216 protein-coding genes, 2 tRNA genes and 1 pseudogene (2 of these 219 only partly in view) are annotated in these 225,363 nt (G+C 72.7%); 118 read left to right on the top strand and 101 right to left on the bottom strand.

Features of this window, described 5'->3' with window-relative positions:
* The 3 genes in view from ACQPZA_RS05985 to ACQPZA_RS05995 are tightly spaced (each overlapping or abutting the next) and all read right to left on the bottom strand, a layout consistent with a single transcriptional unit that may run on beyond the window.
* On the bottom strand, positions 1-711 hold the 5' portion of the coding sequence (locus tag ACQPZA_RS05985) for a PhnE/PtxC family ABC transporter permease (RefSeq protein ID WP_433279102.1). The gene continues 51 nt to the left of window position 1, outside the view; 711 of the gene's 762 nt are visible here — the first part of the coding sequence; the start codon lies at positions 709-711; the stop codon falls past the left edge of the window.
* The gene (gene phnC / locus ACQPZA_RS05990) at positions 711-1,538 is read right to left on the bottom strand and encodes a phosphonate ABC transporter ATP-binding protein (RefSeq protein ID WP_433279104.1); all 828 of its coding nucleotides are present in this window, start codon (positions 1,536-1,538) and stop codon (positions 711-713) included. Before phnC ends, ACQPZA_RS05985 begins: the two co-directional genes overlap by 1 nt.
* Complete coding sequence (locus ACQPZA_RS05995; RefSeq protein WP_433279106.1) at positions 1,535-1,723, bottom strand: hypothetical protein; 189 nt, start codon at positions 1,721-1,723, stop codon at positions 1,535-1,537. Before ACQPZA_RS05995 ends, phnC begins: the two co-directional genes overlap by 4 nt.
* A gap of 310 nt (positions 1,724-2,033) precedes the next feature.
* Between ACQPZA_RS05995 and ACQPZA_RS06000 the strand changes: the two genes are divergently transcribed.
* The 4 genes from ACQPZA_RS06000 (at position 2,034) to ACQPZA_RS06015 (ending at position 4,903) form a co-directional block, all read left to right on the top strand.
* On the top strand, positions 2,034-2,771 hold the full coding sequence (locus tag ACQPZA_RS06000) for a GntR family transcriptional regulator (protein ID WP_312858965.1): 738 nt from the start codon (positions 2,034-2,036) through the stop codon (positions 2,769-2,771).
* A gap of 50 nt (positions 2,772-2,821) precedes the next feature.
* Positions 2,822-2,986, top strand: a complete 165-nt coding sequence (locus ACQPZA_RS06005; RefSeq protein ID WP_433279108.1) for a hypothetical protein — start codon at positions 2,822-2,824, stop codon at positions 2,984-2,986.
* 169 nt (positions 2,987-3,155) lie between these two features.
* The gene (locus tag ACQPZA_RS06010) at positions 3,156-4,181 is read left to right on the top strand and encodes an alpha-D-ribose 1-methylphosphonate 5-triphosphate diphosphatase (RefSeq protein ID WP_433279110.1); all 1,026 of its coding nucleotides are present in this window, start codon (positions 3,156-3,158) and stop codon (positions 4,179-4,181) included.
* A gap of 92 nt (positions 4,182-4,273) precedes the next feature.
* A complete protein-coding gene (locus ACQPZA_RS06015) occupies positions 4,274-4,903 on the top strand; it encodes a TetR/AcrR family transcriptional regulator (protein WP_433279112.1) in 630 nt (209 codons plus the stop codon).
* Between the two features lie 86 nt (positions 4,904-4,989).
* Here the strand turns inward: ACQPZA_RS06015 and ACQPZA_RS06020 are convergent, their stop codons facing one another.
* The 3 genes from ACQPZA_RS06020 to ACQPZA_RS06030 form a co-directional block, all read right to left on the bottom strand.
* On the bottom strand, positions 4,990-5,856 hold the full coding sequence (locus tag ACQPZA_RS06020; RefSeq protein ID WP_433279114.1) for a metallophosphoesterase: 867 nt from the start codon (positions 5,854-5,856) through the stop codon (positions 4,990-4,992).
* Between the two features lie 104 nt (positions 5,857-5,960).
* Entirely contained in the window at positions 5,961-6,788 is an 828-nt protein-coding gene (locus ACQPZA_RS06025) for an MOSC domain-containing protein (protein ID WP_433279116.1), read from the bottom strand.
* Positions 6,789-6,798: 10 nt separating this feature from the next.
* Positions 6,799-7,425: a class I SAM-dependent methyltransferase gene (locus ACQPZA_RS06030; RefSeq protein ID WP_433282691.1), complete on the bottom strand. Its 627-nt coding sequence runs from the start codon at positions 7,423-7,425 to the stop codon at positions 6,799-6,801.
* Between the two features lie 62 nt (positions 7,426-7,487).
* Here ACQPZA_RS06030 and ACQPZA_RS06035 point away from each other — a divergent pair, with 62 nt between their 5' ends.
* Both ACQPZA_RS06035 and ACQPZA_RS06040 read left to right on the top strand, forming a co-directional pair.
* A complete protein-coding gene (locus ACQPZA_RS06035; protein WP_433279118.1) occupies positions 7,488-7,961 on the top strand; it encodes a GNAT family N-acetyltransferase in 474 nt (157 codons plus the stop codon).
* Positions 7,962-8,017: 56 nt separating this feature from the next.
* Positions 8,018-8,212, top strand: a complete 195-nt coding sequence (locus ACQPZA_RS06040) for a hypothetical protein (protein ID WP_433279120.1) — start codon at positions 8,018-8,020, stop codon at positions 8,210-8,212.
* Positions 8,213-8,276: 64 nt separating this feature from the next.
* Here the strand turns inward: ACQPZA_RS06040 and ACQPZA_RS06045 are convergent, their stop codons facing one another.
* From ACQPZA_RS06045 to ACQPZA_RS06070, 6 genes are all read right to left on the bottom strand, one after another.
* Positions 8,277-9,824, bottom strand: coding sequence for an amidase (locus ACQPZA_RS06045; protein ID WP_433279122.1), 1,548 nt, complete (start codon positions 9,822-9,824; stop codon positions 8,277-8,279).
* Positions 9,825-9,930: 106 nt separating this feature from the next.
* On the bottom strand, positions 9,931-11,352 hold the full coding sequence (locus ACQPZA_RS06050; RefSeq protein WP_433279124.1) for an ABC transporter substrate-binding protein: 1,422 nt from the start codon (positions 11,350-11,352) through the stop codon (positions 9,931-9,933).
* Positions 11,352-11,717 carry a metalloregulator ArsR/SmtB family transcription factor gene (locus ACQPZA_RS06055; protein ID WP_169394705.1) on the bottom strand — a complete coding sequence of 122 codons (366 nt, stop codon included), beginning with the start codon at positions 11,715-11,717 and terminating at the stop codon, positions 11,352-11,354. The genes ACQPZA_RS06050 and ACQPZA_RS06055 overlap by 1 nt, the downstream gene beginning before the upstream one ends.
* A gap of 155 nt (positions 11,718-11,872) precedes the next feature.
* Positions 11,873-13,201: a VOC family protein gene (locus tag ACQPZA_RS06060; RefSeq protein WP_433279126.1), complete on the bottom strand. Its 1,329-nt coding sequence runs from the start codon at positions 13,199-13,201 to the stop codon at positions 11,873-11,875.
* Positions 13,198-13,731, bottom strand: a complete 534-nt coding sequence (locus ACQPZA_RS06065; protein ID WP_433279128.1) for an RNA polymerase sigma factor — start codon at positions 13,729-13,731, stop codon at positions 13,198-13,200. Before ACQPZA_RS06065 ends, ACQPZA_RS06060 begins: the two co-directional genes overlap by 4 nt.
* 101 nt (positions 13,732-13,832) lie before the next feature.
* Positions 13,833-14,894, bottom strand: coding sequence for an alpha/beta fold hydrolase (locus ACQPZA_RS06070; protein ID WP_433279130.1), 1,062 nt, complete (start codon positions 14,892-14,894; stop codon positions 13,833-13,835).
* Positions 14,895-15,318: 424 nt separating this feature from the next.
* On the opposite strand from ACQPZA_RS06070, the gene ACQPZA_RS06075 reads away from it, so the two are divergent.
* Both ACQPZA_RS06075 and ACQPZA_RS06080 read left to right on the top strand, forming a co-directional pair.
* Positions 15,319-16,071 (top strand): D-2-hydroxyacid dehydrogenase, encoded by a 753-nt coding sequence (locus tag ACQPZA_RS06075; protein ID WP_433282693.1) that lies wholly within the window; start codon positions 15,319-15,321, stop codon positions 16,069-16,071.
* A 279-nt stretch (positions 16,072-16,350) separates the two neighbouring features.
* Positions 16,351-17,919 carry an alpha/beta hydrolase gene (locus ACQPZA_RS06080; RefSeq protein WP_433279132.1) on the top strand — a complete coding sequence of 523 codons (1,569 nt, stop codon included), beginning with the start codon at positions 16,351-16,353 and terminating at the stop codon, positions 17,917-17,919.
* 19 nt (positions 17,920-17,938) lie between these two features.
* On the opposite strand, the pseudogene ACQPZA_RS06085 reads toward ACQPZA_RS06080, so the two are convergent.
* The 4 genes and pseudogenes from ACQPZA_RS06085 to ACQPZA_RS06100 form a co-directional block, all read right to left on the bottom strand.
* Positions 17,939-18,250, bottom strand: a pseudogene (locus tag ACQPZA_RS06085) (hypothetical protein); the annotation flags it as partial.
* A gap of 112 nt (positions 18,251-18,362) precedes the next feature.
* Positions 18,363-18,500: a hypothetical protein gene (locus ACQPZA_RS06090; protein ID WP_433279134.1), complete on the bottom strand. Its 138-nt coding sequence runs from the start codon at positions 18,498-18,500 to the stop codon at positions 18,363-18,365.
* Between the two features lie 47 nt (positions 18,501-18,547).
* Entirely contained in the window at positions 18,548-19,045 is a 498-nt protein-coding gene (locus tag ACQPZA_RS06095) for a hypothetical protein (protein ID WP_433279136.1), read from the bottom strand.
* Positions 19,042-19,575: an RNA polymerase sigma factor gene (locus ACQPZA_RS06100; protein ID WP_433279138.1), complete on the bottom strand. Its 534-nt coding sequence runs from the start codon at positions 19,573-19,575 to the stop codon at positions 19,042-19,044. The genes ACQPZA_RS06095 and ACQPZA_RS06100 overlap by 4 nt, the downstream gene beginning before the upstream one ends.
* Positions 19,576-19,789: 214 nt before the next feature.
* Here ACQPZA_RS06100 and ACQPZA_RS06105 point away from each other — a divergent pair, with 214 nt between their 5' ends.
* On the top strand, positions 19,790-20,221 hold the full coding sequence (locus ACQPZA_RS06105) for a VOC family protein (protein WP_433279140.1): 432 nt from the start codon (positions 19,790-19,792) through the stop codon (positions 20,219-20,221).
* Between the two features lie 84 nt (positions 20,222-20,305).
* Here ACQPZA_RS06105 and boxB read toward each other — a convergent pair whose 3' ends face one another.
* Both boxB and boxC read right to left on the bottom strand, forming a co-directional pair.
* Positions 20,306-21,718 (bottom strand): benzoyl-CoA 2,3-epoxidase subunit BoxB, encoded by a 1,413-nt coding sequence (gene boxB / locus ACQPZA_RS06110; protein WP_169394714.1) that lies wholly within the window; start codon positions 21,716-21,718, stop codon positions 20,306-20,308.
* 14 nt (positions 21,719-21,732) lie between these two features.
* On the bottom strand, positions 21,733-23,442 hold the full coding sequence (gene boxC / locus ACQPZA_RS06115; protein WP_433279142.1) for a 2,3-epoxybenzoyl-CoA dihydrolase: 1,710 nt from the start codon (positions 23,440-23,442) through the stop codon (positions 21,733-21,735).
* 161 nt (positions 23,443-23,603) lie between these two features.
* On the opposite strand from boxC, the gene ACQPZA_RS06120 reads away from it, so the two are divergent.
* Complete coding sequence (locus ACQPZA_RS06120) at positions 23,604-24,596, top strand: LacI family DNA-binding transcriptional regulator (protein ID WP_169394716.1); 993 nt, start codon at positions 23,604-23,606, stop codon at positions 24,594-24,596.
* 31 nt (positions 24,597-24,627) lie between these two features.
* Positions 24,628-25,479, top strand: a complete 852-nt coding sequence (locus ACQPZA_RS06125; RefSeq protein WP_433279144.1) for a sugar phosphate isomerase/epimerase family protein — start codon at positions 24,628-24,630, stop codon at positions 25,477-25,479.
* 82 nt (positions 25,480-25,561) lie between these two features.
* On the opposite strand, the gene ACQPZA_RS06130 is transcribed toward ACQPZA_RS06125, so the two are convergent.
* From ACQPZA_RS06130 to ACQPZA_RS06150, 5 genes are read right to left on the bottom strand one after another with little or no spacing between them, the layout of a single operon-like run.
* Positions 25,562-26,389: a sugar phosphate isomerase/epimerase family protein gene (locus ACQPZA_RS06130; RefSeq protein ID WP_433279146.1), complete on the bottom strand. Its 828-nt coding sequence runs from the start codon at positions 26,387-26,389 to the stop codon at positions 25,562-25,564.
* Between the two features lie 23 nt (positions 26,390-26,412).
* Positions 26,413-27,600, bottom strand: a complete 1,188-nt coding sequence (locus ACQPZA_RS06135; protein WP_433279148.1) for a Gfo/Idh/MocA family protein — start codon at positions 27,598-27,600, stop codon at positions 26,413-26,415.
* Positions 27,601-27,608: 8 nt separating this feature from the next.
* The gene (locus ACQPZA_RS06140) at positions 27,609-28,499 is read right to left on the bottom strand and encodes a carbohydrate ABC transporter permease (protein WP_211173853.1); all 891 of its coding nucleotides are present in this window, start codon (positions 28,497-28,499) and stop codon (positions 27,609-27,611) included.
* On the bottom strand, positions 28,496-29,482 hold the full coding sequence (locus tag ACQPZA_RS06145; RefSeq protein ID WP_433279150.1) for a carbohydrate ABC transporter permease: 987 nt from the start codon (positions 29,480-29,482) through the stop codon (positions 28,496-28,498). The genes ACQPZA_RS06140 and ACQPZA_RS06145 overlap by 4 nt, the downstream gene beginning before the upstream one ends.
* The gene (locus ACQPZA_RS06150) at positions 29,479-30,825 is read right to left on the bottom strand and encodes an ABC transporter substrate-binding protein (protein ID WP_433279152.1); all 1,347 of its coding nucleotides are present in this window, start codon (positions 30,823-30,825) and stop codon (positions 29,479-29,481) included. The genes ACQPZA_RS06145 and ACQPZA_RS06150 overlap by 4 nt, the downstream gene beginning before the upstream one ends.
* An 898-nt stretch (positions 30,826-31,723) precedes the next feature.
* Here ACQPZA_RS06150 and ACQPZA_RS06155 point away from each other — a divergent pair.
* From ACQPZA_RS06155 to ACQPZA_RS06165, 3 genes are read left to right on the top strand one after another with little or no spacing between them, the layout of a single operon-like run.
* Positions 31,724-32,284 carry a ferric reductase-like transmembrane domain-containing protein gene (locus ACQPZA_RS06155; RefSeq protein WP_433279156.1) on the top strand — a complete coding sequence of 187 codons (561 nt, stop codon included), beginning with the start codon at positions 31,724-31,726 and terminating at the stop codon, positions 32,282-32,284.
* Positions 32,281-33,585: an NADH-ubiquinone oxidoreductase-F iron-sulfur binding region domain-containing protein gene (locus tag ACQPZA_RS06160; RefSeq protein ID WP_433279158.1), complete on the top strand. Its 1,305-nt coding sequence runs from the start codon at positions 32,281-32,283 to the stop codon at positions 33,583-33,585. The genes ACQPZA_RS06155 and ACQPZA_RS06160 overlap by 4 nt, the downstream gene beginning before the upstream one ends.
* Positions 33,585-33,806, top strand: a complete 222-nt coding sequence (locus ACQPZA_RS06165) for a ferredoxin (RefSeq protein WP_433279159.1) — start codon at positions 33,585-33,587, stop codon at positions 33,804-33,806. The genes ACQPZA_RS06160 and ACQPZA_RS06165 overlap by 1 nt, the downstream gene beginning before the upstream one ends.
* A gap of 32 nt (positions 33,807-33,838) precedes the next feature.
* Here the strand turns inward: ACQPZA_RS06165 and ACQPZA_RS06170 are convergent, their stop codons facing one another.
* Both ACQPZA_RS06170 and ACQPZA_RS06175 read right to left on the bottom strand, forming a co-directional pair.
* Complete coding sequence (locus tag ACQPZA_RS06170) at positions 33,839-34,258, bottom strand: GNAT family N-acetyltransferase (protein ID WP_169394723.1); 420 nt, start codon at positions 34,256-34,258, stop codon at positions 33,839-33,841.
* A complete protein-coding gene (locus ACQPZA_RS06175; RefSeq protein ID WP_433279161.1) occupies positions 34,258-35,859 on the bottom strand; it encodes a benzoate-CoA ligase family protein in 1,602 nt (533 codons plus the stop codon). The genes ACQPZA_RS06170 and ACQPZA_RS06175 overlap by 1 nt, the downstream gene beginning before the upstream one ends.
* 214 nt (positions 35,860-36,073) lie before the next feature.
* Between ACQPZA_RS06175 and ACQPZA_RS06180 the strand changes: the two genes are divergently transcribed.
* From ACQPZA_RS06180 to ACQPZA_RS06205, 6 genes are all read left to right on the top strand, one after another.
* Complete coding sequence (locus ACQPZA_RS06180; RefSeq protein WP_433279163.1) at positions 36,074-37,195, top strand: NDMA-dependent alcohol dehydrogenase; 1,122 nt, start codon at positions 36,074-36,076, stop codon at positions 37,193-37,195.
* A gap of 91 nt (positions 37,196-37,286) precedes the next feature.
* A complete protein-coding gene (locus tag ACQPZA_RS06185) occupies positions 37,287-39,149 on the top strand; it encodes an AAA family ATPase (RefSeq protein WP_433279165.1) in 1,863 nt (620 codons plus the stop codon).
* 147 nt (positions 39,150-39,296) lie between these two features.
* A complete protein-coding gene (locus ACQPZA_RS06190) occupies positions 39,297-40,106 on the top strand; it encodes a PIG-L family deacetylase (protein ID WP_433279167.1) in 810 nt (269 codons plus the stop codon).
* Between the two features lie 168 nt (positions 40,107-40,274).
* On the top strand, positions 40,275-42,029 hold the full coding sequence (gene ctaD, locus ACQPZA_RS06195; protein ID WP_169394728.1) for an aa3-type cytochrome oxidase subunit I: 1,755 nt from the start codon (positions 40,275-40,277) through the stop codon (positions 42,027-42,029).
* Between the two features lie 19 nt (positions 42,030-42,048).
* Positions 42,049-43,287, top strand: a complete 1,239-nt coding sequence (gene serB, locus ACQPZA_RS06200) for a phosphoserine phosphatase SerB (RefSeq protein ID WP_433279169.1) — start codon at positions 42,049-42,051, stop codon at positions 43,285-43,287.
* Positions 43,284-44,021, top strand: coding sequence for a peptidyl-tRNA hydrolase (locus tag ACQPZA_RS06205; protein WP_433279171.1), 738 nt, complete (start codon positions 43,284-43,286; stop codon positions 44,019-44,021). Before serB ends, ACQPZA_RS06205 begins: the two co-directional genes overlap by 4 nt.
* Before the next feature lie 12 nt (positions 44,022-44,033).
* Here ACQPZA_RS06205 and ACQPZA_RS06210 read toward each other — a convergent pair whose 3' ends face one another.
* A complete protein-coding gene (locus tag ACQPZA_RS06210) occupies positions 44,034-46,067 on the bottom strand; it encodes an ATP-dependent DNA helicase (RefSeq protein WP_433279173.1) in 2,034 nt (677 codons plus the stop codon).
* A gap of 136 nt (positions 46,068-46,203) precedes the next feature.
* Here ACQPZA_RS06210 and ACQPZA_RS06215 point away from each other — a divergent pair, with 136 nt between their 5' ends.
* Positions 46,204-47,109 carry an acyl-CoA thioesterase gene (locus ACQPZA_RS06215; protein WP_433279175.1) on the top strand — a complete coding sequence of 302 codons (906 nt, stop codon included), beginning with the start codon at positions 46,204-46,206 and terminating at the stop codon, positions 47,107-47,109.
* A 47-nt stretch (positions 47,110-47,156) separates the two neighbouring features.
* On the opposite strand, the gene ACQPZA_RS06220 is transcribed toward ACQPZA_RS06215, so the two are convergent.
* Complete coding sequence (locus tag ACQPZA_RS06220) at positions 47,157-47,729, bottom strand: isochorismatase family protein (protein ID WP_433279177.1); 573 nt, start codon at positions 47,727-47,729, stop codon at positions 47,157-47,159.
* Complete coding sequence (locus ACQPZA_RS06225; protein ID WP_433279178.1) at positions 47,726-49,033, bottom strand: nicotinate phosphoribosyltransferase; 1,308 nt, start codon at positions 49,031-49,033, stop codon at positions 47,726-47,728. The genes ACQPZA_RS06220 and ACQPZA_RS06225 overlap by 4 nt, the downstream gene beginning before the upstream one ends.
* Before the next feature lie 81 nt (positions 49,034-49,114).
* On the opposite strand from ACQPZA_RS06225, the gene clpS reads away from it, so the two are divergent.
* The 15 genes from clpS to rdgB all read left to right on the top strand — a co-directional run bounded on the left by clpS (position 49,115) and on the right by rdgB (position 59,597).
* The gene (clpS, locus tag ACQPZA_RS06230) at positions 49,115-49,411 is read left to right on the top strand and encodes an ATP-dependent Clp protease adapter ClpS (RefSeq protein WP_169394758.1); all 297 of its coding nucleotides are present in this window, start codon (positions 49,115-49,117) and stop codon (positions 49,409-49,411) included.
* On the top strand, positions 49,408-49,959 hold the full coding sequence (locus ACQPZA_RS06235) for a DUF2017 domain-containing protein (protein WP_169394735.1): 552 nt from the start codon (positions 49,408-49,410) through the stop codon (positions 49,957-49,959). Before clpS ends, ACQPZA_RS06235 begins: the two co-directional genes overlap by 4 nt.
* 142 nt (positions 49,960-50,101) lie before the next feature.
* Positions 50,102-50,581 (top strand): Mov34/MPN/PAD-1 family protein, encoded by a 480-nt coding sequence (locus tag ACQPZA_RS06240; protein ID WP_433279180.1) that lies wholly within the window; start codon positions 50,102-50,104, stop codon positions 50,579-50,581.
* A gap of 50 nt (positions 50,582-50,631) precedes the next feature.
* Positions 50,632-50,904: a MoaD/ThiS family protein gene (locus ACQPZA_RS06245; RefSeq protein WP_169394737.1), complete on the top strand. Its 273-nt coding sequence runs from the start codon at positions 50,632-50,634 to the stop codon at positions 50,902-50,904.
* Positions 50,905-50,935: 31 nt separating this feature from the next.
* Positions 50,936-51,886, top strand: coding sequence for a PLP-dependent cysteine synthase family protein (locus ACQPZA_RS06250; protein WP_433279182.1), 951 nt, complete (start codon positions 50,936-50,938; stop codon positions 51,884-51,886).
* 117 nt (positions 51,887-52,003) lie between these two features.
* Entirely contained in the window at positions 52,004-52,993 is a 990-nt protein-coding gene (locus tag ACQPZA_RS06255; protein ID WP_433279184.1) for a helix-turn-helix domain-containing protein, read from the top strand.
* A 109-nt stretch (positions 52,994-53,102) separates the two neighbouring features.
* Positions 53,103-53,960, top strand: a complete 858-nt coding sequence (locus ACQPZA_RS06260) for an alpha/beta hydrolase (RefSeq protein WP_433279186.1) — start codon at positions 53,103-53,105, stop codon at positions 53,958-53,960.
* 134 nt (positions 53,961-54,094) lie between these two features.
* Positions 54,095-54,919, top strand: a complete 825-nt coding sequence (locus ACQPZA_RS06265; protein WP_169394741.1) for an alpha/beta fold hydrolase — start codon at positions 54,095-54,097, stop codon at positions 54,917-54,919.
* A gap of 167 nt (positions 54,920-55,086) precedes the next feature.
* On the top strand, positions 55,087-55,719 hold the full coding sequence (locus ACQPZA_RS06270) for a rhomboid family intramembrane serine protease (protein WP_433279188.1): 633 nt from the start codon (positions 55,087-55,089) through the stop codon (positions 55,717-55,719).
* Positions 55,720-55,729: 10 nt separating this feature from the next.
* Entirely contained in the window at positions 55,730-56,572 is an 843-nt protein-coding gene (gene murI / locus ACQPZA_RS06275; protein WP_433279190.1) for a glutamate racemase, read from the top strand.
* A 49-nt stretch (positions 56,573-56,621) separates the two neighbouring features.
* Positions 56,622-56,984, top strand: a complete 363-nt coding sequence (locus tag ACQPZA_RS06280) for a hypothetical protein (RefSeq protein WP_169394743.1) — start codon at positions 56,622-56,624, stop codon at positions 56,982-56,984.
* Positions 56,977-57,378: a hypothetical protein gene (locus tag ACQPZA_RS06285; protein ID WP_433279193.1), complete on the top strand. Its 402-nt coding sequence runs from the start codon at positions 56,977-56,979 to the stop codon at positions 57,376-57,378. The genes ACQPZA_RS06280 and ACQPZA_RS06285 overlap by 8 nt, the downstream gene beginning before the upstream one ends.
* A gap of 10 nt (positions 57,379-57,388) precedes the next feature.
* The gene (locus tag ACQPZA_RS06290) at positions 57,389-58,174 is read left to right on the top strand and encodes an MBL fold metallo-hydrolase (protein ID WP_433279195.1); all 786 of its coding nucleotides are present in this window, start codon (positions 57,389-57,391) and stop codon (positions 58,172-58,174) included.
* Between the two features lie 53 nt (positions 58,175-58,227).
* Positions 58,228-59,010 carry a ribonuclease PH gene (rph, locus tag ACQPZA_RS06295; protein ID WP_169394746.1) on the top strand — a complete coding sequence of 261 codons (783 nt, stop codon included), beginning with the start codon at positions 58,228-58,230 and terminating at the stop codon, positions 59,008-59,010.
* Complete coding sequence (gene rdgB / locus ACQPZA_RS06300) at positions 59,007-59,597, top strand: RdgB/HAM1 family non-canonical purine NTP pyrophosphatase (protein ID WP_433279198.1); 591 nt, start codon at positions 59,007-59,009, stop codon at positions 59,595-59,597. Before rph ends, rdgB begins: the two co-directional genes overlap by 4 nt.
* A gap of 119 nt (positions 59,598-59,716) precedes the next feature.
* On the opposite strand, the gene pcaC is transcribed toward rdgB, so the two are convergent.
* Positions 59,717-60,124: a 4-carboxymuconolactone decarboxylase gene (pcaC, locus tag ACQPZA_RS06305; protein WP_433279200.1), complete on the bottom strand. Its 408-nt coding sequence runs from the start codon at positions 60,122-60,124 to the stop codon at positions 59,717-59,719.
* A gap of 126 nt (positions 60,125-60,250) precedes the next feature.
* Here pcaC and ACQPZA_RS06310 point away from each other — a divergent pair, with 126 nt between their 5' ends.
* Entirely contained in the window at positions 60,251-60,943 is a 693-nt protein-coding gene (locus tag ACQPZA_RS06310) for a TVP38/TMEM64 family protein (protein ID WP_433279202.1), read from the top strand.
* Positions 60,944-60,978: 35 nt separating this feature from the next.
* Here ACQPZA_RS06310 and ACQPZA_RS06315 read toward each other — a convergent pair.
* Positions 60,979-61,053: transfer RNA gene (locus tag ACQPZA_RS06315), tRNA-Leu, on the bottom strand.
* A gap of 765 nt (positions 61,054-61,818) precedes the next feature.
* Entirely contained in the window at positions 61,819-63,006 is a 1,188-nt protein-coding gene (locus ACQPZA_RS06320; RefSeq protein ID WP_433279204.1) for a PfkB family carbohydrate kinase, read from the bottom strand.
* A gap of 161 nt (positions 63,007-63,167) precedes the next feature.
* Between ACQPZA_RS06320 and ACQPZA_RS06325 the strand changes: the two genes are divergently transcribed.
* Positions 63,168-64,529 (top strand): 6-phospho-beta-glucosidase, encoded by a 1,362-nt coding sequence (locus ACQPZA_RS06325; protein ID WP_433279206.1) that lies wholly within the window; start codon positions 63,168-63,170, stop codon positions 64,527-64,529.
* Here the strand turns inward: ACQPZA_RS06325 and bcp are convergent.
* Positions 64,519-64,986, bottom strand: coding sequence for a thioredoxin-dependent thiol peroxidase (bcp, locus tag ACQPZA_RS06330; RefSeq protein WP_169396294.1), 468 nt, complete (start codon positions 64,984-64,986; stop codon positions 64,519-64,521). The genes ACQPZA_RS06325 and bcp overlap by 11 nt on opposite strands.
* 141 nt (positions 64,987-65,127) lie before the next feature.
* Here bcp and ACQPZA_RS06335 point away from each other — a divergent pair, with 141 nt between their 5' ends.
* Positions 65,128-65,349 carry a DUF3618 domain-containing protein gene (locus ACQPZA_RS06335; RefSeq protein WP_169396295.1) on the top strand — a complete coding sequence of 74 codons (222 nt, stop codon included), beginning with the start codon at positions 65,128-65,130 and terminating at the stop codon, positions 65,347-65,349.
* A gap of 19 nt (positions 65,350-65,368) precedes the next feature.
* Here the strand turns inward: ACQPZA_RS06335 and ACQPZA_RS06340 are convergent, their stop codons facing one another.
* From ACQPZA_RS06340 to ACQPZA_RS06355, 4 genes are all read right to left on the bottom strand, one after another.
* Positions 65,369-66,589, bottom strand: coding sequence for an NAD(P)/FAD-dependent oxidoreductase (locus tag ACQPZA_RS06340; RefSeq protein ID WP_433279208.1), 1,221 nt, complete (start codon positions 66,587-66,589; stop codon positions 65,369-65,371).
* A gap of 38 nt (positions 66,590-66,627) precedes the next feature.
* Positions 66,628-67,407 (bottom strand): SigB/SigF/SigG family RNA polymerase sigma factor, encoded by a 780-nt coding sequence (locus ACQPZA_RS06345; protein ID WP_169396297.1) that lies wholly within the window; start codon positions 67,405-67,407, stop codon positions 66,628-66,630.
* Complete coding sequence (locus ACQPZA_RS06350; protein ID WP_312859127.1) at positions 67,404-67,844, bottom strand: ATP-binding protein; 441 nt, start codon at positions 67,842-67,844, stop codon at positions 67,404-67,406. The genes ACQPZA_RS06345 and ACQPZA_RS06350 overlap by 4 nt, the downstream gene beginning before the upstream one ends.
* 65 nt (positions 67,845-67,909) lie before the next feature.
* The gene (locus tag ACQPZA_RS06355; RefSeq protein WP_433279210.1) at positions 67,910-68,308 is read right to left on the bottom strand and encodes an STAS domain-containing protein; all 399 of its coding nucleotides are present in this window, start codon (positions 68,306-68,308) and stop codon (positions 67,910-67,912) included.
* A 179-nt stretch (positions 68,309-68,487) separates the two neighbouring features.
* On the opposite strand from ACQPZA_RS06355, the gene larE reads away from it, so the two are divergent.
* The 9 genes from larE to ACQPZA_RS06400 all read left to right on the top strand — a co-directional run bounded on the left by larE (position 68,488) and on the right by ACQPZA_RS06400 (position 78,835).
* Entirely contained in the window at positions 68,488-69,360 is an 873-nt protein-coding gene (gene larE / locus ACQPZA_RS06360; RefSeq protein WP_433279212.1) for an ATP-dependent sacrificial sulfur transferase LarE, read from the top strand.
* 10 nt (positions 69,361-69,370) lie between these two features.
* Positions 69,371-70,036, top strand: a complete 666-nt coding sequence (gene larB / locus ACQPZA_RS06365; RefSeq protein WP_433279214.1) for a nickel pincer cofactor biosynthesis protein LarB — start codon at positions 69,371-69,373, stop codon at positions 70,034-70,036.
* Positions 70,033-71,160, top strand: coding sequence for a nickel pincer cofactor biosynthesis protein LarC (larC, locus tag ACQPZA_RS06370; protein ID WP_433279216.1), 1,128 nt, complete (start codon positions 70,033-70,035; stop codon positions 71,158-71,160). The genes larB and larC overlap by 4 nt, the downstream gene beginning before the upstream one ends.
* Positions 71,161-71,245: 85 nt before the next feature.
* Positions 71,246-72,322, top strand: a complete 1,077-nt coding sequence (locus ACQPZA_RS06375) for a four-carbon acid sugar kinase family protein (RefSeq protein WP_433279218.1) — start codon at positions 71,246-71,248, stop codon at positions 72,320-72,322.
* Positions 72,319-73,314: a 4-hydroxythreonine-4-phosphate dehydrogenase PdxA gene (gene pdxA / locus ACQPZA_RS06380; RefSeq protein WP_433279220.1), complete on the top strand. Its 996-nt coding sequence runs from the start codon at positions 72,319-72,321 to the stop codon at positions 73,312-73,314. The genes ACQPZA_RS06375 and pdxA overlap by 4 nt, the downstream gene beginning before the upstream one ends.
* A gap of 12 nt (positions 73,315-73,326) precedes the next feature.
* Positions 73,327-74,676 (top strand): hypothetical protein, encoded by a 1,350-nt coding sequence (locus ACQPZA_RS06385; RefSeq protein WP_433279222.1) that lies wholly within the window; start codon positions 73,327-73,329, stop codon positions 74,674-74,676.
* On the top strand, positions 74,676-76,229 hold the full coding sequence (locus tag ACQPZA_RS06390) for a UxaA family hydrolase (protein ID WP_433279224.1): 1,554 nt from the start codon (positions 74,676-74,678) through the stop codon (positions 76,227-76,229). Before ACQPZA_RS06385 ends, ACQPZA_RS06390 begins: the two co-directional genes overlap by 1 nt.
* A complete protein-coding gene (locus ACQPZA_RS06395; RefSeq protein WP_433279226.1) occupies positions 76,205-77,020 on the top strand; it encodes an SDR family NAD(P)-dependent oxidoreductase in 816 nt (271 codons plus the stop codon). The genes ACQPZA_RS06390 and ACQPZA_RS06395 overlap by 25 nt, the downstream gene beginning before the upstream one ends.
* A gap of 18 nt (positions 77,021-77,038) precedes the next feature.
* Positions 77,039-78,835 (top strand): IlvD/Edd family dehydratase, encoded by a 1,797-nt coding sequence (locus ACQPZA_RS06400; RefSeq protein ID WP_433279228.1) that lies wholly within the window; start codon positions 77,039-77,041, stop codon positions 78,833-78,835.
* A gap of 51 nt (positions 78,836-78,886) precedes the next feature.
* Here the strand turns inward: ACQPZA_RS06400 and ACQPZA_RS06405 are convergent, their stop codons facing one another.
* Positions 78,887-79,450, bottom strand: a complete 564-nt coding sequence (locus ACQPZA_RS06405) for a helix-turn-helix domain-containing protein (protein WP_433279230.1) — start codon at positions 79,448-79,450, stop codon at positions 78,887-78,889.
* Between the two features lie 40 nt (positions 79,451-79,490).
* Here ACQPZA_RS06405 and ACQPZA_RS06410 point away from each other — a divergent pair, with 40 nt between their 5' ends.
* The 4 genes from ACQPZA_RS06410 to ACQPZA_RS06425 all read left to right on the top strand — a co-directional run bounded on the left by ACQPZA_RS06410 (position 79,491) and on the right by ACQPZA_RS06425 (position 84,650).
* Positions 79,491-80,024 carry an N-acetyltransferase family protein gene (locus ACQPZA_RS06410; RefSeq protein ID WP_433279232.1) on the top strand — a complete coding sequence of 178 codons (534 nt, stop codon included), beginning with the start codon at positions 79,491-79,493 and terminating at the stop codon, positions 80,022-80,024.
* Between the two features lie 120 nt (positions 80,025-80,144).
* Entirely contained in the window at positions 80,145-81,548 is a 1,404-nt protein-coding gene (locus ACQPZA_RS06415) for an Nramp family divalent metal transporter (RefSeq protein ID WP_433279234.1), read from the top strand.
* A gap of 136 nt (positions 81,549-81,684) precedes the next feature.
* Entirely contained in the window at positions 81,685-83,877 is a 2,193-nt protein-coding gene (locus ACQPZA_RS06420) for a SpoIIE family protein phosphatase (RefSeq protein ID WP_433279236.1), read from the top strand.
* A 326-nt stretch (positions 83,878-84,203) separates the two neighbouring features.
* Positions 84,204-84,650 (top strand): hypothetical protein, encoded by a 447-nt coding sequence (locus ACQPZA_RS06425; protein ID WP_433279238.1) that lies wholly within the window; start codon positions 84,204-84,206, stop codon positions 84,648-84,650.
* A 61-nt stretch (positions 84,651-84,711) separates the two neighbouring features.
* Here ACQPZA_RS06425 and ACQPZA_RS06430 read toward each other — a convergent pair whose 3' ends face one another.
* The 5 genes from ACQPZA_RS06430 to ACQPZA_RS06450 all read right to left on the bottom strand — a co-directional run bounded on the left by ACQPZA_RS06430 (position 84,712) and on the right by ACQPZA_RS06450 (position 89,835).
* The gene (locus ACQPZA_RS06430) at positions 84,712-85,005 is read right to left on the bottom strand and encodes a WhiB family transcriptional regulator (RefSeq protein ID WP_169396312.1); all 294 of its coding nucleotides are present in this window, start codon (positions 85,003-85,005) and stop codon (positions 84,712-84,714) included.
* Positions 85,006-85,291: 286 nt separating this feature from the next.
* On the bottom strand, positions 85,292-85,705 hold the full coding sequence (locus ACQPZA_RS06435; RefSeq protein WP_433279240.1) for an STAS domain-containing protein: 414 nt from the start codon (positions 85,703-85,705) through the stop codon (positions 85,292-85,294).
* A 39-nt stretch (positions 85,706-85,744) separates the two neighbouring features.
* Complete coding sequence (selB, locus tag ACQPZA_RS06440; protein WP_433279242.1) at positions 85,745-87,604, bottom strand: selenocysteine-specific translation elongation factor; 1,860 nt, start codon at positions 87,602-87,604, stop codon at positions 85,745-85,747.
* Entirely contained in the window at positions 87,594-88,937 is a 1,344-nt protein-coding gene (selA, locus tag ACQPZA_RS06445; RefSeq protein WP_433279244.1) for an L-seryl-tRNA(Sec) selenium transferase, read from the bottom strand. The genes selB and selA overlap by 11 nt, the downstream gene beginning before the upstream one ends.
* A 64-nt stretch (positions 88,938-89,001) precedes the next feature.
* Positions 89,002-89,835 carry a hypothetical protein gene (locus ACQPZA_RS06450; RefSeq protein WP_433279246.1) on the bottom strand — a complete coding sequence of 278 codons (834 nt, stop codon included), beginning with the start codon at positions 89,833-89,835 and terminating at the stop codon, positions 89,002-89,004.
* Between the two features lie 130 nt (positions 89,836-89,965).
* Here ACQPZA_RS06450 and selD point away from each other — a divergent pair, with 130 nt between their 5' ends.
* Positions 89,966-91,000 carry a selenide, water dikinase SelD gene (gene selD, locus ACQPZA_RS06455; protein ID WP_433279247.1) on the top strand — a complete coding sequence of 345 codons (1,035 nt, stop codon included), beginning with the start codon at positions 89,966-89,968 and terminating at the stop codon, positions 90,998-91,000.
* Positions 91,001-91,031: 31 nt separating this feature from the next.
* Here the strand turns inward: selD and ACQPZA_RS06460 are convergent, their stop codons facing one another.
* Both ACQPZA_RS06460 and ACQPZA_RS06465 read right to left on the bottom strand, forming a co-directional pair.
* A complete protein-coding gene (locus ACQPZA_RS06460; RefSeq protein WP_433279248.1) occupies positions 91,032-94,277 on the bottom strand; it encodes a bifunctional cytochrome P450/NADPH--P450 reductase in 3,246 nt (1,081 codons plus the stop codon).
* A complete protein-coding gene (locus ACQPZA_RS06465) occupies positions 94,274-94,978 on the bottom strand; it encodes a hypothetical protein (protein ID WP_169396317.1) in 705 nt (234 codons plus the stop codon). The genes ACQPZA_RS06460 and ACQPZA_RS06465 overlap by 4 nt, the downstream gene beginning before the upstream one ends.
* A gap of 243 nt (positions 94,979-95,221) precedes the next feature.
* On the opposite strand from ACQPZA_RS06465, the gene ACQPZA_RS06470 reads away from it, so the two are divergent.
* A complete protein-coding gene (locus ACQPZA_RS06470; protein WP_433279250.1) occupies positions 95,222-96,325 on the top strand; it encodes a PLP-dependent cysteine synthase family protein in 1,104 nt (367 codons plus the stop codon).
* A gap of 19 nt (positions 96,326-96,344) precedes the next feature.
* On the opposite strand, the gene ACQPZA_RS06475 is transcribed toward ACQPZA_RS06470, so the two are convergent.
* Both ACQPZA_RS06475 and ACQPZA_RS06480 read right to left on the bottom strand, forming a co-directional pair.
* Positions 96,345-97,898, bottom strand: coding sequence for a solute symporter family protein (locus ACQPZA_RS06475; protein WP_433282695.1), 1,554 nt, complete (start codon positions 97,896-97,898; stop codon positions 96,345-96,347).
* A gap of 35 nt (positions 97,899-97,933) precedes the next feature.
* Complete coding sequence (locus ACQPZA_RS06480; protein WP_312859130.1) at positions 97,934-98,260, bottom strand: DUF485 domain-containing protein; 327 nt, start codon at positions 98,258-98,260, stop codon at positions 97,934-97,936.
* 656 nt (positions 98,261-98,916) lie between these two features.
* Between ACQPZA_RS06480 and ACQPZA_RS06485 the strand changes: the two genes are divergently transcribed.
* On the top strand, positions 98,917-100,314 hold the full coding sequence (locus tag ACQPZA_RS06485) for an alkaline phosphatase PhoX (RefSeq protein ID WP_169396319.1): 1,398 nt from the start codon (positions 98,917-98,919) through the stop codon (positions 100,312-100,314).
* A 45-nt stretch (positions 100,315-100,359) separates the two neighbouring features.
* Here the strand turns inward: ACQPZA_RS06485 and ACQPZA_RS06490 are convergent, their stop codons facing one another.
* The 6 genes from ACQPZA_RS06490 to ACQPZA_RS06515 all read right to left on the bottom strand — a co-directional run bounded on the left by ACQPZA_RS06490 (position 100,360) and on the right by ACQPZA_RS06515 (position 107,651).
* Positions 100,360-101,787, bottom strand: coding sequence for an amidase (locus ACQPZA_RS06490; protein WP_433279251.1), 1,428 nt, complete (start codon positions 101,785-101,787; stop codon positions 100,360-100,362).
* Between the two features lie 84 nt (positions 101,788-101,871).
* Positions 101,872-102,945 carry an NrfD/PsrC family molybdoenzyme membrane anchor subunit gene (gene nrfD, locus ACQPZA_RS06495; protein WP_433279253.1) on the bottom strand — a complete coding sequence of 358 codons (1,074 nt, stop codon included), beginning with the start codon at positions 102,943-102,945 and terminating at the stop codon, positions 101,872-101,874.
* 13 nt (positions 102,946-102,958) lie between these two features.
* Entirely contained in the window at positions 102,959-103,801 is an 843-nt protein-coding gene (locus ACQPZA_RS06500) for a 4Fe-4S dicluster domain-containing protein (RefSeq protein WP_169396333.1), read from the bottom strand.
* Between the two features lie 50 nt (positions 103,802-103,851).
* Positions 103,852-107,079 (bottom strand): formate dehydrogenase, encoded by a 3,228-nt coding sequence (gene fdh / locus ACQPZA_RS06505; protein WP_433279255.1) that lies wholly within the window; start codon positions 107,077-107,079, stop codon positions 103,852-103,854.
* A gap of 68 nt (positions 107,080-107,147) precedes the next feature.
* Positions 107,148-107,243, bottom strand: a tRNA-Sec gene (locus ACQPZA_RS06510).
* 9 nt (positions 107,244-107,252) lie between these two features.
* Positions 107,253-107,651: an STAS domain-containing protein gene (locus ACQPZA_RS06515; RefSeq protein WP_433279256.1), complete on the bottom strand. Its 399-nt coding sequence runs from the start codon at positions 107,649-107,651 to the stop codon at positions 107,253-107,255.
* A gap of 206 nt (positions 107,652-107,857) precedes the next feature.
* On the opposite strand from ACQPZA_RS06515, the gene ACQPZA_RS06520 reads away from it, so the two are divergent.
* A complete protein-coding gene (locus ACQPZA_RS06520) occupies positions 107,858-108,283 on the top strand; it encodes an acyl-CoA thioesterase (protein ID WP_433279258.1) in 426 nt (141 codons plus the stop codon).
* Positions 108,284-108,308: 25 nt separating this feature from the next.
* Here the strand turns inward: ACQPZA_RS06520 and ACQPZA_RS06525 are convergent, their stop codons facing one another.
* Positions 108,309-109,601, bottom strand: a complete 1,293-nt coding sequence (locus tag ACQPZA_RS06525) for a glycosyltransferase family 2 protein (protein ID WP_433279259.1) — start codon at positions 109,599-109,601, stop codon at positions 108,309-108,311.
* A 170-nt stretch (positions 109,602-109,771) separates the two neighbouring features.
* On the opposite strand from ACQPZA_RS06525, the gene ACQPZA_RS06530 reads away from it, so the two are divergent.
* Both ACQPZA_RS06530 and ACQPZA_RS06535 read left to right on the top strand, forming a co-directional pair.
* Positions 109,772-110,764: a patatin-like phospholipase family protein gene (locus ACQPZA_RS06530; protein WP_169395028.1), complete on the top strand. Its 993-nt coding sequence runs from the start codon at positions 109,772-109,774 to the stop codon at positions 110,762-110,764.
* Positions 110,765-110,811: 47 nt separating this feature from the next.
* Positions 110,812-112,101: a competence/damage-inducible protein A gene (locus ACQPZA_RS06535; RefSeq protein ID WP_433279261.1), complete on the top strand. Its 1,290-nt coding sequence runs from the start codon at positions 110,812-110,814 to the stop codon at positions 112,099-112,101.
* Between the two features lie 136 nt (positions 112,102-112,237).
* Here ACQPZA_RS06535 and ACQPZA_RS06540 read toward each other — a convergent pair whose 3' ends face one another.
* The 5 genes from ACQPZA_RS06540 to ACQPZA_RS06560 all read right to left on the bottom strand — a co-directional run bounded on the left by ACQPZA_RS06540 (position 112,238) and on the right by ACQPZA_RS06560 (position 117,152).
* Positions 112,238-113,371, bottom strand: a complete 1,134-nt coding sequence (locus ACQPZA_RS06540; RefSeq protein ID WP_433279262.1) for an epoxide hydrolase family protein — start codon at positions 113,369-113,371, stop codon at positions 112,238-112,240.
* Position 113,372: 1 nt separating this feature from the next.
* Positions 113,373-114,131, bottom strand: coding sequence for an SDR family NAD(P)-dependent oxidoreductase (locus tag ACQPZA_RS06545; protein ID WP_169395031.1), 759 nt, complete (start codon positions 114,129-114,131; stop codon positions 113,373-113,375).
* Positions 114,132-114,143: 12 nt separating this feature from the next.
* On the bottom strand, positions 114,144-115,142 hold the full coding sequence (locus ACQPZA_RS06550; protein WP_433279265.1) for an acetamidase/formamidase family protein: 999 nt from the start codon (positions 115,140-115,142) through the stop codon (positions 114,144-114,146).
* A 283-nt stretch (positions 115,143-115,425) separates the two neighbouring features.
* Positions 115,426-115,989: a hypothetical protein gene (locus tag ACQPZA_RS06555; RefSeq protein WP_433279267.1), complete on the bottom strand. Its 564-nt coding sequence runs from the start codon at positions 115,987-115,989 to the stop codon at positions 115,426-115,428.
* Positions 115,990-116,138: 149 nt separating this feature from the next.
* Positions 116,139-117,152, bottom strand: a complete 1,014-nt coding sequence (locus ACQPZA_RS06560; protein WP_433279269.1) for a CPBP family intramembrane glutamic endopeptidase — start codon at positions 117,150-117,152, stop codon at positions 116,139-116,141.
* Positions 117,153-117,259: 107 nt separating this feature from the next.
* On the opposite strand from ACQPZA_RS06560, the gene ACQPZA_RS06565 reads away from it, so the two are divergent.
* Both ACQPZA_RS06565 and ACQPZA_RS06570 read left to right on the top strand, forming a co-directional pair.
* Positions 117,260-117,859 carry a TetR/AcrR family transcriptional regulator gene (locus ACQPZA_RS06565; RefSeq protein WP_433279271.1) on the top strand — a complete coding sequence of 200 codons (600 nt, stop codon included), beginning with the start codon at positions 117,260-117,262 and terminating at the stop codon, positions 117,857-117,859.
* 615 nt (positions 117,860-118,474) lie between these two features.
* On the top strand, positions 118,475-119,749 hold the full coding sequence (locus ACQPZA_RS06570; RefSeq protein WP_433279273.1) for a DUF222 domain-containing protein: 1,275 nt from the start codon (positions 118,475-118,477) through the stop codon (positions 119,747-119,749).
* Positions 119,750-119,912: 163 nt separating this feature from the next.
* Here ACQPZA_RS06570 and ACQPZA_RS06575 read toward each other — a convergent pair whose 3' ends face one another.
* On the bottom strand, positions 119,913-120,653 hold the full coding sequence (locus ACQPZA_RS06575) for an IclR family transcriptional regulator (protein WP_433279275.1): 741 nt from the start codon (positions 120,651-120,653) through the stop codon (positions 119,913-119,915).
* 78 nt (positions 120,654-120,731) lie between these two features.
* Between ACQPZA_RS06575 and ACQPZA_RS06580 the strand changes: the two genes are divergently transcribed.
* The 6 genes from ACQPZA_RS06580 (at position 120,732) to ACQPZA_RS06605 (ending at position 125,831) form a co-directional block, all read left to right on the top strand.
* Entirely contained in the window at positions 120,732-121,901 is a 1,170-nt protein-coding gene (locus ACQPZA_RS06580) for a 4-hydroxybenzoate 3-monooxygenase (protein ID WP_433279277.1), read from the top strand.
* Positions 121,902-121,923: 22 nt separating this feature from the next.
* The gene (gene pcaH, locus ACQPZA_RS06585) at positions 121,924-122,640 is read left to right on the top strand and encodes a protocatechuate 3,4-dioxygenase subunit beta (protein WP_433279279.1); all 717 of its coding nucleotides are present in this window, start codon (positions 121,924-121,926) and stop codon (positions 122,638-122,640) included.
* A complete protein-coding gene (gene pcaG / locus ACQPZA_RS06590; RefSeq protein ID WP_433279281.1) occupies positions 122,633-123,181 on the top strand; it encodes a protocatechuate 3,4-dioxygenase subunit alpha in 549 nt (182 codons plus the stop codon). The genes pcaH and pcaG overlap by 8 nt, the downstream gene beginning before the upstream one ends.
* A 173-nt stretch (positions 123,182-123,354) precedes the next feature.
* Positions 123,355-123,900, top strand: a complete 546-nt coding sequence (locus ACQPZA_RS06595; RefSeq protein ID WP_433279283.1) for a GtrA family protein — start codon at positions 123,355-123,357, stop codon at positions 123,898-123,900.
* Positions 123,901-124,066: 166 nt separating this feature from the next.
* On the top strand, positions 124,067-124,780 hold the full coding sequence (locus tag ACQPZA_RS06600) for an SDR family oxidoreductase (RefSeq protein ID WP_433279285.1): 714 nt from the start codon (positions 124,067-124,069) through the stop codon (positions 124,778-124,780).
* 52 nt (positions 124,781-124,832) lie between these two features.
* Positions 124,833-125,831 carry a glutathione S-transferase family protein gene (locus ACQPZA_RS06605; protein ID WP_433279287.1) on the top strand — a complete coding sequence of 333 codons (999 nt, stop codon included), beginning with the start codon at positions 124,833-124,835 and terminating at the stop codon, positions 125,829-125,831.
* Here ACQPZA_RS06605 and ACQPZA_RS06610 read toward each other — a convergent pair.
* Complete coding sequence (locus ACQPZA_RS06610) at positions 125,824-126,228, bottom strand: PIN domain-containing protein (RefSeq protein WP_433279289.1); 405 nt, start codon at positions 126,226-126,228, stop codon at positions 125,824-125,826. The two genes, ACQPZA_RS06605 and ACQPZA_RS06610, sit on opposite strands and share 8 nt — an antisense overlap.
* Positions 126,225-126,473 carry an AbrB/MazE/SpoVT family DNA-binding domain-containing protein gene (locus tag ACQPZA_RS06615; protein ID WP_433279291.1) on the bottom strand — a complete coding sequence of 83 codons (249 nt, stop codon included), beginning with the start codon at positions 126,471-126,473 and terminating at the stop codon, positions 126,225-126,227. Before ACQPZA_RS06615 ends, ACQPZA_RS06610 begins: the two co-directional genes overlap by 4 nt.
* Before the next feature lie 96 nt (positions 126,474-126,569).
* Between ACQPZA_RS06615 and ACQPZA_RS06620 the strand changes: the two genes are divergently transcribed.
* Positions 126,570-127,781 (top strand): glycoside hydrolase family 3 N-terminal domain-containing protein, encoded by a 1,212-nt coding sequence (locus tag ACQPZA_RS06620; RefSeq protein WP_433279293.1) that lies wholly within the window; start codon positions 126,570-126,572, stop codon positions 127,779-127,781.
* Positions 127,782-127,791: 10 nt separating this feature from the next.
* On the opposite strand, the gene ACQPZA_RS06625 is transcribed toward ACQPZA_RS06620, so the two are convergent.
* Positions 127,792-133,485, bottom strand: a complete 5,694-nt coding sequence (locus tag ACQPZA_RS06625) for a biotin carboxylase N-terminal domain-containing protein (RefSeq protein ID WP_433279295.1) — start codon at positions 133,483-133,485, stop codon at positions 127,792-127,794.
* A gap of 168 nt (positions 133,486-133,653) precedes the next feature.
* Here ACQPZA_RS06625 and ACQPZA_RS06630 point away from each other — a divergent pair, with 168 nt between their 5' ends.
* Both ACQPZA_RS06630 and ACQPZA_RS06635 read left to right on the top strand, forming a co-directional pair.
* Positions 133,654-134,508, top strand: a complete 855-nt coding sequence (locus tag ACQPZA_RS06630; RefSeq protein ID WP_433279297.1) for an alpha/beta fold hydrolase — start codon at positions 133,654-133,656, stop codon at positions 134,506-134,508.
* 122 nt (positions 134,509-134,630) lie between these two features.
* Positions 134,631-134,999 (top strand): VOC family protein, encoded by a 369-nt coding sequence (locus tag ACQPZA_RS06635; RefSeq protein WP_433279298.1) that lies wholly within the window; start codon positions 134,631-134,633, stop codon positions 134,997-134,999.
* 3 nt (positions 135,000-135,002) lie between these two features.
* On the opposite strand, the gene ACQPZA_RS06640 is transcribed toward ACQPZA_RS06635, so the two are convergent.
* A complete protein-coding gene (locus ACQPZA_RS06640; RefSeq protein ID WP_433279300.1) occupies positions 135,003-135,416 on the bottom strand; it encodes an SRPBCC family protein in 414 nt (137 codons plus the stop codon).
* A gap of 132 nt (positions 135,417-135,548) precedes the next feature.
* Here ACQPZA_RS06640 and ACQPZA_RS06645 point away from each other — a divergent pair, with 132 nt between their 5' ends.
* Complete coding sequence (locus ACQPZA_RS06645) at positions 135,549-136,928, top strand: DHA2 family efflux MFS transporter permease subunit (protein ID WP_433279302.1); 1,380 nt, start codon at positions 135,549-135,551, stop codon at positions 136,926-136,928.
* Here ACQPZA_RS06645 and ACQPZA_RS06650 read toward each other — a convergent pair.
* The gene (locus ACQPZA_RS06650) at positions 136,891-138,321 is read right to left on the bottom strand and encodes an MFS transporter (protein ID WP_433279304.1); all 1,431 of its coding nucleotides are present in this window, start codon (positions 138,319-138,321) and stop codon (positions 136,891-136,893) included. The two genes, ACQPZA_RS06645 and ACQPZA_RS06650, sit on opposite strands and share 38 nt — an antisense overlap.
* A gap of 348 nt (positions 138,322-138,669) precedes the next feature.
* Between ACQPZA_RS06650 and ACQPZA_RS06655 the strand changes: the two genes are divergently transcribed.
* From ACQPZA_RS06655 to ACQPZA_RS06675, 5 genes are all read left to right on the top strand, one after another.
* Positions 138,670-139,974, top strand: coding sequence for an ATP-dependent 6-phosphofructokinase (locus ACQPZA_RS06655; RefSeq protein WP_169395084.1), 1,305 nt, complete (start codon positions 138,670-138,672; stop codon positions 139,972-139,974).
* A 403-nt stretch (positions 139,975-140,377) separates the two neighbouring features.
* Positions 140,378-141,238, top strand: coding sequence for an MBL fold metallo-hydrolase (locus ACQPZA_RS06660; protein ID WP_433279306.1), 861 nt, complete (start codon positions 140,378-140,380; stop codon positions 141,236-141,238).
* Entirely contained in the window at positions 141,235-141,831 is a 597-nt protein-coding gene (locus ACQPZA_RS06665) for a DedA family protein (RefSeq protein ID WP_433279307.1), read from the top strand. Before ACQPZA_RS06660 ends, ACQPZA_RS06665 begins: the two co-directional genes overlap by 4 nt.
* The gene (locus tag ACQPZA_RS06670; RefSeq protein ID WP_433279309.1) at positions 141,801-143,966 is read left to right on the top strand and encodes a phage holin family protein; all 2,166 of its coding nucleotides are present in this window, start codon (positions 141,801-141,803) and stop codon (positions 143,964-143,966) included. Before ACQPZA_RS06665 ends, ACQPZA_RS06670 begins: the two co-directional genes overlap by 31 nt.
* 34 nt (positions 143,967-144,000) lie before the next feature.
* The gene (locus tag ACQPZA_RS06675; RefSeq protein ID WP_433279311.1) at positions 144,001-144,777 is read left to right on the top strand and encodes an alpha/beta fold hydrolase; all 777 of its coding nucleotides are present in this window, start codon (positions 144,001-144,003) and stop codon (positions 144,775-144,777) included.
* Between the two features lie 112 nt (positions 144,778-144,889).
* On the opposite strand, the gene ACQPZA_RS06680 is transcribed toward ACQPZA_RS06675, so the two are convergent.
* The gene (locus ACQPZA_RS06680) at positions 144,890-145,813 is read right to left on the bottom strand and encodes an SAM-dependent methyltransferase (protein WP_433279313.1); all 924 of its coding nucleotides are present in this window, start codon (positions 145,811-145,813) and stop codon (positions 144,890-144,892) included.
* 196 nt (positions 145,814-146,009) lie between these two features.
* Between ACQPZA_RS06680 and ACQPZA_RS06685 the strand changes: the two genes are divergently transcribed.
* From ACQPZA_RS06685 to ACQPZA_RS06695, 3 genes are all read left to right on the top strand, one after another.
* Positions 146,010-146,513, top strand: a complete 504-nt coding sequence (locus ACQPZA_RS06685; protein ID WP_169395052.1) for a MarR family winged helix-turn-helix transcriptional regulator — start codon at positions 146,010-146,012, stop codon at positions 146,511-146,513.
* Between the two features lie 71 nt (positions 146,514-146,584).
* Complete coding sequence (locus ACQPZA_RS06690) at positions 146,585-147,997, top strand: MFS transporter (protein WP_433279316.1); 1,413 nt, start codon at positions 146,585-146,587, stop codon at positions 147,995-147,997.
* 24 nt (positions 147,998-148,021) lie between these two features.
* Positions 148,022-149,179 (top strand): CaiB/BaiF CoA transferase family protein, encoded by a 1,158-nt coding sequence (locus ACQPZA_RS06695; RefSeq protein ID WP_433279318.1) that lies wholly within the window; start codon positions 148,022-148,024, stop codon positions 149,177-149,179.
* A gap of 79 nt (positions 149,180-149,258) precedes the next feature.
* On the opposite strand, the gene ACQPZA_RS06700 is transcribed toward ACQPZA_RS06695, so the two are convergent.
* From ACQPZA_RS06700 to ACQPZA_RS06725, 6 genes are all read right to left on the bottom strand, one after another.
* Complete coding sequence (locus ACQPZA_RS06700; protein ID WP_433279320.1) at positions 149,259-150,773, bottom strand: S1C family serine protease; 1,515 nt, start codon at positions 150,771-150,773, stop codon at positions 149,259-149,261.
* A gap of 89 nt (positions 150,774-150,862) precedes the next feature.
* Positions 150,863-152,272, bottom strand: a complete 1,410-nt coding sequence (locus ACQPZA_RS06705) for a glycoside hydrolase family 3 protein (protein WP_433279322.1) — start codon at positions 152,270-152,272, stop codon at positions 150,863-150,865.
* Positions 152,269-153,066: a carbohydrate ABC transporter permease gene (locus ACQPZA_RS06710; protein WP_433282698.1), complete on the bottom strand. Its 798-nt coding sequence runs from the start codon at positions 153,064-153,066 to the stop codon at positions 152,269-152,271. Before ACQPZA_RS06710 ends, ACQPZA_RS06705 begins: the two co-directional genes overlap by 4 nt.
* 113 nt (positions 153,067-153,179) lie before the next feature.
* Positions 153,180-154,163, bottom strand: coding sequence for a carbohydrate ABC transporter permease (locus ACQPZA_RS06715; protein WP_433279324.1), 984 nt, complete (start codon positions 154,161-154,163; stop codon positions 153,180-153,182).
* Positions 154,160-155,470, bottom strand: a complete 1,311-nt coding sequence (locus ACQPZA_RS06720) for a sugar ABC transporter substrate-binding protein (RefSeq protein ID WP_433279325.1) — start codon at positions 155,468-155,470, stop codon at positions 154,160-154,162. The genes ACQPZA_RS06715 and ACQPZA_RS06720 overlap by 4 nt, the downstream gene beginning before the upstream one ends.
* A gap of 127 nt (positions 155,471-155,597) precedes the next feature.
* The gene (locus tag ACQPZA_RS06725; protein WP_433279327.1) at positions 155,598-156,317 is read right to left on the bottom strand and encodes a GntR family transcriptional regulator; all 720 of its coding nucleotides are present in this window, start codon (positions 156,315-156,317) and stop codon (positions 155,598-155,600) included.
* Between the two features lie 89 nt (positions 156,318-156,406).
* Here ACQPZA_RS06725 and ACQPZA_RS06730 point away from each other — a divergent pair, with 89 nt between their 5' ends.
* The 8 genes from ACQPZA_RS06730 to ACQPZA_RS06765 all read left to right on the top strand — a co-directional run bounded on the left by ACQPZA_RS06730 (position 156,407) and on the right by ACQPZA_RS06765 (position 164,603).
* Complete coding sequence (locus tag ACQPZA_RS06730) at positions 156,407-156,772, top strand: hypothetical protein (protein WP_433279329.1); 366 nt, start codon at positions 156,407-156,409, stop codon at positions 156,770-156,772.
* 312 nt (positions 156,773-157,084) lie between these two features.
* Positions 157,085-158,719 carry an ABC transporter substrate-binding protein gene (locus tag ACQPZA_RS06735; RefSeq protein WP_433279331.1) on the top strand — a complete coding sequence of 545 codons (1,635 nt, stop codon included), beginning with the start codon at positions 157,085-157,087 and terminating at the stop codon, positions 158,717-158,719.
* A 3-nt stretch (positions 158,720-158,722) separates the two neighbouring features.
* Complete coding sequence (locus ACQPZA_RS06740) at positions 158,723-159,667, top strand: ABC transporter permease (RefSeq protein WP_433279332.1); 945 nt, start codon at positions 158,723-158,725, stop codon at positions 159,665-159,667.
* On the top strand, positions 159,664-160,578 hold the full coding sequence (locus tag ACQPZA_RS06745; protein WP_169395062.1) for an ABC transporter permease: 915 nt from the start codon (positions 159,664-159,666) through the stop codon (positions 160,576-160,578). The genes ACQPZA_RS06740 and ACQPZA_RS06745 overlap by 4 nt, the downstream gene beginning before the upstream one ends.
* Positions 160,575-162,257 carry a dipeptide ABC transporter ATP-binding protein gene (locus ACQPZA_RS06750; RefSeq protein ID WP_433279335.1) on the top strand — a complete coding sequence of 561 codons (1,683 nt, stop codon included), beginning with the start codon at positions 160,575-160,577 and terminating at the stop codon, positions 162,255-162,257. Before ACQPZA_RS06745 ends, ACQPZA_RS06750 begins: the two co-directional genes overlap by 4 nt.
* A 51-nt stretch (positions 162,258-162,308) precedes the next feature.
* Entirely contained in the window at positions 162,309-162,584 is a 276-nt protein-coding gene (locus tag ACQPZA_RS06755; RefSeq protein WP_433279337.1) for a hypothetical protein, read from the top strand.
* Positions 162,581-163,738, top strand: coding sequence for an LLM class flavin-dependent oxidoreductase (locus ACQPZA_RS06760; protein WP_433279339.1), 1,158 nt, complete (start codon positions 162,581-162,583; stop codon positions 163,736-163,738). Before ACQPZA_RS06755 ends, ACQPZA_RS06760 begins: the two co-directional genes overlap by 4 nt.
* Positions 163,739-163,784: 46 nt before the next feature.
* The gene (locus ACQPZA_RS06765; protein WP_433279341.1) at positions 163,785-164,603 is read left to right on the top strand and encodes a DUF1684 domain-containing protein; all 819 of its coding nucleotides are present in this window, start codon (positions 163,785-163,787) and stop codon (positions 164,601-164,603) included.
* A 94-nt stretch (positions 164,604-164,697) separates the two neighbouring features.
* Here ACQPZA_RS06765 and ACQPZA_RS06770 read toward each other — a convergent pair whose 3' ends face one another.
* From ACQPZA_RS06770 to ACQPZA_RS06800, 7 genes are all read right to left on the bottom strand, one after another.
* Positions 164,698-165,129 (bottom strand): hypothetical protein, encoded by a 432-nt coding sequence (locus tag ACQPZA_RS06770; protein WP_169395067.1) that lies wholly within the window; start codon positions 165,127-165,129, stop codon positions 164,698-164,700.
* Positions 165,126-166,019, bottom strand: a complete 894-nt coding sequence (locus ACQPZA_RS06775) for a ParA family protein (RefSeq protein WP_169395068.1) — start codon at positions 166,017-166,019, stop codon at positions 165,126-165,128. The genes ACQPZA_RS06770 and ACQPZA_RS06775 overlap by 4 nt, the downstream gene beginning before the upstream one ends.
* Positions 166,020-166,743: 724 nt before the next feature.
* The gene (locus ACQPZA_RS06780) at positions 166,744-166,908 is read right to left on the bottom strand and encodes a hypothetical protein (RefSeq protein WP_433279343.1); all 165 of its coding nucleotides are present in this window, start codon (positions 166,906-166,908) and stop codon (positions 166,744-166,746) included.
* Between the two features lie 126 nt (positions 166,909-167,034).
* Positions 167,035-167,898 (bottom strand): alpha/beta fold hydrolase, encoded by an 864-nt coding sequence (locus ACQPZA_RS06785; protein ID WP_433279345.1) that lies wholly within the window; start codon positions 167,896-167,898, stop codon positions 167,035-167,037.
* A gap of 157 nt (positions 167,899-168,055) precedes the next feature.
* Entirely contained in the window at positions 168,056-168,367 is a 312-nt protein-coding gene (gene mihF, locus ACQPZA_RS06790; protein ID WP_169395071.1) for an integration host factor, actinobacterial type, read from the bottom strand.
* A 140-nt stretch (positions 168,368-168,507) separates the two neighbouring features.
* Positions 168,508-169,377, bottom strand: coding sequence for an SMP-30/gluconolactonase/LRE family protein (locus tag ACQPZA_RS06795; RefSeq protein ID WP_312859000.1), 870 nt, complete (start codon positions 169,375-169,377; stop codon positions 168,508-168,510).
* Between the two features lie 78 nt (positions 169,378-169,455).
* A complete protein-coding gene (locus ACQPZA_RS06800) occupies positions 169,456-170,832 on the bottom strand; it encodes a cation:dicarboxylate symporter family transporter (protein ID WP_169395072.1) in 1,377 nt (458 codons plus the stop codon).
* A gap of 136 nt (positions 170,833-170,968) precedes the next feature.
* Between ACQPZA_RS06800 and ACQPZA_RS06805 the strand changes: the two genes are divergently transcribed.
* Both ACQPZA_RS06805 and ACQPZA_RS06810 read left to right on the top strand, forming a co-directional pair.
* Positions 170,969-172,576 carry a sensor histidine kinase gene (locus ACQPZA_RS06805; RefSeq protein ID WP_433279348.1) on the top strand — a complete coding sequence of 536 codons (1,608 nt, stop codon included), beginning with the start codon at positions 170,969-170,971 and terminating at the stop codon, positions 172,574-172,576.
* Positions 172,573-173,295, top strand: coding sequence for a response regulator (locus ACQPZA_RS06810; RefSeq protein ID WP_433279350.1), 723 nt, complete (start codon positions 172,573-172,575; stop codon positions 173,293-173,295). Before ACQPZA_RS06805 ends, ACQPZA_RS06810 begins: the two co-directional genes overlap by 4 nt.
* A 19-nt stretch (positions 173,296-173,314) precedes the next feature.
* On the opposite strand, the gene ACQPZA_RS06815 is transcribed toward ACQPZA_RS06810, so the two are convergent.
* Positions 173,315-174,952 (bottom strand): LCP family protein, encoded by a 1,638-nt coding sequence (locus ACQPZA_RS06815; protein WP_433279352.1) that lies wholly within the window; start codon positions 174,950-174,952, stop codon positions 173,315-173,317.
* 687 nt (positions 174,953-175,639) lie between these two features.
* Between ACQPZA_RS06815 and ACQPZA_RS06820 the strand changes: the two genes are divergently transcribed.
* The 3 genes from ACQPZA_RS06820 to ACQPZA_RS06830 all read left to right on the top strand — a co-directional run bounded on the left by ACQPZA_RS06820 (position 175,640) and on the right by ACQPZA_RS06830 (position 177,253).
* Positions 175,640-176,362, top strand: coding sequence for an IspD/TarI family cytidylyltransferase (locus tag ACQPZA_RS06820; protein WP_433279354.1), 723 nt, complete (start codon positions 175,640-175,642; stop codon positions 176,360-176,362).
* An 88-nt stretch (positions 176,363-176,450) separates the two neighbouring features.
* Complete coding sequence (locus tag ACQPZA_RS06825; protein ID WP_433279356.1) at positions 176,451-176,930, top strand: STAS domain-containing protein; 480 nt, start codon at positions 176,451-176,453, stop codon at positions 176,928-176,930.
* An 80-nt stretch (positions 176,931-177,010) separates the two neighbouring features.
* Positions 177,011-177,253 carry an acyl carrier protein gene (locus tag ACQPZA_RS06830; protein ID WP_169395078.1) on the top strand — a complete coding sequence of 81 codons (243 nt, stop codon included), beginning with the start codon at positions 177,011-177,013 and terminating at the stop codon, positions 177,251-177,253.
* A 30-nt stretch (positions 177,254-177,283) separates the two neighbouring features.
* Here ACQPZA_RS06830 and ACQPZA_RS06835 read toward each other — a convergent pair whose 3' ends face one another.
* Positions 177,284-178,045 (bottom strand): IclR family transcriptional regulator, encoded by a 762-nt coding sequence (locus ACQPZA_RS06835; protein WP_169395079.1) that lies wholly within the window; start codon positions 178,043-178,045, stop codon positions 177,284-177,286.
* Positions 178,046-178,217: 172 nt separating this feature from the next.
* Between ACQPZA_RS06835 and ACQPZA_RS06840 the strand changes: the two genes are divergently transcribed.
* Positions 178,218-178,691 (top strand): SRPBCC family protein, encoded by a 474-nt coding sequence (locus ACQPZA_RS06840; protein WP_433279358.1) that lies wholly within the window; start codon positions 178,218-178,220, stop codon positions 178,689-178,691.
* Positions 178,692-178,768: 77 nt separating this feature from the next.
* On the opposite strand, the gene ACQPZA_RS06845 is transcribed toward ACQPZA_RS06840, so the two are convergent.
* The gene (locus ACQPZA_RS06845; protein WP_433279360.1) at positions 178,769-179,206 is read right to left on the bottom strand and encodes a hypothetical protein; all 438 of its coding nucleotides are present in this window, start codon (positions 179,204-179,206) and stop codon (positions 178,769-178,771) included.
* Positions 179,207-179,219: 13 nt separating this feature from the next.
* Between ACQPZA_RS06845 and ACQPZA_RS06850 the strand changes: the two genes are divergently transcribed.
* The 4 genes from ACQPZA_RS06850 (at position 179,220) to ACQPZA_RS06865 (ending at position 183,061) form a co-directional block, all read left to right on the top strand.
* The gene (locus ACQPZA_RS06850; RefSeq protein WP_281359685.1) at positions 179,220-179,354 is read left to right on the top strand and encodes a hypothetical protein; all 135 of its coding nucleotides are present in this window, start codon (positions 179,220-179,222) and stop codon (positions 179,352-179,354) included.
* A gap of 117 nt (positions 179,355-179,471) precedes the next feature.
* On the top strand, positions 179,472-181,067 hold the full coding sequence (locus ACQPZA_RS06855; RefSeq protein WP_433279362.1) for a DNA polymerase ligase N-terminal domain-containing protein: 1,596 nt from the start codon (positions 179,472-179,474) through the stop codon (positions 181,065-181,067).
* A 19-nt stretch (positions 181,068-181,086) separates the two neighbouring features.
* Entirely contained in the window at positions 181,087-182,121 is a 1,035-nt protein-coding gene (locus ACQPZA_RS06860; protein ID WP_433279364.1) for an ADP-ribosylglycohydrolase family protein, read from the top strand.
* A complete protein-coding gene (locus ACQPZA_RS06865; RefSeq protein WP_433279366.1) occupies positions 182,105-183,061 on the top strand; it encodes a PfkB family carbohydrate kinase in 957 nt (318 codons plus the stop codon). The genes ACQPZA_RS06860 and ACQPZA_RS06865 overlap by 17 nt, the downstream gene beginning before the upstream one ends.
* A 16-nt stretch (positions 183,062-183,077) precedes the next feature.
* Here ACQPZA_RS06865 and ACQPZA_RS06870 read toward each other — a convergent pair whose 3' ends face one another.
* Complete coding sequence (locus ACQPZA_RS06870; RefSeq protein ID WP_433279368.1) at positions 183,078-183,707, bottom strand: ATP-binding protein; 630 nt, start codon at positions 183,705-183,707, stop codon at positions 183,078-183,080.
* Positions 183,708-183,819: 112 nt separating this feature from the next.
* Positions 183,820-184,230 carry an STAS domain-containing protein gene (locus ACQPZA_RS06875; protein ID WP_433279370.1) on the bottom strand — a complete coding sequence of 137 codons (411 nt, stop codon included), beginning with the start codon at positions 184,228-184,230 and terminating at the stop codon, positions 183,820-183,822.
* Positions 184,231-184,431: 201 nt separating this feature from the next.
* On the opposite strand from ACQPZA_RS06875, the gene ACQPZA_RS06880 reads away from it, so the two are divergent.
* Complete coding sequence (locus ACQPZA_RS06880; RefSeq protein ID WP_433279371.1) at positions 184,432-184,815, top strand: MerR family transcriptional regulator; 384 nt, start codon at positions 184,432-184,434, stop codon at positions 184,813-184,815.
* A 49-nt stretch (positions 184,816-184,864) separates the two neighbouring features.
* Here ACQPZA_RS06880 and ACQPZA_RS06885 read toward each other — a convergent pair whose 3' ends face one another.
* Positions 184,865-185,677 carry an SDR family NAD(P)-dependent oxidoreductase gene (locus ACQPZA_RS06885; RefSeq protein WP_433279373.1) on the bottom strand — a complete coding sequence of 271 codons (813 nt, stop codon included), beginning with the start codon at positions 185,675-185,677 and terminating at the stop codon, positions 184,865-184,867.
* A gap of 89 nt (positions 185,678-185,766) precedes the next feature.
* On the opposite strand from ACQPZA_RS06885, the gene ACQPZA_RS06890 reads away from it, so the two are divergent.
* Positions 185,767-186,369 (top strand): TMEM175 family protein, encoded by a 603-nt coding sequence (locus ACQPZA_RS06890; protein ID WP_433279375.1) that lies wholly within the window; start codon positions 185,767-185,769, stop codon positions 186,367-186,369.
* 13 nt (positions 186,370-186,382) lie between these two features.
* On the opposite strand, the gene ACQPZA_RS06895 is transcribed toward ACQPZA_RS06890, so the two are convergent.
* On the bottom strand, positions 186,383-187,219 hold the full coding sequence (locus tag ACQPZA_RS06895) for an SAM-dependent methyltransferase (protein ID WP_433279377.1): 837 nt from the start codon (positions 187,217-187,219) through the stop codon (positions 186,383-186,385).
* A gap of 121 nt (positions 187,220-187,340) precedes the next feature.
* Positions 187,341-187,646 carry a hypothetical protein gene (locus ACQPZA_RS06900; RefSeq protein WP_433279379.1) on the bottom strand — a complete coding sequence of 102 codons (306 nt, stop codon included), beginning with the start codon at positions 187,644-187,646 and terminating at the stop codon, positions 187,341-187,343.
* 174 nt (positions 187,647-187,820) lie between these two features.
* Here ACQPZA_RS06900 and ACQPZA_RS06905 point away from each other — a divergent pair, with 174 nt between their 5' ends.
* The gene (locus tag ACQPZA_RS06905; protein WP_433282700.1) at positions 187,821-189,152 is read left to right on the top strand and encodes an NAD(P)/FAD-dependent oxidoreductase; all 1,332 of its coding nucleotides are present in this window, start codon (positions 187,821-187,823) and stop codon (positions 189,150-189,152) included.
* Between the two features lie 111 nt (positions 189,153-189,263).
* Complete coding sequence (locus ACQPZA_RS06910; protein ID WP_433279381.1) at positions 189,264-189,665, top strand: nuclear transport factor 2 family protein; 402 nt, start codon at positions 189,264-189,266, stop codon at positions 189,663-189,665.
* Between the two features lie 30 nt (positions 189,666-189,695).
* Here ACQPZA_RS06910 and ACQPZA_RS06915 read toward each other — a convergent pair whose 3' ends face one another.
* The 5 genes from ACQPZA_RS06915 to ACQPZA_RS06935 all read right to left on the bottom strand — a co-directional run bounded on the left by ACQPZA_RS06915 (position 189,696) and on the right by ACQPZA_RS06935 (position 195,763).
* Positions 189,696-190,286 carry a COG4315 family predicted lipoprotein gene (locus ACQPZA_RS06915; protein WP_433279383.1) on the bottom strand — a complete coding sequence of 197 codons (591 nt, stop codon included), beginning with the start codon at positions 190,284-190,286 and terminating at the stop codon, positions 189,696-189,698.
* Between the two features lie 35 nt (positions 190,287-190,321).
* On the bottom strand, positions 190,322-193,144 hold the full coding sequence (locus tag ACQPZA_RS06920) for a helix-turn-helix transcriptional regulator (protein ID WP_433279385.1): 2,823 nt from the start codon (positions 193,142-193,144) through the stop codon (positions 190,322-190,324).
* A gap of 408 nt (positions 193,145-193,552) precedes the next feature.
* Entirely contained in the window at positions 193,553-194,098 is a 546-nt protein-coding gene (locus tag ACQPZA_RS06925) for a hypothetical protein (protein ID WP_433279387.1), read from the bottom strand.
* A 106-nt stretch (positions 194,099-194,204) separates the two neighbouring features.
* Positions 194,205-194,786: a TetR/AcrR family transcriptional regulator gene (locus ACQPZA_RS06930; RefSeq protein ID WP_433279389.1), complete on the bottom strand. Its 582-nt coding sequence runs from the start codon at positions 194,784-194,786 to the stop codon at positions 194,205-194,207.
* A 257-nt stretch (positions 194,787-195,043) separates the two neighbouring features.
* Complete coding sequence (locus tag ACQPZA_RS06935; RefSeq protein ID WP_433279391.1) at positions 195,044-195,763, bottom strand: TetR/AcrR family transcriptional regulator; 720 nt, start codon at positions 195,761-195,763, stop codon at positions 195,044-195,046.
* 177 nt (positions 195,764-195,940) lie between these two features.
* On the opposite strand from ACQPZA_RS06935, the gene ACQPZA_RS06940 reads away from it, so the two are divergent.
* Both ACQPZA_RS06940 and ACQPZA_RS06945 read left to right on the top strand, forming a co-directional pair.
* Positions 195,941-196,507 (top strand): PadR family transcriptional regulator, encoded by a 567-nt coding sequence (locus tag ACQPZA_RS06940; protein WP_433279393.1) that lies wholly within the window; start codon positions 195,941-195,943, stop codon positions 196,505-196,507.
* Positions 196,504-197,718, top strand: coding sequence for a cytochrome P450 (locus ACQPZA_RS06945; RefSeq protein ID WP_433279396.1), 1,215 nt, complete (start codon positions 196,504-196,506; stop codon positions 197,716-197,718). The genes ACQPZA_RS06940 and ACQPZA_RS06945 overlap by 4 nt, the downstream gene beginning before the upstream one ends.
* Positions 197,719-197,733: 15 nt before the next feature.
* Here the strand turns inward: ACQPZA_RS06945 and ACQPZA_RS06950 are convergent, their stop codons facing one another.
* The 5 genes from ACQPZA_RS06950 to ACQPZA_RS06970 are packed head-to-tail and all read right to left on the bottom strand — an operon-like array spanning position 197,734 to position 202,597.
* Positions 197,734-198,507, bottom strand: coding sequence for an ABC transporter ATP-binding protein (locus ACQPZA_RS06950; protein WP_169396029.1), 774 nt, complete (start codon positions 198,505-198,507; stop codon positions 197,734-197,736).
* Positions 198,504-199,469: an ABC transporter substrate-binding protein gene (locus ACQPZA_RS06955; RefSeq protein WP_433279398.1), complete on the bottom strand. Its 966-nt coding sequence runs from the start codon at positions 199,467-199,469 to the stop codon at positions 198,504-198,506. Before ACQPZA_RS06955 ends, ACQPZA_RS06950 begins: the two co-directional genes overlap by 4 nt.
* 28 nt (positions 199,470-199,497) lie before the next feature.
* Positions 199,498-200,391: an ABC transporter permease gene (locus tag ACQPZA_RS06960; RefSeq protein WP_433279400.1), complete on the bottom strand. Its 894-nt coding sequence runs from the start codon at positions 200,389-200,391 to the stop codon at positions 199,498-199,500.
* Positions 200,388-201,227, bottom strand: a complete 840-nt coding sequence (locus tag ACQPZA_RS06965; protein ID WP_433279402.1) for a sulfurtransferase — start codon at positions 201,225-201,227, stop codon at positions 200,388-200,390. The genes ACQPZA_RS06960 and ACQPZA_RS06965 overlap by 4 nt, the downstream gene beginning before the upstream one ends.
* Positions 201,224-202,597, bottom strand: coding sequence for an NtaA/DmoA family FMN-dependent monooxygenase (locus tag ACQPZA_RS06970; protein WP_433279404.1), 1,374 nt, complete (start codon positions 202,595-202,597; stop codon positions 201,224-201,226). Before ACQPZA_RS06970 ends, ACQPZA_RS06965 begins: the two co-directional genes overlap by 4 nt.
* 850 nt (positions 202,598-203,447) lie before the next feature.
* Here ACQPZA_RS06970 and ACQPZA_RS06975 point away from each other — a divergent pair.
* A complete protein-coding gene (locus ACQPZA_RS06975) occupies positions 203,448-203,768 on the top strand; it encodes a hypothetical protein (RefSeq protein ID WP_433279407.1) in 321 nt (106 codons plus the stop codon).
* Positions 203,769-203,776: 8 nt separating this feature from the next.
* Entirely contained in the window at positions 203,777-205,603 is a 1,827-nt protein-coding gene (locus tag ACQPZA_RS06980; RefSeq protein ID WP_433279408.1) for a hypothetical protein, read from the top strand.
* 16 nt (positions 205,604-205,619) lie between these two features.
* Here ACQPZA_RS06980 and ACQPZA_RS06985 read toward each other — a convergent pair whose 3' ends face one another.
* Positions 205,620-206,123, bottom strand: a complete 504-nt coding sequence (locus ACQPZA_RS06985; RefSeq protein ID WP_169396023.1) for a DUF6328 family protein — start codon at positions 206,121-206,123, stop codon at positions 205,620-205,622.
* 140 nt (positions 206,124-206,263) lie between these two features.
* On the opposite strand from ACQPZA_RS06985, the gene ACQPZA_RS06990 reads away from it, so the two are divergent.
* The 4 genes from ACQPZA_RS06990 (at position 206,264) to ACQPZA_RS07005 (ending at position 210,763) form a co-directional block, all read left to right on the top strand.
* Positions 206,264-208,057, top strand: coding sequence for a thiamine pyrophosphate-requiring protein (locus ACQPZA_RS06990; RefSeq protein WP_433279411.1), 1,794 nt, complete (start codon positions 206,264-206,266; stop codon positions 208,055-208,057).
* A gap of 93 nt (positions 208,058-208,150) precedes the next feature.
* Positions 208,151-208,819 (top strand): hypothetical protein, encoded by a 669-nt coding sequence (locus ACQPZA_RS06995; RefSeq protein WP_433279413.1) that lies wholly within the window; start codon positions 208,151-208,153, stop codon positions 208,817-208,819.
* A gap of 73 nt (positions 208,820-208,892) precedes the next feature.
* Positions 208,893-209,162: a GlsB/YeaQ/YmgE family stress response membrane protein gene (locus ACQPZA_RS07000; RefSeq protein WP_169396020.1), complete on the top strand. Its 270-nt coding sequence runs from the start codon at positions 208,893-208,895 to the stop codon at positions 209,160-209,162.
* Positions 209,163-209,329: 167 nt separating this feature from the next.
* Positions 209,330-210,763 (top strand): HAMP domain-containing sensor histidine kinase, encoded by a 1,434-nt coding sequence (locus ACQPZA_RS07005; RefSeq protein WP_433279415.1) that lies wholly within the window; start codon positions 209,330-209,332, stop codon positions 210,761-210,763.
* Between the two features lie 25 nt (positions 210,764-210,788).
* Here ACQPZA_RS07005 and ACQPZA_RS07010 read toward each other — a convergent pair whose 3' ends face one another.
* Complete coding sequence (locus ACQPZA_RS07010; RefSeq protein WP_169396018.1) at positions 210,789-211,511, bottom strand: response regulator transcription factor; 723 nt, start codon at positions 211,509-211,511, stop codon at positions 210,789-210,791.
* A 162-nt stretch (positions 211,512-211,673) separates the two neighbouring features.
* On the opposite strand from ACQPZA_RS07010, the gene ACQPZA_RS07015 reads away from it, so the two are divergent.
* Genes ACQPZA_RS07015 through ACQPZA_RS07025 form a run of 3 tightly spaced genes read left to right on the top strand, consistent with a single transcriptional unit; the run spans position 211,674 to position 214,765 of the window.
* Positions 211,674-212,345 carry a DUF5134 domain-containing protein gene (locus tag ACQPZA_RS07015; RefSeq protein WP_433279417.1) on the top strand — a complete coding sequence of 224 codons (672 nt, stop codon included), beginning with the start codon at positions 211,674-211,676 and terminating at the stop codon, positions 212,343-212,345.
* Positions 212,346-212,369: 24 nt separating this feature from the next.
* Positions 212,370-213,107 carry a YcnI family copper-binding membrane protein gene (locus ACQPZA_RS07020; protein ID WP_433279419.1) on the top strand — a complete coding sequence of 246 codons (738 nt, stop codon included), beginning with the start codon at positions 212,370-212,372 and terminating at the stop codon, positions 213,105-213,107.
* Positions 213,104-214,765 carry a copper resistance protein CopC gene (locus ACQPZA_RS07025; RefSeq protein ID WP_433279421.1) on the top strand — a complete coding sequence of 554 codons (1,662 nt, stop codon included), beginning with the start codon at positions 213,104-213,106 and terminating at the stop codon, positions 214,763-214,765. Before ACQPZA_RS07020 ends, ACQPZA_RS07025 begins: the two co-directional genes overlap by 4 nt.
* Positions 214,766-214,791: 26 nt before the next feature.
* Here ACQPZA_RS07025 and ACQPZA_RS07030 read toward each other — a convergent pair whose 3' ends face one another.
* Positions 214,792-215,874: a HoxN/HupN/NixA family nickel/cobalt transporter gene (locus ACQPZA_RS07030; protein ID WP_433282702.1), complete on the bottom strand. Its 1,083-nt coding sequence runs from the start codon at positions 215,872-215,874 to the stop codon at positions 214,792-214,794.
* 244 nt (positions 215,875-216,118) lie between these two features.
* Here ACQPZA_RS07030 and ACQPZA_RS07035 point away from each other — a divergent pair, with 244 nt between their 5' ends.
* The 6 genes from ACQPZA_RS07035 to ACQPZA_RS07060 are packed head-to-tail and all read left to right on the top strand — an operon-like array spanning position 216,119 to position 222,419.
* The gene (locus tag ACQPZA_RS07035) at positions 216,119-216,838 is read left to right on the top strand and encodes an alpha/beta hydrolase (RefSeq protein ID WP_433279423.1); all 720 of its coding nucleotides are present in this window, start codon (positions 216,119-216,121) and stop codon (positions 216,836-216,838) included.
* Entirely contained in the window at positions 216,835-218,112 is a 1,278-nt protein-coding gene (locus ACQPZA_RS07040) for an NAD(P)/FAD-dependent oxidoreductase (protein ID WP_433279425.1), read from the top strand. Before ACQPZA_RS07035 ends, ACQPZA_RS07040 begins: the two co-directional genes overlap by 4 nt.
* Positions 218,109-218,894: a DUF1365 domain-containing protein gene (locus ACQPZA_RS07045; RefSeq protein ID WP_433279427.1), complete on the top strand. Its 786-nt coding sequence runs from the start codon at positions 218,109-218,111 to the stop codon at positions 218,892-218,894. The genes ACQPZA_RS07040 and ACQPZA_RS07045 overlap by 4 nt, the downstream gene beginning before the upstream one ends.
* Positions 218,895-218,932: 38 nt before the next feature.
* Complete coding sequence (locus ACQPZA_RS07050; RefSeq protein ID WP_433282703.1) at positions 218,933-220,174, top strand: class I SAM-dependent methyltransferase; 1,242 nt, start codon at positions 218,933-218,935, stop codon at positions 220,172-220,174.
* A gap of 44 nt (positions 220,175-220,218) precedes the next feature.
* The gene (locus tag ACQPZA_RS07055; protein WP_433279429.1) at positions 220,219-221,592 is read left to right on the top strand and encodes a class I SAM-dependent methyltransferase; all 1,374 of its coding nucleotides are present in this window, start codon (positions 220,219-220,221) and stop codon (positions 221,590-221,592) included.
* Positions 221,589-222,419, top strand: coding sequence for a DUF1295 domain-containing protein (locus ACQPZA_RS07060; protein WP_433279431.1), 831 nt, complete (start codon positions 221,589-221,591; stop codon positions 222,417-222,419). The genes ACQPZA_RS07055 and ACQPZA_RS07060 overlap by 4 nt, the downstream gene beginning before the upstream one ends.
* Positions 222,420-222,463: 44 nt before the next feature.
* On the opposite strand, the gene ACQPZA_RS07065 is transcribed toward ACQPZA_RS07060, so the two are convergent.
* Positions 222,464-223,501, bottom strand: a complete 1,038-nt coding sequence (locus ACQPZA_RS07065; RefSeq protein ID WP_433279433.1) for a COG4705 family protein — start codon at positions 223,499-223,501, stop codon at positions 222,464-222,466.
* 491 nt (positions 223,502-223,992) lie between these two features.
* A complete protein-coding gene (locus ACQPZA_RS07070) occupies positions 223,993-224,766 on the bottom strand; it encodes an alpha/beta fold hydrolase (protein ID WP_211174183.1) in 774 nt (257 codons plus the stop codon).
* Positions 224,767-224,951: 185 nt separating this feature from the next.
* On the opposite strand from ACQPZA_RS07070, the gene ACQPZA_RS07075 reads away from it, so the two are divergent.
* Positions 224,952-225,363: the start of an alpha/beta fold hydrolase gene (locus tag ACQPZA_RS07075; protein WP_433279435.1), read on the top strand. 455 nt of this gene lie beyond the right edge of the window; only the first 412 of its 867 coding nucleotides appear in the window; its start codon is at positions 224,952-224,954; its stop codon lies beyond the right edge, outside the window.

Consider the following 225,363-nt stretch of genomic DNA (forward strand, 5'->3'; position numbering starts at 1 on the left):
GGCGAAGATCATGATCAGGATCGTGGTGACGACGCCGAACTCCAGCACGCGTGAGGCGCTGAGCAGGTAGTAGCCGATCCCGCCCGCGCCGACGATGCCGAGCAGCGTGGCCGCGCGGATGTTCGTGTCGAGCAGGTGGAGCACGTGGGCCACGAGCGCACGGGCGCCTGCCGGGAGGCTCGCCGCGAAGAACACCTGCCACCGCGACCCGCCGGTGGCCTGCAGTGCCCGCTCCGGCCCGGCGTCGATCTCCTCCAGCGAGTCCGCCACCAGCTTGCCGAGCAACCCCACGGCGCCGACGGCGAGCGCGACCGCCCCGGCGACCTCGCCGAGTCCGGTGATCACCACGAAGACGATCGCGAGAATCAGCTCAGGGATGCTCCGGATCAGCAGGATGACGGCATCGACAGGATCGTCGGGAGCAGGCGTGGCGAGGATGACGATGCCGAGGGTCTGCCCGCAGAGCCGGAGGGTCCCCAGCAGCGGCGGGAAGTCCAGCGGCAGCGTCCGGCGGACGAACGCCACCGCCTGGTGCGAGCCGTCGACGAACGTCGCGACGTTGATGCGCAGCTCGGCGAACGACCACAGCGCCGCGGCCAGCAACGCGAGCAGCACGAGCACCGCGGCCGCCGTCCCCGCCAACGGTCGCGTGGCGAGCCGCTCGCGCGCCGGCGGGCGGGGCGCCGGGGCCGACGGCGCGCGGACGGCCATCAGCCTGCGGTCGCCAGCAGCGCGCTCGCATCGGCACCGACGCGGGAGTACACCGCCATCACCTGGTCGCGGTCCAGCCCCGTGGTCGGCAGGTCGAGCACGGTGCGGCCGGTCCGCAGGCCGATGATCCGGTCGCCCCAGCCGAGGGCGAGATCCACCTGGTGCAGGCTGCACACCACCGTGAGCGAGTTCTCCCGGCTGATCGTCTTGAGCAGGGTCATCACCTGCTCGGACGACTCGGGGTCCAGCGACGCCACCGGCTCGTCGGCCAGCAGCACCTCGGGCCGCTGCATCAGCGCACGGGCCACCGCCACCCGCTGCTGCTGCCCGCCGGACAGGGTGTCCGCCCGCTGGAACGCCCGGTCGGCCAGCCCCACCCGGTCGAGGTGTTCCAGCGCCTCGCGGCGCAACGCCCTCGGGTACGTCGGCAGGCCGAGGCGGGGCCCACGGAGGCGACCGAGTGCGCCGGTGCAGACGTTCTCGAGGACCGTGCGACTGCCCACCAGGTCGAACTGCTGGAAGACGAAGCCGATGCGGCGCCGCAGCCCTCGCAGGGCACCCCCGCGGGCCGAGCCGACGTCCACGCCGAGCACCCGCACGCTGCCTGATGTGGGCAGATGCAGGCCGTCGACGTGGCGCAGCAGGGTCGACTTCCCCGAGCCCGACAGGCCGAGCAGGACCACGACCTCACCCGCGTGCACCGTCAGGGAGACGTCGTCGAGACCGAGCACGTCCGGACCGAACTGTTTCGTGACCCCGGCGAACTCCACCACCGGCGGGGTGGCCGCGCGTCGCGTGCTGCCGTTGGTGCTGTCCCTGACCGTCACGACGCCGAGGTGCAGTTCTTGTTCTTGGTCTCGTCACAGACCTTGCGGATCGGGTCGTAGAAGGCGTTGTTCACCGGTGACTTCAGCGCGGTGGTGATCTGCCCGGGCTTCAGCTGGCCCTTCTGGATGAGCGTCGTGTCGACCATCGAGTCCTCGGGGAGCACGCAGCGGAGAGTGCGGTTCATACCAGGTCGGGTCTCCCTGTCCAGGTGCGTGATGCGTCGGACCGTCCGGCTGTCCGACATCACGACCGAGGCTCCGAGTCAGCGATGCTGACGGCCGGTCCCCCGGGTGGCCGGAGGCTGAACGCGCGGCAACGGTTCCGTTGTCATGTCCGCTCAACTCCCGGCTGGTGTCCCCTTTGCCCACCTGATCTCGACAACAGCCGGTGGGGTTCACCCAGCGACCTCCTGCCGTTCGCGCTCGTGGAGTTGTCCGGACAAGTCGGCGGGGCAGCGTCGGGTCGCGGAACGTCACCTCGGAAGGGACGTGAACGTGGGCACGACCATCACCTCGCGCGGAACGCGCTACCTGGACATCGCCGAGCAGCTCGCGACCGAGCTGGCCGACCTGCCGACAGGAGCCCGCGTCGCCGGGGAGCACGACATCACTCTGCGGTTCGGAGTCGGCAGAGCCGCGGCACGGGCGGCGCTGCAGGAACTGGAGCGGCGGTTACTGGTACGCCGGATCCAGGGCGCGGGCACCTTCGTCAACCGGCGGATCGACTACGTCATCTCCCACGACCGGCGTCCGTCATGGCACGAGACGATCGCCGCCGCGGGGGCACAGCCGCGCACGGTGGTTCTCGGTGTCGACGTGGTGGCCCTGCCGGAGGAGCCGGCGGCCCTGCTCGACCTGCCGCTCGGCACGCCTGCGCACCGGTTGCGCCGCCAGTCCTACATCGACGACCTGCTGGCGGCCACGTCGCACGAGTGGATCCCGGTCGCGACCGTCCCGGAGCTGGGCGCGGCGTTGCACGCGGCCGAGTCCGTCGACCTGGTCCTGCGCCAGGTCGGACGGGTCCAGCCGGTGCGGTCGTGGAGCCGGGTGAGCCTCGACGTGCCACCTGTCGACGTGATCGTGGGCCTGCGGATGGAGTCGACAGCTCCTGTGTGGCTCGTGGAGAGCCTCAGCCGGGACGCCGAGACCGGCCTCCCGGTGATGTGCAGCAGTTCATGGATGCGCGCGGACGCGCTCCGCGTGGTCGTGGAGCTCGGGGAAGGACGGGGATGAGCGGTAGGAGCACGACGCAGGACACGACATCACGACAGGCACAGGAGGGGGTGCGCGAGAGACGCGCCGGGCTGCTCGCGCTGGCGGGCAGTGCCGAGCTCGTGGCCCACGACGCCGACGCGATGCGCAGGCTCGCCGACCGCCTCGTCGAACTGGGTGCGGGCCGGGCCCACCGCCACGGTGCTGCCCCTGAGCTGCTCGGGAGCGCGGCATGAGCCACGCCGGTACCGCGGTGCGGTGGACGCTCGGCGCGCCCCCGCTCGACTACGTGCTGGGCCATGTCCGGGCCGTCCTGCCGGACCGGGTCGTCGACGACGCCCGCGTCGCCGTCCGGGACGGGCGGATCGCCGAGGTCGGCCGCATCCGCCCGGGTCGGAGGCCGATGTGGACGGGGCCGGCCTGCTGTGCGTCCCCTGCGTGGTGGACGTGCACTCCGACGGCCTGGAACGGGAGGTGCTGCCCCGGCCGGGTGCGCGGCTGCCGTGGGAGTTCGCGATCCTGTCCTTCGAGGGCAAGCTGCGCGCTGCCGGGGTCACCACGGTGTTCCACGGCGCGTCGTTCGAGGAGGGCACCTCACCGTCCACCGTCCGCACGGTCGCGACCACGCGCGAGCTGTGCGCCGCCGTCGCGGAGCGCGGCGTCGCGGCCGTCGACCACCGCATCCTGCACCGCCTCGACGTCCGCTCCCCGGAAGGGCTGGCCGCGCTGCGGGAGCGGCTCGCCGGCGCGTCCCCGGGGGACGTGCCGGCGCTGGTCTCCCACGAGGACCACACCCCGGGGCAGGGGCAGTACGCCGACCGGAGCCACTACGAGCGGTACGTGGCGGGCACCCGGGGTCTGTCCGACGGCGAGGCGCGCGACCACGTGGACCGGCTGATCATCGAGCGGGACGACCGGCTGCCGATCCGCGCGGAGGCCCTCGACTGGCTGGGTGGGCTCGCGCGGTCGGGAGCGATCCGGCTGCTCGGGCACGACCCGGCGAGCGCCGCGGAGATCGACGACCTGGTGGCGAGGGGCGGGGCGGTGGCCGAGTTCCCGACCACCCTGGAGGCCGCGGCGGCGGCCCGGGAGCGGGGCCTGCCGGTGGTCGCCGGTGCGCCCAACGTCCTGCGTGGCCGGTCGCACGCCGGCAACGTGTCGGGCGGCGAGCTCGCGGCCCGCGGCCTGCTCACCGCGCTGGCGTCGGACTACCTCCCGTCCGGCCTCCTCCCGGCCGCGTTCCTGCTCGCCGCGCGCGGCGTGGTCTCGCTGCCGGCCGCGGTGGCGCTGGTGACAGCGGGGCCTGCGGAGGTGGCGGGGCTCACCGACCGCGGCCGGCTCGGCGCCGGCATGCGGGCCGACCTCGTGCTGGTCGAGCCGGGAGAACCGTGGCCGGTGATCCGGTCGGTGCTGCGCGCGGAGACGCCCTGACCGGCACCGCCCACACCCCGAGGCCACCGTGCACAGGTCAGGACGTGTGCACGGTGGCCGTCCGGTGTGCACGGTCGTCCTAGGATCCGCGGGTGCCCTCGATCACGCGTCCGCGCCCGCAGGGCCCCGACCGTCGCGCTGCCGTCGAGGCCCAGGTGCTGGCCGCCACCGAGAAGCTGCTCGTCGAGGGCGTCCCGTTCACCGAGCTCGGCGTGCAGCGCATCGCCACCGAGGCGGGCATCGCGCGCTCGACGTTCTACCTCTACTTCCGCGACAAGACGGAGCTGCTGGTGCGGCTCGCGGGGTCGCTCAAGGAGCAGTTGTTCGACCTCGGGGAGGACTGGCGCCCGACGGGACCGGGCGGCGGCCCGGACGGGCTCGCCGCGCTGTTCGAGCGCATGATCCGCTACTACCGCGACCACGGCGCGGTGCTCGCCGCGATCAGCGAGACGGCCGCCTACGACACGGTCGTGCGGGACTACTGGACCGAGGAGATCAGCCGGTTCGCCGAGCGGGCGGTGGCGCGCCTGCAGGAGGAGCGGGAGGCCGGCCGGCTGGCGCCGGACGTCGACCCGGCGGTCGCGGGCTGGACGCTCGCGGTGGGCGGTGCGCAGGTGATCGCCCGGCACGTCGCGGGCGGTGATCCGAGCGCTGACGCGGTGATCGCGCGGGAGCTCGCCCTCTCGCAGTGGCACGGGGTGTACCGCCGCCCGGCTGGCTGACCGCGCCGGACGCGCGCAACGGGCGACTCGCGGGGCCGGGACGGGCGACTCGCGGGGTGGGGACGGGCGACTCGCGGGAGTGCGGGTCAGGCGGCGTCTGTCCGGGAGCGGAGCTCTGCGACCCGCTGTTCCACCTCGGCGGCGGAGAGGGTGCCGCGACGGTCCGCGCCCACGGGCACGGCGGCGGCCACGACGCAGTCGGCGAACAGGTCGATCCGGCTGACCGTCTGTGCGTTCAGCGCCCGCTCCTCGCCCGCCGGGACGAGCGCGTCGGACACGTACGACGTGGCCCCGCCGGTCCACACCGGGACGCCGGCCACCGCGCCTGCGCTGACGAGATGGGTGTGGCCGGCGAGCACGATGCGCACGTCGGTGCCGGACAGGACCGCTCCGAGGGTGGTGCGGCGCTGCAGTTCGATGGCCGCGGACAGCCGCGACGGTGACGGCAGCGGCGGATGGTGCAGCGCCAGCACGGTGCCGGCCGGCGCGGGCTCGGTCAGCTCGGCCTCCAGCCACGCGAGCTGGTCCGGGGTGAGCTCACCGTGGGCGTGCCCGGGCACGGTGCTGTCCAGCACGACGATCCGCAGGTCGCCGATCCGGGTCGTGTGGTCGAGCGGGGCCGTGTCGGCCGGTCCGCCGGTGGGGCGGATGCCCAGCAGGTGGGTCCGCAGTGCGGCGCGGTCGTCGTGGTTGCCCATGACGAACAGCGCGGGCGCCCCGAGGCGTGCGGCCACCGGCTCGACGAGCGCGCGGAGCCGCTCGTAGGCGGCGGGCTCGCCCTCGTCGGTGAGGTCGCCGGTGAACAGCAACGCGCTCGGTGCCACCCCCGACTCCTCCACCGCGGCCAGGGCGCGGGCGAGCGCTTCGGCCGGGTCGATGGCGTAGCGGACGCCGTCGGCCACGAGATGCAGGTCGGTGAACTGGATCAGCGTGTGCTCGGGCGCGGGCGTCACGGCGTCGATCCTCGATCGCGCCGGCGAGCGGGGACAAGCGACTCCGGGTGAACTCCCGGCGTCCGCCACGTGCACCGCGACAGGCGCCGGCAGGGCCGTCGGCGCTAGGGCTCCGCTTGCGCCCAGCGCTCGACGAGCACCTCGTCACCCACCGAGAGCTTGCCCGGCCGCAGCACGGCGAACTTCGCGCCGAAGGTCACCCCGCCCCCCTCGGCGCGGCGGTAGCCGGCCAGCGTGCGCAGCGGCTCCGGGCCCACCCGGACTCCGGTCTCCTGGTCCACCGTCGTGACGGCGCACCGGACGGCGAGCTTGGCGTAGCCGAGCAGCGCGTCCCCGATCGCGACCTGGCGGGCCCGATCCTCGGTGTGCGGCTCGTCCCACCCGTCGACCACGATGTTGGGCCGGAACCTGTTCATCGGCACCGGCTCCCCACCCTGCTCGACGAGCCGCGCGTGCAGCAGGTCCAGGGACGCGAGGCTGGTCATGAGCAGTGCGGAGCTGTCGGCGTAGCCCGCCGTGCCCGGGGTCTCCCCGCCGGTCACGCGGTCGTGGTCGGGCGGCACCCGCACCAGCCGGCTCGGGGCAGCGAGCAGCGCCGTCAACCACTCGGCGGCCCGCTCGCCCTGGTCGATGCCCGCGTAGGGCACGCCGAACAGATCGACCGCGTTGCGCGGCCCCTCGGTGCGCACCTCGACGGGCAGCGCGTCCATGCCGGGGGCGCGGAGCGTGAGCAGGTCGAGGTCGCCGTCGACCTCCGGCCGGATCTGGGCGAGGCGCGGATCCCGCCGCTGCGAGCGGAAGACGCCGTCGGCGTCGACGATCATGAAGGACCGGTCGTGGGCGAGCCCGGCGGCGGTCAGGGCGGACTCGCACGCCGCCGTGCCGGCACAGCCCTTGATCGGATAGTGCAGTAGCGACGCGACCCTGGCCACCCCGACCACGCTACCGTCGCCCAGCCACCGGGACCTGCGCCCACACGAGGAACGACCGCCGGGTGCGCTCGCCCGCGGCCGGTGCGGTGATCTGGGTGCGCGCCGCGACGAACCCGGCCTCGGCCGCGATCCCGGCCGCGGCCCGCTCGTCGGCGGGGATGGTCAGGTGGCTCTCGACCAGGCGGCGGAACTCGGGTGACGGGTGGAAGTCGGCCGCCATCGGCACGCTGAACGCCACCTGTCCGCCGGGGCGCAGCACGCGCCGCCACTCGCGCACCGCGTCCCGGCCGATGAGGTGCAGCGCCGAGGCGCAGAGCACGACGTCGGCCGCGCCGTCACCGAGATCGAGCGGCACCGCCGGTGCGTGCCGCCACTCGATCCGGCCGTCGGGATCGTCGCGCCCGGCCTTGGCCCGCGCCCGTTCGAGCATGCCCCGTGAGACGTCCACGCCCACCACGCGGCGCGCATCGAGCAGGGCCACGGCGGCGAACGCGGCGAACCCGGTGCCGGTCGCCACGTCGACGACCAGGGCCGGTGGGGGATCCGGCTGCAGGCCGCGCACCAGCTGGTCGGCGATCGTGACGTGGTGCAGGTCGTCGTCGTAGGTGGGGGCGGAAGCGTCGAAGGCGGCGGCCATCTCGGTCACCGCCGGGATCGTAGGTGACCCTCGGGATCATGGTCGCCCGATATCCTGCGCCGATGTCGTCCGTACGGATCGAGACCGTCACCCTCGACGAGCCCGCGGTCCGCGAGCTGATCGGTGAGCTCGACGCCGAGTTGCACGACATGTACCCGGAGGAGGGTGCGGTCCACGACCGGCTCGACCCGGCCGAGGTGGCGCCGGGCCACGGGGTGCTCCTCGTCGCGGTCGACGACACGACGGGCCACCTGCTCGGCTGCGGAGCCGTGCGGCTGCGCGAGCCCGGCGTCGGCGAGATCAAGCGGATGTACGTCCGGCCGCAGGCACGCGGCCGCGGGGTCGGCCGGGCACTGCTGGCTGCGCTCGAGGCGGAGGCGGCGGCGCTGTTCGCCGACCGGGTGGTGCTGGAGACCGGTGCGCGACAGGTCGACGCCGTCGGGCTCTATCGGCACGCCGGGTACGTCGAGATCGAGTGCTTCGGGGAGTACGCCGACTCGCCGCTGAGCCTCTGCATGGCCCGCACGCTCGGGTAGGCCGGTCCGGTCGGGGGTCCTGTCGGTGCCTCGTGCTCCACTGGGGCAGGGAGGTGATGACCGTGTCGTTCGTCCACGGGCACGCGCGGGCCACCGGTTGGGTGATGGCCCATGTCCGGCGCCCCACCACCGCCGAGGACGGTCAGCTTCCGCTGCTCGCCGCGGTACCGCTGCCGCGCCCTGCGGACGCGGAGGAACCCGCGGAGCCCGACCTGCAGGGGCCCGGCGCGGCCCGGGTCGCCCGCAGCTGAGCTACCGGCGCCGGGGGAACGGCATGCTCGCCCGGTAGGGGGCGGGCGAGCATGCCGTAGCTCGTCAGCTCGCGCCGGCCACCGCTGCGGCCTGCGGCGCGGGGAATCCCCCGACCGCCTGCTCGAAGGTGTGGGCCACGCGCAGCACGGTGGCGTCGTCGAACCGCTTCCCGATGATCATCATCCCGGTCGGGAGGCCGTTGGCCTGCCCGGCGGGCACGCTGCACGCCGGGTGCCCCGAGACGTCCAGCGGCGCGCAGTTCGTCACCATCTCCAGCGCCCGCACGATCTGCTCCTCGCGCGGGGCGTCCTCGGCCGGGATGAGCGAGGCCTGGATCGGCGTGGTGGGCATGACCAGCACGTCGTAGCGGGCCAGAGCCTCGTCGTAGGCCGCTCGCAGCCGGGGGGCCAGGTTGCGCGCCATGGCGTAGTGCTTGCCCCGGTAGCGGTCGAGCGCGTAGCGGCCGGAGAGCAGCACGAGCTTGACGGTCTCGGAGAACTGGCTGCCGTCCGCACGCCACTTGTTGCCGTAGAACTCGATGAGCTCGGGGTCGTAGCGGCCCTGCCAGTTCAGGCCGTAGCCGTTGCCGTCCACCATCTGTGCCGTGGCGCCCTCGATGGAGATGACGTCCCAGATCTTCAGGCCGTGCAGGTGCCAGGGGATCGAGACGTCCTCGACGGTGAGGCCGGCCTCGCGCAGCGTCTCGGCCGCCGCGCGCACCGCGTCGTCCACGTCGGGGTCGGAGCCCGGGTGGCCGAAGCCCTCGCCGACCACGCCGACCCGCAACCCCTCGGCGGACCGGGAGAGTGCCGCGACGTAGTCCTGGACGACGAGGTCACCCGGCTGGCGCGGGTCGTGTCCGTCGGGTCCGGCGATGACGCCGAGCAGCAGCGCGGCGTCGGCCACCGTGCGGGTCATGGGGCCGACGTGGTCGATCGTCTGCTCGATCGGGAACGCGCCGGTGTAGGGCACCAGACCGTGGGTGGGCTTGTGCCCGACGATCCCGCTGAAGGAGGCGGGCATGCGGATGGAGCCGCCCTGGTCGCCCCCCGTGGCGAAGTCGACCACACCGGACGCGACGAGTGCGGCACTTCCGCTGGACGACCCGCCCGACGACCGGCTGGTGTCCCACGGGTTGCGCACCGGGCCGGTGCGCGAGGTGTGTGAGCCACCGGAGAAGCAGAGGTCCTCGCAGACGGCCTTGCCGGCGATCGTGGCGCCGGCGGCGAGCATCCGGGACACGATCGTGGCGTCCCGGGACGGGACGAAGCCCTCCAGGGTGGTGGAGCCGTTCATCATCGGCACGCCGGCCACTGCGGTGTTGTCCTTGACCGCCACGGTGCGGCCGGCGAGCGGGCCCTCGCTGCTCTCGGTGATGTTGCAGGTGACGTACCAGGCGTTCAGCGGGTTGTCCGCGGCCTCGGGCCGCGCCCACGCCCGGTCGGGCGCGACGGGCTCCACCTGCGCGTGGAGCGCCTCGACGGCGTCCCACGACGCGAGCACCCCGTGTACCAGCGGGGCGAACGACTCGACGTCGGCGTCGGTCAGGGCCAGGCCGTAGCCGACGGCCACCTCGGCGATCTCCGACTGGTCAGGGGGCTCAACGGGCATCGTGTGTCTCCTCGCGGTCGGTGGCCCACGCACCGTAACGAGCGGGAGATCGACATGTCTACGACAGTTGGCACGTTGATCAGGGCGGGGGTCGGGCAGCCGACCGTCACCGCGGGAGGTCCACGAGGAAGCCACCGGTCGTGGCCTCGGCCAGGAACATGCGCTGCGGCTCCTGGCCCACGGCGGCCTCGCCGCGCGGGAAGTCCTCCCGGCTGTTGCGCAGCTCGCGCGCCGTGGCGCCGAGGTGGTCGGCGCCCGCCCGGCGGACGGCCGCCGCGTAGCGGTGCATCGCCTCGTACACCGACTCGGAGATGCTCGAGACCGGCGGCGCGAACTGCCCGAACGTGGTGCGGTAGCGCTGCAGGAACGCCTCGTTGACGGGGCCGGGGAGCTGTTCGAAGTAGCCGGAGACGCCCCACATCCCGGCCGCGGCGTCGTCGCCGATGCGCTCGCGGGTGGGCTCGTCGAGGGCGAGGGCGAGCGACCGGCACCGGTCGCGGACACCCATCGCGTGGCACTGCCGCTCGAAGTGCACGAGGTCGGCGCCCACGAAGGAAGACAGGACGACGTCCGCCCCCGACTGCAGGACGCTCTCGATCAGCGGCGCGAAGTCGCGGGTGCCCAGCGGCGCGAAGTTCTCCCCCACCACGGTGCCGCCGTCGTCGGCCAGCACCCGCCGCGCGGTCGTGTGCACCGCGCGCGGCCACACGTAGTCGTTGCCGGCGAGGAACCAGCGCCTCCCGCCCGCCATCTGCATCATCGGGGCCGCCGCGGCACGCAGCTGGTGCTCGGGGCGTTCCCCGAGCTGGACCCGCAGGCCGCCGTCGAGGCCACCCTCGTTCATGACCGGCTGCACCATCAGCACGCCGGAGTCGCGCAGCTCGTGCGCGGCGCGGGAGAAGGTGGCCGACGTCGTGCTCGCCATGATCACCCGGCAGCCCGCGTGCACCAGCCGCCATGCCTCGATGGTGCCGAGCCGGGGGTCGGTGGCGTCGTCCCCGACCATGAGCCGCATCGGTCTGCCGTCGATGCCGCCGTCGGCGTTGATCTCCTCGACGGCCATGGCCGCGAGGTTCTCGGTGGCCGAGGCGAACACGCTGGCGGAGCCGGACTTGCTCGTCAGGAGGCCCACCGGATGGGTGCCCGCCACGGGCCCGTCGGGCACGGGGAAGCCGCGGCGGCGCATCAGCCAGTGCAGACCGGCGTCATCGAGGTCGGCGATCAGGCGCACCCTGGTGCCGCCGCCGTTCGGGTCGATGTGCACGCGCAGGCGGCCCCGCCACGGCTGGTCGTGCCGGATCTCGATGCGCGACGGCGAGCGGACGGCGGAGATCCGGCCGAGGATCTCCACGGGCCCGGAGGCCGCGCCGAACATCGGCGCGTTCAACGTGACGACCGCGCCCACCCCGACCCGGTCGCACACGGCGTCGAAGACCCATCCCGCGCCCGTGCCCGCGCCGAACAGGGCGAACACCGCCTCGGGCGGTGCGTCGACGTGCTGTTCGGCCGTGAGGGCGAGCCGGCTCATCACATGGCTCTGCGAACGGGCCCGTCAGCGGCGGTACCGGTGCCGGCGTCGTTCGCCGCGCCCTGTTCCGCGGCGGCCTTGGTGGCGTCGAGCGACCCCTGGAACAGCTCCTGGAGCAGCTGGATCACTTCCTGCGCGGGGCCGGTGGCGTCCACGGAGTAGTAGCGGAAGCGGCCGGTGCGGCGCTCGGTGATGAGGCCCGCGGTGCGCAGCACGCGGAGGTGGCTGGACACGGCGGTGCGTCCCACCCGGTTGATGTGCTCGGACAGCTCGCCCGCGCTGCACTCGTCGCGCTGGGCCAAGAGCGTCAGGATCTCGCGGCGAACCGGATCCGCGAGGGCGTCGAACGCCGCGTCAGCACCCATCTCGGTCGTCCCCCCTGGCCACTGCCGCACCCCCTGAGCGGTCGCCTGATCCGGTGCCGAGGAGCAAGCGTCCGTCGGCCCCGCGGGATGAGAGTAGCCCGATCGGGTCCCGGTGACCTCCTCCGGCGGCGGCTGAGCCGGTCGTCGGTGGTCTCTCAGCGTTCGACGAGCTGGAACCGGCCGCCCTGGTCGTCGGTGCACTCGGCCGCCCTCCCGAACGGGCGCCGCTCGGGTTCGGTGCCGGTGCCGCCAGCGGCCCGGACGGCCTGCACCGCGGCGGCGAGATCCGGGACGGCGAACGACGGCACCACCACGGCGGGTTCGGACCGCCCGCCCCAGATCGACGTGCGGGGCCGCGGCTCACCCGCCGCCGTGCGGACGTTCCACCCGTTGGCGACGCGGGCGGGCACGAACCCCCAGCCGAGGACCGTGCCGTAGAAGGCCCTGGCCCGGCCGGCGTCGGGCACCCGGAGCACGAGATGGGCGATCGCGTCGTCCGACCCGGGCACGGGTCCGGGCGGCCCGCTCCGGAGCGCGAAGGGCACCCCGAGGTCGTCGACGCAGTCCGCGACGCGGCCGGGGGGCTGGTCGGCCGGTTCGCCCGCCGTGCCGCCCGCCGCGCGGACCACCGCGACGGCGGCGTCCACGTCGGGCACGGCGAAGCAGAGCATGAGCGTGCTCCGGTCGTGGCCGCCGGACAGCCCCAGCCGGGCGCCCGCGTTCGTCACCCGGCGGTCCTGCGGCCCGGAGCCCGGCTCCACCGTCCAGCCGAGTACGGCGGCGTAGAAGCGTTCGGCTCGCTCGACGTCGACCGTCCACAGCGAGGCGTGGACGATGTCGCCGGTGCGCGGTCTCGCCGGTTCCCGCGACACCATCCACCGGTGCCCGAACGGGTCGAGCACGACGCCGCCGCGGCCGTAGGGCGAGTCGGTGACAGGACGCTCCAGCACGCCACCGGCCGCGAGCGCACGATCGACCACCGCGTCGGGGTCGGTGACCTCGAGGCGCAGCGACTGGGTGGAACCACCGCGGGTCACCGGGGCCAGCAGATCCAGCTCCGGGAACTCGTCGGCCATCATCAGCACGCTGTCGCCGAGCACGACCTCGACGTGGCCGATGCGGCCGTCCGGCATCAGGACCGGCTCGCCGCGGCGCGCCGCCCCGAACGCGCCGATGTAGAACTCCACGGCGGCGCGCGCATCCGACACCGCGAGGTAGGGGGTGACGGTGTGCAGCGGCAGGACCGCGGCGGCCGTCGTGGTGCCGGTCGTGGCGTCGGTCGTGGCGTCGCCGACGGTGGTGTCGGTGGTGGAGGCAGGCTCGGGGGTGGCCGGCTCGGCGATGGTCGCCCCGGTGGCGGTCACGTTGTCGTCCGGCCGGTCCAGCACCGCGCGCTCGACGCGGACGCGCAGGCCGTCGGCGAACTCCGGGTCGGGGGTGGCCGGGGCGTCGGGGATGCGGAGGGCGTCGAAGGCGTCGGTCATCGCGGGCCGCCCTCCCCGCGGATGGAGTAGCTGCGGCGGAACGCCGTCCGGGCCCTGACGAGCAGCGCCTCGGTGGCGTGCACGCTGCGTCCCAGCACCTGTGCGACCTCCGGCACCGGCAGCCCGTCGAGGTAGCGCAGGGTCAGCACGGCGCGATGGGTGCCGGACTGCGCGTCCAGCACTTCGTGCGCGAGCATCGAGTCGAGCCGTTCGTCCCACGGGTCGTCCACCGGCGTCGGTCCGCCGTCGACGGAGCGCAGGTTCCGTTGCTCGCGTTCGGCCGCGCGCCAGTGGTCCGCGAGCTTGTGCCGGGCGATGCCCACGAGCCATGGCGTGCTGGGCGTGGGGGGCCGGTCGCCGAGGCAGGCGGCGACGGCGCTCAGGAACGTCTCGGCCGTCAGGTCCTCGGCGAGGGCCTGCCAGCCGCAGCGGGCGAGCAGATACCCGTAGACCTCGGGGAGCGCCTCGTCGTACAGATCGAGCAGCGCGGAACCGGCGTCCGGCCGGGTCCTCCCGCTGCTCTCCTGCACACCTCATACATCGGCCGGAGCGCCGGTTCTCCGACGGCGTTTCACCCCATCGGAGCAGCAAGAAGAGGCGACTCGCGTGCGCAGAACGGGCGACTCGCGGGTCAGACGGACGTGAGGAACTCGGCGAACACCGCCAGCCACTTCTCCCGGGAGTCGAGGTGGGGGCCGTGCCCCGCGCCGTCGAAGATCTCGGTCCGCACCACGCCGCCCGCGTCCGCGTAGCGCTCCAGCACCTCCCGGATCTGGGTCACCATCGGCTGCGGGGGGAACACGTCCGGTCCGGGCCATCCCGGGACGGCCCCCGACGCGCCGAGGGTGCCCAGCTCCAGCGGCGATCCGTCGGCCACCACGAGGTCGGCGCTGCCGTGCGTCCACAGGACGGGCGGTTTGGGGTCGAGGTCGACGATGCCCGTCCAGTCGCAGTACTTCGGCGACAGAGCGTTGATGAGACCGGACGTGCCCGGCGCCATGCCCGGCCAGTTCGGCGAGGCGGTGGAGTCGCCCGGGTAGTTGGCGTCCCCGGTGACGGTCTTCAGGATCTCCGCGACGAGCAGGTCCTCGCGTTCCGGCGGCTCCCGGTGGGTCGGGGCGAAGTAGAAGGTGTTCAGCACGTTGCGGATGGAGAAGGGGCTCTCGGCCGAGTCGTCGCCCGCGGCGATGCGCCGCACGATCTCCCGCTCGACGGTGCCGCCGCCGGACCCGGCGAAGTCGGGGAAGCACGGTGTGCCGTCGGCGCGGACACCCCCGTAGCCGTAGGGCGGCACAGGGTCGAGGAACGTCAGCGACGCGACCGGCCGGTCCATCGCGTACCGGGCGATCGCCGCGCCCGCCGTCGACCAGCCCACGAGATGCGGGGGCCGGTCGATCCGCAGGGCGCGGGTGAGCGCGGCGAGGTCGTCCGCCCAGTCGCCGAGGCCACGGGTGGCGTCCACCGGAGCGGGTTCGGAGTCGCCGAAGCCGCGCATGTCCGGGGCGATGACGCGGTACTGCGGCAGCTCCGGCATCAGGTGCTCGAAGAAACGGCCGGTGGAGAGGTTGCCGTGCACCATGAGGATCGGCGCGGCATCGGCCGGGCCCGACTCCAGGTAGTGCATCCGGATGCGGTCGGTGTCGACGCTCGCGGAACGGACGCCGGGGAGCAGCGGCACCGGGGACATGGTCATGACCGGATGCTCGTCGGTCCCGACCGCCCCGGCAAGGTCGGGAGCGGCCGGCGGGGAGGGCAGCCGGTCGTGTCAGGCTTGTGCCCACTGCCGTGGACGACCGCGGTGGTGCGAGAACGGGAGGTGGCAGGTGCAGGATCGGCTCCGGGTCGCGGTGGCGACACCCCTGAGCGAGGAGCTGTGCGGGCTGATCGAGCAGCGGGAACCGCGCATCGAGCTGGTGCGCGACCAGGAGCTGCTGCCGCCCGTCCGGTACCCGGCCGACCACTCCGGCGACCCGTCGTTCGTCCGCACCTCGGAGCAGCAGGAGCGCTTCGAGAAGATGCTGGCCGAGGCGGAGGCGCTCTACGGGATCCCGGACGACAAGCCCGCCGAGCTGCGCCGGGCCGTCGAGGCCAACCCCGGCCTGCGGTGGGTGCAGACGATGGCCGCCGGAGGTGGTGCCCACGTGAAGGCGGCCGGCCTCACTCAGGAGCAGCTCGACCGCGTCACGTTCACGACGTCGGCGGGGGTCCACGCGGCCCCGCTCACGGAGTTCGCTCTCCTCGGGTTGCTGGCCGGGGCGAAGAACCTGCCGAAGCTGCTCGCCGACAAGGCCGCGCGCCAGTGGGACCGCTGGCCGATGGGTCAGCTGCGCGAGCAGACCGTGCTGGTGGTCGGGCTCGGCGGGATCGGCAGCGAGGTGGCCAGAGTGCTCGCGGCGCTGGGCGCCACGGTGATCGGCACGAGCCGGCGAGGCGAACCCGTCGACGGCGTCGACGAGCTGGTGCACCCCGACGAGCTCGCCGCCGTCGTCCCGCGGGTCGACGCCGTCGTCGTCACCCTGCCAGGCACGGCCGCCACGGAGAAGCTGGTGAGCGCCGAGGTGCTCGCCGCCGTCCGGCCCGGCACCACGCTGGTCAACGTCGGGCGGGGCACGGTGATCGACGAAGAGGCGCTGGTCGAGGCACTGGGCGACGGGCGCATCGGCTTCGCGGCGCTCGACGTGTTCGCCGCCGAGCCCCTCGACCCGGCGAGCCCGCTGTGGGACCTGCCCAACGTACTGATCAGCCCGCACACCGCCACTCTGACGCCGGCCGAGGACCGCCGCATCGCCGAGCTCTTCGCCGAGAACGCCGGCCGGCTGCTCGACGGGCGGCCGCTGCGCAACGTCGTCAACACCGTCGAGTTCTACTAGCCGCTCCCGGGCCCGGCCGAGGGCCGCCGTGAGCACTCCGGCCCCGGCCGCGTACCCCCTGTGCGTCGTCTCGGCCCCTCTGACCGGCGGTTTGTCCCCGTTGTCGGGCCTCGGACGGGAGACCCGTGCGCGACGTGGCGCTGAACACCCCCGTGCAGTCGTCCTCCCGATTGAGGTTTGCGTGGTGATAGCGCAGAGTGACAAGTCACTCGTCTGAGGGGCTTTCCGTTCGTTCTCGGGCGGAACTGGGGGGCATGCGTGCGCAGAATCGTGACGGTCATGGCGGCTGCCGGCCTCGTGCTGGTCGGCGCGGTCATTGCGCCCACTGCGCATCCCGGTCTCGCGGGCACGGCCATAGCGGTTCCTGCGGCGGAGGTCGCGCCCGTCGCCGATCCCGAGCCCGACTACACGCCTCCGCCCGTGGCGTGGGGTCCCTGCTCCGCGGCGCAGCTGCAGGCCGTCTCGGCGCAGTGCGGGTTCGTCGAGGTGCCGCTCGACTACTCGGCACCCCAGCAGACGAAGATCAAGCTCGCGGTGTCGATGGTGAAGCACACCACCCCGCAGGCCCAGTACCAGGGCGTCATGCTGGTCAACCCCGGCGGCCCGGGCGGCTCCGGGTTCGGGCTCTCCCTCCTCGGCTCCGCGGTGCCGGACAACGTCGGCGCGAGCTACGACTGGGTCGGGTTCGATCCGCGCGGTGTGGGGTCGAGCCAGCCCGCACTCAGCTGCGTCCCCGACTACGCCGGCTACAACCGCCCGGACTACGACCCGGACACCCCCGGCAGCGAGGCCGCCTGGCTGAAACGGGCCGAGTCCTACGCGAAGGCGTGCGGCGCGAAGAACGGCGATCTCCTCAACCACATCACCACCGTCGACTCCGCCGACGACATGGAGAGCATCCGGAAGGCGCTCGGTGCCGACCAGATCAACTACTACGGCTTCTCCTACGGCACCTATCTCGGCCAGGTGTACGCCACGCTGTTCCCGGACCGGGTGCGGCGGATGGTGCTCGACAGCGTGGTCGACGAGCGGAACGTCTGGTACCAGGCCAACCTCCAGCAGGACGTCGCGTTCGAGCGCAACATCCAGATCTTCTTCGACTGGATCGCCAAGAACGACGGCATCTACCGGCTGGGCAACAGCGGCGAGGACGTCGAGAAGCTCTTCTACAGCCAGAAGGAGAAGCTGCGCCAGAAGCCGGCCGGCGGCCTGATCGGCCCGTCCGAGCTGACCGACCTCTTCCTCGGTGCCGGCTACGACGTCCGCAACTGGGAGAACGTCGCGAGTGCCTTCTCCCAGTGGGTCAACGGCGGTGACGCCGCTGGGCTCAAGACCGTCTACAGCGGGTCGGCGTCGACGACCGACGACAACAACTACGCCGTCTACCTCGCCGTGCAGTGCACCGACACGCAGTGGCCCACCGACTGGAACCAGTGGCGCGAGGACAACGCGAAGGTCGCCGTGCAGGCGCCCTTCGAGACCTGGGCCAACGCCTGGTACAACGCGCCGTGCGCCTTCTGGCCCGCGAAGCCGGCCAAGCCGGTGCAGGTCGACGGCAGCAAGGTGAAGAGCCTGTTGCTGATCGACGAGACGCTCGACGGTGCCACGCCGTTCGAGGGCAGCCTCCAGGCCCGCCGGCTGTTCCCGAACTCCGCGCTTGTCGAGGGGGTGGGGGGCACCACGCACGCGGCGTCGCTCTCGGGTGACCAGTGCGTGGACGGCCACGTCGCGGACTATCTCGGCAAGGGCACGCTGCCCAAGCGCGTGCCGGGAGACGGTTCCGACGCGCAGTGCGACCCGCTCCCGCAGCCGACCCCGACGGCGCTGGTGGCGGCGGGCCCGGCCTAGGGCCTGTCTGAAGTCGTGATCATTGGAGGCTGCGCATCCAGATCACTGCTCCTCGCAAATGGAGGCCGGCGAGGTAGCTCTTGGGTGTTTTGTCCTAGCGGGTCGCGATGCCGCGCCACGGCTTTCAGCTTGTTGATCAGGCACTCGACAGTGTTGCGATCTTTGTGGAGCGCGGCGTCGTGGCCGACCGGGCGGCCTCCGGCACTCCCCTTCTTCTTGCGGTTGGCGACCTGGTCGGCCTTCGAGCCGTTCCTGCCGATAGGCACGTCCGGCCCGTATCCGGAGCATCTGCGGGAGCAGTTCGAGGGCGTGATCTGGAAGTTCCGCTCGGGTGCCCGGTGGCGGGAGAGCCATCCCCGTCCTCTGTCAGCTGCCCTGCGTCACTGAATTCTTGGGCGTGTCACCGAGGTCTCAGCGGCGGAACCTCGGCTCGGGTCGCAAGCTCAGGTCAGGAGCAGGCCGACGCCGATCAGCAGGGCGGTACAGGCCAGGGCCGCGACGACCAGGACGGTGCGCTTGCTTCCACCGTGGAGGCGGAGCGCGAGGGCCAGCGGGCCGATCGGAGGAGTCTTGTTGTCCATGTCTGTCTCCCTGATGATCTGGGTGATCTTTAGATGAATTCGGCTGTTCAGGGGGCGTCTTGTCGCAGGGCATCCCGCAGTCGCAGTAGTTCGCGTCGGCGGCGCCGCGCCCGTGCCAGGGTGAGCATCGCGGCGGCGGTGAAGACGACTCCGCCCGCGACGGTGGCCACCAGGTCGGTGGTACTGCCGCGGACTGCAGCCAGCGCCACCCCGGCCAGGGCGGTCACCACGGTCGCCGCCAGTGCGATCCGGGCAGACAGCACCCGGTCCCGGGCGAACAGCGGCCGACGCCTGCTCAGCACCCAGCCGGCGAAGACGGCCCAGGCCAGCCCGATGGCGATCAGTCCGGCGTAGACGGCCTGGGTACGCGTCGGCAGAGCATTCGGCTCGGTGGCCCACAGCACCGCGATCATGGCCGCGCCGCATCCCCCGGCCAGGCCCACTGCCACGTGGCGCAGCCTGGACCGCAGTGACACCTCTGTGGCCAGCGCGCGCTCCAGTTGCTCGGGCACATCCCGCTGCGCTGCGCGGCTCTGCTCGCTCATGCCTCGTATCCCTTCTCGGCAAGGAGGTTGCGCAGCATGCGCCGGGCGCGGTGCAGCCTGCTCTTGACCGTGCCGGCCGGTACGCCAAGTACCTCCGCGCAGGAAGCTAGTGGCAGGTCCTCCAGGTGGAGGAGGATCAGCACCTCGCGCTCCAAGGGCGGCAGAGCAGCAAGACCTGCCTCGATCTGCATCGTGGTGAGCACGCCGCTGAGCTCGTCGTCGGCGACGACAGTCGTGGCTTCCTCCATGGCCGTCTCCGGAGCCTTGTACGTTTGCCGCAGATGGTCAGTGACTGTGCGCCGGGCGATGGTGAACAGCCAGGGGGCGAACCGCTCCGGCTGCCGCAGCCGCGGCAGGCCGCGCACCACAGCGACCCACGCCTCCTGAGCAAGATCGTCCGCGAGATGCGGAGAGCCGACCATGCCTCGGACATAGCGCCACAGCACGGGATGCCACATGGCCACCAGTTCGCGGAACGCCTCCCGCTCCCCAAGCTGGCAGCGCACCACCAGCAACCCGTCGTTGCCCACCACACCTCCCTGCTCTGCACCGTCCGTCACACAGGCAGTCGGCATTCCGGGCGGAAAGGTTCACGGAATCCTGAGCATGCGGTCGAAACGCCGGTCGTAAGAGGAATCTCACCCCTTGATCACGACTTCAGACAGGCCCTGGGTGCGCCCAGGTGTACCCGGCCCCACACGCCGCTCGGCCCGGCCCCGTGCCGGGCAGGCGGACACTGGAGTGATGGGACTGATCGACACCGCCGGTATCCACCATCTCCGGCTCACCGTCACCGACCTGGAGCGCTCGCAGGAGTTCTACTCCGAGGTGCTCGGTTTCGAGGTGGTCGCGAAGTCGGACGGTAGCCCGGACGATCCCGCGGTGCTGCGGGATCCGAGCCGGCTCTACGGCGGTGTCGTGTTCCGGGCCCACGGGATGCTGTTCGGGCTGCGGCCCGTGGCATCGGGCACCGACCGGTTCGTCGCCGAGCGGGTCGGGCTCGACCATCTGAGCTTCACCGTGCCCTCCCGCGAGGCGCTGACCGACGCCGCGGACCGGCTGGAGGAGCGCGGTATCCCGCACGGCTCGGTCAAGGACCTCAGCGACTTCGGGATCTCGATCCTGTCGTTCAGCGACCCGGACGGCGTCCACCTGGAGCTGACGGCGCCCCTGTAGCCCCCGGATTGCAGCAAAGCCACTTTCACGCAACCAGATGGCATGAAAGTGGCTTTGCTGCAACGAGGGCTGCAACGAGGTGGGTCAGGGGAAGTGCACGTACTCGTACTCGAAGGGCTTGTCGTTGATCCCGTGGGACGGCGGGGCGATCCAGCCGGCGATCCTGCCGGGCTCGTAGACCGGCCGCATCAGGGATCGGACGTGGGTCTTGTCGGCCTCGGTGGGCAGCCACCGGTCGCGGTTGGCCTCCCAGACGTCGGGGCCGACGAGGTCGCCCTTCGGCGTGATGTGGTGGTCGGAGAACAGGCCGACGTCCCGGTTGAAGCCGACGTGCGGGAGGTACAGGCGCGCGTCGATGCCGCCCTGCTCGAGCACCCGGTTCCAGCGCTTGAGCCCGCTCTGGCAGTCGGAGACGTACTCCGTGCGCAGGTCGTTGTTCAGTGCCAGCAGTGCCGGGACCTCGTCGGTGGTGAGCTCGCCGTCGCGCACGAGCTCGATCCGCGCCGCGTCCTCGGTGAGGACGTGGTCGTCCTTGCGCCGCTCCTCCTGCCAGCGCCCCTTGAGGCCCGCGGTGAAGTAGTTGGCGGCGTTGGTGGACTGCTCGGAGCCGAACAGGTCCAGCGACACCGAGTAGTGGAAGTTGATGTACTTCTGGATCACGTCGAGCGGGATGCCGCCGTGCGGGGCGATGTCCTCGGTGTCGTGCTCGCGCATCAGTTCGGCGCTGCGGGCCACCACGCGGTCGACACCCGTGGTGCCGACGAACATGTGGTGCGCCTCCTCCTTGAGCATGAACTCGCAGGTGCGGCTCAGCGGGTCGAATGCCGACTCCTTGAGCGTGCCGAGCTGGTACTTCCCGTCGCGGTCGGTGAAGTAGGTGAACATGAAGAACGACAGCCAGTCCGGGGTCTCCTCGTTGAACGCCCCGAGGATCCGGGGGCTGTCGAGGTCGCCGGAGTTGCGCTGCAGCAGTGCCTCGGCCTCCTCGCGCCCGTTGCGCCCGAAGTAGGCGTGCAGCAGGTAGACCATCGCCCAGAGGTGGCGGCCCTCCTCCACGTTGACCTGGAAGAGGTTGCGCAGGTCGTACAGCGACGGCGCGGTCTCGCCGAGCCTGCGCTGCTGCTCGACCGACGCGGGCTCGGTGTCGCCCTGGATGACGATGAGGCGCTGCAGGTCGGCGCGGTACTCGCCGGGGACCTGCTGCCAGACCGGCTGGCCCTTCTGCTCCCCGAACGCGATGCGCCGGTCGGCGTTGCGCTCGGCGAGGAACACGCCCCAGCGGTACTCCTCCATCGCGACGTGGTCGAAGTGCGCCCACCCCTCCCGGCCGACGGCGACCGCCGTGCGCAGGTAGACGTCCTCGGTCGGGACGGCCGGCCCCATCGTCTTCCACCAGGTGAGGAAGTTGGGCTGCCAGCTCTCCAGCGCGCGCTGGAGCTTGCGGTCACCGGCCAGATCGACGTTGTTCGGGATCTTCTCGGAGTAGTCGATTGACATGATTCGCTCTGCTCTCAGACTCGCTTGCGGTCGAAGTCGGCCTTGCGTCCCGTGCCGTACCTGCGCAGCGCGCCGTCGGGGCCCGATGCGTTGGGTCGAACGAAGATCCAGTTCTGCCATGCGGTGAGCCGCGAGAAGATGCGCGACTCCATGGTCTCCGGTCCGACGAACCGGTGGTTGGCCTCCATGCCGGTGAGCGCGTCGGGGGAGAGGGAGGCGCGCTCCTCCAGCATGATCCGGATCTCGTCCTCCCAGTCGATGTCGTCGGGGGCGTCGGTGACCAGGCCCAGCTCCATCGCCTCCGCGGCCTCGATCCGGCGTCCGGTCTCCTGGTGGAGCTTGGCGACGTGGTCGTCATCGCCGTAGAACCGCGACCCGAGCCGGGAGAGCCCGTTGCTCATCGGGAACGCGCCGAAGTTGGAGTCCGACAGGACGATCTGCGCGGGCTCACCCTCCTGGGCGTCCTCCTCGAGCAGCCCCTCCAGCATGTACTGCCGGTCGCACGCCAGCGCCAGCTCCAGCAGCGCGCCCGCGAAGCACGACCCCGGCTCGATCAGCGCGATCAGCGAGCGCGAGGTGACGTCGAGGCGCTTGAGCACGCGCTTGAAGTAGTGGCGGATCTCGTTGACCAGCCAGTCGTCGCGCGAATGCTCGGCGATGACCCGCTCGAACGCCAGCGCGTCCTCGACGTCGCCCTTCGTGCGGATGACCCAGGTGCCCAGCTCCAGCTCGTTGGCCCGCAGGCGCAGGACGAGGTCGTCGAGCTCCCTGGTCATGGCCAGCGGCCAGAAGTCGGCGCCGAGCGCGTGCACGCGCTCGACCGTGTCGGGCAGCCCGAAGCCGGAGGAGCCCTCGGGGCCGTGGACGGTGATCTCGACGACGCCCAGCGGGCGGTCGAAACGGGCCTCGACGTGCCGGTAGCGGATGCCCTGCTCGGTCTCCTCCCGCTGCAGCGGGGGGAGGGGGATGCCCTGCGCCCCGGCGGGCCGGGTGGAGCGCGCCGCCGCGGCGGCGGCCCGCTCGCGCACGGTCTCGTCCCACACCCGTTTCGGGATCACCTCGTCGACGAGCTTCCACTCGACCGCCTGCTTGCCGCGGACCCCTTCGGACCTCGTGGCGAACACGTCGGCGCGGTCCTTGCGCACCCGGCGCTTGTCGACGACGCGGGTGAGTCCGCCGGTGCCGGGGAGCACTCCCAGCAGCGGCACCTCGGGCAGCGACACCGCGGAGGAGTTGTCGTCGATCAGCAGGATCTCCTCGCAGGCGAGCGCGAGCTCGTACCCGCCGCCCGCCGCGGTGCCGTTGACGGCCGCGAGGTAGGTCTGGCCGGAGTGCTCCGTGGCGTCCTCGATGCCGTTGCGGGTCTCGTTGGTGAACTTGCAGAAGTTCACCTTCCACGGGTGCGAGCTCTGCGCGAGCATCCGGATGTTGGCGCCTGCGCAGAAGTTGCGGTCCTTCGCGCTGGTGACCACCACGGCACGCACCTCGGGGTGCTCGAAGCGCAGCCGCTGCGTGGCGTCGTAGAGCTCGATGTCGACGCCCAGGTCGTAGCTGTTCATCTTGAGCTCGTAGCCCGGGACGATGCCGCCGGACTCGTCGACGTCGAGGCGCAGGTAGGCGACCTCACCGTCGAGCTCGAGCGTCCAGTGCCGGTAGGACGACGGGTCGGTGTCGAACGAGACCGCCGGGATCGCGGCCTGGTCGGGATCTGCGGTGGTCGTCATCGGCTCCTCCGGAGGTCGTCGATACTCTACAACATCAAGTCGAAGCGTGCCATAGCTGTAGAACTTCGAAGAGGGTTACCCGGCACAAGCGCTTGCACTAACGTGCAGTGACGGGCGGGACGCTCTCCCGCCCATCGCAATGACGCGAGCAGGGCGGGGGCATGGCGACCATCCACGACGTGGCCAGCGCCTGCGGCGTCTCCATCTCCACGGTGTCGCGCGCGATCTCCCGGCCGGACCTCGTCAACCCCGCCACCCGGGAGCGGGTGCTCGCCGCGGTCGCCGAGCTGGGCTACCAGCCGAGCACCGCCGCCCGGTCGCTGATGTCGGGCCGGTCCATGACGCTCGCGCTGCTCGTCCCCGACATCACCAACCCGTTCTTCTTCGACCTGGTCCGCGGCACCCAGGCCCAGGCGGCCGCGGCCGGCTACAGCCAGATCCTGATCGACACCGACGAGTCGGTGGAGCTGGAGCGCCAGCACATCGCGACCGCGGCGAGGGGCGCCGACGGGCTGGTGCTGGGTGCGTCGCGGCTGAGCGACGACGCGCTGCGCGAGGCGGCCAGGTCGGTGCCCCTCACCGCCGTCAACCGCAGCACGCCCGGCGTCGCCTCGGTGGTCATCGACACCCCGTCGGGCATGGTCCAGGCCCTGCACCACCTGGCCTCGCTCGGCCATCGCGACGTCGCCTACCTGTCCGGCCCGCGCTCCTCGTGGTCCAACGGGCGGCGCTGGCGCGCCGTGCAGATGGCGGCGCGCCGGGCCGGGCTGTCGGTGCGGCGCCTCGGCCCGTTCCCGCCCACGCGCGCCGCCGGTGCGGCCGCGGCCGACGCCGCCGTGCACGCCGGGGTGACGGCCGTGCTGGCCTTCAACGACCTCATCGCGCTCGGCGTGCTGCAGCGGCTGTTCGCCCGCGGGCTCGCGGTGCCGGACGACATGAGCGTGGTGGGGTGCGACGACACCTTCGGCGCCGACTTCTGCCACCCCCCGCTGACCACCGTCACCGCGTCCATCGAGCAGGTCGGACGGCTGGCCACGGACATGCTGCTGGAGCAGCTGCGGCCGGTGCCACCCCCGCCGCGCGTGCACACCGTGCCTGCCGTGCTGACGATCCGCGGGTCGACCGGACCCGCTCCCGCCCGACCCCAGCAGTGACAGCCCAGATGAGCGACACCAGGGAGGAACCTTGAGGTTCTCGGTCTTCACCGCCGCACTGCCGCAGTGGACGCCCCAGCAGGCCGTCGAGCAACTGGCCGCGCAGGGCTGGGACGGCGTCGAGTGGCGCGTGGTCGACCAGCAGGACGCCCCGACACCGGGCTTCTGGGCCGGGAACCGCTGCACCTGGCCGCTGGCCACCATCGAGGAGGACGTGCCGCGGATCCGCGAGCTCACCGTGGGTGCCGGCCTGGCGTTCTCCGGGATCGGCGGCTACGCGCTGTGTGACGAGCACGCCGACGTCGACCGGCTGCTCGCCGCCACCGCCGCCCTCGGTGCCGAGCGGGTGCGGGTGCGCACGCCCGCCCTCGGTGCGGCGCCCTACCCCGAGTTGTTCGCCCACGCCCGCCGCTGCTTCGCCGACATCGCGGGGCGGGCCGCCCGCCACGGCGTCAAGGTCCTCGTCGAGCTGCACCACCAGACCGTCGTCTCCAGCTCCTCGGCCGCGCTGCGGCTGCTCGAGGGGGTGGACCCGGACGCCGTCGGGGTGATCCACGACCTCGGCAACCTCGTGATCGAGGGCGGGGAGGACATCCGGGCCGGCCTGGAGATGCTCGGCCCGTACCTGGCGCATGTGCACGTCAAGAACTGCGCCTGGCGACCGGCGGAGACGGAGGTGGACGGCACGGTCCGCTGGGAGCACGCGTGGGCGGAGCTGCCCACCGGCCAGGCCGACGTGGCCGGGTACCTGCGGCACCTGACGGAGCTGGGCTACGACGGCTGGGTCACCGTCGAGGACTTCTCCACCGACCGGCCGCTGGCCGAGCGGACGGCCGCGAACCTCTCCTACCTCCGCGCCGCCCGGGCGGGCGTGCCGGCCTGAGGCGGGGCCGCCGGATTGCAGCAAAGCCACTTTGACGCAACCTCGTTGCCGCAACGTGGCTTTGCTGCCACCCCGGAGGGCGTCAGCGGAACGGGATGTCCTGCTCCCGCAGCAGCCCGGTGAACGCCGCGTGGGCCGTGGCGAACAGCTCCGGTCCGCTGAACCCGCCGCTCGCGTGGGCCTGCGCCAGGTGCGGCTCCAGGGAGAAGCAGCCGTCGAAGCCGTCGGCGCGCAGGGCCGCCACGGTCCGGGCCACCTCGCCGTCGCCCTTCCCGGCCGGCACCACCTCGCCGGTCGCGGCGATCGCGTCCTTGATCTGGATGTAGTCCACGTGGGGGCGCAGCATCTCGTAGCCCTCGGTGAACGGCCGGACGCCGCACTGCACGAAGTTGGCGGGGTCCCAGGTGAGGCGCAGCGCGGGCGAGCCCACGGACTCGACGAGGTCGAGGCAGCGCCCGGGAACGTCCCCGTAGATCGCCTTCTCGTTCTCGTGCAGCAGCACGACACCCTCCTGCTCGGCCGCTGCGGCCAGCGCCGACATGCCGCGCAGCACGGTATCGCGGTCGGCGGCGGGGTCGTGGGCGTCCCTCGGGTAGAAGGAGAAGACCCGCACGTACGGGGCCCCGAGCCGGCGCCCCACCTGCGCGCAGCGGCGGAACCGGGCCACGTGCTCGTCCAGGTCGGCGGTGACCGGCACCTTGCCGATGGGGGAACCGATCGAGGACACCGCGATGCCGGCGCCGTCGAGGGTGCGGGCGATGCGCTCCACCTGCTCGTCGTCGAAGTCGGCGATGTTCGTGTCCCAGGCGCCGCGCAGCTCCAGCTGGGACATCCCCAGCTCGGTGAGCACGCGGACCTGCTCGTCCAGGTCGGGGGAGATCTCGTCGGCGAAGCCGGACAGGGTCCACATGGCTGGGGCTCCTTCGGTCGGGGTCAGTTGACAGTGGCCGGCCGCCGAGGGGGTTCGGGGACGGGCACGACCCGGCCCTCCAGGACGTCGGCGATCAGGACCGGTGCTCCGGTGCGGGCCGACTCGTAGACGGCCTGCACGGTGGCCAGGGCGAGCAGGGCATCGGCCACGGTCACGCCGGGCGTGCCGCCCGTCCGGATCGCCTGGACGATGTCGAGGTACTGGCGGTGGTGGCCGTCGAACATGGCGCTGGTGCCCGGCCCGCCTCCGACGTGGCGCCCGGTCTCCTCCTCGGCGAGGAGCTGGGCCGCCTGGTTGCCGTCGCCGCCGACCCCGCGGTTGGGTCCGACGCCGGCGTCGCCCGCCGCCTCCTCGGTGGCGCGGCGGGCGCTGTGGAAGTAGTAGAGCCGGTCGTTGTCCACGACCGCGGAGCCGGCGTCCCCCATGACCTGCAGGCGGACGGTGAGGCCGGGGTAGGCCGCGGTCGTGGCGTGCAGCGTCGCGAGCGCGCCGGACTCGAAGCGCACCACGGCGGCCACGGTGTCCTCCACCTCCACCCGCTCGTGGGCGAGCAGCGCCGTGTGGGCCACCACGTCGATCGGCCTGCCGAGGAACCACAGCAGCAGGTCGACGGTGTGCACGCCCTGGTTCATCAGCGCGCCGCCCCCGTCGAGCGCCCAGGTGCCGCGCCAGTCGCCCGAGTCGTAGTAGCCCTGGCTGCGCCACCACGACACCGTCGCGACGGCCGAGGTGACCCGGCCCAGCTCCCCACGCGAGACGGCCTCGTGGACGGCGACGCTCGCCGGGTCGAACCGGTGCTGGCTGATCACGGCGGCCACGAGGCCGGGGTGCCGCGCCGCGGCCTCGGCGACGTCGCGGCCCGCGGCCACGCCGACGTCGAGCGGCTTCTCCACCACCAGGTGCCGCCCGGACTCGAGCACCGGGACCGACACGGCGGCGTGCGCACCGCTGGGCACGGCGACGGCCACGGCGTCGACGTCGTCGCGGGCCAGCGCCTCGGCCAGCGACGTGGTGACGGCCGGGCGCTCACCGAAGAGCCCCGCGACGTGGTCGGCCACGGAGTCGGCGGCGGCCACGTCGGTGTCCACGAGCACGCTGAGCGCGGTGTCGTGCCCGGCGGCGATGACCTCCGCGTGCAGGCGTCCGATCACCCCGCAGCCGACGACGGCGAACCGTACGGGTGCAGGCACGGAATCGTTCACTTCAGCCCTCCGGTCAGGCCACCCACGAGGTAGCGCTGGAAGATCAGGTACAGGACGACGACGGGCGCGGCGCAGACCACGGCGGAGGACATGACCTGCCCGTAGAGCGGGAGTGCCCCACCCTCCTGCGACGCCCCGAACGCCTGCAGGACGACCGCCGCGGTGCGGGTCCGGGGCTGGGTCAGGACGCTCGCGAACAGCACGTCGTTCCAGCCCAGCAGGAAGGAGAAGATCGCGGCGACGATCAGCCCGGGTGCGCTCAGCGGCAGCACGATGCGGCGGAGCACCCCGATGCGGCTGAGCCCGTCCAGGAGCCCGGCTTCCTCCAGCTCGACCGGCATGCCGCGGAGGTAGGTGACCATCACCCAGGTCGCGAACGGCAGCGCGAACGTCAGGTAGGTGATCATCAGGCCCCACGTCGTCCCCACCACCGTGATCCCGAGGTAGGTGGGTGCCGAGGCGTAGACCACGAACAGCGGGAGCAGCAGCAGCGTGCCGGGCACGCTCTGCAGGCCCACCAGCGCCCGCAGGAACGTGATGCGCCCGACGAACGTGAACCGGACGAGGACGTAGGCGGTGGCGACCGCCAGCAGCGCGGAGAGCACGGCGACGACGCCGCAGACCAGCAGGCTGACGCCCAGCCCCTGGGCCAGCGGGACCGTCGTCCAGATCGCGACCCAGTTCTCCAGCGTCACGCTGCTGGGAACCACAGCGCCAGAGGCCACCTCGATGTCCGGCATCAGGGAGGCCACGAGGATGTAGGCGCACGGCGCCAGCACGAGCAGCACCAGCACGGCGATCACCGCGCGGCGCAGGCCCGGCGGCAGGATCGCGGTGGCGTCCACCCCGGAGCGCCTGCGGTCGGTGGCCTGCATGCCGGCCGTCACGCCTGCGCCCCCTTCTCCAGCCCGGTGTCCAGCCGCACGGCGCGCAGGTAGAACAGCAGCGGGATCAGCACGAGCACCAGCGAGGCCACCGACATCGCCGCGGCCAGGCCGAAGCGGAACGTCTGGAACGAGGCCGAGTAGATGGCGAGCGGCAGGACGTTCACCTGGTCGGGGGCGGGCGAGCCGAACAGGACGAACGGCAGCGTGAAGTTGTTGAGGTGGTGCAGGGTCGCGATGATCACGGCCAGCAGGAGGGGCCCGCGCAGGCTCGGCAGCACGATGTGCACCGTCTTCTGCCACCACGTCGCCCCGTCGACGGCCACGGCCTCGTGCACCTCGCGGCCGATGGACTGCAGGCCTGCCAGGCACAGCAGGTACACGAACGGCCACGCCGCCCAGGTGTCGACCAGCACGAGGGTCCAGAAGGTGCGGTCGCCGATCAGCCAGTTGCCCCCCGCGATCCCCACGGAACCGAGCACGGTGTTCACGGCGCCGTCCGGCCCGAGCGCGATGCGCCACACGGTGCCGACCACGAACGTCGGCAGCACGTACGGGATGAGGAAGATCGAGCGCACGAGCGCACGGCCCCGGAACCGGTCGTGCGCGGCGAACGCCGCGGCGAGCCCGAGCGGCAGCGTCAGCACCGTGGTCAGGACGCTGAACGCGACGCTCAGCCACACGCTGTGCAGCAGCGGGCCGGTGGTGACGGCCTCGACGTAGTTGCCCAGGCCGAGGAACGGCGCCCCCGCCCACTGCCGCAGCGTGTACTGGTCGAGGTCGGTGACCGACATCCACAGCGCCAGCACGAACGGCACCACGACCACCACGAGCAGCAGCAGGCCGCCCGGCGTCATCAGCCAGAGTGGCCCCTGGCTACGCCGCGTCGGACCGGCGGGCCGGACACCGGCCCGTACCGGCCCGCCCACGTCGCCGGTCGGTGCGGTCGAGGTGGACGGGCGGTCCGTCGGGCTGGTGAGGCTCACCGGGCGGCCGCCGCCTTGTCGACCGCGGTCTGGGCCGTCTGCTGGAGCTCTGTGAGCTGCCGCTGCACCTGGTCCGGCGGCACCGAGCCGGAGCTCAGGCCGGCGAGCGCCTGCACCGTGATGTTCGTCAGCCCCAGCTGGATCTCCGACCACGCCCCGGTGAACGGCGTGGGCTTGGCCTGCTTGCCCGCTTCCAGCACCGGCGCGTACTGCTCCTTCCCGCTGGCCACTGCGTCGGCGGCCGCCGCGTTGACCGGCAGCACCCCGAACACCTCGGAGAAGTGCTGCTGCTCGGCCTCGGAGGTGACGAGGTCGACGTACTGCAGGGCGAGGTCCTGCTGCGTGGAGTAGGAGGCGACCACCAGGTTCTGGCCGGACACGATGGTGGTGGCGGGCACCCCACCTGCGGGCAGCGCGCTCTCACCCGGCGGGACGGTCGGCATCGGTGCGAACGCGTACGAGCTCGCCACCGGCGACTTCGCGAGCGTCGGGATGACGCTCGCGCTGGTCATGGTGAACATCGCGGACTTGCCGGAGGCGAAGTTGGCCGTCGCGTCGGCCGATGCCCAGTTGACCGCGTCCGGGTTCACGATCTTGTCCTTGGTGAGGAACCCGAAGTAGGCGTCGTAGGCCCGGGCGACCGTGGGGTCGTCGATCCGGGCGGTCGTGCCCTGCACCAGCGGGTTGCCGTACTGCTGGGCGAACATCCAGATGTACTTCCAGGGCGAGAAGGGGTCCTTGTAGTCCATCGCGAGGCCGTACGTGTCGCCCTGGGTCAGCTTCTTCGCGTCCGCCACCAGCTCGTCCCAGGTGGACGGGGGACCGTCGATCCCGGCGGCGGCGAACATCTGGGTGTTGTAGACCAGCACGAAGGGGATCGACGAGAACGGCACGCCGATCTGGTCGGCCTCGTCCGGGCCGGACATCGCCAGCGTGGAGGGCACGAACCGGTCCCGGCCGCCGACGGCGTTCCACTGCTCGTCGCCGAGCTTCAGGAAGGCCCCGCTGGAGTAGGCGGTGGGGGTGAATGTCGTGCCGATCTCGTAGATGTCGGGGCCCTGCCCCGAGACCACCGAGGTCTGGATCTTCTGCTGCTCCTCGGAGGCCGAGGTGTAGGTCTCGAACTCGACGTCGGCGCCGGTCTTCTTCCGGAACTCGTCCTTGATGCGCTGCATCCACTGCTGCTGCTCGTCGGGGTACTGCGACTGCTTGCTGAGGTAGACCTGCAGGGTCTGCCCGGCGTGGTCACCGCCGCCCCCGCCGCTCGACCCGCCACCGCACGCCGCCAGGGACACCGCCACCGTGAGCGCACCCGCCACCGCCAGGAACCTGCGAGTGGACATCGTCAGACCTCCTTGTCTGATCGCAGCCGCGTACCCGCCTCTGCTGGCCCGAAGATAGGCAGGGCGCATCGCGGGCACAATCCCTTGCAGGAATTTGCAGTGCGGCGTGGCGGCCCGGCGCCGGTCGTGCGCGGCGGCCGCCGCGGCGAGCCCGTCCCCGGCCCTCCTGGTGGTCGGCGGCAGTCCGGCAGCGGCATGGAATTCGGGCGAATCAGCCGCACTGCAGACGAATCTCACAATTCTGCCGAAATCGTCGGAGTGGTTTTGCCTCAGATCTGGAAATATTGCTCAGAGGAATGATCAAATCGACTTCAGACTTTCGATATCGGCCACCCGTTGCTAACCTCGTGGCCGTTGTGCTGAATCGAAGAAAGGAGCTTGAGATATGAGTGGCAGCGCGAACACGGCCCGGATATAGATCGAGTGGTGGCCGCTCCCCGACCCGCTGGTCTCCTCGATGACGGCGCTGAAATGCGCTCCCCGAAATCGCGATCGAGTCGTCGCCACGACGACTCTCCACCGTCGAATACGGTCCTGCACGGCCGCATTTTCCGCCGCGCCCGGGCCCGAAAACTGATCGCGCTCGTCACGGCCGCGAGCGCGGTCACCAGCGCAGCGCTGGCAATTCTGTTCTGGGTCGTGCTCACGCAGACGGAGCTGTCCGCGCCGCCGCCTTACTCGCCCCCACGAGACGAGATACAGGTCGACAACCCCTCATCCGCAGCGGTGGTCCCGGGCAGAGCAGCGCCCCGCTCCGCATCCCCGTCAGTCCCCCGCGCGGATGGACCTCCCCCTCGATCATGACCAGGACCCCAATCCGATGGACGTCGACAGTTCTGCTCCCCACTGGTTCGGCAGAACCGGAACGCGCCCGACCGGCGTGGTAGCGACGGAGGACGTGTTCACGGCCGCAGGCCATGCCACGGGGCTCGTCGCTACCCTCCTCCTGACGGTCACGGTGGTGCTCGGCACCATGCATGCCGGACGGGCCTCGAGCGCGAGCTTTCCCCGGTTCGCCATGCACGCCGTACACCGCAACGCGTCGCTGCTGGCGGTCGCCTTCCTCCTCATGCACGTCGTCATCGCCATCGGCAAACCCCGCTCCGGACTCTCCTGGCCGGTCGCGCTGGTGCCGTACTCCTCCGACGTCCCCCACCCGATCTGGCTCGGGATGGGAACCGTGGCGCTCGAACTGCTGCTCGCCGCGATCGTCACCAGCGTGCTGCGGCGCAGGATCGGCTTCCGCTCCTGGCGCGCCGTGCACGTCATGGCGTACGCGGGTTGGCCGCTCGCGATCGCGCACGGGCTGGGTCTCGGCACGAACGACAGGAGACTCGGCTGGATGGTGGCGATCTACCTCGGGTGCGGGGTGGCGGTCGCGGCAGCGATCGTGCGGCGATGGCTGAGCGTCGATGCCGACCGAGACGCGCGACGGGCCGCGAAGGCGGCCAGGCGATGACCGCGGCCGCGCGGATGCCCCGTCCGGACGCGCCGACCGGGAGCGTTCGCCTGCTGGCCGGCTCGGCCGAGAGCGGGGCCCCTGCCAAGTGGGCCGACCACCTCGCCCGTTACGGCCCGCTCCCGGTGGGCGCGGACGGGCCTGCCGAGCTGATCGATCTGGTCGACCGGTCGGGCCTGCGCGGCCGGGGCGGGGCGGGCTTCCCGATGAGCCGCAAGCTGCGGACGGTCGCGGCCGGGCGGGGGCGACCGGTCGTGGTCGCGAACGGCTGCGACGGCGACCCGGCCACCGTCAAGGACGCGAAGCTGCTCGAGTTCGCCCCCCATCTGGTCATCGACGGGGTGCTGCTCGCCTGCCATGCCGTCGGCGCGGACGAGGCCACCATCTGCGTGGGGGAGGGAGATGCCCACGCCTGGTACGTCTACCAGGCCCTCCAGGCGCGGCGCCACGAGGAGATCACGATCCGGGTGGCGCAGGTGCCGCACCGGTACGTGGCGAGCGAGGAGTCGGCCCTGGTCAACTTCCTGAACACGGGGGACGCCCGGCCCACCGTCACGCCACCTCGTCCGGCGGAACGAGGGGTCGGGGGCCGACCGACGCTGGTGGACAACGTCGAGACGCTGGCTCACCTGGGGCTGATCACCCGCTTCGGCGCGGAGTGGTTCCGGGCGGCGGGCACGGCGGAGTCCCCGGGCACCACGCTGGTCACCGTCGGGGGTGCCGTGCGCAGGCCGGGCGTGTACGAGGTCGAGCTCGGTACTCCGGTCGGTGCGGTACTGGCCGAGGCAGGCGGTGAGTCCGAGCCGTTGCAGGCGGTGCAGATGGGCGGCCTGGGTGGCAGCTGGATGCCGATCGAGCAGACACATGCGCTGCCACTCGCGCACGAGGAATGCCGGGAAGCGGGAACGGTGATGGGCACAGCAGCGCTCGTCGCCCTGCCGGAACGCGCCTGCGGCATCGCCGAGACCGCCCGCACCCTGCGCTACCTCGCGGTCGAGTCGGCCGGGCAGTGCGGGCCGTGCATGTTCGGGCTGCCCGCGATCGCCGACGACGTCGACGAACTCGTGCGTGGTGGCGACCCGTCGGGGGAGACGCTCGACCGGCTGCGGAACCGGCTGGGGATGATCCAGGGCCGTGGCGCGTGCGCACATCCGGACGGTGCCAGCCGGTTCGCCGCCGCGGCTCTGCGCGTGTTCGCCGACGACATCGCCGACCACGTCGCCGGCCGCCCCTGTCCGTGGGTGGACGCCACACGGTGGATGCCGGTGCCCGACTCGACCCGTCCGGGCGCGGGAGAGTGATGGGGGACGACACGCGGCTCGGCCTCGACGTGGATCCCATCATGTGCCGCGGCCACGGCCTCTGCGCCGAGCTTCTCCCTGAGCAGGTCCTCCTCGACGAATGGGGCTACCCCCATCTCGCCTCGGAGGAGGTGCCCCCGTCGCTCAGGGCGCAGGCGCGGGCCGCGGTGAGCGCCTGCCCCACACTCGCCCTCCGGCTGCGTCGTCTGGAAGCGCGCTGAACCGCCGCTCCTGAACCGGGCGGTGGGCGTGGTCAGGCCGCTCCGGCCGGCACCTGCTTGCGCAGCTCGCCCACGTCGTTCGGGACGAACCCGTGGGCGCTGAGCCAGCCCGTCACGGGCTCCGGGTCGGGATGGCGGTCGGGCACGACGTTGTAGATGTAGTTCAGGTGCCGGGCCGCGGCCTCGTGCTCCAGCCGTTCGAGGATGAACGCGCCCACCCCCGACCCGCGCCGCTGCGGGTCGACCAGTACGAGGATCTCGGCGTCACCCCAGGTGTCGTCGAGCCGGCCGTAGCCGACGACGCGGTCGCCGTCCTCCACGCGCCACCACTCGTCGCCGAGCACGTCTCCGTCGGCGGGGGAGCCGAACCCGAACAGCTCCGGGGGCAGGTCGCCGAGCACGCGCTGCTTGTCGGCGTCCCAGTGCGCCGGCGTGTCGCGCACCCATCTCATTACTGCACCTCCTCGACGTCGGCTGCCGTGGTGGGCACGGGGGCCTCGGTGGCTGCGGCCTGCGCGCGCAACCGGTACCGCTGGATCTTGCCGGTGGCCGTCTTCGGCAGCTCGTCCACCTCGATGACCACCCGCGGCCGCTTGAACGAGGCGAGCCCGGCCCGGCAGAACGCGATCACCTCGTCCGGGTCGACCCGCTGCGCCGGCCGGGCGACCACGTAGGCCACCGGCTTGTCGAGCCCGTCCGCGTCCGGCACGCCGACGACCACGGCCTCGGCCAGTGCCGGGTGCTCCAGCAGCCTGGTCTCCACCTCGGTGGGGCTCACCCAGATCCCTCCCACCTTCAGCACGTCGTCGGCGCGGCCGAGGCACGTGTAGCTGCCGTCCTCGCCGCGCACGTACTGGTCGCCCGTGCGCATCCACTCACCCTGGAACACCGCCCGGTTCACCTCGGTCCGGCACCAGTATCCGGTGCAGATCGAGTCGCCCGCGATGTAGAGCATCCCGGGCTCGCCGGTGCCCTCGATGACGCTGCCGTCGGGCCGGCGCAGCTCCACCCGGTAGCCCGGCACCGGGAACCCGGAACTGCCGGGGACGACCTTGCCCGCCACGTTGGAGATGAAGATGTGCAGCGCCTCGGTGGAGCCGATGCCGTCGAGGATCTCGAAGCCGTACTGCTCGCGTACCCCGTGGAACATCCGCGCGGGGAGCGTCTCGCCGGCCGAGACCCCGTTGCGGACGGTCGCGAACCGCTCCCGCGGCAGGCCGGCGGCCATCAGCGGGCCCCAGAAGCTCGGGCCGCCGAAGAAGAGCGTGACGCCGTGCTCGGCCACCCGGTCGGCGTACAGCGCCGGGTTCGGCCGCGACGGCTCCAGCACCGCCGTCGCGCCGGCCGCCAGCGGGAAGAACAGGGAGTTGCCGATGCCGTAGGCGAAGAACAGCTTCGCCACCGACAGGCAGACGTCGCCGGGGCCGACCCCGAGCACCTGGGTGCCGTAGGTCTCGCAGACGTAGCGGATGTCGGCGTGCCGGTGCATGGCGCCCTTGGGCGTGCCCGTGGTGCCCGAGGTGTAGAGCCACAGCGCGGGCGACTCGTCCCACGTCCCGTACGGGGTGGGGACGGCGGTGGCGGCGCCCGCGTCGAGCAGGCCCTGCCAGGTGAGCGCGGCCGGACCGGCCACCTGCGGGGTGGTGTCGCCGGTGAGCACGACGTGGCGCAGATCGGGGGCGTCGGTCGCGGCCCCTGCCACCGCGCCGGCGAACCGGGTGTCCCCCAGGAGCACCCGGGCGCGCGAGTCGAGCACGAGCTTGCGCAGCTCCCCGCCGGTCAGCATCGTCGACGAGGGCACGGCGATCGCCCCGACGTACATGGCGGCGAGGATCGCGGTGGCGAGCTCGACGTCGTCGGCCATGCACATCAGCACCCGTTCCTCGGGGCGCACGCCGATCGCGACGAGCCCGGCGGCGACCCGGCGGACCTCGGCCGAGAGCTCTGCGTAGGTGAGGGTGCCGCCGGGGTGGATGATCGCGACGCGGTCGCCGTCGCCGGCGTCCACACGCCGTCCGACCAGGTACTCGGCGGCGTTGAAGAGGTCGGTCATGAAGGGGGCTCCCCTGCCGGTTCGGGTGGGCGGACTCTACATCCAGATCCATTGCCGTTACAGATCAGTAGAAGATCGATTCGGCCCGCGGTGTCCTCCGAACGGCCCTGTCCGTCGGGTTCCGGCCCCTTCCCATGACCTGCCCCTGCTGCTACCAATGCCGGAGCCACTCACACTCACGATCGGCCAACGGCGGCTGATGTCTGGAGGGTCGATGAAGACCAAGGCAGCGGTACTGCGCGGAGTGGGCCAACCGTTCGAGATCGAGGAGCTCACCCTCGACCCGCCCAAGGCGGGGGAGGTGTTGATCAAGTACGTCGCAGCGGGGCTCTGCCACTCCGACGAGCACCTGCGTCACGGCGACATCGTCCCGCGGTTCCCGATCGTCGGGGGTCACGAGGGCGCCGGGATCATCGAGGACGTCGGCCCCGGTGTCACCCGCCTCAAGCCCGGCGACCACGTCATCTGCTCGTTCCTGCCGGTCTGCGGGCACTGCCGGTTCTGCGCGGCGGGCATGACCAACCTCTGCGACATGGGCGCCACCATCCTCGACGGGATGCTGGCCGACGGCACCTATCGCTTCCACTCCGACTCCGGCGAGGACCTCGGCGGGATGTGCATGCTCGGCACGTTCTCCGAGCGCGCCACGATCTCCGAGAACTCGTGTGTCAAGGTCGCAGACGACGTGCCGCTCGACAAGGCCGTGCTGATCGGCTGCGGCGTCCCCACGGGCTTCGGTTCGGCGGTGCACGCCGCCGCCACCGAGCCGGGCGACACCATCGCGATCTACGGCATCGGCGGCATCGGCATCAACGCGGTGCAGGGCGCGGCGCTGGCCGGCGCGGCGAACGTCGTGGCCATCGACCCGCTGGAGAACAAGCGCGAGATGGCCGAACGGATGGGCGCCACCCACTCCTGCCCCACCGCGGAGGAGGCCCACGCGGTGATCCAGGAGCTCACCAACGGGGTGGGCGCCGACAAGGCGATCATCACCGTCGGCGTCGTCGACTCCGAGGTCACCACCAACGCGTTCCACGCCATCCGCAAGGGCGGCACCGTGGTCATCACCGGCCTGGCCGACCCGGCCAAGACCACCATCGAGATCCCCGGTGCCCTGCTCACCCTGTTCGAGAAGCGCATCCAGGGCTCGCTGTTCGGCTCGGGCGACCCGTTCAAGGACATCCCGCGGCTGGTGGACATGTACCAGGCCGGGCAGCTCAAGCTCGACGAGCTGATCACCAACACCTACAGCCTGGCCGACGTCAACAAGGGCTACGAGGACCTGGTCAACGGCGTGAACATCCGCGGCGTGATCATCCACGACCCCGACGCCTGACGCCGGCCGGACGGCCGTCAGCAGCCGTGGTCGCGCCGGGCACCGTCCACCGCGGTGCCCGGCACGGCCGTCCCCGGAGGTGGTACCGCCCGTGACGCCCGCGACCGCGCCGCCGTCGCCCGCTGCCGTGCCCGTACCCGTCGTCGGCCTGCGCCGGGAACGGGAGGTGCTGACGGTCGCGCTCGCCACCGGACGGCACGTCGTGATCGAGGGGCCGCCCGGCACCGGGAAGTCCACGCTGCTGCGCTCGATCGCCCGTGACGCGGTCCAGGAGGTTGTGTTCGTCGAGGGGAACGCCGAGCTGACGCCGGCCCGGCTGATCGGGGCGTTCGACCCGTCACAGGTGCTGGCGGAGGGCTACCTGCCGGCGAGCTTCGTGGACGGCCCGCTGCTCACCGCGATGCGCGGGGGAGCGCTGCTCTACCTCGAGGAGCTCAACCGGGTCCCCGAGGAGACGCTGAACGTCCTCATCACGGTGCTCACCGAAGGCGAGATCGCGGTCCCGCGGCTGGGGACCGTGCGCGCCGGTCCGCGCTTCCGGCTCATCGCCGCGATGAACCCGTTCGACGCGGTCGGCACCGCGCGGGTCAGCCAGGCCATCGCCGACCGGATGTGCCGGGTGGTGCTCGGCTACCAGGACGAGGCGGGGGAACGGGAGATCACCGGCTCGGTCAGCCGGGTGACCGGCTGGGTCACCGGCTTCGCCGTGGCGCTCACCCGGGCCACCCGTACCCACCGCGACGTGCGGATGGGGTCGTCGGTGCGCGGCGCCATCGACCTCGCGCTCGTGCTCACCGGCCTGGCGGAGCTGCGCGGCGAGCAGGTGGCGGCGCGTGAGACGGCCCGCGACGCCGCCTACGCGGCGCTGTCCGGGCGGATCCGCGTCGCCGACGGTGTCGACCGCACCCCGGAGTCGGTGATCGACGAACTGCTGGACACGCTGTGGCCGGAGGACGGACCGGCTCCCGCGGATCCGGCCGACCCCCCGGAGTCGGGGGATCGCCGGGGAAAAGCTGACGGCCCGCCGCCCGGGGCGGGCCGGCCCCGGGACCGCCCGCACCGCAACCGCGCCGACCGGACGCTCGGCCGCGGCGAGCTGGGCGCCCGCCACGAGCAGTTCGCGGCGGTCTCACCGGAGCTCGGTGCCCTCGACGCCGAGGCCTTCGACCAGGCGCTTGCGGCCGCACCCGAGGCGGCGGCCGCTCTGCTGGCCGACCTCGCCGTGGCCACCGACGTGCAGCTACGGGCCGCGGCCAGGAGGCTGGCCGGGCGGGTGTTCATCCAGCTCGGCCGGGTCGGGCCGGCGCGGGCCCGCGGGACCCGCAGGCTCGGACCGGCGCGAGGTGCCGACGGCGACCTCGATCTCGACCGCACCCTCGATGGCTGGGCGCCCGGCCCGGCGCGGCGACCGGAGCACGACGACATCGTCACCCGCACCTGGACGGCGCACCGCCGCGCGATCTGCCTCGTCGTCGACATCTCCGGGTCGATGCAGGGCCTCGCCGTCGCGCTGGCCGCCGTGGCCGCGGCCGGGGTCGTCGTCGCGGCCGAGGGGCGGCTCCAGCCCTCGGTGCTCGCGTTCGGCGCCGGGGTCCGCGTGCTGCAGGCGCAGGGCGTCCGGCGTCCGCCCGAGGACCTGCTGTCCGAGCTCGTCGCCCTGCGCGGTCACGGCCTCACCGACCTGGCGGCGGCGCTGCGGGAGGCCTCGCGCCAGCTCGCCGGCGCGGTGGCCGACGAGCGGCTCGTGGTGCTGCTGTCCGACTGCCGGCACACCGTGGGCGGGGAGCCGGCGGCGGCGCTGGCCGGCATCGACCGCCTCCACGTGCTCGTGCCGCTGGGCGGGGCGGAGGCCGAGGCCGCGGCAGCCGGGCTGGCGGCCCGGACGGCCGGCCGCGCGCAGACCGTGCGCCGCCTCGCCGACGTGGGCCCGGCCCTGACCCGCATCCTGACGTGACCCACCCCGCGAGTCGCCCGTTCCCGACGCCCGAGTCGCCCGTCCGCGGCGGGAGCAGGCACCCGCGGAGAGCAGCGGCGAACGGCCGCGGATGATCGACGTCATCGCGACGCAAGCCGCGTTCCGGGCGCCGGATAGGCTCGCCGCGTGGGCACCATCGTCTCCTTCCACGCACATCCCGACGACGAGTCCATCGGGTCGGCAGGCACCCTCGCCCGCGCCGCGGCCGCTGGACACCGGGTCGTGCTCGTCTTCGCCACTCGCGGTGAGCTGGGCGAACCCGTGCCGGGCGTCCTCCAGCCGGGAGAGCAGCTGGTCCTGCGCCGCTCGGCGGAGTGCTACGCGTCCGCGCAAGCGCTCGGGGCCAAGCGCGTCGAGTTCCTCGGCTACACCGACTCCGGGATGATGGGCGAGCCCACCAACGACGCCCCGTACTGCTTCTGGCGCGCCGACGTCGAGCACGCGGCCCGGGAGCTCGCGGTGATCCTCGACGAGGAGGAGCCCGACGTCCTCACGATCTACGACGACAACGGCGGCTACGGGCACCCCGACCACATCCAGGTGCACCGCGTGGGCAGGCGCGCCGCCGAGCTCTCGGCCGTGCCGGTGGTGGCGCAGAGCACCGTCAACCGCGACTGGATGACCCGCGGCGTGCGCGGCATGGCGAGGGCGGGGCAGCTGCCGGAGGGCTGGGAGGCACCGCTCATCGAGGAGCCGACCTTCGGCAAGCCGGAGTCCGAGATCACCCACCGCGTCGACGCCGTGGACTTCGTCGAGCAGAAGAAGGCGTCGATGCGGGCCCACGCGAGCCAGATCGGGCCCGACCACTTCATGTTGACGATGCCCGATCCGCTGTTCGCGATGGGCATGGGCGTGGAGTTCTACGTCGTCGACCCGCTGCCGAGCCCGGCGGCCACCCCGGAGCTGTTCGAGGAGCTGTTCATCCCGCTCCGGTAGCCGATGCCGGAAAAACGGCTCCCACGCGGAGTGGGTCATGCCCGCAGACCAGGCCCGGGCCGCGCCTTCGACGACGGGTAGAGCTACGATTCCCGGCGGGCGCGGATGACCAGTGGCCCACCAGTTCGGCAAGACCAACGCAGTCGCCAGGCAGTCTCAGGAGGCTCAGTGACAGCCGTCGCCCCCAAGCCGATCACGGCGCGGCCGTACCCGGCACGCCGGTCGGCCAAGGGATCCACGCTGCTCAAGATGCTGCACACCACGGATCCCAAAGACATCGCCATCCTCTACCTGGTGACGTCGTTCGGGTTCTTCCTGGCCGGCGGAGCCATGGCGCTGCTGATGCGGGCGGAGCTGGCGGAGCCGGGGCAGCAGTTCCTGTCCAACGAGCAGTACAACCAGCTGTTCACGATGCACGGCACGATCATGCTGCTGCTGTACGCGACGCCGATCCTCTTCGGCTTCGCGAACTACATCGTGCCGCTGCAGATCGGGGCCCCTGACGTCGCGTTCCCGCGGCTCAACGCGTTCTCGTACTGGCTGTTCCTGTTCGGCGGGCTCACGGTGCTCTCGGGCTTCCTGACCCCGGGTGGCGCTGCCGACTTCGGCTGGTTCGCCTACACCCCGCTGTCCGACGCGATCCACACCCCGGGAGCGGGTGCCGACCTGTGGATCGTGGGCCTGGCGATCTCCGGGCTCGGCACGATCCTCGGTGGCGTCAACTTCATCACCACGATCGTCTGCATGCGCGCACCCGGCATGACGATGTTCCGGATGCCGATCTTCACCTGGAACATCTTCGTCACCGCGATCCTGATCCTCATCGCGTTCCCGGTGCTCACCGCCGCCCTGCTGGGTCTGCTGGCCGACCGGCAGCTGGGAGCCCACGTGTTCGACCCGGCCAACGGCGGGGCGATCCTGTGGCAGCACCTGTTCTGGTTCTTCGGCCACCCGGAGGTCTACATCGTCGCGTTGCCGTTCTTCGGCATCGTGTCCGAGGTCTTCCCGGTGTTCTCCCGCAAGCCGCTCTTCGGCTACAAGGGCCTGATCTACGCCACGATCGCCATCGGCGCGCTGTCCACCGCGGTGTGGGCGCACCACATGTACGCCACCGGCTCGGTGCTGCTGGCCTTCTTCTCCTTCACCACGTTCCTGATCGCGGTGCCCACGGGCGTCAAGTTCGTCAACTGGATCGGCACGCTGTGGAAGGGGCACATGACCTTCGAGCCCCCGATGCTGTTCGCGCTGGGCTTCCTGGTGACGTTCCTGTTCGGTGGTCTCACTGGCATCCTGCTGGCGTCGCCGCCGCTCGACTTCCACGTCTCGGACACGTACTTCGTGGTGGCGCACTTCCACTACGTGCTTTTCGGCACGATCGTGTTCGCCACGTACTCCGGCATCTACTTCTGGTTCCCGAAGATGACCGGCCGGATGATGGACGACACCCTCGGCAAGGTCCACTTCTGGCTGACCTTCATCGGGTTCCACCTGACGTTCCTGGTGCAGCACTGGCTGGGTGCCGAGGGCATGCCGCGCCGCTACGTCGACTACCTGCCCACCGACGGCTTCACCACGCTCAACATGATCTCCTCGATCGGGGCGTTCGTGCTGGGGGCCTCCACGCTGCCGTTCATCTGGAACGTGTTCCGCAGCTACCGCTACGGGCGAGTGGTCACCGTCGACGACCCGTGGGGCTTCGGCAACTCGCTGGAGTGGGCCACGAGCTGCCCGCCGCCGCGGCACAACTTCACGGAGCTGCCGCGCATCCGCTCGGAGCGGCCGGCGTTCGAGCTGCACTACCCGCACCTGGTCGAGCGTTTCCGCGAGGAGGCGCACGTCGGCCACAAGCCGTCGCCGTACGAGGTGGCGGCCCAGGGCACGGGCGGGGAGACGCAGCCCAACGGCGACCCGAAGTCGCGCTGATCCACGACCTGCACCCCGGATGACAGACACCGGCACCAGCGTTCTCATCACGGTCACGGGCCCCGACCGGCCAGGGGTGAGCTCGGTGCTGTTCGCCGCGCTCATCCGGCACGGGGTCGACCTGGTCGACATCGAGCAGGTCGTGATCCGGGGCCGGCTCACGCTCGGAGCGCTGGTGGTGGCCCACCACGACCCGGAGGGCCTCCAGGAGGCCGTCGAGCAGGCGATGGCGAGCATCTCGATGCAGGTGCACACCTCGCTCGAGGTGGGCGACGACCCCGCGGAGCGGCGGCACCCGACGCACGTCGTGCTGGTGATCGGGCGCCCGATCACGGCGCGGGCGTTCGGGGCGGTGGCGCAGGCGCTGGCCGGGGTCGGAGCCAACATCGACTCCATCCGCCGCGTGGCCGACTACCCGGTCACCGGGCTGGAGCTGATGGTCTCTCCCGACCCCAACGGCGGCAGCTCCGCCCATCCGCCCGGCACGCTGCGCGCCCGGTTGGTCGAGGTGGCGCGCACCGCGGGCGTGGACGTCGCCGTGGAGCGGGCCGGGTTCGCCCGTCGCAGCAAACGGCTGATCGTGTTCGACGTCGACTCCACGCTGGTGCAGGGCGAGGTCATCGAGATGCTCGCCGCCCGCGCCGGTGCCGAGGAGGAGGTGCGGGCCGTCACCGAGGCGGCGATGCGCGGCGAGCTGGACTTCGCCGAGTCGCTGCGTCGCCGGGTCGCCGTGCTCGCCGGGCTGCCGGAGTCGGTGCTCGGTGAGGTTGCGGGGGAGCTGGAGCTCACCCCCGGCGCCCGCACCACGATCCGCACGCTGAAGCGGCTCGGCTTCCGGTGCGGGGTGGTGTCTGGCGGCTTCACGCGCGTGATCAGCGGCCTGGTGGCGGAGCTGGGGCTGGACTTCTGCGCCGCCAACGAGCTCGAGATCGTCGACGGGCGGCTGACCGGGCGCGTGCTCGGAGAGATCATCGACCGGCCGGGCAAGGCCGTGGCGCTGCGCCGGTTCTCCGAGACGTTCGGCATCCCGCTGGAGCAGTGCGTCGCCGTCGGCGACGGTGCCAACGACATCGACATGCTGTCCACCGCGGGGCTCGGCATCGCGTTCAACGCGAAGCCCGCGCTGCGCGAGGTGGCCGACGCCGCGCTCTCCCTCCCGTACCTGGACGTGGTGCTGTTCGTCCTGGGCATCACGCGCGACGAGGTGGAACGCGCGGACGCCGCCGAAGGCATGGTCCGCCGCGTACCGATCGCATGACCGACCCGGCGCCCACCGAGACGGCTCCCTCCGACGTCCTGGAGCCCCTCGCCGCCCGTTTCCTGCGGCGTCCCGCCGCCACCACCATCCCACCGGAGGCGGACGGCATCGTGCGGGCGATGCCGGTGGTCCTGCGCCTGGAGCGGCCGCCGGCCCCCCGCACCCCGGTGCTGGAGGCGGCCGCCGCCGCGGCGCTCGCCGTCTGCCTCGACCCGCGGGCCCAGCCCGGCGGCGAGTGGCACGACGCCGTCGCCACCTGGGTGGGCGGCCGCATCCGCAAGATCGCCCGCCGGGCCCGTGGCGCCCACTGGGCCGCGGTGCAGGAGCTGCCCGGCGTCACCTGCGAGGTCGACGGGGCCGAGGCGAGGGCGCTGCTGCCCGGACCGGTGGACGACGTGCCGAGGACGGTCTCGCGGCTCCAGATCGGCGGCACCGACCTGGAGCCGGACGACCCCGGGCCGCTCCCGGCCGGCAGGCCGGTGATCTGGGTGAACGTGGACCTGAAGATGACGGTGGGCAAGGCCGCGGCGCAGGTCGGGCACGCGTCGATGCTCTACGCGGCAGCGCTTCGCCTGACGGCCGTGCCCGCGTTCGCCGTGCGCGAGGTGGGCGGGGCCCAATGGGCGCAGCTGTGCGACCAGGTCAAGCGCGGCGAGGCGGTGTCCGTGCGGGACGCGGGCTTCACCGAGGTGGCGCCGGGCACGATCACCTGCATCGCCACGCCGCCGGCCTGAGCTCCGCGGGGGTCAGGCGCCGCGCAACCGCCGCAGTGCGGCGTGCACCTTCTCCCGGTCGTCGGTGGGCCAGAACGGGGGCAGCGACGCGCGCAGGAACCCGCCGTAGCGGGCCGTGGCCAGCCGCGGGTCGAGGATCGCGACGACCCCGCGGTCGTCCATCCCGCGCAGCAGCCGCCCCGCGCCCTGGGCGAGCAGGAGAGCGGCGTGGGTGGCGGACACCGTGAGGAACCCGTTGCCCCCGCGTGCATCGGTGGCCCGCTGGCGCGCCGCGACCAGCGGATCGTCCGGCCGCGGGAACGGGATGCGGTCGATGATCACGCAGGACAGCGACGGCCCCGGGACGTCGACGCCCTGCCACAGCGACAGCGTGCCGAACAGCGACGTCGCGTCGTCCTCGGCGAACTTCTTCACCAGCTGCATCGTGGAGTCGTCGCCCTGGCACAGCAGGGGGGTGTCGAGCCGGTCGCGCAGCGCCTCGGTGGCCTGCTTGGCCGCCCGCATCGACGAGAACAGCCCCAGGGTGCGGCCGCCCGCGGCCTCCACCAGGCCGGCGATCTCGTCGAGGTAGGACGGCGGCAGCCCGTCGCGGCCCGGGGGCGGGAGCCGTTTGGCGACGTAGAGGATGCCGCTGCGGCCGTGGGCGAACGGCGAGCCGACATCCAGGCCGGACCACTTCGGGGCGTCGGGGTCGGGGATCGGGTCGTCCTCGACGGCGCCGTCCGTTTTCGCGTCGGCGCCCTTCTCCGGGGGCAGGCCCCACTGGCGGGCGAGTGCGTCGAAGTTGCCGCCGAGAGCCAGCGTGGCTGAGGTCAGCACCACCGTGGACCGCCCGAAGAGCCGCTCGCGCAGCAGCCCGCCCACCCACAGCGGCGCGGCTCGCAGCACCTTGTGGCGGGCCCCGTCGGGCCCCTGCTCCGCGAGCCACACCACGTCGCGGCGTTTCGCCGGGTCCGGCTCCTCGAACGCCGCGAGCAGCCGGACGGCGGTGTCGGCGAGCTCGTCGAGCGAGGCCTGGGCGATCTTGCGGCCGGCGGCGGCGTCGGGCTCCTCCCGCCGCTCCGACCCCAGCGACTGCTTGCACGAGGCAGCGGCGTCCCGGACCGCCGAGAGTGCGCCCACCGCGGCCTGCGGGAGGCTGTCCCAGCGGCCGGGCGGCAGGTCCTCCAGCACCATCGCGAGGCCCTCTCCCGCCTCGGCGAGCCGGTCGGCGACCGCCTGGTCGACGAGCTTGCCCAGCCGCCGCGACGCGATGCCGATCGAGGTGGACGTCAGCTCGGCCGTGGCCACGCCGGTGACCCGGTCGACCAGCTCGTGGGCCTCGTCGACCACCACGACGTCGTGCTCGGGCAGCACGGGGCGGCCCTCCAGCGCGTCGATGGCCAGCAGCGCGTGGTTGGTGACGACGATGTCGGCCTTGCCTGCCTCGGCGCGGGCCTTCTCGGCGAAACAGTCGTCGCCGACCGGGCACTTCGCGGCCCCGAGGCACTCCCGTGCGGTGACGGAGACCTGCCGCCACGTGGCGTCGGGCACGCCGGGGACGAGCTCGTCGCGGTCGCCCTTGTCGCTGGTGTCGGCCCACTCGTGCAGCCGCTTGATCTGGCGGCCCATCGCCGAGATCGCGAACGGGTCGAACAGCTCGTCGGCGGGGTCCGCGTCGTCGCCGCCGTGCAGCTTGTTGAGGCAGAGGTAGTTGCGCCGGCCCTTCAGGATCGCGAAGGTCGGCGCCCGGCCGAGCAGTGGCTTGAGGGCCTTGGCGAGCCGCGGGAGATCGCGGTCGACCAGCTGGCGTTGCAGCGCGATCGTGGCGGTGGACACCACGACCGTGGAGTCCTTCGCGACGGCGTGGTGGATCGCGGGCACCAGGTAGGCAAGCGACTTGCCGGTGCCGGTGCCGGCCTGCACGGCCACGTGTTCACCGGTGGTGATGGCCTTGCGGACGGCCTGGACCATCGCGTCCTGGCCCTCGCGCCGCTGCCCGCCGACCGCGGCGACGGCCGCCTCCAACAGCTCCGCCACGCCGGGCAGTCGGGTCGCGGTGGGCACCCCGGGAGGCTACCCGGAGGGCCCGACGGGCCGAGGTCGAACCGCCGTTGCCGCGGTGCACCAGGTAGTGCGGCTCACACGTGATCCATAGCGGGTCCCTGCCGGGAGCGTGTGGGCGTCCGCCATCATGAGCAGAGTGACGTCCACGCACCTCCTGCTCCGCTCGTCGTCCTACCCGGTACTGATCGAGCACCCCGCCCGCTACAACGACCTCGACCCGAGCCGGCGAATCGGCCGTGACGCGATCGTGCGCTGGTTCGAGGACGCGCGGATCGCCGTCGAACGGGACGTCTTCGGTGCGGGCCTCACCGCCCGGATGCGGCTGCTGCTCGCCTCGGTACGGGTCGACGTGCTCGCCCCGCTGCAGGTCATCCCCCGTAGCGCGACCGGCGCCCGCATCGACACCGGCCAGTACCGCATCGGCATCGGGGTCAGCCACATCGGCGACTCGTCGTTCGCCTACACCTACGGCGTCTTCGCGGGCGACGAGTGCGTCGCCACCGGCGAGTCGGTCAGCGTGCACGCCACCGTCGGCGGGCCGGCCCCGCTCCCGGACGCGGTCCGCGCCGCGCTGGAGACCCTCCGCACCGACGCTCCTGCCCCCACCCGCCTCGAGCGCGGGCCGTCCCGGCTGATCCGGGAGGCGTACCCGTTCCGGCTGGACGTGCGCACCCGCTTCGGCGACCTCGACCCGAACCGGCACGTCAACAACGTGGCGCTGGCCGGCTGGTACCTCGACGGGCTCGCGGAGCTGCACCTCGACGTGCTGGGCTACCCCGTCGGTGGCCCGCTCGACGGGCTCTCGCCGAGCTCGCTGCGGGTCGACTACCTCGACGAGGTCCGCTACCCGGGCATCTACCAGCTGCGCGTCGGCGTGCTCGACCTCGACGAGACCGAGGTGCGCTACGCGTGCGGCCTGTTCGACGGCCCCCGCTGCATCGGCCTCGCCGAGGCCGTCGGCGCCCACCGGCTGGAGGACGAGGCCGGCGACCCGGGCGACCTGGCCGCGCGCCTGGAGCCCTTCCGCATGCGCAACGTCTGACCCCACCTCGTAGCCGTAGTGCTGTCAGCGCAGGCCCGCTGACAGCACTACGGCTCCGCAACGAGGGCGACGCCCGCGGTTCGCAGCTGGGTGAGTGCGCGGTTCGTGGTCTCCTCGGCCACTCCGGCGCACATGTCCAGCAGCACCGTCGTGGCGAAGCCGGCTGCGGCGGCGTCCAGCGCGGTGACGCGCACGCAGTGGTCGGTGGCGATCCCCACCACGTCCACCGTGTCGACGTCGCGGGCGCGCAGCCACTCGGCCAGCCCCGTGCCGCCGGGCTCGGTGCCCTCGAACGCGGAGTAGGCCGCGGAGTGGTGGCCCTTGTCGAACACCGCCTCGATCCGGGCCACGTCGAGATCGGGGTGGAAGGACACGCCGGGTGAGCCGTGCCGGCAGTGCGGCGGCCACGTGTCGACGAAGTCGGGGGCGTCGGAGAAGTGGGCGCCGGGATCGATGTGGTGGTCGCGGCTGGCCACGACGTGGTCCCAGCGATGCTCGCGGTCCCCGGCCTGCAGGGCCGCCGAGATCGCGGCCGCCACCGCGGCCCCGCCCGCGACACCGAGGGAGCCGCCCTCGCAGAAGTCGTTCTGCACGTCGACGACGATCAGCGCCCGCGTCACCGTGCGGTCCCCTCGAACACGGTGGGGAGTGCCGGCTCGCCGCGGGAGAGCTTGAGCCCCTCCCACGGCACGGACACGAGCGCGGTGCGCAGGTGCCCGCGGGACTCCTCCAGCGTCGCCAGCCCGGCCACCAGCTCGCCGCCGCGCATCAGCGGGATCGGGACCACCCGGTCGTGCGGTCCGGTCTCGGGCGTGACGGTGACGGGATGCACGACCTCCTCGATGGCCGTGCCCGTCGGCTTGTAGCGCCGCAGCGCCGACTTCCGTCCGCCGCGGGACTCCTTCGCCGCGCTGCGCTTGGCGACGGGCCGCCCGTCGACCTCGACCAGCTTGTAGACCATGCCCGCGGTCGGCGCCCCGGAACCCGTGACCACCGACGTGCCCACGCCGTAGGAGTCGACGGGCTCGGCGCGCAGCGACGCGATCGCGTACTCGTCCAGGTCGCCGGAGAGCACGATCTTGGTGGCCGTGGCCCCGAGGGCGTCGAGCTGGTCGCGGGCCTGCCGGGCCAGCTCGCCGAGGTCGCCGGAGTCGATGCGGATCGCCCCGAGCCCCGTGCCGGCGGCCTCGATGGCCAGCTCGATGCCCCGGCGGATGTCGTAGGTGTCGACGAGAAGCGTGGTGTCGGGCCCGAGTGCGGCCACCTGGCTCTTGAACGCGCCCAGTTCGTCGTCGTGCAGGAGCACCCACGCGTGGGCGGCGGTGCCGGTGGTGGGGATCCCGTGGCGGCGCTCGGCCTCCAGGTTCGACGTGGCGACGAACCCGGCGAGGTACGCAGCGCGGGCGGCGGCCACCGCGGCGGCCTCGTGCGTGCGCCGCGAGCCCATCTCGATGATGGGACGGCCCGCCGCGGCCGTCACCATCCGCGACGCGGCCGAGGCGATCGCGCTGTCGTGGTTGAGGATCGACAGGGCCAGCGTCTCCAGCAGCACCGCGTCGGCGAAGGTGCCGCTGACGGTGAGCACGGGCGAGCCGGGGAAGTACAGCTCGCCCTCCGGGTAGCCGTCGACGTCCCCGGAGAAGCGGTACTCGGCGAGCCACGCCAGCGTCTCGCGGTCGACGACGTCGGCGAGCATCTGCAATTCCTGGTCGCCGAACCGGAACCGCTCGATCGACTCGAGCAGCCGGCCCGTGCCGGCCACCACGCCGTACCGGCGCCCGTCGGGGAGCCTGCGGGCGAACACCTCGAACACGCAGTGCCGCTGCGCGGTGCCGTCGGCGAGTGCGGCAGCCGCCATCGTCAGCTCGTAGCGGTCGGTCAGCAGCGCGGTGCTGACCCCCGCCGTCGACGGGCTACCACTCATCGCACAACCCCATGGCGTTCACCATGTCCCGACCCTATGTTGCCGTGCACCTTCTGGACCCGGGGTGTCACCATGGACGTTATGGCCGCGCCGCTACCCGCACCCACGCGCCAGGTGGACCCGGAGCTCGCCGAGGACTCGGTGGTCGACACGCCCTGGCAGGCGATCGTGTGGAACGACCCAGTCAACCTCATGTCCTACGTCACCTACGTCCTGCAGAAGCTCTTCGGCTACCCCGAGCCGAAGGCCACCGCGCTGATGCTCGACGTGCACCACAAGGGCAAGGCTGCGGTCTCGGCAGGCGACAAGGACAAGATCGAGGCCGACGTGGCCAAACTGCACGCGGCCGGTCTCTGGGCCACCATGCAGCGCGCATGAACGGCTGGAAGCGCTCCGGGCGGGGAGCCAAGGCCCGGCTGGTCGCGTCGCTCGAGGCACAGGAGGCCGCCGTGCTGCGCGGCCTGGTGGGCGAGGTCCGGCAGATCCTCGCCGGCCGTGCCGACGACAACCCGGCCGACGAGCTCGCGATCCTCACCGGCATGCGCACCGGGCCCTCCACCCGGCCCACCGACCGGGTCCTCGCGCGGCTGCTGCCCGACTTCACCACCGAGGACACCGACCTCGCCGCCGGCCTGCGCTCCCTGCACGAGCCCGAGCTGATCGAGGCCAAGGACTCCAACGCCGCCGTGGTGCTCGAGACGTTGCCCGAGTCGGGCGGCCGGGTGGAGCTCACCCCCGACCAGGCCGACGCCTGGCTCGCCTCGCTCAACGACGTGCGGCTCGCCCTCGGCACCGCACTCGACGTGAGCGAGGACATGCCCGAGCAGCTCCCGTCGGACGACCCGCGCGCCACCCACATGGGCGTCTACCACTGGCTCACGTTCGTGCAGGACGCGCTGGTGCAGACGAGGATGCAGATCCGCTAGAGCGGTGGCCACGAACGTTGCCGGGTTGATCGCGGCCCGCGAGGAACCCGGTGGACGTTTGTGGCCATCGCACTAGCAGTACGGGGTGTGAGCCGTCCCGTGCGGAGTGCACCGAGGCGGTGTCGAGCCGTACGCTGGTGTGGTGCTGGTGATTCGAGCCGATCTCGTTGCGGAGATCGTCGCCCACGCCCGCCGGGACCACCCCGACGAGGCGTGCGGTGTCATCGCCGGACCCGAGGGCTCGGACCGGCCGGAGCGGTTCGTCCCGATGCTCAACGCGGCCCGGTCGCCCACCTTCTACGAGTTCGACTCCGGCGACCTGCTCCGGCTCTACCGCGAGATGGACGCCCGTGGCGAGGTGCCCGTGGTGATCTACCACTCGCACACGGCCACCGAGGCCCACCCGTCGCGCACCGACATCTCCCTCGCCTCCGAGCCCGAGGCGCACTACGTGCTCGTGTCCACGCGTGACGAGGCCGAGCCGAACCACACGGGGCACGAGCTCCGGTCGTTCCGGATCGTGGACGGTGTGGTCACCGAGGAACAGGTCGACGTCGTGGAGACTTACATGTTCGCGCACACGGGCGCGGACGACGTCCCCGACAGGGACGCGTCGGTCTGACGCCCCGCCCTTTCCGCGACCGCCCGAACGATCCGACCTGGAGCATCACCATGGCCGTCACCGTGTCCATCCCCACCATCCTCCGCACGCACACCGGCGGCGAGAAGTCCGTCGAGGCGAAGGGCAACACCGTCGGCGAGGTGATCAACGACCTCGAGGCGCGCCACGGCGGCATCGCCGGCCGGCTGGTCAACAACGGCTCGCTGCACCGCTTCGTCAACATCTACGTCGACGACGAGGACGTGCGTTTCGCCGGCGGCCTCGAGGCCCCGGTCGGCGAGAACTCCACCGTCACGATCCTGCCCGCCGTCGCCGGCGGCTGAGAGCGCGGGCGGAGCGGAAGGAAGGCCGGGCATGGCCCGCTACGACTCACTGCTCGCCGCGGTGGGGGACACCCCGCTCGTCGGCCTGCCGAACCTCTCGCCCACCCCGGAGGTACGGCTCTGGGCGAAGCTCGAGGACCGCAACCCCACCGGTTCCATCAAGGACCGCCCCGCCCTCGCCATGATCGAGAAGGCCGAGGCGGACGGGCTGCTGACGCCCGGCTGCACGGTGCTCGAACCCACGTCCGGCAACACCGGCATCTCACTCGCGATGGCCTGCAAGCTCAAGGGCTACAACCTGATCTGCGTGATGCCGGAGAACACCTCGATCGAGCGCAGGCAGCTCCTCGAGATGTACGGCGCGCAGATCATCTCCTCGCCCGCGGCGGGGGGCTCCAACCAGGCCGTCGCGATGGCCAAGGAGCTCGCTGCGGAGCACCCCGAGTGGGTGATGCTCTACCAGTACGGCAACCCGGCCAACGCCGACGCGCACTACCGCACCACCGGCCCGGAGATCCTGCGCGACCTGCCCACGATCACCCACTTCGTCGCCGGCCTCGGCACCACGGGCACGCTGGTGGGCACCGGGCGCTACCTGCGCGAGCACAAGCCGGACGTGCAGATCGTGGCGGCCGAGCCGCGCTACGGCGAGCTGGTGTACGGCCTGCGGAACCTCGACGAGGGCTTCGTCCCCGAGCTGTACGACCCCGAGGTGCTCACCGCCCGCTACTCGGTGGGCTCGCGCGACGCGCTGCGCCGCACCCGCCTGCTCGTGGAGAAGGAGGGCATCTTCGCGGGCATCTCCACCGGCGGCATCCTGCACGCCGCTCTCGCCGTCGCGGAGAAGGCCGCGGGCGCGGGCGACACGGCCGACATCGTCATCGTCGTGTGCGACGCGGGATGGAAGTACCTGTCCACGGGCGCCTACTCCGGTGAGCTCGACGAGGCCGCTGAGGGCATCGAGGGCCAGCTCTGGGCCTAGCCGCCGACGAGTGGTTGAACAAGCGACGATCTCTTGTGGGTGGGCGAGCCGGCGCCGATATGATCTCGACACTCTGATGCACTCACCGTCGGTGAGGGACGGCCGACAGGAGCTGGCGTGCTCTCGACGTTCTCACTCGACGCCGTGCCGGCGCCGCTTCGGCCGCAGGCGCTACGCGATGCGTTCGCGCAGAACCCGATGCCCGTCCAGGTCCGGTTCCGCCGGACCACCGACGTCCGGGCCGCGTTCGCGACCGCCGCACTGGGCCGGGTGCGTGTCGAGCGATTCAGCGTCCAGGGCGTCACCGGGACGGCTCTTCGTGAGCTCACCACCGACGACACCGCTGTCGAACCGGCGATCACCCTGCACTGGCTCCACCGGGGGGCGCTCACGGTCCACCACGACGATCAGGTGTTCTCCCTCACCCCTCGATCCATGTCGTTCACCAGCGCGGACCTGCCGCTGCGGATGACTCAGGACCACGAGTGCGTGATGACGACGATCACCGTGCCGTACCAGGAGCTGCGGCTTCCGGTCTCCGCCATCCGCGCGGCCCTGAACCGGCCCTTCGACGACTCCGAACCCGTCGCGGCCACCGTCGCGGCCCTCGTCGACCGCCTGACGACCGACCTGGCCGCCGCGCCCGACCAGCCGTGGGAGGTGATGGAACAGGCGGTCATCGGGCTGATGCGTGCGCTCGTGCTCCTCACCACCGGGAACGAGCGGGCCGCGAGCGGGCCACTCGCGGCGAGCCTCGGTGAGCGCATCGTGGCCTACATCGATCGGCACGCCCTCGACGGATCGCTCGACGCCGCACACATCGCGGCAGCTCACAGCATCTCCGTGCGATACCTCTACCTGATCCTCCGCCGGCGCGAGGTCAGCCTGGGCGAACACATCCGCTCCCGACGGCTCGATCACGCCGCCAAGCTGCTGAGCGACCCCGCCGCGGCGCACCTGTCCATCGCGGAGGTCGCCTACCGTTCCGGCTTCGCCGACCAGGCGCACTTCTCGCGAACCTTCGGCAGGCGCTTCGACGTCCCTCCGCGGGAGTGGCGGCTCCGCACGACAGCGCGAACGCGGGCAGGCGTCGAGAACGACGCCTAGCGCGAACGAGGTGCTGCGCAGGGTGGAGACAACCCTGTGCGCGCTGGTGCAAGACCGGCTGCCGCCACCGCTCCTACCGTCCCCGTGTCCCGACAAGAGGAGCTTCCCCATGCCGACACTCACCGAGCGCGAACTGGCCGAGATCGAGAGCGCCAACGCCTCGGGCCGCCCGACGGTCGCCTTCGTCCACGGCCTCTGGCTGCTGTCGAGCAGCTGGGACAAGTGGCGCGCCCACTTCGAGGAGCGCGGCTACGCCACCATCGCACCCGGCTGGCCGGACGACCCGGAGACCGTCGCCGAGGCGCGGCAGGACCCCTCGGTCTTCGCCCACAAGATGATCGGCGTCGTCACCGACCACTACCTCGACGCGCTGAGCCGGCTGGAGCGCAAGCCCGGCCTCGTGGGCCACTCCTTCGGCGGACTCATCGCGCAGAAGCTCGCGGGGGAGGGCGCGGCCACGGCAACCGTCGCCATCGACCCCGCACCCTTCCGCGGCGTCCTGCCCGTCCCGTGGTCGGCGTTGAGGTCCGGGGCCCCGATCCTGGGTAACCCGGCCAACGCCGGGCGGGCGGTGTCGCTCACCTTCGAGCAGTTCTCCTACGCCTGGGTGAACAACCTCGGCGAGGACGAGGCGCGCCGGCTGTACGACGAGTACCACGTGGCCGCGGCAGGCGCGCCGCTCTTCCAGGCCGTCACGGCGAACCTCAACCCCTGGACAGAAGCGCAGGTCGACGTGCACAACCCCGACCGTGGGCCGCTCCTGATCATCGCCGGACAGGCGGACAACACCATTCCGCTCGCCATCACCCACGCGATGGTGAAGCTGCAGCAGAAGAACGACGGCATCACCGAGATCGCCGAGATCCCCGGCCGCGGTCACTCGCTCACGATCGACCACGGCTGGGCCGAGGTGGCCGACGTCTCGCTCGCCTTCCTCGACCGCTTCACACCGTCGTCGCTCAGCTGACCAGCGCGGTTCACCCTGACAAGCAACGGTGCGGAGAGCAGGATCGGGGAGCCGCTTCGCCCGGTGTGCGACGTGCGACGCCGGGATCAGCAGCCGACACAGCAGCGACGGCACCACATTCCTCGGAGGGAACCATGACCACCATCACCACGACGGACGGCACGGAGATCTACTACAAGGACTGGGGGTCCGGGCAACCCATAGTGTTCAGCCATGGCTGGCCGCTCTCGGCCGACGACTGGGACACCCAGATGTTGTTCTTCCTCGAGCACGGCTACCGCGTGATCGCGCACGACCGGCGTGGGCACGGCCGCTCGACCCAGACCAGCGGCGGGCACGACATGGACCACTACGCCGCCGACCTGGCCGCCCTGACCGAACACCTCGATCTGCGCGACGCCATCCACGTCGGCCACTCCACCGGCGGTGGCGAGGTGGCCCACTACATCGGGCAGCACGGTGAGGAGCGCGTCAGCCGGGCGGTGCTCATCAGCGCGGTGCCTCCGATCATGGTGCAGACCGAGAGCAACCCCGGCGGCCTGCCCAAGAGCGTGTTCGACGACCTGCAGGCCCAGCTGGCCGCCAACCGGTCCGAGTTCTACCGGGCCCTCCCGACGGGGCCGTTCTACGGCTACAACCGTCCCGGCGCGACGGCGTCGGAAGCGATCATCGAGAACTGGTGGCGGCAGGGGATGATGGGCGGGGCGAAGGCCCACTACGACGGCATCGTCGCGTTCTCCCAGACCGACTTCACCGAGGACCTGAAGCGGATCACGGTGCCCGTCCTGGTCATGCACGGCGAGGACGACCAGATCGTCCCCTACGCCGACTCCGGGCCGCTGTCCGCGGAACTCGTGCAGAACGGGACCCTCAAGAGCTACCCCGGGTTCCCGCACGGCATGCCGACCACCGAAGCCGCGACGATCAACGCCGATCTTCTGGAGTGGCTGCAGTCCTGACCCGGGCCGTCAGGCCTACCTGACGCGGCGCGGTCACCGGATGGTGCGGTGGCCGCGTCGCTCGGCGCGGCGGCCGGCCGTCCGACGGCGGGTTCCGCCGGCCGGCCCCCCTGAAGGAACCCTGAAAGGCCCTGGAAGACCGGCGATCCGCGGGTAGCCTCGGTCACATGGTCGTCCCTGCGCCCGCGTCCCGCCGGTCGATCGCCCGAGTGCTCCCGCCCTCGCCGGTGCTCGCGCTGTTCACGATGCTCTTCTTCACCGGGCTGCTCTACGTGTCCGAGGCCGTCGACCAGCTCTCGGGACTGCGTCTGGACAACGACGGCATCGTGCCGCGTTCGGTGGACGGGCTCGACGGGATCCTGTGGGCCCCGCTGCTCCACGCGGGGTGGCCGCACCTGCTGGCCAACACCATCCCGTTCCTCGTCTTCGGGTTCCTCGCCATGGCGGGCGGGATCCGGCAGTTCGTGTTCGTGACCGCCACGATCTGGCTGCTGGGCGGGCTCGGCGTGTGGCTGATCGGGCCGCCGAACACGTCCACGATCGGGGCGTCCGGGGTGATCTTCGGGTGGCTGGTGTTCCTGCTCGCCCGCGGGTTCTTCGCCCGCAGCGGCCGCCAGATCGTGCTGGGTGTGGTGCTGTTCGTGATCTGGGGAGGCATCCTGTTCGGGATCCTGCCCGGGCAGCCGGGCATCTCCTGGCAGGCCCACCTCTTCGGGGCGCTGGCCGGCCTGCTCGCCGCCCGGCTCGTGGCGCAGGCCGACCGCCGCCGCTCCCGGCCGGCCCCTGCCCTCGGCGCCTAGAATTCCCGCCGTGACCCCAGGGATCGACGCGCCGATCGGCATCTTCGACTCGGGCGTCGGCGGTCTGACGGTGACGCGGGCGGTGATCGACCTGCTGCCCGCCGAGCAGGTCGTCTACGTCGGTGACACCGCGCACGGCCCCTACGGCCCGCTGCGGATCGCCGACATCCGCCGCTACGCGCTCGAGGTCGGCGACGCGCTCCAGGAGCGCGGGGTCAAGGCGCTGGTCGTGGCGTGCAACTCCGCCTCGGCGGCCTGCCTTCCCGACATCCGCGAGCGCTACCCGGTGCCGGTCGTCGAGGTCGTGCGTCCTGCCGTCCGCCGGGCCGTCGCGGCCACGCGCAACGGCCGGATCGGGGTCATCGGCACCCGCGCCACCATCGCGTCCGGGGCCTACACCGACTCGTTCGCCGCCGCCCGCGACGTCGAGGTCACGGCCGTGGCGTGCCCGCGCTTCGTCGACTTCGTCGAGCGCGGCATGACCAGCGGGCGGCAGATCCTCGGCCTCGCCCAGAGCTACCTCGAGCCGCTGCAGCGAGCCGAGGTCGACACGGTCGTGCTCGGCTGCACCCACTACCCGCTGCTCGCGGGCGTGCTGCAGATCGTGCTGGGCCCCGACGTCACGCTGGTGTCCAGTGCCGACGAGACGGCCAAGGACCTCGTGCGCGTGCTCATGGACAGCGACCTCGCCCGCGACCCGGCCGGGCCGCCACCCGGCCCCCACCAGTTCCTCGCCACCGGCGACCCGGAGCCGTTCCGCAGGCTCGGGCGCCGCTTCCTCGGCCCGGAGATCGCCACGGTGTCCGCGCTGGCCACCCACCCCGCCGTCGTGCCTGCTTCTACCGCGGGCTGAGGGAGGCTGACCAGGTTCCGCGGCCGGCCGGCGGGTAGCGTCACCCACCGTGATCGACGCCCTGGAGATACTGGTGCTCGTCGCGACCGGTGCCCTGGCGGTCTTCGGAGTGGTGCTCACGATCCTGAACCGCCCCCCGGACCGCACGATGCGCCTCGCGGTCGGTGCCGTCGAGGTACTGCTCGTCGTGCAGGCGGCCATCGCGGCCGTCCGGGTGTTCTCCGGCACCGCGCTGCCGGAGACGCAGACGTTCCTGATCTATCTGGTCGTGTCGGTGTGCGTGCTGCCGATCGCCACCCAGTTCGCCACGGCCGAGCCCACCCGCTGGGGCGGCACCGTCATCGCCGTCGGCGCGATCGCCACCGCCGTGGCCGTGTGGCGGCTGCAGGGACTGTGGCTCGCCGGTGCCTGAGCCCGCCCGCGCCACCTCGTCCGGCCCGGGCCGGGTGCTGATCGCCGTCTACGGCGTGTTCGCCCTGTCGGCCACCGCACGTGCGCTCGTGCAGATCGCCACGAAGTTCCACGAGGCTCCGCTCGCCTTCCTGCTCTCCCTGGTGGCGGGCGTCGTCTACATCCTGGCGACGATCGGTCTCAACGGCCGCGGACCCGGCGCCCGCAGGCTGGCGTGGGCCGCCGTCGGGTTCGAGCTGGCCGGGGTGCTGATCGTCGGCACGCTCACCGTGCTCGACGCCGCCGACTTCCCCGACGACACGGTGTGGTCGGTGTACGGGCGGGGCTACGGCTTCGTGCCGCTGGTGCTCCCGTTCATCGGGCTGTGGTGGCTGCGGCACACGCGCGCGCGTTAGCGTGCAGCCCATGAGGGTGATCGTGCTTGGCTGCTCCGGGAGCGGCCCGGGCCCGGACTCGCCGGCGTCGGGCTACCTCGTCGAAGCCGGCGACACGCGGCTGGTGATGGACCTCGGCAACGGCACGCTCAGTGCGCTGCAACGCCACCTCGACCCGTGGGCACTCGACGGCGTGCTGTTCAGCCACCTGCACCCCGACCACTGCGCCGACTTCGCGTCGCTCGTCGTGCACCGCCGCTTCCATCCGCGTCCGCCGTTCGACCCCACCACCCGGCCCCTGCCCGTGCACGCCCCCGCCGAGGCGCCCGACCGGTTCGCCGCGGCCTACGCGCCGTCGGCGGCCGAGCGCGCTGCCACCGACCTCGGTGACGTCTTCACCTTCCACCCGCTGTCCGACGGCGGGAACGTCACGGTGGCCGGGGTCGCGGTGCGGTCCGGGCTGGTGGACCACCCGTGCGAGGCGTACGCGCTGCGGCTGGAGCACGGCGGGCGCAGCCTCGTCTACAGCGGCGACACCGGCCCGTGCGACGGCCTCGTCGAGCTCGCCCGCGGCGCCGACGTGCTGCTCTGCGAGGCCACGTGGCCCCACGTCACCGAGTGGTGGGAGCAACCGCCGCCCGGGGTGCACCTGTCGGGGCGGCAGGCGGGTGAGCACGCGGAGGCGGCCGGCGTCGGGCGGCTGCTGCTGACGCACGTCCCGGCCTGGTTCGATGGCGACCAGCTGCTCGCCGAGGCCAAGGCCGCGTTCAGCGGGCCCGTCGAGCTGGTGGCGCCCGATGCCGCCTACGCGATCTGACCCCCGTCCGATCTGACGCCGGGGTTACCCGACCGGCGACCTAAGCTGGCCCGGTGACGCGAACGGATGGCACCCCCCAGGACGGGACCAGGGCAGATGGACGGTCGGACGACCAGCTACGGCCGGTGACGATCACCCGCGGGTTCCAGAAGCATCCCGCGGGATCGGTGCTCGTCGAGTTCGGCGACACCAAGGTGCTGTGCGCGGCGAGCGTCACCGAAGGGGTGCCCCGCTGGCGCAAGGGCTCCGGTCTCGGCTGGGTCACCGCGGAGTACGCGATGCTGCCCTCGGCCACCAACACCCGCAGCGACCGTGAGTCGGTCAAGGGACGCATCGGCGGGCGGACCCACGAGATCAGCAGGCTGATCGGCCGCTCGCTGCGGGCGTGCATCGACCTGGCCGCTCTCGGCGAGAACACCATCGCGCTCGACTGCGACGTCCTGCAGGCCGACGGCGGCACGCGCACCGCGGCGATCACCGGCGCCTACGTCGCGCTGGCCGACGCCATCACCTGGCTCGGCGCACGCGGCAGCCTCGCCGACCCCAAGCCGCTGTCCTGCCGCGTCGCCGCAGTGAGCGTGGGTGTGGTCGACGGGCGCGTCCGTCTGGACCTGCCCTACGAGGAGGACTCCCGCGCCGAGGTCGACACGAACGTCGTCGCCACCGACACCGGCACCCTCATCGAGGTGCAGGGCACCGGCGAGGGCGCCACGTTCACGCGGCGCACGCTCGACTCCATGCTCGACGTGGCGCTCGCCGGCATCCGGCAGCTCTCCGACCTGCAGGCCGCCGTCCTCGCCGAGCCCTACCCCGGCACGCTGCCGGAGCAGTCGTGAAGGTACTGGTCGCCACCCGCAACGCCGGCAAGCTGGCCGAGCTGCGGCGGATGCTCGCGGACGGGCCGGTCGAGGTGGTCGGGCTCGCCGACGTCCCGGAGTTCCCCGACGCCCCCGAGACCGGGGCGACGTTCGCGGAGAACGCACTCGCGAAGGCCCGCGACGCCGCGACGGCCACCGGGCTCCCGTCCGTCGCCGACGACTCGGGGCTCGCCGTCGACGCGCTGAACGGCATGCCCGGTGTGCTCTCCGCCCGCTGGGCGGGCCGGCACGGGGACGACGAGGCCAACCTGAAGCTGCTGCTCGGCCAGCTCGCCGACGTCCCCGACGAGCGGATGGGCGCGGCGTTCGTCTGCGCGGCGGCGCTCGTGGTGCCCGGCGGCCTCGAGACCGTGGTGCACGGCGAGTGGACCGGCCGGATCGTCCGCGAGCCGCGGGGCTCCGGAGGGTTCGGCTACGACCCGATCTTCGTGCCCGACGGGGAGCAGCGCACCTCGGCCGAGCTGAGCCCCCAGGAGAAGGACGCGGCCTCACACCGCGGCCGTGCCCTGCGCGCCCTGATCCCGCACCTGCGCGACCTCACCTGAGACCCGCACCCGGTCGGCGGGGCCGACTCGCGGACCGAGAACGGGCGACTCGCGGGGTGGAAGCGGGCGACTCGCGGGGCGGGAACGGGCGACTCGCGGGGGTCGGGCGGCTCGGCGGGTCAGGAGGGCGGGGCTTCCTCGTTCAGGATGCGGCGGGCCACGCCGAAGGCCGAGTTGGCCGCGGGCACCCCGCAGTAGATCGCGCTCTGCAGCAGCACCTCGACGATCTCCGCCTTGGTGAGGCCGTTGCGCAGCGCGGCCCGCAGGTGCAGCTCCAGCTCGGCGTAGTGCCCGTGCGCGACGAGGGCGGTGATCGTGATCGCGCTGCGCATCCGCCGGTCGAGCCCCGGCCTGGTCCAGATGTGGCCCCACGCGTAGCGGGTGATCATCTCCTGGAACTCGGCCGTGATGTCGTCGGCACGGGACAGTGCCGCATCCACGTGGTCGGGCCCGAGCACCTCGCGGCGCACGGCGAGCCCGTCCGGGTCGAGGTCGAGAGCGGGCGGTTGCGGCTGCTCGGTCGTCACGATCGTTCACGGTAGCCGCCGCGGCAGGAGCGGCTCGGTGACACCGTGGTGTCGCCCCGGTGGCCGGCTCGTGGCGCGTCACCCCGTGGTGACAGGCCGGCCGCGCCCGTCGGTACCGTCGGACACATGACATGGAGGAGGGTCGCCGCGGGCGCTGCCGTGCTGGTGGTCGCCGGTGTCGCCGTCTTCTTCCTGCGCGACGGGATCCCCGACGTGCGCCGGACCGTGCAGGACGCGGGCCTGTGGGCGCCGGTGCTGTTCGTGCTGCTCCAGGGGGCGGTCACCATCACGCCGGTGCCGCGCACGGTGTTCACCGTGGCCGCCGGGGTGCTGTTCGGTTCCGTACTGGGGGTGCTGCTCACCGTGGCCGGCACGGCGCTGGCCGCGGTGCTCGCCTACTGGCTGGTGCGGATGGTCGGCGGGCGGCTGGTGGAGCGGCATGCCCACCGGCGCGGGATCATGTGGATCCGCGAACGGCTCGACCACAGCGGGCTGCTCGCGGTGGTGTCCCTGCGCCTGATCCCGGCCGTGCCGTTCGCGGCGATGAACTACGCCTCCGCCCTCTCCGGCGTGCGGTTCCTGCCGTACCTGCTGGGCACGGTGCTCGGGGTGTTCCCCGGCACGATCGCGATCGTGGTGCTGGGGGACGCGGCGGTGGGCGGTAGCCCGCACCCCGCGATGTTCGCCGTGTCGGTGGTGTCCGGGCTGCTGGGGCTGGCCGGGGCCCTGGTGGTGGCGCGCCGCCACCCGGCCCCGGTGGAACCGGCTCCGGATCCGGCTCCGGCGCAGCGCGAACCCGGCCTGGAACAGGCGGGATAGCCGCTGCCCCCACCGTGCGGGTCGGTGGGGGAGCGTGCCGGCGGTGGGATTCGAACCCACACTGTCTCCGCCCTAAACGGAGGGCCTCCTGCCAGTTGGGCTACGCCGGCGGGCGCCACCACACCAGGTCTCGGTCTGGGAGTGGCAGTTGGGGCACAGGATACGGAGGTTCTCGAACCGATTGTCGGTGTGGTCCCCATTGATGTGATCCAGGTGGAGTGGGAGCGGTCTGCCTCGCCAGGAGGAAAGCCCGCATTCTGCACATTCCGCCGTGAGTAGGCCTGCTGCGACCAGCCGTCGGCGCAGCCGAGAGTTGGTGCGGTAGGTCGAGCGCTCGACGAGGATCTCGTCCAGGGGGATCGATCTTCGGGGCAGCGTGCGCCCGTGGGCCCATCGGGTGCCGGTGAAGTGGGAGGTGTCGAGGCCGGACGTGCGGATGCGTCCGACGATCATCCGGTGGACCCCGCCGTTCGGCGAGTAGCCCAGGCGGCGACTGACCTCCGAGACCGAGTCGCTGGTCGCGACCGCCGCCGCCAGGTCGCTCTCGGACCAGCCGCGGTTCGTGCGCGGCGAGCCGACGGCAGCCCGCGGTATGTGCGAGGCGTCCAGGCCGAGGCGGCGGATGTGCCTGCGGAGCACGTCGTACTTGCCCGGCTGCAGCCCGAGCAGCCGGCAGACCTCACTCAGGGTGCGGGCGGCGGCAACGGCTTCGGCGAGCTGCTCGTCGGTCCAACGTCGGGCGCGCGGCAGAGGAGATCATATCGAACATATGTTCGGAACCGGTCGGAACCAGTCATGATCGCGGCGAGATCCGTCAGTGCGCCCCCGCGAGGGCGCGGAGCGCGATCTCGCGGCGATCTTCGGCCGGGCGGGGGTCAGGCGGGGCGGGTCAGGTCCGACTGGCGGGCGATCGTGGCGGCCGCGCGGCGGACGCCGCAGACGTGGGTGCGGGGCACCAGGTCGTCGAGGAAGCCGTAGCGGCTCCGGAGCTCGGTGGCTCCGCGGTGGCCCGCGGCAGCCTGGGTCTCCACTCCCTGCCACCAGTCCCTGATGTCGCCCCAGCCGGGGGCGGCGAGCGAGCCGCCGAACTCGTGCACGGCGAGCGCGGCGGACACCCCGGCGAACAGCAGCCGGTGTTCGAGGGGCCAGCCCGCGATGGTGCCCAGCACCAGTGCGGCACCGAAGACGTCGCCTGCTCCGGTGGGGTCGAGGGCGTCGACCGGCAGCGCGGGGACCGAGGCCTCCTCGCCGGTGGCCGCGTCGATGGCCATCGCACCGTCGCCGCCGCAGGTGACCACGGCGAGCGGCACGTGCCCGGCGAGCTTGTACAGCGCGTCGCGGGGGCTGTCGGTGCGGGTGTAGCTCATGGCCTCCACAGCGTTCGGCATGAACGCGTCGCAGCCGGCGAGCGAGGAGAACAGGGCGGGGTCCCAGACGCCGGTGGGGTCCCAGCCCGCGTCGGCGAAGATCATCGCGCCGTTCTCCCGCGCGCGGGCCACCCAGGTGGGCAGGACGGGGTCGGCGGCACCGCCGCCGATGCTGGTGATCACCGCGCGGGACGGCGGCGGCGTGCCGATCAGGGCGTCACCGGTGATCGGGATGCTGTGCGCGTGGGTGACCATGCTGCGGTCGCGCTGCACGGCCATCGAGACCGTGACGGGGGAGTGCCACCCCGCGAACTGCCGCGACGAACTCAGGTCGACCCGCTCCTGCTCGGCGAGCGTGCGCCAGCAGAAGTCGGCGTAGACGTCGTCGCCGAAGCCTGCCGCGAGGCTGGTGCGCAGCCCGAGCCGGGAGGCGGCGACGGCCAGGTTGGCGATTCCGCCGGGGCACGACGCCATTCCCGCGGCCCAGACCTCGGTGCCCGCCTCGGGGAGTGCGGGCAGGCCGGTGAACACGATGTCGAGGAAGACCGTGCCGGACATGAACACGTCCACGCTGGGCCAGTTGCCGTCCCGGACGTCGACGAGGGGGTCCCACCAGACCGCTTCGTGCGGCGTGGTGAGCGGCCCGGCCGCAGATGCCTCCGGCTCGGGCAGCGCGTCGCGCGCTGCGCTGCTCACAGCGAACTCATCCCCCTCCAGAAAACCTGGCTCTTCGGATAGTGCCGTCCGGTCCTCGCGCGTGGCAATGCGACCGCGCCCGGGGTGTGGCTTCGCTCACTCGGACGGCAGGACGCCCTGCGTTACCGTCGGCGCGTGGTTCCGTCCCGGCAGGCGATCGCGTGAGGCTCACCATCCTCGGCGGAGGCGGCTTCCGGGTGCCCCTGGTGTACGCCGCGCTGGCGGCGGGGGGTTCGCCGGTCACCGAGGTCGTCCTGCACGACGTGTCGGAGCCGCGGCTGGCCGCGATCCGCGCCGTGCTGGCCCAGCTGTCCGGTCCGGGAGCCCCGGCCGTGCGCACCACGACCCGTCTCGACGACGCACTGGACGGCGCCCGGTTCGTGTTCTCGGCGATCCGGGTGGACGGGGCGGCCGGGCGCACCGTGGACGAGCGTGTCGCGTTGGCCCACGGGGTGCTGGGTCAGGAGACCACCGGTGCGGGCGGCATCGCCTTCGGGCTGCGTACGGTGCCGGTGGCGATGCGCGTGGCGGAGCGGGTGGCCGACGTGGCGCCGCAGGCGTGGGTCATCAACTTCACCAACCCGGCCGGGATGATCACCGAGGCGATGCAGCGGGTGCTCGGCGAGCGGGTGGTGGGCATCTGCGACTCGCCCGTCGGACTCGCGCACCGGGCGGTCCGCGCGATCCAGGGGATGGGCGTCGACGTCGGCGACTCCCTGAGCGTCGGCTACGTGGGCCTGAACCATCTCGGCTGGCTGCGGGCGCTGCGGGTGGACGGGGTCGACCGGCTCCCGGACCTGCTCGCCGACGACGCCGCGCTGCGGTCGATCGAGGAGGTACGGCTCGTGGGCCCGGACTGGGCACGCGCGATCGGGGCGCTGCCCAACGAGTACCTGTACTACTACTACTGCGCGCGGGAGGCCGTGGCGGCGATCCGGTCGGCACCCCGCACCCGCGGCGAGTTCCTCCACGAGCAGCAGGCGCGCTTCTACGACACCGCGGCCGCCACCGACCCCGGCGACGCGCTGCTGCGGTGGAGGCAGGTGCGGGACGAGCGCGACGCCACGTACATGGCGGAGAGCCGCCGGGCGAGCGGAGCAGGCGAGCGGGAGGCCGCCGACATGGCGGTCGGGGGCTACCAGCAGGTGGCGCTGGAGCTGATGGCCGCCCTGTCCGGCGGGGCCGGCCGCACCCTGATCCTGAACGTCCGCAACGGCGCGACGGTGCCCGGGCTGCCGGCCGATGCGGTGGTGGAGGTGCCCTGCCTCGTCGGCCCGCACGGCGTCACACCGCTGGCCACCGACCCGTTGCCGGGATCGATGCTCGGGCTCCTGCAGCAGGTCAAGGCGGTGGAGCAGGACACCATCGAGGCCGCCGTCACGGGGTCGGCCGCGCTGGCGGTGCGGGCCTTCGCCGGGCACCCGCTGGTGGACTCCGTGGCCGTCGCCCGTGACCTCGTGGCCGCCTACCGGGCGGAGCTGCCCGGGGTGGCGGCGGTGCTCGGCGCCGGGGTCAGACCTTGAGGTCGCGACGCAGCTTGGCCACGTGCCCGGAGGCGCGCACGTTGTACAGGGCCTGCTCGATCTTCCCGTCCGGATCGACCAGGAACGTCGAGCGGATCACGCCCGTGATGGTCTTGCCGTACATCTGCTTCTCCCCGTAGACGCCCCAGGCGGTGAGCACCTCCCGGTCGGGGTCGGACAGCAGGGGGAAGGTCAGGCCCTCCGCGTCGCGGAACTTCGCGAGCTTGGCCTGCTTGTCCGGCGAGATGCCGATGACCTCGAGCCCCGCGTCGCCGAGGTCGGCGAGGCTGTCGCGGAAGTCGCACGCCTGCTTGGTGCAGCCGGGGGTGCTCGCCGCGGGGTAGAAGTAGACGATGACCCGGCGTCCGCGGTAGTCCGACAGCGACACCGGCTTGCCGTCGGCGTCGGGAAGCGTGAAGTCCGGGGCGGCGTCGCCCACCGCCAGTCGAGTGCTCATGACGGCGATACTGGCACCACGGCCGGGGGGCGCCGCGCCGACCCGCCCGGCCGCTCCCACCGGCGGAGCAGGCGTGATCTACGGTGACAGCTTCGTCGTGGCACCTTCGTCGTGACAGTGCGAACAGCAGTAGGAGGCATCGTGGCGCGCGACCCGGACACCATCCAGCGCGAGATCGAGCAGGCCAGGGACGCGCTCGCCGACAGCCTGGACGCGCTGGGGGAGCGGGCCCACCCGAAGCGTCTGGTGGACGCCGGCCGGGAGAGCGTGCAGGAGCAGCTCACCGACCCGCGGATCCGCTACGGCCTCATGGCGGTGGGCGCGCTGATCGCCGTTGCGATGATCCGCCGCCTCTTCCGCTGACCGGGGCTCCTGCCGGGATCTAGACGACCGCGGCCTCGGCCACCTGCATGCGGTAGCGGGTGACGATCCGGGCCGCCCCGAAGCCGACCACCGCCATCAGCCGGTCGCCGTCGAAGTAGCCGGCGACGGTGCCCCGCACGGGGCCGCCGTCGAAACCCGTGCCGTGCAGCTGTACGACGGCGTCGGCCAGCTCCGGGCGGCCGAGCAGCTGGATCTTGAGCCCGAACTGGTCGGACCAGAAGTAGGGCACGGTCGCAGGTGGTGGAGCGGCACCCAGGATGTCCCGCGCCGCCATGGCGGCCTGGTCCGAGGCGCTCGTCCAGTGCTCGTCCCGGTACCGCTCGCCGTGCACCGGGTCGTCCCACGCGGCGACGTCGCCCACGGCCCATGCCGCGTCGAGACCGTGGATCCGCCCAGTGGGCCCGCAGGCCAGCCCGTTGGAGAGGTCGATCCCGGTGTCGGCCAGCCAGTCGACCCGCGGCACCCCGCCGATCCCGACCACGGCGGCGTCCGCGGAACGGGTCGTTCCGTCTGCCAGCTCCACCGCGACGCCCGGACCGGCCGGTTCGGTGAACCCGGTGAGTGCCACGCCGGTGTGCAGGTCGACCCCGCCCTCGGTGAACAGCCGCCCGGCGAGCGCCCCGACGTCGGGCCCCAGCGCGCGGGCGAGCACCACCGGCAGCCCCTCCAGCACGGTCACGGCGATCCCGCGCTGTACGGCCGCGGTGGCCACCTCCGCGCCGATGAACCCGCCGCCCACAACGAGCAGCGACTCGATCCTGGTCAGGGTGTCGCGCAGCGCGAGCGCGTCGTCCAGCGTCCGCAGGGTGTAGACGTGGGCGGGCTGGCCGGGCAGCGTCCTCGCCGCGAGCCCGGTGGCGATCACCACGGCGTCCCCGTGGAGCGTGGCGCCGTCGGACAGCTCCAGCTCGTGGCCGGGGGCTCCCCGGTCCCATCCGCTGCCGCCGTCGCCGGGCCGCAGCGCCACCGCCTCCATCCCCAGGTGCACGCGGACCCCCAGGTCCTCGAGCGTGTCGAGCTGGGCCAGCACGATCCGCTCCGGCTCCCAGTCGCCGGTGAGGATCTGTTTGGACAGCGGCGGCCGGTCGTAGGGGGCGTGCGGCTCCGCGCCCACGAGGCTGATCCGCCCCTGGAACCCTGCCGAACGGAGTTGCTCGACGGTGCGCAGGCCGGCGAGGCCCGCCCCGACGACCATCACGTGCTCAGGTTGACCGGTCATGATCTGCCCCCTCCGCAGAAACGATGCCGACGAACACGTCAGCTGACGCGGGTCTCGGGGTCCAGCCGGGTGCGGAGTCGGTCGAGGGTCTGGGCCAGCAACCGGGACACGTGCATCTGCGAGATCCCGACCCGGTCGGCGATCTGCGTCTGCGTCATGTTGCCGAAGAACCGCAGCAGGACGATGGTGCGCTCGCGTTCGGCGAGCTCGGACAGCACCGGACGCAGCGCCTGCCGGAAGTCGACGCGGTCCAGCTCGGCGTCGGCCTCGCCGACCAGCTCGCCGACGGTGGCGCTGCCCTGCTCGGACGAGAGCATCTCGTCCAGCGACGAGCTGCGGTAGGCCTCGGAGGCCTCCAGCCCCTCCAGCACGTCCGAGACCGGGACGCCGAGCAGCTCGGCGATCTCGGTGGGCTTCGGTGCACGACCGAGGTTCTGTGACAGCTCCGACACCGCGCCGTTGATCGACACGTGGAGGTCCTTGAGCCGGCGCGGCACGCGCATCGACCAGCCGAGGTCGCGGAAGTGCCTGCGGACCTCGCCGCTGATCGTGGGCACGGCGAAGGAGAAGAAGTCGCTGCCCCGCTCCGGGGAGTACCGGTCGATGGCGTTGATCAGACCGACGGTCGCCACCTGCACGAGGTCGTCGAGCGGCTCACCGCGGTTGGAGAAGCGGCGGGCGATGTGCTGCGCCACCGGCAGGAATCCCCGCACGAGCTCCTCGCGCAGCGCCTCGCGTTCCGGGTGGTCCGGCTCCAGCGTCGAGTAGCGCTCGAGCAGGGGAGCGAGGTGGCCGTACTCGGGATCGGCCCTGGTCACCGGGGTAGATCGCCGGAGCGCTTGTCCAGGCGGATGCCGACCGTCGGCCCCGCTCCGCCGGTGCCCGGCTCGTGGGACACGGCGACGTCGTCGGCGAGGGTCTGCAGCACGCGCCAGCCGAACGTGTCGGTGGAGACCTCGGCATCGGGGTGCCCGGCCTGGACCACCGCCCGCACCTCGATGCGCTCGGAGCGCACCAGGAAGGTGCACTGCAGTGTCGACGACGGTGCGGCGACGTCGACGAGCGTTGCGCAGGCCTCGTCCACGGCCATCCGCAGGTCGGAGATGGCGTCGAGGTCGAAGTCCGCCCGCGCGGCCAGGTCGGAGGCGACGGCGCGGATCGTCGGGATCAGCGCGGCGCTGGCCGTCGTCCGCACCTCGACGGTCGAGGCCCCGTCGAGCGTTTCGGCGGGCGAGGGGCCGTCCAGGTCGGACACGCTGCCGGGTCTCCTTCCGGTCGTGCGGTGAACGTCGGTCATCTTGCTACCCGGGGTCTGGGGGATCAATCGTCGCCGCCGGTCGCGTCGTGCACGTTCTCGTGCATGTCGAACAGCTGGTCGGTGCCGGTGATCTCCAACGGTCGCCGCACGGCCCGGGTGGCGGCCACCAGGCGCAGTCTCGCACTGCGCTCCTCCGCCCGGCGCGCGGCCTGGATGAGAACGGCCAGTCCGCTGGACGCCAGGAACGTCACACCGCTGAGGTCGACGACGAGCGTGGGCTCGTGGCTGCTCATCAGTTCGTCCACTGCGGACGAGAACCGGGGGGCGGTGAGGGTGTCGACCTCGCCCTCCACCTCGAGGACGGCGGTGCCGGTGCGGGGCCGCGTGATGGTGGTGTCGAGGAACTCACTCGCGGTGTCGGAAGCGGTCGCTTCCGAGCCGGGTGGTGCGGGGTCGGGCATGTTCTCCACCTCCGGCGCCGGTCGGATGCTGCCCCGGTGCGGATCGGGCAGGACCCGTCCGGAGCTCCGGTGGAACCCCGGCGTCGAACGGTTGGGGTCGGGGCGTCGTCGGGTCGACCCTACCCCGGCGTCCGGGGGCGGGGGCACACCGCTCCACCGTCCGGTGGTGGGTGCGGACGATGCGCACCTACAGTGACGCGATGCATCCGCAGCAACCGGACGACGCCCTGCTCACCGCTCTGCGGGGTCGGCTGCGCAGCGAACAACGGCTGCTCGTGGCGTTCTCGGGCGGGGTCGACTCGGCACTCGTGGCCGCGGTGGCGGCCGAGGAGCTGGGGGAGCGGGCCGTGGCGGTCACGGCCGTCTCGGCCAGCCTGCCCCGCGCGGAGCGCGCGGCAGCGAAGGAGTTCGCCCGCGGCCGGGGCATGGCGCACGTGGAGGTGGACACCGACGAGCTCGACCGTCCCGAGTACGTCGCCAACTCCGGCGACCGCTGCTTCCACTGCAAGTCCGCGCTGTTCGACGCGCTCGCGCCCCTCGCCGCGCTGTCGGGGGCGCGCATCGCGCTCGGCACGAACCTCGACGACCTGGGCGACCACCGGCCCGGCCAGCGGGCCGCCACCGCGCGCGGGGCGATCGCGCCGCTCGTCGACACCGGGTTCGGCAAGGCCGAGGTCCGCCGGGTGAGTGCGGCCATGGGGCTGGTCACCGCGGAGAAGCCGGCGGCGGCGTGCCTCTCCTCACGGGTGGCGTACGGGGAGCCGGTGACGCCCGGCCTGCTGCATCGCATCGAGCAGGCCGAGGTCGAGGTGCGGGCGCTGGGGTTCCCGGTCTGCCGGGTGCGGGCCCACAGCGGTGGCTCGGTCGCGAGGATCGAGGTTCCCGCCGACGAGGTGCCACGCGCCGCAGCGCTGCGTGCGGAGCTGGACGCGGCCGTCCGCACGGCCGGGTTCGAGTTCTGCGCGCTGGACCTGCAGGGGTTCGCGAGCGGCCGGATGAACGTCCTGCTCGGCATGCCGGCCCAGCCGGCCGTCATGCCGACCGGCCGATGACCGGCCGGCCATGACCGACGGTTTCGAGGATCTGGGCTACGCCAGGGCCGACACGGGCCGCGAACGGCGGCTCGGCCTGCCGGAGGTGGTCTACGGCCCCGGCAAGACGTCCGAGCAGATCATCGGCGTCGTGCGGTCCCTGCTCGCCGCCAACACCGGCCCGGTGCTCGTGACCAGGCTCTCCGACGAGGTCGCTGCTGCGGTCGGCGCCGCCGTTCCCGGTGGGGAGCACGACCCGGCCGCCCGCCTGCTCGTGTGGCGGCCCGCGCCGCGGCGCGCGTTCCGTGTGGTCGTCGTCTCTGCCGGCACCTCCGACGCGCCGGTGGCGGCCGAGGCGGCCGCGGTGGCCGGTGCCGTCGGCCTCGACGTTCGTGAGCTGCGTGACGTCGGCGTCGCCGGCATCCACCGGCTGCTGGCCGAGGTCGAGGTACTGGCAGGGGCCGACGCCGTGATCTGCATCGCCGGGATGGAGGGCGCCCTGCCGAGCGTGGTGGGCGGGCTCGTCGGCTGCCCGGTGATCGCCGTGCCCACCTCGGTGGGGTACGGGGCGACGTTCGAGGGCGTCACGCCGCTGCTCGCCATGCTCAGCTCCTGTGCTCCGGGTCTCGTCGTGGTGAACATCGACTCCGGGTTCGGTGCTGCGGTGGCCGCGCACCGGATGGCGGGCTCCCGGTGATCCTCTGGCTCAACCCCGTCAGCGGCATCTCCGGTGACATGCTGCTCGGCGCCCTGCTGGACCTGGGTGCCCCGCTCGACGGGATCCGGGAGGCCGTGGCGCGAACCGGTCTCTCCGGCTGGAGCCTCGACGCCGAGCGGGTGACACGCGGGGCCGTGGGCGCGACCAGGGCCGTGGTCACCGTCTCCGACGACGCCACCGAGCGCAGCGCGGCCGCGCTGCTGGCGCACGTGGAGCGGGCCGGGACCCCGCTGGCCGAACGGGCCGTGCGGGCCGTCGCCGAGGTGGAGGCGGGGATCCACGACAGCGACCCCGCCGAGGTCCACCTGCACGAGATCGGTGGGCTGGACACCGTGGTCGACACGGTGGGCGTCGCGGCGGCGCTGCAGCTGCTCGACGTCACCGAGGTGCACTGCGGCCCGCTCGCCCTGGGGTCCGGCACCGTCTCCACCCGCCACGGCGTCCTGCCCGTCCCGGCGCCCGCCACGGTGGCGTTGCTCACCGCGGCGGGTGCGCAGGTGACCGGGGCGGGCACCGGGGAGACCGTGACGCCCACCGGCGCCGCCCTGCTGCTCGCGGCAGGGGCGCGGTTCGGGCCCGTGCCCACGATGGCGCTGCGGGCCGTGGGGTACGGCGCGGGCACCAGGAACCCACCCGAGCGCCCGAACGTCCTGCAGGCCGTGCTCGGCGCCGCCGAGGACGCCGCCACCCCGATGGTGCTGCTGGAGACGAACGTCGACGACGTCACCGGCGAGGTGCTCGGGCACCTGGTCGGGCAGCTGCTGGCCGCGGGCGCTGCGGACGCGTGGCTCTCGCCGATCGTGATGAAGAAGGGCCGTCCGGCGCACACCGTCCACGTGCTCACCACGCCGGAACGGGCGGCCGGCTGCGAGCGGATCGTGTTCGCCGAGACCGGTAGCCTCGGGCTGCGCCGCAGCCCGGTCGACCGGCTGGCCCTGCCCCGCAGCACGAGTACCGTGGACGTCGACGGGCAGCAGGTCCGGGTCAAGCACGGACCGTGGGGCGCCAAGCCGGAGCACGACGACGTCGCGGCAGCGGCCACCGCGCTCGGCCTGCCGCTGCGCGAGGTCGCGCGCCGGGCCCACGCCGCCGCGGCGGAGTAGTGGCCGCGGTCCCGTTGACATCGGAAAGCGCTTGCACGTAGCTTCGATGAGAAGCTGCCCCCGACCGACGGAGGTCATCGCCCGAGTGGCCACAGGCACCGTCCGTCAGCTGGCCGTCGTCGCCGACGACCTGACCGGTGCCGCCGACGCCGCGGCTCCCTTCGCCGCTCGCGGGCTGGCCGTCTCCGTCGCACTGTCCGGTCCCCTGCCCGGGGATGCCGAGGTGCTCGCCCTGCTCACCGACAACCGCTGGCGTCCGGCGCCGGAGGCTGCGCAGCGGATGCGGGCCGCGGTCTCCCGCATCCGGGAGTGGGGTCCCGAGATGCTGTTCGTCAAGATCGACTCGACGTTGCGCGGGCGGGTGCTCGCCGACGTCGAGGTCGCGCTGGACGCCTGGGGCGGCGGCAGTGCGGTCGCCACCCCCGCCTTTCCCGCCCAGGGCCGCGCGGTCCGTGACGGTGCTCTCGTGGTCCACGGCGCGACCACCGTCGAACGGGTCGGGGATCACTTCCCGCCCGGAGTCCACGTGGCCGACGCCGAGCACGACGACCACCTGACGGACATCGCGCGCCGGATCGTCGAGGACGGGTCCGTCGCGGTCGGGTCGGGTGGGCTGTCCCGTGCGCTCGCCGCCCTGCTCGGCCACCCGGGCCGTCCGCCACAGCGCGGCGGCCCGGTCACGGGCGTGCTGCTCGTGGTCGGCACGGCGCACCCGGTCACCAGGTCCCAGACGACCTGCGTCCTCGAGGACGGGGCCGAGCTCGTCGTGATCGGCGACACGGGCCGCTCCCCGGTCGGGACGGCGGCAGCCGCGTTGCGGGCAGGCCGGCGGGTCGTGCTGACCAGCGAGGTCCCCGGCGAGGTCGAACCGGACAGCCCTCAGGCGGTGGCACTGGGCGTCGACCTGGCGCAGGCCGCGGCGGACGTACTCGCCGCGGCGCCGTCCGCCGGGCTGGTCCTCACCGGCGGCGCCACCGCCCTCGGCGTGGCGACGGCACTCGGAGCGGGCGAACTGCGCCTGTTGTCCGAGGTGACGGCGGGGCTGCCGAAGGGTGAGATGGTGGTGGGGGACCGCCGGATCCCGACGGTCACCAAATCCGGCGGGTTCGGTGCGAACGATGCGCTGTGCCGCGCCGCGGAGGCACTGGAGGACTGCTCATGACACCGCTGCTCGGCCTGACCGTCGGGGATCCGGCAGGAATCGGACCCGAAGTCACCCTGAAGGCCGCGGGTGACCCGCGGATCGCCGATGTGAGGCTCATCGCGATCGGGAGCCTCGAGGCTCTGCGCGCGGCCGCCGCCGTGGTGGCCGACGCTCCCGCACTGCACGCGGTGGCCACTCCGGCGGAGGCGCGCTTCGAGCCGGGGACGCTCGACGTGATCGCGGTTCCGTCCGACGTCGCCGTCCCCGTGGGGAAGCTCTCCGCCGAGGCGGGCCAGATCGCGTTCGAGGGTGTCGAGCGCGCGGTCGCGCTGGCGCTGGCCGGCGAGATCGACGGCATCGTCACCGCACCCCTGAACAAGGAGGCCATCGCGCTCGCCGGGCACCCCTACCCCGGCCACACGGAGATCCTCGCCGACCTCACCGGCACCACCGACTTCGCGATGATGCTCACCGCGCTGAAGCTGCGGGTCGTGCACGTCACCACGCACGTCGGGATCCGGCAGATGCTCGAGCGCGTCACCACCGAGCGCGTGCTGACCACGATCCGGCTCGCCGACCGCGCGCTGCGTGACATGGGCATCGACGAGCCGTCCGTCGGGGTCGCGGGCCTCAACCCGCACGCAGGCGAGGGCGGCCTGTTCGGCGACGAGGAGGCGCAGGTCATCATCCCGGCCATCGAGCAGGCGAAGGCCGAGGGGATCGCCGCCAGCGGCCCGTGGCCCGCCGACACGCTGTTCGGGCGCGCCGTCGCGGGCGACTTCGACGTCGCGATCGCGATGTTCCACGACCAGGGCCACATCGCCGTGAAGGTCCTCGGCTTCGAGACCGGCGTGAACGCCACGATCGGGCTGCCGATCGTGCGCACGAGCGTCGACCACGGCACGGCCTTCGACATCGCCGGCACCGGGCGGGCGAGCGCGGACAGCCTCGTCGAGGCCATCACGGTCGGGGCGGCGATGGCGAAGGCGCGCGCCGCCGCCCGTACCTGAGGGGAGAGAGCCGTGTCCGCTGACCTGGGCCCGTTCGAGGCGGTGCGCACCCTGCACTTCGATGCGCCCTTCCCGCGGCTGCTGCCCGTCCGGCAGGACTTCGACGCCACGCGCGTCGAGGACGTGGCGGCGGCCACCGCCTCCGCGCTGGAGCCGCTGCGGGCCCGGGTCACCCCCGGCATGACGGTGGCGATCACCGCCGGGAGCCGCGGCATCCACGACAAGCGCGAGGTGGTCCGCGCTGCGGGGGAGTGGCTGCGCGCAGCCGGTGCCGAGCCGTTCGTCGTGCCCGCGATGGGCTCGCACGGCGGTGCCACGGCCGAGGGGCAGGTGGAGATGCTGGCCGACCTCGGGATGACCGAGGAGTCGCTCGGCATGCCGATCCGCGCCACGATGGAGACGGTCGAGCTGGACCGCCTGCCCGGCGGCCCGGCCGTGCACCTCGACGCCAACGCGGCCAAGGCCGACGGCATCCTCGCGGTCAACCGGGTGAAGGCGCACACCGACTTCTCCGCCGAGATCGAGAGCGGCCTCGCGAAGATCATCGCCATCGGGCTGGGGAAGCAGCGCGGCGCCGAGGGCATCCACCGGTTCGGTCCGGCGAACCTGGGTGTCTGGGTCCCGCAGGTGGCCGGCCGGATCATCGAGACGGGCAAGGTGCTCGGCGGCCTGGCCATCATCGAGAACGCCGGCGACCGGGCGGCCCGGATCGAGCTGCTCGACGCCCGGGACATCGGCGGTCCGGCGGAGACGGCGCTGCTGGCCGACGCCAAGCGGCGGATGGCGACGCTGCCCTTCGACGAGATCGACGTGGCCGTGGTCGACCTGATGGGGAAGAACTTCTCCGGGTCCGGCATGGACACCAACGTGATCGGGCGGATGATGATCCGCGGCAGCGCCGAGTTCGAGCGGCCGCGCATCAGCAACATCGCGGTGCTGGACGTGAGCGACGCCTCCCACGGCAACGCCGTCGGGCTCGGGCTCGCCGACTTCGTCCCGTTCCGGCTGCTGGAGCGGCTCGACCTGCGCAGCGTCTACATCAACGCGATGACCTCAGGGCTCGGCGGTCCGCAGCGCGCCCAGATCCCGATGGCGATGCCGGACGACCGCAGCACCATCGCCGCCGCGATCCTCACCTGCGGGCGCCCCGACTTCGAGGGCGTCACGCTGGTGCGGATGCGCAACACGCTGGACCTGGAGCACCTGTGGGTGTCGGAGTCGCTGCGTGACCAGGTGCTGGACCACCCGGGCCTGGAGATCACGGGTGACGCCGTGCCCATGGCCTTCGACTCCGACGGGCGGCTGCTGCCCGGGACCCATGCCCCGACCTCCACCGCCCCGACCACCACCGGAGAGAGCTGATGACCGTGGCAGAACCCTACGAGGATGTCGGGTCCGCCGAGGAGATCGGCGTGCGGCTGCACGCCGCCGACAACGTCGTGGTCGCCTACCGCGACCTCGACGAGGGGACGGCCGCGGCCGGTCTCACGCTGCGCCAGGCCGTGCCCCGGGGACACAAGGTCGCCACCGCCGCCATCGCGGTGGGCGAGCCCGTCCGCAAGTACAACCAGATCATCGGGTTTGCCACGGTCGCGATCGAGCCCGGTGACCACGTGCACACGCACAACGTCGAGTTCAAGGCGTTCGAGCGCGACTACGCCGTCGGCGCCGACGTCACGCCGACGGAGCTGGTGCCCGACGAGGAGCGGGCCACCTTCCAGGGCATCGTGCGGGCCGACGGCCGCGTCGCGACCCGCAACTACCTGGGCATCCTCACCTCGGTGAACTGCTCGGCCACCACGGCCAAGCTCATCGCCGACCAGTTCCGCAGGCCCGGGCTGCTCGACGACTTCCCGAACGTCGACGGCGTCGTGGCGCTGACCCACGGCACCGGGTGCGGGATGGCCGCCGACGGCGAAGGCCTCGCCGTCCTCCAGCGCACGCTCACCGGCTACGCCGAGCACCCGAACTTCGCGGGCTTCCTGATGCTCGGGCTGGGCTGCGAGGTCAACCAGATCTCCGGCGTCGCCGACGAGTGGACCATCCACCCCGCCACGCCCGTGCGCACGATGACGATCCAGGAGCAGGGCGGCACCGCTGCCACCGTGCGGGCCGGCACCAAGGCGCTTCTCGAGATGCTCCCGGCCGCCAACGAGGTGAGCCGCACCACGGTCCCGGCGAGCGAGCTCGTGCTCGGCCTCAACTGCGGTGGCTCGGACGCCTACTCCGGCATCACCGCGAACCCGGCGCTGGGTGCCGCCGTCGACCTGCTGGTGCGCCACGGCGGCACCGCGGTGCTCGGGGAGACGCCGGAGATCTACGGCGCCGAGCACCTGCTGACGCGCCGGGCCGTGAGCCCGGAGGTCGCCGACCGGCTCGTCGAGCGGATCCGGTGGTGGGAGCGCTACACCGCCGCCAACAACGGGTCGATGGACAACAACCCCTCGCCGGGCAACAAGGCGGGCGGCCTCACCACGATCCTGGAGAAGTCGCTCGGCGCCGTGGCGAAGGGCGGGACGACCAACCTGACGGCCGTGTACGGCTACGCCGAGAAGGTCACCGACCGGGGTTTCACGTTCATGGACACGCCCGGCTACGACCCCGTCTCGGTCACCGGCATCGTCGCGGGCGGCGCCACGGTCATGTGCTTCACCACCGGACGCGGCTCGGTGCTGGGCTGCAAGCCCACCCCCAGCCTGAAGCTCGCCACGAACACCGAGATGTACGAGCGGATGGCCGAGGACATGGACCTCAACTGCGGGGTGATCGTGGACGGCTCGGCGTCGGTGCAGGAGGTGGGCCGGGAGCTGTTCCAGCTCATCCTCGACACCGCGTCCGGGCGCCGGACGCGCAGCGAGGAGCTGGGCTTCGGCCAGGAGGAGTTCGTGCCGTGGCAGCTCGGGGCGGTGATGTGATGGACGGCGGCGATGTGATGGGAGACGGAATGCTCGACTTCGGTGACCAGGTCGTGCTCGTCACGGGCGCCAGCAGCGGGATCGGCGCGGCCGTGGCCGAGGGCTTCGCCGGCCTCGGCGCGCGGGTGGTGGTGCACTACAACCGCAACCGCGAGGGGGCGGAGAAGGTCGTGAGCGCGATCCAGGAGGCAGGGGGCACGGCCACCAGCGCGGCGGCGGACCTCGCGGAGCCCGCCGCGGCGGCGGCCCTCGTGGACGGCGTCGTCTCCCGGCACGGCCGGTTGGACGTGCTGGTGAACAACGCGGGCGACCTCCTGCACCGCATCCCCATCACCGACATGTCCGACGAGGACTTCGCCCGCGTGATGGACATCAACCTGACGTCGGTCTTCGCCACGAGCCGCCAGGCCATCCCGGTGATGCGCGGCCAGGGCGCCGGCTCGATCGTCAACGTCACGTCGGTGGCCGCGCGCACGGGCGGCGCAGGCGGGTCGGTCGCGTACGCCACGTCCAAGGGCGCGGTCAGCACCTTCACCCGCGGCCTCGCCAAGGAGCTCGCCACCGACGGCATCCGCGTCAACGCGGTGGCGCCGGGCATCATCACCACCCCGTTCCACGAGCGGCACACCTCGGACGCCCAGATGGACGCCATGGTCAGCGGCATCCCGATGGGCCGTCCCGGACGGCCCGACGAGTGCGTCGGCGCGGTGCTGTTCCTCTCCTCGCCCGCGATGAGCGGCTACATCACCGGCCAGGTGCTCGAGATCAACGGCGGCCAGCTCACCCCCTGAGGACGATCGGAGCCCTGCATGAACGGCGACGAGCCGCGGCGTCTGCGTAGCCAGGCGTGGTTCGACAACCCGGACAACCCGGGGATGACAGCGCTGTACATCGAGCGGTACATGAACTGGGGGCTCACCCGGGAGGAGCTGCAGTCGGGTCGGCCGATCATCGGCATCGCCCAGACCGGCTCGGACCTGTCGCCCTGCAACCGCCACCACCTCGTGCTGGCCGACCGGGTGCGCGAGGGCATCCGCGAGATGGGCGGCATCGCGTTCGAGTTCCCCGTGCACCCCATCCAGGAGACCGGCAAGCGCCCCACGGCGGCGCTCGACCGCAACCTGGCCTACCTCGGGCTGGTCGAGGTGCTCTACGGCTACCCGCTGGACGGGGTGGTGCTGACCACCGGCTGTGACAAGACCACGCCGGCGTGCCTGATGGCGGCGGCCACGGTGAACATCCCGGCGATCGTGCTGTCCGGCGGCCCGATGCTCAACGGCTGGTACAACGGCGAGCGCACCGGCTCGGGCACGATCGTCTGGAAGGCCAGGGAGATGCTGGCCGCCGGGGAGATCGACGAGGCGGAGTTCGTGGAGCTCGTGGCGTCCTCGGCGCCCTCGCCCGGGCACTGCAACACCATGGGCACCGCGTCCACGATGAACGCGCTCGCCGAGTCGCTCGGGATGAGCCTGCCCGGCTGCGCCGCGATCCCGGCGCCGCACCGCGACCGCGCCCGCATGGCGCACGCCACCGGCCGGCGGATCGTCGAGATGGTGCACGAGGACCTCAAGCCGTCGGACATCCTCACCCGGGAGGCCTTCGAGAACGCCATCGTCGTCAACTCCGCGATCGGCGGCTCCACCAACGCGCCCATCCACATCACCGCGATCGCGCGGCACGTGGGCGTGCCGCTGGCGATGGAGGAGTGGCAGCGGATCGGGCTCACCGTGCCGCTGATCGTGGACCTGCAGCCGGCGGGCAAGTACCTCGGCGAGGAGTTCCACCGCGCCGGTGGCGTGCCTGCCGTGGTCAACGAGCTGATGGCCCACGGTCTCATCCGCGAGGGCGCCCGCACGGTGAACGGGGCGACGATCGGGGAGAACTGCGCCGCGACCGTGGCCACCGACCGCGACGTGATCCGCACCTTCGACCACGCGCTGGTCGACGACGCCGGGTTCCTCGTGCTGAGCGGCAACCTCTTCGACTGCGCGATCATGAAGACGAGCGTGATCTCGGCGGAGTTCCGCGAGCGCTACCTCAGCGACCCGGACCACCCCAACATCCTGCAGGGCCGCGCCATCGTCTTCGACGGCTCGGAGGACTACCACGCCCGCATCGACGACCCCGACCTCGAGATCGACGAGGACTGCCTGCTGGTCATCCGAGGTGGGGGGCCGCTGGGTCATCCGGGCTCGGCCGAGGTGGTCAACATGCAGCCCCCCGCGGCGATGATCAAGCGCGGCGTCCACTCGCTCCCGTGCATCGGCGACGGCCGCCAGTCGGGCACCTCCGGCTCGCCGTCGATCCTCAACGCCTCCCCGGAGGCCGCGGCAGGCGGTGGCCTGGCGCTGCTGCGCACCGGCGACACGGTGCGCATCGACCTGGAGAAGGGCACGGCCGACATCCTCATCGACGCCGGGGAGCTGGCGGAGCGCCGCCGGCAGCTGACGGAGGCAGGCGGGTACCCGATCCCTCCGTCGCAGACTCCGTGGCAGGAGATCCAGCGCTCGATGGTCGACCAGCTGTCGGGCGGCATGGTGCTCAAGCCCGCGGTGGCCTACCAGCGCGTCGCCCAGACCATGGGCGTGCCCCGCGACAACCACTGACGGTCGACCGGGCTCCCGCCGCGCACCCGCTGCGGGAGCCCTGGCCGCCGGTCAGCCTGGGCGCTTGCTCAGCGCCACCAGGTAGCGCACCGGCTCGCGCGTCCGGTTGGCGTACGTGCAGGGGGCCGACGGCCCGAGCTGCAGGCAGTCGCCGGCGGCGAGCTCGTGCTCCGTGGTGCCCTCCCGGAACACGAGCATGCCCTCCAGCACCCAGATCTGCTGGTGGCGCGACGCGTAGGTGTCGGCGCCGAAGGAGACCTCGGCACCCGCGGGGAGCTCCACCTCCACCAGCTCGAGCGGCCCTCCGCTCACCGGTGAGACCGCGCGGCGCCGGTAGCCGGTCCCGGGATCGGTCCACGTCGGCTGCTCCGCCGCTCGCGCGAGCCGCCGCCCGTCGCCCTCCGCGCGGGCGACCAGCTCGGAGAGCGTCATCCCCAGCGCTGCCGACAGCCGGCCGAGCAGCGCGGCAGTCGGCTGCGCCTCGGTGCGTTCGACCTTGCCGATCATCGCCCGCGAGACGCCGGAGCGCTCCGCGAGCGCGGTGACCGAGAGGGCGCGTTCGCGGCGGGCCGCGGCGAGGGCGGCTGCGAGGGACTCGGACAGGGGGTCACTCACGACTGCCACTATAGGAGTGACTCTGCTTACTATGATCGCCATGACTGCTGTGGCCGCCGCGATCCGGGACGCCTGCGAGGCCGATGCCGAGGCGTGCGCGGCGATCTACGCCCCGTACGTGACCGACACCGCCGTCTCCTTCGAGGACCGTCCGCCGGAACCGGAGGTCATGGCCCGGCGCATCGCCGACGCCGTGCGCACCCACGCCTGGCTCGTGCTGGAGGAGCAGGGCCGCGTGGTCGGCTACGCCTACGGCGGCCCGTTCCGGTCGCGGCAGGCGTACGCCTGGTCCTGCGAGGTCAGCGTCTACCTGGAGCGCGGGCGGCGGCGTACCGGCGGGGGACGTGTCCTCTACGAGGCGCTGCTCGCCCGGCTGGCCGAGCGAGGGTTCCGCACCGCCGTCGCCGGCATGACGCTGCCCAACGACGCGAGCGTCGGCCTGCACCGGGCCATGGGGTTCGAGGAGGTCGGGACCTTCCGCCGCCTCGGCTGGAAGCACGGCAGGTGGCACGACGTCGCCTTCGTCCAACGCACCATCGGCACCGATGAGGGTCCGCCCGCCGAGCTCAGGTGAACCCGCGAGGCAAATGTCCGTCCGTGGTGCGGATGGTGCATTGACCCGACCAGCCGGGTCTGTCCATCATCGGTTTCCGCTGTCGACGTCGACGGGGACCACCGGCAAAGGAGCCGATGCATGTCCACCACACCCGAGGCCGCCCGTACGGACCCCTACACGCTCACGCCCGAGGGGATCAAGGAGCCGCCGGTGGGCTGGCGCGCCAGCTTCCGGTACCTCGGCCCAGGCCTGATCCTCAGCGCGTCCATCGTGGGGTCGGGCGAGCTGATCGTCACCACCACGCTCGGCGCCGAGGTCGGTTTCGCGCTGCTCTGGCTGGTCATCTTCAGCACGTTCGTGAAGGTGGCGGTGCAGGTCGAGCTCGCGCGGTGGACCATAGCCACCGGTCAGCCCGCTCTCACCGGCTACAACAGGGTGCCCCCCAGGCTCGGCCGGATGGGCTGGGTGAACATCCTCTGGATGGTGCTGGCGCTCACGAAGCTGCTCCAGCTGGGCGGCATCATCGGCGGCACCGCCGTCGCGTTCAGCATCCTGATGCCGATCGGTGGTGAACCGCTCGAGTTCCGGTCGCTGCTGATCTGGACCGTGTTCCTCGCGGTCGGGAGCATCGCCCTGCTGTACTCGAACAACTACTCGCTGATCGAGCGCGGTGCGGTCTTCCTCGTGGTGGTCTTCTCCTTCGTCACGATCGTCATCGCGCTGGGCCTTCCCCTCACCCCGTTCGCCTACAGCGCAGGCGACGTGGGCAGCGGCCTGACGTTCCTCATCCCCGCGGGCGCGCTGGGCGCCGCGCTCGCGATGTTCGGCATCACCGGCGTCGGCGCCGACGAGATCACCTTCTACACCTACTGGTGCATCGAGAAGGGCTACGCACGCTGGACCGGCCCCAACGACGGCAGCGACGAGTGGGCGCGCCGCGCCAACGGCTGGATCCGCGTGATGTACAAGGACGCGCTGGTCTCCTGGGTGGTCTACACGTTCGGCACGCTGGCCTTCTACCTGATGGGTGCCGCCGTCCTGCATCCGCAGGGGCTCGTGCCCGAGGGCAACGGGATGATCACCACGCTGTCCCGCATCTACACCGACACCCTCGGCGAGTGGGCGAACATCGTCTTCCTGGTCGGTGCCATCGCCGTCCTCGGCTCGACGATGTGGGCCGCCATCCCCAGCTGGTCGCGCATGTACGTCAACCTGCTGGCCACGATGGGCGTGCTCGACTGGCAGGACCCGGTCGCCCGGCTCCGCTGGATCCGCGTCTTCACCGTCGTGCTCCCGGTCCTCTGGGCGGTGGCGTACCTGACGATCCAGTCGCCGGTGCTCATGGTGCAGATCGGCGGCGTCATGACCGGGGTCTTCCTCGTGGCCACGGTGGTGGCGGTCTGGTACCTGCGGCGCACCGAGACCGACCCGCGGCTCTACGGCGGCTCGGTCTTCAACGGGCTGCTCGTCGTCAGCAGCATCGCGATCGGGCTGCTCGGCGTGTACACCCTGCTGCAGGTCTTCGGGGTCGGAATCGGTTAGGGGGTGTCCCGTGGATCTTGGTCGGTGAGCGCCTGGGCGCGGCTGTCGCGATTGAAGATCCACGGGACCCCCTAATCCCGCCGACGGGTCGCGCATCGGGGCGCGCCGTGGCGCGGCTGCCCTTACGCTTGGTCGGGTGGAGGACGGAGGACACCTCGCAGGCGCGGGGACGGTGCACCCGGTAGTGGATCTTCCGCAGGTGCTTGACCGCGCCCCCGCCGCGATCCTCGTGATCGACCGGGAGCGACGACAGGTCGTCTACGCCAACGCGGGGGCCGTGGAGCTCACGGGCAACCGGGTGCGGCTGCCCGTCGACATCGACCGCTGGGGCGATGCGGCGGGGCTCACCGACCTCGGCGGCATGCGGATGAGCGACACGACCTCACCGCTGTCGCTCGTGGCGAGCGGGGTACCGGTCGCCGGGGAGCCGGTGGCGGTGCATGACGCCGTGCGGCGTGGCTCGTCGGTGACCTGTGCCCAGCGGGACGCCAGCGAGGGCAGGCTGCTGTGGGTCACCGGCTTCAGCCTCACCGGCGTGTCCGACGCCGTGGTGCCGTCCGATCTCGACACCGACGTGGAGGGCCTCGCGCTGGTCGTGTTCCTCGAGGTCACGGGGGCCGAGCACGCCGCCCGGCGGCGGCTGGAGATGCTGCGCGACCGGGCCGTCGTCGCCACGGACATGTCGTTCTCCATCACCGACCCGCGGCAGGACTCCGACCCGCTGATCTGGGTCAACCCGTCGTTCTCCCGCCTCACCGGCTACACCTACGAGGAGGTGGTGGGCCGCAACTGCAGGCTGCTGCAGGGGCCGAACACCGATCCGGCGGCGGTGCAGCGGATCCGCGAGGCTCTCCGGCGTCGCGAGCCCGTCACCGAGGTGCTGCTGAACTACCGGCGCGACCGCACCGCGTTCTGGAACCAGGTGTCGATCTCCCCGGTGTTCGACGGGGACGGCCGGCTGGTCAACTTCGTGGGCGTGCAGAACGACGTCACCGAGCGGGTGATGGTGGAGCAGGAGCGCCGCACTGCATTGGCGGAGGCCGAGCACGCCCGCAGCGAGCTGCGCCTGCTGGCCGAGGCGACCACCCAGATGACCGGCGCGCTGGGCGTCACGGACGCGTGCGAGCGGCTCGCGCGCAGCCTGGTGCCGGGGCTGGCCGACCTCTGTGCCGTCGACCTGTTGGAACGGCCGGGCTCGGGTCCGCCGCAGCGCATCGCCGTCGCGGCGAGGGAGCCCGCGGACGAGGCGCGCCTGCGCGAGCTGGGCAGGCTGCGCAACTATCACGCGGGCAGCGGCAGCGACACCGGCAGCGTGCTCGCCGGAGAGCGCCCGGTGCTCGTGTCGGAGCTCCCGGAGCGCGGCATCGACCGCTACCCCGACGACCCGGCGGCTGCGGCCGTGTACGACGTACTGAGGCTCCGCTCGGTGATGGTGGTGCCCGTACGGGCCCGCGGCCGCGTGCTGGGCGCGCTCACCCTCGTCACCCAGCATCCCTACGGGCGCCGGTACGGGTCGCGGGACCTGCACCTGGCCACCGACATCGCCGGCCGGGCCGGGCTCACCGTCGACAACGCGCGGCTCTACGAGGTGGAGCACGCCGCCGCCGTCACGCTGCAGCGCAGCCTGCTGCCTGCCGTGCCCGAGGTCGAGGGCGTGCGGGTGGCGGCGCGCTACCTGGTCGGTGTCGACGGCAACCAGGTCGGTGGGGACTGGTACGACGTGCTGAACCTGCCCGGCGGAGCGCTCGGCCTGGCCGTCGGTGACGTGGTCGGGCACGACCTGCGGGCGGCGGCGGCCATGGGACAGCTGCGCGGTGTCGTCCGGTCCTACGCCTGGGACGGCGGCTCGCCCGGGTCGGTGCTGGACCGCTGCGACCAGCTCGTGCAGGGCCTGGAGATGGCGGCCATGGCCACCGCCGTGTACGCCCGGATCGAACCGCTCGACGGCGGGAGCGACCGGCTGCTGCGGTACGCCAACGCCGGGCACCCCGCCCCGCTGCTGCTCACCCCGGACGGGAAGCTCCTGCGGCTCGACGAGCACAGCTCGCCGATGATCGGGGCCGTCCGGAGTTTCGGCAGGCCCGAGGGCTCCGGCCGCACCGAGGCCGCGCTGCGCTGCGCGCCCGGGTCGATCCTGCTGCTCTACACCGACGGCCTCACCGACGTCGCCGGCGAGGACGCCGACGAGCGCACCGAGCTGCTCGAACGCACCCTCGCCGCGATGCCCCCCGGCTCCGATCCGGAGGCCGTGGTGGAACAGGTACTGGATGCCTGCATTCCGCAGCGCCTCCGGGATGACGTGGCGTTACTCGCTGTGCGACTGGACTGATCGGCCGGATACTCCGAATCGCTGAACGGTTGAACCATTGGTCCCCCGGCGGTTACCCGCTGGTAGAGGCCGTTGGCGTACCGCGGCGCGCCGCTTGTCGTTCGAACTGCCGGGAAGCGAGCAGCCGTCAGAAGCCTACGGTTCAATTCTCAATAGAAAGAGAGGCGCCTCGGGGGGCGAGGGGTCAGCACGCGTCTAGGGGGACGTTCTCGATGGTCGCGGTTTCGGAGATGCCCTTCTCCGGACCGGTGGCGGCACCGTCCGTCATCGGTCGAACACCTGTGTCTTCGCATCACCGGCGGGCTGTCGCCGTCGCGGTGAGCCCGATGGAGCTGCTGCGGCCGGAGTCCGACCTCGCGCGGCTCGTGGAGGAGTTCCCACAGGTCGACCTGCTGGTGGTGGGTGACGACGAACGGGTGGGCACACCCGTGGTCGAGGCGCTGGACGACTACGTCGACGGCTACGGCGACGCTCAGGACGACGTCCGCGCCGAGGTCGACCGGCTGGGTCTGCCCGGCCTGCACCTGCACCGCCTGGGGCTGCGCCCGCCGTTCGGCCACTGGGCCGAGCAGGATGTGGTCGCGGCGATCAGTGAGCTGGTCGGCTTCGATCCCGAGCCGGGCGTGTACTGCCTGGCGCCGAACCCGGCTCCGTCCGATGCCGGCCGCACCGTGGTCAACCGGGCGGCGCAGCGCATCGCGCAGGTCTACGGCATCCCGCTGCTCCGGTACCGCTGCCTCGAGCTGTCCGTCGTGGGCGACGAGAGCGCCTGAGCGGACGACGAAGGGGGTGGCCCCGGCAGGACCGCCCCCCTCGATTCGACGGTGGTATCGCTCAGCTGGCGAGCGGTACCCCGCGCTGCTCCAGGATCACCCGGCGTTCCGACTCGGCGAGGCCGCCCCACACGCCGAACGGTTCGCGGGTCTGCAGGGCGAACTCCCGGCACTGTTCGATGACCGGGCAGCGGTGGCACACCGCCTTGGCCTGCGCGGTCCGACGAGCTCTCGACGGGTTGCGCTCTCCGTCCGGGTGGAAGAACACGGCGCTGTCCATTCCCCGACAGGTCCCCAAACGCTGCCACTGCCATGCGTGGTCCATCGGGCCGGGAAGCCGGGATACGTCGCTCATCGTCACCTCTTGTCGTTCGTGCCCGACGCACCGGGCGATCGAGGTGCTCGTTCCCTCATGGTTGAGGGGCCAAACACCAAGATTCGGACACGACTCGACCGCAGACGCGGCTCCGGCGCGGAAATCCGCGTCGCCGCAGCGCTCCCAAGAGCGACTGCTCGGCTGTTCGAGCAGGTCAGACCCCATGTTGACGGTCTGTACGCCTGTTCCCGCTCCGGGGAGGCTCCTGCACCACTCGAACGAGTGTGATGCAGGTCACATGTGTGACCGGGTCACACGTTCAGCCCTACGTGGCGGACAACGCCTGCTCGACCGAGGTGTGGATGTCGAACAACGGGACCAGCCCGGCGATCGTCAGCGGACGCAGCACGCGACGTGCGGTGCACGCCAGACGCAGCCCGACCCCGGCTGTGTGGGCCGCCTCTCGCACCTCGATCAGGACGGCCAGCCCGCTGGTGCCGAGGAAGGACACCCCGTCGAGCGCCAGAACCACCAGCTCAACGCCCGCCTCGGCGTCGAACTGCTCGACCACGGCGGTACGCAGCTGGGGTGAGGTGAGCATGTCGACCTCACCCCCGACCTCGATCACGACCTGGCCGGGCGAGGGGGTGGTGTGGCTGAGCGTGATCTGGTCGTCGACGTCGCCCCCACGTCGGGTCGAGGGCGGGTCGGACGGCAGGTTCTCACGAGTCTCGGACATCGACGCTCACGGTAGGACCCCGGTGGCGTGTGTGCCACTTCAGGCATCATCTTGTGCCCGGGCGAGTCGATGTCCTCCCTCGGGAGTGCGAACGGCACGGCCCGTCCCGGCCAGGTGCTCCAGCAGCGGCACGGCCACCCGGCGGCTCGTGCCGAGGGCCTGGCGAGCCGCGCTCAGCGTGAACTCGGGGCCGAGGCCCCCGAGCACCTCCACCGCGAGCGAGTCGGCCCCGGGAAGCAGCACGACCCCGTCCGCGAGCCGGATCAGCTCGCCCGCCCGGACGAGCGACGCGAGCTGCCGTGGCCCCAGGCCGAGCTCGGTCAGCCGGGCGGCTTCGGGTGCGGCGAACGGGCTGCGCTCCAGATCGGCGCGCAGCGCGTCCATCGCGGCGCGGACCGGAGCGGGGAGGGAGCGCGCCGCGGAGCGGACGACCCGCCCGTCGCGCAGCACCAGGCCGGGGTCGGGACCCACCTGGGAGGCGTGCCGGAGCACGGCCTCGACGAGACGTGGTTCGGGGAGCCCGGTGGCGCGCCGCGCGGCTTCGGTGGGCAGTCCGGGGTCGAGCGGGTCCGCGTCGTCGTGGGCCGTCACCGCGGCCACCAGCTCGGCCGCGATCTCGGTGGCCCGCCCCGGGTCCACCAGCCAGCCGGCTGCCCCGGGGGCGCCGCGCGCGGTCGTGTCGAGGTCGGCGACGGTGACGCCCATGGCGAGCAGCTCCGCCCGCCGTGCGAACCCGCGGCGGCCCAGCTCGGCCGCGGCCGACGCGACACCGGTCATGGTGGCGAGCTCGCCGGCACGCCGGGCGGCGGCGCCCCGGCGGCGCAACGGCGCCGGCCGCACGTCCAGCACGGTCACCCCGGCGGTGACCAACCGGCGTCCGGGGTCGCGCAGCACCGCGCGGTCGCCGATCCGCAGCGGGAGGGGGTGGCGCAGCCGCAGCCGCACGGTGTCGAGGCCGAGCGGGCGGACCCGGGCCGTGACGGCCGCGGCGCCGATGTGCAGGCTCAGCTCCTCGGGCAGCTCGCCGGCATCGGTGGAGCCGGCGGCCCGCACCCCGTGCAGGCGCACGTCGAGCAGGTCGGTGGCCAGCCAGGCGCCCGGTGTGAGCAGCGCGTCGCCACGCGCCACGGCCTCCCGGGGCAACCCGCGCAGGTTCACGGCCACCCGGGACACGCCGCGCGTCTCCGGGACGGCCGCGCCCAGACTCTGCAGGGCACGCACGCTCACGCTCCGGACGCCGTCGGCCGTGGCGAGCTCCAGCTCGTCGCCCACCCGGATGCGGCCGGCGCCGAGAGTGCCGGTGACGACGGTGCCGGCGCCGCGGATGGTGAACGCCCGGTCCACCCAGAGGCGGACGTCCGCCGCGGCGTCCGGGGCCGGCAGGGCACTGACGAGGTCGTCCAGCGCGCGGCGCAGCTCGTCCATGCCGGCCCCGGTGGCGGCCGAGACGCAGACCGTGCGCAGCCCGGCCAGTGGCGTGCCCGCCAGGTGCTCCAGCGCCTCGTCGCGGGCCAGCTCCGGTTCCATCAGGTCGCTGCGGGTGATGACCAGCAGACCGTCCCGCACACCGAGGGCGCAGAGCGCGTCGACGTGCTCAGCCGACTGGGGCATCCACCCCTCGTCGGCGGCCACGACGAGCAGCACGGCGGGCACCGGCCCGACCCCGGCCAGCATGGTCGTGACGAAGCGTTCGTGGCCGGGGACGTCGACGAACGCCACGGTGGCTCCCGACGGGAGCTCCGTCCAGGCGAAACCCAGGTCGATGGTCATGCCGCGGCGGCGTTCCTCGGCCCACCGGTCCGGCTCCATCCCGGTGAGCGCGCGGACCAGCGTCGACTTGCCGTGGTCGACGTGCCCGGCGGTCGCCACCACGGCCGGGGCCCCCGTGTTACCGGGCACGACCTGCTCCCACGGCGAGCACCGCGGCGGCGAGCTCCTGGTCCGCCTCCACGGGCAGGGCTCGCAGATCGAGCAGGCAGCGGCCGTGCTCGACCCGGCCGAGCACCGCGGGCTCGCCTGCCCGCAGAGAGGCCGCGTAGCGCTCGGGCAGGGCAACCGCGGCGCTGGCGAGGGTGACGCCGGGCGCGCCACCGCCCCCCACGGTGGCGGCGGACCCGACCGCGGTGGCCTCGACACCGGCGGCGGTGAGCGATCCGGCCAGCCTCTCGGCCCGGCCGCGCAGGACGGCCGGGTCGGCGTCGAGGGCGGCCCGGGTGGGGGGGACGGGGCCGCGGAGGGTGGCCTCGAACGCCGCCAGGGTGAGCTTGTCCACCCGCATCGCCCTGGCCAGCGGGTGGCGCCGGATCCGCTGCACGAGCTCGGCCCCCTCGCCGGGGGCACCGAGCAGCAGTCCGGCCTGCGGGCCTCCGAGCAGCTTGTCGCCCGACGCCGTGACGAGCGTGGCGCCGCGGGCGAGCGCACCTGCCGCGTCGGGCTCGTCGGGCAGCAGCGGGTGCGGGGTGAGCAGCCCGGACCCGATGTCGGCCACCACCGGCACCCCGAGGCCGGTCAGCTCCTCGATACCGACGGAACGGGTGAACCCGGTGACCACGAAGTTCGACGGGTGCACCTTGAGGATCAGCGCGGTGTCGTCACCCACCGCGGCGGCGTAGTCGGCGCGGCTCACCCGGTTGGTGGTGCCGACCTCGCGCAGGCGCGCGCCGGTGGCCGTGAGCAGGTCGGGGATGCGGAACCCGTCACCGATCTCCACGAGCTCCCCGCGGGCGATGACGATCTCCCGGCGCCCGTCACCACCACCGGCGGCGAGCGTGACGGCCACCAGGGCCAGCGCGGCGGCGCCGTTGTTCACCAGGTGCGCCGCGGCGGCCCCCGGGACGGCGGCGAGCAGGGCGTCGATGGCGGCGGTGCCGCGGGGGCCCCGTCCGCCGGTGCCGAGGTCGAGCTCGACGTCGCAGGTCCCGGCGGCCAGGTCCAGCGCCGCGCGGGCGGCGGCGGAGAGCGGGGCGCGGCCGAGGTTGGTGTGCAGCAGCACCCCGGTGGCGTTCAGCACCGGCCGCAGTCCGGTGGCGGTGTCCGGAAGGGAGGCGAGCACGGCGCCGACCACGGCCTCGTGGTCGACCGGCAGCTCGCCCCGCCGGGCGCGGTCCTGCGCGGCGGCGACCGTCGCCTTCACGAGGTCACGGCCGAGCCGGTCCACCGCGGCGGCGATGCGTGGTTCGGCGAGCACCGTGTCGGTGCGCGGTACCCCGCGGCGCGGGTCCACCCTGGTCACTGCAGCACCCTACGACCAGGCGTCGTGGTCCGTATCCCGAGCGGTGCGTGGCCGGGGGCGCAGGTCAGCCGACGGTCGACCGCTCGCGCGGCGTGGGCCGTGCGGTGCGGCTCTCCGCGTCCCCCTCGGCGTCGTTGGCGAATGCCGTGGAGTCCGGGTTGGTGCTCAGCTCGGTGCCGAGCAGCTTGTGCAGCCTGCCCATCTCGGTGCGCACGCCCTCGTGCAGCGTCCCGAGGCGCCGCAGCTCCTGCTCGGCCACCTCGCGCCGGCGCTTGAGGTCCTGCTCGCTGCGCTGGCGCACCTCGTCGGCGCGGTTCTGGGCCTCGTTGAGCACCGCGTCGGCGGCGTGCCGGGCGTCGTCGGTGATGCGGGCGGCGTCGTCGCGGGCGGCCGCGAGGGTGGCGGCGGCCTGCTGCTCGCGCTCCTGCAGGGCCACGTTGCGCTGGGTCGCCTCCTGGTCCAGCTCGGCCGACCGGGCGATCAGCGCCTGCTCCACCTCGTGCCGGTGCCGCTCGGCGTCGGCACGGGCCTGCTCGACCAGGGCGGTGGCCTCGTTGGCGGCGCGGTTGCGGACGTCGGCGGCTTCGCGCTCGGCCAGGCGGAGGATCTTCTCGGCGCGGAACCCGAAGCTCTCCTGGGACATGGGCGCCTCGCCCTGGGCCGCCGCGCGGGCCCGCATCTCCTTCTCGGTGGCGCGGGCGTGCTGCTCGGCGCCCTGGCGCGCTGCCTCGGCGGTGGCCAACCGGTCCCGGAGCTCCCGCATCTGTGCGTCGACCTGGTCGCGGTCGTACCCGCGCCGGACCACGTCGAACGAGGCCCCGCCGGGGGACGGACTGCTGCTTCCGGGGCTCTGCACGTTCGGGATGCCGTGAGCGGAGTTCTGGGAGCTGATCGTCACGGCGCGTAGCCTGTTCGTCCGAACGGGCGAGTTCTACGAACGATCGGTGGACGGGCGATTTGGTGCGATGGGCGGTTTCACCCGTTCCGTCCCACCTGCTGCCGCCGTCCGGGCGACCTAGTCTCTGAGCATGTCCGACGCCACGATCCTTCGCCGTCTCACGCAGTTCAGCCACGGTGCGGGGTGCGCGTGCAAGCTCGCACCGGGAGACCTCGCGCAGGTGCTGCGCACGCTGACCCCGCAGAGCCATCCGGACCTGCTGGTCGGCACCGAGACCGGTGACGACGCCGCCGTGTGGCGGCTGGACGCCACCCGCGCGCTGGTGGCCACCACCGACTTCTTCACCCCGCTGGTCGACGACCCGCGCACCTGGGGCCGGATCGCCGCGCAGAACGCGGTGTCGGACGTGTACGCGATGGGTGGGCGCCCGCTGTTCGCGCTGAACCTCGTGGCGTGGCCCTCGTCGGAGCTGCCGACGTCGATGCTCGCCGAGGTGCTGGCGGGCGGGGCGGAGATCGGCGCGGAGAACGGGTTCGCGGTGGTCGGCGGCCACAGCGTGGACGACCCGGAGCCCAAGTACGGGCTCGCCGTGGTGGGCGAGGTGCACCCCGACCGGATCCTCACCAACGCCGGCCTGCGCGACGGGGACGTGCTGGTGCTCACCAAGGCACTCGGGGTCGGGGTCGCCACCACCGCGATCAAGGCGGGCACGGCGTCGGCCGACGTGCAGGAGGCGGCGATCGCGTCGATGACCACGAGCAACGCCGCCGCCGCGGCGGCGGCTGTGGCAGCGGGTGCCACCGGCTGCACCGACGTCACCGGGTTCGGGCTGCTCGGGCACCTGTCGAAGATGACGGCCGCGTCCGGCGTCGACGTGGAGATCGACGTGGCGGCGGTTCCGTTCCTGCCCGGTACGCGCGAGCTCGCCGAGGCCGGGACGATCCCGGGCGGCACACGGCGCAACCGGGACTGGGTGGCGCCGTCGGTGGATCCCGGCCGGTTCGCGGAGCTGGACGTCCTGCTGCTCGCCGACGCCCAGACCTCCGGCGGCCTGCTGTTCGGGGCCGCCCCGGAGCAGGCGCCGGCGGCCGTGGCTCAGCTGGGCCACCCGGCCGCGGTGATCGGCCGGGTGCGCCGGGGTACGGGCCGTATCGCCCTGCGCTGAACCCGGCCTGCGCCGGCCCGCACCCCGGGGCTCAGCCGCCCCAGATGTCCTCCAGGAACCGGTTCGAGCTGCGGAGCCCGGCCAGCCAGGCCGCGGCGTCCGCCGCTCCCGCGCTCGTGCGGTCCATGAAGATCTGCTGCAGTGCGGTCCGCACGGCCGGCGCCATCGTGCCGGCGTTGCCGCAGACCAGCACCACACCGTCCTCCTGCAGGAGCTGCCACACCTCGGCGGCGCAGTCGACCATCGCGTCCTGGACGTACCGGCAGCGCCCGTCCGCCCGCGAGAAGGCGTTCTCCACCCGCACCACGCCCTGCTGCTCGAACCGCTGCAGCTCGTCGGCGTAGAGCAGGTCGCTGTCCGCGCGGCGGCAGCCGAAGAACAGCAGCGACCGCGCGATCGGTACCCCCTGTTCCTGCAGGACCGCCCGCTCCTGCAGGAACCCGCGGAACGGCGCGAGACCCGTTCCGGCGCCGACCATGATCATCGGCACGTGCGGGTTCTCCGGCGGCCGGAACGGGATCGACGGCTCGCGGACGAACACGAACGCCGTGCCGTTCTCGGGCACGGCCGACAGGTGCCCCGAGCAGACGCCGGTGAAGGTGCCCACCCCCGACCGGGCCGGCCCGCGGAGCACGCCCGCGGTGATGCTGGCGACCCCCGCGTCCGCCATCGGTGACGAGGAGATCGAGTAGTAGCGCGGGCGCAGCGGCGGCAGCATGTCGAGGAACACCTCGAACGGCACCTCGCAGGCCGGGAACGCGTCGAGCAGGTCGAGCACCGAGCGGTTGGGCTCGTACACGTGCTCGGTGTAGGCGGCGTGGGACTGCTCGTCGTCGCCGGTCAGGGACTCGAGCTGGGCCTTCTGCCCGGGATCGGTGGTGTAGCGGGCGAGGGTCTCGATGTCGTCGCGGGCGGCGACGTCCTGCAGCTCGACGCAGCTGCCGAGCACCCCGAGCAAGGGCGCAGGCTCCTCGATCGGCAGGTGGGTGTGGGAGCCGCTGCGGGGGATGATCGTGACGTACTGCCCGGCGTCCAGCCCGAAGCGCGTCATCACCCGGCGGATCAGGTCGATGTTGTTGCGCGGGAGCACGCCGAGGTGGTCACCGGCGCGGTAGGACATCTCCGGCGGCAACGCGATCTCGACGTGGCGGGTGGAACGCTCCGCAGGCTTGCCGTTGCTGCCCAGCAGCAGCTCGCGGTTCTCGGTGACCCGTCCCGGGCGGGCCCGGTAGGACATGATCACCGGGTTGGTCAGCTGCCGGTTGGTCAGCGTGATCGCCAGCCGTGGACCGGTGTCGACCGCGGCACCGACCTCGGCAGGCAGGTCGAGCGCGGCGGCGAGGTCGGACCAGAGGTCGCCGTGCCAGTCGCGGTACTGCGCGTCGAAGTCCCCGGCGGCGTTGCCCTCGCCCCTGCGGTGCACGCGGCGCCCGCCGTGGGCCTCGAGCTGCTCGTCCAGCATCGTGGGCACCGACTGGTAGGTGCTGGCCCACTCCGTGTTGCCGCAGCCGAAGACGCTGTACGTGACGCCGTCGGCGGCACCGTCGCCCGCGCCGCTGATCCAGCGGCAGAACGCGGTCGCGTTGTCCGGCGGGGTCCCGTTGTAGGACGAGGACACGACCACCGCGGCCCCGCCCGCCGGCAGGTCGTCGACGTGGTCGTCGAGCGCGCCCAGCGTCACGTCGAAGCCGCGTTCCGCGCCCTCCTGCGCCAGCCGCGTGGCGATGCCCTCGGCCGTACCGAGGTTCGAGCCGAACAGCACCGACAGCGGGGTGCCGTGCCGGGCCACCACCGGGGCGGGCGCCGCGGCCGGCGCTGCGGCGGCGGACCCGGTCCGCGCGTCCGCGTCGGCAGCCGCCGGCGGCGCCGCCCGATCGATGCGCACGTCGGTGCGGGGCCGGACCTGGATGCGGAAGTCGTCCGGCTTGACGGTCAGCGTCGTCTTGGTCTTCAGCTGGTAGTTCAGGTGGTCGACGAGCTCGAACCGCTGCAGCAGCATGCCGAGCACGAGCACGGCCTCCTGCAGTGCGAACTGCCGCCCGATGCACGCCCGCTGGCCGGTGCCGAAGGGCTTGTAGACGTTCGGGGGGAGCTGGGAGAACCGCTCCGCCGCCATGTGGTCCGGGTTGAAGTCGTGGGCGTCGGGACCCCACACCGACTCCTGGCGTTGCAGCGCCGGGATCACCACGGTGAGCGTCGTGCCGGCGGGGATCGCGTACCGGCCGCCGATCACGGTGTCCTCGTACGGGGTGCGGCTGAAGGCGGGTGCCGTGGGCCAGAGCCGCAGTGTCTCGTCGAGCACCTGCCGGATGTAGCGCAGCCGCTGCACCTGCTCGAACGTCGGCCACGCCGAGGTGCCGAGCACCTCGTCGGCCTCCGCGCGCGCCCGGTCCATCGCCGCCGGGTCCTTGAGCAGGTAGTTGACGGCGAAGGAGAGCAGCCCCGATGTCGTCTCGTGGCCGGCGATGAGGAACGTGATGCACTGCGCGCGGATGTTGGCGTCGGGCAACCCCTCCCCGCTCTGCTTGTCCACGCCGACGAGCATCCGGCCGAGCAGGTCGGTGGTGTCGGCGGCGTCGCCCTGGGCGCGGCGCTCGGCGATGAGGTCGTCGACCAGGTTGTCCATGAAGGCCTGGTCCTCCTCCGCCTGGCGCTGGGCCCGGATCCGCAGCCGCGACTGGAGCTTCAGCTGACGGGTCCGGGTCTGGGCCTCGGTGAGGGTGCGGACCATCGCCTCGACGAAGGGGTGCGGGGTGTCGCGGTAGAACGAGTTGAACCGGTAGCCGAACCCGCACAGCGCGATCGTGTCGAGCGTCAGACGGGTCATGTCCGCGGGTACGTCGACGTCCTCACCCGGGTTGAGCCGTCCCCACTTCTCCATCAGCTGGTCGGCGATGTCGAGCATCTTCGGCATGTAGTCGCGCATCGCCTGCAGGCTGAACGGCGGCATCAGGATGTTGTGCGCGCGGTGCCACAGCGGGTCGTCGGTGCTGGAGGTGAACAGCCCGTTCGACAGGCCGCCCCGGCGCAGGTTCGACAGCCCGCCGCCGACCTGCTTGTCGAACCGCTGGTCGTCGCAGATCTCGTCCACGAGCTCGGGGCCGGACACGAACAGCCGCACGCCACCGGGGACGGTGAGCTTGTACAGCGGCCCGTACTCGTCGGCCATCCGTATCAGCGCGTCCATGGGGTGAGCGGCGTCGAGGTCGAAGACGTTGCCCAGCAGCGGGATCCCGCGGGGGCCGGGGATCTCGTCGATGCCGATCGGTGCGTTCATGGTGTCCCTTCTGTCGGCGGGCGCACCAGCAGCAGGATGCTCACGGCGAGCACCCAGGCTGGGAACACCAGCAGGATTCCGGGGTGGTAGGTCACGCTGACCAGCAGGAACGCCGCGATGACGTAGCTCAGCGCGGCTACCCAGCGCGGCAGGAGCCCGGCGGTCCAGGCCAGCCTGGTTGTCGTGATCATGTACATGCCGGCGGCCCGGACGCCGTAGACGAAGACCATCGCGTAACCGACGGCCGACAGGGCGCGGGCGACGTCGGGCGGTGGCAGGGGAGCGGGGGAGAGCTGTGACAGCAGGGCCACCGCCCCGACGGCGGCCGCTCCGGTGAAGAGCGTGCCGACGAACAGGACGCCCGAGGCCAGCTGCAGCCAGTGCGGGATCTGCGACCACGACCCCGGCCGGAGCACCTGCAGCAGCGTCCGGGTCGCGATCATGTGCCAGAGACCGGCGATGCCCGCGAACGGGACGATGTAGAGGCCCAGCGCGACCAGTACGTCCCGGGAACCGGCCGTGTAGAACGCGACGTAGTCCGAGTCCGGCGCGGATAGCCCCGGAACCTGGTGGACCAGCACCAGGCCGGCGGTGAACAGCAGCGCGAACACCACACCCGACACCCCGGCCATCCGGGCGTGCCCCGCGCCGCGCGCGTCGGCGGTGGTGGGCCCGTCCGTGGTGCCGTCCGTCGTGGTCACGATCGTCCGTCGCGCCGCTGACCGCATCGAGGCTCCTCGCGGGACCGGACCGCGTCACAGTCGACTTCTGCATGACCGGCTGGTCATTGAAACGATACGTCCCGTAACTGGTCCTACGGGCGTCTCCGGGCCTGGTCAATGGCTCGGCGGGAAGTTGGGCCGTTGGTGGGGTGCACCACCGGGCGGCGGTAATCAGCGGCGACCCGTGCCGGGCGCCGTCGGCAGGGACTAGCGTCGCGAGCCGTGCCCGATCCCGTCGACCGCTCCTGCAGCCACACCCGCGCCTGGGTGAACGAGGCGATCAGGCTCGTGGAGGCCGATGCCAACCGGTCAGCCGACACGCATCTGCATCCGTTCCCGCTGCCTGCGGAGTGGGGGATCGAGGTCTACCTCAAGGACGAGTCGGTGCACCCGACCGGAAGCCTCAAGCACCGGCTCGCCCGCTCACTGTTCCTCTATGCGCTGGTGAACGGCTGGATCGTCGAGGGCACCACGGTCGTGGAGGCGAGCTCGGGATCCACCGCCGTGTCGGAGGCGTACTTCGCCGGCCTCATCGGGGTGCCGTTCGTGGCGGTGATGCCGAGGTCCACCAGCCCGCAGAAGATCGCGCTGATCGAGCGGTACGGCGGCCGCTGCCACTACGTGGACCGCGCACCGGCGATGTACGAGGAGGCGCAGCGGCTCGCCGCGGAGTGCGGCGGGCACTACATCGACCAGTTCACCTACGCCGAGCGCGCCACCGACTGGCGGGGCAACAACAACATCGCCGAGTCGATCTTCAGTCAGCTCGCACTGGAGCGCTACCCGATCCCCGAGTGGATCGTCATGGGAGCGGGCACCGGGGGTACCTCCGCGACGATCGGCCGCTACCTGCGCTACCGCCGCCATCCGACGCGGCTCGCCGTCGTCGACCCGGAGAACTCCGCGTTCTTCCCCGGCTGGACCACGGGTGCGGCGGACTACGGCACCGGGATGCCCTCGCGCATCGAGGGCATCGGCAGGCCGCGGATGGAGCCGAGCTTCGTCCCCACCCTGATCGACCTGATGATCCCGGTACCGGACGCGGCCAGCGTGGCCGCGGTGCGGCACCTGCACGCCGTCACCGGCCGCTTCGCGGGTGGCTCGACGGGCACCAACCTGTGGGGCGTGTGGCAGCTGGTGGCGCGGATGCGCGACGCCGGGGTGCGCGGCAGCGTCGTCACGCTGATCTGCGACGGCGGGGAGCGCTACCGGCACAGCTACTACGACGACGGCTGGGTGGCGGCGCAGGGGATGGATCTTCCGCCCTACACGGCGGCGATCGAGCGGTTCCTCGCGACCGGGGAGTGGGCGCCCCCACCGACCTGAGCCGGCCGGGGGCGACCCGCTACTGGCGCAGGTCGGCGCCGATGCCCGTGAGGGACCGGACCTCCATCTCCTTCTGCACGTCGGAGCTCTCGTTGCGGCCACCGAGCATCGTTCCGAACCAGCCGCAGAAGAACGAGAACGGGATCGAGATGATGCCGGGGTTGTTCAGCGGGAACACGTGGAAGTCCACCATCGGGAAGATCGACGTGGGGCTGCCCGACGTCACCGGCGAGAACGCGATCAGCAGCAGGCAGGAGCCGAGGCCGCCGTACAGGCTCCACAGGGTGCCCATGGTGTTGAACCGTTTCCAGAACAGCGCGTACAGGATCGTCGACAGGTTCGCCGACGCGGCCAGCGCCAGCGCCAGCGCCACGAGGAACGCCACGTTCTGCCCGTTCGCCAGGATCCCCCCGAGTATCGCCAGCACGCCGAGCACGACGGCGGCGATCCGGGCGACCCGGACCTCCCGGCGCGGGTTGGTCCGCCCGCGCTTGATGACGTTGGCGTACACGTCGTGGGCGAAGGACGCCGACGCGGCGAGGGTCAGCCCCGCCACCACCGCCAGGATCGTCGCGAAGGCCACTGCCGAGACGATGCCCAGCAGCACCGGCCCGCCGATGGCCAGCGCCAGCAGCGGCGCCGCCGAGTTCTCGCCGCTCGGAGCCGCGAGGATGGCCCGGGAGCCGACGAGCGCGCCTGCGCCGTAACCGATCACCAGCGTGCACAGGTAGAACACGACCATCGTGCAGACGGCCCACACCACCGAGCGGCGGGCCTGGACGGCGTTGGGCACCGTGTAGAACCGGATCAGCACGTGCGGCAGGCTGCAGATCCCCAGCACGAGCGCCAGTGCCAGGGAGACGAAGTCCAGCTCGTTGTGTCCGTACTGGGTGCCCGGCGCCAGTATCGCGTCGCCGAGCGGGTTGTTGGCGACGGCCTTCTCGAGGATCGCGGAGAAGCTGAAGCCGAACTGGCCCATCAGGAACACCGTGATCGTCGTGACGCACAGCAGCAGGAGCACGGCCTTGACGATCTGCACCCATGTGGTGCCCTTCATGCCGCCGACCAGCACGTAGAAGATCATGATCAGGCCGACGATCGCGATGACGACCGACTGGCCGGTGCGGTCGGTGATGTTGAGCAGCAGCGCGACGAGCCCGCCGGCCCCGGCCATCTGCGCCAGCATGTAGAAGAACGAGATCACGAGCGTGGAGAGCGCGGCAGCGGCCCGCACCGGACGCTGACGCATCCGGTAGGCGATGACGTCGCCCATCGTGAACCGGCCGGTGTTGCGCAGGAGCTCGCCGATCAACAGGAGCCCGACCAGCCAGGCCACGACCCAGCCGACGGAGTACACGAACCCGTCGTAGCCGTGCACCGCGATGCTGCCGGCGATGCCGAGGAACGAGGCCGCTGACAGGAAGTCGCCCGACAGCGCGATGCCGTTCTGGGCGCCGGTGAAGCGGGAGTCGGCCGCGTAGTAGTCCGCGGTGGAGGTGCTCCCGCGGCTCACGCGGTAGACGAGCGCCAGTGTGGCCACCGCGAACACCGCGAAGACCCCGATGTTCGCCATCGGGTTGCCGGTCGGGGTTGCGACCGCTGCGACGTTCACGCCGGTCCCTCTCCGGCCAGGGCGCGCACCAGTCTGACCTGGGGGTCCAGGTTGCGCTTGGCGTACCGGTGGTAGATGAACGTGATCGCCAGCGTGGTGACGAACTGGCCCAGGCCCAGCAGCATGCCGACCGTGACCAGGCCGACGACCCGCCTGCCCATGAAGTCGTGGGCGTAGGCCGCCAGCAGGACGAAGATGAGATACCAGCCCAGGAACGCGAACGTCATCGGGAACACGAACCGGCGCAGCCTGGTGCGGAGCTCGGAGAACTCGCGGCTGCAGTGGATGGCCGCGTAGTCCACCCGCCGCGATGGCGGGGGCACCTCGTGTTCCGGTTCGGGGGTGGGTCCGGTGCCCCACAGGGTGGGGGCGACGGCGGGTTGGTCCCGCCCGAAGTCTCCGGCCCGTATGCCGGGAGAGTGGTACGTCGCACGCCCCGCCCCAGTCGAGTGCCGACGTCGGGGACCTGTCGCTCGGGTCAATGTTCCTCCAGACGGAGTCCTTTGCTGCGACGGTGCAACAGCCGTAGGCGTCACGGTGGGTGATATCACAGACGGGCCGGGCTAGGCCGATCGGAGTAGCGGCAATCCGGGGCCGCCGTCACCGGCTGGTGTCCCGCGCCAACGGGCCGGTGGGAGACGGGGGACGGCGGTGCGGCCCCGGCACCGCATCGAGCGCCCGGCGGGTGCGCCCCACGGCCGGACGCGGCACTGCTCGTCCCCGGCCGCAGGTAGACCCCCGGATTTGCGGTATCGCGCCGGCGATCCAGGCCCGAGGTGATCAAGCACTCAACGCGATATTCGCACCCGATTGGGCATCTCACCGGCTTCTTCCGATCAATCACCTCAGCGCTCGGATGACCGTCTCGTACGTGTCGCCCCGCGTTCATCTCCCGGCCGTGTCCATCGGCGAGCGTGACGACCGGCCACCACCCGGTCGGGTGAATCGACCGGCCATGTACGTGACAGGGAGAACATCCATGACGAACGGAATGTCCCGCCGCGGCTTCTTGCGCGGGACCGCCGCTGCAGGTGCCGGAGTGGTCCTGCTGGGCGCGAGCGAGGTCCTGCTCACCGCGCCGAACGCCGCAGCGGCACCGGCGCCGGCCGGCGCGGGATACGGGCCGCTGGTGGCCGACCCGGCCAAGCGCCTCGCCCTCCCGAAGGGCTTCACCTACTCGGTCGTCACCGAGGCCGGCGTGACCCGGCTGGAGTCCGGCGAGTTCACCCCGAGCAACCACGACGGCACGGGCGCCTTCACGGGCAAGGGGGGTGGCACGGTGCTCGTCAACAACCACGAGCTGGGCGGCGCGCTCGCCGACACCCCGCTGCCGGTGCCGCACCTCGAGGGCCTCACCTACGACCCGGGCAGCGCGGGCGGCTGCACGATCATCGAGACCGACAAGGACGGCAAGCGCGTCCGCGAGTTCGTCGGGATCGCGGGCACCGCCCAGAACTGCGCCGGCGGCATCACGCCCTGGAACACCTGGCTGACCTGCGAGGAGACCGAGGGGCTCGCCGGCTCCGGCGGCCGCACCAAGGACCACGGGTACGTGTTCGAGGTCGACCCGTTCGACCAGGCCGCGAACCGTGACCCGCAGCCGATCAAGGCGCTCGGCCGGTTCGCCCACGAGGCCGCCGTGGTGGACCCGAAGTCGGGCAACATCCTGCTCACCGAGGACGCGGGCGACCCCAACGGCCTGCTCTACCGGTGGGAGGCGCCGAAGAAGTTCAAGCCCAAGAAGGGCGGGCTCCGGGAGCTCGGCCCGACCGACGGCGTGCTCGCCGCCATGCGCTGCACCGACAAGGCCGGCGCCTTCGTCGACGACCTGTCCCGCGCCACCGAGATCGGCACCACCTACGGCGTCACCTGGACGACGGTGCCCGACCGCGACGCCCGCACCACGTCGGTCCGCAAGCAGTTCACCGGCGACCAGGTGACCCGTGGGCACAAGCTCGAGGGCGCCTGGTGGGCCGACAACGGCGCGTACATCGTCACGAGCTACGCGCGTGAGGACAGCCCGGTTCCCCACGACGGGCAGGTGTGGTTCTACGACCCCAAGCGTGAGACCTTCACGCTGAAGGTGCGCTTCGGCGTCAACCCGAACCCCGACCAGGACGGCGCGTTCGACGGCCCGGACAACATCACCGTCTCCCCGTGGGGCGGCCTGATCGTGGCCGAGGACGGCGAGGGTGTGCAGCACCTCGTCGGCGTCACGGACGGCGGGGACCCGTTCCCGCTGGCGCGCAACGAGCTCGGCAACGGCAGCGAGTTCACCGGCCCGGTCTACTCGCAGGACAAGAAGATCCTGTTCGGCAACATCCAGACCCCGGGGATCATGTTCGCGATCAGCGGCCCCTGGAAGAAGCAGCACTAGCCGCGGCGCCCCGCCCCACCCCGGCAAGTTGCAGCAAAGCCACTTTCATGCAACCACGTTGCGTGAAAGTGGCTTTGCTGCAATGCGTGGGGGCCAGCGGGGGCGGGGGGAGCCAGCCGTCGCGGGTACCGGGCGGCCTTCCAGGCTCGCCGCCGCCGCGAGCAGCTTGAGCTCGTCGCCCGGGCGGCCGACGAGCTGCACACCCACCGGCGCGCCCCGCACGGTCACGGGGGCGACCACGGCGGGCAGGCCGGCCAGGTTCCACGCCTGCGTGTACGGGACGCGGGCGGCGGACACCAGCACGGTGGGCAGGTAGCGGCGGTTCTGCAGGGCGCCGGCCCGCAGGGGCGGCCCGGCCACCGCCGGGCTGAGCAGCAGGTCGTGGCCGCCCGCGTCGAGCCAGTCGAGGAACCGGCCGCGCCACGCGGCGGCCGCGGCCGGGTCGGGCATCCGCATCCGCTGCACCCGCCGTCCCTTGCGGACCACGGTGGCGGTGCGTCGCTCCACCTTCCGCTCGTCGAGGCCGAGGTCGGCGAACTCGTCGGCGACGCCCGCGTGCCAGCGCCGCGTCCACTGCGTGACGAGGGTGCGTGAATAGGGCGGATCGGCGAGGGTGACCGTCGCGCGGTTCGGACCCGCGCGGAGGCGGGCGGCCGCGCCGACAGCGGCGGCCCTGTGGTCGGGGTGCAGCCGTCCGATCGGCGACGGGTGGCGCAACGACAGTGCGATGCGCGCCGGTCCGCCGTAGGCGACGCCGTCGTCCCCGGCCTCGACGCCCCCGCGGAGCACCGCGAGCATCAGCGCGGCGTCACTCGCGGTACGGGCCATCGCGCCCGTGGCCGTGAGCCCGCGCCAGTGCTGCTCGGCCCCGCCGGGCAGCGGCACCACGCCCGCTCCGGGCTTGACCCCCACGAGGCCGCAGTACGCCGCCGGGATGCGGATGGAGCCGCCGCCGTCGGTGCCCAGCGCCAGCACCGCCATCCCCGCCGCCACGGCCGCGGCGCTGCCGCCGCTCGACCCGCCGGGATCCAGAGCAGGGTCCAGCGGGTTGCAGGTGACCCCGAACGCCGAGTGCGTGAACCCCCAGATCGCGAGCTCGGGCATCTTGGTCTTGCCGATCACGACGGCGCCGGCGGCGCGCAGCCGCTTGACCAGATCGTCGTCGCGCCGGGCCGGCTCGGCCGAGGTGGCCAGCGAGCCGTGCCGGGTGGGATACCCCGCGACGTCGATGTTGTCCTTGATCGCCACCGGCACCCCGGCCAGTGGCAGGGCGAAGCGGTCCGACCGCGTGTCGACGGCTCCCGCCTCGGCGAACACCCGCTCCGGGTCGTGCTCCTGGAACGCGCCGACCGAGGGCTCGCGGTCGGCGATCCGGGCCAGATGGGCTCGGGCGACGTCGGCCGCGCTGAGGCGCCCGTCGTGCACACGCGCCGCGATCTCGGCCGCGGTGAGCGCGGTCACGTCGAGGGCCATCCCTCCACCATCGCACTGATCAGGCGTTGTCCGTGGTAGACCCGCCGGAGCGGCCGACCGGCGCGACGCCGGGCGACCGCCCGGTCAGCTGCGGGGGACGGGGGAGGTGGCTCCGTCGGCGGCCAGCCAGCTGCCCTCGTGGTGCGCCTGCTCGCCACGGGCCTTGCGCTCGCGCTGCGGGGCGATCACGTGCTGCGGGTCGGCGGCCGACGCCATCCCCGCCTCGAACACCGCGAACCGGGTGGCCAGCGATCCCGCCGCGAGGGCCGCGCCGGAGGCGACGGCAGCCACGCGGCCGCGCCGCCCGCCCAGCGCGGCGAGCACCGCACCCAGCCCGCCCGCGGCGGTGAGGGCCCGGGACAGCCGGTTCCACCGGCCCGCCTTCCCCTCGCGGTACGCCCCGACGACGTTGCCCGGGATCGGCTCGAGCCGCCGCTCCAGCATCTCGCCGGCGGCGAGCTCGGCCGCTGCTCCGGCCACGGCGAGCCGCACCATCGGCAGGCGCTCCCGCCTGGCGGCCCCGGTGAGCCCGGTGATCGCCAGCTGTGCGCCCGCACCAGCCGCGGCGCCGCTGGCCGCGAACAGCACCGGCAGCTCGCCCCGGGCCTCGTGCCACGCCGGTATCGCCGTGTCCGCCAGCAGGACGCCGGTGTAGCTCGCCAGCGGCGGACCGAGGAACGCGGCGCCCCACCCGGCGAGCCTGCCGAGCCCCGGCGTGATGCCGGTGAGCTCGGAAGCCGCGGAGGCCGACGCCAGCGCGGCGAACGGGCTGAGGATCCATGAGCCGATCGACAGCGGCGACGTCGGCTTGATCACCCGCAGCATGTTGAGGAAGCGGGTGGGACGGCCGAGGTCGTGGACGAGGGCGACGGTGCCCAGCATCGCCCCGCCGGTGGCGACGAGCCGGCCGCCGCGGCGCAGGACCGGCCGGCCGGTGGCGTCGCCGAGCGCCGCGACCACCGCCGACGTCCCGGCCATGCCGCCCACCCACAGGTAGACCGGCACGTCGGGGTTCTTCCACGTCGGCTTCTTGAGGATGGGCCGCCCGTAGTAGGAGACGAACTCCGCCTCGGGGACCATCGAGCCCTTGATGCGTTTGCGACCCCGCCGCTCGCGCCTGCCGACGCCGCCGTTGCCCGCCACGTCCGTCTCCTTCATCGGGCCGTCTCCGTCATCGGGACCGCCCGCCGAGGAACGACCCCACGACCGCCGCCGTGAGACCGACCGCCGCCAGCGCCGCCCGCTTCCACATCTGCGGGAGGTCCCGGGTGGTGACCACCGGGTCCGGCGGGAGCCCGTAGACCTCCGGCTCGTCCAGCAGCAGGAAGAAGGCGCCGTCGCCGCCGACGCCGTCGTCGGGGTCGCGGCCGTAGAGCCGGGCCTCGGTGACGCCGTTGCCCTGCAGCTCGGCCAGCCGCCGGTCGGCCCGTTCGCGCAGCTCGTCGAGCGGGCCGAACTGGATCGACTCGGTCGGGCAGGCCTGGGCGCACGCCGGGGTCAGCCCGTCCTTCGTGCGGTCGTAGCAGAGCGTGCACTTGAACGCCCGGCCGTCGCCGGGCCGGATGTCGATCACGCCGTACGGGCAGGCGGGCACGCAGTAGCCGCAGCCGTTGCAGACGTCGGGCTGGACGAAGACGGTGTCGAACTCGGTGCGGATCAGCGCGCCCGTCGGGCAGACGTCGAGGCACGCGGCGTGCGTGCAGTGCTTGCAGACGTCCGAGGACATGAGCCAGCGCACGTCACCCGCGGGATGGGCCGGCGACTCCTCCGTGCGGGTCTCGATGAACGCGACGTGGCGCCAGGTGGAGGACCCCAGCGCACCGGTGTTGTCGTAGGACATGCCGAGCAGGTCCATGTCGCGCAGCCCGGCGAGGTCGGTCGGGTTGCTGCCGGTGGGGCCCGCGTCGGACGGGACGAGGTTCCACTCCTTGCACGCCACCTCGCACGCCTTGCAGCCGATGCAGACCGAGGTGTCGGTGAAGAACCCCAGCCGGGGCGGCCGCTCGCCCGGCATGCCGAGGTAGGAGGCGGCGCCGTCCGCCGCCCGGACCTCCTCCGGGGGTGTCACGCCAGGCCCGCCCGCCGCTGGTAGTCCTCGACGAGTGTGCGCAGCCCGGCGCCGTGTGGACGTCGTCCGGGCCGGATGTCGCAGGTGAGCACCTTGGACTCCTGGATGTCGACGTTGGGGTCGAGCGTCACCGACAGGAGGTCGTTGGCGCTGTCGCCGATGGCGAGACCGTTGTGCCCGAAGTGCCAGGGCACCCCGATCTGGTGGGTCTCCCGGCCTTCGATGCGCAGCGGCTGCATCCGCTCGGTGACGAGCACCTTCAGCTCGATCGCGCTGCGGGCCGTGACGACGGTGGCCCAGCCGAGATGGGTGAGCCCCCGCTCGCGTGCCAGCTCGGGCGAGACCTCGCAGAACGCCTCTGGTTGCAGCTCGGCGAGGTAGGGCACGAACCGGCTCATGCCGCCGCCCGTGTGGTGCTCGGTGAGCCGGTAGGTGGTGAGCACGAACGGGAAGACCGGGGAACCCACCGGGTGGTGCCGGTTGCCCTGGCTCTCGTAGAGCTTCGCGGCCGGGTTGCTCGTGTGCTGCGGATGCAACAGGTTGTGGAACGGCGTCTCCGCCGGCTCGTAGTGCGTCGGGAGCGGTCCGTCCACCAGCCCGGCCGGGGCGAAGAGCCACGCCTTGCCGTCGGTCTGCATGATGAACGGGTCGTCACCGGCGAGCGCCTTGCCCGCCCGCGCGTCCGGCGGGGGCACGTAGTCCGGTGCGGTGGTCGGCGGGAAGTCCGGCACGTCGTGGCCCGTCCACTTCTCCCCGTCCCACCAGATGAGCGCCTTCCGCTCGCTCCACGGCTTGCCGTCCGGGTCGGCGGAGGCGCGGTTGTAGAGCTGGCGCCGGTTGGCGGGCCAGGCCCAGCCCCACTCCGCGGCCACCCAGTCCTGCTCGCTCGCCGGCTTGCGGCGTGCGGCCTGGTTGACGCCGTCGGCGAACACCCCGCAGTAGATCCAGCAGCCGCAGCGGGTGGACCCGTCGTCGCGCAGCTGTGTGTAGGCGGTGAGCAGCTCACCGTCGGGGCCGTAGCCGTTGATCTCCTTCAGCACGTCGGCGGCCACGGGCTCGGCGGACGGCCCCTCGGTGGCGTAGTCCCAGGTGAGCGCCTTGATCGGGGCGTCGCGCGGGTCGTCGGAGTCGGCGAGCCGCTCCTTGATGATGCGGCCGAGGTGGTAGAAGAACCACAGGTCGCTGCGCGCGTCGTCGGGCGGTTCCACCGCCTTGTGCCGGTACTGCAGCAGCCGCTGGGTGTTGGTGAAGGTCCCGTCCTTCTCCACGTGCGACGCGGCGGGCACGTAGAAGACCTCGGTGGCGATGTCCTCGGTGCGCACCTCGCCGGTCTCGATCTCGGGCGAGTCCTTCCAGAACGTCGCGGTCTCGATGCACGACAGGTCCCGCACCACGAGCCACTCGGCCTTCTCCAGCGCCTTGCGCTGCAGCCGCCCGTTGGCACTGCCGACGGCCGGGTTCTCCCCGGCGACGATGTAGCCGGGTACCTTGCCCTCGGCCATGTCCAGCACGGTGGCGTAGTTGTTGTGGTCGCCGGACAGCCGCGGCAGCCAGTCGAACCCGTACTCGTTCTCGGCCGTGGCCGCGTCGCCGAACCAGGCCTTGAGCAGGCTGGTCATGTAGTTGGGCATGTCGCCCCAGAACCCGGCCTTGCCGGCGTCCGGCTCGATGTAGTCCTCGAGCGACCCACCCCGTTCGCCCGCGGGCATCGGGAGGTAGCCGGGCAGCAGGTTGAACAGCGTGGGGATGTCGGTGGAGCCCTGGATCGACGCGTGCCCGCGCAGCGCCATGATCCCGCCGCCGGGCCTGCCGATGTTGCCGAGCAGCGTCTGCAGGATCGACGCGGCCCGGATGTACTGCACGCCGACGCTGTGCTGGGTCCACCCCACCGCGTAGGACCAGTTGGTGGTGCGGTCCCGGCCGCTGTTCTCCGTGATCGCGCGGGCGAGCTCGAAGAACGTGTCCTGCGGGATGCCCGCGACCTCCTCCACGAACTCCGCCGTGTAACGCGCGTAGTGGCGCTTGAGGATCTGGAAGACGCAGCGCGGGTCCTGCAGGGTCGGGTCGCGCCGGGGCTTCTCCGCCACCGACGCGCCACCGCTGCCGTACTTGTCGCCGCCCGCGGTCTCCCGCTGGTGCTCACCGCCGTGGGCGGACCGCTCGCCGCCGCCCCCGTCCCCGTCGCCCTGGCCGTCCCCGTCGCTCTCGCTGTCCTGGTACGCCCAGCTCACCGGGTCGTAGGTGTGGGACTTGTCGTCCCACCCGCTGAAGACGCCGTCGAGGTCCTCGGTGTCGACGTAGTCCTCGGAGATGAGCGACGAGGCGTTCGTGTAGGAGACGACGTACTCGCGGAACTCCTTGCCCTCACTCAGCACGTAGTTGATCAGGCCGCCGAGCAGCGCGATGTCGGAGCCTGCCCGGATCGGCACGTGCAGGTCGGCCAGGGCGCTGGTGCGCGTGAACCGCGGGTCGATGTGGATCACCTTGGCGCCGCGCAGCTTCGCCTCCATCACGAACTGGAAGCCGACCGGATGGCACTCGGCGAAGTTCGAGCCCTGGATCACGATGCAGTCGCTCTTCGCGAGGTCCTGCTGGAACGTCGTGGCACCGCCACGACCGAACGAGGCCCCCAGACCGGGGACGGTGGAGGAGTGTCAAAGGCGGGCCTGGTTCTCGACCTGGATCGCGCCGAGAGCCGTGTACAGCTTCTTGATGAGGTAGTTCTCCTCGTTGTCCAGCGTGGCGCCACCGAGATGTGCGATGCCCATGGTGCGGCGCAGCGGCTGGCCGTTCTCGTCGGTGTCCTGCCACGTCCGGCGTCGCGTGTCCAGCACGCGGTCGGCGATCATCTCCATCGCCGTGGCGAGGTCGAGCTCCTCCCACTCGGTGCCGCCCGGTCGCCGGTACCGGACCGTGGTGACCCGGTCCGGGCGGGAGACGTACTGCTGGGACGCCGCACCCTTCGGGCAGAGCTTGCCGAGCGAGATGGGCGAGTCGGGGTCGCCCTCGATCTGGATGACCTTCTCGTCCTTGACGAACACGCGCTGCCCGCACCCCACCGCGCAGTACGGGCAGATCGACCGGACCACCCGGTCGGCCTCGGCGATGCGCGGTCGCAGGTGCTCGCTGCGGGCGGATCGGGCGGCGTCACCGCGGGCTGTGGGGTCGGAACCCCTCAGCTGACGGACGACCGGCCACAGCTCGATGAACTCACGAACACCCACGTGGGCCCCGTTCCCTCGGCTCCGACGAGCGAAACCCCCGAGCCCACGTTAACCGCGTTCGGGAAAGTTGGCGGAGGCGGACGGGAATCGAACCCGCCTGACCGAGATGCTCGACCACGTCGGTTTTGAAGACCGCGGGGGCCACCAGGCGCCCTTACGCCTCCACGCGCAGGCTAGCGACTGGCCTCGAGAGCCTGCGGCACCCCGTCGGCGATCTCGAACAGCGTGAGCAGGCCGGTGGCCTCCAGCGCCCGCGTGACGATCCGGGACCCGGGCACCAGCCGCAGCCGGCACTGCCGCTGTTCGGCCTCGTCCTTCGCGGCGACGAGCACGGCCAGGCCCGCGGAGCCGAGGAACGTGACGTCGGTCAGGTCGAGGACGAGGAGCGAGACGTCGGCGAGCTGCTCGTACACCCGGTCACGCAGGACCGGAGCGGTGAGGGTGTCGATCTCGCCGACCACGTGCATGACGCGGACACCGTCGCCGTGCCCGACCACGTCGAACCGCACGACCTCACCGATCTCGTCGGCGAGGTCGGCGCTCGTTGGCTCGACGGGGGAATCGCCGCTCATGCGCACCGGCTCCTCGAAAAGGCGTCGTGGACTCGTGGTGCGGACTGTGGTCTCAACCGCGCTTCAACCCTACGGGCGCCCCCAGGGGCGAACAACAACACCCCCGTCCCCGGGTCGGGCCACGCGTCCCTGCGGTTCTGCATGATCGAAACGTGCTCGTCGGGGGTCCGGAAGAGGTGCGCCGGCAGCTGGGGGATCCTGCGGGGATGCCTGATCGGTTCTCCGTCCGCATCGCCGTCCGCAGCTACGAGATCGACGTCAACGGGCACGTCAACCACGCCGTCTACCACCGGTACGGGGAGCACGCGCGTACCGAGCACCTCACCGCTGCGGGGTGTTCCCTGGGCCGGTTGACGGAGCACGGCATGGGCATCGTGCTGCTGGAGACCCACGTGCGGTTCCTCCGGGAACTGAGCCACGGGGACCTGGTGGACGTCGACTCGCGGCTGACGTTCGGGGCGGGCCGGACGTTCGAGATGGCGCACACGCTGCGGCGCGGGCCGGACACCGTGGCAGCCGAGATCACGTGCCGGATGGGGCTGCTCGACTCCGTCACCCGCAGGTTGTTGCCGGAGCCGCAGAAGCGGTTGACCGAGCTCGCCACAGCGCCGGAGCGGCTCGGTCCCGGGTAGCCCGGCGCGGCGGCCGGGACGTCGATCAGGAGGGATCCGCGTCCGGAGGACTCTGCCGCGTGGAGGTGAGGGAGAGGGACTCGATCTCCAGGGGCAGCCGGGGGGCCACCAGTGGTGGGACGCGGCCGCCTGCCCGCCGCACCACCCGCCTGCTCCTCAGGTAGGCGAACGGGCCGGTGGCCAGGCCGCGCAGGCGGGCGCCGGCCGCGCCGGCCGGCATGCCGGAGCCCGCGTCGCTCTCCCGTTCCGAGATGCGGCGCAGCTGGGCGACCGCCGCCGGGATCCTGCGGGCCGCGGCGGCGCGGGCGCGGGGGTCCAGCGCGACCTTCGTGAGGAAGCCGCCGAGCCCGACGGCGTAGCCCTCCAGCTGGACGCGCAGGGCGGCCTGGCCGGTGCGGTGGTGGTGCCACACCCAGGCGGCGGGCTCGTAGCCGAGTACGTGATCGGCCAGGATGAGGCGCACCAGGAACTCGCAGTCCTCGCCGCCGTGGGTGGGGGAGCCCGGGCCGAGTGCCTCGTCGAAGCCGCCGACGGCCTTCGCCACGTCCGCGCGGACGGCCAGGTTGGCGCCGATGCCGAAGAGGCCGGGGGAGAACGGGAAGATCGCGGACTCGGCCGGGGGGTCGGCCAGCGAGTAGCGACGCCGCACGAACCCCTTGTTCCAAGCCATCGCGCTGTCGGCGGCCAGCTCCTCTGCGGTGGTGAGGCGGGCGGCGAGCACCGGACCGCTCACGCACGCCAGCTCCGGGTCGGCGGCGAACGCCCCGGCGATGCGCCCGGCCCAGCCCTTGTCGGGCTCCGTGTCGTCGTCGGTGAAGGCGACGATGGCCGTGCGCGCCTCCTGCAGGCCGCGGTTGCGGCCGACCGAGGCACCCCGGCGGGGCTCCAGCACGTACCGGACGCGGGGGTCGCCGATGCGGCTCACCACGGTGGCCGTGCTGTCGTCGGCCGGTTCGTTGTCCACCACCAGCACGGTGATGTCGGTGTGCTCGCCCGCCAGCAGAGCGCGGACACAGCGTTCCAGGCTCTCCGGCCGGCCTCGGGTGGCCACCACGACGGTGATCGGCTCGGTGGACCACGGGGGGAGGGGTGGGTCGGGCACCTCGCCGAGCTGTGACTCGAGTGCGGTGCGGATGTCGGAGGCGACGGCCAGGCCGGCGGCGAGCGGCAGCTCGACGATTCCGACGGGGGCGCCGGCCGCGGTGACCAGCAGCCGGGCGGCGGTGAAGTGGGGGTCGACCGCGAGGTCGGCGACGGGGGAGTTGCGGTCCAGCTCACCGACCCAGGTCGGTGAATGGGAAGCGATCCAGGGGGGCAACTAGGGCCTCTCAAGGTCGGACTGTCGGGGGAGTGTCCGTGCGTAAGCTATGTGAAAACTCATCTAGCTTGATGAGAAGGATGTCCTGTTGGCGTTGATCGGTCCGGGCTGAGCGGCCGAACGCCTGTGGTGGCACTGAGAAGCGCCGAGCGGCGCCGTAGGCTGCACCCGTGGCATCGGCGACGATCGTCCCCTTCCTGCACGGCGACCGGGATGTGCTCAGCGTCCTGCTCGACCGCCGGTCCGAGGGGAGTGAGCCGGGCGCGCGCACCGACGAGCACCGGGTGGCGCTGGTCATCGGTGGTGGCGGGATGCGCGGTGCCTACGTCGCCGGAATGCTGCGGGCGCTCGACAGAGCGGGTCTCGTCCCCGGCTTCGACGAGGTCTACGGGGCGTCGTCGGGTGCGTTCAGCGCGGCCGCGTTCCTCACCGGGGACGCCGCGGCGTGTGCCGCCAGCTACCCGGAGGACCTCTCCACCGACACGTTCATCAACATGCGCAGGCTCGGTACGCGCCGCCCGGTGGTGGCGCTCGACCACCTGATCAACGAGGTGCTCGACGGCCGCAAGCCGCTGTCGTGGGACGCACTGGGCCACACCGCCGCCGAGCTGCGCATCGTGGCCACCGACGCGAGTGACCTCACCGCGCACACCCTCACGGGGATGGAGACGGTCGCCGACTGGCGGCAGGCGCTGCGGGCCAGCGCGTCGATCCCGCTGCTGTGCGGTCCGCCGGTGACCTACGGCGGACGCCGCTGGGTGGACGGCTCGGTCGGTGAGCCGCTCGCGATGGCCAGGGCGCTGCGCGGGGGCGCCACCCACGTGCTGGTGGTTCTCTGCCGCGGCACCGACGACCTGCACCCCGACGCGGACGCGGGGCTCTCGCTCTGGGCCAGGACCCTCGACCGCCTGGTACCGGGGCTGGGCACGGTGGCGCAGGGCTCCCGCCGCTACGGCGCCGACCTCCGGCTGGTCACCGATGCCGCGCACCCCGACCGCGGTCCCGGCCACCTGGCCGCCATCGGGCCCTCCCGGTCGGTCGGGATGGGCGCGCTCTGCGTCGACCCCGACCGGGTGGGCGAGGCGGTGCGGGTCGGCGACGAGTCGGCGGTGGCGGCGATCGAGGCGGTCGCAGCGGAACGACGGGACCTCGGGGCGCGCTGAACGACTCGACCCGGCTCGATCGCTGCCCGGCGGATAACGTCGGTGGCATGGAGGCAGGAGAGCGGCCGCGCGCGGCCGTCGTCGTCACGGGCAGCGAGCTGCTGACGGGATCGATCAGCGACAAGAACGGCCCGTGGGTCGCCCGTGAGCTCGGCGAGCTCGGTTTCGAGGTCGCGCACGTGCTGCTGGTGGGCGACCGGCCGGACGATCTCGCCGCCGCGCTGCGCTTCACCGTGGAGGCCGGGTGCGTGCTCGTCGTCACGAGCGGGGGTCTCGGGCCCACGGCGGACGATCTCACCGCCGAGGTGGTGGCGTCCTTCGCGGGTGTCGAGCTCGTGCTCGACGAGGACATGCGCGAGCACATCGCCGGCATTCTGCGCCGCCGATGGGCGGCCCGCACCGAGTTCTCCGCGGAGGCGATCGAGGAGGCCAACCGCAAGCAGGCGATGGTGCCCCGTGGCGCGGTGACGCTGCCCCCGGTCGGCACGGCGCCGGGGCTCGTGGTGCCGCGGCCGGGCGGCCCCCTCGTGGTGGTGCTGCCCGGACCGCCGCGCGAGCTGCAGGGGATGTGGCCCGCTGCGCTCCAGGCGCCGCCGTTGCGTGAGCTGCTCGGCGGTGTGCCGCCTGCGGAGTCGCTGGCGTTGCGGTTCTTCGGGCTGCCGGAGTCCGAGATCGCGGCGACGCTGCGCGAGTTCGACTCCGAGATCGACCTGTCCGGGGTGGAGGTCACCACCTGCCTGCGCCGCGGGGAGCTCGAGGTGGACCTGCGGCCGAAGCCCGGCGCCGCGGTCTTCGCGGGTGAGCTGCACGCCGCTCTCGCGGCCCGGCACGCGAAACACCTCGTGAGCACCGACGGCACCACCACCGACGAGCTGCTCGCCCGGGCGTTGCTGCAGCGCGGCTGGACCGTCGCGACCGGCGAGTCGTGCACCGGAGGCATGCTCGCGTCCCGGCTCGTGGACCGGCCCGGGTCCTCGGCGTACGTCGCCGGTGGTGTCGTGGCCTACTCGAACACCGCGAAGACGCAGCTGCTCGGCGTCCCGGCGGAGATGATCGAGGAGCACGGGGCGGTGTCACCCGAGGTGGCGAGGGCCCTGGCCGACGGTGCGCGGGAGCGGTTCGGGGCGGACGTCGGCGTCGGGATCACCGGGGTCGCCGGCCCCGACGGGGGCACCGAGGCCAAGCCGGTCGGCTACGTCTGTTTCTGCGTCACCACCGGAGAGGGGCTCGTGCTGGCCCGCGACCCCCGCCTGCCGGGGAGTCGTTCCGACGTGCGGGAGCGGTCCACCGACCTCGGGATGCACCTGCTGCTGAGAGCGGCGGCCCCGCGCCCGTGACACTCCGGTGGCCCGGCCCGTGAAGGTCGGGTCCGGCCACCGTCGTCGGCGGCGGCCGGACCCGGAGCAGGTCAGCCGGTGCGTCAGCGCCGGGGGCAGCGCTGACGGACCGGGCTGACAGGTCGGGACATGCGGATCAACGGACCTTGCGGAAGAACGTGCGCAGCTCGTCCACGAAGACGTCCGGTTGTTCCAGCGACGCGAAGTGGCCACCCGTCGCGGGCTCGCTCCAGTGCCGAAGGTCGGTGTAACGGCGCTCGATCCACTGGCGGGGCAGCCGGACCAGCTCCTGCGGGAACTGGGTGACGCCGGTGGGCACCGTCACCTCGTCCATCCGCCGCCGCTTGAAGCTCTCCCAGTACAGCCGCGCCGAGGACGCTCCGGTCCCGGGCAGCCAGTGGAGCATCACGTTGTCCAGCAGCCGGTCGCGCGAGATGACGTTCTCCGGGTGGCCCGCGCAGTCGGTCCAGTCCCAGAACTTCTCGACGATCCACGTGCACTGCCCGGACGGGGAGTCGACCAGCCCGTAGCCCAGCGTCTGTGGCCGGGTGGACTGTTCGCTGGAGTAGCCGGTGCCCACCTTCTGGAAGGCCTTGCCTGCGGCGAGCCCCGCCTGCTCCGACGGGCTGAGCGCGGTGCCCTCCCCCTCGGGAGGGGGAGCGGCGAGCGGCATCGTCAGATGGATGCCGACGAGGTTCTCCGGGGCGCCGGTGCCGAGCGCCGAGGTGATCATCGAGCCCCAGTCGCCGCCCTGAGCGCCGTAGCGGTCGTAGCCGAGCCGGTCCATCAGCTGCGCCCACGCCGTGGCGATCCGCTCGACACCCCAGCCGGGCACGGTCGGCTTCCCGCTGAAGCCGTAGCCCGGCAGGGACGGCACCACCACGTGGAACGCGTCGCGCGGGTCGGGCGGGTTCCGCAACGCCTCGATCACGCCGAGGAACTCCACGATCGACCCCGGCCAGCCGTGGGTGAGCAGCAGCGGCAGCGCCCCCGCATGCGGCGAGCGGGCGTGGATCAGGTGGATCTCGACGGTGTCGTCGCCACCGCCGTCGAGACCGGTGCGGAACTGCGGCAGCGCGTTGAGCTCGGCCTCGCAGCGCCGCCAGTCGTACTGGCGGGCCCAGTAGTCGCACAGCTCGCGGGCGTAGTCCAGCGGCACGCCCTGCGTCCAGCCCTCGGCGGTGGCTGCCTCGGGCCAGCGGGTGCGGGCGAGCCGCTCCCGCAGGTCGTCCAGGTCCGTTTCGGGGATCTTGATCTGGAACTCGCGCATGTCAGAGCTGTACCCCACGGGTCAGTGCGCCATCGATGACGAGGTGGCTGCCGGTGATGAAGCTGGCCCGCGGACTCGCGAGCATGACCACGCCGTACGCGATCTCCTCCGGTCTCGCCATCCGGCCGGTGGGGTTGAGCCCCAGCGCGTAGGAGTAGAAGTCCGGGTCGTCCCGCTCGATGCTCTGCCAGACGCCGCCGTCGAAGTAGGTGTTGCCGGGCGTCACGGAGTTGGCCCGGACCTTCCCGGCGAGCTGGTGGGCCAGCCCTGACGTGTAGTGCACGAGCGCCGCCTTCATCACGCCGTAGGCGCCCAGCGCGAAGTCGATCTCCCGTCCGGACACGCTCGCCACCGCGATGACCGACCCGACGCCGCTGGCCTCGAGGTGCGGGAGCGCCGCGTCCACCATGCGGACGGTGTGCATGAGGTCGACCTCGAAGCTGGGCTTCCAGTGCTCCGGGCCGGGACCGATCGCCAGCGCGCTCACGTTGGCGACGACGACGTCGATGCCCCCGTAGTGCTCCGCCGACGCCGCCACCCACGCGGTGAGCGCCTCGGCGTCGGCGACGTCCACGGCGGTGCCGGTGACATCGTGGCCCGCTCCGCGCAGCTCCTCCTCGACCGCGGCGACGTCGGTCGCCGTTCGCGCGCAGAAGGCGACCTTGACGCCCTCGGCGGCCAGACCCTCGACGATGGCGCGACCGATGCCCTTCGTGCCGCCGGTGACCAGTGCGGTCCGGCCGGTGAGCTGCAGATCCATGGAAGTCCTTCGCTAGAGAGCGCGGGCCTGCTCGCGCAGGTGACGGTGCATCCCACCGTAGGCATCGGCAGCGGGCAGCAGCGCCTTCTCGATCTTGGTGACCGCGCTGTAGTTGGTGTCGCAGACGTTGGCCAACGGCGACCGGCTGATCTGGGTGAGCAGCTGGTAGGCGTCGAGCGGGTCGAGCCCGTACAGCTCACCGAGCCACCCGACCATCCCGACCTGGCTGGCTCGCCAGGCGTCCTCCAGCGGGCGGGACGAGCCGACGACGGCGTAGTGGTCATCGTGCTCCAGCCGGGGCCACGCCGGTGCCCCACCCTTGATCAGCTCGACGATCACCGTGACGTTCATGGCGCCCTCGACCGCGGTGCCGCAGCTCTCGCCCTCACCCTGGCGGTAGTGGCCGTCTCCGAGGGAGAACAGGGCGCCCTCGACGTTCACCCCGAGGAAGCAGGTGGTGCCTGCCCGCATCTCGGGGGTGTCCATGTTGCCGCCGAACGTGTCGGGCACCAGGCTCGAACGGACCTCCCGCCCGGGCGGAGCCACTCCGACGGTGCCCAGCATCGGGGCGAGCGGCAGCTCGATCTCGAGCTGGGAGCGCTGGGCCTCGAAGAGCACGGTGCCGCGGTCGCGGTCGAGCTGGTAGATCCAGGTCTGCTCGGGGAGCGGGTCGTTCAGCAGCGCGGTGCGGTCGGTGCCGGTGAGCGCGCCGAAGAACGGGATGGTGGTCGACGCCCCCCAGTCGCGGGCCGGGGTGAGGTCGACGATGTGCACGGCGAGCGTGTCGCCCGGCTCGGCGCCCTCGACGTGGAACGGCCCGGTCTGCGGGTTCACCTGGGTCATGTCCAGCACCTGCGACGGCTTGTCGGAGGTGCGCTGCAGCCGGCCGGAGAAGGCGTCCTCCGTCCACAGCCGCAGGAGGGTGCCGGGCTTGATCCGGTGGGTCGGGGCGACCCCGCCGAACGTCCACGCGTACTGCTCGGGCTCGGGGCGGAACTCGACGACGTCCACGAGGGGTGATCGTCGTGTCAACGGCCACTGACGCGCAAGCCCCCACGAGGTAAAGGAGTGCCCGGCGTGATGCCCAGCCGGGTCGTCGACCCGGCTGATGGGTGGGTGGCCGCCGAGCACGGTGCGGCCAACCCGGTGATCGTCGACTGAGGGCACGCGCCGCGCGAACGCCGCGAGCGGGTGAGAGGACCCGCTCGAGACCCGCCCGGCGATGCGCACTGCACAGACCTGGCGGCCGGGGGCGGGACGACGGTGTCATGGTGCGCACCGTCGAGGTCGTAGCCTAGGTGCCGGCGCCGCTGTCGAGAAGCCAGTGGTAGCGCATGCGCATCCCGCGCTCGACGGCACCGGCCACCGCGCCGAAGCCGAGTGCGAGATTGAGCCACACCGGCAGCTGCAACGGCGACTCGAACGTGCCGACGGTCGCGGCGATCGGCGGGATCTGGGAGATCGGTTCCGCGATCTGCAGCAGATTCAGACCGACTCCGATGAGCAGCATCAGGATCGAGACTGCTCCGATGAGCCCGCTCGCGGCGGGATGCTCGTCGGCGAAGCGCATGCGCCGCCCCTCGGCGGACCGCGGGTCGGGGACAAGGCGTTGCACCGTCCCGTCGTCGGCGACGAAGTGGCAGCGACGCATGCCCCCCTTGCCGGTGCGGACCTCGATGTGACCGTCGGCAACGGGGAATCGTGCCGGCAGCTTCGACTCCAGCCGGAGGTAGCCGTCGAGGTACAGCCCGGCCCGGACGACGCCGTACTGGGGGTCCCCGCCGTGCTTGACCTCGACCGTGTGCACCACCGGCCGGCCTTGTACGGGAAGCGTGATCGACAGCACCGAGCGGCGCATCAGCTGCCACCAGCGGAATGGCTTGAGCGCCCGCCCGTCGCCCGGCTTCGCGCGCTTGGTCAGACGGCGTTCGTTCCAGCTCGAACTCGTGGGTCCGGTCTCTCCCCCGTGTTCGGTCGCGGTGCGGCTCGTCGCTCTCCGATGCCGTATCACCGGTCGACCGGACTCTGGTTGCCGGCGAGCGTGTGCGCGTACGGTTCGGCGGCTCCAGAACTCCGCACAGGCCCCCCGATCCCGGGCGTGCGGGCCGGGCCGGACCTGCGGGTCATCCACCAGACGATCGCGGTGACGACGACCAACACCGCGCTGGGGACGAGGTTCGCCCACGACCCGACCACCTCTGCCCGGTTCGCGAGCTCGGCGCCGACGTCGACGTGCAGAGTCGTGCCGAGCACCAGGAAGGCCACGTTGTAGACGCCGTGCAGGACGACCGCGACCTCGAGTCCACCTGTGCGCCAGGTGACGATCGCCGTCGCCGAGAACAGCACGAGATAGGAGGTGAGCAGGAACGGGTCGAGCGTTCCGTGCGCGAGCGAGAACAGCACGGTCGTCACGACGACTCCGAGGACCGCGCCGGATCGGGCTCCACGGGTCCAACCACCCAGCACACGGAACATCAGGCCGCGAAAGCCGTACTCCTCCCCCGCCGCGCCGAGCGGGGTCAGCAGCATCCCGATGACGAAGAACCAGACGAGATCGACGGTCGTCCACGGGGCAGGGTTGCTGCCGCTCAGGGACCTGACGGCGACCACGACCAGGATCGGCGGCCCGAACACCAGTAGCGCGCGACCGAGAACGCCGAACCGGAAGCGGCCGGCCACCGAGTGCAGCGACCCCGCGGGCACCCCGTAGAGGACACGCTGCAGCACCATGCAGTACGGGATCAACGCGGACAGCGCCAGCGCACCTGCGGCCTGACGTAGCGGCGTCGACGGTCCCGACCGTCCGAACAGGGTGGCGTCGGCAACCTCGGAGAGGCGCTGGAACAGGACCGCGAACCCGATGAACCCGGCCACGAGCAGCACGATCGCGAGGACTCCGCGCAGGATGCGGCGGCTCTCCCCTGCGTACACGCGGTGGTACTCGACGCGGGGCGGCACCGCGGGAGTCCGCACGGGGCCGTCATCTCGAAGGAGCCAGGGGTGGTGGTCGGGGTCCGTCATCGTCTACTCCTCGTGGCCGGCTCGGATTATCACACTGTGATAGTCATTCGAAACTAGCACGGTGTGATAGACAGTGAGAGAGGTCCACCGGATGGGGTGCACGGGCGATGACACGAAGCACGCGAGACAAGATCCTGATCGCAGCGGCGACCATGCTCGGCGAGGATCCGACGGCCAAGCTCAGTGTGCGCGCGGTCGCTGCACGCGCCGGCGTCAGCACCGGATCGCTGCGGCACTTCTTCCCGACACAGCGGGCACTGATCGACACCGTCATCGCCGGCATCTACGACGTCGACCTGCCCGACGACCCGATCCAGGACCGCACACGCACGCCGACCGAACGGCTCGTAGCGTGCCTGAAGCTACTGTTGTCGCAGGTGGGGACGGGCGAGCAGGCGCGCGAGCACTGGCGCGCACAGCACGACGCCTACGTCGCCTCGCCCCCGTCCGAGGACGCCACCCACGCCTTCCTGGCACTGGAACGACTCGCCGTGCACCGTGTCGAGAAGTGGCTGACCACCCTCCGCGACGAGGGAGCGCTCGCACCCGCCGAACTCGAACACCACGCCCGCTTCCTCCTGACCGTCGTCAGCGGCCTCCTGACCGAACGCGCCCTTCCCGGTGACCTGCCACGACTCAAGTTCGAGGCGCGCACGCTCGCGACTGCCGCCTCGGCCGTTCTCCAACCGGAGTGCTTCCACACCTGACGCAGCGGCGAGCGCACCTGCCGCGCAACGGCAGGTGCTTCTCAGATTGCGGAGGTTCGTCTCGACGTATCCCCTGGCGCCCGAGCCCTGTTCAGAGGCGGCGTGCCCCCGTAGCAGAACTGAGCGGGGCTGCCGGGAACTGCGACCAGAACTGAGACCGAGCGGCCACCTCCGCCAGCTCGCCACCGCTGCTGGAGCTGGTCGAACCCGACCCGTGGGCCGGTGCGGGTCTGGCGAGACCGGTCGCTGTCGCGGCCGTGCACCCGCCGGCGCGGAGCCGGCCGAGGTCTTCGCACCACGTGCACCCAGCTCGCCGGCGCGGGGCGTTCGCAGCGGCGGATCACCGTGCCGGTGGGGCGGTCGAGCCAGGCCGGCCGGGTCAGGACGGTGTGCATGGTGGAGGCCGCCGGCCCGACCAGTGGGCCGGCCGAGTTTGCGCTCCACCCGCAATGCCACGATCTGCCGCGCCGCCGCGGGCGGGGTGCGGTAGGAGATGAGGCGTGCACCGACCGGAGCGATCGGTGAGTCTCGCAAGCCACCGCCACGAGCGCTGAACGGCCGTTGACCTGCGACGACCAACATTGATTCGAACATGTGTTCGAGTATGATGAAGGGGTGTCGGACAGCCCGCTCACCACCGCCCATCGCCTCCTGGTCGAGGCGATCGACGCGCTGTCCGCCGCCACCGACTCCGCCACCGACGACGACCTGCTGTCCGTGCTCACCCTCTGCGAAGGCACCAGCAGGCGGCTGGACCGGGTCGTCGTCGCCACCGTGGCCACCCTGGAACGGCGGGGCACGTTCGCCGAGCGCGGCTACACGTCGACCCCGGCAGCGTTGGCGGATCTGCTCGGCTGGGAACGGTTCGAAGCCCGCCAGCGGGTGGTCGCCGCCGAACAGGTGTGCCCGCGGGTCGGGCTCGATGGCACCGCGTTGCCCGCGAAGCTGCCTGCCACCGCAGCGGTGTTCGCCGCCGGGCACACCGGGCTGCGGCACGTCGCGGTGATCGCCCGCGTGCTCGCCGGCCCGGCCGCCGAGCGGCTCACACCCGAGGTGTGGGCGGGTGCCGAAGCGCAGCTCGCGGAGAAGGCGGCCGTCTACACCCCCTCCGAGCTGCAGACCTGGGGTACCGCTCTCGTGGAGGCCCTCGACGAGGACGGCCCCGAGCCTGATGACCGCCCACCCGCCCCGGTCAACGAACTGCACCTGGTGCGGCACCGCGGCAAAGCGGGCGGCACGCTGAAGGGCCGGTTCGACGATGCGGCCATGTTCGATGCCATCGCCACCGTGATCGACGCCCACGCCCGACCCGCCACCGCCGACGAGCACCGCAGCCTCGCGCAACGCCAGGCCGAGGCGCTGGCCGATGTGTGCGGGTACGTGCTCGACCACGGTGACGTGCCCGAATGCGGCGGACGCCGCCCACACCTCACCGTGCTGATCCGGCTCGAAGACCTGGAGAACCGGGCCCGCGCCGCCTGCCTCGACTTCGGCGGCACCCTCACCCCGGAGTCGTTGCGGATGCTGGCCTGTGACGCGAGGGTCGTGCCTGTCGTGCTCAACGGAAAGGGCCAGCCGCTCGACGTCGGGCGGGTCACCCGCACCATCCCCGACGGGCTGCGCCGTGCCATCGCCGCGCGGGACCGCGGCTGCGCCGGCTGCGGGCGGCCGCCGTCGTGGTGCGAGGTCCACCACATCACGGCTTGGCAGGACGGTGGCGACACGGCCCTGCACAACTGCGTGATGTTGTGCCGGGCGTGTCACCGGCTGCAGCACCATTCCGAGTGGGAAGTCCGCATCCGCGACGGGCTCCCCGAGTTGATCCCACCGGCCTGGATCGACCCACAGCGAAGACCCCGCCGACAACCACTCCTGTACCTCGCCGCATAAGGGGATCGTGCAAAAGGGGCGCGGTCGGCAGAGACTGGGACGCCCGTGCCCGCGCTGCGACCCTGCCTGGCCGAACCGCACTGGCACCGATTCGCGGCCGTGCTGCCCGGCGGCTGGCGTACGACCGATCCAGGACAGTCGGCGTTGGCAGGTCGAAGGCCGGTCAGTCCGGGCAGCCGAGCACCCGCGAGATGCCCCGCGCCGCGGTCAGGACGACGGGGACGTAGGCCCTGGCATCGGCCGACCCCGCCGGCACCACGACCGACAGTGCCGCGACCACGTCGCCGTCCGGTCCGCGCACCGGAGCCGCGACCGAGAGCGAGACCAGCTCGATCTGCCCCTCGCTGACGGCCACCCCGGTGCGGCGCACCTCGGCCAGTGCCCTGCGCAGCTCGTCGGGGTGGCAGATCGTCCGCGAGGTGTAGCGCTTGAGGGGCGAGGCGAGCACCTGCTCCTGCAGTTCAGGCGTGGCGAAGGCGAGCAGGACGAGCCCGACGCCCGTGGCGTGCAGCGGCAGCCGGCCGCCGACGCGCGTGAACACGTGCACGGCACCGCGTCCCGACAGCCGTTCGAGGTACACCACCTCGCTGCCGTCGAGCACCGCGAGCTGGACGTTCTGCTTGGTGACCGCGTACAGGTCCTCGAGGAACGGCATGGCCGACTCGCGCAGGCCCAGCCCGCGCGGGGCCAGCGCGCCGACCTCCCAGAGCCGCAGCCCGATGCGGTAGCGGCCGTCGGCGGCACGTTCCAGCGCACCCCACTCCGTGAGCTCGCCGACGATGCGGTGGGCGGTGGTCAGCGGGAGCTCGGCCCGCCTGCCGATCTCGGTGAGCATGAGCTCCGGCCGCTCCGCGCTGAACGCCGCGAGCACCCGCAGAACCCTCGCGGTGACTGATTGGCCCATCAGGACCAGTGTGCCTCGGCCTTCCACTGGCCGGAAGCGGAGTCGAGCCGGTCCCGCCGGGTGCGCCAGGCTCTGACGATGCGCACCCAGGTCGGGATCGTCGGGGCGGGGCCGGCAGGACTCCTGCTCTCCCACCTACTGGCCCGGGCCGGGGTCGACTCGGTGGTGCTGGAGACCCGCAGCCGGGACTACGTCGAGCGGCGGGTGCGCGCCGGCGTCCTGGAACACCCGACGGTGGAGCTGCTGCGCGAGGTCGGCCTGGCCGACCGGCTCGACCGCGAGGGCATGCGGCACGAGGGCATCTCCCTGCGGTTCGACGGTGGCGACCACCGCCTCGACTTCGCCGACCTCGTCGGTAAGGGGATCACCGTCTACGGGCAGCAGGAGGTGGTGAAGGACCTCATCGCCGCGCGCCTGGGCGACGGCGGGGACCTCCGCTTCGAGGTGACCGACGTGACCCTCGACGGGCTCGCCGACGCCCCCGTGGTCGGCTTCACCGGCGCCGACGGGCGGCGTGAGGAGCTGCACTGCGACGTGGTGGCCGGCTGCGACGGCTTCCACGGCATCACCCGCGACGCGTACGACCCCCAGATGTTCGACCGGACCTACCCGTACGCCTGGCTCGGGATCCTCGCCAAGGCCGCCCCGACGCACCACGAGCTCGTCTACGCCAACCACCCGCACGGCTTCGCGCTGTACTCGATGCGCAGCCCGGAGATCACCCGGCTCTACCTCCAGGTGCCGCCGGACACCGACGTGAACAACTGGTCGGACGCGCAGATCTGGGACGAGCTGGGCACCCGCCTCGCGGCCCGGGGCTTCACCCTGAACGAGGGGCCGGTCCTGGAGAAGGGCGTCACGGGGATGCGCAGCTTCGTGGCGGAGCCCATGCGCCACGGGCGGCTCTTCCTGGCGGGCGACGCCGCGCACATCGTGCCGCCCACCGGCGCGAAGGGCATGAACCTCGCGATCGCCGACGTCCGCGTGCTCTCCGAGGCGCTGACCACATTCCTGCGCAGCGGCGACGAGACCGGGATCGACGGCTACTCCGACACCTGCCTGCGGCGGGTGTGGCGCGCGGAGCACTTCTCCTGGTGGATGACCTCGATGTTGCACGTGCCCCCGGAGAGCGACCCGTTCGGCCGTCGTCTCCAGCTGTCCCAGCTGCGCTACACGGTGACGTCCCGCGCGGCGGCCACCACCCTCGCCGAGAACTACGTGGGGCTGCCCCACGGAGTGAGTCCGTGACCGAGCTTCCGAGGAGCTGTTCGTGACGATCCCGCACCCGGCCGGCTATCGCCCGGCCCCGGATGGCAACCATCCGCCCCTGCTGTCGGAGGGTTACCGGAGCACCGTGCTGCGGGCGCCCTCCCAGGCGCCGGTGGTGTTGCGCCACCGGCTCACCGAGGTCACGGGCCCGCTGCTCACCGGCGACATCGGGCCGAACGACCACGACCTCACCGCGCAGCACGACGGCGAGCCGATCGGGCAGCGGATCGTCGTGTTCGGGCGGGTGCTCGACAGCGACGGCCGGGCGGTGCCGAACACGCTGGTCGAGGTGTGGCAGGCCAACGCCGCGGGTCGCTACGCCCACGCCCGCGACAACTGGCCGGCGCCGCTGGACCCCAACTTCACCGGTGGCGGCCGGGTCGTGACCGACGCGCAGGGGAACTACTCGTTCACCACGATCAAGCCGGGCGCCTACCCGTGGGGCAACCACCACAACGCGTGGCGCCCGGCGCACATCCACCTCTCGCTCTTCGGCCGGTCGTTCACCCAACGGCTGGTCACCCAGATGTACTTCCCGGACGACCCGCTGTTCGCCCAGGACCCGATCTTCAACTCGGTGCCGGACCCCGCCGCCCGGCAGCGGTTGGTCTCCACGTTCGACCTGGAGGCCACCCGCCCGGAGTGGGCGCTGGCGTACCGCTTCGACGTCGTGCTCCGCGGCCGCGAGCAGACCCCGTTCGAGGAGCCCCATGAGTGAGCTGCTGACCCCGTCCCAGACGGTCGGACCGTTCCTGAGCCTCGGGCTCACCTGGCTCGAAGGGCACCTCGTCGTGCCGCCCGGCTCGCCGGGGGCGATCCGGATCTCCGGCGTGCTCACCGACGGAGCGGGCGAGCCCGTCGGGGACGGGCTGGTCGAGACCTGGCAGGCCGACGCCGAGGGTCGCTTCGACCACCCGGACGACCCGCGGGGTGCCACCGGCTCCGGGTTCCGCGGCTTCGGGCGTTGCGCCACCGACCCCGAGGGCCGCTTCGAGATCCTCACGATCAAGCCCGGGCCGCTCGGTGACGGACAGGCCCCCCACATCGACGTCACCGTGCTCGCCCGGGGGCTGCTCGACCGGGTGGTCACGAGGATCTACTTCCCGGACGAGGCCACGGCGAACGCGGCCGACCCGCTGCTCTCCTCTCTCCCGCCGGAACGTGCGGCCACCCTGGTGGCCCAGGAGACCGGCCCGTCGGAGCTGCGGTTCGACATCCGCCTCCAGGGCGACGGGGAGACCGTCTTCCTGGCCGTCTGAGCCCGACCCGCCCCCCGCTGCGGCGCGTGTCGTCGATCACTGCAGTATGTGCCGGTTGGCCGGAATGAGTGATCGTCCACATCGTTGTCACAGGTGAAGCACAGCGCGGGCACCGGTCCCCTTGCGATAAAGGGACCACGAGGTTCGCGACGCAGTGGGGGGACGTGGTCGAGGTGGCGGGCGCAGCGCTCCATGTGGGCGTCCCGCCGGACGAGCTGCCGGGCAGGTGGCGGCCGTCCGCGGTCCGGGAGCGGCACCCGCTGCTCGTGCAGGTGCTGCGGTACGCCGTCGTCGGCGGCCTGGGCACGCTCGTGAACGCGGCGATCTTCCTGCTGCTGCGCACGTGGTGGGACACGGTGCCGGCCAACCTGACCGCGCTCGTCCTGAGCACGGTGGTGAGCACCGAGGTGAACCGCCGCTTCACCTTCGGGGGCGTCGAGGTGCACCGGTTGCGCTCGCACGTGCAGAGCGGCGGCACCGTGCTGTTCTACGCCTTCTACAGCTCCGCCGTGCTCATGCTGCTCGCCGAGGTGATCGACTCCCCGACCGCGTGGGAGCAGACGCTGGCGGTGGCCGTGGCGAGCGTGCTCGGCGGCCTGGGCCGGTTCCTCGTCCTGCGCTACTGGGTGTTCGGCCCGGACAGCCACCACGAGGACCAGGAAAGCCCGCCGAGCGCGCTGCCCGTTCTCCACGGGCACCTGCTGCACCGGCACGGATGACGCGGTAGCTCGCTCCACCCGTCACGGCAACCCGGGGTTTTGCGAGTGCTCCACAGGGTCTCCCTGCTCACAGTCGTGTCGACCGGGGAAGACCGGCGACGGGCTGGGTGTAGAAACTGTATTCAGCGCGCCGCGCTGAGGGGGCTGACCGAGAGCGGAGCAACAGATGCGTATCGAAGGTGCAACAGCGCTGGTCACCGGAGCGAGGCGCGGAATCGGCCTCGCGTTCGCGCAGGCCCTGCTGGACCACGGGGCGGCCACCGTCTACGCCGGTGTCCGTGACCCCTCCACCACCAGCGTCGGCGACGCGCGGCTGATTCCGCTCGCCCTGGACGTCACCGACCCCGCCCAGGTGGCAGCCGCGGCCGAGCAGGTCGGCGACGCACTCATCGTGATCAACAACTCGGGGGTCCAGAGCGGGGTCGGGCTGTTCGAGGGTGACCTGGACGGTGCGCGGCGGGAGATGGAGGTGAACTACTTCGGCACCTGGTCGGTCTCCCGCGCCTTCGCGCCCGTCCTCGCCCGTAACGGAGGCGGCGCCCTGGTGAACATGCTGTCGGTCGCGTCGTGGCGCGCGCGGGTCCCGGCGGTGGGCTACGCGGCGTCGAAGTCGGCGGAGTGGGCACTCACGAACGCCCTGCGCACCGGGCTGCGGGACCAGGGAACCCTCGTGGTGGGGGTGCACGTCGGGTACGTCGACACCGAGTTCGTGACCGACATCGACGCGCCCAAGGTCACGGCGGAGTCCGTTGCCGCGCAGACGATCGACGCGATCCTCCACGACCGGCCCGAGGTTCTCGCCGACGAACCCGCGCGGACCGTCAAGGCGGCTCTGTCCTACCGGGTGCAGGGCGACCCGACGGCCGACATCCCGGACTGAGGAGCACGTGTCGGACGAGACGCACCGCGGGGACGCGGCCTAGATTCCAGGCATGACGGCCACACAGTCGAGCAATGAGGCGTTCGAGCGCGAGCCGGTGTCGCTCACCGAGCGGATCACGGCCGACGGCTCGTCCCGATGGCCGGTGGAGCCGGGTCGCTACCGGCTCGTCGTGGCCAGGGCGTGCCCGTGGGCGAACCGCAGCGTGATCGTCCGCCGGCTGCTGGGGCTGGAGCCCGTGCTGTCCATGGGCATCGCGGGTCCGCTGCACGACGAGCGCAGCTGGCGGTTCCACCTCGATCCGGACAACCGGGACCCGGTGCTCGGCGTCGAGTACCTCGGCGAGGCCTACCGCAAGGCCGACCCCGGCTACGACGGCGGCGTCACGGTGCCCGCCGTGGTGGAGATCGCCAGCGGGAAGGTGGCCACCAACGGCTTCCAGCAGCTCACCCTCGACCTCTCCACCCAGTGGACCGCGTATCACCGCGACGGCGCCCCCGACCTCTACCCGGAGGAGCACCGCGCCGAGATCGACGAGATCAACCAGGCGGTGTACGAGGACGTCAACAACGGCGTCTACAAGTGCGGCTTCGCGAAGGGCCAGGCGTCCTACGACCGCGCCTACCGGGCACTGTTCGACCGGCTCGACGCGCTGTCCGAGCGGCTCGCGACCAGGCGCTTCCTCGTCGGTGACACCATCACCGAGGCCGACGTGCGGTTGTGGGTCACGCTGGTGCGCTTCGACGCGGTCTACCACGGCCACTTCAAGTGCAACCGGCAGAAGCTCGCCGAGATGCCGGTGCTGTGGGCCTACTCGCGCGACCTGTTCCAGACGCCGGGATTCGGCGACACCATCGACTTCGAGCAGATCAAACAGCACTACTACGGCGTGCACACCGACATCAACCCGTCGGGGATCGTGCCACTCGGACCCGACCTGCGCGGCTGGCTCACCCCGCACGGGCGCGAGGCGCTCGGCGGCCGCCCGTTCGGGAACGGCACGCCGCCCGGCCCGCCGCCGGAGGCCGAGCGGGTGCCCCCGATCAGCTGAGCAGCTCGTACTCGACGCCTGCTGACTCGTAGGTCGAGGCGGCGCGCCGGTCGAGGCTCAGCAGCACGGCCCCGGCCCGGCCGGCGGCCAGGGCGACCACGAGGTCGTACACGGCACCCCCGACGATGCGTGAGCGCTGCGCCGCGGTCAGGAGTTCGGACGGCGGGACGCCCGGTAGCCGCGGGGTCGACGCGGGGAGGTGGCCGGCGAGGAAGGCCGTGACGAGAGGCGCCGGCACGCGGCGCGGCGGTGGGAGCCTCGTCAGCACCGAGAAGGTCTCGATCACCACGTGGTCGACGGCAGCATCGACTCTGCCGAGCGCCGTCGAGGCGAGCGGATGATCGGTGTGCCATCGCGCGAACGCCGCGACCAGGACCGAGGTGTCACAGGTGATCACCGGCGGGTGCGCTCCAGAAGCTCGCGTACCTCGTCCGCGGTCAAGGTCGGCCCCTCGTCGCCCGGAACCTCCGCGGCCAGGAAACCGTCGCGCTCGACGAGCTCCATCGGCACGGACACCGGCTCGATCTCGATGCGGCCGTCGCGCTCGATGATCTCCAGCTCCTGGCCGGGCTCCAGCGAGGCTGCCTGACGAAGCTGCTTGGGGATGACCACCCGACCGGCAGCGTCGATGGTAGTTCGCATGGTAGGAATCTACCATTGTGCGCGGAGCAGGCCGGCCGTTCCGAGTGCCCCGACCCCGGCAGTACCGCCGACCGCCGCGGGCTGATGATGGTGGCGATGCCGACCTCCGTGCCGTCCCCGACCCCACCACCGCTGCGCCCCGGCCTGCGCCGGGCACGCTCCCTGGCCGGTGCGCTGGCGGGGGCCCTCACCGTGCTGCTCGTGGTCCCCGCCGTGGCCGCGGCGGGAACCACACCGCCGGGGCCGCCGGCTCCGGCACCGCCGGTCTCCGGTGAGAACCTGGGCCCGGACCGGTTGCCCCGCTGCACCGCCGTGGTCGCCGCCATGGCGCCGCGGGCCAAGCTCGCGCAGCGGCTCATGGTGGGCGTCGACGCCGCCGACCCGGCCACCACCGCCGAGACGGTGCGGGCCACCCAGGTGGGTGGGGTCTTCGTGGGGGGCAACGCCACCGAGCTGCTCACCGGCCAGGCACTGCGCGAGGTGCAGGCGATGTCACGCATCCCGCTCACGGTCGCCGCCGACGACGAGGGCGGCCGCGTGCAGCGCATCGACGATCTCGACGGCGAGCTGCCCAGCGCCCGCGCGATGGCCGCCCAGCTGACGCCGCAGCAGGTGCGCGAGCGGGGCCTCGAGCGTGGCCGGGAGCAGCTCGCCCGCGGCATCACGATGAACCTCGCCCCGGTGGTCGACCTCGGGGGCCGCCCGGCGAACACGGTGATCGGGGATCGGTCGTTCGGGGTGGACGCCGACGCGGTGACGAGCTACGCGGCCGCCTTCGCCGAGGGGCAGCGGGACGCGGGCGTGTTCACCGTCCTCAAGCACTTCCCCGGCCACGGCCACGCCGACGGGGACTCGCACCGGGGCCGGGTCACCACGCCACCGCTCGCCGAGCTGCGCGACGCCGACCTGCGGCCCTACGCGGACCTGCTGGGCCCGGGCGGCCCGCTCGCCGACGGCCGCACCGGCGTGCTCGTGGGGCATCTCGACGTTCCGGGGCTCACCGCCGACCTGCCCAGCTCGCTCGACCCGGCCGTCTACCAGCTGCTGCGCACCGACTACGGCTTCGACGGGCTGGTGCTCACCGACGACCTGGGCGCCATGAAGGCCATCACCGGCACGTTCGAGCTGCCCGAGGCCGTGGAACACGCCCTGGCCGCCGGCGCCGACATGGCGCTCTGGTCGAGCGGCGGCCGCGTCACCCCGGTGCTCGACCGGCTCGTGCAGGCCCTGGACGCGGGTCGCCTCGACCCCGCGACGAACGACGCCGCCGTGACCCGCGTCCTGAAGGCCAAACAGACCTGCTCCTGAACCGGCGGGGTTACCGCGTCGTGCCTGCCTTCTTCATTCCGCGCTGCACCGCGTCCGCCAGGTAGGGGCGCAGGCGGTCGGGCGCCACGATGGTGTGCACCGAGCCGACCCGCTGCGCCCGCTCGACGCTGTGGGCCGCGTCGAACTCGTCGGCCACCTGTCCGAGCTTCTCGGAGCGCACGCCCGGGCGCAGCTCCGCGAGCTCGGCGGTGAGCCGGGCGGCCTCGGAGTCGGCCCCGGCCTGCTGGGCCTCGGAGATCCGCGACTCGAGGTCGGAGATCCGCGGGTCGGCGGCGGTGCGCTTGTTGACCTCGCCTGCGAACACGACGGCCGCGGCGGGTGCGCCGCCGAGCACCGACGCGTAGGAGCCCTCGACGGCGGCGATCTCCATGTTGTCGTTGAGCGTTCCGGAGAACACCACGAACGCGCCGCCGTGGTAGCGGGAGACCACGCAGAACACGATCGGGCCGTCGAAGTTGACCACCGCCCGGCCGATCTCCGCGCCGTACTCCAGCTGCAGCTGGCGCAGCGACTCCGGCGAGCCGTCGAAGCCCGAGAGGTTCGCCAGGATCACCAGCGGCCGGTTGCCGCTGGCCGCGTTGATCGCCCTGGCCGTCTTCTTCGACGACTTCGGGAAGAGCGTGCCCGCCGTGAACGCGGTCGGCCCGTCCACCGGCGGGCGGCCGCGGCGGGGGAGCGGGCGCGACTCGATGCCGAGCAGCGCGATCGGCTGGCCGCCGAGGTGGGCGTCGAGCACCACCACACCTTCGGCGTCGATCATGTCGACCCAACGCTCCAGGGTGGGGTGGTCGGCGTCGGACACCGCCTGCAGCAGCGACCGGATGTCGAACGGCTTCTTGCGCCCCGGGTTGCCCGTGAAGATCTCGCCGACGGTGGCGAAGTCGCAGCCGGGGCCGGAGTGCGGCGAGCTGCTGATGTCGCGGTCCACCGGGTCGCTGGTGGGTGCCGGCCGGGGGAACCGCTCGCCGGGAGCCCGGTAGGTGTGGGCGTAGTGCGCGAGCAGCACGTCCACCGCGCCGGACAGGTCCGGCGCCCAGTACTGGGCCTGCCCGTTCGGGCCCATGATCCGGTCGTAGCCGCCGATCCCGAAGTTGTCCTCGGCGCTGACACCACCGGAGTAGTCGAGCGACTGCTTGCCGGTGAGCACCATCGCGCTGTCGGGCGTCATCACGAGGATGCCCTTGGTGTGCATGAGCATCGTGGCCTCGGCGTTCCAGTACGGCTGGGCGCCGACGTTGATGCCGGTGACCACGACGTTGATCTCGCCGCCGTCCTGGGTGAACTCGATGATCCCGCGCAGCACCCGGGAGATCCAGTCCATGTTCTCCGTGCCGGAGTCCATCGCGATCTTGGCCCCGGCCGACACCGCGAACCACTCGATGGGCGCGTCGAACCGGCGGGCCAGCTCGATCGCGGCCAGCACGCGGGCGCACTCCGGCTCGGCGAGGGCGCCGAGTGCCTTGGTCGGGTCGCCGATCAGGACCACGCGGGTCATGCCCTCGGGGTAGCGCTGCGACGGCGTGGTGACGGTACCGAGCACGATGTTGGCGGTGTTGCCGCCCGGCGGCCGCTCCACCACGACCGGGGAACCGGCGGGGTCGAGGTCGTACTCGGTGAAGACACCCGGTGCGGTGTCGGCGGAGCGCGAGTCGGTGCCGCGCCGGTCGGGGTCGCGCAGCAGCATCGGGACCAGCTCGTACGGGTAGACGGCGCCGCGGCGCCGCGCCCGGATCACCTTCTGCGCGTAGGCGTCCAGCTCGCGCAGGGGCCCGGTGGGGGGCTCGGTGACCTGGACGGTGAGCCCGGCGCCCGGCGGCCGGGACATCCGCAGCAGCAGCTCGTGCGGCTCGCGGTGCCCGTTCTCGTCGACATCCGGCCCGTCGCCGCCGTGGCGGAACTGCACGAGCACCTGCTCCAGCCCGAGCCCTTCCGAGCGCGGGGCAAGCACCCGGACCACCGAGTCCAGCTCGTCGACCGGGACCTCCACCACCGGCCAGACGTAGAGCAGGACGCGGTTCCAGCCGAGCTTCGCGTCGCCGCTGTCGGCGGCCCTGGCCGCGCGCAGGGCGTCCAGGCAGGCGTCGAGGACGTGCTCCAGCTGCGGCAGCGCCCTGATCCGGCCCTTGTCGTCGCGCAGCACCGTCAGCTCCCGGACGTCGGACAGTGCGATCAGCCTGCGGTCGTCGGGAACCTCCTTGCCGACCGCGCGGAACAGGTGCACGTCCACCGGGGAGGGCAGCCTGGTCAGCTCGAACGCGGACAGCCGCCACAGCCCGAGCCGCTCGGCCACCATCGGGTGCAGCCCGCGCAGCGTGCGGTCCTCCACCGGGCGCCGGTCCGAGTCGGGGCGGAACGTGAACCACGCCGACCGCTCGTCGCCGCCGGGCCTGCGCACCGCCACCGCCACGCGCGCGAGGCCGTTCGGCAGCCTGCCGAGCATCGCGCGGATCTTCTCCGCGGACCGCTCCGGATCGGCGTCGGGCGCCTCCCCGGCGATGACGTACAGGTCGAGCAGCGCGGTGCGGCCTTCCGGCAGCTGCGCGATGATCCGGCGCAGGTCGCCCTGCACCGCCATCGGGTCGCCCGCCGGGGGTGCGTCCGGCGCCGTGTGCACGGTGGTGGCCAGCACGACCTGCTCGAGGTGGTCGTCCTGGTCGGGGCCGTTGGAGCGGCTCCCGACCCCGTCCTTGAGCGAGTAGGTGGCCGTGAGCAGCGGGCGTCCGCCCCGGTCCTCGACGCGGACGTCGGTCAGCGTCCGCACGCGGTAGTAGCGCCGCGTCATCACCTCGAGCATCGCGGCGTGGTGGCGCTCCCCGAACACCTCGAGGATCGGTTCCGCGGCGGCCACGATGGTGTCGATCTGCGCCGCCCGGGCCGCGGGGTCGTCGGACAGCCGGTCCAGCTCGGCGCGCACCTGGTTCTGGCCCGCCGCGCGCTCGGCGTCGATCAGCGGGGCGTCGAAGACGGTGTAGCGCACGCGGCGGGCCAGGCCGCCGACCACGGGGTGGCGCAGCTGGGTGGCGCGGACGAGACGGTCGATCGTGAGCTGGTACTCCTCCCGGGCCGACGCCGGCAGCGACCCGGGGTTGCGCAGGCGCCACTGCAGCAGCGCGAGCACCACCGGGACGTGCGCGGTGGCCCGGCGGTGGGCCAGGAACATCCGGTACAGCGCGCTGTTGAGCAGGTCCGTGGAGACCGGGTCCGTCGGAGCCAGGTCCGAGACGCCGTAGTGCACCAGCGCGCGGCGCAGCTTCTCCTGGAACGACTCCGGCAGCCCCTCGGTCTCCGCGTCCCGGGAGCGCAGGTAGGCGTGCAGGAACTCCTGCGGGTTGCGGGCCTCCTCGCCCGCCGGGTCGATCTGCTGTGTCTCGTCCTCGGGGCCACGGCGGTTGCGCGACAGCGCGCACAGGTCGGCGAAGATCCGCAGCACCGCCGTCTCGGCGGCCAGCACACCGGCGTCGTCGGGGGCGAGCTCCTCGCGGGCCGACGCGAGCGCGGCCAGCAGCGGGCGCGCGGCGCGCTCGTCGATGTCGTAGCCGAGCACGAGGAACCGCAGCGACGTCAGCGCGTCCGCGGCGACCGCGGCGGGGCGCGACCCCGCGGCGGCCGGGCCCGCCAGCGCGGCCAGGTCCGCCCGCTCCCCGCCATCGGCTCCCGCGTCGGCGTCGGGCTCCAGGCGCACGAGCTTCGTGCCGCCCTCCACCTGCGTGTTGGGGGCGATGAGGATCTCGACGACCCGGCCGGCCACGGGCGCGCGCAGCGCCGTCTCCAGCTTCATGCTCTCGACGACGGCCACCACGTCGCCCGCCTCGACGACGTCGCCCGCCGAGATCGGGATCGACACCACCATCGCCGGGGCCGGCGCCCGGACCAGGCCGGCCTCGCCGCCGGAGATGCGGTGCACCGCCCCGTCCACCTCGACGAGGTAGTCGGAGCCCTGCGGCACCGAGAGCACCGCGAAGGTCTTGCCGCCGACGGTGAGCTTCCGCTCGAAGCGACCGGTGCGTTCCGCGTCGACGTCGACGACGTGACCGTCCAGCTCGACCCGGTAGCGGTTGCCCCGCGCCTGGGCCACGCGCAGCCGGTAGGACTCGCCCGCCGCGCGCACGTCCACCTGGTGCCACGTCTCGTGCCCCACCTCGGGGCGCCCGCGCTCCGCGGAGGCGAACAGCCGCTCCCGCTGCCGCATCACGTGCGCGTCCTGCGCCTCGACGGCGGTGGCGAGCAGCGCCACGTCGAGCCGCAGCGGCGGGGTGTAGCCGTTCGCCATCATCCCGTCGAGCCAGGTGGTGTCGGTGTTGCCGGAGAGGATCTCCGGGCGGCTCAGCAGGTCGAGCAGGAAGGCCTTGTTGGTGGTGCCGCCGTCGATCACCGCGGCGGTCTGGCGCAGCGCCCGCGACAGCCGGGCCCTGGCCTCGCCCCGGTCCCGGCCCCACGCGATCACCTTGGCGATCATCGAGTCGAACTGGGGCGGGATCAGGTCACCCGTGGCGACACCGGTGTCCACGCGGATGCCCGGACCGCTGGGCAGTGCCAGGTGCTCGATGCGCCCGGGCGCGGGCGCGAAGCCCTGCTCGGGATCCTCGGCCGTCAGCCGGGCCTCGATCGCGTGCCCGCGTGCGGGCGGCGCCTCCGCGGCGATCTCGGCCAGCCTGCCGCCCATCGCCACGTGGAGCTGCAGCTTGACGATGTCGACGCCGGTGGTGGCCTCGGTGACCGGGTGCTCGACCTGCAGCCGGGTGTTGACCTCCAGGAACGACAGCAGCCGCTCCGTCGGCTCGTACAGGAACTCGACGGTGCCGGCGTTGACGTAGCCCGCCGCCCTGGCCAGCTCGGCCGCGGAGCTGCGGAGAAGCTCCTCCTGCTCCGCGTCGAGCGCGGTGGACGCGGACTCCTCGATCACCTTCTGGTTGCGCCGCTGCACGGAGCAGTCGCGCACCCCGAGCGTCCAGACGTCGCCGCCGGCGTCGGCGATCACCTGCACCTCGACGTGACGACCGCCGCTGATCGCCCGCTCGAGGAACACGGTGGCGTCACCCGCCGTCTTCGACGCCTCCGAGCTCGCCCGCTCGAAGGCCTCCTCGAGGTCCTCCGGACGGTCGACCCGCCGGATACCGCGCCCGCCACCCCCCGCGGTGGCCTTGACCATCAGCGGGAACCCGATCTGCTCGGCGTGCTCGCGGGCGGCCGCGACGTCGGGGACGGGGCCGCCGCTCCAGGCGGCGAGCGGCACGCCGACCTCCTCGGCGAGACGCTTCGCCGCGATCTTGTCGCCGAGCCGGTCCATCACCTCGGGGGAGGGGCCGATGAACACGATGCCGAGGTCGCGGCACAGCCGCGCGAAGTCGGCCTTCTCCGACACGAAGCCCCATCCCGGCCACACCGCCTCGGCCCGCGCCTCCCGCAGCGCCCGCTCGAGCTCGGCGTGGTCGAGGTAGGGGCTCGCGGCGAAGGCCTGCTCGGGGTCGTCCGGCCCGATCAGCACGGCCTCGTCGGCCTCGCGGACGAACATCGCGTGCCGGTCGACCGCGGTGTACAACGCGATCGTGCGCAGCGGCTCGCGGACCTCACCGTCGGCCCCCGGTGAGATCTCCGCGTTCCACTCGCGCACAGCGTGGATCAGCCGCATCGCCGGCTCACCTCGGTTGACGATGACGACCCGGTGGAACGACTGCTCCGTCACGATCTGCTCACTCTCGTCGCTGGTGCCACGGCCCCACCCGCGGCGACTCCCGGCGGGGACCGTATCGCCTGGATCTCACGGCCCGGGCCCACCCAACTCGACCTCTGGCCGTCGCACAACTGACGAGCGGGTAACCGCCCGGGAGAGGGGCGAGAGCATGATGATCCCGTGCTGACGGTGACGCGGGGCAACCTGACCTTCGACGTGCACGAGCACGGCCCCGCCGACGGCGTCCCGGTGCTGCTCCTGCACGGGTTCCCCCAGCGCGGCACCGCGTGGGACGGCGTGGCGTCACGTCTCGTCACCGCCGGCTACCGGACCCTGGCGCCCGACCAGCGCGGCTACTCTCCGTGCGCCCGGCCGCGCGGACGCAGCGCCTACCGGCTCTCCGAGATCGTCGGCGACGCGCTCGCGATCGTGGACGTGCTGGTGGGCCCGAGCGGCCGCGTGCACGTGGTCGGCCACGACTGGGGAGCTGCGGTCGGCTGGTCACTGGCGGCCCGCCACCCCGACCGCGTCCGGTCGCTCACCGCCGTGTCGGTCCCGCCGCCACCGGTCTACGTCCAGTCACTCCTGACCACCCGCCAGGCGTTTGCGTCCTGGTACATCTACGCGCTGCAGCTGCCGGTGCTGCCGGAGCGGCTGCTCGGGGCGAGGGGCCGCCTGTTCTCCCCGGCGCTCGTCGCCGCCCTGCAGAGGTCCGGGCAGTCGCGGGCCGCCGCCGAGCGGGACGCGGCCGGGCTCGCCGACCCGGCGGCGCTGACCGCCGCGATCAACTGGTACCGGGCGCTGCCGACCCGCCCGTCCGGTTCCCAGGAGCCACCCGTCGCGGTGCCCACCCAGTTCGTGTGGAGCGACGGCGACACCGCCATCACCCGGCAGGCCACGGAGCTGACGCACCAGCACGTCACCGGCCCCTTCCGCTACGTCGAGCTGCGGGGCGTGAGCCACTGGATCCTCGAGGAGGCGCCCGACCAGCTCGCGCAGCTGGTGCTGGACCAGCTCGGGGAGCACCCGAGCTGACTGCAGCAAAGCCACTTTGACGCAACCACGTTGCCTGAACGTGGCTTTGCTGCAACTCGGGTGAAGCGGGGGAAACGGGCGGCGCTAGGGTCCTCCGCCATGGCCCGCGACCGGTCCCGCTGATGGAGGTGCTCGCCTCCCGGGTGCTGCTGCACCCCGTCGACATGCAGCGCAGCATCGAGTTCTACCGGGACGTGCTCGGCCTGGCGATCGCCCGCGAGTTCCCCGGCGGCACGGTGTTCTTCATGGGCGGCGGGTTCCTGGAGCTCTCCGGGAACGCGACGGCGCCGGCAGGCGGGGCGATCGCGTTCTGGCTCCAGGTGCGCGACCTGGCCGCGGCCCACCACGAGCTCGCCGCCCACGTCGTCCGCGAGCCGCGGCAGGAGCCGTGGGGCCTGCACGAGATGTGGATCGCCGACCCGGACGGCACCCGGATCGTGCTGGTGCAGATCCCCGAGGACCACCCGATCCGCCGGGACTCCCGCCCGTAGGGCTCAGGACGGCCGGGGAGCCGCCCGGTCCGCGCCGCCCTCCACATTGCGCTTGATCTGCGCGAGCGTCGCCTGCAGCCCCTCGTCGATGTCGTGGCCCTCGACCCGCTCGGTGTGCAGCCGGACGGTCACCTGCGCGCCCCCGTCGGCTCCGGTGACCTCGAGCTCGCCGCTGTAGTCGTTGGGGCCCTCGGAGCCCCAGCGCAGCGTCCGCGCGTCGCGGTCGGTGGTGAACCACGCCTCACCCTCGCGCCGGTTGCCGTCGACCTCGGCGACGGTGTGCACGGCGTCGTCGCCTGCCGGCTCGGCGCTGCGCATGGCGGCGAAGTAGTCGGGGAGGTGGTGGATGTCGGCGAGGTAGTCGAACAGCGCGTCCGGGTCGGTCGTGACGGTGGCGCTGTGCTCGTAGTTGCCCATGGCCGCCCGGTACCCGGCGCGCCGGTGTCCAACCCCGCGTCACTCCACCGCCCGGGTGGTTCCGGCCGACTCAGCGGTTATGGTGGGTTCATTATGAGGACTCAGCAGGCAAGGCCTGGCCTCGTGCTCACGGTGTCCTCGCTCGCTGCCTTCATGGCGTTCCTGGACGTGACGATCGTGAACATCGCGTTCCCGGCGATCAGCGCCGAGTTCGCCACGACGTCGCTGGCCGCGCTCTCCTGGGTCTTCAGCGCGTACAACGTCATCTTCGCGGCGCTGCTCGTCCCGGCGGGGCGGCTGGCCGACCTGCTCGGCCGCCGCCGGGTGTTCCTCACCGGCCTGGCCCTCTTCGGGCTCGCCTCGGCCGCCTGCGCCCTCGCGCCGAACGCGGGTGTCCTCGTGGGCGCCCGTGCCCTGCAGGCGGTGGCCGCCGCCCTGCTCGCGCCGTCCTCCCTCGCTCTGCTGCTGCCGGCGTTCCCCCCGGAGCGCCGCGGCGCCGTCGTCGGCACCTGGGGTGCGATGGGCGCGATCGCCGCCGCGGCGGGACCCGCCCTCGGCGGGGTGCTCGTCGACGGTCTCGGCTGGCGCGCGGTGTTCGTCATCAACCTGCCGGTCGTGGTCGTGACGCTCGTCGTGGGCCTGCTCGTGCTCACCGAGTCGCGCGACGAGCACGCCGGGCTCCCCGACCCGCTGAGCGTGCTGCTGCTCGGCGGCGGCGTCGCGCTGCTGTCGCTGGGCATCGTCAGCGGTGAGGACGGCGGCTGGCTCGGCCCCGGTGCCGCCGTCCCCCTGTTCGCGGGGCTCGCGCTGGTGGTGGCGTTCGTGCTGCGGAGCGGGCGCGTGCCCAACCCGCTCGTGGAGCTCGGGCTGTTCCGCCTGCGGTCGTTCGCCGGTGCGACGGTCGGGTACCTCCTGTTCTCCGCGGCCTTCTACGCGCTGCTGCTCTCCAACGTGCTGTTCCTGACCGGGATCTGGCGCTACGACGTGCTGGCGGCCGGGCTCGCGGTCACGCCCGGCCCGCTGGTGGCGGCGGTGGCGTCGACCGTGGGGGGACGGCTCAGCGACCGGTTCGGCGCCCGCGCCGCGATCGCGCCCGGGGCACTCCTGTTCGCCTGCGGCTGTCTCCTGTTCGCCACCCGCGTCGGCGCGGATCCCGCCTACGTCACGACGTTCCTGCCGGCGACGCTGCTCACCGGGACCGGAACCGGTCTCGTCTTCTCCGGGCTCGGTTCGGCCGCCGTCGCGAAGCTCCCTCCGGGCCGGTACGGCACCGGCAGCGCCGTCGGCACCTGCGCGCGGCAGATCGGTGCGGTGTTCGGGATCTCCCTGCTGCTGTCCGGGCTGGCCGCCGCGGGCACGCATCCGGCGGTGTTCCGCACAGGCTGGTTCGTGATGGCGGGCGGCGCGCTGGCCACGGTGGTGTGCGGCCTCGTGGTGGGTGCGGTCCGTGCCGAGCGCGAACGGACCGCGGCCGTCACGCCCGTGCCACCGCCGGTACCAGGTCCGGCGTAGCCGATCCGGGCGCGCGGGTCCGCGGCGTGACGGCGGCGAGCACGGCGCCCACCACCGCGGCGGCGGCCGCGGAGAGGAACACCACCGTGTACGCGGTGCTCGACGGCAGTAACTGCCCGTCCACGGACGTGACCAGGCCGGTCGTCACGGCCGCGACGACCGCGCTGCACGACGACGTCCCGAGCATCCGCATCAGGGTGTTGAGGCTGTTGGCCGCGGCGGTCTCGGTCGAGGGCACCGCGTCCATGATGAGGAGCGGCAGGGCCGAGTAGGCCAGCGCGGCCCCGATCGCCGTCACGGTGGACGCCGCCATGATCAGCGGGATCGACCCGGGCAGCGTCGCCATCGCGACGTTGCCGACGGCGAGCACGCACGTGCCGAGCACGAGCGTGGTGCGGGCGCCGCGGCGACGCGACACGCTCGCGGAGATCGGCGAGAAGATCGTCATCGCCGCCCCGATCGGGAGCAGCACGACCCCGGCGGCCACCAGTGACAGCCCGAACCCGTACCCGCTCGCCTGCGGCGCCTGCAGAACCTGGGTGGTCACGAGGAACCCCGCGAACATCGCGAACCCGATGAGGACCGACGCCACGTTCGTCCAGAGGACCGTGGGACGCGCCGAGACCCGCAGGTCCACCAACGGGGAACGCACCCTCAGCTCGAGTCGGCTCCAGAGCGCGAACAGCACGACCGCGGCGGCCAGCAGGCCGAGCACGCGGGTGCTGCCCCAGCCCCACTCGGCGCCCTTCGAGATCGCGAGCAGCACGCAGACCAGCGCGAGCGCGAGCCCCACGGCGCCGGGCAGGTCGAAGCGGCCCCCGGAGCGCTGCGGTGACTCCCGCACCACCGCGCGGACCAGGAAGAACTGGGCCGCCCCGACCACCGCGGCGCCCGCGAAGAGCCAGCGCCAGCTCGCGTGCTGTGCGACGAGACCGGTGATCGGGAGGCTGACCGCACCGCCGATGCCGAGCGACGAGCTCATCAGCGCGATCCCGCTCCCCACCCGGTCGGGCGGCAGCAGGTCGCGCATGATGCTGATGCCCAGGGCGACCACACCCAGCGCCGCCCCCTGCAGCGCGCGGGCGGCGATCAGCACGCCCACGCCGGGCGCGACGGCGCCCAGCGCCGATCCCGCGGTGACCATCGCGAGCGCCACGAGCAGCATGCGGCGCTTGCCGTACATGTCGCCGAGCCTGCCCAGCACGGGTGCGCACACCGCCCCCGCGACGAGCGTGGCCGTGACGAGCCACGCCACGGTTGCCGGCGAGGCCGACAGCAGGCGTGGGAACTGTGGCAGGAGCGGGACGACCAGGGTCTGCATCAGGGAGACGGCCAGCCCGCAGGAGGCGAGCACGCCGATGACGAGCGCCGGACGCGCTGACGGTACGACCACTTTCCCACCTGAACACGCGATCGTTGCCATAAGCAAGCTTATTGTCGTGTTCCGATAGGTTCGTCACGTCTCGTGGCCGGTGCCCGAACCGTCAGTGAGCAGACGGGCGAACCCGGGCCCACGTGCCGGGACCGGTCTAGCCACCGCTGCGGCCGCAGGGCATCCTGGAACGGTCAAGAAGACCAATGTCCTCGGAGCAGCGGCGTGGTCGTTCCGTTGATGCAGGGAGCCGTCGCCGTGAGCACTGCCTTCTCCGAGGGCGACAACCATCAGGGCGAGAGCGTGCCGGCCGACGAGGGTCAGCACGACAACGTCCTGGAGCTGTCGCGCGTCCGGCCCACGCCGGACATGGCCGTCACCACCCTCGGCGCCTGCCGCATCACCTCACCGATGGCCCCGCTGCTCGACGCCCGGCGCACCACCGAGCACTACGTGGACGAGCAGGATCGCGTCCTGCTCGACGACACCCTCGCCGGCATCAGCTCCCGTGGCGTGCCGGCCTCCGAGCTGCCGGGCATGGAGCCGTGCGGTCCGCGTCGCAAGATCTTCTTCGACCCGGCCAAGACCCGGGCGGCCATCGTCACCTGCGGCGGACTCTGCCCGGGCCTGAACGACGTGATCGCGGGGCTCGTCCGCACGCTGACCTACCACTACCGCGTGCGCCGCGTGGTCGGCATCCGCAACGGCTACCAGGGCTTCGTCGCCGACTACGGACACGACGTCGTCGAGCTCACCCCGGAGTCCGTGCGCGACATCGCCACCGACGGCGGCACCGTCCTCGGCACCTCGCGCGGCCCGCAGGACCCCGACGCGATCGTCGACTGCCTGGAGCGGCTGCACGTCAACGTGCTGTTCGTGGTGGGCGGGGACGGCTCGATGCGCGGCGCGATGGAGATCGCGCGGACGGTGGCCGAGCGCGGGCTGCTGATCGCCGTCGTCGGCATCCCGAAGACCATCGACAACGACATCCCCTACATCGACCAGAGCTTCGGCTTCCAGACCGCGTTCAGCCTCGCCAGCGACGCCATCCGGGCGGCGCAGGTCGAGGCGAAGTCCACGGCCAACGGCATCGGGCTCGTCAAGCTGATGGGCCGGCACTCGGGCTTCATCGCCTGCTACGCGGCACTGGCCCGCAGCGGCGCCGACGTCGTCCTGATCCCCGAGGTGCCGTTCGCGCTGGACGGCGAGCAGGGCCTGCTCGCCCACCTGCGCCGCCGCGTCGCCGAACGCGGGCACGCCGTCGTCGTGGCGGCCGAGGGGGCGGGCCAGGAACTGCTCGGCGGGTCGGGTGACGCGATCGACGCCTCCGGCAACGCGCGGCTCCAGGACATCGGGCCCTACCTGCGGAGGCGGATCGCCGACCACTTCGCCGACGCCGGCGTCGACACCTCGATCCGCTACATCGACCCGAGCTACGCCATCCGCAGCGTCCCCGCCAACCCCTACGACTCGGTGTACTGCGTGCGCCTCTCGCAGGCCGCCGTGCACGCGGCGATGTCGGGACGCACGGAGATGGTCGTCGGCCGCTACCGCAGGCGCTTCGTCCACATCCCCATGAAGGTGGCGGTGAGCAGGCGCAACCAGGTCGACCCCCACGGCGACCTCTGGATGGCCGTGCTCGAGTCCACCGGCCAGCCCGTCCGCTTCGGCTGAGCTGCGGCGCGCGGCAGTGATCGCCGCGAGATCCGCCGTCCGGCCCTGAGAAGGGCGGATACGCGCGTCTCGGAACGATCTTCGCAGGCCCGGGCGGCGGCTCGCGGCCGGTGATCGCCGCGAGATCCACCTATCGGCCCCCGGAAGGGCGGACACCCGGGTCTCGCGGCGATCTTGGAGCTGCGCGGGCCCCAGAGGTGAGCGACTCGCGCACCGGGAACGGGCGACTCGCGGGTCGGGAACGGGCGACTCGCGGGTCGGGAACGGGCGACTCGCGGGGTGTCGCTGTGAGGTTCGCTGATCGGCCCTGGGGAGGGCGGATGCGCGTGGCTCGGAACGATCTGCGGGTCGCTCGGGCGCGGGGATCGGGCGGCCCGGGGCCGCGGCCCGGGATACTGATCGGGTGCACGGGCTCGCGATGCGGTTCCTCGGCCACTCCACGGTACGGATGGAGCTGGCCGGGAGGGTGGTGCTCACCGATCCGGTCCTGACCAGGGGGATCGGGCCGTTGCGCCGGGTCGGGCCGGCGCCCGAGCAGGCCGACCACGCCGACGTCGACCTCGTCCTGATCTCCCACCTGCACGGCGACCACCTGCACCTGCCGTCGCTGCGCCGGTTGCCGCGCAGCGCGCGGGTGGTGGTGCCGCGCGGCGCCGGCAGGTGGCTGCGTGCGCGCGGGATCGAGCGGGTGGAGGAGCTGGCGCCGGGGGAGAGCCTGCAGGACGGCGACCTCCGGGTCACCGGGGTGGCGGCGGAGCACAGCGGGCACCGGTGGGGGCCGCGCTCCACCCACGGCCCGCAGGCACAGGCCATGGGACACCTGCTCGCGAGCCCGGACGTCCGGGTCTATGCGGCGGGCGACACCGACCTGTTCCCCGGGATGGCCGCGCTCGCCGCGGACCGGCTCGACGTCGCGCTGCTGCCGGTCTGGGGCTGGGGGCCGACGCTGGGTCCGGGCCATCTCGACCCGGTCCGCGCCGCGGCCGCGGTGGAGCTGCTGCGCCCCCGGGTGGCGGTCCCGGTGCACTGGGGGACGCTCGCCCTCGCCGGTCTGGTCCGCGCCCCCGGACGGGCGGGGGCGCGGATGCGCAGGCTGCTCGTCGAGCCGCCGTGGGAGTTCGCGGCGGCCGTCCAGGCCGGGGGCGGGAGCACCACGGTGGCGGTCACGGAACCCGGCACCGCGGTCGCCCTGCCGTCCCCGTCACCCCGGCCACCCGGGCCCCCGTCCTTCCGATCGCCGCGACCCGGTTCGGACGCCTCGTGATCGCCCTGTCCGGCAGCTGGACCGACCCGTCCGCCATCGGGTATCCGGCCCTGTTCGGTGGGGTGCTGCTCGGATCGCTGGTCCCGGTCGTGCCGACCGGTGCCGTGGTCGGGGCGGCCGCCGCGATCGCGACGACCACCACCCAGCTGTCGCTCCCGCTGGTCGTCCTGCTGGCGGCGGTCGCGGCGTTGCTCGGTGACCTGGTGACCTTCGGCGTCGCGAGGGCAGGCAGCGGCGCGGCGTTGCGCTGGGTGGCCCGGGGGCAGACCCCGGAACGGCTGGCGTCGGCCCGCGTGCGGTTCGCGACGCGGGGCTGGCAGCTGGTCGTGGTCGGCAGGCTGGTGCCGGCCGGGCGGATCCCGGTGCTGCTGGCCGCGGGCGCGCTCGACTACCCCTGGCGCAGGCTCGTGCCGGCCGCCGCCGTGGCCTGCCTGCTGTGGGCGGTCGCGTACGCCGCGCTGGGGATCGCCAGCGGGGGCCTGTTCGACAACCCGCTGGTCGCGACGCTGCTGGCGGCGGTGCTCGTGCTGGCGGTCGGCGGCCTCGCGTCGCTGGTGGCCACGTGGCTGCGCCAGCGGAGGGCCGGCCGGTGAGCGCCACGGCCGGGCCGGGGCACGGCGCGGGACGGCTGCTGCGGGGCGGCCGGGTGGTGGCCCGCGTGCTGCTGGTGTGGGTGCTGTCGGCGGGCGCGCTGCGGCTGCTCGACCGGTGGCTCCCGGGCTTCTCCATGGCGGGCTGGTGGCAGCCGATCGTGTGCGCACTGCTGTTCGGGGTGCTCAGCGCCGTGGTGTGGCCGCTGGTCCTGCGGATCGCGTTGCCGGTCGCGGTGTTCACGCTGGGGATCGGGTCGTTCCTGGTACTCGGCGCGGGGGTGCTGGCGATCTCCTTCGTGGTGCCGGGGGTGGTGATCGCCGACTTCGAGACGGCGGTGGTCGTGGCGGTCGCGGTGTCGGTGCTCGCCGCGCTGGCGTCCGGCCTGCTGGCTCTCGACCAGGACGAGCTGTTCTTCCGGCGCGCGGCGCGGCGCGGGGCCCGGCGAGGCACCGGCGGGGACGCCGAGATGCCGCCCGGTGTGCTGTTCCTGCAGGTGGACGGGTTGGGCATGGACACGGTGCGGCGCGCCGTCCGCGACGGGGACATGCCGACCTTCGCCCGCCTGCTCGCCGCCGGGAGCCACCGGCTCACCGAGTGGAACACCGACTGGAGCTCGCAGACCGGGGCCAGCGTGTGCGGCATCCTGCACGGCGACAACGACGACATTCTCGGCTTCCGCTGGTACGAGAAGGACCGCGACCACGTCATGGCGTGCTCGCACCCCGAGGACGCCGCGGAGATCGAGCGGCGCCACTCCGACGGCGCCGGGCTGCTCAGCGTCGACGGCGCCGGGCACGGCAACCTCTTCACCGGCGACGCGGCGCACGTGAGCTTGACGATGAGCGCGCTGCCGGTGCTGGCCGGGGCGGCGCGCAGGCGCCGGTCCGGGCGTCTCGGTGCCGGCTACTACGCCTACTTCGCCAACCCGGCCAACACCCTGCGCACCCTGGCCGGGGCCCTCGTCGACGTCGGCCGGGAGATCTCGGCGTCCACCCGGCAGCGCCGCGCCGGAGTGGTGCCGCGCGTGCGCCGTGGCGGGTTCTACCCGTTCGCCCGCAGCGCCACCACGGTGATCGTCCGGGACGTCGTGGTCTCGGCGATCATCGAGGACATGCTCGCCGGCCGCGCGGCGATCTACGCCGACTTCCTCGGGTACGACGAGGTGGCCCACCACTCCGGGGTGGAGCGGTTCGACGCACTGGCGGTGCTGCGGTCCATCGACCAGCAGATCGGCAGGCTGTACCGGGCCACCCAGCTCGCGCCGCGGCGCTACCGGATCGTGGCGCTGTCCGACCACGGCCAGACGCAGGGCTGGGCGTTCACCGACCGGTTCGGCGAGTCGGTCGAGGCGCTGGTGGGACGGCTGTGCGGGGCACCGCAGCCGGAGCCGCGCCGCGGCGTCAACTCCGACGCGGGCCGGGCCTCGGAGGGGTGGCAGGTGGGGGCGGCGCTGGCCGAGGCCTCCGCCGGGGGTGGCCCGATCGCCCGCAGGCTGCGGGCCCGGGTGGAACGGGCGGGCTCGGCGCCGGACCACCCGCGCACCGTGACCGGGGCTCCCGGGGCGGTCACCCGGGTGGCGCCCGGCGTCGTCGTGGTGGCCTCCGGGCACGTGGCGATGGTGTCGTTCACCGAGCACGATGGCCGGGTCGAGCTGGAGACGATCGAGCGTGAGTTCCCCGAGCTGCTGCCCGCGCTCGTCGACCACGCCGGGGTCGGTTTCCTGCTGGTCCGCAGCGCCGAGTCCGGCCCGATCGTGCTCGGCCGCGACGGGGTGCACCGGCTGGCGTCGGGCCAGGTGCTCGGGGAGGACCCGCTCGGTCCCTACGGGCCGCACGCCGCCGATCTGGTCCGCCGGGTCGACGGGTTCGCGCACTGCCCAGACATCATGATCAACAGCAGGTTCGACCCCATCATGGAGGAGGCCTCGCCGTTCGAGCCGCACGTGGGTTCGCACGGGGGGATGGGAGGTCCCCAGTCGACGGGCTTCCTCCTCTACCCCGCGGAGCTGCCCGCGCCGGGGGAGATCGTGGGAGCGGAGGCACTGCACCGGGTCCTGCGCGGCTGGCTCACCCATCTCGGGCAGCCCGAGCCCCCGGTCGGTGCGCCGGCCTCGCCGACCGTCTCGGCGGGATGAGGGCGAGGCTGCTGTGCAGGGGAGACTGGAGTACATGAGCGAGGCGACGAGCGATTCCCCGGTTCTGCGCGACCCCGCAGGGGATTCCCCGAGCAACCCGTCGGAACGGCGGGATCCCTTCGTGCTGGTGCACGGGGCCTGCCACGGCGGCTGGTGCTGGGTACGGGTTGCCCGGCTCCTGCGAGCAGTGGGCCACGAGGTGTTCACACCGACGCTCACGGGTCTCGGCGAGCGGGCGCATCTGCTGACCGCGGACGTCGGGCCGTCGACCATGGTGCAGGACGTCGTGGCGGTGCTGGAGACCGAGGAGCTGCGCGACGTCGTGCTGGTGGGGCACAGCTTCGGCGCGCTCGTCGCGCTGGGTGTCGCCGACCGGCTGCCCCACCGGCTGCGCCGCGTCGTCCTGCTCGACGGCGTGGTGGTGGAGCCGGGGGAGCCCGGGTTCGCCGGCCTGCCCCCGGGAACGGCGGAGAGCCGCACGGCGGCGGCGCAGGCGACCGGCAACGGGTTGGCGTACCCGCCGCCGTCGGCCACCGTGTTCGGCCTGAGCGACCCGGACGACGCGGCGTGGGTGGACCGGCGGCTCACCCCGCAGCCGCTGCGTTCCTACAGCGAGCCGTTCGGGCTGCGTGCGCCACTGGGCAACGGGTTGCCGGTCAGCTACATCTGCTGCACCGACCCGCCCTACTCGGCGATCCACTCGGCCCACGCGATCGTGCGGCGCGAGGGCTGGGAGTGGCGTGAGCTCGCCACCGGGCACGACGCCATGATCACCGCGCCGGAGGCGACGGTGGCCGAGCTGTTGCGCTGACCGTCCGATCCGCTCCGAGATTTCACCTGAGCTTCGGCACCGCCGCTGAGGCGGGCGTGGCGGTACTGCTCACCCTGACCGTGCTCCGCTCCGGCGCACGACCACGGTGCGCTCACCCGGCCTGACGCGGGTCGGCCAGGGTGGCCGTGAAGAGCCACAGCCGTAACGGATCGGTCTCTCGGGGCTCGAACAGCGCAGGTACCGGGCGCCCCAGTTCGGCGAGCTCGTCGAGGAAGTCGCGCCGGCGGCCCGACCAGCCATGACCGGCCAGCCACGTCTCGGGTTCCACTGACGGACCGCCCCGGTCGTTGCCGGCGAATATCTCGGCGACGGCGCGGTCGGCGTCATCCGAGCTCGGCACGTCGTCCACCCGGGTACGCCGGTTCAGGAACTCACCGGCAAGAGCGCTGCCCGGAGCCGACAGGGTGGTGATCCGGGCCAGCAGGGCGTCGGCCTCCGGAGGCGTCAGGTACATCAGCAAGCCCTCGGCCAGCCACGCGGTCGGGCGCCCGGCGTCGAAACCCTCGGCCGTGAGCGCACTCGCCCAGTCCTCCCGCAGGTCGATCCCGACGGGAACCCGCGTGGCTGCGCTCTCCAGCTCGTGGCGGACCAGGACAGCGGCCTTGAAGTCGAGCAAGTCGGGTGTGTCCAGCTCGAAGAACGAGGTTCCGGGGGCCACCGGGAGACGGTACGCGCGGGAGTCGAGTCCTGCGCCGAGCACGACGACCTGGCGGCATCCGGCGGCGACGGCCTCGACGACGAAGCTGTCGTAGAACGGCGTCCGGCCGGCGAAGTAGGAGTACAGGCTCTCCCACAGCTGCGACGAGCCGTCGTCCCGTGCGGGTCCGAGTCGCGGAAGCGCTGTGCCCGCCTCCGTGGGCACACCGAGCGCGGCGGCCACGAAGAGCTCCGCCACCGGGTCGGTGAACAACGGGTCGCTCCGACGCGACTCCTGCGCTCGCGCATAGGACGTGATCAGTGCGGTGGTACCGACTCCGTCCGGAGGGCGCAGGTCGGGCGGATGATCAGAATTCACCCGTTCACGGTAGGTCCGGGGTCCGGGCAGGTGATGACGGAGGGCCCCACCGTGCCGGCCGCTCCGGCCCGAGCGTCACATGATCAGGGCCCCGGGGCGACGGCGGCCGAACTGCTGCGCTGAGGCGTCCGATCCGTTCCGGGATCGTTCCGCTGCGGGACGGTCCCGGAGCAGAACGTCTTCTACGATGGCTGTCATGGCCCAGCGCAGCAACGACGAGATCCGCGGTGATCTGAGCTACCTGTTCGACAAGGCGAGCCAGGCGCTCGCGGCACGGATGGGCGCCGCGCTCGCCGACCTCGACATCACCCCGCGGAGCTACTGCGTGCTGACCAAGGCGACGCCGGGTGAGCTGACCCAGGGCGAGCTGGCGGAGCTGGCGCTGCTGGACAAGACCACCATGGTCGTCACCCTCGATCACCTGGAGAACGTCGGGCTGGCCCGGCGCACGCCGTCCCCCACGGACCGCAGGGCACGGATCGTGCAGACCACCGACGAGGGCAGGCAGGTGGTCGACAAGGCACGCACGGTCATCGACGGCGTCTACGACGAGGTGCTCGGGGTCCTGCCCGACGCCCAGCGCGCGGCGCTGCTCGACGCGCTGGTCGCGCTGGTCGGAGCGGGCGGCCCGCTGTCGGAGGTGGAGCCCGTCCTGAACGCCCCGCGCCGGCGGTCCCAGAAGTCGTCCCGGACGGCCTGATCTCGAACCAGATCGTCTAGAAGAAAACTATCTGTTACGGTCCCTCCTGTCCGCCAACAGGAGGTCCCGCCATGACGTCGACCGGCACCCGTCCGGCCACCCGCCCCGCCCCGTCCCGATGGGCCGCGCTCACCGTGCTCTGTGCGGGCATGCTCATGATCATTCTCGACGGCACGATCATCAGCGTGGCGCTGCCGGCGTTGCAGACCGACCTCGGCTTCACCGCTGCCGGACTCGCGTGGACCGTCAACGCCTACCTCGTCCCGCTCGGCGGCCTGCTCCTGCTCGCCGGGAGGCTCGGCGACCTCCTGGGCAGGCGACGCATGCTGGTGGCGGGCCTCGCGCTCTTCGTCGTGGCCTCGCTGCTCTGCGGGCTCGCCACCGGCGCCGGGATGCTGGTGGTGGCCCGGTTCCTGCAGGGGGTGGCCGCGGCGATGGCGTCGGCCGTGGTCCTCGGCATGATCGTCGGGCTCTTCCCCGAGCCGAAGGAGCGGGCGCGGGCGATGGGCGTCTACGCGTTCGTCGGCGCGGCCGGCGCGTCGCTCGGGCTGCTGCTCGGCGGGGTGCTCACCGAGACCGTCGGCTGGCGCTGGATCTTCCTCGTCAACGTCCCGATCGGCGTGGCGGCGGTGCTGCTCTCCCTGCGGGTGATCGAGCGTGACACGCCGCTGCGGGGTGGCCTGCGGGGAGCCGACGTGCTCGGCGGCGGACTCGTCACGGCAGGTCTGATGCTCGCGGTGTTCACGATCGTCGACAGCTCGGGGACCGGGAGCCAGCTCGGCCTCGGTGCGCTCGCGGTGGCGCTGCTCGCCGGGTTCGTGGTGCGCCAGCGGTACGCCGCGGAGCCGCTCGTGCGGCTGGGCATCTTCGGCTCGCGGGCGGTGTCGGGCGGCAACCTCGTGCAGTTGCTCATGGTGGCCGGGATGCTGGGGTTCCAGTTCACCGCGGCGCTGCACCTGCAGCGGGCGCTGGGCTACGCGCCCGCGCAGACCGGGCTCGCGCTCCTGCCCATCGCGGTGACGATCGCCGTCGTCTCGCTGAGCGTGTCGGGGCGGCTGATCGCCCGGTTCGGGCCGCGGCCCGTGCTCCTGGTCGGCGAGGTGCTCCTCGTGGCGGGCCTGCTGCTCCTGACCCGTCCGTCGACCGGCAGCTACGTGATGGACGTGCTGCCGTCGATGCTGGTGCTCGGCCTCGGAGCCGGGCTCGCGCTACCGGCGGTGACCACGGTGATGATGTCCGACGCCACGCCGGCCGACGCCGGGCTGGCGTCCGGGCTCGCGAACACCAGCCAGCAGGTGGGCGGCGCGCTGGGGATCGCGGTGCTGGCCGCCATCGCGACCGCCCGGACCGATGCCGCCACGGCGGCGGGCGTGCCCCTGCGGGAGGCGGTCGCCGGCGGCTATCACCTGGCCTTCGGCACCGCCGCCGCCGCGGTGGGGGTGGCGGCGCTGCTCACCCTGACCGTGCTGCGCCCCCGCGCCTGATCCGGGCTGGCATAGGGTCGGACCGTGCTCGATGACGACCAGCCGGCCACGGGACCCCTGGCCGGGGTGGTCGTCGCCGACTTCTCCCGGATCCTGGCCGGCCCCTACGCCACGATGCTGCTCGCCGACCTCGGCGCCATGGTGATCAAGGTGGAAGGCCCCGGCACCGGCGACGACACGCGCACCTGGGTGCCGCCCCGGTCCGAGGACGGCACGGCCACCTACTACCTGGCGATCAACCGGGGCAAGCGCTCCATCGTGCTCGACCTCGCCGATCCCGGCGACCTCGAGGTCGCTCAGCGCCTCGCCGCACGCGCCGACGTGATGATCGAGAACTTCAAGCCGGGCGGCCTGGCGCGGTTCGGCCTCGACCACGCCACCGTCGCGGCGGGGAACCCGCGCATCGTCTACTGCTCGATCTCCGGTTTCGGCACGGCGGCCGGCGCCGCGCTGCCCGGCTACGACCTGCTGGTGCAGGCGACGTCGGGCCTGATGAGCGTCACGGGTGCGGCCGACGGGCCGCCGTACCGGGCCGGGGTCGCCGTGTTCGACGTGATCACCGGCCTGCACGCCGCCGTCGCGATCCTGGCGGCGCTGCAGCACCGCGAGCGCACGGGCGAGGGCCAGAAAGTGGAGACGAACCTGCTCTCCGCGGCGCTGTCGGGCCTGGTCAACCAGACGTCAGCGGTACTGACCGGCGGTGTCGTCCCCGGGCGCCTCGGCAACGCGCACCTGAGCCTGTTCCCCTACGAGCCGCTCCCCACCGGCGACGGCGAGCTGATCGTCATCGCGGCCAACGACGGCCAGTTCCGCCGCCTCGCCACCGCGATCGGCGCCCCCGAACTGCTCGCCGACCCGCGCTTCGGGTCGATGGGCGACCGCAACGCCCACCGCGACGAGCTGCGGACGCTGCTCCTGGCCCGGCTCGCGACGAAGTCGGCGCAGGAGTGGTTCGACATCCTCGCGCCCGCGGGGGTTCCGTGCGGCCCGATCAACACGATCGACGAGGGGCTGGCGCTCGCCGAACGGCTCGGGCTGGACCCGGTGGTGACGCCCGGCGGGGTGGCGAGTGTCCGCAACCCGGTGACGTACTCCGCCACACCGCCGTCCTACCGGAGGCCGCCGCCCGCGCTGGGAGCCGACGGTGCGGAGATCCGCGCCTGGCTCGACGACGAACGCTGAGCTGCCGGCACCCCCCATGACAACGGCGCTCCCGTCCACCGGAGTGGACGGGAGCGCCGTGGCGTCCCCCCGAGATGGATCAGTTGCCGAACGGGCTGCTGTCGCTGCCGCCGCCGTTGTCGCCGCCGCCGTTGCCGTTGTCGCCGCCGCCACCGTTCCCGTTGCCGCCGCCGTTGCCGCCCCCGCCGAAGCCGTTGCCGCCCCCGAACGGGTTCTGGCCGCCGAACGGGTTGTTGCCACCCTGGCTCTGGCCCCCGCCTGCGGTGGTGGCCGCCTTGTCGGGCTGGCTGCCCAGCGTCACGTTGACCGTGCGGGTGGCGCCCCCGTCGGCCCCCTGCACCGTCAGTGCCACCTGCTGGCCCGGGGCGTTGGCGCCGATCCGGGCGATGAGGTCGGCGAAGTTCTGCACCGGAGCGGTACCGACCTTGGTGACGACGTCACCCGCGGCGAGCCCGGCCTGCGCGGCGGGCGAACCGGGCTGCACAGCGGCGATCGGAGCGCCGCCGCCCGTGCCTCCGGAGGACGAGGCGTTGCCCTGCACACCGAGCACCGGCTTGGTGGCGGTGCCGCTGTTGATGAGCTCCTGCGCCACCCGCTTGGCCTGGTCGATCGGGATCGAGAAGCCGAGCCCGACGCTGCCGTCGCTCTGCCCGCCGCCCGTCGCGATCGCGGAGTTGATGCCGATGACCTGGCCGTCGAGGTTGACGAGCGGGCCGCCCGAGTTGCCCGGGTTGATCGGTGCGTCGGTCTGCAGGCCGTTGTAGACCACGCTGGAGCCGTCCTCGCCCTGCACCTGGACGGTGCGGTCGAAGGCGCTGACGATGCCGGTGGTGACGGTGCCGGTCAGGCCCTGCGGGGATCCGATCGCGACCACCTGCTGGCCCACCTGCAGGCTCGAGCTCTGGCCCAGCGTCGCCGGCGTGAGCCCGGACACGCCCTGGAGCTTGATCACCGCGAGGTCGTAGCTCGGCGAGGTGCCGACCACGGTCGCGGGGTGCTGGCTGCCGTCGGCGAGGGTCACGACGATCTGGCCGGTGGAGCCCGCCACCACGTGGTTGTTGGTGAGGACGTCGCCGTCGGCGGTGAGGATCACGCCGCTGCCCTCCGCGGTGCCCTGCGCCAGGTTGACCCGGATGTCGACGGTGCTCGGCATGGCCTTCTGGGCGGCCGCCGCCACCGTGCCCGGCGTCGCGGTCGTGGATGCCGGGCTGGCGGGGGCGGAGGTGAGCATCGTCTGCACCGGCTGGTCGCCGAGCAGCGCGTAGGCCCCGCCGAAGGCGGCGCCGCCGCCGACCACGCCGGCGACCAGTGCGGCCGCCACGATGCCGGCCATGGTGCGCGGCCTGCGCTGCTTCCCGGGCGCCGGCGCGGCGGCCGGTGCTCCGTAGGGCGGGTAGCCGGCGTGGGACGGGTACGCGGCCGTGGAGTAGGGGTTGGCGCCGGGCGCCTCCGGTCCCATGGCGCCCGGTCCCATCGAGTTCGGGACCGTGTGCTCGTGCCCAGGGGCGTACGACGGAACGGGGTGCTGGTCGGTGCGGGGGCCATCGGTCGAGGCGCTCGCGTCCCGGCCCTGCTCCCTCTGCTCGTCGCTCATGGGACAGACGATCCGCTCGGAACCTGGGAACTGCCTGAGGAGTGCCTGGGAAACCGCACCTCTTTCCTGCCTGCAGATGCCCGGTGCTCTCACCTGCCTTTCAGCAGCTCGGCGGCCACCTCGGCCTGGGCGCGCCCGTCCCCCCAGACCGTGACCGACGGCGCCGGCGGCGTCCATCGGCCCGGAAATCCGACATTCACGACCACCGCGTCGGGGCGCGCGGTGCGTACCGTGTCGAGCTCCGGGGTCGGGCCGGTCGCCACGACGACGAGCGGGCGCCCGGCATCGGGGAGTGCCCGCCCCGTCGTCACCTCCGGGTCGCGGCGGCGCAGGGCGGCCGGCAACAACGGCTCCCGGCGCAGGCCGGCGGCGACGTTCGCGGGGCCGGTGAGGTCGAGGACGTGGGGTCCCGGTCCGACCCGCACGTCCCCGGACACCTCCGCGACCCGGCGGACGACCTCGTGGCCCAGGTGCTCCGGGACGTCGCCGGCGAGTCCGGTGGCGCTCGGTGCCCGGCGCACCCAACCGGCCAGCTCGGCCACCCGCCGGCCGGCATCCGCCAGCCGGGCCCGGGGCAGGGTGCCGTCGGCCAGCGCGTCGAGCAGCGCGTGGCGCACCTCGAGGTAGCCGGCCTCGTCGTCGTAGCCGTTGGCCGGGTTGCCGATACACACGAGGTCGACGCCCGCAGCGACCGCCGCGACCGCACCCGGCCCGCGCCCGACGGTGCCGGCGATCGCCTGCATGTCGACGGCGTCGCTGATCACGACGCCGTCGAAGCCGAGGTCACGGCGCAACAGCTGCAGCAGCGGAGGGCTCATCGTCGCCGGCCGGTTGTCCAGCGGAGGGAACAGCACGTGCGCGGTGAGCACGCTGCGCACCCCGGCCTCGACCGCGGCGGCGAACGGGGGCAGGTCACGCGAGCGCAGGGTGGCGAGGTCGGCGTCGACCACGGGCATCGCCTTGTGCGAGTCGACCGTGGTGGAGCCGTGGCCGGGGAAGTGCTTCGCCGCCGCTGCCGTACCCGCGCCCTGCAACCCCCGCACGAACGCCGCGGTGTGGCGGGCCACGAGGTCCGGCGTGGCCCCGAAGGACCGGATGCCGATCACCGGGTTCTCCGGCTCGGCGTTGACGTCGGCCACCGGTGCGAGGGCGAGGTCGATCCCAGCGGCGCGGCACTGCGCACCCATCGCGGCGGCCACCGCCTGCGTGGTGGCGGGGTCGTCGAGCCGGCCCAGCGCCGCGGCGCCGGGCCACGACGAGCCGGTGCGGTGCTCGAGCCGGGTGACCGAGCCGCCCTCCTCGTCACCGGCCACGAGGAACCCCGGGCGGCGTCCGTGCAGCGTCCGTGTCAGTGCCGGGAAGTCCGTGCCCACGTTCGCCGCGAACACGCACACCCCGGCGAGCCCGTCGTCGACCGCGCGGGCGAGCCAGTCCGGCACGGTCGTACCGGTGAAACCGGGCAGCAGTACCGCGTCGACCAGCCGCCGGTCTGTGCTCACCCCTTCACCGCCCCGGCCACGAGCCCGTCGGTCAGCCGCTTCTGGGCGATCACGAAGAACACCATCACCGGGATCGTGATCAACGTCGACCCCGCCATCAGCGCGCCCCAGTCGGTGCCGTACTGCCCGAAGAAGCGGCGCAGCCCGACGGCGACGGTGTAGTTGTCCTGGTCGGCCATGAAGGTCAGCGCGAAGATGAACTCGTTCCACGCGGTGATGAAGGAGAACACGCTCGTCGCCACCAGCCCCGGGGCCACGAGCGGCAGCAGCACCGACCAGAACATGCGCCCCCACGACGCGCCGTCGAGGTAGGCGGCCTCCTCCAGCTCGACGGGCACCGCGGCGACGAACCCGCGCAGCGTCCAGATCGCGAACGGCAGCGAGAACGCCAGGTAGACGACGACGAGCCCGACCAGGCTGTCGAGCACCCCGAGGCTTCTGGCCTGGATGAACAGCGGGATGACCAGCGCCTCCACCGGCACCATCTGGATGATCAGGATCATCACCAGCACCGAGGTGCGGAACCGGAAGCGGAAGCGGGCCACGGCGACGGCCGCCAGCAACGCGAGCAGGGCGCCGGCGAGCACCGTGCCGAGCGCGACGAGCAGCGAGTTGGTGAGGTAGCGGCCGAACCCGCCCTCCCCGATGACGAAGGCGAAGTTGTCGAGCGTCCAGTCCTCGGGCCACAGCGACCGCGACCCGGCGTTCGCGCGCCCGTTGAAGGCCGTGGACACCATGAGCCACACCGGGAAGAGCGTGAAGACGAGCACCACGCCCACCCCGAGCCCGAGCAACGCGCGGCTGCCGAGGCTGCGGCGGTGGTCCCGGGGGTTCAGGAAAGCCACTTTCCTGCCCGGAGAGGGCCTGAAAGTGGCTTTCCTGAACCCGGTGGGGGCCGCGGGGGGCGTCATAGTTCGTCCTCCTTGAACAGCAGGCGCAGGTAGGCCACCGTGATCAGCAGGAGCAGCACCGTGAGCAGTACCGCGATCGCCGCGCCGAGCCCGTAGCGGTTCTGGGCGAACGACTCCACGTAGGACCAGGTGCCCAGGTTGAGGACGCCCCGGTTGACGCCGTCACCGCCCGGCATCAGGTAGATCTGGGTGAACACCTTGAAGTCCCAGATCGTGGACAGCACCGTCACCACGGCGAAGACCGGCCGCAGCATCGGGAAGGTGACCGACCAGAACCGCCGCCACGCCCCGGCGCCGTCGACGATCGCCGCCTCCGTGATCTCCTGCGGCACGGTGAGCAGCCCGGCGAGCACGGTGAGCGCCACGAACGGGAAGCCGTGGTGCACCACGTTCAGGGTGGCCACGCCGTAGAAGGAGACGCGCGACGCGAACGGGTTGGCAGTGGCCGCGTCGGTGAGCCCGAGGGCGTCGAGGGCCTGGACGGCCAGACCGTCGCCTGGGGAGAACAGGAAGACCCACACGTAGGTGCCGGTGACCGCCGGGATCGCCCACGCCAGCATGATCGCCGTGGTGACGATGCCCCGGGTGACGGGCTGCAGGCGGACCAGCAGCAGGGCCACGAGCGTGCCGACCACCACCGTCAGCGCCACCGCGACCACGGCGAACACCACCGTGTTGGGCAGCACCGTGCGCCACAGGTCGGCGTTGCCGAGCAGCTCGACGTAGTTGTCGAGGCCCACCCAGTTGGTGCGGCCCGAGACGAGCTGGCGCAGCCCGAAGTCCTGCAGCGAGATCGCCACGACCCGGACCAGCGGGTACAGCAGCAGCCCGCCCATCACGAGCAGCGCGGGTGCGAGCAGCAGCCAGGGCCGGAGGGCCCTGGTGCCGCCGCGGCGGGAGCGTCCGGGACGCGGGCCGGCGGTGGCCGCCCCGCGTCCCGGACGGGTGCGCTCCCGGAGCGTCGTCACGACGTCGGTCACGCGCCGCCGGCGAAGATCTGGTTCATCTCCGCGACGGCGGTGGAGGTGGCCTGGTCGACTGGCGTGCCGCCCAGGATCGCGCTCATCATGGCCGGGATCGTCTTCTTGCCCTGGACCTGCCCGTAGAGCGGCGTCACCGGCACGCTGCGACCGGCGTCGACCATCTGCTTCGCGAACGGGGCGACGAGCGGGTCGGACGACTGCGCGGCCTGCTGCAGCAGTGCCGTGGTGCCGGGGAAGAAGCTCGACTCCGAACCCCACTTCGCCGCGAAGTCACCGGTGCTCATCAGCTGCACCAGCTGCCAGGCGAGATCCTGGTTCGGGCTGCCCTCGAAGATCGACAGGTGCGAACCGCCGAGGAACGACGGCGACAGCCCACCGGTCGGGCCGGGGATCGGGAACGCACCGATCTTGCCCTGCAGGTCCGGCGCCGCCTCGAGGATCGCCTTCGGCGTCCAGCTACCCGAGATGATCATCGCCGACTGGCCCTTGCTGAACGAGTCCTGCAGGTCGGTCTCCTTCCACGTGGCTGCGGCGGGGGTGGAGAGTCCGTGCTTCAGTGCCAGGTCGGCGTAGAACTGGATGCCCTGGCGGGCCTGCGGCGAGTCGAGGGCGCTCGTCCAGGTGCCGCCGTTCTGGGCGGCGATCTCGCCGCCCGCCCCCCAGACGAAGGGGTAGACGCCGTACTCGTTGTCGCCCGCGATCGGGAACGGGATCAGGTCGGGACGCGCGGCCTTGATCTTCTCGCCCGCCGCGGCGAGCTCCTCCCACGTGGTGGGCGGGGTGACGCCGGCCTCGGCGAAGACGTCCGTGCGGTAGACGATCGAGCGGACCCCGGCGTACCAGGGCATGCCGTAGAGGGCGTCACCGACGGTGCCGGCTTCCGTCAGGCCGGTGACCAGCCCGTTCGCGAGGCCTGCCTCCTGCACGCGCGGGGCGAGGTCGGCCAGTGCGCCCGCCTCGCCGAACTCGCCGGTCCAGGTGGTGCCCACCTCGGCCACGTCGGGTGTGGTGCCGCCCGCGATCGAGGTGACGAACTTGTCGTGCGCCGACGCCCACGGCACGAACTGCACGTCGAGGGTGGCGCCGGTCTGGTTGCGGAAGGCGGTGGAGAGCTCGTCGAAGAAGGGGCGGGCGTCCGGGTTGGTGCCCTCCATGATCCAGACCGTCAGGGCCCGGTCGCCACCGCTGTCCCCGCTGCCCCCCGCCTCACCGGCACCGGGGCCGCCGCAGCCGGCAACCGCCAGCGCCGAGACGGCGAGGAGGGTGGCGGCGGTGCGCCGCGCCCCTCGGGATGTCGACCACATGTGGTTCCCCTTCCGACGGGCGCGGCAGAGCAGACCGCTCATTGAGACCAGAGGTCTAAATGTCCGAAACTGTAGCGCTCGTCACCATGGCGGCGTCAAGAGCGCGTGTCCGAATCGAGAGACGGGATCAGGACGGGAAGATGTCGACCATGATCCGGTAGCGGTCGCCGCGGTAGATCGACCGGACGAACTCGGCGACCCGGCCGCCGTGCACGCGGCAGGTGCGTTCGAAGCAGAAGGCAGGCGAGCCCGGCGGGACGCCGAGCGCGTCGGCGTCCTCCGCGCCGGCCAGCGCCGCCTCGGCGGTCTGGGTGCCGGAGGCGATGCGGTGCCCGTACCGCTCGGCCAGCAGTTCGTAGTAGGACCGGTTCTCGAGCTCGGCACCCGTCAGTCCGGGCACCAGGTCGCCCGGGACGTGCAGGTCCTCCACGGCCATCGGTTCGCCGTCGGCGAGGCGCAGCCTGCGGACGTGCAGCACCGGAGTGCTCGGGGGCACCTCCAGCAGTGCGGCCAGCATGACGCCTGCCGGCGCCCGGCTGCTCGAGAGCGTGCGGCTACCGGGGCGCAGCCCGCGGGCGCGCATGTCGGCGGAGAACGAGTTGGCCGAGAGCCGGTGGGCCACCTTCGCGGGAGCGACGAACGTGCCGGCTCCCTGCCTCCTGACCAGCAGTGAGTCGGCCACCATCCCGTCGACGGCGCGGCGCAGGGTCATCCGGGCGACGCCGAGGTCGCGCGCCAGGTCGCGCTCGGCGGGGAGCGGTTCGCCCGGCGCCATGGCGGAGATCAGCTCGCCGAGGCGCGCGCGCAGGCGTCGCTGCTTGTCGGTCTCGCCGGGCGGCGCGCTCATAGCCCATTGGTACACCAGTGCGCAGGTCCTTGGGGAACGTGCCGCCCGTCCGGTTGACGCCGAGCCCGTGTCAGGGAGATCCTGACACGGTGGACGACTGGGTGGACACGGCTCTGACGGCGGACGTCGCGGCGGCCGCAGCCGCGGTGCAGGTCGCGGCGGTGACCGAAGCCGGCCGGCAGGCCGACGCGCTGCTCGGCGAGCCTCCGGTTCCGGGCAGCGTGGAATGGCACGCGGAGGAGGGCACCGACGTGCCGGTGCGCCGCGAGCGGGCGTGGCAGCTGCTGCAGCTGCGCATCGGGCTCGGGGCCGGGATGGACCCGCTGCCCGTGCTGATCGGCCTGCGGCGCCACGGCTCCACGTGGGAGGAGATCGCCCGCGCCGCCGGGATCACCCGGCAGACCGCGCACGAGCGCTGGGCGGCCCGGGTGGCCGCGGTGCTCGAACGGCCCTGACTCCCGCTGCTGTTCCGGCGCCGGTCGCCGCCCGCCGCGGGGGAGGCGGTGCCGGACACAGTTCGTCACGATGGGGTTGAACGCCCAGGATCCCTTACGTACCGTCCTGATCGCGAAGATCGATGGGGGGTCACGTGAGCTCGTTCTACCGGGCGACGGGCTGCTCCCACCGCCTGCACGTCGATCTGCTGCGCGTCGCGAGCGCCTCCTGTCAGGGATAACGCCTCCCCGTTCCCTCCCCTGAACAGTCGCGGCCCCGGCCGCGGGAAGTGGCGCACCCCCATGTCCACATCGGACAGAAGTCTCCCTGTCATGCGTGCGGTCTCCCGATCCGCTCGCCGGCGCGGGATCGTCCTGGCCGCGCTCGGCGCTGTCACCGCGCTCGTGCTGGCCGCATGCGGTTCCGGTGGCGCGGGCGCAGGCGGCGCCGACCAGGCCGCGGCCGGCCCGCCGCAGCCCGGCGGCACCCTGCGCTTCGCGGTCGGCAGCGACCAGGGCTGTGTCGACCCGCAGCAGGTCACCAGCAACGACTCGGTCTACTCGCTGCGCCAGATCGTCGACTCGCTCACCGACCAGGATCCCGCCACCGGCGAGATCAAGCCGTGGCTGGCCACCGGCTGGCAGGTCAGCCCCGACGCCACGGCCTACACGTTCACCCTGCGCCAGGGCGTCACCTTCAGCGACGGCACGCCGCTCGACGCGGACGCCGTGAAGGCCAACTTCGACAAGGTCCAGCAGCTGGGCGCGCGCGCCACACTGGCCAAGGGCTACCTGGCGAGCTACCAGGGCACCACCGTGACGAGCCCGACGACGTTCACCGTGACCTTCAGCAAGCCGAACGTGCAGTTCCTGCAGGGCTCCTCCACGTTCAGCCTCGGCATCCTCTCGCCGGCCTCGGTCGCGAAGACCGACGACGAGCGCTGCGCTGGGGTGATCGGCTCGGGCCCGTTCGTGATCGAGAGCTACACGCTGAACCAGTCGACGGTCCTCACCAAACGGACGGGGTACGGCTGGGGGTCCTCGCTGTGGACGCACCCCGGCGAGGCCTACCTCGACCGGATCGAGTTCCGCGTGGTCCCCGAGTCGGGGGTGCGGACCGGCAGCCTGCAGTCCGGCGAGGTCGACGCGATCGGCAGCATCGGCCCGCAGGACGAGGCCCCGCTGACCGCCGTCGGCGTCCAGCTGCTCGCGAGGGCCAACCCCGGCGTCCCGTTCGGCGTCAACTTCAACCTGCAGAAGCCGATCGTGTCGGACCCGAGCGTGCGCAGTGCGCTCTCGCTGGCGATCGACCGCCCGGAGGTGGTCAGCGCGGTCTTCACCTCCCAGACCAGACCGGCCACCGGCGTACTCGCGTCGAGCACGCCGTCCTACGCCGACGCGTCGGCGCAGCTCACGTTCGACGCGGCGAAGGCGGGTTCCACACTCGACGCGGACGGCTGGGCGCCCGGCCCGGACGGCATCCGGGTCAAGGACGGGCAGCCGCTCATGATCGAGCTGACGTTCTTCTCCAACGCCGCGACGAACAAGCCGGCGCTGGAGCTCATCCAGCAGCAGGTCAGGAAGGTCGGGATCGACCTGCAGCTGCGGGAACGGCCGATCTCCGACGCCACACCGGTGCAGCAGAGCGGCGACTTCGTCGCCACCTGGGGGAATCTCACCCGCGCCGACCCGGACATCCTGCGCACCCAGTACTCCACCGCGGGCAACAACTACTTCCGGCTGCCGCCCGGCCCCCTGGACCAGCTCCTCGCCGACCAGGCGGCCGAGCCCGACCAGGCCAAGCGCACCGCGATCGTCGGCCAGGCCCAGGCACTGCTGTTGCAGAACACCTACACGGTGCCGGTGGTGGAGCTGACCACGGTGCTCGGCGTCGCATCGAACACCCACGACGTCCGGTTCGACGCGTCGTCGCGGATCTTCCTGCACGACGCCTGGAAGTCGGAGTAGCGGATGGTCGGCTACCTCGTCCGACGTGTCGCGCTCGCGATCGGGGTGCTGTGGGCGGCGTTCACGGTCTCGTTCGTCGTGCTCTACCTGCTGCCCGGCGACCCGGTGGCCACCATGGCCGGGGGTGGGCTCGACGGTGAGCCGCTCAGCCCCGCGGCGCTCGACGCGCTGCGCGCCCGCTACGGCCTCGACCAGCCGGTGATCGTGCAGTACGGCACGCGGTTGTGGGCCGCCCTGCACGGCGACTTCGGCACCTCCATCCAGAGCGGGCAGGACGTCGGCGCGGCGATCCGGGAGGCACTGCCGCCGACCATCCAGATCTCGGTGGCCGGGCTGGCCTTCGCCGTCGTGTTCGGGTCCGTCGTGGCGCTGGTCGCGACCTACACGTCCGTGCGCTGGCTGCGGCAGGTGCTGATGGCGCTGCCGTCTCTCGCGGTGTCGCTGCCCGTCTTCTGGGTGGGGCTGATGCTGGTGCAGCTGTTCTCGTTCCGGCTCGGGCTGCTGCCCTCGGTCGGGGCGAAGGGCCCGGAGTCGCTGGTGCTGCCGGCGATCACCCTCGGGCTGCCCACGGGCGCGCTCGTGGCGCAGGTGCTCGCGAAGAGCCTGTCCATCGTGCTCGACGAGCCCTACGTCGTCACGGCGCGGGCCAAGGGCGCCGGGCGGGTCGCGATCCACCTGCGGCACGCCCTGCGCAACGCCGCCCTGCCTGCGCTGACCGTCCTCGGTTACGTGGTGGGCAACCTGCTGGCTGGCTCGGTGGTGGTCGAGACGGTGTTCACCCGCCCGGGGCTGGGCCGCCTGACCGTGGCGGCCGTGAGTGTCCAGGACATCCCGCTGGTGCAGGGGATCGTCGTCTTCGCGGCCGCGGTGTTCGTGGCGGTCAACCTGCTCGTGGATCTCGTCTACCCGGTGCTCGACCCCAGGATCGCGACAGGAGCGGCGGTATGACCGAACTGCTGATCAGGGAGCCCATCGGGGACGTCCCGCCGGGCGCGGCCACCGCCCAGCCGGTGGCGTCGACGCCCCGGGAACGGGCGGCCCGCGCGCTGCGCTTCTTCGCGCGCAGGCCAGGACTGGTCGTGTCGATCGTGTTCGTGGCGATCGTGCTGGTCGCGGCGTTCGCGCCGGGGGTGCTGGCGGGCGGCGACCCGGCCGTGGGGGTGCCTGCCGACAAGCTCCAGGCGCCGAGCGCCGCCCACGTGTTCGGCACCGACTACCTGGGCCGGGACGTCTACACGAGGGTGGTGCACGGCGCCTCGCTCTCCCTGCAGGCCACGGTGATCGCGGTGGCGGTGGCCCTGGTGGTCGGGGGGCTCATCGGCCTGCTCGCCGGGTTCGTCGGCCGCTGGGTCGACGAGGGTCTCATGCGCCTCGTCGACGTGCTGATGGCGATCCCGGCGATCCTGCTGTCGCTCGCCCTGATCACGGCGCTGGGCTACGGGACGGTGAAGGTGGCGATCGCCGTGGGCGTCGCGAGCGTGGCGCACTTCGCCAGGGTGATGCGGGCGGAGACGCTGCGGATCCGGCAGTCGACCTACGTCGAGGCCGCCCGCTCGGTCGGGACGCGGTGGTACGTGACGCTGGCCCGGCACGTGCTGCCCAACGCCGCAGGCCCGGTGCTGGTGCTCGCGGTGCTGGAGTTCGGGCTCGCGATCCTCGCGGTCTCCTCGCTCAGCTTCCTCGGGTACGGGGCGGCCCCGCCTGCTCCGGAGTGGGGATCGCTCATCGCGGAGGGCCGCAACTACATCGCGGCGTCGTGGTGGCTCTGCGCGATGCCGGGGTTCGCCATCGCGGCGACGGTGCTGTCGGTCAACCGGATCTCCCGGGCACTGGACGGGGAGTGGGGTCGGGCGCGATGACCGGGACACCGGTGCCAGGTGAGCAGGGCGGTGAGCCCCTGCTGCGGGTGGAGGGTCTCGACGTCTCCTACCGGACGGTCGGCGGGTCGCTGCACGCCGTCCGCGGTGCGTCGTTGACGGTCGCGCCCGGCGAGGTGGTGGCGATCGTGGGGGAGTCGGGGTCGGGCAAGTCGACGCTGGCCCAGTCGGTGATCGGGCTGCTCCCGCCGAACGGCTCGGTCGACGCGGGGAGCATCCGGCTGGCCGGTGGCCACGGGCCGGCCGAGGAGCTCGCGGGCCTGCCGGAGAAGGCGTTCCGGTCGATCCGGGGGCGCCGGATCGGGCTCGTCCCGCAGGACCCGACGGTGTCGCTGAACCCGGTGCAGAAGATCGGCACGCAGGTGGCGGAGGCGCTGCGGGTGCACGGGCTGGCCGACCGGCGGCAGGCGGCGATCGACGCGGTGGAGCTCCTGGCCAGGGCCGGTCTGCCGGATCCGCGGGTGCGGGCGGGGCAGTATCCGCACGAGCTGTCCGGCGGCATGCGTCAGCGGGTGCTCATCGCGATCGCGGTCGCGGCGAACCCGGCGCTGCTGATCGCCGACGAGCCGACGAGCGCGCTCGACGCCACCGTGCAGCGCCACATCCTCGACCACCTCGAGCACCTGACCCGCGAGACGGGCACCGCTGTCCTGCTCATCACGCACGACCTGGGCGTGGCCGCCGACCGGGCGGACCGGATCCTGGTGATGTCGGGCGGGGAGATCGTCGAGGAGGGGCCGGTCGGCACCATCCTCGGCTCGCCCGCCGACCCGTACACCCGGACCCTGCTCGCGAGCGCGCCCGGGCTGCGGCGCTCCGGCGCGGAGACGCGCGCGCCCGTGCCGGTGGGTGAGCCGCTCGTCGAGGTGCGCAACCTGGTCAAGGACTTCCCCCTGCCCCGGGTGAACGGCAGGCGCGGCGTGCTCCGGGCCGTCGACGACGTCAGCTTCACCATCGGGCGCGGCGAGACGCTCGCGCTGGTGGGGGAGTCGGGGTCGGGCAAGTCCACGACGGCCCGGCTGGTGCTGCGGCTGGCCGACCCGACGGCGGGGCAGGTGCTCTTCGACGGCACGGACATCACCAGGGTGACGGGGAAGGACTGGCGGGCGCTGCGGCGCCGGGCACAGCTGGTCTACCAGAACCCCTACGCCTCGCTGGACCCGAAGTTCAGCGTGGAGGAGGTCGTCACCGAGCCGCTGCGCGCCTTCAGGGTGGGGTCGTCGGCGGAGCAGCGGCAGCGGGCCGCCGACCTGGTGCAGAAGGTGGCGCTGCCGGCGTCGGTGCTCGCGCGCCGGCCCGTGGAGCTCTCCGGCGGCCAGCGCCAGCGCGTCGCCATCGCGCGTGCACTGGCGCTGTCACCGGACCTCGTGGTCTGCGACGAGCCGGTGTCCGCGCTCGACGTCTCGGTGCAGGCGAAGGTGCTCGACCTGCTCGCCGAGCTCCAGGCCGAGGCCGGGCTCGCCTACCTGTTCATCTCCCACGATCTCGCGGTGGTGCGCAGGGTCGCGCACCGCGTGGGCGTGATGCGGGACGGCAGACTCTTGGAGCTGCGCCCGACCGACGAGCTGTTCGACGCCCCCGGGGAGGAGTACACCAGAGAACTGCTGGCCGCCATCGCCGGGCGGCGTCGCACCCCGGCGCCGGTGGTGGGCACTCCGTGAGGTTGCCCGCAGACTGCTTGCCGGTGAGCCGGGCAGTGGGTGGCTCGCCAGGTGCACGATGGAGTTGATCTGGCCGACACCGTCGTGGGCACGGGAACCGCCGGCTCGGCGCCGGCGCACACCTTTGCGGAGGTCTACGCGATGTTCCGGCCGATCTTCGGGCCGCGACGGAGGACGTTCGGTGCCCTCCTCGGCCTGGACCCCGTGGTCACGACACTGGAGGAATTCGTGGAGCGCAGCTCAGTCCCCAGCGGGAGCTCCCGGCAGGTGATCGACCGGACCCCCCCTGCGGCACCCGCCGACCGGAAGGCGCAGGTACCGGCATGAGGAACCGTTCCGTGCCGCTGTCGGTGCTCGACCTCGCGCCCGTGCCGGCAGGCGGCACCGCGGCCGATGCGATCCGCAACACGATCGACCTCGCCAGGGCCACCGAGCGCGCCGGGTACCGCCGCTACTGGGTGGCCGAGCACCACCTGGTCACGGGCGTGGCGTCGTCCTCGGCCCCCGTGCTGGTCGCGATGATCGCCGGTGCCACCGAGCGGATCCGGGTCGGGTCCGGCGCGGTGCTCATGCCCCCCGCGCTGCCGCTGGTCGCCGCCGAGCAGATGGGGGAGATCGCCGCGCTGCACCCGGGACGGATCGACCTCGGCCTCGGCCGCTCCGGCCCGGGGCGGCGCCGGTCGCTCTTCCGCCAGGACGGGCCCCCGGCCGCCGACGGCGATCCGCCGCCGCCCTCGGAGGACCGGGTCGTCGACGGCCTGCTGATCCCGGCCCGGCCCCAGGGCGGCGGCCTCCCGCCGCGGATCGCCGTGCTCGCCGAGCTCCTCGGCTTCGATCTGGCCGCCCAGCCGCCGGACTACGCGCAGCAGGTGGCCGACATCCTGTCCTACCTGGACGGCACGGCGATCGCGTCGGACGGTGCACCGCTGCACGTGGCGGCGGCCGACGGCGCGGACCTCGAGGTCTGGATACTCGCCTCCAGCGGGGGTGACAGCGCGCGCACGGCAGGTGTGGAGGCCCTCCCGCTCGCCGCCTCATACCACGTACTCCCGTCCGCCGTGCTGGACTCGATCGAGGCGTACCGGGCGGCGTTCCGTCCCGGGGTGGGTCCGCGGCGGCTGGCGCGGCCCTACGTCGCCGTCTCGGCCGACGTCGTCGTGGCCGACGACGACGCCACCGCCGAGGAGCTCGCCGCGCCGTACGCCCAGTGGGTGCTCGGCATCCGGACCGGCCGCGGCGCGGAACCGTACGTGACCCCGGAACAGGCGAGGGCCAGGACGTGGACGGACGCGGAGCGGGCCGTCGTGGCCGACCGGGTGTCCACGCAGATCGTCGGTTCGCCCGCCACGGTCGCCGGGAAGCTGGAGACGCTGGCGCGCGTCACGGGGGCCGACGAGCTCGTGGTGACGACGATCACCACCGAGCACGCCGACCGGGTGCGCAGCTACGAGCTGCTCGCGAAGGTCTGGAACGCAGGGTGAGCTGCGGTTCCGGCATGAACGGTGATCCTGCGACGTTGGAGTTCACATGACGAGCACCCTGTCCGACCTGGAGCACAGCTGGACCGAATGGCACAGCCTGCGCGAGGAGGAGCTACGCGCTCCGCACGGCTGGTTGAGCCTCACCGCGCTGCACTGGCTCACCCCGGAACCCGCGACGTTCGACGGGATCCCGGGCCTCTGGAGCGCCACCCCGGACGGCGTGGTGATCACCGCCACCGCGGCCGACGACCTCGTGGTCCGCACGGTCCGCGAGCCGCGCCGGATCGACGGGACCGTCACCCTGCACCCCGTGGACGGCCTTCCCGGCACGCTCGTGGAGATGGGCGGAGCGGTGATCGAGGTCGTCCGGCGCACCGACTCGCACGCGATCCGCGTGCGTGACCCCGAGGCCGTCACCCGCACCGCCTTCTCGGGTGTCCCGACCTTCCCGGTGGACGAGCGCTGGGTGCTTCACGCGCGGTTCGAGCCGTACCCGGAGCCGCGTGCGATCACGGTCGACGCCGTGGTGGAGGGCCTCAACCACTACCTGAGCGCGGTGGGTGAGGTGCGGTTCGAGCTCGACGGGCAGGAGCACCGTCTGGTCGCGACGGGGGGCAAGGCCGGTGGCCTGTCGCTGCACTTCCGTGACGCCACCTCCGGTGGCTCCACCTACCCGGGCGGCCGGATCGTGCGCACCGCCGACCCGGCGCCGGACGGCAGCCTGACCCTCGATCTCAACCGCGTGGTCAACCTGCCGTGCGCGTTCACCGACTTCGCCACCTGCCCGCTGCCGCCGGCCGGCAACGTGCTCCCCGTGGCCGTTGAGGCGGGGGAGCGGAACCCGTTGCGGCCGGACAGGGTCTAGACGTTCTAGACCGACCGACGCGCGTGGGTCGCCCGGCAGTGCCCCTCAGGGGCGCTGAGGGCGGCCCACAGCGGTCGGTGGCCCGGACGGGGGCCTAGCTGGACCACGCTCCGCCGGACATCGCCGCTGAGCGGGTGCGGAAGCCCGCGGTGCCGGCCACGATGTCCCGCCGGATCTCGGCCTTGGTGCGACCGGTGGTCGCGACGGTCGGGCCGAGCGCCCTGGCGATCTGCCGGAGCACCGGCACCGTGAACCGGCTGTCGTGGTGGTGCAGGTAGTCGTCCACCTCGCCCGGGGTACCGAGGCGGTTGATCTCGTCGACGTCGGCGGAGATGTCGACGTCGGGCCGCTGCCGGCGCGTGGGAGCGGTGGAACTCGTGGTGGCGGCGTGCGGTGCGCGGCGGAAGACGAGCTCGCCGCGCCCGGCGGCGAGATCGTCCAGCTGCTGCGGGGTGAGGGTCTTCACCATCTCCGTGGCCTGCTGGAGCGCGACGGTGAAGGAGGTCGATCCGGTCGTACCTGTCATGCAGCGCTCCCCTCGAGCCTGCCCGTGAGCTCGGAGACGAAGTCCCGCAGCTCGCGGGTCTGGGCGCGGCCGGTACCACCGAGGATCACCGGCACCCCGTGCTCGGGCGCCGGTCCGTAGACCGACTTGCTGTCCCGGATCGTGGTGGCGAAGGTCGGCACCTCCCGCGCCACGATCCGGCTGATGACGCTGCGCTGCGCCTCGATGGGAGCGCCGTCGTGGTTCTGGACCATGGTGAACACGACTGCGGCGGCCGGGCGCTGCACGGGGTGCTCCGGGGAGAACTCGTTGTACTCCTCGATGAAGGCCCTGATCTTCAGCCCGAGCGAGTCGATCCCGTTGGTCGACAGGTAGTCGGGCTTGGTGGGGATCAGCAGCAGGTCGCTCGCCGCCACGGCGTTCTTGGCGATGAGCCCGAAGTTCGGCGCGCAGTCGATGAGCACGGTGTCGTACTCGGCGAACGCCGGGTGGGCCAGCCCTTCCCGCAGCCGCCCGTGCAGCTCGGCGAAGCGCTTGGGCTCTCCCAGGAGCTCCGCCGCGAGTCCGGTCTCGACGTCGGAGAGGTCGCGGTGCGCGGCGATGAGGCCGAGCGTGCCGCGGCTACGGGCGAGCTTGTCGTGGACCCGTGGTGGCGCCGACACGAGCGGTGCCGGGTTCTGCATCGCCTCCGGCGTGCCGATGTCGTCGAACCAGTGCTTGATGGTTTTGCTCGGCAGCAGGTCGGCCGTCCACTCGCTCTGGGTGAAGAACGAGACGGTCAGGCTGGCCTGCGCATCGAGGTCGACGAGTAGCACCTTCTGGCCACGGGCCGCCAGCCCGGCGCCAAGGTTGGCGGTGAGAGTGGTCTTTCCCACTCCGCCTTTGTGGTTGATGATCGAAATGACCTTCACCGTTCTCCTCCCCGCATCACGCGGCGGGAACGATGCCATACCGCTCGAACCGCCCCGCCCTTAGGTCACTCCGTGTCGCGTCGCCCGTTCGGTGGGCGACGGCGCGATACTCCATACCGACCAGTCCGCTGGTCCGAGCGGAGGCTACGCCAGGAAGCGCGGCCGGGTTCCCGGTGCCAGTGGCCCGCGTTGGCGGGGAACGGGTGGCGCAGGAGACGTTCCCGATCGCCCCGGTGGCCGTCCCGCCGGGCCGGTCCCGGGTGGCCCGCTCCGCGCCGCCGCGAGCCGGGAAGAGCTCGGCACCGGCGTCGCCGTACGGGGCCGATGTCCTGGTGAGAGGCCGCCCGGGCCCGTGGGGGCGCGTCGGCCCGACCCACGTCGGAGAACGGGACCGACATCAGCAGCAGCCCGCCCGCGGGAGCGCAGGTTCAGCCGGCGGCCCCACGGGTCGGCGACGCTCCCCGCGACGCGCCGACCGTCGTCGCCCGGCTCGTCGGGGGCGGGAATCGGACAGGGAAAGCGCCCACCCCGAGGGGCGGCACCCATCGGCCCGCCCCGACGAGCTCGTCCCGCGCCACGCGTAGAGCCGGCTGGTTCGCGGATCCGCAGAACGGCCTCTGCGAAAAACCACCCGGTCGGATGATGGATGCGTCCATCTCGTGGGAACGTATACCCCATACAGGAGCCGGTTCGGCGGAGGTCCACCGAATCCGGCCGCCGCGGGTCACCGTGCTTCGTCGTCGTCCTGCGGGACGACCTCACGCTGCTCGGCCACATCGGCCGGGTCGGCCTCCAACGGGAGCCCGTTGGGGTCGGTCACGGGGTCGATGTCGTCATCGATCGCCTGCAGCTGCTCGGCCACGTCCGCGTCGGGATCCTCGATGCCCATCGTTCACCTCTCGTGCGGTTCGGACGCGCGGAACGGCCTCCGGTTCCGCGCGGCGCTGTCATGGTCCACACCATGGCGCCGCCCATCATGGCCGACCGCGCCGGGGCGCCGCCTCGGCCCACCGGGTCAGGCCGGAGCCGCGGTCTGGGTCGTCTGTGTCAGGATCGCGGCGGCCAGTGGCGAGATCACCGTGCGGTTGACGGTGTGACCCATGCCGGGGATCCGGACCATCCGGGCATGGCCCAGGGTGCGGACGAGGTGACCGGAGTGCGGTGGCGGGTACGCGGGGTCCTCGGGTGCCTCGATCACCAGCGTCGGCACGGTGACGGAGGCCAGCTCGGCGCCCCGCTCCAGGCCGCTGGTGTCCATCAGGGCGTGCGCGACGACCGGGTCGTGCCGGCCGGTGTGGGCGACGACGCGCTCCTCGAGCGCGCGGAACTCCGCGGCGTCGAACGACGTGCCGGAGCCGTTGAGGAGACGCCAGTGCTCCACGCGCCACCGGAGCTCGCCCTCGGCGTCGCGCGGGTCGTCGAGCTCACCCCACATCCGCAGCAGGGCAGGGTCGGGCGCGGGGAGGTCGGGCGCACCGGGGAACGGCAGGGCACCGGTGCAGAACAGGGTTGCCGACGCGAGGCGCCCGGGGTGGTCGAGCAGCATCAGCTGCACGAGCAGGCCGCCCATCGACATGCCGACGACGTGCGCCCGGGGGACCTCGAAGGCGTCCAGCACCGCGATCGCGTCGGAGGCGAGGTCGGTGATCCCGTAGGGCTGCTCGTCGAAGACGGCGGACGAGCGGCCGGTGTCCCGATGGTCGTACCGGATCACGCGGTGCCGTTCCGCGAGCAGGGCGACCAGCGCGTCCGGCCACACGAGCCCGGACGATGCCGCTCCCATCACGAGGAGCAACGGCTCGCCGGGGCGCGGCCCGGTGGGGGCGATGTCCTCGGCCCAGAGGCGGACGTCCGGGGCGACGTCGACGTAGCGTTCCACGGGGTCAGACTGCCTGCCGCCCGTGTTGCGTGTCGAACCGGTACACCCCGGTGGGACGGCCACCCCTGCCGGCCCCGGCGCGAACGCCGGGAGCCAGGGCATGGGAGGTCGCCTCGTGCGTGCTCCGGACCCTCCTGAGGGATCTGGAGCCGCGGTCCTACTTCAGCGCGTCGAGCAGGGCCTGGCGCTGGCGCTCGCCGAGCCCGGCGGCCCGCCGGGACGCGTCGATACCGGTCTGCTCCAGCAGTGCGGAGACCTTCGCCGGTCCGTACCCGGGAAGGCTCTTGAGCAGATCGGCCACCTTGGTCTTGCCGACGATCGTGTCGGACTTCGCGCGATCGAGGACCGCTGGGATGGTCTGCTCCCCGCGGGCGATCGAGTCGCGCAGCTCCTTGCGCGCGGTGCGGGCAGCGGCTGCCTTCTTGAGGGCTTCGGCGCGCTGCTCGGGAGTGAGCGTGGGCAGTGCCATGTCGTGGTTCTCCTCTCCGTGCGGACACCTCGAACCGGATGTCCGCAGGTCATCTTCACTGCTCAGCCTGACAGAACCGCACAACGCCACGCGAATGCCCCCCTCGGTGGGGGCCCTGGCGGGTCCCCCGATCGGGGGGTCTAGCCCTGGTACGGGAGGGGTTCGAGACCTCGCATTCCGGGCCGGCACCGATACAGCGCGCCGGCCCGGTCGTCGGAGGGGTCCGCGCCCTGTGCCGACGTGGTGATCCACAGCTCGTCCAGGCCGGGCCCGCCGAAGGTGCACGCCGTCGGGTGCGTGGTGGGCACCCGCACGATGACGTCGAGAGCGCCGTCGGGGGTGTAGCGGTGCACGGCCGAGCCGCCGTAGAGGGCCACCCACACCCCGCCGTCCGCGTCGACGGTGAGCCCGTCCGGGAGGCCGCCCTCGACCGCGACGAACTGCCTGCGGCCCGTCACGGAAGGAACGTCGAGGTCGACGGTGAGCACGTCCACCGTGCCGGTGCCCGAGTCGACGTAGTACGCGTGCGACCCGTCGGGCGACCAGCACAGCCCGTTGGAGATCGTCAGTCCGGTGAGCATGGTGGCCACCGACCCGTCGGGGGCGAGCCGGTACAGCTCACCCCGGCCCGGTGCGGCGTCGACCTCCATCGAGCCGCACCAGAAACCACCGGCGGGATCGCAGGCCCCGTCGTTCATCCTGACCGAGGGGTCGGTCCACAGCTCGCCCAGCGGGCGGGCGACCGACGTGCCGTCGTCGTCGAGCAGCCCGAAGCCGCGGGCCAGCCCGACCACCCAGCCGCCCTGCGTGCGGGGCCGCAGCGCCGCGAGCAGGTCGCCCGTGTGCCGGCGCCGGACGGTGTCGGCACGGTCCACCGCGATCAGGTCGCCGCGGTGCATGTCCACCGACAGCAGCTCGCCGGAGCGGGCGTCCCACACCGGTCCCTCACCGTGCTCGGCGACGGCAGGTGTCACCTGTTCGGCTTCGATCTCCGCAATCGTCTCGCTCACCCGGGCTCCCTTGCTTCGGCGTCGTACCCCGGCGCCCAGTACATCACCGAGGTGGGTACCGGGCGCCGGTGCCGGGCCTCAGACGGTGGCGTTCTCCGCGTGGCTGTCCTGCTTCGTGGCGGTGCCCTCCTGGGTCCGGGCGGGTGCCGGCTCCTCGGGCTCCCCGTCGTCGAGCATCGTGGCCTCGTCGAACGGCTCCTTGCCGCTCAGCACACGGTCGGCCCGCTCCCGGTCGAACTCGCCGACCCAGTTGCCGATCAGCACGGTGGCCACCGCGTTGCCTGCGAAGTTGGTGACGGCGCGGGCCTCCGACATGAACCGGTCGATCCCGACGATGAGACCGACGCCGTCGACCAGGTCCGGCCGGTGCGAGGCCAGGCCACCCGCGAGCGTGGCGAGCCCGGCACCGGAGACGCCTGCCGCACCCTTGGAGGCGATGATCATGAACAGCAGCAGCGCGATCTGCTCACCGATCGACATCGGCCTGCCGAGCGCGTCGGCGATGAAGAGCGACGCCATCGTCAGGTAGATCGCGGTGCCGTCGAGGTTGAACGAGTAGCCGGTGGGGACCGTGATGCCGACGACGGGACGGGAGATGCCGACGTGCTCCATCTTGGCGATCAGGCGCGGCAGAGCCGACTCCGACGACGACGTGGAGACGATGAGCAGGAACTCCCTGCCCAGGTAGCGCAGCAGCGAGAAGATGTTGATCCCGGCGCCGAGCCGCAGCACCAGCCCGAGCACGCCGAACACGAAGATCGCGCAGGTCAGGTAGAAGGCCGCCATCATCTGGAACAGTGCGATGACTGCCGACCAGCCGGTCTCGCCGACCACTGCGGCGATCGCGCCGAACGCTCCGATCGGGGCCGCCCACATGACCATCGCGAGCACCCGGAAGACGAGTCGCTCGACGTGCTTCACACCGCGCAGGATCGGCTCGCCTGCGCGCCCGAGTGCCTGCACGCCGAAGCCGACCAGCAACGCGACGAACAGCGTCGAGAGCACGCTGTCGCCCACCAGTGGCGAGAACAGCGTGGTCGGGATGATCCCGAGGAGGAAGTCGGTGAGCGACTCGGCCTCGGGCGCCGTGTAGTGCGCGGCGCCCGCGAGCTGGAGCCCGCTGCCGGGCTGGAGGATGTTGCCGACGACCAGGCCGATCGCCAGTGCGAACGTGGACATCGCGAGGAAGTAGGCCAGCGCCAGTCCGCCGACCCGGCCCACCGTGGCGGCCTTACGGATGGACCCGATGCCCAGCACGATCGTGCAGAAGATGACGGGGGAGATCATCATCTTGATCAGGTTCACGAAGGCCGTGCCGACGGGCTTGAGGTCCTTGCCCAGCCCGGGCGAGACGAGACCGACGATCACGCCCAGTACCACCGCGGCGATCACGGCGATGTAGAGGTAGTGGGTCCGGTCCTTCTTCTTGTGCGGTGTTTCGGTGGTAGCTGACACAGGTCCTCCGGTGGGCCGACGACGACGGCGGGCGTTGCGCGGATACCGATGCACCGGCAACCATCGCGGCGAGCATGGAGGGCGACGTGGTGACCATCACCATTTCGTTCATTTCGTACGACGGGCGGTGACGACGGTGGCCGGGCGACCGAGCAGGTGGAGCCTGGCGGGGCAGCTGTTCGCGCTGCAGGCGGCGATCGTGGTGATCGTGCTGACCGGCGTCGCTGTTGCCGCCTACCTGCAGTTCGACGAGACGAACCGCGACTCGACCGCCGAGGAGATGCTCGGCGTGGCACACACCCTCGCCGCGTCGCCCGACGTGCGGGCGGCCCTGCACGCCCCCGACCCCGTGGCCGTGCTGCAACCGCTCGCCGAGCGCGTCCGCACCGACACGGCCACCGACTTCGTCGTGGTCATGCGCGCTGACGGCATCCGGCTGTCGCACCCCAACCCGGCGGAGATCGGGCGCGTCTTCCAGGGGACGATCGCGCCGGCGCTCCGTGGCGACCAGCACTTCACCGAGACCTACACGGGCACGCTCGGGCCGTCGGTGCGGGCGGTCGTCCCCGTCCTGGACGGCGGGCGGGTGGTGGGCCTGGTGTCGGTTGGCCGCACCGTCGAGGCGGTGTCGCGGGAGCTGGAGCGCCAGACGCCGCTGTTCGCCGGTGCCGCGGTCGTCGCCCTGCTGCTGGCCGCCGGCGGGTCCTGGCTGGTGAGCCGATGGCTGCGGCGCAGCACGCACGACCTCGGGCCGGCCGAGCTGGCCCGCATGTACGAGTACTACGACGCGGTGCTGCACGCGGTGCGTGAGGGGCTGCTGCTCCTGGACCGCTCCGGGCGGATCCAGCTGGTCAACGACGAGGCGCGGCGGCTGCTGGCGCTGGCGCCAGACGTGCAGGGCCGCCGGGTCGACGAGGTAGGACTGCCCGCCGAGCTCGGGGCCGCGCTGGCGGGCGGCGAGGCGCGTGACGACGAGATCCACCTGACCGCCGACAGGATCGTGGTGGTGAGCCAGGGAGCTGCCCGGTGGGCCGGCAGGCACCTCGGGACGGTGGTGACGTTGCGCGACCACACGGAGCTGCGCGCGCTGGTCAGCGAGCTGCAGACGATCCGTGGCTTCGCCGACTCGCTCAACGCCCAGGCCCACGAGGCGGCCAACCAGCTGCACACAGTGATCTCGCTGATCGAGCTCGGACGGGCGGACGACGCCCTCGAGTTCGCGACCACCGAGCTCGCCGTGTCCCAGCAGCTCACCGACGCCGTGCTGGCCGGGATCGCCGTGCCGGAGCTGGCGGCCCTCGTGGTCGGCAAGGCGGCGGAGGCGGGGGAGCGGGGCGTCGCGCTGCAGGTGGCGGAGGGGACCTTCGTCCCGGCGGGCGTCGCCGATCCGCGCGATCTCGTCACGATCGTCGGCAACCTGCTCGACAACGCGATCGACGCCGCCGAGGACGCCCCGGCGCCGCGCTGGGTCCGGATCTCCGGTGGGGTCGCCGACGACGCCGTGGAGCTGAGGGTGGCCGACAGCGGCCCCGGGATCGCGGCCGCCGACGCCGAGCGGGCGTTCGCGCGGGGCTGGAGCACGAAGCCGCACGACGGGCTGGGCCGCGGTCTCGGGCTCGCCCTCGCGAGGCAGGCGGCCCGGCGCCACGGCGGGTGGGTGGAGCTGGACGTCGCGGCCGACGGGAGCGCTACCGGTACCCGTGGCGCGGAGTTCGCCGTGCGCCTGCCGTTGGTGCGGGCATGATCCGCACGCTGATCGTCGAGGACGACCCGATCGCCGCCGCGGCCCACGCCAGCTACGTGGGCCGCGTCCACGGCTTCGAGGTGACGGGGAGCGCGGGCTCGGGCGCCGAGGCACTGCGGATGCTGAGCGCCCGGGCGGTCGACCTCGTCCTGCTGGACGTCCACCTGCCCGACACCAGCGGGCTGGAGGTGCTGCGCCGGATGCGGGCGGCGGGCCACACCACCGACGTCATCATGGTCACGCGCGCGCGGGACCTCGCCGTCGTGCAGGCGGCGATCTCCTTCGGCGCAACGCAGTACCTGGTGAAGCCGTTCACGTTCAGCGCGGTGCGCACGAAGCTGGAGGGCTACCTCGGGTACCGGTCGCGGCTGGGCAGCGGCCCGATGGTCGCCCAGGAGGACGTGGACGACCTCTTCCGTACGTTGCGGGCGCCCGTCGAGGCCGGTGGCCTTCCCAAGGGCGTGAGCCGGGAGTCCCTCGACGCCGTGGCCCGCACGCTGGCCGGCGCCGGGGGCACGGGGCTCACCGCGGCCGAGGTGGCCGCGACGCTCGGGACGTCCCGCGTGACGGCGCGGCGCTACCTGGAGTACCTGGCCGAGACGGGGCTCGTCGAGCGGCACTCCCGCTACGGGGGCACCGGTCGTCCGCAGGCGGAGTACCGCTGGCGCCCCGCCGGCACGCCGGGAACGCCGGCCGTGCCCGGCGAGGCGGCACCCTGACCACTGCCGCGCCGACGGGTCAGCCGCAGGCCTGGGTGAGCGACTCCGGCTGCGCGGAGTCCGGAGCCGCCGCAGTGGTGGTGGGGCTCTTGCTGCCGCTGCTCGACCGGCTCTTGGTCGTGGTCGGGGCGGCCGCGAGGGTGGGCGCCGCGCTCGGAGCGGGCGGCGGCGGGGGCCGGTTGATCGAGTTCTGCACGACCTCGCGCATGTACTCGAAGTCCGGGGAGAGGGTGTCGAACTTGCCGCTCTTCGAGTTCGGGTCGGGCAGGTTCGGGTCGAACGACACGCTCTCCAGCGACACGTTGCCCCCGCCGGCGAGCTTCACCAGCGCCGGCAGCACCTGCTGCGGGATGTTGGTGGACACGTTGCGCGTGGCGACCGCGGCGATGGCCTGGAAGTTCGTGAGGACGTCGGTGGGGCTCTTCTGCTGGAGGAGGTTGCTGAGCAGGCAGCGCTGGCGGCCCATCCGGCTGTAGTCGTCGGAGTTGCGCCGCGACCGCGCGAACCACAGCGCCTGCTCGCCGTCGAGGTGCTGCACGCCTGCCGGGACGTAGCCGTCGGGTTTGACGTGGCGGCCGTCGGGCAGGACACCGCCGATCGGCAGTGGTTCCGGGCCGACGTCGACGGTGATGCCGCCGACGGCGTCGATGATCGAGGCGAAGCCGGCCATGTTGACCTCGACGTAGTAGTCCAGCTGCAGCCCGAGCATGTACGAGACGGTCTGGTTCAGCATGTTCAGCCCGGGGTCGGCGGTCGGACCGGACGGGGCGAGGGCCGGGTACTCGAGGGCGTAGGCGTACACCGCGTTGAGGAGGTAGTTGCCCGACAGGGGATCGGCCTTGTCGAAGAAGCCCTTGGGGAACTTCTCCGCCATGGGCGACCCCGGCGGGAACTGGGCGTGGCCGATGTTGCGGGGCAGCGAGAAGAGCGTGGTGCGGCTGGTACGCGTGTCGACGCTCGCCACCATCATGGTGTCGGTGCGGGTACCGGCGCGGTCCGGTCCGGCGTCGCTCCCGACCAGCAGGATGTTGAGCCGCGGCTTGGCGATGGCCTCCGCCGCGGCGGTGCCGCCACCGCCGGCGAACAGCGAGTCGAGCAGGTTGCGCTGCGAGTTGGCCAGGTTGGCCCCGAAGCCGAACGGTGCAGCGACGGTCAGACAGAGGGCGGTGACCACGACGACACCGAGCACCTGCGGGCCCACGCCCAGCTTCCTGGGGCGGGCCAGCAGGTAGGTGTGGACGATGACGGCCATCCAGGCCAGCGCGGCCACGATGCAGCCGACCACGACGACCGTCAGCACGCGGGTGGAGAGCAGGTTCTCGAGGAGCTCGGCGCGGCGTGCGCTCAGCCCGAGCGCCACGAGGGCGACGAGGAGCAGCAGGAACACGCCGAGGATCAGGGCGCCGGTGCGCTGCCTGCGGAGAATGAGGTGGCCCGAGCCCGGGGCCACGGTGGCCGCGGCCGTGGCGAGCAGGGCCCGCCCGAGCGTGCGCGGCTGGCGGGCGGAGCTGCCCCGGCGCTGCGCCGCACGGGCCCGGGTGGCGCCGCCTGCCGGGACCCTCGTCGGGGGGACCCTCGGCGAGCCGGTCCTCGCCGGGGAGTCCGCCGCAGCGGCGCGCGCCCTCGTAGCGGGGATCATCGTGGTGTCGGACTTCATGGTCGGCGTCGACCGGGCCGCCTTCGTGGCGGCGCCTGCCCGTCCGGTGGGGGTCCGCGGGCCGGGAGTCCGGGACGGAGACGTCGGTGAGGGAGCTTTGACGGGGGGCGCTGCCGGTCTGCGGGGCGGCACCCGCGGCACGGGTCGGGTCGGCACTTCGGGCTCATCGGGCCGCTGCGGCCGCACCGGACGGGCGGGGCCGTCCGCGGGGCGTGTCACCCGGCCGGGTGGCTCCGGCTTCCGGGGCGGGAGCGCCGACTGCTCGCGTTCGCTGCGCCGTGACCACGGCTGCTGGGGGGGCATTGCGCGTCCTCCGCCCCCGGGAGTGCGCCGGCCGTCGTCATTCACCGTGCCCACTCCCTGCATCCGTACGAATAGGGAACAACCAGGACTCGCCGGTGAGCCCGCCGGAGCCTACTGGTAGTGACGAAACGCTCCGCGGCGCACCTCGCAAGGCGGGAATTGGGCCAGTTCATCCCCCGTTCTGGTGAGATTTCCGGTCGCTCCGGTACTCCATCCGGCGGGCGGCGCGAGTCGGACGGCAAGTCCGACAATGCCGCACGGACGGACCGGAACATCTCACGACGATACTTATCGGATTACGGGTCGGAGCACCGGCCGGTCCTCGTCGCCCTCTCCGGCTCGTCCGGCTTGACCCCGTGACCTCTCCCGCGCTGCACTGACCCCGTGCCCGATCAGCCCAGCAGCGTGGCGGCCGTCGTCCTGGCCGGGGGCAGCGGCACCCGTGTCGGGGGCGCCGGCAACAAGGTGTTCCTGCCCGTCGCGGGACGCACCATGATCACGCTGTCCCTCGCCACCTTCTCGGCTCTGCCCGAGATCGGCCCGGTCGTCCTCGTCGTGCGCCGGGAGGACGCCGACCTCGCCGCCGGCGTGCTCGACCGCGAGCTCGGCCACGAGGTGGAGGTCGTGACCGGCGGATCGACCCGGCAGGAGTCCGAGCTCGCGGCCCTGCGGCAACTGGCGGACCGGATCCACGCCGGGAGCATCGACACGGTGCTCATCCACGACGGCGCCCGGCCGTTCGCCGGCCCCGCGCTCGTCCGGGAGGTGCTGCGGGTGGCGCGTGAGAGCGGCGGAGCGGTGCCGGGGCTCCCGCGCGACGACCTCGCGGCGGAAGGTCCGGGTGGCAGCGGGATCGCGGGGCCGGCGCCGGCGGGCCTCGTGGCGGTGCAGACGCCGCAGGGCTTCTCCGCGGCGCCGTTGCTCGCGGCCTACGAGCAGGCCGCCCGCGAGGGCTTCGCCGGCACCGACACCGCGTCCTGCATCCAGCGCTTCGCCCCGTCGGTGCCGATCCGGTGGGTCGCTGGCGAGGCGCGCAACTTCAAGATCACCTACCCGCACGACCTCGTCGTCGCGGATGAGATGGCGCGCCGTACCCGGAAGGTGTGACGGTCGTCCTGTCCCAGGTTGTTCGCTGCGCGAACGGGTACTCGCTGACGGGACCCGAATCTCGGGTCGGGGCAGCAGGAGGTATGGGGTGCGTTTCGACGGCGCGCAGGTGTCGGTTGAGGTCCGGGGGTCGCGGCTCTCGGTGGTGCGGATGGCGGGGGTGCTCGACCAGGTGACGGTGGCCCGGCTGGCCACCGTGGCTGCCGCGCAGATGGCCCGCTGCACGGGTCACATCGTGGTCGACCTGGGTGAGGTGCGCTTCTTCGGTACGGACGACCTCGAGGCGCTCGTCACCGTCGACGAAGCGGCGAGCGCTGCCGGACTGCGGCTGCATCTCGCCGGGATCGCGGGGCGCGAAGGCATGCTGCCCGCCGGCATCGCCGCGGCACTCGCCCGGTTCTCGATGTTCCCGACGGTGGAGCACGCCGAGCGTGAGCTGATCGGCCGGGTGCCCGCCGTGGCCACCACGAGCAGCCCGCGCAGCAGCTCCGTCTGGCCCTGCTCGCCACTCGTCGTCACCGACGGGGTCCGCGGCGCCCGGGCCGGGACGGTCCGCAGCGGCGGCTGACCCGGGAGCACGGGACAGGTTTGTCGACCGCTGTGCGGGTACCTCGTCGGAGCAGAGGATCTCTTCGACGAGGAGGAACCATGGCCACTGGTGAGACCGGCTTCGACGACGTCACCTTCGACCTGATCTCCGTGCAGTACCACTCGCTGAAGGCGGGTCACGACTACGGCCAGTACGTCCGTGACGCCGACAACGCCGGGCGGGACGACATCGCCGGCTTCTTCCGCCAGGTGATGAAGGAGGACTCGGACCGCGCAGCCCGCTGTCACGAGTTCCTCAAGGAGCTCAGCGGGACGACGGAGTCGGGCCCCGCCGTCACCTGACCATCTCGCGGGCACTCGCCCGGCGTGCGGTCAGGGCAGCTGGGCGAGTGCGCGGGAGATGGCCCGCGCGCTGGTGCGCACCAGCGGCGCCAGCGTGTGGGGCTGCGCGCTCCCGTGCCGGACGACGAGCGAGACCGCCGCCACGACGTTGCCGCGCGCGTCATGGACGGGAGCGCCCACCGACAGCGCGTCCATCGTCACCTGCCGGTCGCTCACCGAGAACCCGGACTTCCGGATGTCGGCGAGCATGCGACGCAGCACGGCGGGGTCGGTGACGGTGAGCGGCGTGAACCGGTCGAACGGGCCGGCCAGCACCTCCTCCTGCGTCTCGGGAGGTGCGTGGGCGAGCAGCACCAGTCCGACGCCGGTGGCGGTGAGCGCGAACCGGGCCCCGACGCGGGTGAGGACCGGGACCGCGCCGGTGCCCGCGATGCGCTCCACGAACACCAGCTCGCTGCCCTCCCGCACCGCGAGCTGCACGTTCTCCCGCGTGATCTGCGACAGGTCCTCGAGGAACGGCAGCGCGCGCTCGCGCAGGCCCTGGCCGCGCGGGGCCAGCGCTCCCACCTCCCACAGGCGTAGCCCGACGCGGTAGGCCCCGTCGTCGCCGCGCTCCAGCGCGCCCCAGTCCACGAGGCCGGCCAGCAGCCGGTGGACGGTGGAGACGGGAAGGCGGGTGCGCCGAGCCAGCTCGCTCAACGTCATGGCGGGGTGGTCGGCGGAGAAGGCACCGAGGATCTGCAGCGCGCGCGCCAGCACCGGGCCGGTGCCCGCGGCGCGGGACGCGGTCATCGGACGCTCCGAGGTCTGCTGCGCGGGATCATGCCGATCGTGTGGCGCGGACACTACCGGGTCCGGTGACGTTCGGACCCCCGCCGTGCCGCCCCGGAAACAGCCGGTCGTCGCGGGTCGGTGGAACCGCACATAGGTCACGAATACCCTCCTCGGCAACGGGGGAGGATCCATGGACACCATCCACCACGAGGTGTGGATCAATGCCGACCGCAAGTCGGTCTTCGAGGCGATCACCGCCAAGGACGGCCTCGACGCCTGGTGGGGGAGAGCCGTGGCAGCGGTGCCGGAGATCGGGTCGCTCGTCGAGTTCGACCACGGCCTCGGCGACCTGCTGCGGATGCGGATCACGGATCTCGTTCCCGGTGAGCGGGTGGCGTGGGAGTGCGTCTCCGCCTTCTCCGATCCCACGAACCCGGCGTCCGACTGGCTGGGCCACCGGCTCTCCTTCGAGCTGCGCACCGAGCGGCGCGACGGCGTCGGCCGCTTGCTCGAGCCGCTCGTCACGGGCGAGGAGTTCACCGTCCTGGAGTTCCGCCATGCGGGCTGGGCGACGGACTCCCGCTGGTACGCCTTCTGCAACTGCGCCTGGGGCGAGACGCTCGGTGGCGGCCTCAAGAACCACTGCGAGGCGGCATCAGGGTGATGGAGCCACAACACGCCGAGAACCGGTAACGATGGTTGAGAGCGGACGATCTTCCAGTGCCCCCGTCACAGTGGAGATCACATGTCCGTCCCACAACCCCCGTCCGGCCGTCTGATCCGCGCTGAGCCGCGATGGCACCGGCGCTGCAGGTCGTACTGGATCGCGGCAGGCACGGCCGCGCTGCTCCTGGCTGCGGGCTGCGGTGGCGCTGCCGTCAAGCCGGCGGCCGACATCGAGGCCGTTGCCTCGACCAGCACGACCGCGGTACGCGCGCCGGTTCCGCTCGCGGCCGTCCCCACGACCACGGCACCACCGACGACCACGGCGAGTCCCACCACCGCTCCGCCCGCGCCGGTCTCGCCACCCCAGGTGCAGCGCGCGTCCGTGCCGCAGCCGAAGCCGGAACCCCGGCCCGCGGCCCAGCCCCAGCCCGCGCCCCAGCCGAAGCCCCAGCCCAAACCCGAGCCGAAGCCGGTGGCGAAGCCGAAGCCCGCGCCATCGGGCTGCGACTCCAACTACAGCGGATGCGTGCCGATCGCCAGCGACGTCGACTGCGCTGGCGGCTCCGGCAACGGCCCGGAGTACGTGAGCGGCCCGATCCGGGTGGTCGGCGACGACCACTACGGCCTGGACAACGACAAGGACGGAACGGCCTGCGAGTAACCCCTGGCCGCGCGCCCGGTTCAGGAAAGCCACTTTGCTGCCCTCTGCGGGCCTGAAAGTGGCTTTCCTGAACTTCGCGGGCGAGTCGGGGCTCGGGTCTCGTGGTACTCCGCCTCCATGACCGACCAGCGGGAGCGGCTCGCGACGTACCGGGCCAAGCGCGACTTCGCGGCCACACCCGAGCCGGCGGGGTCGGAGGCCGCGGCCGGGTCCGGGCGGTTCGTGGTGCAGCGCCACCGGGCCAGCCGCCTGCACTACGACCTGCGGCTCGAGGTGGACGGCGTGCTGGCGAGCTGGGCCGTGCCGAGGGGGCCCACGCTCGACCCGAAGTCCCGCCAGATGGCCGTGCACGTGGAGGACCACCCGGTCGAGTACTTCGACTTCGAGGGCGTGATCCCGCGGGGCGAGTACGGCGGCGGCGACGTCATCGTGTGGGACTGGGGGAGCTGGCAGCCGTCCGGCACCGACGACCCGGCGACGGCCATCGAGCGCGGTGAGCTGCACTTCGACCTGCAGGGCGAGAAGCTCGCCGGGCGGTTCGTGCTGGTCCGGAGGGAGGAGGGCAGGCCGGGCAAGGAGCAGCGGCTCCTGCTCCACAAGAACGACGACCACGCGCGACCGGGCTGGGACCCGGAGGACCATCCGCGCTCGGTCAAGAGCGGGCGGACGAACGACGAGGTGGCGGCCGCGCCCGACACGCTGTGGCGCAGCGACCTGCCGCCCGGCGAGGCCGCGGTCCGGCTGGGCCGGGAGCCGCGGTCCTGGGACCCCCCGACGCCGGACGAGCTCGCCGCGCTCGACGCCATCGGCCGTGCGGGCCGGTGGGAGGTCCAGGGCCTCGAGGTCAAGGTGACGAATCTCGACAAGGTGCTGTTCCCCGCGCGCGACGGCGAGAGCCCGGTGACGAAGCGCGACTTCATCCGCTACCACGCGCAGATCGCGCCGTACCTGCTCCCGTACCTCTTCGACCGCCCCGTGAACCTGCACCGCTACCCCGACGGTGTCGGCCGGCCCGGGTTCTGGCACAAGGAGGTGCCCACCCACGCGCCGGAGTGGCTGACGCAGTGGCGCAACGAGGAGGCGGGCCCCGGCGAGACGGAGTGCTACGCCGTGGTCGACAGCATGGCGGCGCTGGTCTGGATGGCGAACTTCGCCGCGGTGGAGCTGAACCCGTGGACGTCCCGGCTGCCTGAGGTCCACCAGCCGACCTGGGCGTTGATCGACATCGACCCCGGCGACCGCACGGACTTCGCCGAGATCCTGGTGCTCGCCCGGCTCTACCGCACCGCGCTCGACCACCTGGGCGTCGCCGCTGCCCCGAAGGTCACGGGCAAGCGCGGGGTGCAGATCTGGGTGCCGGTCGCCGACGGCTACACGTTCGCCGACACCAGGGAGTGGGTGGAGAAGGTGTCGCGTGCGATCGGCCGGACCGTGCCCGAGCTGGTGAGCTGGGAGTGGCACAAGGACCGGCGGGACGGGCTCGCGCGCCTGGACTACACGCAGAACGCGATCAACAAGACGCTGGTCGCGCCGTTCAGCGCCCGGCCTGCCGCCGGGGCGCCGGTGTCGGTCCCCCTCCGCTGGGACGAGCTCGACGACCCCGGCCTGCGGCCGGACCGGTGGACGGTCCGCACCGTGGTCGACCGGGTGCAGCGCGACGGTGATCCGCTCGCCCCGTTGATCGGCCGTGCCCAGCGGCTGCCGACCCTCTAGGCAGTAGCGTCCTGTGGTGATGACCGGTATCCGGGACCGCGCGGTCGGGGCGCTGGCCGGCCTGGCGCTGGGTGACGCGCTGGGCATGCCGACGCAGTCGATGTCCCGCCGACGGATCGCCGAGCGCTACGGCCCGGTCACCGGGCTGCTCGACGCTGCTCCCGACCAGCCGATCGCCCCCGGCCTCCCCGCCGGGACGGTCACCGACGACACCGAGCAGGCGTTGTTGCTCGCCCGGCTCCTCATCGACGGTGCGGGGCACGTGGATGCCGTCGCCTTCGCCGAGGCGCTGAGCCGGTGGGAGGAGGAGATGGTCCGGCGCGGGTCGGCCGACCTGCTCGGACCGTCGACGAGACGGGCGCTCCAGCGCCTGCACGCCGGCGAGCCGCCGGAGGAGAGCGGCCGCGACGGCACGACCAACGGGGCCGCGATGCGCGTCGCGCCCGTCGGGATCGCGGTGCCGGTCGGGGACGCGTTGCTGGACGCGGTGGTGGCGGCCGGCCGGGTCACCCACAACACCGGGATCGGGATCGCCGCGGCCGCCGCCGTGGCCGCCGCGGTCTCCGCGGGGGTGGCCGGGGCGGCGCAGGCCGACGCCCTCGACGAGGCCGAGCGCGCCGCGACGGCAGGCGCGCAGCGAGGCCACTGGCGGGCGGGCGCGGACGTCGGCGCGCGGATCCGCTGGGTGCGGGGCTGGGTGCGGGGCATGGGACGCGCGGCGCTCACCGACGCCGTCGTCGACGTGGTCGGCACCTCCGTCGCGGCGCAGGAGTCGGTGGTCGCGGCGTTCGCGCTGGTGGAGGCCCTGGGCTCGGATCCGCTGGACGCCCTCACGGTCGCGGCGGGGCTCGGGGGCGACACCGACACCATCGCCGCGATCTGCGGGGCGGTGCTGGGCGCGCACCACGGCGTGGCCGGGCTGCCCGCCGACATGCTCGGGACCGTCTGCCGCGTGAACCGCCTGGATCTGGCGCCCGTCGCGGACGGGTTGCTGGCGCTGCGCCACCGTGCGGAAGGCGGCGGGGCGGGAGGTGCCGGTGGCGGGGCGGTCTGACCGGGGCGCACCGGCCCCGGGGCGGCTGGTGCACACCGGTCAGGTGGTGTTGGACCTGGTGATGCGGGTGCCGGGGCTGCCGCCCGTCGGTGGCGACGTGCTGGCCTCGGCCGTCGACCTGCTGCCCGGCGGGGGGTTCAACGTGATGGCCGCCGCGGCCCGGGCCGGCGCGCCGGTCGTCTACGCCGGCGGTCACGGCAGCGGGCGGTTCGGCGACACGGTCCGCGCCGCGCTGGCCCGCGAGGGCATCGTGGCCGCGCAGCCGGTCTCGACGGCGTCCGACACCGGCGTCTGCGTGGTGCTGGTCGACGACGACGGCGAACGGACCTTCGTCACCGGGAGCGGCGTCGAGACGGAGATCGAGCCGTCGGCACTGGCCGCGCTGGCGGTGACACCCGCCGACCTGGTGTACGTCAGCGGCTACAGCCTGCTCGTGCCGCCGAAGCTGCACGCCCTGCTCGGGTGGCTCGAGTCCCTCGACGACCCGGCCGTGCTGGTCGATCCCGGGCCGCTGGCGGCGCAGGTGGACGGCGCGGCCCTGGGCCGGCTGCTCGCCCGCACGACGATCCTCAGTGTCAACGCCCGGGAGGCCCGCGCCCTCTCCGGGGCCGACGACCTCGCCACCGCCTCGGCGGTGCTCGCGCGGCGGCTCGCCGCGCCTGCCGCGGTGGTGGTGCGCGACGGCGCCGCCGGCTGCCTGCTCACCCGGGACGGGCGCAGCGAGCGGATCCCCGGTTTCGCCGTGGCGGCGCTCGACACGACCGGAGCGGGCGATGCGCACTGCGGCGTGCTGGCCGCCGAGCTACTGCGCGGTGCCGGCCTGCACACGGCCGCGGTGCGCGCCAACGCCGCCGCGGCACTGGCGGTGGCGCGGCGGGGCCCCGCGACCGCGCCCACCCGCGCCGAGGTGGACGCGGTGCTGGCGGCGGCAGGGGGCTGACGCGGCAACCACCCCGTCAGCGAGCCTGCAGGCCGGCGGGATGCTGCGAGCTCTGGGGGGCGGGCGGAGGGGATCCGCGTCGCCGGCGAGCCCGGAGTCGTCGAGCCGCGGCGAGCAGGCGAACGGCCAGCCCGGCGACGAACCGGGCACGGGCCCGCATCCGGCGGACGCGGCCGAGGAGGCCGGGATCCGACCGGCGGACACCGGCGGCGAGAACCCGGCGTCCGGGAGCGGCCGCGACGGCGGGGGTGAGCATGACGAGATCGGTTCCGCCCCGGCTGTCGGTGCCCCGACGGATGTCGACGACGTCCATGCAGCTGCGCACCATCTGGAGCCCGCGGCCGCGGTAGCCGGGGTCGGCCGGGGGCGAGCGCCACCGGCCGCTGTCCTGCACCACGATCCGGACCCGGCGCTCGCGGCCGTCGGGAACCAGCGTCGCGGTGAGGACGACCTGGCCGTCGACCCCGGGCGCGTAGGCGTGGTCGACGACGTTCGCCACGGCCTCGTGCACGGCCAGGACGACGTCGTCGACGGCGTCATCTGGCCACTGGTGGACCTCCAGCCAACCCCGCACACGTCGTCGGACGAGCGACGGCGTGGCGGGCTCGGCGGGCAGCCGCAGGGTGAGCGCATCGGCACCAGGCAATGGTGCAGCCCTCCGCCGGCCCCTTCGGCCGGTCGGACCACCGTCGTCGCCTGGTAATTCCGTCACCGAACGTGCTGTTCCCGCCCGGCGGATGTTTACACACAGGGGAGGTTCAGCCCAGCGGTGGTGTGTGCACGCACGCGTGCCCGGACCCGTCCGATCGCACGGTGATCTCGGTGTCCACCGCGGTCAGGGTCAGGATCCGGGCGATGTGCGGGGTGGGGTTGGTGAGGACGATGCGGCTGCCCGTGGCGCGCAGGTCGCCGTCGATGTCGACGAACGCGCGCAGCCCTCGCGCGTCCACGAAGCGCAGTTCGGACAGGTCGATCTCGACCAGTTCGGGCCGCGTTCCGGACAGCTCGCCCACCGCGTCGGCGAGCAGGCCGACGGTGGAGATGTCGAGCTCTCCGCCGAGGTGGACGCGGAGGTGCGGTGACGTGCCGTCCCGGGTGACCGTTACCTCGACGTCCAGGGTCGCCGGGCGCGCGGACACGCAGGAGGCCGAGCTGTCCACGTCGGTCACCGATGCTCCCTCCGGGAGGGTCGCCTGTGCGCGGCCGAGGGCCGGGGACAGGGGATGGTCGGCTGTGGACTCAACCGGGGTGCGAATCGTAGGACGGCGGAGAACGCACTGCAACGGCGCCACCGGCGTCCGCGAAGACTTCCTCTGTCGTCAGCTCGATAGGATCTGTATCAATGACTGGAAATCTCGGGGGAGGTGTCCATGGGTGTGGGTCGGCTCGACGACGAGGACTATCCGGCGGTGGCGATGGGCCAGGCTGCGGAGCTGCTCGAGGTGCAGCCGGCCTTCCTGCGCAGCCTCGACGCCGCGGGGGTGCTGAAACCGCAGCGGTCGGGTGGCGGCCACCGGCGCTACTCGCGCCGCCAGCTGGTGCTCGCCGCGCGGATGCGGACCCTGTTCGACGAAGGGCTGACGCTGGACGCGGCCGCCCGGATCGTGGAGCTGCAGGACGGTCTCGACACCGCGCGGGACCGGATCGCCGAGCTCGAGCGGCAGGTCGCGCGCCTGACGGAGCAGCGCAACGGCCGGGGGCAGGGCGCCGAGGAGTACGCGGAGGACGGCCGCCGGTCGAACGGCACCTCGTGACGGTCGCCGCCGGCACGTCCGGTCCCTGTCGTTCGGGCTGCCCTGTCGTTCAGGCGGCGGTGCGCACGGGGGCGGGCCGGGTGGTCGACGGTGGGGCGTCCGCGCCGTGCTGCGCGCGACCGCGGCCGACCAGGCGCGCCGCGGCGCGCATCGAACGGCGCGGGGCCTCCAGCGCGCCCACCACGCTGCGGTAGAGCCAGCCCGGGGTGCAGAGGGTGCGGCCCCGGCCGAGGTCACGCAGGCACTGGTCCACCACGGCCGCAGGGTCCAGCCACAGCGGAGACGGGGCGGCGGGCGCGTCGTGCTTGCCGGTGCGCATCCGCCCCGGGCAGAGAGCGATCATGCCGACGCCTGTGCCCGGCAGTGACGCCGCCATCGTGTCGGTGAACGCGAGCACCCACGCCTTGGTCGAGGCGTACGTGCTGCCCGGTGCGGGGAGGTAGCCGGCGAAGCTCGCCACGTTGATCACCGAGCCGCTGCCGCGGGCGATCATGCCGGGAAGCGCGGCGTGGGTCAGAGACATGACCGCGGTGATGTTCGTGTCGATCTGGCTCTGCAGGTCGTGCAGGTCGGCCTCGACGAACACGTCGCTGTTCTCGACGCCGGCGTTGTTCACCAGCATCTCGACGGGGCGGTACGGGTCGGCGACCCGGTCCTCCGCCGCGGCCCGTCCGGCCGGGGTCGACAGGTCGGCGACCAGGACGTCGGCCGAGACGCCGTGGCGGCGTGCGGCGGCCGCGGTGCGCTCCAGCCCGGCGCGGTCCCGCGCGACGAGAACGAGATCCATGCCGTCCCGTGCGAGACGGTCGGCGAAGACGGCGCCGAGGCCGCGGCTGGCGCCGGTGACGAGTGCGGTGGACATGGGACGAACGCTAGGAAGTCCACCCTGTAGTGACGCTGAGAAGCGCGCTGGATACTGAAGGCACGCTGAGAAGCTCTACGTTCGCGGGCGTGGAAGCTCCCAAGCCGCTGGAACGGCTCACGATGTTCACCGACGCCGTGGTAGCCATCGCGATCACCCTGCTCGTCCTGCCACTGGTCGATGCGGTGGGGGAGGCGGCGCAGGCGCGGGTGCCCGCGGTGGAGATGATCACGGACAACCAGCCGCAGATCTACAGCTTCCTGCTGAGCTTCGTCGTCATCGCGCGCTTCTGGCTGGTGCACCGCCGCCTGTTCGACGAGGCGGAGGTCGACTCCCGTGCGCTGGTGTTCTGGAACATGGCGTGGCTGCTCACGATCGTGGTCCTGCCCTTCCCCACGGAGATGATCGGGGTGTACGGCGACGACCGCCTCACGGTCACCGTCTACGTCGGGGCGATACTGGCGAGCAGCATCTGCCAGGCCGTGCTCGCGTTCATCATCCGCGGCGGGACCGATGTGGCCCCCGTGGTCGCCACGACGGCGATCCTGGTGGTCGCGTTGCCGGTGGCCGCACTGGTTCCGGGGGTGCACTACTTCGCGCTGCTGCTGCTCCTGCTCACCCGGCTCGTGACCCGCGCCGTCAAACCGCTGCTGCACCGCATGGGCGTCGGCGCCATCGAGCGCACCGGATGATCCGACCGCGCGCTCAGACCTTGCGGCCGATCCCGCCCACGAAGAGCTTCTCGACCGGGTGGTCCCTCGGCGTGTCCTCGTCGGGCCGCCACGTGTTGAGGTACACCAGGCCCGGCTCGACCATCTCGAGCCCCTCGAAGAAGCTGCGGTTCTCGTCCCAGGTGCGGAAGCGCCCGGAGCCGAGGCCGTCCATGAACCCCCGCTCGAGGTCCCGGCACCGTGGGTCCTCGTCGAGGAAGTGGCTGACCAGCAGGTGGCTGCCGGGGGAGAGCCGGGCCCTGACCTCGGCCACGGCGCCGAAGGGATCCTCCTCGTCGGACAGGTGGTGCAGGATGGCCGAGATGAGCACCGCGAACGGCTGCTCCATGTCCACGAGCTTGCGGGTCTCCGGATCGTCGAAGATCGTCTCTGGGGCCCGCAGGTCGGCGGTGATCACCGCGCTGGTCTGGTTCTCGTCGAGCATGGCCCGGGCGTGGGTCAGCACCATCGGGTCGTTGTCCACGTAGACCACCCGCACGGTGGGGTCGATCGCGTGCGCGATCTCGTGCACGTTCCCCGCGGTCGGCAGGCCGGAGCCGACGTCGATGATCTGCTTGATGCCGGCCTCGCCCACCAGGAAGCGCACCCCGCGGCGCACGAAGTGGCGGTTGTCCTTGGCGAGCTGCCCGGCCTCGGGAATCACGTTGAGGAAGCTGTGGGCGGCGCGGCGGTCGATGTCGAAGTTCTCCCGCCCACCGAGTACGTAGTCGTAGACCCGCGCGATCGAGGGCCGTTTGAAGTTCAGGTCGCGACGCGCGCCGCTGCGCTCGCCCTGGCCGTGCGGCCCGGAGCGCGACTGCCCACCCGGCACGGATCCTCCTTCGCGGGGCGGTCAGCTCTGGCCGTATCCCGTCACCGATAGTTGCGGCGGAGAGACTAGCGTGATCGGGGGCACACGAGGCAACCTGCCGTTCACCCTTCTCAGCCGATGCTCAGCAGGCCGTGAAGTGATCCATACCCACCTGGGCGACCTCCCACGTCAGCCCGAACCGGACCGGTGCCCCGTCGCCGCCCGCCGCGCTCGGGAAAGCGACCTCGTGCGCCTCGCCGACGGCCAGGCCGTCGAGGGACCTTGCGAGCTCCTGTGCTGCGTCCCCGCCCGGGTCATCGTGGTCGGCGACCCAGTCCCCGACGACCTGGCGGTAGAACTCGACTGCCTCGGTCCACCGTGGGAACCGGTGCTCCTCGTCGATACCGGTGACCAGCCACATGTCCTGCTCCCGTGATCTCGTGTGCATCGATTCCACCACGGGTAGACCCGTTCTGCATGCACTTCCGATGCCGATCGTCGTCGGAGGCCGGTGTTATCGAGGGAGTCCGAAGTGCCCGAAAACGGGAGCGTGGAGCGATCCGGTACCTCGGCCGACGTGTCCGGTGCCGCCGGGGCCGGTGCCGGCGTGTCCGGTGCCGGGGTGCCCGCGCGGAACGGGACCACGCGCATCGTGATCGTCGGTGGTGGCTTCGCCGGCTACCAGGCGGCCCGCTCACTGACGCGGGCGCTACCGGCGGGCTCGGGCACGGAGATCGTGCTGGTGAACCCCATGGACTACTTCCTCTACCTGCCACTGCTGCCCGAGGTGGCCGCGGCGGTGCTGGATCCGCGGCGGGTGACGGTGTCCCTCCCGGCGACGCTACCCGGGGTGCGGCTCGCGCTGGGCGAGGTGACGTCGGTGTCCCTCGAGGAACGCCGGGTCTCCTACACCGATCCCGAGGGCATCGCCCACGGCCTCGACTACGACCGGCTGATCCTCGCCGCGGGGAGTGTCAACAAGCTGCTGCCGATCCCGGGGGTCGCCGAGCACGCCCACGGCTTCCGGGACCTCGCCGAGGCGCTCTACCTGCGCGACCACGTCATCAGACAGGTGGAGCTGGCCGACTCCACGACAGATCCCGACGAGCGCGCGGCCCGGTGCACGTTCGTCGTCGTGGGGGCGGGTTACACCGGCACCGAGGTGGCGGCCCAGGGCCCGCTGTTCACCGACGCGATCATGGCGAACCACCCGCATCTGCGCGGCCAGCAGGTGCGCTGGCTGCTGCTCGACCTCGCGCCTGCGGTGCTCCCCGGACTGGATCCGCGCCTGTCGCGCGCGGCGGACCGGGTGCTGCGCCGGCGTGGCGTCGAGGTACGGATGGAGGTCTCGGTCCGGGAGGCGACCCGCTCGGGCGTCCACCTCACGACCGGCGAGTTCGTTCCGACGCGGTCGCTCATCTGGTGCGTGGGGGTCCGCCCTGACCCGCTCGTGGAGGACACCGGCCTGCCGACGCAGAAGGGCCGGTTGCTGGTGGAGCCGACGCTCGTGGTGCCCGGTCACCCCGAGGTCTTCGCCTGCGGTGACGCCGCTGCGGTTCCCGACCTGACCCGGCCCGGCCAGGTGACGGCGATGACCGCGCAGCACGCCACCCGTCAGGGCACGCTCGCGGGGCGCAACGTCGCCGCGTCGCTGGGCTACGGCCGCATGCGCCGGTACAAGCACCACGACCTCGGTTTCGTGGTCGACCTCGGGGGCACCCAGGCCGCCGCCAACCCGCTGCACATCCCGCTCTCGGGGTGGCCGGCCAAGGCCGTCACCCGCGGCTACCACCTGATCAGCATGCCCGGCAACCGGATCCGCACCGCCGCCGACTGGATCCTCGACGCCGCGGTGGGCCGCCAGTCCGTGCAGCTCGGCCTCGTGCGGTCGGCCGCCGTGCCACTCGACACCGCCGAGCCGGGGCCGGTGCAGCGCAGCGTCGCGTCCGGCTGACGTCCCGGCCCGGAGCTCGCGCATCCCCTCAACACGTGATGTGGCGGACGCGGCGAGCCTCGACCATAGATCGAGAAGGGCGTGGCCACCCGTGCACCGGAGGCGAGAGAGATGACGACGACCGAGACATCCCCGCGCGAGATCGGCGTGTCCTTCCATCATGCGTTGGCCACGAGGGACTGGCCGATGCTGCGCGCGCTCATGAGCCCGAACGTCACGTGGACCCTGCCGGGCGACAACGCGATCTCGGGCACGGCAGCGGGCATCGACGACGTGATCGCGCGCGCCGAGCTGATCGCCGGGTACGGAGTGTCGTCCACGCTGGAGCGCGTACTCGTGAGCCGGAAGAACCTGGCCATCGGGTTGCGCGCCACCGCCCGTCGCGGCGAGCACGTGCTCGACGAGTACATCGCGGCGGTCTGCACCCTGCGTCAGGGACTGATCGTCCAGGTCGAGGCCTACCTCGACGACGTGGACGGGATGAACGCCTTCTTCGCCCGAGACGGCGGGTGAGCCGCGGGCCTGCGTGCCGGGGTCCCGCGATCAGGACGGGATTCCGATCGAGCTGTTCGCCGGTGCCGCGGCGGCCTCGGGGGAGCGCACGGGCCTCCCCTCGGGCGACACCACCGACCACAGGCCGCCGTCGACGACCTTGCCCTGCCCGTTGGTCTGGCCGGGCGCCGTATCACCCGCGAAGGTGTAGACGGGATGGCCGTCGACCGTCAGCTGCTCCCCGCCGTCGGGCCGGATGGTCCGGCCGAGGCTGCCGGTCACTCCGGGCAGGAACGCCGGCAGCGGCGACGGCGCGGGCACGAAGGGCCAGTCCTGGGCGCAGCTGTCCGCGCAGACGGACACGTTCCCCGGGTCGTTGCTGAACATGTAGAGCGTCCGGCCCTCCCCGTCCACCAGGATGGTGCCCAGTGCGCTCGGTTGCGGCCCGACGAGTGCGCCGTCGGGCGCGTCCAACGGCATGGCCGTCGCGTGCGGCGGGGCCTGTGCGAGCGACGCGGGCGAGTTCGGATCCTCGGTGCTGCAGCCGGTGGTGACGAGGGCGATCGTGGCGAGCCCGGCGACACCGGCCCCCGTCAGCCATCGACGAGACCGCCGGCGGTCGGCTGCGCTGCCCCGGATCATCGCTCCTCCTCCACCGCCGGCGCCGGACCGTCCCGTCACGGGGTGGCGCCGGACTCCACGCGCGTCAGGGCGATGCGGGCCAGCTCGAGGCGGGACGTGACACCCAGTTTGGTGAACGCGTGCTTGAGGTGGGTGCTCACCGTGTGCGGCGACACGTAGAGCCGCTCGGCGGCTGCCCGGTTCGTGGCCCCATGGGCGATGAGCCGCACCACCTCGAGCTCGCTCGGCGTCAGCGCCTGCCACCCGTGACCGGTGCCCGGCCGGGTGCTGCGCCGCCGGTACACGCCGAGCTCGCGCAGCGCGGACCGGACCCGCGCGGCGTCGCGCTGGGCGCCTGCCTCGTCGGCGATCCGCATCGCCGTCTCCAGCAACCCGACGGCCTCGGCGCGGTCGGTCCCGGCCGTCAGTGTCCCGGCGTCCTCCAACGCCGCCGCCCGGGCGAGCGGCCGTTGCCCGGCCTCGAACAGCGCCGCCGCCCGGACCAGCTCCTCGCGGTCCTGCAGGAGCAGCCCGCGAGCGTGCGCGCGGGCCGCGGCGAACAGCGGCACGTCCGGGTCCGCCTCGGCCCGGCGTCCGACCACGGCGGCCGCCCGTTCGGCGATGTCCCGGTGCCCGGCCCGGAGGGCGAGCCGCACGAACCACGGCACGTCGACGAGGTCGAGCGGGCTGCGGGACCACGGCCCCGCGTCGTGGAAGCGCGCCGCGCCCTCGGTCAGGATCGTGATGGCCCGGCCCGGGTCGCCTCCGGCGTCGGCGACGAGGGCCCCCAGCCACGCACCGGTGCTGCGCACCGACGCGGACCTGCTCGCCCGCATCCGCTCCGCCTCGCGACCCGCCGTCGCCAGCGCCGCCTCGTCCCCGGTGAGGACCGCCACCCGGCCGGCCGTGAAGACCGCGGTGAGGGCCGTGAAGTCGCCGTGGCCGAGCTCGTCGGCCATGGCGAGCGCCTGCTCGGCCGCCTCCCGCGCCTCGGCGGGCCGGCCGGCCTCCAGCAGCAGCCGGGAGCGGGTGGCGCTCCACAACCGCATCAACGTCAGGCCGGCCCCCACGCCGGCCTGACGCTGCTGCTGGTCGGCCACGGCCAACGCCTCGTCGAGGCGACCCACCGCGGCCAGCGCCACCGCTCGCCAGATCTCCGGCTCGCACAGGCGCTGCGCCACCTCCACGCGCCTGGTCAGCTCGGCCGCGGCGTCGGCCCCGGCCAACGCGGTACGCCAGTCGGCCCGGCACAGGTCGACGATCGACCCGACGCACACGGTCAGCGCCTCGGCCCTCGCGTTCTCGGACAGCCGGGCCGCGGTCATGGCCGAGCCGATGATCTCGCTCGCCCCCTCCGGGTCCCCGTCGAGCGCGGTCGCCAGGGACAGCACGGCGAGGAGATCGGCCCGCAGCGAGAGCGGCACCCCGGGTAGGTCCAGGGCGATCCTGCAGTGCCGGATCGCGTCGACGAACGCGAACTGCAGGCCGACCAGCGCACCGCCCAGCCGCACCCGCGCCTCCGCCTCGGGGCGGAGCGGGACCTCGAGGGACTGCTGGGCGAGAGCAGCGGCCTGGGCCGGCCGGCCTGCGCACAGCAGCAGCTGGACGGTCTCGGTGACCAGCTCGGCCCACTCCGGCGCCCGGGACGTGGTGAGCTCCAGGGCCCGCACGCTGAGGTCGGCCGCCGCCGCCGGATCCGACGCGGCGGCCATCGCCGCGGCCTGCCGCAGCAGCGACACCGCGTCGCTGTCACCGGGCAGAGCCACGGCGGCCAGCAGCGTGGCGGCCTCGGGCAGCGGCCGCCCGGCCCGCAGGTCGGCGTCGACCACCTGCCGGCGCAGTCCACGGACCAGGTCGGCCGGCAGGTTCGCCACGATCGCCTCGCGTACCAGCTCGTGCCGGAAGGTGAAGTGGTCGTCGTTCGAGACGATCAGATCCTCCTTGATGGCCGAGCGTAGCGGCTCCAGCAGCGCCGACGCGGGTTCGTCCAGCAGCGCCTCCAGCTGGCGGACGGTGCAGCGGGGCCCGAGCACGGCCGCGATCTGCACGGTCCGCCGAACCCGGTCGGGCAGTCGTTCGAGGTTGCGCGCCACGAGACCGCGGAACCGGTCGGGGAGCTGTCCCGCACGTGAGCCGGCGTCGCCGTCCGGAGCGTCGTCGGCCGCGTGCTCGGCCACCCCCCGCAGCAGCTCGACCAGCAGCAACGGCCGGTTGGCCGCCCGTCCGGCCAGCTGCAGCACCGACTCGTCCACGTGGTCACCGAGGACGTCGTGCGCGATGGCCTCGACCGACTCCTGCTCCAGCGGCTGCAGCTCGATGGTGTCCGCGCCCGCAGCCGCCAACCGGTCGAGCGTGGTGTGCAGGGCGTCGGTACCCGCACCGTCGCGGACGGCGAACATCCACATCACCGGGCGGTACGCGAGCCTGCGGGGCAGGCAGCGCAGCGCCAGCAGGGTGGCCGGATCGGCCCACTGCAGGTCGTCGAAGGTCACGAGCACCGGGGTCTGCAGCGCGACCCGTTCGAGATGCTTCCGGATGGTCTGCAGCAGCAGGAACCGGTGGTCGGCGCCGTGGTACAGGGCGGTGGGGAGCTCGTCGCCGTCCATGACGGGGTCCGGTCCGGTCACCAGCGACTCCATGAGCGGCGCGAGCGGAACGGCCCGGCTGTGCGAGTCGGCCGACCCGGACACGGTGCGGATCCCCATCTCGCGCGCCATCCGGCGGGACTCGGCCAGCAGCCGGGACCGACCCGCTCCCGCGGCGCCGCGGACGATCACGACGGAGCCGTTCCCCGTGCGGAGCGCGTCCAGGCCTTCGCGGACGTCACCCAGCTCCGCGGCCCGCCCCCGCAGGGGAACCTCGTCGTGATTCGTACCCATCGCCTACTCCGATCCCACCATCGCTCGACGCCGCGCACGTGGTCCGCCGACCCGGTCGCACGGGCGCCCCCCGGCGCGCCAGACGTCCCAACTCGGCCCATCGTGCGTGGCGACGGCCGACGCGGGCATCCGTCAGATGACTCTGTCCGATTTGTGCCTTGGCCTGCGGCGGAGCTGTCCGGAGCCCCCCTCAGGGCCCGCGAGTCGCCCGGTTTTCGTGCGCGAGTCGCCCGCTTTCGCGCCCCGAGTCGCCCCGGCCCGGGCGCGTCGCCTGCGGCCGCCCGCGCAGCCGGCGCGGGGTCTTCGCAGGGCGTGTGGGTTCGTCGCAGACGCTGTGGGCTCTGCGAGGAGCACGGTTGGTCTGCGAGGACGTCCGGGGGGCGGCGAGTCGCCCGGTTTGCGGACGGGTCAGGCGGTCCAGGGGGTCGAGGGGATCCGGGTGAGCGGCTCGGCTCCGACCATGTGGAGCGGCACCCGGTAGACGGCGGCGCCGAGGTGCTCGGCGATCTCGTCCATCGTGGAGGTGAGGCCGGTGCAGCTCGCGACGAGCAGCACGGGGTGACCGGGCTGGATGAGGCGGGCGAACGCGGCGAGGCCGGGGCCGGTGTCGGGCAACGTCAGGGGAGGGCCGGCCGTGGCGCCGTCGGTGCCGAAGGGTGAGAGCCGGCGCAGGGGGCTGCCGAGTGCATCGATCACCTGCCTCAGCACGGTCTGGCGTTCGCCGGTCTTCTGCCGGGCCTCCACGCGGATCTCGCCGTCGGCGGAACGCGCGACGACGGCGACGTGGCGCATCTCCGGGAGGCCTGCGGCCCTCTCCAGCACCGCGGCAGCGCGGCGGGCGTCATGGAAGACGAAGAGGAGCACGTCCAGGCTGTGGGAACACATGAAGATCAACCGTCCGTTGCTGGGCGACGCGAACGAGAGCAGCGTCCTGGCCCGCACGACGTCGGACATCCCCCGAAGACGTGAGGATTTGGCCGCGGTCGTCGTCCGTCTCCACGTACACAAGGCCTGCGCAATGCCGGGGAAACGCGACGCCAAAGTGACGGCCGTCGGGCACTCAGCCGGCAGGCGTGACGGCGTCCACCGGGGGGCGGCCGGGCAGCGGAGCCGAGCCGGGTGGCCGCAGCCCGTCCATGATCACGGCCAGGGTGCGACGCCACTGCTCCGCCTCGGGCGCGATCCCGAGGTAGTTGCCGGAGGTGGCGGCTGCTTCCGCGAGGACGGCCACGTCGCGCCAGGTGACGTCGTCCCGGATCGCTCCGGAGCTCTGGGCACGCTGCACCAGCTTCTCCAGCGCACCGCGCAGCGTGCGGGTGTGTTCCCGGATGCTCTCCGACCGCTCCCCGCCGACGCCCGTCGTGCACTCGCGCAGGCCGCGGTTGCCCACCTGTCCCTCTGCCAGCACGGAGAGCAAGGTGGTCAGGCCCGAGACCGGGTCCTCGTGGTCGAGCGCACGCTGGGCCGCGGTGGACACCACGCCGATGGAGTCGAGCAGGACCAGTTCGATCAGCGCGTCTTTCGAGCCGAAGCGCCGGTAGAGCGTGCCGATCCCGACTTCCGCGCGTTCGGCGATGTCTGCGGCGGCCACGCCGAGACCCTGCTCGGCGACCGCGATACGGGTGGCTGCGAGCAATCGCAACCGCTTACGCCGGGAATCGGCGCGTTCCTTCACACCCTCATCGAGTGGCCCCGATGCGTTCACGCCAGGAAGGGTATCAGTCGGACTTTAAACATCCGTACGGACGATTGAGTTCCAAGCGGACGCAACTCATCCGATCGGGCCCGGTGCGAGCACCGCCGACCGGCCGACAGGCCCCTGGTAGCCCGCCGTTTCCCGGTCACCCGGCCGCCGTCGGCCGCGGACCCGATCGCCGGTGCCGCCTCCCTCCTTGTGTTTCACTTCACCCCGCTGCCGCCGGGCGTGTTTCGCCAGGCGGGGTCGGGGCAGGCGGTGGGCGTGACCGGAGCCAGCCAGAGCCCGACCAGCGCGTCGATGAGCCCGGCCGTGGTCGACTCCCACGCCTGCCGGGCAGGTGCGTTCCCGTCGTGCAACGACCGCTCGCGCTCGGCGCACATGTGCACGACGAGCTGGCGGCTCATCTCGGCGCGATCGGCGCGCACTCCCGGGGGCAGGGCGGGGAGCAGTCGGACCATCCCGTCGAGTGCCTGGCCCACGGTGGGCGACGCCTCCGCGTCGGCCCGCACCACCTCGCGCAGCGACGGCTCGGTGCCGGCCTGGGCGAGGAACCGCGCATGCCAGGTCCGCCCGCCGAGCGTCGCGAGGTGGGCGGGGAGCGGCCGGACCATGCACTCGACCCGGTCGCGCAGCGGGGACCCGGGACGGAGTTCGGCCAGCAGGCCGCCGCGCAGCCGCTCGACCGCGGCGGTGTGCCGTCGCAGAACAGCCAGCACGAGCTCGGAGCGGCCGCCGAAGTGGTAGCCGACCACGGAGTTGTTGCCCTGGCCCGCCGCTTCGCCGATCTGCCGGTTGGACGTGGCCAGCAGGCCGCGCTCGGCGAAGAGGCGTTCGGCGGCGTCGAGGATGAGGTCGCGGGTCGCGGCGCCCCGGTCGGGGGCGGACTGCCGCGCGTCCTCGGCTCGGCCGTCGACGGTCACGAAGCCTCCGGACATCGGTCTGCGGCCTGTAAGTCAGCTGTCTGAATCACGGTATCTCCTTCTCGGAGACGCGGCCTACCTCTCCGGGGGAATCGCCGCGACCGATACGTCCTTTGCGACCGTTTTTCGCGATTTCTGCAGTGGGTAGCGACAATCAAATAGGTTAACGTGACCTAGGTGTGGGTCGACCTGCTTCTGCTGGCGAACCTGACCGCGCAGCCCGCTCACGGCTACGAGCTGCGCCGCAGGGTCGAGCAGAGCAGCGGGTACGCGCTGTCGAACAACTCGCTGTACCCGGCGCTGCGGCGGTTCTACGACGCCGGCGCCGTGACGCGCACGGCGGTGGACCGGCAGGGCGCCCCGGCGCGGCACGTCTACGCCATCACCGAGGTCGGCCGGGAGCTGCTGCACGACATGCTGGCCGAGCTCCCCGACGAGCTGGCCGCCGACGAGGCGGAGTTCCTCTCCCGGGTCGGGCACTTCGCGCTGCTGACCCCCGTCGAGCGGGTCGGCGTTCTCGACGCGCGGCGGCGGGCGATCCTCGCGCGTCGCGACCGGGTCCAGGCACTGGCCCGCTCCGTGGGGACGGCGCCGGACGACGTCTGGAGCGCACTCGTGCTCGACGAGCTGCTCCGTCGCAGCCACGCCGAGGAGCACTGGCTCGCCACCGTGAGCGCCCGAGCGGCCCCTGCCGCAACCGCAGTCGCCGCCCCAGCCCCGCCACCCGAGGAGGATGTCCGATGACCAGCACCGAACTTGCGCCGCAGCTGCCCTTCGACCGGCCGAACGTGCTCGATGTCGCGCCGCTCTACGCCGTGTTGCGGGCCGAGGCGCCGATCACGAAGGTGCGGACGCCCGCCGGCGACCCGGCCTGGCTGGTCACGCGGTACGAGGAGGCGCGCGCGCTCTTCGGTGACTCGCGGCTGGGCCGCTCGCACCCCAACCCGAGCGAGGCCGCCACCGTGTCCGACGCCGCCATCCTGAGCGGCCCCTCGGGTGACTACGAGACCGAGCAGGCCGACCACGCCAGGATGCGTGCGCTGCTGGTCCCGGCCTTCTCGGCCAAGCGGATGCGCCTGCTCGCCGGCCACGTGCGGGATCTCGTCGACGGCTGCCTCGACGCGATGGAGGCGGCCAGGGCGGCCGACCCGGAGCGGCCGGTCGACCTGCACGCCACGCTGTCCTTCCCGCTTCCGGTACTGGTGATCTGCGAGCTGCTCGGTGTGCCGTTCGATGACCGGGAGTACTTCCACGGCCTGTCCGACCGGGTCGGCCGGCTGGACGGCGGCACCGATGCCGCCGAGGCCATGGCGGAGTTCGAGCGCTACATGGGCGGGCTCGCCGCGGCCAAGCGCGCGAACCCCGGCGAGGACGTCGTGTCCGACCTGGTGCGGGCCCAGCAGGCCGATCCTCGTTTCACCGACGAGATGCTGGCCAGGCTGTCGGCCGGGCTGCTGTTCGCCGGGCACGAGACCACCGTGGGCCGCATCGACCTCGGCGTGCTCCTGCTGCTGTCCGACCTCGACCGGCGCGACGCCTTCGCCGCCGACCCGGAAGGTCAGGCGCAGCGCACCATCGAGGAGATCCTGCGGCTCTCGGCTCCCGGCGGGCTCGGCCTGCTCCGGTACGCCCACGAGGACATCGAGATCGGCGGCGTCACGATCGCCCGCGGCGACGCGGTCCTGCTGTCCACCGCAGCGGCGAACCGGGACCCCTCGGCGTTCGCCGAGGCCACGGAGTTCGACCCGGCCCGCAGCCCCAACCCGCACCTGTCGTTCGGCCACGGCCCGCACTTCTGCATCGGTGCGAGCCTCGCCCGCACCGAGCTCACGGCCGTCTTCTCCGCGCTGTTCCGCCGGTTCCCCGGCCTGCGGCTCGCCGTGGAGGTCGACGACCTGGTGGTCCGTGCCGACCGGCTCACCGGCGGGGTGACGGAGGTGCCCGTCACCTGGTGACGGGTCGGCCCACCGTCACGCGATCTCCGACGGCGCGACGAGCGCGTCGGAGATCGCATCGTGCAGGTCGCGGAAGGACGGGGTGAAGCGCAGCTCGCGCACGTCACGCGGCCGGTGAAGCGGCACCGGGAACTCGGTGAGCACCCGTCCGGGCGCCGGGCTCATCACCACGACGCGGTCGGCCAGCGTGATGGCCTCGTCGACGTCGTGGGTCACGAAGAGCACGCTCGTTCCCAGCGTCTCCCACAGTGACAGGAACTCCGCTCCGATCCGGCGGCGTGTCAGCGCGTCGAGCGGGCCGAAGGGCTCGTCCATGAGGAAGAGGTCCGGGTCCGCTGCGAGGGTGCGCGCCAGCGCCACGCGCTTGCGCATCCCGCCGGAGAGCTGGCGGGGCAGGTAGTCGGCGAACCCGTCGAGGCCGACCGTGGTGATCAGGTCGCGGATCCGGACGTCCTGCTCGGCGCGGTTCCCGCCGGCCACCTGCAGCGGCAGGCGGATGTTCTCGTGCACGGTGCGCCAGGGGAGCAGGGCGTCGTTCTGGAAGAGCATCCCGACCCCGGCGGAGGGGCCGTCGATGGGTTTCCCGTCGATGAGCGCGTCGCCGCCGGACCGCTCGACGAGCCCGGCGACCACCTTGAGCAGCGTCGACTTGCCGCACCCGCTGGGCCCCACCAGGGCGACGAACTCGCCGTGGCCGATGCTCAGGTCGGCCCCGTCGAGCGCGAGATGCCGTCCTGTCCGCGTGCGGTAGGCGACGCGGAGGTCGCGGACCGCGACCTTCGGGGTCACTGCGGGCCCAGCAGGCTGAAGTCGAACGAGTCGGTGAACGACGGGACCTTGTCCGGCTGGACCTGCCCGACCTGTGTGAGCACCTGGGTGGTGTCGCGGTACGGGCCGTCGTCGATGGTCAGCTTCGGCGGGGCCTGGGCGATCGTCGCCGCGACGACGGTGCGCAGGGTCGTCGGGTCCAGGGTCGGGGCCTGCTGCTTCGCGGCGTCGAGCACACTCGGGAGATCGGCGTTCGCCTTGTCCTGCGTGGCGCGCAGGGACTGCAGGAACGCCTGCATCGCGGGCTTGTTGTCGTTCACCCAGCTCGGCTTCGCGATCACCGCCAGCGCGATGTAGCGGAAGTCCGGCTTCCAGGTGAGGGTGAACGCGCCGGACTGCAGCATCGTGGTGAGCAGCGGGTCGCTGACCATGCCCGCCGCCGCGCCGCCCTTCCCGATCGCGGCCTGCATGGTCGCGCCGGTGCCCGCGCCCACGACGCGCAGGCCGGAGTACGGGACGCCCGCCTCGGCCGTCGCCTTCTGCAGTTCGGTGTCCGAGAGGCTCCCCGGCGCGGTGACGGCCACGGACTTCCCGGCGAGGTCGCCCACGCCGTGCACTCCGGAGCCGGCCGCGCTGACCAGGGAGTACGGCGGCGCCTCGCTCACGACCGCGTAGCCCTTCACGTCGAGGCCCTTGGCGCGGTTGTCGACGACGTGTTCCCCCGCGCCGACGAAGGCGTCGATGCTGCCGCCGACCAGCGCCTGGACGGCGTCGGAACCGCTGTCGAAGCAGATCTTCTGCGCCTGCAGCCCGTCCGGGAGGCCGCCGGAGTCGATGGCGAGCGCGGCCAGGCCCACCCCGCCGCAGACGAGGCCGACGCGGATCGTCGGGGGCCCGGGCTCGGCGGAGCAGCCGGCGACGAGCAGGGCCGTGAGCACCAGGGCGCCGGCCCACCGCCACGGTCGGCGAAGGGGATGGGTCATGGGTCGGGTCCTCGTCTCGGTGGTGTTCTCAGTGCTGCTTCTCGGGGTGGTGCCGCATGACCCGGCGCTCCACGTATCCCAGTGCCTGGTCCAGCACGATCGCCACGGCGGTGATGACGGCGAGGCCCGCGAAGACCCCGGTGACGTCGAGCAGGTTGGACGAGAGCTTGATGTAGTAGCCGAGCCCGGAGCTCGCGGCGATCAGCTCGGCGATGACGGCGCCGATGAGCGCGATACCGATGGAGAGCCGCAGCGCGGTGACCAGCCAGGGGACCAGCGACGGCAGCATGATCCAGCGCACGGTCTGCCAGCGGTTCGCCCGGAACGAGCGGGCGACGTCGAAGAGGTCCTGGTCGATGTTCCGGACGCCCTGGTAGACGTTGTAGAAGATCACGAACAGCACCATCGTGACGACCATCGTGATCTTCGAGAGCAGCCCGATCCCGAACCAGACGATGAACAGCGGCGCCAGTGCCACGCGCGGCAGGCTGTAGAGAGCCATCACGTAGGGCAGCAGCCAGCCGCTGAGCAGGGCGGACATGCCGAGCGCCACGCCGAGCGCCACCCCGAGCGGCACGCCGATGAGCAGCCCGGCCCCCACCTCGATGAGCGTCTGGGTCAGATGCGGCCACAGCTGGCCCGTGCCGACGAGCTGCACGAGCCTGCCGACGATCTCGCTGGGGGAGGAGACGAAGAACTCTGAGACGAGCCGGCCCGAGGCGAGCTGCCAGGCGCCGAGCACGACGACCGCCACGGCGATGCGTCCGACCAGCACGGTGCGCCGGAAGCGGTTCGCCTCCCGCTGGTCCTGCTCCAGCAGCGCGCTCCCGGCGTCGGACGGCTGCCGGGTGTCGTCATCGCCGGGCACGGGTCCTGCGCGGTGCGCGCCCCGGGCGGTGCGTAGCGGGAGGCTCTCGGTCACGGTGCCTCCTCGCCGGTTCCCGGCTCGGCTCCCGTGGCGACCGGCCGGTCGGGATCCGCGCTCCAGGCGGAGAACGACCCGACGTAGAGGGGCGCGGTCACACCGGCATGGGCGAGAGCGGCGACGGCGAAGGCGCCGGCCACCCCGCCGCCGCAGGAGAGCCCGGGGACCGGCGCGTCTGCTGCCGCGAGCCCGTAGTGCGCGCGCACCTCGTCCGCGTCGGCCAGCGTCCCGGCCGCGCCCAGCACACCCTGGGAGGGGACGTTGCGGGCCCCGGGGATGTGTCCCTCCCGGTACGCCTGCGCGTCCCGGGCGTCGACGAGCAGCCCGCGGGCGGCGAGGGCGGCAGCGGCGTCGGCGTCCAGTTCGGGCAGCCCGCCCGAGCCCAGCTCCACGTCGCCGGGCTCGATGCCGGGCTCCTCCGTCTCGAGCTCATGGCCGGCGGCGGTCCAGGCCTGCAGGCCGCCGTCGAGAATGCTCACCCGCTGCAGTCCGGCCCACCGCAGGACCCACCAGGCACGGGCCGCGGAGAGCCCGGAGCGCGTGTCGTAGACGACCACGGTCGAGTCGCCCCGCAGGCCCCACCGCCGCGCGGACCGTTGCAGGTCGGCGGGGTCCGGCAGGGGGCGGCGCCCCTCGACCGGATCGGCGTCGGACCGGGCCAGCTCCGTGGCCAGGTCGACGGTGACCGCTCCGGGCAGGTGACCGGCGCCGCCGGTCCCTCCGGTCTTCTGGTCGTAGCGGATCTCCAGCAGGCGGACCCGCTCCGGGGTGTCCTGCAGCCACTTCTCCAGCTCGGCGACGCCGACGAACACCGGAACCTCGGACTCCGTCATCCGGCCACCGCCCCGGCATCGACGCCCGTCGCGAAGCGGCTGGGCGGGCGGGGGAGTCCGAAGTGCTCGCGCAGGGTCGTGCCTGCGTAGTCGCGGTGGTGCAGACCGCGGCGCTGCAGTTCGGGGACCACGAGGTCGACGAACGCCTCCACCCCGTGGGGCACGGTGGGCGGGAAGATCATGAACCCGTCGGCCGCGCCGGAGGAGAACCACTCCTCGAGCACGTCGGCGACCTGCGTCGGCGACCCGACGACCTCCTTGAACAACCCCCCGCGGATGAAGGAGGCGTTGACCTCGGCCACGGTCACGCGCTCGCGTCCGTAGAGCTCACGGGCCGAGCCGACGATCCCGAGTCCCTCGTCGGACAGCAGCGCGAGGTCGGCGACGTCCCCGATCGGAGCGTCGGGAGCCGCGTCCGTGACGGCGACGCCGAGTGCCTCGGAGAGCCGCGCCCGGTGGACGGGACCGGTCTCCAGCAGGGCCTGCAAGGTCGCGTACGCCTCCTGCGCCGCGCGTCCGGACTCCTCCACGTACACCGCGACGCCGGGCACGATGAGTTGGTCGGACGCCGAGCGCCCGTAGCGGGGCAGCCGGCTCTTGAGGTCGTCGTAGTACCGCCGGGCACCCTCGAGGCCGAGGGTCGAGGAGTTGGTGAACCGCAGGTCGGAGTACTGCGCGCCGAGCTCGCGGGACCGTTCGGAGGCACCCGCGTTGATGATCGGGATCTGCCCCTGCACGGGCCGCTCGACGTTCAGCGGGCCGTCGACCGAGAAGAACTTCCCGTGGAAGTCGATGGTGTGCACCCGGTCCGGGTCGACGAACCGGCCGGTCACCGGGTCGGCGACGCGTGCGTCGTCCTCCCAGCTGTCCCACAGCAGTTGCAGGACCTGGATGTACTCGGTGGCCCAGTCGTAGCGGTGGGCGTTGTCCCAGTGCTGCTCGCGCCCGAAGTTGCGGGCCGCCTCGACGTTCTTGCCGGTGACGATGTTGAGCCCGACCCGGCCGCCGCTGAGGTGGTCGATCGTGGCCGCCGCCCTGGCGACGTTGTAGGGCTCGGAGTAGGTGGTGTTGACCGTGGTGATCAGCCCGATGTGCTCGGTGATCCCCGCGATGTTCGCGGCCAGGGTCAGCGCTTCGGGCCGCAGGACCTCGTTGGGTGCCGCGAACTGGGAGGTGGTCAGCCCGACCACCCGGTCGCCGATGAAGAAGAAGTCGAACCGGCCCCGCTCGGCGGTCCGCGCGGCCTGCTGCAGCAGGCGCGGGTTGGAGTTCCCGTCGCTCCGGGAGCCCGGCAGGCGCCAGGCTCCCGGGTGGAAACCGGTGGGCCAGATCGTGAGGCCGAGATGCATCCGACGGGCTGGACCGGGCATACGAAGCCGCCTTTCGGCGCGAGAGGGCGGACCGCGCGCGGGGCGGCGGCCGCTGACGAGGAGGGGGACACATCGACGGTCGCGCGGACGGCGCGACGGTCGGCGGGCTCAGCCGCGACAGAGACAGGTGCAGACCTTCAGCAGGTCGATGCACCGGCGGCGAACGAGCAGCAGGGTGGGGATGACGGACAGCACGTCCGTGCCGGAAGCGGGACGGCGCGCATGCGCAGAACCACCCATCACCCGTCTCACCGCCATTCTTTCGCGAAGTCTGCGTGCCGAACGTATACAGGCCTGAGTTCTTCGGGTCGGCGGTTGCGGCAACTGTGATGCGAATCTCGGAGAGCTGCGCGCCGACATGCCGTCAATTGTCGGGACAGCGGAGTGCTGGGTGACCCTGACAATGTCCGACAAATGTTCGGTCATTATCGTTCAATCGCTACTTCGCAAAAGCGGACGAACGTGCGCGGGCGTGCTTTATCGGACGTGCTTCTTGGTGTTACGCCGGTCGGCGCGACGTGGTGGGCCAGGCGGACCAGTGGCCTCCGACCTGTGGTCGTTGCGATAGCTCACGATCGGCAGGGAAGCAAGATTCGTTACAGTGATCTGTAACACAGTGAACTGGGATGGGTTGATCATCCGATCGGTTCGTCGTCATAGTTCTGACCGTGCCGATCATCGACCTCGAGGGGTTCTGGCCGACCCGTCGTCAGGACGATTTCGACCAGTCCTGTCCGGGGACCTCCGCAGTCCTCTGACCGATCGCCGCGGCCCGCGGGCCGAATCCCCGGCATTCGGTCCCCGACCCCTCCGGACGCATCGCGTCCGGCTCAGGATCCGGAGCTCTCCCGTGGCCCACATTCGTCGCATCGCGTCCCGGCCGGGTGCCGCCGCGCCCGCTCGGGAACTCCCGCGAGCCGGCCGCGACCTCTCGGTCCCCGGCCCGGTCGGACCCGGCGACCGGCACCGCATCCGGGTCCGCGAAGATCTCGACGCGACGGTGACCGGTGGCTACTGTGAGCCGCGCAACATCATCAGCCTCAACCCGGTCGGCTCGCAGGGCCGGGAGGATCAGGGCGTCACAAAGATGATCTACACTCCGAACATCGAGGAGCCACTCGCCTCCGGGTACTCCCCGGACTGCCGTACCGATCCGGTGACGACACCATGATCCGCGTCGTGAGGGAGGATCGCGCCCGCCGGTTCGTTCCGCGGCTTCTCCTCCCCGTCCTCGTGTCGCCGGTGCTGCTCCTCGCGCTCGCCGGGCCCGCGTGGGCGCAGACCGGTTGGGGCGCCGGCGGTGGGTCCCGCGACGCGGTGGACACCCTCCTGCCGTGGCCCCTCCTCGCCGTTCTCGGTGTCGTGGCGCTGGTGTCCAGCGCGTTGGTGGCCGGCACGGCGGCGCTGGGTTTCCTCGCCCCACCTTCGCGAAGCTCGATGCTCCTCGTGCAGAGCGCCGCCGCCGTTGCGGTGGTCGCGCTGGTGATCCGCTGTGTCGGCGGAGGCATCAGCGCCTTCGCCGCGCTGCCGCAGGCCGCCGGCGCCGCGGTGATCGCGGTGCTGTTCGCGCGTGGGGCCCGGAGCGCGTCCGCGGTGGGGGGCGTGCTGCTCACCGCCGCGCTGGCCTACGACGCGACGATCGCGCACACCGGCTGGCACGTGGGGCTAGCCGCCGTCCACATGGTGGCCGCGGTCACCTGGCTCGGCGCCGCGGTGCTGGTCGCCACGCCCGCGTGTGGCGCTCGCTTCACGGTCGTGCGGCGGGTCACCCTGGTCTTCGCCGTGTCGGCCGTCGTGGCGGTGTCGGCCGCTGCGCTGGAGGCGGTCGCCAAGGGGATGCGTTTCGACGCCGTGACGGCCACCTCGCTGACCGGTCTGCTCGTGCTGATCCAGGCGCTGGGCATGCTCGTGGCGGTCAGCACGGGGCTGTGCCGCCCCGGTGCGGTCGGCGGCCGGGTCGTGGCCTACTCCGCGGGGCTGGTCTTCACCGCGGGTTCGGTGCTGATGCTGGTGACCCCACCCCCGGCTCCCGCCGAGCCGGGCCGTCCGCTCCTGCGGACGGTGGCCTTGGCGGACCAGGACGCGCCGGTGGTGGTCGCCCCGCAGCGGCCGGGCCGCAACCTCGTCCATGTCGGGATGGCCGGGGCGCTGGTCGGCGGCGTGCGCGCCGAGGAACGGCCCGGCGCACCGGGCGGCTGGGCCGTGGTCGACCTTCCTGCGGGCACCGACGTCCTCACGGTGGAGGCGGGTGGCGACCAGGTGTCGCTGCGCCTCGACCTCGGCCCCGATCCGGCACCCCCGGCGCTCGTGGCAGGACTCACGGGACCGGACGGACCGGAGTGCTTGAGCGCCGTGGTCGGTCGGGTGCTGCGGGGCGCCGCCGACCTCCCGGCCGCCTGTCCGGCCGATGCACTCTCCGAGGCGGACGCCGCGACGCTCCGGGCCACCGTGCGGTTCCTCGGCGACCGTGACGTGCCGGCGCTGTACCTCGTGACCGACGGGTCGCGCCGGTCGGCTGCGGCCGCTGCGGTCGTCCGGGAAGCTGCTGCCGGAAACGGGCTGCCGGTGGCCAACCGGCTGGATCGGGCGGACGCGGCGCTGGTCGTCGCGGGCTGGGAGGTCGGTGGGCGCAAGCTCACCGACGAGGCGCTGGGCCTGTCGAGCGTCGCCCGCACGTACACCGCTCCATGGCTCGCCACGAACGCCGTGCTGGGCCGGCAGACCGGCGCCGTCACCACCCTGGACTTCGACCCGCTCGACGTGTCGGCGCAGCGCTACCTGGCCGACCTGCGTGCGGCGGGGCTGACCCCGCTCGCGTCGCCCGCCGGGTTCCGGGCGTGGACGGCACCCGGCGACGCCGGCCCGGCGGTGGCGGGGCCGCGGATCTTCGCGTCGGTGCAGATCTCGATGATGCCGACCGGGGCGGGTGAGATGGACAACCGCACCACCGACCCTTGGTTGCCCGGCGGGTCACTGACCCCGGTCACCCCGCCCCTGCCGCGGTGAACCACTCCGGAGGGGCTCAGAGCCTCGCGCGCTGAAGCGCCGGGATCGCCCCCCAGAGCAGCCCGAACACCGCGACGCACACCAGACCGGCGACGATCGCCGGTGTCGAGCCGGTCACGACGTCGAAGATCAGCACGACCACGCCCGTGACCGCCAGGCCCAGCAGGGCGAGCCCTCCGATGGCGAAACGCTGGCCCCACGCCACCAGCGCCGCCCGCGCGTGCTGGCGGAACAGGGCGCGGTGCAGCGCGACGGGCGCGATCAGCAGGCCGGTCGCCGCCGCCGACAGGGACAGCGCCACCAGGTAGAGCACGCGCTGCGGACCGGTCAGGTCGCCGAAGCGCGCCTGGAACGGCACCGTGAGCAGCAGACCGGTGAGCAGCTGCACGCCCGTCTGCACCACTCGGAGCTCCTGCAGGAGATCGCCCCAGTTGCGGTCCAGCCGCTCGGTCGCCGTCTCGTTGCGGGCCTCCTGATCCCAGGTCGCGTCCGACGCGACGTCGTCGACATCTCGCTCCACCGGCACCTCCTCACACGACCGTCGAGTGTGCCTCGATGCCCGGTGGGATGTCGGAGGCCCGTGTCCGGGTACGGGATCAGGGGTTCGGGTACGAGATCACCAGTGGGACAGGGCAGGAACCCGGTCGGAGGTGCGTGCCAATGGCGGAGTCGGTGGGCGATCACATCCTGCGGAGGTTGCGGGAGTGGGGGGTCGAGCAGGTCTTCGGCTACCCCGGTGACGGGATCAACGGCATCATCGCGGCCTTCGGACGGGCCGGGGACCGTCCGCGGTTCATCCAGGCGCGGCACGAGGAGATGGCCGCGTTCGAGGCGGTGGGGTACGCGAAGTTCTCCGGGCGTGTCGGCGTGTGCACGGCGACCTCGGGGCCCGGCGCGATCCACCTGCTCAACGGGTTGTACGACGCGAAGCTCGACCACGTCCCGGTGGTCGCGATCGTCGGGCAGACGGAACGCAGTGCCATGGGCGGCGCGTACCAGCAGGAGGTGGACCTGCAGGCGCTGTTCAAGGACGTGGCGAGCGACTACCTGGTCGAGGTCAATGTGCCCGAGCAGCTGCCGAACGCGCTCGACAGGGCCATCCGCACGGCGCTGACCCGGCGGGCGCCCACGGCCCTGATCATTCCCAGCGATCTGCAGACCGAGGACCACACGCCGCCGGCGCACGCGTTCAAGCAGGTGCCGTCGAGCCCGCCGGGCCTGGTGGCGCCGAGGCTGGTGCCCGACGAGGCCGAGGTGCTGCGGGCGGCCGGGGTGCTCAACGCCGGGCAGCGGGTGGCGATCCTCGTCGGCCAGGGTGCCCGTGGCGCCGCGGCGGAGGTCGAGCAGGTCGCCGACATCCTGGGCGCAGGGGTGGCCAAGGCGCTGCTCGGCAAGGACGTGCTGTCCGACGACCTGCCGTTCGTCACCGGAGCCATCGGGCTGCTCGGCACCCGGCCGAGCTACGAGCTGATGCGCGACTGCGACACCCTGCTGATCGTCGGCTCGAACTTCCCCTACAGCCAGTTCCTCCCCGAGTTCGGCAAGGCCAGGGCCGTGCACATCGACATCGACGGGGCGATGATCGGGATGCGCTACCCCACGGAGGTGAACCTGGTCGGCGATGCGCGGACCAGCCTGCAGGCGCTGCTGCCGTTGCTGTCCGGTCCGACCGACCGGGCGTGGCGGGAGAAGATCGAGGAGAACGTCGCACGCTGGTGGCGCACGATGGAACGCCAGGCGATGCTCGACGCGAAGCCGGTCAACCCGATGCGGATCGTGTGGGAGCTCTCCGAGCGGCTCCCGCTGAACGCGATCGTGGCTGCCGACTCCGGTTCGGTGGCCAACTGGTACGCACGACACCTGCGCATCCGCGGTGACGTCCGCGCTTCGCTGTCGGGCACCCTGGCCACGATGGGGCCTGCGGTGCCGTACGCGATCGGGGCGAAGTTCGCCCACCCCGACCGGCCGGCGATCGCCCTCACCGGCGACGGCGCCATGCAGATGAACGGGATGGCCGAGCTGCTCACCGTCGCGCGCTATGCCGACCGCTGGTCGGACCCGCGGCTGGTCGTCTGCGTGCTGCACAACAACGACCTCAACCAGGTCACGTGGGAGCTGCGGGCGATGGGCGGGGCACCGAAGTTCGAGGAGTCCCAGACCCTGCCCGAGGTGTCCTACGCCGACTTCGCTCGCGGTGTGGGCCTGGAGGGGATCACCGTGACGTCCCCGGAGGAGCTCGGTCCGGCCTGGGACCGGGCGCTGGCCGCCGACCGGCCCGCCGTGCTCGACGTGCACTGCGACCCGGAGGTGCCACCGATCCCGCCGCACGCCACGTTCGAGCAGGCCGAGTCGGTGGTGCAGGCGGTGCTGAAGGGCGACCCGGACGCCGTCCACCTCGTGGTGCAGGGCGCGAAGACGAAGCTGCAGGAGATGCTGCCCGGCCGCCGCACCTGAGGTCCCAGCACCGGCTGCCGGTGGCTCCGATGCCGCCATTTGTCGACTCGGTTCGCCCGTTTACCGTCGTCTTGCATTCCCCTGGGCTTCCGATTGCGGCCGACCGCCTACGGTCAGGAACGACTTCGACGCATGTCGGTCGAGGCTCGTCAGGGACCACAGTCACCGGTGGGCAGCGGCCCGCCTGTCCAGGACATCGGCTCGACCGGCGCAAAGTGTTACGCCGCCACGGCGACAGTGCACTGGAGGACCGCGATGGACATCCGCTCGGCGGTGTTCGACCTCATCGATGGAGATCTCGCGCTGAGAGCGCTCGGCGTGGCCCATGGCTGCTGCGGCCGCCATGGTCAGGCCTCGTGCCGGAGGATCCCCGGATCCTGTTTCATCGTCATGGAATGGGCTGCGGACGACAATCCGTCGGCTCCCGCCGGTGCCGAGCTGCTGACGGTCCGGGCGCACCTGCCCACCGAACGCTCGAGCCAGCACCTGATCCTCGACCTCCTGCTGCACCGCACGCGGGCGGTCCTGTCGGCCGGCACGGCGGACGGGCCGATCACGAGCCTGCACCGGGGAACCTCACCCGACGTCGTGCACAGCGACTTCGGCACCGTCTTCAAGAGCAGCACGTTCCAGGTCGCTCCCCGCCGGCCCGCGGCCGCGCAGCCCGGACAGCGGCTGACGCTGTCCACGTGGTCCGGTTACGACGATCTGCGGCTCGCCGCCATCGGCGCTGCCGGCGCCGCATCCCTGAGCATGAACTGACCGGGATGCCGGTGGTCTCCCGCACTAGACTCGGCCGGCACAGGCATCCAGCTCAGGGACCGGGGAACAGTAGATGATCTTGACAATCGTGGGTTGGATCGTGTTCGGCCTGATCGCGGGCTTCATCGCTCGCGCGCTCGTCCCCGGAAAGGATGACATCGGCCTCCTGCGCACCATCGTGCTCGGGATCGTCGGCTCGGTGGTGGGCGGACTGATCTTCGGGCTGCTGACCGTGGGCATCCGAGGGTTCCAGCCGGCCGGCTGGATCGGGTCCATCATCGGCGCGGTCGTCGTGCTCGTCATCTACAACCAGGTCACCGGCCGCAAGCGCAACCGGCTCTGACCCACTCGGGGGCCGGTACGCTCGGCGGAGGTCCCGCCGTCGCCGGTTCCGCAGTCCCTGCCTCCGCGCAGGTCCGGCCCCACCCGTGACACCCGCCGTGGCCGGGCGCATGCTGAGGTGCTGCCGGATGCGGTGACCGGGACGGCTGCGGAACGGAGACCACCCTCGTGCGCACTCGAATCGTCGGGCTCGCAGTCTGGGCCTCTGTGCTGGCCATCGGGCTCTTCGGGGTGCCGCTGGGCGTAGGAGTGTTCCAGTACGCGTCGCAGAGCGAGCGCAGCGAGCTGCAGCGCGTCGCCGACGCCGTCGCGATCACCGTGGCAAGCGACGTGTACGACTCCGAGCGGATCGAGGGGGTCGACGGGCCCGGTCCGGTCCAGGTGGCGGTGTACGACGACGACGGCACGCTGCTGGGCGGCGTCGGGCCGGGCGCCGAGCAACCGGAGGTCGCGAAGGCCCTCCAGGGCGACGTGGGGGCGGGCACCGAGAGCGGCTCCTTCGTCGTCGCGGTGCCGGTCACGCACGAGGACGACATCATCGGGGCGGTCCGGGCCGCCGCGCCTCGCAGCGCCGTCCTGCAGTGGGTGGCGCTGGTGTGGGCGGGGATGATCGCGCTCGCCGCGCTGGCCGTCGCCGCCACCTGGCTACTCGGGCGCCGGCAGGCCCGACGGCTGGCCCGGCCGCTGGAGGAGCTGGCCGTGGCCGCGCGCCGGCTCGGTGAGGGCGACTTCAGCGTGCGCACCCGGCAAGGGGGGGTCGGCGAGATCGACGCGGTCGGTACGGCGCTGAACACCACCGCCGTTCGCCTGGACGACCTGCTCGCCAGGGAGCAGGCCTTCTCCGCTGATGTGTCCCACCAGCTGCGGACCCCACTCGCGGGCCTGCGGCTCCGGCTCGAGGCCGCCCTCGAACAGCCGGGCCTGGATCCGCGTCCGGCCATCGTCGCGAGTCTCGTCGACGCGGATCGCCTGGAGGCGACCATCGACGAGCTGCTGGACCTCGCCCGCGGCAATCGGGACGCCCGCGGGGGCCCGGTGGACCTCGGTGTGCTGCTGGACGAGCTGTCGCCGGAGTGGCGCGGGCGCCTGGAGCTGCTGGGCCGCGGCCTGAACCTGACCGTCGAGCCGGGGACGCCGTGGCCCCGCGCATCCGCCGCGGCGATCCGGCACGTGCTCGCGGTGCTCGTGGACAACGCGACGACCCATGGGGCAGGCACCGTCGGGGTGACCGTCCGCGAGTCCAGCAACGTGGTGGCGATCGACGTCTCCGACGAAGGCGCGGGCGTGCACGACCCGGAGGGCGTCCTGTTCGCCCGCCGGGCCGACCAGCGCGACGGGCACGGCATCGGGCTGGCGCTGGCGCGACGTCTCGCGGAGGCCGAGGACGGCAGGTTGGAGCTCACCCGGCGCGCGCCACCCGTGTTCACGCTGCTGCTGCCGCCTGCGCACGCCGAGCCCCTCGCCGATCAGGAGCCCGTGGGGCGAGACGCACTCGGAGGTGCGGACGAGGTCGACGTGGTACGGGCCGGGCGCGGCCGTGGCACCGCTCGTGTCGATCTCGCCGGACCTGGGCCCGCCCGGGCTGAGCCTCGCTCTTCGTGACCCGCGAAACCCGCCCGCCGCCGCACTAACGGGCAGCGTTGCGGGGTTCGGGCGGGTCGAGCTCCAGCCGGTAGCCGTGGCCCCGCAGTGTGACGATCTCGGGAACCCGGGCCTTCGTCGCCGCGGCGATCTCCTCGATCTTCCGGCGGAGTGCCGCGACGTGGACGTCGAGGGTCTTGGTGGAGCCGTACCAGTGCTCGTCCCACACCTCCGACATCAGCGTCTCCCGGCTCAGCGCCACGTCGGGCTGGGCGGCCAGGCGGGCCAGCAGGTCGAACTCCTTGGGGCGCAGCCGCAGCTCGTGCCCGGCGACGGTGACCCGGCGCCGGGTGACGTCCACGACGAGGTCGCCGATGGGCCGCACGGCGCGCGCCGTCGATCCCTCGTTCCGGCGGAGGTGGGCGCGGATGCGCGCGTGCAGCTCGGTCAGGCGGACCGGTTTGACCAGGTAGTCGTCGGCTCCCGCCTCGAGTCCGACCACGACGTCCATCTCCGCCGAGCGAGCCGTCAGGATGACGAGAATGCTGCCGGGCTGGGCCCGCCGGAGCTGGCGGCAGACCTCGACCCCGTCCAGGTCGGGGAGGCCGAGGTCGAGCAGGACCAGGTCCACGGGGGTCGACGCGGCCCGCGCCAGGCCTGCGGTGCCGGTGCTCTCCCAGAAGACCTGGTGGCCGTGGCTACGCAGGCTCGACTCGAGGACGTTCCCGATCGTCGAGTCATCCTCGATGATGAGAATCCTGCTGGGCACGCTCACATTCTGCTCGGTTTCCCGCCCTTCTGTGCTCCCCGCGGCCCGCGGCCGGTTCCCGGGCCCGAAGGTGTGACGTGGGCCATGGTCAGGAACTGGGCGGACGCCGGTACGGACCACTAGGTCGGCGGCATGGCCAAACGGAGAGGGGCCGCAGGAGTGGTGACCGAGGACGTGCCGCGATGGGTCCTGTCCGCGGCGTTCGCCGTCGCGGTCGGCTACTACCTCAACCGGATGGTCGCCCACCGGCGGAGCAGGGTGCGGCGCCCCGTTCTGGACGAGGGTCTGCACGCGCTCATGGGCGTCGCCATGATCGCGATGCTGTGGAGCTGGGGGGCCGGCGTCCCGGTCATGGCGTACGTCCTGGTCTTCACGGCCGCGGCGCTCTGGTTCGTGGCGGAGGCCCTGTTCGCCACGCGGTCCCCGGTGACCGGCCCGAGCGGGCCGGCTCTCTGTGCCGGACCTGCGGGTAACGCGTGGTACCACGCGCTGATGATGGGGTCCATGGTCTGGATGGCCGTGCTGCTGTCCGCGGCGTCGGCAGGGGCGGCCGGTGGCGGGGCGACGGACGGCATGTCCGCGATGCCGGGCATGGGCATGGCGATGGCGGAACCGGGTGCGGCGACGGGGCCCGTGTTCCCGGTGCCGCTGTGGAGCAGGGCGTCGAGCCTCGCTCTCGCGGCCGTGTTCTGTGCCGCCGCTCTCCTGCTGGTCGGCCGCGGCCTGAGGCCCGTGCTCTCCCGGCGCCGGACCTCCGCGACGCCGCCTGCCGTCCAGCTGGTCGGTGGGCTGATGGCCGCTGCGATGACAGCGGCCTTCGTCGAGATGGCCTAGTGCGGTGGATCGGAAGGTGGGGCAATGAGGGACAGCGCTGACATGCGCCGACGCCGGTGGGCGGTCAGGACGGGTGTGGTCGGGATCGGTGCGGTCACGGCCGTCCTGGCTCTCGCCGTTCCGGCCTGGGCCCACGTGAAGGTGTCCGGCATCGACGCCGTGCAGGCCGGATCGGGAGTGGTGACCTTCCGGGTGCCGTCCGAGTCGGCCACGGCGTCCACCACCGAGCTGCTGCTGACCTTCCCGTCGGCCACCCCGTTCACCTCGGTGGACACCCAGCCCAAGGCCGGCTGGACCGCGACGGTCAGCCGGAAGCCGCTCGCCCGGCCCCAGCAGGGGGAGGACGGATCGGTGATCAACCAGTACGTGTCGCAGGTCGACTTCAAGGCGACGAGCCCGGCGTCGGCCATCCCGCCGGGACAGTTCGACATGTTCAACCTGTCGGTCGGCCCGTTCCCCGACGCGCCGAGCGTGGCGTTCGGCGCGTTGCAGACCTACAGCGACGGCACCACCGTCAACTGGGACGAGCAGTCGGCCGACGGGGTCACCGAGCCCGTGCACCCGGCACCCGTGCTGCAGCTCTCACCCGCGGCCGCCGGCACGCCGGCGCCGGACGGCCGGGCCGCGGCTGCCGCCCCCGGCTCCCCGGGGAGCTCGTGGATGGACGACGCCGCCCTCGGTCTCGGGATCGTTGCCCTGCTGCTGAGCGGGATCACCCTGGCGGTCGTCCGGAACCGGAACAGGACGTCGGCCAGGTCTTGAGCCGGATCCTGCGGCTGGGCGGGCCCCGGCTCCTGACCCTCGTCCTCGCCGCCGTGCTGTCCTGCGTCACGGTCGTCGGGCTGGCCGGCCCGGCCGCCGCGCACGCGGTGCTGGACAGCAGCTCACCGCAGGACGGCGCCAGGCTGGAGCACGCTCCGGCCACCGTCACGCTGACCTTCGACGAAGCGGTCCAGCCCATCCCGGCGTCCGACGAGGTCATCTCCGCGACCGGCGTCCGCGTCGACACCGGACGGCTGACGCAGTCCGCGGACGGCACGACCATCGTGCTGCCGCTCCGACCGGACCTGCCCACCGGCACCTACGCGGTGACCTGGCGGGTGGTGTCGGCCGACACGCACATCGTCGGCGGCTCGATCACCTTCGGCGTCGGCGTGGACCCCTCGGCCGCCCCGGTCGCCCCGCCCGACCGCGCACGCGCGCTCGACGTCACCGCCGACGCCGGCGAGGGCCTGCTGTACCTGGGGATCGTGCTGCTGGTCGGCGTCGCGGCCGCGGCGGCGGCGTTGTGGCCCTGGGCGCTCGCCGCGCGCCGGACGCGCCTGCTCATGTGGGCGGGCTGGCTGCTGACGGTGCTCGGCACCATCCTGCCGTTCCTGCTGCAGGGGCCGCGTGCGGAGAACGAGAGCTGGTCGGCGGTGTGGCGGTTCGCCGACGCGGGACAGACGCTGGACAGTGCCTTCGGACGTGAGCTGCTCGCCCGCCTGCTCCTGCTCGTGGTGGTGGCCCCACTGCTGACCACGGCGTGGGCGGGGCGCCTGCAACGCCGCCGGTACGCGGTTGCCGGCGGGACGCTCGCCGTGGCCCTGCTGGTCACCGTCGCGCTGACCGGACACGAGGCGGTCGGCTCCGACGTGCCGGCCGCGATGATCTCCGCGGTCCTGCATCTGGCCGCCATGGCGGTCTGGCTGGGTGGGCTGGCCGTCCTGCTCACGATCGTGCTGCCCGCCGCCCGTTCCGGCGGGATCCCCCTGGGCGCCGCCGGCATGACGCGCTGGTCCTGCGTCGCCTACTGCTGCGTGGCGTGCCTGGTGCTCACCGGGGAGTTCCAGGCCTCCCGTCAGATCGATCCCGTCGAGGCCTTGTGGTCCACCGGCTACGGCGTCGTCCTGCTGGTCAAGCTCGCGGTCATCGGCCTGGTGCTCGTCGCCGCGGCCGTGGCGCAGCGCCGCGTGCTGACCGGTGGTGACGTGCGCAGCGTCGTCCGGCGCAGCGTGCGCATCGAGGCCGGCCTCGCCGTCGTGGTGCTGGCGGTCACCGCGTTGCTGGTGTCCGAACCTCCGGGCAACACCACCTACGGGCCGCCGTCCGACATGACCGCTCCGCTGGGGCCGGACACCGTCCACGTCCACGTCGACGGCACCCGGCGAGGCCGTCAGAGCCTCGAGCTCACCGTGACGGACGCGGCCGGCCGGCCGGCGCCGGTCCAGGCGATCACCGCGAGCCTCTCCTCAACCGAGGTGGCAGCGCTGGCGGTCACGCTGGCCCCGGACACCGGCCCCGCCCCCACCACGGCGTCGGCGCGGTGGCACAGCACGGATGCCGTCGTGCCGCTGCCGGGCCCGTGGACCCTCGCGCTCGACGTCACGGTCGACTCCGCCGACGCCTACTCCACCGCGGCGCACTACCGGGTGTACTAGCGGCACGGGTTCACGGGTTCACGGGCTCACGGGGACTCGGCCTCGGGCACGCTCCAGCGTTCCTCGATCCGGCCGAACCGCCACAGCGAGACCGCCAGCGCCCACACCACCAGGAACAGGCCCACGACGATGTAGCCGACGTACTCGAGGTTCAGCGCGCTGACGAGGCCGAGCGGCCCGCCGGTGGTGCCCAGCCGGTCGGCCAGGAGCTGGAGCAGCTCGATCATGCCGATCACGAGCGCGACGACCACGGACAGCGCGGTGATGGTCATGTTGTAGAAGACCTTGCGGACGGGCTTGAGGAACGCCCAGCTGTAGGCCGCGGACATGAAGACGCCGTCGGCGGTGTCGAACAGGCTCATGCCCGCGGCGAACAGCACGGGCAGGACGAGCACGGCGTACCAGGGCAGGTCGAACGCGGCTGCGCCGCCGGCGAGCACGAGCAGGGTCACCTCGCTGGCGGTGTCGAAGCCGAGCCCGAAGATGAAGCCGATGGGGAACATGTGCCACGGCTTGCCCACCGTCCGCATCACCCGGCCCAGGAGTCTGGTCAGGAAGCCGCGGGCGTTCAGGTGCTGCTCCAGGGCCTCGTCGTCGAGCGGTTCGGTGCGCATCCTGCGGAAGACGCGGGCGATGCCGAGCAGCGCGAGCAGGTTGAGCAGGCCGATGAGCACGAGGAAGCCGCCGGAGAGGATCGTCCCGATCAGGCCCATGAGCTGTTTCACCCGGGAGGTGTCGTCCAGGTCCCCGGCCACCGCCCGGACCCCGACGGCCAGGAGGACGCACAGGGCGAGCACCACCGACGAATGGCCGAGCGAGAACCAGAACCCGACACTCCGGGCGCGCTTTCCCTCGCCGACGAGCTTGCGGGTGGTGTTGTCGATCGCGGCGATGTGGTCGGCGTCGAAGGCGTGGCGCATGCCCAGCAGGTACGCGGTCAGCCCCAGCCCGACCCCGAACGTCCCCTGGGTCCCGAGCGAGTAGCCGGCTGCGGCCACGGGTCCGGCCAGTACGGACCAGCCGAGAGCGGTCAGCCCGAGGATGAAGGCCGCCATACCGCCGATCTGGATCCGGTCCGTCCGGTCGAAACCCTGTCCCCGGTCCGTCATCCCGATCTCGACCACGCGGGTAATCATTGCTCAGCTGTTCAGATATTCACTGATGCGATCGTGTGGCGTCGGTGACCCACGGTGCGACGAACCGCCTGGCCGGGCACGAACGGATCGATACTGATCACCGGCTGGTGCCGGGGCCTGGCCGGCAGCGGTGTGACCTCGGTCGCATTGATCATCCGTCGAGGCCCGGCCGGCGGAACACACCTGGGAAACCGTCCGCCCACCCCCGAGGTCGTCCGTGCCCGAGAACCAGCAGTTGCCCCGTCTGGACGTCGTCGGCCGCTTCGGTGCTGCCCCGCCCGGGGTCGTCCTGGTGCTGCACGGCGGCCGGTCGACCAGCCACGCGAGCGGTGGGCGGAGGCGGTTGGCCTACGCCCGGATGCTGTCGTTCGCGTGGGTGCTCTCCGGGACCGGCCCCGCCGTCTACCAGCTGCGTTACCGCTACCGGGGGTGGAACGCACCGGCCAAGGACGCGGCCCGGGACGCCACGTGGGCGCTCGAGGACATCGCGAGGCGGCACCCGGGACTCCCGGTGGTGCTGGTCGGCCACTCGATGGGTGGCCGAGCGGCGCTGACGGCGGCGGGCGCGCCGAACGTGGTGGCGGTGTGCGCGCTCGCACCGTGGCTCGACGGTTCCGACCCGGTGAACCAGCTCACCGAGAGGTCCGTGCTCATCGTTCATGGAGACCGCGAGCGCTACACCGATCCGCGCGAGTCCTACGCCTACGCCGTGCGTGCGAAGCAGGTGGCCGACCGGACAGCGCGCTTCGAGCTCCACGGAGCGGGCCATTACATGCTCGCCCGCACCCGCGACTGGCACTCGCTCGTCCGCCGGTTCGCACTCGGGGTGCTCGGCGTCGAACCGGAGGACCCGGTGATCGCGAACGCCATGCGCCAACCCGCCCCGGACGGCCTGCGCGCCGTCGTCACCACCTCCCGACCTGGAGCCGACGGATGAGCACCACTGCTGCGAGCCGTCCCACCGCCGTGGTGATCGGGGCCGGTGTCGCCGGGCTGACTGCCGCCCACCTGCTGCAGCGCCGCTACGACGTCACCCTGTTCGAGGCCGACACGCGGCTGGGCGGCCACGCGCACACCCACGAGGTCGTCAGCTCCGACGGCGGCACCACCTTCGTCGATACCGGGTTCATCGTGCACAACGAGCGCACCTACCCGAACCTGCTGCGGCTGTTCGGCGAGCTCGGGGTGTCGACGCAGGACTCGGACATGTCGATGAGCGTGCGGTGCGACGGGTGCGGCCTGGAGTACGCGGGAGCGCGCGGCCTGGGCGGCCTGTTCCCACAGGCCTCCAACCTGAGCCGGCCCGCGTACCTGCGGATGCTGGCCGAGGTGCTGCGGTTCCACCGGCATGCGCGCCGCGTGCTGGCCGACGAGCGCGCCGGCGACGTCCCGCTCGGGGCGTTCCTCGCAGTGGGCGGCTACTCGCGCTACTTCGCCGAGCACTTCCTGCTCCCGGTGGTCAGCGCGGTGTGGTCGGCGGGCGAGAGCGTGTCGCTGTCCTACCCGGCGCGGTACCTCTTCACGTTCCTCGACCACCACGGGCTGCTGGCGGTGGGCGGCTCGCCGCGGTGGCGCACCGTCGTGGGCGGTTCGCGCAGCTACGTCGAGCGGGTGGTGAAGAACCTCAGCGCCGTCCGGGTCGCCACCCCGGTGCGGGCGCTCGTGCGCCGCGCCGACGGGATCGAGATCCGGGACGATGCGGGCGGGCTCCACCGTGCCGACCGTGTGGTCGTCGCGACCCACCCCGACCAGGCTCTGGCGCTGCTGGCCGAGCCGACTGCGGCCGAGCGCGCCGTGCTGGGGGCGTTCACCTACTCCCGCAACGAGACCTGGCTGCACTCCGACACCTCCGTGCTGCCGCAGCGGCCGGGCGCGCGGGCATCGTGGAACTACCTGAAGCCCGCGTGCTCGTCCACCGGCGCACCGGTGCTGGTCAGCTACGACATGAACCGGCTGCAGCGGCTCACCGAACCCGACGACTACGTCGTGACCCTCGGCGGCGCCCAGCGGGTGGACCAGGCGCGGGTGATCGCCCGGATGGGCTACGAACACCCGGTCTACACGCCGGAGTCGGTGGCCGCGCAGCGCCGGCTGCCCGAGCTCGACGACGCCACCCTCGCCTACGCGGGCGCCTACCACGGGTGGGGCTTCCACGAGGACGGGTGCGCCGCCGGGGTGCGGGCGGCCACGACGCTCGGAGCAGGCTGGTGACCACCACCGTCGGACGCGCCGGGACGGACCCGGCGCCGGTGGTCCGGGCGCCGGTGGCGGTGCCCGCGCTGTACGACGCCGAGGTGCGCCACGTCCGCAGGCAGCGGCTGGAGCGTTCCTTCCGGCACGGGGTCTACCTGTGGCTGGTGGACCTCGACGCGCTGCCCGCACTGCCGCGGTGGCTCCGGCCGTTCGCCCGCTTCGAGGCCCGCGACCACCTCGGCGACCCGCAGGTCTCGATCCGGCAGAACCTCGATGCCTGGCTGGCCCGCCAGGGCGTGGACCTGCGTGGTGGGCAGGTGCTGATGCTCGCCAACGCCCGGCTGCTCGGCCACGTCTTCAACCCGATCACCGTCTACTGGTGCCACCGGCCCGACGGCGTACTCGACTGCGTCGTGGCCGAGGTGCACAACACCTACGGCGAGCGGCACTGTTACCTGCTCCACCCCGACGCCGCGGGCCGGGCGAGCACGGCCAAGGACTTCTACGTCTCGCCCTTCCTGTCCGTGGACGGGCACTACGCGATGCACCTGCCGGTGCCCGGCGAGCGGCTGACCGTGTCGGTGTCGCTGCGCCAGCAGGGCAGCACCGCGCTCACCGCCACCGTCGTCGGCACCCGCCGGGCGGCAACCGCGTCGGCGCTGGTCCGGATGCTGCTGCGCCGACCTCTCGTCACCCACCGGACCACGGCGCTGATCCGCCGTCACGGCATCGCGCTGTGGCTGCGCAGGCTCCCCGTGGTCCCCCGACCGAGCCATCACCCGCAGGAGGGCGTCCAGTGACCGCCGAACCGATCAGCCAGCCCGGCGCCGCCCTCGCCATGGGGTCGACCGGACTCGACCTACCGCGGCCCAGCGCCGGCGTGTGGCCCGGCCTCGCCACCGTGCCCCGCGCTCCGGCCAAGGCGCGGATCGCCGAGGCGCTGTTCCGGCGGGCGGTGCGGTCACTGCCGGTGCGGGTGGTGTTCCCGGGCGGGGAGCGGATCGGAGCGGGCGGGCTCGACTCGCCGGTGATGCGGGTCGTGCGACCGGAGGCGTTCTTCCACCGCCTGGGCACGGGCTCGAAGATCGGTTTCGGGGAGTCGTACATGGTCGGGGACTGGACCTGCACGCGCCCGGCCGACCTGCTCACCCCGTTCGCCGCCCAGCTGTCCACGCTGATCCCACCGGTCCTGCAGCGCATCGGCCGCCGCTTCGCCGAGGCACGCAGACCCGGCGCCGAGGCGAACACGCTCGACGGCGCGCGGGAGAACATCCGCCGCCACTACGACCTGTCCAACGACCTCTTCGCGACGTTCCTCGACGAGACGATGTCCTACTCCGCGGCCTGGTTCGCCGACGGCAGCGACGACCTCGTGGCGGCGCAGCGCCGCAAGATCGACGCCGTCCTCGACATGGCAGGCGTGCGCTCCGGGATGCACGTCCTGGAGATCGGGACAGGCTGGGGTGAGCTGGCCATCCGGGCCGCGCAGCGCGGCGCCCGCGTCACCACGATGACCCTGTCGTCCGAGCAGGCCCACCTCGCCGAGGAGCGGATCGCCGCCGCGGGCGTGGCCGACCGCGTGCAGGTGCTGCTGCGCGACTACCGCGAGGCCCAGGGCAGCTACGACGCCGTGGTCAGTGTCGAGATGGTCGAGGCCGTCGGCGTGCAGTACTGGCCGACGTACTTCGCCGCGCTGGACCGGCTGCTGCGCCCGGGTGGCCGCGTCGGGCTGCAGTCGATCACCATGCCGCACGACCGGATGCTGGTGACGCAGCACGACTACACGTGGATCTCCAAGTACATCTTCCCGGGCGGGGTGATCCCCTCGGTCGAGGCGATCGAGCAGAACCTGCGTGACCACACGGGGCTGCGCATCGTCGAGCGGCGCAGCCTCGGTCCGGACTACGCGCGCACGCTGGCCCACTGGCAGCGCACGTTCCTCTCCCGCCGCGACGAGGTCGCCGCGCTCGGGTTCGACGAGACGTTCTGCCGGATGTGGGAGTTCTACCTCGCCTACTGCGAGGCCGGGTTCCGCGTCGGCTACCTCGACGTCTTCCAGCTCTCGCTGCAGCGCCGCTGACCCCGCTGCCGCCCCCACCGCTCCGCCGGATCCCAGGAGACTCCATGCCCCGCCCCGTGGCCCCGCAGCTCGCCGGGCTCGTCGAACGCCTGATCGGCGCGCCGCTGCCGATCCGACTCCGCGCCTGGGACGGCAGCGAGGCCGGCCCCGGGGACGACCCGGATGCGCCCGTGGTGGTCGTCCGGCACCGCCGGGCGCTGCGGCGGCTGCTGTGGAACCCCGGCGAGCTGGGTCTGGCGCGGGCGTTCGTGGCAGGCGAGCTGGCCGTCGACGGCGACATCGCCGAGGGCCTGTCGCGGTTCTGGAAGCTCGCGGGAGCCCAGAGCCTTGCGGGGGTGCGGCTGACCCGAGCCGATGTCGTGGACGCCGTCGCCGTCGCGGCCCGGCTCCGCGCCATCGGCCCTCGCCCGAAGCCCCCCGCGTCCGAGGCCCGGCTGTCCGGCGGCCTGCACACCCGCCGCCGCGACCGGGCCGCGATCGCGCACCACTACGACCTCTCCAACGAGTTCTACGAGTTCCTGCTCGACCCGCAGATGGCCTACTCCTGCGGGTACTGGACCCAGGAGGGCTCGTCCGGCTACGGGCTGGCCGACGCCCAGCGCGACAAGCTCGACCTGATCTGCCGCAAGCTCGGCCTGGCCCCGGGGATGCGGCTGCTCGACGTCGGCTGCGGGTGGGCGGCCCTGCTCGTCCACGCCGCGCAGCACTACGGCGTGCACGCCGTCGGCGTCACCCTGTCCGTGCAGCAGCAGGCGTACGGGCTCGCCCGCGTGCGGGCCATGGGGCTGGCCGACCGGGTGGAGATCCGGCTGCAGGACTACCGGGCCATCGGCGCCGACGTCCCCGAGGAGCCCTTCGACGCGATCGCGTCGATCGAGATGGGGGAGCACGTCGGCCAGGACAACTATCCGGTCTACGCCGCGCAGCTGCACAGGCTGCTGGCGACGCACGGCCGGCTGCTGCTGCAGCAGATGTCCCGCGGCGCGTCCGGCCACAACCCGGCGCCGGGCGGGGGAGCGTTCATGGAGCGCTACGTCGCGCCCGACATGTACATGCGCCCGCTCGGATCCACCGTCACCCTCCTCGAGGAGGCCGGGCTGGAGGTCGTCGACGTCCACTCGCTGCGCGAGCACTACGTCTGGACGGTCCGGCCCTGGCTCGACACGCTGCGGGAGCGGGAAACGGAGGCCGTCGCGCTGATCGGCGAGGAGCAGTACCGCGTCTGGCTGCTCTACCTGGCAGGCGCGGCACTGGCGTTCGAGGAGAACCGGATGGGCGTGCACCAGATCCTCATGGTGCGCCCCGACGCAGCCGGGCGAACGGGCCTGCCGCGCAGCAGGCGGGCCGTGCTCGGAACGGACCCCGGCAGCACCCCCACCACGGCGAACGGCGTTCTCATCGCCCCGGAACTCCGGTGACGCCCTACCCATGGGGTGCCGCGCTCACCAACCTCGTGGTCACCGCGGTCGTCGTCGTGGCGGTCTTCGCCGCGGCCCTGCTGGTCGCGGTGCGGGTGCGGGGCGGGCGCCACGACGGGATCGACGTCGTGTGGGGAGCCGGGTTCGCGATCGTCGCGGTCGCCACCCTGCTCCTGTCGGCCGGTGACGGCGACGCGTGGCGGCGGTGGCTGATCACCGTCCTGACCGTGGTGTGGGGAGTGCGGCTGGCGTGGCACATCGGCCGCCGCAACCACGGCACAGGTGAGGACCCCCGGTACGTCGCCATCCTCGCCGAGGCTCCCGGCCATCCGGTCGCCCACATGGTCCGCAAGGTCTACCTCCCGCAGGCGGTGGTCCTGTGGATCGTGTCGCTGCCCGTCCAGCTCGGGCAGTACGGCTCCGCGGGCGGCGCACTGTCGACGGTCGTGACGGTCGTCGGCGTGCTGCTCTGGGCCGTCGGGTTCACCTTCGAGACCGTGGGCGACGCCCAGCTCGCGGCGTTCCGCGCCGACCCGTCGAACAAGGGCCGGGTGATGGACCGCGGGCTGTGGCGCTACACCCGCCACCCCAACTACTTCGGCGACTCCGCCGTCTGGTGGGGGCTCACCGTGCTGGGGCTGCACCACCTCGCCGGCCTGATCGGGCTCGTCGGGGCCGCGCTGATGACGTGGCTGCTGGTGCGGGGCACCGGGAAGAAGCTGCTGGAGCAGACGATCGGTGAGCGCCGCCCCGGCTACACCGACTACGTGCGCCGCACCAGCGGGTTCCTCCCGCTGCCGCCCAAGAAGAAGAAGGCGAGCTCGTGACCCGGGAGGTTCTCGAGCGCCGGAATGCCTGCTAGGGGATGCGCTCAGCTGCCCTGTCCGGCCGGTCTGGGTCTGCTGATCTGCCCCGCCCCTGAGTGAGCTGCACCGGCCTCGCCTGCGCCGGTGACGGAACCGGAGCGGGTCGTCGGGGTGATCACCGCCCCGTTCGGCTGCTGTGGCGCGCCGGTGCGCCCGTTGGTCGGATACGGCAAGGGTTCCAGCGGGTGGCGGTGGACCTGTATGGCCTGGTAGGCGCCCAGCGCGACGAGCAGGGCGAACAGCGCCACGGACGCCCACAACGTGCCCCAGCCGAGACCGCCTTCGTCGACCGGTTTGGTCAGCGAGTCACCACCGGCCGCCCCGAGCGGGCGGGTCAGGACGAACGCCAGCCAGAACAAGAGCATGGTGTTGATGTTCGTCAGGTAGTGGGCGCCCACGATCACCAGCATGATCGCGGCGATGATGAAGAAGGCGTTGTGGAACCCGAGGCCGGTGTCGTCGGACAGCCAGTCACCGGTGGCGGTGCCCAGGGTGTTCGACACCAGAATCGCGATCCAGTAGAGGATCTCGCCCCTGCGACTGGCGATGTTCTCCACGTCGTATGTCTGCCCGGTGCGCCACCACACCACGAAGATGATCGCCAGGAGGGTGGTGAGGATCAACGCGCCCCATCCGTAACCCACCCCGCTGGGGACGCTGGAGTCACCGGGCCCCCGGTCCAGGAAGTCCGAGACCTCGGTCCCCACCAGGCTGGTGCCCAGGACCACCGCCCAGAACAGCGCCGGATGGAACCGCTTCGCCCTGATCTGGAGCACCAGTACGACCACGAAGAACGCGAGAAAGATCAAGGCGGTGACGACGTAGCCGACCCCGAGGGTGATCCCGAACAGGTCCCCGGCCGTCTCGCCCAGGGTGACCGCGATGATCTTCACAATCCAGAACAACAGCGTGACGTGCGGAAGCTTGCGCATCACGGAGTAGGCCAGATGGTCCGGAACGCTCCGACGGCCCGGTCCGGGCATCGTTGAGGACATTGTTCTCCCATCGAGATTAATGCCACGGTGGATGGCGAATACGCGCACGGTGCAGTCCGTGACCCGAATCGAAGATCTTTCGAATGTACCCGCGACTGCGTTAGCTATCGGCAAACACGGTGGCGATTCGCTGTCAATTCCGTCGTTGGGCCCGATGTCCGGTATGCGCCTTCGGCGGGTGGGAGCTGGGCCGACGTATAACCGTCCGGAAGTAGAGAGTGAGCCCGGATGGGTCTATTCCGAACGGATACGCGCAGGGACCGGAGCTGGGCCGGTTCCACCGGCTCGGGCACCCGAGGCTGGAGACTGATGGGTATGACCAGCCGCGATGTGACCGGTGCGGCACGGAACCCGACGCGGTGGCGCCACCCGGCGAACCAGCGCCGCTGAGCACGACTACCGCGTCAACCAGGTCGCGCTGCAACACCTCATCGCGTGGCACCGAGACGCGCACGGCCCGGACTGCACCTGTGTCGGCCGGCTCGTACCGGACGCCGAAGACCTGCTGACAGGCGTGTCGCGCGGTCTGTGACCTGTGATCAGCCCTCGGGCATCGGTGCGTCGAGGAAGTGCAGCACAACGTCCAGGACCAGCTCGGTGCGGGCCAGGCCGAAGAAGTGCGTGGTTCCGGGGAACACCGCCAGCTGCGAGGCCGGGACGCCCTCGAAGTCGCCGTTGACGCCACCGCCTCGCAGCCGGAGGAACCGGACGGCGTGGTCGAGCGTGACCGCGTCGCAGTCCCCGACCGTGATCAGGGTCGGGGCGGCGATCCCCTCGATGTCGGCGTCGGACCAGCCGGTGAAGCCCTCGTCGAACGTCCCGAGCTTGTCGAGCAGGTCCTGCAGCTTGTCGGGGTGCGGCGACTTGGCGCGGTACGCCTGCTCCATCGGCGTTCCCGCGATCATCTCGACGGTCATCGAGCCGACCGCCCCGGCATTCTCCGGGCGGAGCCCGTCGCTGTTGAACGAGGCGGACGACACGATCACCTTGCGGACCAGCTCCGGGTGCTTGACGGCCAGGTGCAGGGCCGTCCCGCCGCCCACGCTGAACCCGAAGACGTCGACCCGCGCGACGCCCAGGTGCTCGAGCACGCCCACGACGTCGGAGGCGAGGTCGGCGCACCTGAGCAGCCGGTCGGCGTCATTGGTCCGGCCGTGGCCCTGGAAGTCGACGGCGATCACCTGGCGCGTCGCCGACAGGCCGGGGAGCAGCTCACCGAACTGCAGGTCGATGTCGAACAACCCGCCGTGCAGCAGGAGCAGGGGTGTTCCGCCCGAGCCGTGGATCTCGTAGTACATCTGCAGACCGTTCACCGGGGCGTATCCGGTTCGGGGTGCGGCACTGTCCGATATCGGCATTTCGCGAGTGTTCAGCCGTCCGGGCAACTTGGTCAACCACATTCGCCGACACGTCGGCGCGGCGCGTGCCGACCGATGAGTTCGAGGCCTGCCGGTGGTCGACACCGCTGTAGTCGACCCAGACGCCCAGGAGGCCGCCGATGACCACCACGATCGCCACCCACACCCTCGACGCGCCGGGTGCCACCATCACCTACGACGTGCGCGGCACCCTCGGTGCGGGCACGCCGCTGCTGCTCATCGGCTCCCCGATGGACGCGCAGGGCTTCGCTACGCTGGCCGGCTACTTCGCCGACCGCCCGGTCGTCACCTACGACCCCCGCGGCACCGCGCGCAGCACCCGGACCGACGGCCACGGCGAGATCACGCCCGACGACCATGCCGGTGACCTGCAGCGCGTCGTCGAGGCGATCGGTGGCGGCCCGGTCGATGTGCTCGCCAGCAGCGGCGGCGCGGTCAACGCACTGGCCTGGGTGGCCCGGCACGGCGAGCACGTGCGCACGCTGGTGGCCCACGAGCCCCCGCTGGCCACGATGCTGCCCGACCGTCTGG

It is taken from the genome of Pseudonocardia xinjiangensis, from assembly GCF_050948425.1.
Lineage (GTDB): Bacteria > Actinomycetota > Actinomycetes > Mycobacteriales > Pseudonocardiaceae > Pseudonocardia > Pseudonocardia xinjiangensis.

Bases quoted from the DNA above. Each gene is read 5' to 3' on its own strand.
- ACQPZA_RS06260 (WP_433279186.1), top strand. From the start codon at position 53,103: ATGCCGACACTCACCGAGCGCGAACTGGCCGAGATCGAGAGCGCCAAC.
- ACQPZA_RS06540 (WP_433279262.1), bottom strand. From the start codon at position 113,371: ATGCGCGAGTTCCAGATCAAGATCCCCGAAACGGACCTGGACGACCTG.
- ACQPZA_RS06815 (WP_433279352.1), bottom strand. From the start codon at position 174,952: ATGAAGTCCGACACCACGATGATCCCCGCTACGAGGGCGCGCGCCGCT.
- ACQPZA_RS06050 (WP_433279124.1), bottom strand. From the start codon at position 11,352: ATGAGCCGGCTCGCCCTCACGGCCGAACAGCACGTCGACGCACCGCCC.
- ACQPZA_RS06160 (WP_433279158.1), top strand. From the start codon at position 32,281: ATGACCGCGGCCGCGCGGATGCCCCGTCCGGACGCGCCGACCGGGAGC.
- ACQPZA_RS06620 (WP_433279293.1), top strand. From the start codon at position 126,570: ATGCCGACCTCCGTGCCGTCCCCGACCCCACCACCGCTGCGCCCCGGC.
- ACQPZA_RS06520 (WP_433279258.1), top strand. From the start codon at position 107,858: ATGCCTGATCGGTTCTCCGTCCGCATCGCCGTCCGCAGCTACGAGATC.
- ACQPZA_RS06575 (WP_433279275.1), bottom strand. From the start codon at position 120,653: ATGGGCCAATCAGTCACCGCGAGGGTTCTGCGGGTGCTCGCGGCGTTC.
- ACQPZA_RS06310 (WP_433279202.1), top strand. From the start codon at position 60,251: ATGACATGGAGGAGGGTCGCCGCGGGCGCTGCCGTGCTGGTGGTCGCC.
- ACQPZA_RS06035 (WP_433279118.1), top strand. From the start codon at position 7,488: ATGTCGTCCGTACGGATCGAGACCGTCACCCTCGACGAGCCCGCGGTC.
- ACQPZA_RS06910 (WP_433279381.1), top strand. From the start codon at position 189,264: ATGACGACGACCGAGACATCCCCGCGCGAGATCGGCGTGTCCTTCCAT.
- ACQPZA_RS06560 (WP_433279269.1), bottom strand. From the start codon at position 117,152: ATGACGGACCCCGACCACCACCCCTGGCTCCTTCGAGATGACGGCCCC.
- ACQPZA_RS06685 (WP_169395052.1), top strand. From the start codon at position 146,010: ATGGCCCAGCGCAGCAACGACGAGATCCGCGGTGATCTGAGCTACCTG.
- ACQPZA_RS06885 (WP_433279373.1), bottom strand. From the start codon at position 185,677: ATGTCCACCGCACTCGTCACCGGCGCCAGCCGCGGCCTCGGCGCCGTC.
- ACQPZA_RS06500 (WP_169396333.1), bottom strand. From the start codon at position 103,801: ATGCCGGGCGAGCGGCCGCCCCGGCTGGGGTTCTTCACCGACACCTCG.
- ACQPZA_RS07020 (WP_433279419.1), top strand. From the start codon at position 212,370: ATGAGGGACAGCGCTGACATGCGCCGACGCCGGTGGGCGGTCAGGACG.
- ACQPZA_RS07050 (WP_433282703.1), top strand. From the start codon at position 218,933: ATGGGGTCGACCGGACTCGACCTACCGCGGCCCAGCGCCGGCGTGTGG.
- ACQPZA_RS06265 (WP_169394741.1), top strand. From the start codon at position 54,095: ATGACCACCATCACCACGACGGACGGCACGGAGATCTACTACAAGGAC.
- ACQPZA_RS06070 (WP_433279130.1), bottom strand. From the start codon at position 14,894: ATGACCATGTCCCCGGTGCCGCTGCTCCCCGGCGTCCGTTCCGCGAGC.
- ACQPZA_RS06640 (WP_433279300.1), bottom strand. From the start codon at position 135,416: ATGGGCAACTACGAGCACAGCGCCACCGTCACGACCGACCCGGACGCG.
- ACQPZA_RS06105 (WP_433279140.1), top strand. From the start codon at position 19,790: ATGGGACTGATCGACACCGCCGGTATCCACCATCTCCGGCTCACCGTC.
- ACQPZA_RS06970 (WP_433279404.1), bottom strand. From the start codon at position 202,597: ATGCCCGGTCCAGCCCGTCGGATGCATCTCGGCCTCACGATCTGGCCC.
- ACQPZA_RS06270 (WP_433279188.1), top strand. From the start codon at position 55,087: ATGGTCGTCCCTGCGCCCGCGTCCCGCCGGTCGATCGCCCGAGTGCTC.
- larB (WP_433279214.1), top strand. From the start codon at position 69,371: ATGACCGACGGTTTCGAGGATCTGGGCTACGCCAGGGCCGACACGGGC.
- ACQPZA_RS06425 (WP_433279238.1), top strand. From the start codon at position 84,204: ATGGAGCTGCTGCGGCCGGAGTCCGACCTCGCGCGGCTCGTGGAGGAG.
- ACQPZA_RS06600 (WP_433279285.1), top strand. From the start codon at position 124,067: ATGCGTATCGAAGGTGCAACAGCGCTGGTCACCGGAGCGAGGCGCGGA.
- ACQPZA_RS06765 (WP_433279341.1), top strand. From the start codon at position 163,785: ATGACGAGCACCCTGTCCGACCTGGAGCACAGCTGGACCGAATGGCAC.
- ACQPZA_RS06225 (WP_433279178.1), bottom strand. From the start codon at position 49,033: ATGAGTGGTAGCCCGTCGACGGCGGGGGTCAGCACCGCGCTGCTGACC.
- ACQPZA_RS06900 (WP_433279379.1), bottom strand. From the start codon at position 187,646: ATGCACACGAGATCACGGGAGCAGGACATGTGGCTGGTCACCGGTATC.
- ACQPZA_RS06535 (WP_433279261.1), top strand. From the start codon at position 110,812: ATGGAGGCAGGAGAGCGGCCGCGCGCGGCCGTCGTCGTCACGGGCAGC.
- ACQPZA_RS06490 (WP_433279251.1), bottom strand. From the start codon at position 101,787: ATGGCCCTCGACGTGACCGCGCTCACCGCGGCCGAGATCGCGGCGCGT.
- ACQPZA_RS06390 (WP_433279224.1), top strand. From the start codon at position 74,676: ATGACCGTGGCAGAACCCTACGAGGATGTCGGGTCCGCCGAGGAGATC.
- ACQPZA_RS05995 (WP_433279106.1), bottom strand. From the start codon at position 1,723: ATGAACCGCACTCTCCGCTGCGTGCTCCCCGAGGACTCGATGGTCGAC.
- ACQPZA_RS06235 (WP_169394735.1), top strand. From the start codon at position 49,408: ATGAACGGCTGGAAGCGCTCCGGGCGGGGAGCCAAGGCCCGGCTGGTC.
- ACQPZA_RS06835 (WP_169395079.1), bottom strand. From the start codon at position 178,045: ATGACCGCGTCCCGCGCCGCGGGCACCGGCCCGGTGCTGGCGCGCGCG.
- ACQPZA_RS06485 (WP_169396319.1), top strand. From the start codon at position 98,917: ATGACGAACGGAATGTCCCGCCGCGGCTTCTTGCGCGGGACCGCCGCT.
- pcaG (WP_433279281.1), top strand. From the start codon at position 122,633: ATGAGTGAGCTGCTGACCCCGTCCCAGACGGTCGGACCGTTCCTGAGC.
- clpS (WP_169394758.1), top strand. From the start codon at position 49,115: ATGGCCGCGCCGCTACCCGCACCCACGCGCCAGGTGGACCCGGAGCTC.
- ACQPZA_RS06120 (WP_169394716.1), top strand. From the start codon at position 23,604: ATGGCGACCATCCACGACGTGGCCAGCGCCTGCGGCGTCTCCATCTCC.
- ACQPZA_RS06635 (WP_433279298.1), top strand. From the start codon at position 134,631: ATGGAGGTGCTCGCCTCCCGGGTGCTGCTGCACCCCGTCGACATGCAG.
- ACQPZA_RS06615 (WP_433279291.1), bottom strand. From the start codon at position 126,473: ATGCGAACTACCATCGACGCTGCCGGTCGGGTGGTCATCCCCAAGCAG.
- ACQPZA_RS06290 (WP_433279195.1), top strand. From the start codon at position 57,389: ATGAGGGTGATCGTGCTTGGCTGCTCCGGGAGCGGCCCGGGCCCGGAC.
- ACQPZA_RS06250 (WP_433279182.1), top strand. From the start codon at position 50,936: ATGGCCCGCTACGACTCACTGCTCGCCGCGGTGGGGGACACCCCGCTC.
- ACQPZA_RS06760 (WP_433279339.1), top strand. From the start codon at position 162,581: ATGAGGAACCGTTCCGTGCCGCTGTCGGTGCTCGACCTCGCGCCCGTG.
- ACQPZA_RS06435 (WP_433279240.1), bottom strand. From the start codon at position 85,705: ATGTCCGAGACTCGTGAGAACCTGCCGTCCGACCCGCCCTCGACCCGA.
- ACQPZA_RS06165 (WP_433279159.1), top strand. From the start codon at position 33,585: ATGGGGGACGACACGCGGCTCGGCCTCGACGTGGATCCCATCATGTGC.
- ACQPZA_RS06720 (WP_433279325.1), bottom strand. From the start codon at position 155,470: ATGTGGTCGACATCCCGAGGGGCGCGGCGCACCGCCGCCACCCTCCTC.
- ACQPZA_RS06180 (WP_433279163.1), top strand. From the start codon at position 36,074: ATGAAGACCAAGGCAGCGGTACTGCGCGGAGTGGGCCAACCGTTCGAG.
- ACQPZA_RS06700 (WP_433279320.1), bottom strand. From the start codon at position 150,773: ATGAGCGACGAGCAGAGGGAGCAGGGCCGGGACGCGAGCGCCTCGACC.
- nrfD (WP_433279253.1), bottom strand. From the start codon at position 102,945: ATGAAGGAGACGGACGTGGCGGGCAACGGCGGCGTCGGCAGGCGCGAG.
- ACQPZA_RS06955 (WP_433279398.1), bottom strand. From the start codon at position 199,469: ATGACCCATCCCCTTCGCCGACCGTGGCGGTGGGCCGGCGCCCTGGTG.
- ACQPZA_RS06515 (WP_433279256.1), bottom strand. From the start codon at position 107,651: ATGAGCGGCGATTCCCCCGTCGAGCCAACGAGCGCCGACCTCGCCGAC.
- ACQPZA_RS07055 (WP_433279429.1), top strand. From the start codon at position 220,219: ATGCCCCGCCCCGTGGCCCCGCAGCTCGCCGGGCTCGTCGAACGCCTG.
- ACQPZA_RS06745 (WP_169395062.1), top strand. From the start codon at position 159,664: ATGACCGAACTGCTGATCAGGGAGCCCATCGGGGACGTCCCGCCGGGC.
- ACQPZA_RS06245 (WP_169394737.1), top strand. From the start codon at position 50,632: ATGGCCGTCACCGTGTCCATCCCCACCATCCTCCGCACGCACACCGGC.
- ACQPZA_RS06400 (WP_433279228.1), top strand. From the start codon at position 77,039: ATGAACGGCGACGAGCCGCGGCGTCTGCGTAGCCAGGCGTGGTTCGAC.
- ACQPZA_RS06175 (WP_433279161.1), bottom strand. From the start codon at position 35,859: ATGACCGACCTCTTCAACGCCGCCGAGTACCTGGTCGGACGGCGTGTG.
- ACQPZA_RS06860 (WP_433279364.1), top strand. From the start codon at position 181,087: ATGACCGGTATCCGGGACCGCGCGGTCGGGGCGCTGGCCGGCCTGGCG.
- ACQPZA_RS06430 (WP_169396312.1), bottom strand. From the start codon at position 85,005: ATGAGCGACGTATCCCGGCTTCCCGGCCCGATGGACCACGCATGGCAG.
- selD (WP_433279247.1), top strand. From the start codon at position 89,966: ATGTCCGACGCCACGATCCTTCGCCGTCTCACGCAGTTCAGCCACGGT.
- ACQPZA_RS06770 (WP_169395067.1), bottom strand. From the start codon at position 165,129: ATGACAGGTACGACCGGATCGACCTCCTTCACCGTCGCGCTCCAGCAG.
- boxB (WP_169394714.1), bottom strand. From the start codon at position 21,718: ATGTCAATCGACTACTCCGAGAAGATCCCGAACAACGTCGATCTGGCC.
- ACQPZA_RS06545 (WP_169395031.1), bottom strand. From the start codon at position 114,131: ATGGATCTGCAGCTCACCGGCCGGACCGCACTGGTCACCGGCGGCACG.
- ACQPZA_RS06830 (WP_169395078.1), top strand. From the start codon at position 177,011: ATGGCCACTGGTGAGACCGGCTTCGACGACGTCACCTTCGACCTGATC.
- ACQPZA_RS06915 (WP_433279383.1), bottom strand. From the start codon at position 190,286: ATGATCCGGGGCAGCGCAGCCGACCGCCGGCGGTCTCGTCGATGGCTG.
- ACQPZA_RS06735 (WP_433279331.1), top strand. From the start codon at position 157,085: ATGCGTGCGGTCTCCCGATCCGCTCGCCGGCGCGGGATCGTCCTGGCC.
- ACQPZA_RS06130 (WP_433279146.1), bottom strand. From the start codon at position 26,389: ATGTGGACCCTGTCCGGCTTCGCCGACGAGATCTCCCCCGACCTGGAC.
- pdxA (WP_433279220.1), top strand. From the start codon at position 72,319: ATGACACCGCTGCTCGGCCTGACCGTCGGGGATCCGGCAGGAATCGGA.
- ACQPZA_RS06855 (WP_433279362.1), top strand. From the start codon at position 179,472: ATGACCGACCAGCGGGAGCGGCTCGCGACGTACCGGGCCAAGCGCGAC.
- ACQPZA_RS06150 (WP_433279152.1), bottom strand. From the start codon at position 30,825: ATGTCCACTCGCAGGTTCCTGGCGGTGGCGGGTGCGCTCACGGTGGCG.
- ACQPZA_RS06725 (WP_433279327.1), bottom strand. From the start codon at position 156,317: ATGAGCGCGCCGCCCGGCGAGACCGACAAGCAGCGACGCCTGCGCGCG.
- boxC (WP_433279142.1), bottom strand. From the start codon at position 23,442: ATGACGACCACCGCAGATCCCGACCAGGCCGCGATCCCGGCGGTCTCG.
- mihF (WP_169395071.1), bottom strand. From the start codon at position 168,367: ATGGCACTGCCCACGCTCACTCCCGAGCAGCGCGCCGAAGCCCTCAAG.
- ACQPZA_RS06170 (WP_169394723.1), bottom strand. From the start codon at position 34,258: ATGAGATGGGTGCGCGACACGCCGGCGCACTGGGACGCCGACAAGCAG.
- ACQPZA_RS07030 (WP_433282702.1), bottom strand. From the start codon at position 215,874: ATGACGGACCGGGGACAGGGTTTCGACCGGACGGACCGGATCCAGATC.
- ACQPZA_RS06945 (WP_433279396.1), top strand. From the start codon at position 196,504: ATGACCAGCACCGAACTTGCGCCGCAGCTGCCCTTCGACCGGCCGAAC.
- ACQPZA_RS07000 (WP_169396020.1), top strand. From the start codon at position 208,893: ATGATCTTGACAATCGTGGGTTGGATCGTGTTCGGCCTGATCGCGGGC.
- ACQPZA_RS06410 (WP_433279232.1), top strand. From the start codon at position 79,491: ATGACTGCTGTGGCCGCCGCGATCCGGGACGCCTGCGAGGCCGATGCC.
- ACQPZA_RS06415 (WP_433279234.1), top strand. From the start codon at position 80,145: ATGTCCACCACACCCGAGGCCGCCCGTACGGACCCCTACACGCTCACG.
- ACQPZA_RS06460 (WP_433279248.1), bottom strand. From the start codon at position 94,277: ATGAACGCACCGATCGGCATCGACGAGATCCCCGGCCCCCGCGGGATC.
- ACQPZA_RS06920 (WP_433279385.1), bottom strand. From the start codon at position 193,144: ATGGGTACGAATCACGACGAGGTTCCCCTGCGGGGGCGGGCCGCGGAG.
- ACQPZA_RS06925 (WP_433279387.1), bottom strand. From the start codon at position 194,098: ATGTCCGACGTCGTGCGGGCCAGGACGCTGCTCTCGTTCGCGTCGCCC.
- ACQPZA_RS06690 (WP_433279316.1), top strand. From the start codon at position 146,585: ATGACGTCGACCGGCACCCGTCCGGCCACCCGCCCCGCCCCGTCCCGA.
- ACQPZA_RS06060 (WP_433279126.1), bottom strand. From the start codon at position 13,201: ATGACCGACGCCTTCGACGCCCTCCGCATCCCCGACGCCCCGGCCACC.
- bcp (WP_169396294.1), bottom strand. From the start codon at position 64,986: ATGAGCACTCGACTGGCGGTGGGCGACGCCGCCCCGGACTTCACGCTT.
- ACQPZA_RS06090 (WP_433279134.1), bottom strand. From the start codon at position 18,500: ATGGACAACAAGACTCCTCCGATCGGCCCGCTGGCCCTCGCGCTCCGC.
- ACQPZA_RS06655 (WP_169395084.1), top strand. From the start codon at position 138,670: ATGGCCGTCACCACCCTCGGCGCCTGCCGCATCACCTCACCGATGGCC.
- ACQPZA_RS06080 (WP_433279132.1), top strand. From the start codon at position 16,351: ATGGCGGCTGCCGGCCTCGTGCTGGTCGGCGCGGTCATTGCGCCCACT.
- ACQPZA_RS06030 (WP_433282691.1), bottom strand. From the start codon at position 7,425: ATGGCCGCCGCCTTCGACGCTTCCGCCCCCACCTACGACGACGACCTG.
- ACQPZA_RS06045 (WP_433279122.1), bottom strand. From the start codon at position 9,824: ATGCCCGTTGAGCCCCCTGACCAGTCGGAGATCGCCGAGGTGGCCGTC.
- ACQPZA_RS06780 (WP_433279343.1), bottom strand. From the start codon at position 166,908: ATGGGCATCGAGGATCCCGACGCGGACGTGGCCGAGCAGCTGCAGGCG.
- ACQPZA_RS06340 (WP_433279208.1), bottom strand. From the start codon at position 66,589: ATGACCGGTCAACCTGAGCACGTGATGGTCGTCGGGGCGGGCCTCGCC.
- ACQPZA_RS06055 (WP_169394705.1), bottom strand. From the start codon at position 11,717: ATGGGTGCTGACGCGGCGTTCGACGCCCTCGCGGATCCGGTTCGCCGC.
- ACQPZA_RS06205 (WP_433279171.1), top strand. From the start codon at position 43,284: ATGACCGACCCGGCGCCCACCGAGACGGCTCCCTCCGACGTCCTGGAG.
- ACQPZA_RS06750 (WP_433279335.1), top strand. From the start codon at position 160,575: ATGACCGGGACACCGGTGCCAGGTGAGCAGGGCGGTGAGCCCCTGCTG.
- ACQPZA_RS06675 (WP_433279311.1), top strand. From the start codon at position 144,001: ATGAGCGAGGCGACGAGCGATTCCCCGGTTCTGCGCGACCCCGCAGGG.
- ACQPZA_RS06810 (WP_433279350.1), top strand. From the start codon at position 172,573: ATGATCCGCACGCTGATCGTCGAGGACGACCCGATCGCCGCCGCGGCC.
- ACQPZA_RS06880 (WP_433279371.1), top strand. From the start codon at position 184,432: ATGGGTGTGGGTCGGCTCGACGACGAGGACTATCCGGCGGTGGCGATG.
- ACQPZA_RS06075 (WP_433282693.1), top strand. From the start codon at position 15,319: ATGGCCGCCGGAGGTGGTGCCCACGTGAAGGCGGCCGGCCTCACTCAG.
- ACQPZA_RS07040 (WP_433279425.1), top strand. From the start codon at position 216,835: ATGAGCACCACTGCTGCGAGCCGTCCCACCGCCGTGGTGATCGGGGCC.
- ACQPZA_RS06740 (WP_433279332.1), top strand. From the start codon at position 158,723: ATGGTCGGCTACCTCGTCCGACGTGTCGCGCTCGCGATCGGGGTGCTG.
- ACQPZA_RS06840 (WP_433279358.1), top strand. From the start codon at position 178,218: ATGGACACCATCCACCACGAGGTGTGGATCAATGCCGACCGCAAGTCG.
- serB (WP_433279169.1), top strand. From the start codon at position 42,049: ATGACAGACACCGGCACCAGCGTTCTCATCACGGTCACGGGCCCCGAC.
- ACQPZA_RS06580 (WP_433279277.1), top strand. From the start codon at position 120,732: ATGCGCACCCAGGTCGGGATCGTCGGGGCGGGGCCGGCAGGACTCCTG.
- ACQPZA_RS06555 (WP_433279267.1), bottom strand. From the start codon at position 115,989: ATGCGCCGCTCGGTGCTGTCGATCACGCTTCCCGTACAAGGCCGGCCG.
- ACQPZA_RS06990 (WP_433279411.1), top strand. From the start codon at position 206,264: ATGGCGGAGTCGGTGGGCGATCACATCCTGCGGAGGTTGCGGGAGTGG.
- ACQPZA_RS06095 (WP_433279136.1), bottom strand. From the start codon at position 19,045: ATGAGCGAGCAGAGCCGCGCAGCGCAGCGGGATGTGCCCGAGCAACTG.
- ACQPZA_RS06605 (WP_433279287.1), top strand. From the start codon at position 124,833: ATGACGGCCACACAGTCGAGCAATGAGGCGTTCGAGCGCGAGCCGGTG.
- ACQPZA_RS06040 (WP_433279120.1), top strand. From the start codon at position 8,018: ATGACCGTGTCGTTCGTCCACGGGCACGCGCGGGCCACCGGTTGGGTG.
- ACQPZA_RS06565 (WP_433279271.1), top strand. From the start codon at position 117,260: ATGACACGAAGCACGCGAGACAAGATCCTGATCGCAGCGGCGACCATG.
- ACQPZA_RS06475 (WP_433282695.1), bottom strand. From the start codon at position 97,898: ATGGCGAACATCGGGGTCTTCGCGGTGTTCGCGGTGGCCACACTGGCG.
- larE (WP_433279212.1), top strand. From the start codon at position 68,488: ATGCGCACCTACAGTGACGCGATGCATCCGCAGCAACCGGACGACGCC.
- ACQPZA_RS06355 (WP_433279210.1), bottom strand. From the start codon at position 68,308: ATGCCCGACCCCGCACCACCCGGCTCGGAAGCGACCGCTTCCGACACC.
- ACQPZA_RS06965 (WP_433279402.1), bottom strand. From the start codon at position 201,227: ATGACGGAGTCCGAGGTTCCGGTGTTCGTCGGCGTCGCCGAGCTGGAG.